165 protein-coding genes, 2 tRNA genes, 1 pseudogene and 1 riboswitch (2 of these 169 cut by a window edge) are annotated in these 230,686 nt (G+C 61.9%); of the genes and pseudogenes, 83 read left to right on the forward strand and 85 right to left on the reverse strand.

The annotated features are described in order from the left end of the window. Window positions 1-683, forward strand: the final stretch of a protein-coding gene (locus ACYQ6J_RS04255; RefSeq protein ID WP_460182952.1) for a PQQ-binding-like beta-propeller repeat protein. 697 nt of this gene lie to the left of the window's left edge; 683 of the gene's 1,380 nt are visible here — the last part of the coding sequence; its start codon lies beyond the left edge, outside the window; its stop codon occupies window positions 681-683. Window positions 684-818: 135 nt separating this feature from the next. Then, window positions 819-1,595, forward strand: coding sequence for an NIPSNAP family protein (locus ACYQ6J_RS04260; protein ID WP_460182953.1), 777 nt, complete (start codon window positions 819-821; stop codon window positions 1,593-1,595). 117 nt (window positions 1,596-1,712) lie between these two features. On the opposite strand, the gene ACYQ6J_RS04265 is transcribed toward ACYQ6J_RS04260, so the two are convergent. From ACYQ6J_RS04265 to ACYQ6J_RS04295, 7 genes are all read right to left on the reverse strand, one after another. Further along, complete coding sequence (locus tag ACYQ6J_RS04265) at window positions 1,713-3,665, reverse strand: hypothetical protein (protein WP_460182954.1); 1,953 nt, start codon at window positions 3,663-3,665, stop codon at window positions 1,713-1,715. 236 nt (window positions 3,666-3,901) lie between these two features. Further along, on the reverse strand, window positions 3,902-5,104 hold the full coding sequence (locus ACYQ6J_RS04270) for a CpaE/TadZ family protein (protein WP_460182955.1): 1,203 nt from the start codon (window positions 5,102-5,104) through the stop codon (window positions 3,902-3,904). A gap of 317 nt (window positions 5,105-5,421) precedes the next feature. Further along, window positions 5,422-7,128 carry a type II and III secretion system protein family protein gene (locus ACYQ6J_RS04275; RefSeq protein WP_460182956.1) on the reverse strand — a complete coding sequence of 569 codons (1,707 nt, stop codon included), beginning with the start codon at window positions 7,126-7,128 and terminating at the stop codon, window positions 5,422-5,424. Between the two features lie 276 nt (window positions 7,129-7,404). Then, window positions 7,405-8,511, reverse strand: coding sequence for a Flp pilus assembly protein CpaB (cpaB, locus tag ACYQ6J_RS04280; protein ID WP_460182957.1), 1,107 nt, complete (start codon window positions 8,509-8,511; stop codon window positions 7,405-7,407). 121 nt (window positions 8,512-8,632) lie between these two features. Further along, window positions 8,633-9,043, reverse strand: coding sequence for a TadE/TadG family type IV pilus assembly protein (locus ACYQ6J_RS04285; protein WP_460182958.1), 411 nt, complete (start codon window positions 9,041-9,043; stop codon window positions 8,633-8,635). A gap of 269 nt (window positions 9,044-9,312) precedes the next feature. Continuing rightward, complete coding sequence (locus tag ACYQ6J_RS04290) at window positions 9,313-9,906, reverse strand: A24 family peptidase (protein WP_460182959.1); 594 nt, start codon at window positions 9,904-9,906, stop codon at window positions 9,313-9,315. A 455-nt stretch (window positions 9,907-10,361) separates the two neighbouring features. Beyond that, window positions 10,362-10,550: a Flp family type IVb pilin gene (locus tag ACYQ6J_RS04295; RefSeq protein ID WP_460182960.1), complete on the reverse strand. Its 189-nt coding sequence runs from the start codon at window positions 10,548-10,550 to the stop codon at window positions 10,362-10,364. Between the two features lie 286 nt (window positions 10,551-10,836). Further along, a riboswitch (cyclic di-GMP riboswitch) is annotated at window positions 10,837-10,922 on the reverse strand. Window positions 10,923-11,311: 389 nt separating this feature from the next. On the opposite strand from ACYQ6J_RS04295, the gene ACYQ6J_RS04300 reads away from it, so the two are divergent. Further along, on the forward strand, window positions 11,312-13,672 hold the full coding sequence (locus ACYQ6J_RS04300) for a YfhO family protein (RefSeq protein WP_460182961.1): 2,361 nt from the start codon (window positions 11,312-11,314) through the stop codon (window positions 13,670-13,672). Between the two features lie 70 nt (window positions 13,673-13,742). Then, window positions 13,743-14,729: a histone deacetylase family protein gene (locus ACYQ6J_RS04305; RefSeq protein WP_460182962.1), complete on the forward strand. Its 987-nt coding sequence runs from the start codon at window positions 13,743-13,745 to the stop codon at window positions 14,727-14,729. Between the two features lie 12 nt (window positions 14,730-14,741). Here ACYQ6J_RS04305 and ACYQ6J_RS04310 read toward each other — a convergent pair whose 3' ends face one another. After that, entirely contained in the window at window positions 14,742-16,658 is a 1,917-nt protein-coding gene (locus ACYQ6J_RS04310; RefSeq protein WP_460182963.1) for an adenylate/guanylate cyclase domain-containing protein, read from the reverse strand. 63 nt (window positions 16,659-16,721) lie between these two features. Further along, window positions 16,722-19,007 carry a serine/threonine protein kinase gene (locus ACYQ6J_RS04315; protein WP_460182964.1) on the reverse strand — a complete coding sequence of 762 codons (2,286 nt, stop codon included), beginning with the start codon at window positions 19,005-19,007 and terminating at the stop codon, window positions 16,722-16,724. A gap of 482 nt (window positions 19,008-19,489) precedes the next feature. On the opposite strand from ACYQ6J_RS04315, the gene ACYQ6J_RS04320 reads away from it, so the two are divergent. Continuing rightward, the gene (locus ACYQ6J_RS04320) at window positions 19,490-20,428 is read left to right on the forward strand and encodes a hypothetical protein (protein WP_460182965.1); all 939 of its coding nucleotides are present in this window, start codon (window positions 19,490-19,492) and stop codon (window positions 20,426-20,428) included. Between the two features lie 204 nt (window positions 20,429-20,632). Here ACYQ6J_RS04320 and ACYQ6J_RS04325 read toward each other — a convergent pair whose 3' ends face one another. Together ACYQ6J_RS04325 and ACYQ6J_RS04330 are read right to left on the reverse strand one after the other, a co-directional pair. Next, window positions 20,633-21,646 carry a DUF1559 domain-containing protein gene (locus tag ACYQ6J_RS04325; protein WP_460182966.1) on the reverse strand — a complete coding sequence of 338 codons (1,014 nt, stop codon included), beginning with the start codon at window positions 21,644-21,646 and terminating at the stop codon, window positions 20,633-20,635. A 90-nt stretch (window positions 21,647-21,736) separates the two neighbouring features. Further along, window positions 21,737-22,222 carry a hypothetical protein gene (locus ACYQ6J_RS04330; protein WP_460182967.1) on the reverse strand — a complete coding sequence of 162 codons (486 nt, stop codon included), beginning with the start codon at window positions 22,220-22,222 and terminating at the stop codon, window positions 21,737-21,739. A 384-nt stretch (window positions 22,223-22,606) separates the two neighbouring features. On the opposite strand from ACYQ6J_RS04330, the gene ACYQ6J_RS04335 reads away from it, so the two are divergent. Next, a complete protein-coding gene (locus tag ACYQ6J_RS04335; RefSeq protein WP_460182968.1) occupies window positions 22,607-23,644 on the forward strand; it encodes a 3-oxoacyl-ACP synthase III family protein in 1,038 nt (345 codons plus the stop codon). A 141-nt stretch (window positions 23,645-23,785) separates the two neighbouring features. Here the strand turns inward: ACYQ6J_RS04335 and ACYQ6J_RS04340 are convergent, their stop codons facing one another. The 6 genes from ACYQ6J_RS04340 to ACYQ6J_RS04365 form a co-directional block, all read right to left on the reverse strand. Continuing rightward, window positions 23,786-24,469 (reverse strand): hypothetical protein, encoded by a 684-nt coding sequence (locus ACYQ6J_RS04340; protein WP_460182969.1) that lies wholly within the window; start codon window positions 24,467-24,469, stop codon window positions 23,786-23,788. A gap of 150 nt (window positions 24,470-24,619) precedes the next feature. Continuing rightward, on the reverse strand, window positions 24,620-25,618 hold the full coding sequence (locus ACYQ6J_RS04345) for a GspE/PulE/PilB domain-containing protein (protein WP_460182970.1): 999 nt from the start codon (window positions 25,616-25,618) through the stop codon (window positions 24,620-24,622). Window positions 25,619-25,676: 58 nt separating this feature from the next. Then, window positions 25,677-27,254, reverse strand: coding sequence for an Hsp70 family protein (locus ACYQ6J_RS04350; RefSeq protein WP_460182971.1), 1,578 nt, complete (start codon window positions 27,252-27,254; stop codon window positions 25,677-25,679). 207 nt (window positions 27,255-27,461) lie between these two features. Then, a complete protein-coding gene (locus tag ACYQ6J_RS04355; protein ID WP_460182972.1) occupies window positions 27,462-28,424 on the reverse strand; it encodes a hypothetical protein in 963 nt (320 codons plus the stop codon). Window positions 28,425-28,596: 172 nt separating this feature from the next. Continuing rightward, window positions 28,597-28,926, reverse strand: coding sequence for a hypothetical protein (locus tag ACYQ6J_RS04360; protein ID WP_460182973.1), 330 nt, complete (start codon window positions 28,924-28,926; stop codon window positions 28,597-28,599). Between the two features lie 283 nt (window positions 28,927-29,209). Next, window positions 29,210-30,661 (reverse strand): glycoside hydrolase 5 family protein, encoded by a 1,452-nt coding sequence (locus ACYQ6J_RS04365; protein WP_460182974.1) that lies wholly within the window; start codon window positions 30,659-30,661, stop codon window positions 29,210-29,212. Between the two features lie 226 nt (window positions 30,662-30,887). Between ACYQ6J_RS04365 and ACYQ6J_RS04370 the strand changes: the two genes are divergently transcribed. Together ACYQ6J_RS04370 and ACYQ6J_RS04375 are read left to right on the forward strand one after the other, a co-directional pair. Then, window positions 30,888-32,228, forward strand: coding sequence for an excinuclease ABC subunit UvrC (locus ACYQ6J_RS04370; RefSeq protein ID WP_460182975.1), 1,341 nt, complete (start codon window positions 30,888-30,890; stop codon window positions 32,226-32,228). A gap of 264 nt (window positions 32,229-32,492) precedes the next feature. Continuing rightward, window positions 32,493-33,860 (forward strand): Gfo/Idh/MocA family protein, encoded by a 1,368-nt coding sequence (locus ACYQ6J_RS04375; RefSeq protein WP_460182976.1) that lies wholly within the window; start codon window positions 32,493-32,495, stop codon window positions 33,858-33,860. 302 nt (window positions 33,861-34,162) lie between these two features. Here the strand turns inward: ACYQ6J_RS04375 and ACYQ6J_RS04380 are convergent, their stop codons facing one another. The 3 genes from ACYQ6J_RS04380 to ACYQ6J_RS04390 all read right to left on the reverse strand — a co-directional run bounded on the left by ACYQ6J_RS04380 (window position 34,163) and on the right by ACYQ6J_RS04390 (window position 36,563). Then, window positions 34,163-34,630, reverse strand: coding sequence for a carboxypeptidase-like regulatory domain-containing protein (locus ACYQ6J_RS04380; RefSeq protein ID WP_460182977.1), 468 nt, complete (start codon window positions 34,628-34,630; stop codon window positions 34,163-34,165). A gap of 161 nt (window positions 34,631-34,791) precedes the next feature. Then, a complete protein-coding gene (locus ACYQ6J_RS04385) occupies window positions 34,792-35,982 on the reverse strand; it encodes a DUF1559 domain-containing protein (protein WP_460182978.1) in 1,191 nt (396 codons plus the stop codon). A gap of 194 nt (window positions 35,983-36,176) precedes the next feature. Beyond that, window positions 36,177-36,563, reverse strand: a complete 387-nt coding sequence (locus ACYQ6J_RS04390; RefSeq protein WP_460182979.1) for a hypothetical protein — start codon at window positions 36,561-36,563, stop codon at window positions 36,177-36,179. A gap of 112 nt (window positions 36,564-36,675) precedes the next feature. On the opposite strand from ACYQ6J_RS04390, the gene tnpC reads away from it, so the two are divergent. Continuing rightward, window positions 36,676-38,139, forward strand: a complete 1,464-nt coding sequence (tnpC, locus tag ACYQ6J_RS04395) for an IS66 family transposase (RefSeq protein ID WP_460182980.1) — start codon at window positions 36,676-36,678, stop codon at window positions 38,137-38,139. Here the strand turns inward: tnpC and ACYQ6J_RS04400 are convergent. Next, complete coding sequence (locus tag ACYQ6J_RS04400) at window positions 38,112-39,035, reverse strand: hypothetical protein (RefSeq protein WP_460182981.1); 924 nt, start codon at window positions 39,033-39,035, stop codon at window positions 38,112-38,114. The two genes, tnpC and ACYQ6J_RS04400, sit on opposite strands and share 28 nt — an antisense overlap. A 913-nt stretch (window positions 39,036-39,948) precedes the next feature. Next, window positions 39,949-41,055: a hypothetical protein gene (locus tag ACYQ6J_RS04405; protein ID WP_460182982.1), complete on the reverse strand. Its 1,107-nt coding sequence runs from the start codon at window positions 41,053-41,055 to the stop codon at window positions 39,949-39,951. Window positions 41,056-41,509: 454 nt separating this feature from the next. Here ACYQ6J_RS04405 and ACYQ6J_RS04410 point away from each other — a divergent pair, with 454 nt between their 5' ends. From ACYQ6J_RS04410 to ACYQ6J_RS04425, 4 genes are all read left to right on the forward strand, one after another. After that, complete coding sequence (locus ACYQ6J_RS04410) at window positions 41,510-44,644, forward strand: TolC family protein (protein WP_460182983.1); 3,135 nt, start codon at window positions 41,510-41,512, stop codon at window positions 44,642-44,644. A 79-nt stretch (window positions 44,645-44,723) separates the two neighbouring features. Further along, window positions 44,724-45,287, forward strand: a complete 564-nt coding sequence (locus ACYQ6J_RS04415; RefSeq protein ID WP_460182984.1) for a hypothetical protein — start codon at window positions 44,724-44,726, stop codon at window positions 45,285-45,287. Window positions 45,288-45,670: 383 nt separating this feature from the next. Beyond that, on the forward strand, window positions 45,671-47,569 hold the full coding sequence (locus ACYQ6J_RS04420; RefSeq protein WP_460182985.1) for a sigma-54-dependent Fis family transcriptional regulator: 1,899 nt from the start codon (window positions 45,671-45,673) through the stop codon (window positions 47,567-47,569). Window positions 47,570-47,699: 130 nt separating this feature from the next. After that, complete coding sequence (locus ACYQ6J_RS04425) at window positions 47,700-48,890, forward strand: cellulase family glycosylhydrolase (RefSeq protein ID WP_460182986.1); 1,191 nt, start codon at window positions 47,700-47,702, stop codon at window positions 48,888-48,890. Window positions 48,891-48,967: 77 nt separating this feature from the next. Here the strand turns inward: ACYQ6J_RS04425 and ACYQ6J_RS04430 are convergent, their stop codons facing one another. The 4 genes from ACYQ6J_RS04430 to ACYQ6J_RS04445 all read right to left on the reverse strand — a co-directional run bounded on the left by ACYQ6J_RS04430 (window position 48,968) and on the right by ACYQ6J_RS04445 (window position 53,003). After that, window positions 48,968-49,837: a beta-keto acid cleavage family enzyme gene (locus tag ACYQ6J_RS04430; protein ID WP_460182987.1), complete on the reverse strand. Its 870-nt coding sequence runs from the start codon at window positions 49,835-49,837 to the stop codon at window positions 48,968-48,970. 194 nt (window positions 49,838-50,031) lie between these two features. After that, the gene (locus ACYQ6J_RS04435) at window positions 50,032-50,772 is read right to left on the reverse strand and encodes an acetyltransferase (RefSeq protein ID WP_460182988.1); all 741 of its coding nucleotides are present in this window, start codon (window positions 50,770-50,772) and stop codon (window positions 50,032-50,034) included. Continuing rightward, window positions 50,714-51,838 carry a DegT/DnrJ/EryC1/StrS family aminotransferase gene (locus ACYQ6J_RS04440; protein ID WP_460182989.1) on the reverse strand — a complete coding sequence of 375 codons (1,125 nt, stop codon included), beginning with the start codon at window positions 51,836-51,838 and terminating at the stop codon, window positions 50,714-50,716. The genes ACYQ6J_RS04435 and ACYQ6J_RS04440 overlap by 59 nt, the downstream gene beginning before the upstream one ends. Further along, window positions 51,804-53,003, reverse strand: coding sequence for a glycosyltransferase family protein (locus ACYQ6J_RS04445; RefSeq protein ID WP_460182990.1), 1,200 nt, complete (start codon window positions 53,001-53,003; stop codon window positions 51,804-51,806). Before ACYQ6J_RS04445 ends, ACYQ6J_RS04440 begins: the two co-directional genes overlap by 35 nt. A 693-nt stretch (window positions 53,004-53,696) precedes the next feature. Here ACYQ6J_RS04445 and ACYQ6J_RS04450 point away from each other — a divergent pair. Next, window positions 53,697-54,023 (forward strand): co-chaperone GroES, encoded by a 327-nt coding sequence (locus ACYQ6J_RS04450; RefSeq protein WP_460182991.1) that lies wholly within the window; start codon window positions 53,697-53,699, stop codon window positions 54,021-54,023. 123 nt (window positions 54,024-54,146) lie between these two features. Then, complete coding sequence (groL, locus tag ACYQ6J_RS04455) at window positions 54,147-55,763, forward strand: chaperonin GroEL (RefSeq protein WP_460182992.1); 1,617 nt, start codon at window positions 54,147-54,149, stop codon at window positions 55,761-55,763. A gap of 180 nt (window positions 55,764-55,943) precedes the next feature. On the opposite strand, the gene ACYQ6J_RS04460 is transcribed toward groL, so the two are convergent. The 5 genes from ACYQ6J_RS04460 to ACYQ6J_RS04480 all read right to left on the reverse strand — a co-directional run bounded on the left by ACYQ6J_RS04460 (window position 55,944) and on the right by ACYQ6J_RS04480 (window position 61,110). Beyond that, complete coding sequence (locus ACYQ6J_RS04460; RefSeq protein WP_460182993.1) at window positions 55,944-57,413, reverse strand: pectate lyase; 1,470 nt, start codon at window positions 57,411-57,413, stop codon at window positions 55,944-55,946. A gap of 45 nt (window positions 57,414-57,458) precedes the next feature. Further along, window positions 57,459-58,334: a DUF1559 domain-containing protein gene (locus tag ACYQ6J_RS04465; protein ID WP_460182994.1), complete on the reverse strand. Its 876-nt coding sequence runs from the start codon at window positions 58,332-58,334 to the stop codon at window positions 57,459-57,461. Between the two features lie 99 nt (window positions 58,335-58,433). Beyond that, the gene (gene smpB / locus ACYQ6J_RS04470) at window positions 58,434-58,925 is read right to left on the reverse strand and encodes an SsrA-binding protein SmpB (RefSeq protein ID WP_460182995.1); all 492 of its coding nucleotides are present in this window, start codon (window positions 58,923-58,925) and stop codon (window positions 58,434-58,436) included. 60 nt (window positions 58,926-58,985) lie between these two features. Then, window positions 58,986-59,876, reverse strand: coding sequence for a glucose-1-phosphate thymidylyltransferase RfbA (gene rfbA / locus ACYQ6J_RS04475; RefSeq protein WP_460182996.1), 891 nt, complete (start codon window positions 59,874-59,876; stop codon window positions 58,986-58,988). A 148-nt stretch (window positions 59,877-60,024) separates the two neighbouring features. Beyond that, a complete protein-coding gene (locus tag ACYQ6J_RS04480; protein WP_460182997.1) occupies window positions 60,025-61,110 on the reverse strand; it encodes a FemAB family XrtA/PEP-CTERM system-associated protein in 1,086 nt (361 codons plus the stop codon). 835 nt (window positions 61,111-61,945) lie between these two features. Between ACYQ6J_RS04480 and ACYQ6J_RS04485 the strand changes: the two genes are divergently transcribed. Further along, on the forward strand, window positions 61,946-63,466 hold the full coding sequence (locus ACYQ6J_RS04485) for a PilW family protein (RefSeq protein WP_460182998.1): 1,521 nt from the start codon (window positions 61,946-61,948) through the stop codon (window positions 63,464-63,466). Window positions 63,467-63,571: 105 nt separating this feature from the next. On the opposite strand, the gene ACYQ6J_RS04490 is transcribed toward ACYQ6J_RS04485, so the two are convergent. After that, the gene (locus tag ACYQ6J_RS04490) at window positions 63,572-64,531 is read right to left on the reverse strand and encodes a DUF1559 family PulG-like putative transporter (protein WP_460182999.1); all 960 of its coding nucleotides are present in this window, start codon (window positions 64,529-64,531) and stop codon (window positions 63,572-63,574) included. A gap of 314 nt (window positions 64,532-64,845) precedes the next feature. Between ACYQ6J_RS04490 and ACYQ6J_RS04495 the strand changes: the two genes are divergently transcribed. The 3 genes from ACYQ6J_RS04495 to ACYQ6J_RS04505 all read left to right on the forward strand — a co-directional run bounded on the left by ACYQ6J_RS04495 (window position 64,846) and on the right by ACYQ6J_RS04505 (window position 65,406). After that, window positions 64,846-64,929: transfer RNA gene (locus ACYQ6J_RS04495), tRNA-Leu, on the forward strand. 28 nt (window positions 64,930-64,957) lie between these two features. Next, window positions 64,958-65,031, forward strand: a tRNA-Lys gene (locus ACYQ6J_RS04500). A 156-nt stretch (window positions 65,032-65,187) separates the two neighbouring features. Continuing rightward, a complete protein-coding gene (locus ACYQ6J_RS04505) occupies window positions 65,188-65,406 on the forward strand; it encodes a hypothetical protein (protein ID WP_460183000.1) in 219 nt (72 codons plus the stop codon). Between the two features lie 178 nt (window positions 65,407-65,584). On the opposite strand, the gene ACYQ6J_RS04510 is transcribed toward ACYQ6J_RS04505, so the two are convergent. Further along, window positions 65,585-66,370 carry an RsmE family RNA methyltransferase gene (locus tag ACYQ6J_RS04510; RefSeq protein ID WP_460183001.1) on the reverse strand — a complete coding sequence of 262 codons (786 nt, stop codon included), beginning with the start codon at window positions 66,368-66,370 and terminating at the stop codon, window positions 65,585-65,587. A gap of 251 nt (window positions 66,371-66,621) precedes the next feature. Here ACYQ6J_RS04510 and ACYQ6J_RS04515 point away from each other — a divergent pair, with 251 nt between their 5' ends. Continuing rightward, the gene (locus ACYQ6J_RS04515) at window positions 66,622-67,500 is read left to right on the forward strand and encodes an ExeA family protein (protein WP_460183002.1); all 879 of its coding nucleotides are present in this window, start codon (window positions 66,622-66,624) and stop codon (window positions 67,498-67,500) included. 132 nt (window positions 67,501-67,632) lie between these two features. Here ACYQ6J_RS04515 and ACYQ6J_RS04520 read toward each other — a convergent pair whose 3' ends face one another. The 6 genes from ACYQ6J_RS04520 to ACYQ6J_RS04545 all read right to left on the reverse strand — a co-directional run bounded on the left by ACYQ6J_RS04520 (window position 67,633) and on the right by ACYQ6J_RS04545 (window position 77,523). Then, window positions 67,633-68,985, reverse strand: a complete 1,353-nt coding sequence (locus ACYQ6J_RS04520; protein ID WP_460183003.1) for a Gfo/Idh/MocA family protein — start codon at window positions 68,983-68,985, stop codon at window positions 67,633-67,635. A 250-nt stretch (window positions 68,986-69,235) separates the two neighbouring features. Then, entirely contained in the window at window positions 69,236-70,774 is a 1,539-nt protein-coding gene (locus ACYQ6J_RS04525; RefSeq protein ID WP_460183004.1) for a sulfatase-like hydrolase/transferase, read from the reverse strand. Between the two features lie 123 nt (window positions 70,775-70,897). Beyond that, window positions 70,898-72,325 carry a class I SAM-dependent methyltransferase gene (locus ACYQ6J_RS04530; protein WP_460183005.1) on the reverse strand — a complete coding sequence of 476 codons (1,428 nt, stop codon included), beginning with the start codon at window positions 72,323-72,325 and terminating at the stop codon, window positions 70,898-70,900. 114 nt (window positions 72,326-72,439) lie between these two features. After that, window positions 72,440-72,655 (reverse strand): hypothetical protein, encoded by a 216-nt coding sequence (locus tag ACYQ6J_RS04535; protein ID WP_460183006.1) that lies wholly within the window; start codon window positions 72,653-72,655, stop codon window positions 72,440-72,442. Window positions 72,656-73,064: 409 nt separating this feature from the next. Further along, entirely contained in the window at window positions 73,065-73,382 is a 318-nt protein-coding gene (gene rpmB / locus ACYQ6J_RS04540) for a 50S ribosomal protein L28 (RefSeq protein WP_460183007.1), read from the reverse strand. 214 nt (window positions 73,383-73,596) lie between these two features. After that, the gene (locus tag ACYQ6J_RS04545) at window positions 73,597-77,523 is read right to left on the reverse strand and encodes a family 10 glycosylhydrolase (protein WP_460183008.1); all 3,927 of its coding nucleotides are present in this window, start codon (window positions 77,521-77,523) and stop codon (window positions 73,597-73,599) included. A gap of 426 nt (window positions 77,524-77,949) precedes the next feature. On the opposite strand from ACYQ6J_RS04545, the gene ispD reads away from it, so the two are divergent. Beyond that, window positions 77,950-78,690 (forward strand): 2-C-methyl-D-erythritol 4-phosphate cytidylyltransferase, encoded by a 741-nt coding sequence (gene ispD / locus ACYQ6J_RS04550; protein WP_460183009.1) that lies wholly within the window; start codon window positions 77,950-77,952, stop codon window positions 78,688-78,690. A 117-nt stretch (window positions 78,691-78,807) separates the two neighbouring features. Further along, on the forward strand, window positions 78,808-80,100 hold the full coding sequence (gene tyrS, locus ACYQ6J_RS04555) for a tyrosine--tRNA ligase (protein WP_460183010.1): 1,293 nt from the start codon (window positions 78,808-78,810) through the stop codon (window positions 80,098-80,100). Between the two features lie 31 nt (window positions 80,101-80,131). Here the strand turns inward: tyrS and fusA are convergent, their stop codons facing one another. The 4 genes and pseudogenes from fusA to thiC all read right to left on the reverse strand — a co-directional run bounded on the left by fusA (window position 80,132) and on the right by thiC (window position 86,276). Continuing rightward, window positions 80,132-82,240, reverse strand: a complete 2,109-nt coding sequence (fusA, locus tag ACYQ6J_RS04560; protein ID WP_460183011.1) for an elongation factor G — start codon at window positions 82,238-82,240, stop codon at window positions 80,132-80,134. Between the two features lie 1,024 nt (window positions 82,241-83,264). Then, a complete protein-coding gene (locus ACYQ6J_RS04565; RefSeq protein ID WP_460183012.1) occupies window positions 83,265-84,518 on the reverse strand; it encodes a glycoside hydrolase family 117 protein in 1,254 nt (417 codons plus the stop codon). Between the two features lie 2 nt (window positions 84,519-84,520). After that, window positions 84,521-84,901: pseudogene (locus ACYQ6J_RS04570) on the reverse strand (transposase); the annotation flags it as partial. A 7-nt stretch (window positions 84,902-84,908) separates the two neighbouring features. Continuing rightward, window positions 84,909-86,276, reverse strand: coding sequence for a phosphomethylpyrimidine synthase ThiC (gene thiC / locus ACYQ6J_RS04575; protein ID WP_460183013.1), 1,368 nt, complete (start codon window positions 86,274-86,276; stop codon window positions 84,909-84,911). 505 nt (window positions 86,277-86,781) lie between these two features. On the opposite strand from thiC, the gene ACYQ6J_RS04580 reads away from it, so the two are divergent. After that, window positions 86,782-87,525, forward strand: a complete 744-nt coding sequence (locus ACYQ6J_RS04580) for an ATP-binding protein (protein ID WP_460183014.1) — start codon at window positions 86,782-86,784, stop codon at window positions 87,523-87,525. Between the two features lie 330 nt (window positions 87,526-87,855). Continuing rightward, a complete protein-coding gene (locus tag ACYQ6J_RS04585; RefSeq protein WP_460183015.1) occupies window positions 87,856-88,458 on the forward strand; it encodes a thioredoxin family protein in 603 nt (200 codons plus the stop codon). 184 nt (window positions 88,459-88,642) lie between these two features. On the opposite strand, the gene ACYQ6J_RS04590 is transcribed toward ACYQ6J_RS04585, so the two are convergent. After that, a complete protein-coding gene (locus ACYQ6J_RS04590) occupies window positions 88,643-89,110 on the reverse strand; it encodes a PGPGW domain-containing protein (protein WP_460183016.1) in 468 nt (155 codons plus the stop codon). Between the two features lie 408 nt (window positions 89,111-89,518). On the opposite strand from ACYQ6J_RS04590, the gene ACYQ6J_RS04595 reads away from it, so the two are divergent. The 6 genes from ACYQ6J_RS04595 (at window position 89,519) to ACYQ6J_RS04620 (ending at window position 99,748) form a co-directional block, all read left to right on the forward strand. Then, on the forward strand, window positions 89,519-90,997 hold the full coding sequence (locus ACYQ6J_RS04595; RefSeq protein WP_460183017.1) for a sulfatase family protein: 1,479 nt from the start codon (window positions 89,519-89,521) through the stop codon (window positions 90,995-90,997). Between the two features lie 107 nt (window positions 90,998-91,104). Next, complete coding sequence (locus tag ACYQ6J_RS04600) at window positions 91,105-92,565, forward strand: hypothetical protein (protein ID WP_460183018.1); 1,461 nt, start codon at window positions 91,105-91,107, stop codon at window positions 92,563-92,565. A 144-nt stretch (window positions 92,566-92,709) separates the two neighbouring features. Continuing rightward, window positions 92,710-93,663: a tRNA (adenosine(37)-N6)-dimethylallyltransferase MiaA gene (gene miaA / locus ACYQ6J_RS04605; RefSeq protein WP_460183019.1), complete on the forward strand. Its 954-nt coding sequence runs from the start codon at window positions 92,710-92,712 to the stop codon at window positions 93,661-93,663. A gap of 563 nt (window positions 93,664-94,226) precedes the next feature. Continuing rightward, window positions 94,227-95,828, forward strand: a complete 1,602-nt coding sequence (locus ACYQ6J_RS04610; RefSeq protein WP_460183020.1) for a DUF1553 domain-containing protein — start codon at window positions 94,227-94,229, stop codon at window positions 95,826-95,828. Window positions 95,829-95,970: 142 nt separating this feature from the next. Beyond that, window positions 95,971-97,389, forward strand: a complete 1,419-nt coding sequence (locus ACYQ6J_RS04615) for a DUF1501 domain-containing protein (RefSeq protein WP_460183021.1) — start codon at window positions 95,971-95,973, stop codon at window positions 97,387-97,389. A gap of 22 nt (window positions 97,390-97,411) precedes the next feature. Continuing rightward, window positions 97,412-99,748 (forward strand): PPC domain-containing protein, encoded by a 2,337-nt coding sequence (locus ACYQ6J_RS04620; protein WP_460183022.1) that lies wholly within the window; start codon window positions 97,412-97,414, stop codon window positions 99,746-99,748. Window positions 99,749-99,795: 47 nt separating this feature from the next. Here ACYQ6J_RS04620 and ACYQ6J_RS04625 read toward each other — a convergent pair whose 3' ends face one another. Beyond that, window positions 99,796-100,827, reverse strand: a complete 1,032-nt coding sequence (locus tag ACYQ6J_RS04625) for a TIGR03009 domain-containing protein (RefSeq protein ID WP_460183023.1) — start codon at window positions 100,825-100,827, stop codon at window positions 99,796-99,798. 559 nt (window positions 100,828-101,386) lie between these two features. Here ACYQ6J_RS04625 and ACYQ6J_RS04630 point away from each other — a divergent pair. The 5 genes from ACYQ6J_RS04630 to ACYQ6J_RS04650 all read left to right on the forward strand — a co-directional run bounded on the left by ACYQ6J_RS04630 (window position 101,387) and on the right by ACYQ6J_RS04650 (window position 110,540). Beyond that, window positions 101,387-101,830 (forward strand): DUF1844 domain-containing protein, encoded by a 444-nt coding sequence (locus tag ACYQ6J_RS04630; RefSeq protein ID WP_460183024.1) that lies wholly within the window; start codon window positions 101,387-101,389, stop codon window positions 101,828-101,830. Between the two features lie 582 nt (window positions 101,831-102,412). Next, entirely contained in the window at window positions 102,413-103,738 is a 1,326-nt protein-coding gene (locus tag ACYQ6J_RS04635) for a DUF1501 domain-containing protein (protein WP_460183025.1), read from the forward strand. Between the two features lie 85 nt (window positions 103,739-103,823). Beyond that, window positions 103,824-106,340: a PPC domain-containing protein gene (locus ACYQ6J_RS04640; protein WP_460183026.1), complete on the forward strand. Its 2,517-nt coding sequence runs from the start codon at window positions 103,824-103,826 to the stop codon at window positions 106,338-106,340. A gap of 86 nt (window positions 106,341-106,426) precedes the next feature. After that, window positions 106,427-109,003 (forward strand): DUF1549 domain-containing protein, encoded by a 2,577-nt coding sequence (locus ACYQ6J_RS04645; RefSeq protein ID WP_460183027.1) that lies wholly within the window; start codon window positions 106,427-106,429, stop codon window positions 109,001-109,003. Window positions 109,004-109,082: 79 nt separating this feature from the next. Next, window positions 109,083-110,540 (forward strand): WD40 domain-containing protein, encoded by a 1,458-nt coding sequence (locus ACYQ6J_RS04650; protein ID WP_460183028.1) that lies wholly within the window; start codon window positions 109,083-109,085, stop codon window positions 110,538-110,540. Between the two features lie 123 nt (window positions 110,541-110,663). Here the strand turns inward: ACYQ6J_RS04650 and ACYQ6J_RS04655 are convergent, their stop codons facing one another. The 10 genes from ACYQ6J_RS04655 to ACYQ6J_RS04700 form a co-directional block, all read right to left on the reverse strand. Further along, window positions 110,664-112,652 carry an ABC-F family ATP-binding cassette domain-containing protein gene (locus ACYQ6J_RS04655; protein ID WP_460183029.1) on the reverse strand — a complete coding sequence of 663 codons (1,989 nt, stop codon included), beginning with the start codon at window positions 112,650-112,652 and terminating at the stop codon, window positions 110,664-110,666. Further along, on the reverse strand, window positions 112,625-113,395 hold the full coding sequence (locus ACYQ6J_RS04660; protein WP_460183030.1) for an enoyl-ACP reductase FabI: 771 nt from the start codon (window positions 113,393-113,395) through the stop codon (window positions 112,625-112,627). The genes ACYQ6J_RS04655 and ACYQ6J_RS04660 overlap by 28 nt, the downstream gene beginning before the upstream one ends. Window positions 113,396-113,545: 150 nt before the next feature. Then, complete coding sequence (locus ACYQ6J_RS04665; RefSeq protein ID WP_460183031.1) at window positions 113,546-115,288, reverse strand: acyl-CoA dehydrogenase family protein; 1,743 nt, start codon at window positions 115,286-115,288, stop codon at window positions 113,546-113,548. A gap of 138 nt (window positions 115,289-115,426) precedes the next feature. Further along, window positions 115,427-116,458, reverse strand: coding sequence for an electron transfer flavoprotein subunit alpha/FixB family protein (locus ACYQ6J_RS04670; protein ID WP_460183032.1), 1,032 nt, complete (start codon window positions 116,456-116,458; stop codon window positions 115,427-115,429). 106 nt (window positions 116,459-116,564) lie between these two features. Continuing rightward, complete coding sequence (locus ACYQ6J_RS04675) at window positions 116,565-117,479, reverse strand: electron transfer flavoprotein subunit beta/FixA family protein (RefSeq protein WP_460183033.1); 915 nt, start codon at window positions 117,477-117,479, stop codon at window positions 116,565-116,567. A 404-nt stretch (window positions 117,480-117,883) separates the two neighbouring features. Then, a complete protein-coding gene (locus ACYQ6J_RS04680; protein ID WP_460183034.1) occupies window positions 117,884-119,605 on the reverse strand; it encodes a sodium:proton antiporter in 1,722 nt (573 codons plus the stop codon). Window positions 119,606-120,007: 402 nt separating this feature from the next. Then, window positions 120,008-120,589, reverse strand: coding sequence for a thermonuclease family protein (locus ACYQ6J_RS04685; protein ID WP_460183035.1), 582 nt, complete (start codon window positions 120,587-120,589; stop codon window positions 120,008-120,010). Window positions 120,590-120,686: 97 nt separating this feature from the next. Next, entirely contained in the window at window positions 120,687-120,989 is a 303-nt protein-coding gene (locus ACYQ6J_RS04690; protein WP_460183036.1) for a hypothetical protein, read from the reverse strand. A gap of 245 nt (window positions 120,990-121,234) precedes the next feature. Then, entirely contained in the window at window positions 121,235-122,260 is a 1,026-nt protein-coding gene (locus ACYQ6J_RS04695) for a YhdH/YhfP family quinone oxidoreductase (protein ID WP_460183037.1), read from the reverse strand. Window positions 122,261-122,418: 158 nt separating this feature from the next. Next, window positions 122,419-123,567 carry a S1C family serine protease gene (locus ACYQ6J_RS04700; RefSeq protein ID WP_460183038.1) on the reverse strand — a complete coding sequence of 383 codons (1,149 nt, stop codon included), beginning with the start codon at window positions 123,565-123,567 and terminating at the stop codon, window positions 122,419-122,421. A gap of 593 nt (window positions 123,568-124,160) precedes the next feature. Here ACYQ6J_RS04700 and ACYQ6J_RS04705 point away from each other — a divergent pair. Further along, window positions 124,161-124,688, forward strand: coding sequence for a chemotaxis protein CheX (locus ACYQ6J_RS04705; protein ID WP_460183039.1), 528 nt, complete (start codon window positions 124,161-124,163; stop codon window positions 124,686-124,688). 40 nt (window positions 124,689-124,728) lie between these two features. On the opposite strand, the gene ACYQ6J_RS04710 is transcribed toward ACYQ6J_RS04705, so the two are convergent. Then, window positions 124,729-125,226, reverse strand: coding sequence for a thioredoxin family protein (locus ACYQ6J_RS04710; RefSeq protein WP_460183040.1), 498 nt, complete (start codon window positions 125,224-125,226; stop codon window positions 124,729-124,731). A 613-nt stretch (window positions 125,227-125,839) separates the two neighbouring features. Here ACYQ6J_RS04710 and ACYQ6J_RS04715 point away from each other — a divergent pair. Continuing rightward, window positions 125,840-127,207 (forward strand): DUF1598 domain-containing protein, encoded by a 1,368-nt coding sequence (locus ACYQ6J_RS04715; RefSeq protein WP_460183041.1) that lies wholly within the window; start codon window positions 125,840-125,842, stop codon window positions 127,205-127,207. Between the two features lie 208 nt (window positions 127,208-127,415). Here ACYQ6J_RS04715 and ACYQ6J_RS04720 read toward each other — a convergent pair whose 3' ends face one another. The 7 genes from ACYQ6J_RS04720 to ACYQ6J_RS04750 all read right to left on the reverse strand — a co-directional run bounded on the left by ACYQ6J_RS04720 (window position 127,416) and on the right by ACYQ6J_RS04750 (window position 133,482). After that, a complete protein-coding gene (locus ACYQ6J_RS04720; RefSeq protein ID WP_460183042.1) occupies window positions 127,416-127,733 on the reverse strand; it encodes a metal-sulfur cluster assembly factor in 318 nt (105 codons plus the stop codon). 59 nt (window positions 127,734-127,792) lie between these two features. Continuing rightward, entirely contained in the window at window positions 127,793-128,113 is a 321-nt protein-coding gene (locus ACYQ6J_RS04725; RefSeq protein ID WP_460183043.1) for a Rieske (2Fe-2S) protein, read from the reverse strand. A gap of 110 nt (window positions 128,114-128,223) precedes the next feature. After that, a complete protein-coding gene (sufD, locus tag ACYQ6J_RS04730; protein ID WP_460183044.1) occupies window positions 128,224-129,546 on the reverse strand; it encodes a Fe-S cluster assembly protein SufD in 1,323 nt (440 codons plus the stop codon). A gap of 135 nt (window positions 129,547-129,681) precedes the next feature. Then, window positions 129,682-131,082, reverse strand: a complete 1,401-nt coding sequence (gene sufB, locus ACYQ6J_RS04735; protein WP_460183045.1) for a Fe-S cluster assembly protein SufB — start codon at window positions 131,080-131,082, stop codon at window positions 129,682-129,684. 121 nt (window positions 131,083-131,203) lie between these two features. Next, a complete protein-coding gene (gene sufC / locus ACYQ6J_RS04740) occupies window positions 131,204-132,022 on the reverse strand; it encodes a Fe-S cluster assembly ATPase SufC (protein ID WP_460183046.1) in 819 nt (272 codons plus the stop codon). Continuing rightward, a complete protein-coding gene (locus ACYQ6J_RS04745) occupies window positions 132,019-132,627 on the reverse strand; it encodes an NADH-quinone oxidoreductase subunit B (protein ID WP_460183047.1) in 609 nt (202 codons plus the stop codon). Before ACYQ6J_RS04745 ends, sufC begins: the two co-directional genes overlap by 4 nt. A 114-nt stretch (window positions 132,628-132,741) precedes the next feature. After that, window positions 132,742-133,482 (reverse strand): helix-turn-helix transcriptional regulator, encoded by a 741-nt coding sequence (locus ACYQ6J_RS04750; protein WP_460183048.1) that lies wholly within the window; start codon window positions 133,480-133,482, stop codon window positions 132,742-132,744. Window positions 133,483-133,854: 372 nt separating this feature from the next. Here ACYQ6J_RS04750 and ACYQ6J_RS04755 point away from each other — a divergent pair, with 372 nt between their 5' ends. Both ACYQ6J_RS04755 and ACYQ6J_RS04760 read left to right on the forward strand, forming a co-directional pair. Next, window positions 133,855-135,477, forward strand: a complete 1,623-nt coding sequence (locus ACYQ6J_RS04755) for a sodium-dependent transporter (protein ID WP_460183049.1) — start codon at window positions 133,855-133,857, stop codon at window positions 135,475-135,477. After that, on the forward strand, window positions 135,474-135,629 hold the full coding sequence (locus ACYQ6J_RS04760; protein ID WP_460183050.1) for a hypothetical protein: 156 nt from the start codon (window positions 135,474-135,476) through the stop codon (window positions 135,627-135,629). Before ACYQ6J_RS04755 ends, ACYQ6J_RS04760 begins: the two co-directional genes overlap by 4 nt. A 36-nt stretch (window positions 135,630-135,665) precedes the next feature. Here ACYQ6J_RS04760 and coaD read toward each other — a convergent pair whose 3' ends face one another. The 4 genes from coaD to ACYQ6J_RS04780 all read right to left on the reverse strand — a co-directional run bounded on the left by coaD (window position 135,666) and on the right by ACYQ6J_RS04780 (window position 140,553). Beyond that, window positions 135,666-136,187, reverse strand: coding sequence for a pantetheine-phosphate adenylyltransferase (coaD, locus tag ACYQ6J_RS04765; protein WP_460183051.1), 522 nt, complete (start codon window positions 136,185-136,187; stop codon window positions 135,666-135,668). Between the two features lie 315 nt (window positions 136,188-136,502). Beyond that, window positions 136,503-138,251, reverse strand: coding sequence for a Gfo/Idh/MocA family protein (locus tag ACYQ6J_RS04770; RefSeq protein ID WP_460183052.1), 1,749 nt, complete (start codon window positions 138,249-138,251; stop codon window positions 136,503-136,505). Window positions 138,252-138,373: 122 nt separating this feature from the next. Beyond that, complete coding sequence (locus tag ACYQ6J_RS04775; protein WP_460183053.1) at window positions 138,374-139,438, reverse strand: hypothetical protein; 1,065 nt, start codon at window positions 139,436-139,438, stop codon at window positions 138,374-138,376. 452 nt (window positions 139,439-139,890) lie between these two features. Next, entirely contained in the window at window positions 139,891-140,553 is a 663-nt protein-coding gene (locus ACYQ6J_RS04780; RefSeq protein ID WP_460183054.1) for a tetratricopeptide repeat protein, read from the reverse strand. 758 nt (window positions 140,554-141,311) lie between these two features. On the opposite strand from ACYQ6J_RS04780, the gene ACYQ6J_RS04785 reads away from it, so the two are divergent. After that, window positions 141,312-142,592, forward strand: coding sequence for an STN domain-containing protein (locus ACYQ6J_RS04785; protein ID WP_460183055.1), 1,281 nt, complete (start codon window positions 141,312-141,314; stop codon window positions 142,590-142,592). A 71-nt stretch (window positions 142,593-142,663) separates the two neighbouring features. Here ACYQ6J_RS04785 and hrpA read toward each other — a convergent pair whose 3' ends face one another. Then, window positions 142,664-146,599 (reverse strand): ATP-dependent RNA helicase HrpA, encoded by a 3,936-nt coding sequence (gene hrpA / locus ACYQ6J_RS04790; RefSeq protein WP_460183056.1) that lies wholly within the window; start codon window positions 146,597-146,599, stop codon window positions 142,664-142,666. A gap of 398 nt (window positions 146,600-146,997) precedes the next feature. On the opposite strand from hrpA, the gene ACYQ6J_RS04795 reads away from it, so the two are divergent. Further along, the gene (locus ACYQ6J_RS04795; protein ID WP_460183308.1) at window positions 146,998-147,888 is read left to right on the forward strand and encodes a phosphorylase family protein; all 891 of its coding nucleotides are present in this window, start codon (window positions 146,998-147,000) and stop codon (window positions 147,886-147,888) included. A gap of 51 nt (window positions 147,889-147,939) precedes the next feature. Continuing rightward, window positions 147,940-148,254, forward strand: a complete 315-nt coding sequence (locus ACYQ6J_RS04800) for a DUF971 domain-containing protein (RefSeq protein ID WP_460183057.1) — start codon at window positions 147,940-147,942, stop codon at window positions 148,252-148,254. Between the two features lie 16 nt (window positions 148,255-148,270). Here the strand turns inward: ACYQ6J_RS04800 and ACYQ6J_RS04805 are convergent, their stop codons facing one another. From ACYQ6J_RS04805 to ACYQ6J_RS04815, 3 genes are all read right to left on the reverse strand, one after another. Then, a complete protein-coding gene (locus ACYQ6J_RS04805) occupies window positions 148,271-148,699 on the reverse strand; it encodes a DUF2784 domain-containing protein (protein WP_460183058.1) in 429 nt (142 codons plus the stop codon). Between the two features lie 303 nt (window positions 148,700-149,002). After that, complete coding sequence (gene hemQ / locus ACYQ6J_RS04810) at window positions 149,003-149,848, reverse strand: hydrogen peroxide-dependent heme synthase (protein WP_460183059.1); 846 nt, start codon at window positions 149,846-149,848, stop codon at window positions 149,003-149,005. 366 nt (window positions 149,849-150,214) lie between these two features. Next, the gene (locus ACYQ6J_RS04815) at window positions 150,215-150,613 is read right to left on the reverse strand and encodes a response regulator transcription factor (RefSeq protein WP_460183060.1); all 399 of its coding nucleotides are present in this window, start codon (window positions 150,611-150,613) and stop codon (window positions 150,215-150,217) included. Between ACYQ6J_RS04815 and ACYQ6J_RS04820 the strand changes: the two genes are divergently transcribed. The 4 genes from ACYQ6J_RS04820 to ACYQ6J_RS04835 all read left to right on the forward strand — a co-directional run bounded on the left by ACYQ6J_RS04820 (window position 150,612) and on the right by ACYQ6J_RS04835 (window position 155,374). Further along, window positions 150,612-150,764: a hypothetical protein gene (locus ACYQ6J_RS04820; protein WP_460183061.1), complete on the forward strand. Its 153-nt coding sequence runs from the start codon at window positions 150,612-150,614 to the stop codon at window positions 150,762-150,764. The genes ACYQ6J_RS04815 and ACYQ6J_RS04820 overlap by 2 nt on opposite strands. Window positions 150,765-151,027: 263 nt before the next feature. Beyond that, window positions 151,028-151,588: a sigma-70 family RNA polymerase sigma factor gene (locus tag ACYQ6J_RS04825; protein ID WP_460183062.1), complete on the forward strand. Its 561-nt coding sequence runs from the start codon at window positions 151,028-151,030 to the stop codon at window positions 151,586-151,588. Window positions 151,589-151,867: 279 nt separating this feature from the next. Then, complete coding sequence (locus tag ACYQ6J_RS04830) at window positions 151,868-153,508, forward strand: anti-sigma factor family protein (RefSeq protein WP_460183063.1); 1,641 nt, start codon at window positions 151,868-151,870, stop codon at window positions 153,506-153,508. A gap of 354 nt (window positions 153,509-153,862) precedes the next feature. Then, a complete protein-coding gene (locus ACYQ6J_RS04835; protein WP_460183064.1) occupies window positions 153,863-155,374 on the forward strand; it encodes a serine/threonine-protein kinase in 1,512 nt (503 codons plus the stop codon). Window positions 155,375-155,448: 74 nt separating this feature from the next. Here ACYQ6J_RS04835 and sppA read toward each other — a convergent pair whose 3' ends face one another. Continuing rightward, window positions 155,449-156,525 carry a signal peptide peptidase SppA gene (sppA, locus tag ACYQ6J_RS04840; RefSeq protein ID WP_460183065.1) on the reverse strand — a complete coding sequence of 359 codons (1,077 nt, stop codon included), beginning with the start codon at window positions 156,523-156,525 and terminating at the stop codon, window positions 155,449-155,451. 420 nt (window positions 156,526-156,945) lie between these two features. Further along, window positions 156,946-159,159, reverse strand: a complete 2,214-nt coding sequence (locus tag ACYQ6J_RS04845; protein WP_460183066.1) for a glycoside hydrolase family 2 protein — start codon at window positions 159,157-159,159, stop codon at window positions 156,946-156,948. A gap of 579 nt (window positions 159,160-159,738) precedes the next feature. Between ACYQ6J_RS04845 and ACYQ6J_RS04850 the strand changes: the two genes are divergently transcribed. The 3 genes from ACYQ6J_RS04850 to ACYQ6J_RS04860 all read left to right on the forward strand — a co-directional run bounded on the left by ACYQ6J_RS04850 (window position 159,739) and on the right by ACYQ6J_RS04860 (window position 164,306). After that, window positions 159,739-161,142 (forward strand): OprO/OprP family phosphate-selective porin, encoded by a 1,404-nt coding sequence (locus ACYQ6J_RS04850; protein WP_460183067.1) that lies wholly within the window; start codon window positions 159,739-159,741, stop codon window positions 161,140-161,142. Between the two features lie 102 nt (window positions 161,143-161,244). Further along, a complete protein-coding gene (locus ACYQ6J_RS04855) occupies window positions 161,245-161,931 on the forward strand; it encodes a hypothetical protein (RefSeq protein ID WP_460183068.1) in 687 nt (228 codons plus the stop codon). A gap of 428 nt (window positions 161,932-162,359) precedes the next feature. Continuing rightward, a complete protein-coding gene (locus tag ACYQ6J_RS04860; RefSeq protein WP_460183069.1) occupies window positions 162,360-164,306 on the forward strand; it encodes a trypsin-like peptidase domain-containing protein in 1,947 nt (648 codons plus the stop codon). 30 nt (window positions 164,307-164,336) lie between these two features. On the opposite strand, the gene ACYQ6J_RS04865 is transcribed toward ACYQ6J_RS04860, so the two are convergent. Continuing rightward, complete coding sequence (locus ACYQ6J_RS04865; protein WP_460183070.1) at window positions 164,337-165,131, reverse strand: class I SAM-dependent methyltransferase; 795 nt, start codon at window positions 165,129-165,131, stop codon at window positions 164,337-164,339. Window positions 165,132-165,513: 382 nt separating this feature from the next. On the opposite strand from ACYQ6J_RS04865, the gene ACYQ6J_RS04870 reads away from it, so the two are divergent. The 8 genes from ACYQ6J_RS04870 to ACYQ6J_RS04905 all read left to right on the forward strand — a co-directional run bounded on the left by ACYQ6J_RS04870 (window position 165,514) and on the right by ACYQ6J_RS04905 (window position 175,725). Further along, window positions 165,514-167,580, forward strand: a complete 2,067-nt coding sequence (locus tag ACYQ6J_RS04870; protein WP_460183071.1) for a sigma 54-interacting transcriptional regulator — start codon at window positions 165,514-165,516, stop codon at window positions 167,578-167,580. 79 nt (window positions 167,581-167,659) lie between these two features. Continuing rightward, window positions 167,660-168,835 (forward strand): twin-arginine translocation signal domain-containing protein, encoded by a 1,176-nt coding sequence (locus ACYQ6J_RS04875; RefSeq protein ID WP_460183072.1) that lies wholly within the window; start codon window positions 167,660-167,662, stop codon window positions 168,833-168,835. A 326-nt stretch (window positions 168,836-169,161) separates the two neighbouring features. Further along, window positions 169,162-170,502 carry a KamA family radical SAM protein gene (locus ACYQ6J_RS04880; protein WP_460183073.1) on the forward strand — a complete coding sequence of 447 codons (1,341 nt, stop codon included), beginning with the start codon at window positions 169,162-169,164 and terminating at the stop codon, window positions 170,500-170,502. A 20-nt stretch (window positions 170,503-170,522) separates the two neighbouring features. Continuing rightward, window positions 170,523-171,176: a YkgJ family cysteine cluster protein gene (locus ACYQ6J_RS04885; RefSeq protein WP_460183074.1), complete on the forward strand. Its 654-nt coding sequence runs from the start codon at window positions 170,523-170,525 to the stop codon at window positions 171,174-171,176. After that, window positions 171,161-172,156: a D-alanine--D-alanine ligase family protein gene (locus ACYQ6J_RS04890; protein ID WP_460183075.1), complete on the forward strand. Its 996-nt coding sequence runs from the start codon at window positions 171,161-171,163 to the stop codon at window positions 172,154-172,156. The genes ACYQ6J_RS04885 and ACYQ6J_RS04890 overlap by 16 nt, the downstream gene beginning before the upstream one ends. A 33-nt stretch (window positions 172,157-172,189) precedes the next feature. Beyond that, entirely contained in the window at window positions 172,190-173,731 is a 1,542-nt protein-coding gene (locus ACYQ6J_RS04895) for a GNAT family N-acetyltransferase (RefSeq protein WP_460183076.1), read from the forward strand. A 386-nt stretch (window positions 173,732-174,117) separates the two neighbouring features. Next, complete coding sequence (locus ACYQ6J_RS04900; protein ID WP_460183077.1) at window positions 174,118-175,116, forward strand: DUF1559 domain-containing protein; 999 nt, start codon at window positions 174,118-174,120, stop codon at window positions 175,114-175,116. A 174-nt stretch (window positions 175,117-175,290) separates the two neighbouring features. Continuing rightward, complete coding sequence (locus ACYQ6J_RS04905; protein WP_460183078.1) at window positions 175,291-175,725, forward strand: transthyretin-like family protein; 435 nt, start codon at window positions 175,291-175,293, stop codon at window positions 175,723-175,725. Window positions 175,726-175,796: 71 nt separating this feature from the next. Here the strand turns inward: ACYQ6J_RS04905 and ACYQ6J_RS04910 are convergent, their stop codons facing one another. From ACYQ6J_RS04910 to ACYQ6J_RS04920, 3 genes are all read right to left on the reverse strand, one after another. Next, a complete protein-coding gene (locus ACYQ6J_RS04910; RefSeq protein ID WP_460183079.1) occupies window positions 175,797-177,062 on the reverse strand; it encodes a porin family protein in 1,266 nt (421 codons plus the stop codon). A 614-nt stretch (window positions 177,063-177,676) separates the two neighbouring features. Further along, complete coding sequence (locus ACYQ6J_RS04915) at window positions 177,677-178,186, reverse strand: hypothetical protein (RefSeq protein ID WP_460183080.1); 510 nt, start codon at window positions 178,184-178,186, stop codon at window positions 177,677-177,679. A 131-nt stretch (window positions 178,187-178,317) separates the two neighbouring features. Next, entirely contained in the window at window positions 178,318-179,457 is a 1,140-nt protein-coding gene (locus tag ACYQ6J_RS04920) for a DUF1559 family PulG-like putative transporter (RefSeq protein WP_460183081.1), read from the reverse strand. Between the two features lie 500 nt (window positions 179,458-179,957). On the opposite strand from ACYQ6J_RS04920, the gene ACYQ6J_RS04925 reads away from it, so the two are divergent. From ACYQ6J_RS04925 to ACYQ6J_RS04955, 7 genes are all read left to right on the forward strand, one after another. Next, on the forward strand, window positions 179,958-181,394 hold the full coding sequence (locus ACYQ6J_RS04925; RefSeq protein WP_460183082.1) for a transposase: 1,437 nt from the start codon (window positions 179,958-179,960) through the stop codon (window positions 181,392-181,394). Between the two features lie 485 nt (window positions 181,395-181,879). Then, the gene (locus ACYQ6J_RS04930; RefSeq protein WP_460183083.1) at window positions 181,880-183,193 is read left to right on the forward strand and encodes a UDP-glucose dehydrogenase family protein; all 1,314 of its coding nucleotides are present in this window, start codon (window positions 181,880-181,882) and stop codon (window positions 183,191-183,193) included. 296 nt (window positions 183,194-183,489) lie between these two features. Continuing rightward, window positions 183,490-185,016: a lysine--tRNA ligase gene (gene lysS / locus ACYQ6J_RS04935; RefSeq protein WP_460183084.1), complete on the forward strand. Its 1,527-nt coding sequence runs from the start codon at window positions 183,490-183,492 to the stop codon at window positions 185,014-185,016. A 107-nt stretch (window positions 185,017-185,123) separates the two neighbouring features. After that, on the forward strand, window positions 185,124-186,728 hold the full coding sequence (locus ACYQ6J_RS04940) for an ABC transporter permease (protein WP_460183085.1): 1,605 nt from the start codon (window positions 185,124-185,126) through the stop codon (window positions 186,726-186,728). After that, window positions 186,721-187,686 carry an ABC transporter ATP-binding protein gene (locus ACYQ6J_RS04945; RefSeq protein ID WP_460183086.1) on the forward strand — a complete coding sequence of 322 codons (966 nt, stop codon included), beginning with the start codon at window positions 186,721-186,723 and terminating at the stop codon, window positions 187,684-187,686. Before ACYQ6J_RS04940 ends, ACYQ6J_RS04945 begins: the two co-directional genes overlap by 8 nt. Before the next feature lie 143 nt (window positions 187,687-187,829). Beyond that, window positions 187,830-188,696: a branched-chain-amino-acid transaminase gene (gene ilvE / locus ACYQ6J_RS04950; RefSeq protein WP_460183087.1), complete on the forward strand. Its 867-nt coding sequence runs from the start codon at window positions 187,830-187,832 to the stop codon at window positions 188,694-188,696. Window positions 188,697-189,361: 665 nt separating this feature from the next. Further along, window positions 189,362-189,913, forward strand: coding sequence for a helix-turn-helix domain-containing protein (locus tag ACYQ6J_RS04955; protein WP_460183088.1), 552 nt, complete (start codon window positions 189,362-189,364; stop codon window positions 189,911-189,913). Window positions 189,914-190,065: 152 nt separating this feature from the next. On the opposite strand, the gene ACYQ6J_RS04960 is transcribed toward ACYQ6J_RS04955, so the two are convergent. Both ACYQ6J_RS04960 and ACYQ6J_RS04965 read right to left on the reverse strand, forming a co-directional pair. Beyond that, the gene (locus ACYQ6J_RS04960; RefSeq protein WP_460183089.1) at window positions 190,066-190,968 is read right to left on the reverse strand and encodes an NAD(P)-dependent oxidoreductase; all 903 of its coding nucleotides are present in this window, start codon (window positions 190,966-190,968) and stop codon (window positions 190,066-190,068) included. A gap of 239 nt (window positions 190,969-191,207) precedes the next feature. Next, on the reverse strand, window positions 191,208-192,575 hold the full coding sequence (locus ACYQ6J_RS04965) for a metallophosphoesterase (protein ID WP_460183090.1): 1,368 nt from the start codon (window positions 192,573-192,575) through the stop codon (window positions 191,208-191,210). Between the two features lie 786 nt (window positions 192,576-193,361). Here ACYQ6J_RS04965 and gap point away from each other — a divergent pair. The 3 genes from gap to ACYQ6J_RS04980 all read left to right on the forward strand — a co-directional run bounded on the left by gap (window position 193,362) and on the right by ACYQ6J_RS04980 (window position 197,654). Continuing rightward, the gene (gene gap / locus ACYQ6J_RS04970) at window positions 193,362-194,381 is read left to right on the forward strand and encodes a type I glyceraldehyde-3-phosphate dehydrogenase (RefSeq protein ID WP_460183091.1); all 1,020 of its coding nucleotides are present in this window, start codon (window positions 193,362-193,364) and stop codon (window positions 194,379-194,381) included. 285 nt (window positions 194,382-194,666) lie between these two features. Next, window positions 194,667-195,353, forward strand: a complete 687-nt coding sequence (locus ACYQ6J_RS04975; RefSeq protein WP_460183092.1) for a hypothetical protein — start codon at window positions 194,667-194,669, stop codon at window positions 195,351-195,353. Window positions 195,354-195,689: 336 nt separating this feature from the next. Continuing rightward, window positions 195,690-197,654, forward strand: coding sequence for an SH3 domain-containing protein (locus ACYQ6J_RS04980; RefSeq protein WP_460183093.1), 1,965 nt, complete (start codon window positions 195,690-195,692; stop codon window positions 197,652-197,654). 52 nt (window positions 197,655-197,706) lie between these two features. Here ACYQ6J_RS04980 and asnS read toward each other — a convergent pair whose 3' ends face one another. Together asnS and ACYQ6J_RS04990 are read right to left on the reverse strand one after the other, a co-directional pair. Continuing rightward, a complete protein-coding gene (gene asnS, locus ACYQ6J_RS04985; protein WP_460183094.1) occupies window positions 197,707-199,086 on the reverse strand; it encodes an asparagine--tRNA ligase in 1,380 nt (459 codons plus the stop codon). 76 nt (window positions 199,087-199,162) lie between these two features. Further along, window positions 199,163-200,215 carry a thioredoxin-disulfide reductase gene (locus ACYQ6J_RS04990; protein ID WP_460183095.1) on the reverse strand — a complete coding sequence of 351 codons (1,053 nt, stop codon included), beginning with the start codon at window positions 200,213-200,215 and terminating at the stop codon, window positions 199,163-199,165. A 289-nt stretch (window positions 200,216-200,504) separates the two neighbouring features. Between ACYQ6J_RS04990 and ACYQ6J_RS04995 the strand changes: the two genes are divergently transcribed. From ACYQ6J_RS04995 to ACYQ6J_RS05015, 5 genes are all read left to right on the forward strand, one after another. Then, window positions 200,505-201,863 (forward strand): S41 family peptidase, encoded by a 1,359-nt coding sequence (locus ACYQ6J_RS04995; RefSeq protein ID WP_460183096.1) that lies wholly within the window; start codon window positions 200,505-200,507, stop codon window positions 201,861-201,863. A gap of 222 nt (window positions 201,864-202,085) precedes the next feature. Then, window positions 202,086-203,336 carry a hypothetical protein gene (locus ACYQ6J_RS05000; RefSeq protein WP_460183097.1) on the forward strand — a complete coding sequence of 417 codons (1,251 nt, stop codon included), beginning with the start codon at window positions 202,086-202,088 and terminating at the stop codon, window positions 203,334-203,336. A gap of 188 nt (window positions 203,337-203,524) precedes the next feature. Continuing rightward, window positions 203,525-205,366: a rhamnogalacturonan lyase family protein gene (locus tag ACYQ6J_RS05005; protein WP_460183098.1), complete on the forward strand. Its 1,842-nt coding sequence runs from the start codon at window positions 203,525-203,527 to the stop codon at window positions 205,364-205,366. Between the two features lie 86 nt (window positions 205,367-205,452). Continuing rightward, complete coding sequence (gene larB, locus ACYQ6J_RS05010) at window positions 205,453-206,253, forward strand: nickel pincer cofactor biosynthesis protein LarB (protein ID WP_460183099.1); 801 nt, start codon at window positions 205,453-205,455, stop codon at window positions 206,251-206,253. Between the two features lie 24 nt (window positions 206,254-206,277). Next, window positions 206,278-207,171 (forward strand): NAD(P)H-hydrate dehydratase, encoded by an 894-nt coding sequence (locus ACYQ6J_RS05015; RefSeq protein WP_460183100.1) that lies wholly within the window; start codon window positions 206,278-206,280, stop codon window positions 207,169-207,171. Window positions 207,172-207,205: 34 nt separating this feature from the next. Here the strand turns inward: ACYQ6J_RS05015 and ruvC are convergent, their stop codons facing one another. The 3 genes from ruvC to ispF form a co-directional block, all read right to left on the reverse strand. After that, complete coding sequence (ruvC, locus tag ACYQ6J_RS05020) at window positions 207,206-207,754, reverse strand: crossover junction endodeoxyribonuclease RuvC (protein ID WP_460183101.1); 549 nt, start codon at window positions 207,752-207,754, stop codon at window positions 207,206-207,208. A gap of 59 nt (window positions 207,755-207,813) precedes the next feature. Then, window positions 207,814-209,364, reverse strand: a complete 1,551-nt coding sequence (gene cysS / locus ACYQ6J_RS05025; RefSeq protein ID WP_460183102.1) for a cysteine--tRNA ligase — start codon at window positions 209,362-209,364, stop codon at window positions 207,814-207,816. A gap of 141 nt (window positions 209,365-209,505) precedes the next feature. Further along, a complete protein-coding gene (gene ispF / locus ACYQ6J_RS05030) occupies window positions 209,506-209,994 on the reverse strand; it encodes a 2-C-methyl-D-erythritol 2,4-cyclodiphosphate synthase (RefSeq protein ID WP_460183103.1) in 489 nt (162 codons plus the stop codon). Between the two features lie 191 nt (window positions 209,995-210,185). Between ispF and ACYQ6J_RS05035 the strand changes: the two genes are divergently transcribed. The 10 genes from ACYQ6J_RS05035 to ACYQ6J_RS05080 all read left to right on the forward strand — a co-directional run bounded on the left by ACYQ6J_RS05035 (window position 210,186) and on the right by ACYQ6J_RS05080 (window position 226,162). Continuing rightward, the gene (locus ACYQ6J_RS05035) at window positions 210,186-211,211 is read left to right on the forward strand and encodes an ABC transporter ATP-binding protein (RefSeq protein WP_460183104.1); all 1,026 of its coding nucleotides are present in this window, start codon (window positions 210,186-210,188) and stop codon (window positions 211,209-211,211) included. A gap of 83 nt (window positions 211,212-211,294) precedes the next feature. Beyond that, window positions 211,295-212,125: an ABC transporter permease gene (locus tag ACYQ6J_RS05040; protein WP_460183105.1), complete on the forward strand. Its 831-nt coding sequence runs from the start codon at window positions 211,295-211,297 to the stop codon at window positions 212,123-212,125. Between the two features lie 6 nt (window positions 212,126-212,131). Then, window positions 212,132-212,968, forward strand: coding sequence for an ABC transporter permease (locus ACYQ6J_RS05045; RefSeq protein ID WP_460183106.1), 837 nt, complete (start codon window positions 212,132-212,134; stop codon window positions 212,966-212,968). Between the two features lie 100 nt (window positions 212,969-213,068). Continuing rightward, a complete protein-coding gene (locus ACYQ6J_RS05050) occupies window positions 213,069-213,920 on the forward strand; it encodes a sugar phosphate isomerase/epimerase family protein (RefSeq protein ID WP_460183107.1) in 852 nt (283 codons plus the stop codon). Between the two features lie 73 nt (window positions 213,921-213,993). Beyond that, the gene (locus ACYQ6J_RS05055; RefSeq protein ID WP_460183108.1) at window positions 213,994-214,899 is read left to right on the forward strand and encodes a UbiA family prenyltransferase; all 906 of its coding nucleotides are present in this window, start codon (window positions 213,994-213,996) and stop codon (window positions 214,897-214,899) included. 105 nt (window positions 214,900-215,004) lie between these two features. Further along, window positions 215,005-215,856, forward strand: a complete 852-nt coding sequence (locus ACYQ6J_RS05060) for a sugar phosphate isomerase/epimerase family protein (RefSeq protein WP_460183109.1) — start codon at window positions 215,005-215,007, stop codon at window positions 215,854-215,856. An 84-nt stretch (window positions 215,857-215,940) separates the two neighbouring features. After that, window positions 215,941-217,287, forward strand: a complete 1,347-nt coding sequence (locus ACYQ6J_RS05065; protein WP_460183110.1) for an alkaline phosphatase family protein — start codon at window positions 215,941-215,943, stop codon at window positions 217,285-217,287. Between the two features lie 213 nt (window positions 217,288-217,500). Next, window positions 217,501-224,658 (forward strand): excinuclease ABC subunit UvrA, encoded by a 7,158-nt coding sequence (gene uvrA / locus ACYQ6J_RS05070; RefSeq protein ID WP_460183111.1) that lies wholly within the window; start codon window positions 217,501-217,503, stop codon window positions 224,656-224,658. A 137-nt stretch (window positions 224,659-224,795) separates the two neighbouring features. Then, entirely contained in the window at window positions 224,796-225,473 is a 678-nt protein-coding gene (locus ACYQ6J_RS05075; protein ID WP_460183112.1) for a DOMON domain-containing protein, read from the forward strand. A 197-nt stretch (window positions 225,474-225,670) separates the two neighbouring features. Further along, complete coding sequence (locus tag ACYQ6J_RS05080; protein ID WP_460183113.1) at window positions 225,671-226,162, forward strand: hypothetical protein; 492 nt, start codon at window positions 225,671-225,673, stop codon at window positions 226,160-226,162. Window positions 226,163-226,210: 48 nt separating this feature from the next. Here ACYQ6J_RS05080 and ACYQ6J_RS05085 read toward each other — a convergent pair whose 3' ends face one another. Beyond that, window positions 226,211-228,922 carry a carbohydrate binding domain-containing protein gene (locus ACYQ6J_RS05085; protein WP_460183114.1) on the reverse strand — a complete coding sequence of 904 codons (2,712 nt, stop codon included), beginning with the start codon at window positions 228,920-228,922 and terminating at the stop codon, window positions 226,211-226,213. A 674-nt stretch (window positions 228,923-229,596) separates the two neighbouring features. Here ACYQ6J_RS05085 and ACYQ6J_RS05090 point away from each other — a divergent pair. Further along, window positions 229,597-230,686 carry the 5' portion of a Na(+)-translocating NADH-quinone reductase subunit A gene (locus tag ACYQ6J_RS05090; RefSeq protein ID WP_460183115.1) on the forward strand. Its footprint extends 338 nt past the window's final position, so 1,090 of the gene's 1,428 nt are visible here — the first part of the coding sequence; it begins with the start codon at window positions 229,597-229,599; its stop codon lies beyond the right edge, outside the window.

Consider the following 230,686-nt stretch of genomic DNA (forward strand, 5'->3'; position numbering starts at 1 on the left):
TCGCCCTGGACAAAATGACGGGCGAGACCGTTTGGCAGTCGGAATCGGCCGAAGGGGACGGCCCCTCGTACGGCACGCCCCAGTTGGCAGAATGGGAAGGCATGCGGATCGTACTCAACATGACGGCCAAGGCCCTGGTCGGCGTGGATGCCGACTCCGGCAAGTTGCTCTTCCGGCATCCGCACGAGACCGCCTACGACGTCAATGCCTGCATGCCGCTCTTCCATGACGGCAAGGTCTTCATCAGCACGGGCTACGGCAGCGGATCGGAGCTGATCGGTTTGAAGAAAGAGGGCGAACGCATATCGGCTGAGCAACTCTGGGAGAACAAGGACCTCGACAACCATCACGGCGGCGTGATCTTATACGAAGGATTTCTCTACGGATCGAACTTCCGGGGAAAATGGGTCTGTCTGGACTGGAACACGGGTGAGACGAAGTACACCGAAAACGGCGTCGGAAAAGGCTCCGCGACGCTCGCCGACGGGATGCTGTACACCTACAGCGAACGCAAGAAGGTGGGCTTGGTCCCGGCGGTCTCCGACGCGCACGAACCGGTCGGCTCGTTCACGATCCCGTCGGATGAACGCGAACAATCCTGGGCCCATCCCGTGGTCCTCGACGGACGCCTTTATCTGCGGCACGGCAACTTGCTCTTTGCGTACGATATTCGCGGAAAGTGAACGTGCCGGGCACGTAAGAGCGGCAGGCAAACAGCGGCCATCCATCGGATTTCAAGGCTTCCATGTAAAGGGTTTCGATTCGCGCGGATCGGTCAACGGTTCCCAAACATTTCCTTCAACAAGAGGATTTCAGCGATGATGCAGCGACGCGAGTTCGTGGCGGGTTCGGCGGCGGCGCTAGTGAGCGGCGTCGCTTGGCAGGCTTCCGAGGCGGAAGAGCGTCCCATGCGGCAACTCATGGAATTGCGGCACTATTCCCTGGCTTCCGAGGCAAAACGTGAATCGCTGGAAAAATTCCTCGCCGAAGCCGCGATCCCGGCCTGGAACCGTATGGGCATTCAACCGGTGGGCGTGTTCCGCCCGATCGAAAGCGAAGACCTGGGCCTTTGGGTCCTGCTGGCTCACGGTACGCCGCTGACGATCGTGACGGAATCGACCCGATTGATGGAGGACGAAGCGTATCTCGAAGCAAGCAAAGCCTTGCCGGATTCCTTCGATGATCCCGCCTATCAACGGATCGAAAGCAGCCTGTTGCTGGCGTTCTCCGCCATGCCCAAGGTGGAAGTTCCCACGCAAGCGGCTAGCCGGGTGCTTCAGCTTCGAATCTACGAAAGCCACAATCTGCCGACGCATCTCAAGAAGGTGGAGATGTTCGAGGGCGGCGGAGAGTTGGAGATATTCCATCGCGTGGGTCTGAACCCTGTCTTCTTCGGCCGCGCCCTGATCGGCTCCAAGTTGCCCAATCTGACCTACATGCTGGCCTTCGACAACATGGACGCACAGAAGGCGGCCTGGGAGGCCTTCGTAAAAGATCCGCAGTGGACGGAGTTGAAGGCTCGGCCCGAGTATGCGAATACGGTCTCGAACATCACCAACATCCTGCTGTCGCCGAGTCCCGGTTCGCAGATTTGACGGTCGCCGAGCGGACCGCACCCGTCGCACCAACGACAAAGTGTTCCCGTCGGCCTTTCCGCGGGCGGCGCGGTGCATGTCGTCCGTCGCCCGCGGGGGGATTGTATCGGTTCGCACTCAGTCCCGCAGGCCCCATCGGACCGTGCCGTTGCGCGATACGGTTGCGCGAAAGACTTGCCCCCCGGCCCGAACCGTCAACGTCCCCGAGTTCCATTCCTGCGAGACGGGAGACTCCGCGGACGGTGCATCGACGGAGCCATACACGTCGAATCGGTCTTCCGGACGAAATGGGACTCCGTCACGCTCAATGACGGCAAAGCTCGTCTTGGGATCGAATCTCACACGCAATGCTTGACCGGCAATTCCGCGGTACAGGATTTCGCGCTCGGTCTCTAATCGACGGAGGTCGAGCGAGGCGGAGTCGCAGCGTGCCTGAAAGGCCCGGAAATCGCCGAAGTCGGGGCCTTCCCCAACTTCCATCACCAGGCCGCACAGTCCCGCGTCGTCCGCGCGAACGACCATGAACTTTTCTTCGCCATAGACTTCAGGGACTTTTTCCGTCCACTCGCGCCACGGCCCCAGACGAAACGACCGAATCACGACGAAAGTCTTTTCCAAGCCGATGAGCACTTTGTCTTTCGAAAAACGCACGGCGGCGTGGCTCGGATATTGCAAGAAGAACGTGTCGCCGGGTCGGGCGTCCTTCATCCACACCAGCATGTTGCGGTATTGGGCGGTGCGTTCGTCAGGTTTGATGGCGGCATGGGAACCGGGAGGGTCCGTTTGCAGCACGACGTAATCGACACCGCGAACCGAACTGAATGCCCCCAGACTCATGACACGACAGTTTTCCGGCGTCGCCCGCTCCGAGAAATCGCCGGCCAGGCTCCCCAGTTGGTAAGTCCGGGCAATGTACAACGTCTCCCGGTACCGCGGTCGCTCAGGCCCCTGAGGCAACGACCAATAAGCGTAGGACGGTTTCGTGTTGATCATCTCCACGGGCCGAGAAAAATTCTTTCGGGCGAGATGCACGACCGCCTGCGGCGGGCGATATGCGCTCGTCACGGCGTGGACGTCGTCTTCATAGGGGCGCGGATCGGAAATCGGACAATCGCCGAACCACAAATAAAGCATGTGGGAGGAAAGGGCCCCGAAGACGACGTTGCCGCCTCCGTAATCGCGGCAGGAAGGCCCCAGCATCCCGCCGCGGTAATACTTCAAGGCGCCCGCCGTACAAAGCCAATCCAAAGCGGCCTTGGCGGCGGCTTTCATTTCCGGATCCTGCGCGAAGTCGTACAGATTGAGCCACGCCGAGATGCCGTGACTGAGGTAGTTTTCGGAATCCCACTCGCTCATACCGACGCGATAGAGGGACGCGACGTAATCGATCAGCTTTTCGCGGTACGCCGCCTGTGTGTCGCGGTTTCCCGTCGCTTCGGCGAAGAGATAGACGCTCACCTCGCGCATGATGCGCAGATTGTCGGTGGATCGCTTATCGACCTGAAAACCGCGAATCTCCGGCGTCCACCCTTCGCCCCCTTTTCCCCGACCGAAAATCGGATGCGGTTGCTCGGCAGGGTCGCGGGCGGTCCAGATCTTCGCCGCGCGACTCATCCGCTCGCGATAGTCGGGATCGAGGTACGGGCCGAAAAGAAAATACTTGCGAACCTGCCCTTTGAGGGTAAAGCACGGATAGAAGTCGATGCCCAAAGTGTGGGCGTGCCACCTTTCGGCATCGGCGTCCTTGGATTGGAGGAAGGCGATCGCCCGTTCGCGGTGCCCCGCCAAGAAGTCGAACATGGCCTTGGGATAAGACGCCTTCTCGCTCTCGAAGAAGGTGGTCCCGTAGCGCCCTTGGCCTCCGGAGTCGAAAAACCGGATTGCGTGGGCGGCGCGGGCTTGGAATTCCCGTTCCCATTCTTCGGGCCAGGGGTTGCGCAAGGCGTCGGGCACGGAGGGAATCGGCACACCGCCGACGCTCGAACGTGCCCCATTCTCCCCGCCCGAAGCACGCGACGCGGCGACAAAGACCACGCTTAGCAAGAGAAGCCCTGCAAGGTGCCGTTTCATAAATCCCCCGGCCTCGATTCGTGCGAAGTATTCCCGGCGTCATCCTCCCCCATTATGCCCCATGATGTACGGCGACAATTCACGTCGCAAGAGTGCCGAAGATAGGCTGAAACAGGACTGCGGATGGCGATCGCGGGCCGCTACGGCGCGGCCGAGAGGCGTTCTTTCAGATTGCGGTTCTCTTACCGCACACAGCGGTCGATGCCGCCCTCAGCGCGGCGCTTCGCCCGATTCGATCAACCGCCGCTTTTGCCGGCCCACAGGCGAAACAGCCCTCGGCCGATCTTTTTTTCGCTCTCCGCTTCCTTCTCGCCGCAGAGCGCATCGGCCAGTTGCAGGATCGACTGCGTCACGGCGGAGCGAGGGGCCTGTTCCAAGAGAGGCACACCGTTATTGCGGGCCTCGCTACAGGCGCGATAGTCGTTGGGAATCTGCCAGAAGATTTCCCGACTGATGATCTCCTGCGCCTTCTTCAGTGTGATCTGGCCGTTCTCCATGCCCGACCGATTGACGATGATTTTCACCTTGTCCGACATGCCTTCCATGTTTTGGAAGGACATCATCAAGCGCACGACGTTCCGCAAGCACGGCAGGTCCAGTTGCGTGACCAACAGGACGTGATGCGCCATCTCCAGGGCCATCATATCGACCGGGGTGAAGGCCTTGGAAAGGTCGAGCACCAAGTGCGTAAACGTGGCCTTGAGCAAACCGATGACCCGTTGCAAGTCCTCGGCGCTGAGAAGCCCGACGTCTTCGAGTTGTACGGGTCGCGGCAGCAGGAACAGTCCCGATGCGTGCTTCGTCAATGACCGTTTCAGCAGCGAATAGTCCAATCGCGTGACGTTTTGGGCCACATCCACGATCGTGTAATCGGGAATCGTATCCAACAAAACGTCCGCGTCGCCCAGACACAAGTCCAGGTCCACCAAGGCGGCGGTATTCTTTTCGTTTCGGGCAAGGGCGCATCCCAGGTTCACGGCTAAGGTGGAGACGCCCACCCCGCCGGTCACGCCGACCATAGCAATGACTTGGGAGCCTCGCGTCTTGCTTTCGCCGCGTCCGTATTTTCGCTCGCTGATCCGCGCGATCGCCGTCAACAGGTCTTCGATGCGCACCGGTTGCGGCAGAAACTCCTTGGCCCCCGCCCGCATGGCTTGCAGAATGAGATTCCCATCCTTACTGGAACTGATCACGAAAACGGCGCAGTCGGGCGAATTCTGCGTGACGCGGGCGACCAAGTCCAGGGCCTTCTCGGGGTCTTGGTCAATGGCCACGACACCGATGTCGGGGTTGGTTTGGGCGACGACGTCGGCGAAAAACTCGTACCGCGAGCACTCGGCGTCCAACCAAATCATCTCCAATCCGAGGAGAAGGCGCTTCAGTTCCTCTCGGGTCGAATCTTGGGGATCGACGATCGCCAATCGAAGTACGTTACTCATGCGGTTCACCCAATTTCCATGGCGCGAGACCAGGCGGCACGCCCCTCGGGTAAACAGGGACGCTGCCCGCCGAACCATCCGTCCGCCCGGCGCGAAGCGCGGACCCCTCGCGCGGTCGCCCCGGACCGGGTGGAGGGTGGCACTCACGACCCGTTCTTCCGGTTTCTCTTGACAAGTATGGCTTACAAAAACCTCGCACGCAGCGGAAAGTGACGATGCTCGTCGATTCCAGGTCGTGACCCGGCGCCGGTCGCCGCGGAACCTCCCCTCGCAAGCGGTCGGTTCTCTCGCGGTACCCCTTGCCCCGTGGAATCGCGCTATTCGCCGTAACCGATCTTGCCCTTGAAACCGGGCAGCGGCTTGACGCCGCCCGCTTCCGTCTCGCCGGGCGGAAGAGGGGCCGCACTCGGGGCCGGCTTCGTTCCAGCGGCAGGTCGCGTCGCGACGGGTAGCTTGGAGGGCACGCGATTGAGCACCGGACCGCTGGGCGGAGCGGTCTGCAAGACCGGCGCGGGCGTCGGCGCGGCATCCTGCGAGGGCGGAAGCACCTCGATCATGCCCGCGTCCCCGGCGGTCCCGGCCGGGCAGCAGCGCTGCACTTCGATCAGACCGCCGAAATAGAGCTCGGAATCTGTTGGGCTGGACGTGCTCATGCCCGGTCCTCCCGGCGGGACCTCTTCCGGGTTCATGGCCGACACCAGCTCCGGCGTCACCAAGATCAACAGTTCCACGTCGTTGGTTTTCTCCACGACGCGTCGGAAGGGTACGCCGATATACGGCACATCCGAAATCCAGGGCAATCCGCGTCGCTGGGCCTCCACTCGCGTCTCCACCAAACCGGCGATGGCGAGCGTTTGGCCGGCCTTCATCTCCACACCCGTGTCCACCTCCCGAACCCGAAGCCCCGGCACGGTCGTGGAGTTGATGACCACCGACCGAGCCGTATCGATCTCGCTGACTCGCGGGCGGACCTCCAGGCGAATCTTGCCGTTGCCCAGCACGATGGGGACGAAATCGACCTGCGTGCCGTACTTCTTGTACTCGATCGAAACGGTTCCCAAGCTCTGCGGCACGATAATCGGGAACTCACCGCCCACTTGGAAAAACGCGGGACGACCGCTGACCGTTACTAGGGTAGGCTCGGCCAAGACCTTCATCAGATTGTCTTGACGCAAGGCCTCCAGCACCCCGAAGAAGGCGTCGCTGCCGTCGATGACGCTGAAAAAGAACGTTTCTGCGCCGGAGGTTACCGCCGAGGCCGACGTCCCCGCCACAGCGTCCGCTCCCGTAGCCCCGCTGATCAATCCCGAGACGCTGGAACGCACGATATTCTGCCCCGATATCTGCGTCCAATCGAAACCCAAAGCGCGAAGCTTGGTCCGCGAAACCTCCATCACCTTGACGTGCAGGAGCACTTCGTGGACGCCGCCCAAGGTGAGATTATTGATGACCCGAGGGTAGTACTCCTGCGCCAACTGCATGATGCGACTCACGTGCTCGGGTTGATCCACGTATCCCGACAGCATGACGCCGTTGGAAATGGGCACCACCCGAATACTACAATTCGGAAATTGGCTCTCGATCAAGAGGGACAACTCGCGAGCATCGCCGAAGACGATTACGTCGATGGAATAGATGGTCCCGGCTTCGTCCCACAGATTGACTTGCGTCACGCCGGGTTTCTTGGCGAAGATTTGGATCTGATTCGGCGACAAGGCCGTCAGTTGCAGAATCTCCGGGTTGTTGACCTGCGCCTGCGGGATTCGCTGATCCAAGGTCAGAATGCGACTGGTATTGACCGTCAATTCCTGCCGCTGGTTGGACTCCGTTATCTTGCAGACCACGGCGTTCGAACCGAGCGCAACGCCCGACGGCGCCCCCCCCGATCCGCCGCCCGACGGCGGCAGCGGCGCAACCTGCTGAGCAAAGCCCGTTTCCAGCGCGAGGACGACGCACCAAAGAAACGCGCAGAACCCGCTCCGGAGTTCCACATGCCGGAAGAGTTGGGAAAAGCTCCGCATCATCCGTGACCATCCTTGTGTTCGGGGAACGCGCCGCACCGAGCAAGGCCGGGTGACCGTTCCGAATTGTCGCGTCCGTTCGAGCGAGGCCTTCCGTGCCTCACCGACCATGCGCCTCGTGCGAAGTCCGTCGCACGACGCCCTTCGGGGTTGCCGTTCATGCCTCCGCGACGACGTCTTTACAACGACCGCGGACCGGCTTTCGGCAACCGATCGCCTCCCCCGGGTTCCTATCGCCGCAAGCCTTTCTCGGCTTGCCCGTTATACTTTCCACTCTCGCTATTGATTCCTGGGTTCGTCCGGTAACGGTTCCACGGGATCGCGTTGAGGTTCCGGCGCCGGAGGCAGTACGTCGCCGGGTATCAAACCGGTCGCCGAACCCGATGCGCCACCGCCCATGCCGGACGTGACCACTTTCCACCTCGCCGGCAAAGGAGTGCCCACCCCATCGTTCCGTTCCTCCTCCAAGATCACGTCGTTCACGTCGGATCCGGAAATAATCCGAACGGGCCACGTGTTGGCACCGGGACTCGTCTGGACCGGTGGTTGCGATTGCTGCATGGAATTCAAAAATTGCCCGAAGGCATCCGGTGCTTGCCCGTCGCGACCTGGAACCGTTTGACCGGGAACCGTCTCCTTGTCGGGATCCCCCTCGCTCGTCGCCAGACCCAGCAGTTGGGACGGTTCGACTCCTTTGGTTTCCGCCGACTCCACATCACCCAAACCGCGCATCACCAGACGAATTTGCCCCAACTCCGATGCGGCGGTTAATATCTCCGCCTGTTCCGGCGTCACCAACAACGACACCGTTTTGGGATTGAAGGCCTTCTGTTCGTCGTCCGTCAATTCGTACTTGTCGTCGATCGCAAAAACCTTGATGTTCTGCAAGATGGTGCGAGTGAAATTCTTCACGATGCCCCGGGCGGGGTTGGCGGCGAAGTGGACCACCACATCCACGCGGTCGCCGGGACGAATCATGGCCGAACTGCCGCTCACCGGATCCACCTTCACGGAAACCACGCGGTAGCCCTTGGGAATCCAGGGTGCCGCGCCCGCATCCACCGCGCCCTTGGCCAGCAAGTATCCGTCCAAGACCGGTGAGCCCTTGAATATCTTCGTCTTGGTGCGGCGATCCTCGATGCCCGACAAATCGAAGATCGCGCCCGCGGGAATTTTGCTCTTGGGCCATTCCTCCAATTTCACTTGCGTTTCCTTGATCGGCTCCCCCATCGGAATGTCTTCCATGGCCACCAAGATCGCCTGCGTCTCCTCCGTCGGGGCGGCGACGACGCGATCCCGGGTCGCAAGGACTTGCTGCACGCCGACGGCAGCCACCAGTCCGCAACCGATTGCCAGGGCCAGGAGAATCAAGGATTTCGTACGCATGGGTAAATTCCGGATCTCGGACTATCGACGATCGGGCGACGGCGTATCAACTTCCTTGTTCATCCGATGTTTACGCGATCCTTCACACTCAGTCCGGTCGTTGCCTCACGATGCCCGTCTTCTATTGAGCGGTCTCGCGCCGCATCGTGGTAACGGCGGACAACTGCACTCCACCTAAAAACATTGGCGTTGGAAGCCAACTTACTTGATTGAACGGCACACGAACCGTAACGGTCACGGGCTCGTCATAACCGGCTTGACTGGGAGGATCCGGCGTAACCGTCACAGTCGCGCTCCTCACCCCGCCGCCGGCCAAATAGGTCTCCACGGCTTCCATCACGTCGGCGGTCGTGGTCCCGTCGAGAACGGCGATGCGGGCACCCTCTCGGGATGCATTCGTAATGACCTGCTGGACCATCACCATCCGACCGATCTCGATCATGCCCAAAAGCAAAAGGAAAAAGAGCGGAGCCACCACGGCGAACTCGACGGCGGCTACACCCAACCGTTCTTTTCGGCAAGATCGATACACTTTCTCCAATCCTCCAACGCCATTTATTCGTGAAAGCCACGTATAGGCCGCAGCAACATCCCCATACGGCGGAGAGCCACCGGAATCTCGGCACCGTTTAGGGGCTATAAGCGGTTTGGGCAATTCAACAAGACTCATGGCACCACCTCGGTGAAAAGAGAATCCAGGCGCGGCGAAAAGTCACTCTTGGGCGCGTCGTATCACACGAACCGGGGTAAAGCCCGATGTGAGCCGTTTCGGCGGCGCATCTTTTCGCCGAGACTCCCGGATCAGATCGGAAGACCGACGCCGGGAAGCAGCATGCCTCGTAAGATGAAGTACCCGATCGTACCCATCGCGATCGGAATCCCGTAAGGGAGCAGCAGCATGCGAGGTTTCCGCTCGGCGGCGATGGCGGCCAGTTTTTCCGGATTTCGAACCACCAGGATTTCGGTGAGGATCGCGAAGAACTGATTCTTGTGATGTCTCCAGGCCCGGCGGTACAGGACCATGATGACGGCCAAGACGGCACCGACGATCACCGTGGCGACGAAGGCCCAGAAGGTATGGACCATGCCGACCCAGGCACCGACTCCGGCCAGCAGCTTGACGTCGCCGGCGCCCATCCCACCGATGGCATAGGCGGGAAAAAGCAGGCCCAGTCCGACGGCGGTCCCGGCCAAGCTCCAGCCAAGCCCTGCCCATCCACCCACCCATCCGCTGAACGCCCAGCCCGTCAGAATCATGGGAAAGGTCAACCAGTTCGGCACTTTGAGTTGGCGTCCATCGATCCACGCCGCCACGATCAAGGTCACACTGACCAGCCAGCAAACGACCCAAACGGGCCAAGGGCCTCCCGCTGCTTCCATCAATCGATCCAACATGATCTCCGCTCCCACGCGCTTTCCTGAAGTTGCTCGTTTGTGTCCTTTCCCCGATTCGCGGCGGCGCCGCGCGAGGGGTCGCATCACCGCCCGGTCCCCGTGTTCCAGACGCTTCGCCCACAAGACGCAACGTCATGGTCCGTCGCCGGGCCGACCTGGGGATCGCCCCCGGTTACCAACGGACCGTGAGGAGGAATTGCAGGGCTGCCGCCGCCACCGAGAGCGCCACAATCAAGGCCGGTACGGCTTGCAGCATCAAATCCGCTGATGTAGGCCAATCCATGGTTCGCATCCCTTCCCGATTCGCTCCGCCGGTCTTCGCGTCGATACTCCTCGAGAAAAGCATAGGTCAAAAAAACGCCCCTCGGAGAAAATGTCCATCTCCGAGGGGTTGTTCCCGCTTACACGCTAACCCGACCGGTTCGGTGGGGTGTCATGCCCGGCATCCCAAAGGATCAGCTCGGAGCGGCAGCGTTCACGGACTGCTGAATCGTGTCGAAGGTGTCGCGCGCGGCCGTTCCCAAGGAGCTGATGGCCGTCAGACAGACGATCACGATCAGGGCCAGCATGACGGCGTATTCCACCGCGGTGGGGCCGTCTTCCGAAACGAGGAAACGATGCAACTTCTGAGCAAGCAACCTCATACAGTTCCTCCAAGACAAGCGGGTCTTTGCCGACCGATTACCGCGGCGACAAGCCGCGATCGGCAGGGAAAAGTAGGGATCGGAGGGTACCCGCCGCCTCACGGCGACGCCGGCCTGCCTTGTACCTTCCGGACCCCGAACAAACCGAACGCTGGTGCCTCTTCCCCTAATGCCGCGATGCCCATCCGCTCGGGCCGACCGAGTCGGACGACGCCGCCGCACCGGCACGAAACCCGGTTGTCGGCAAGCGGAAGTCCGGGGTTTACACCCCGAACCGCGTCACCCTTTCGGCAGCCAGGCCGCCGCCCTCGCAAGCGAGTTCGGCCCTTGGCTTTGCGCCCCGGCCTTACGACCGGTTTGCCTTTTCGAGGATGAGGCGTGCAGGCCGTTCGCGGCGAGTGCGGACCGGCGACGCCGAAGCGTCCCGTTCACATCCCAACTCGCCAGACAGCCTTCAGGCCGTCATTCGGCTCGACCCTCCGGCTTCGATTTTTCTCATCGCCTTCGAGTCTCGCCTCTGTAATGAAAGCTAGGTCAAAAACGGCTCAAGTCAAATCGCGAACTTGAATCTTTTTTCGCGAACCGACCGCAAAAAGGCCGAAAAGAGGAGGACCCGTAACGATTGTGCCGTGGATGCGCGTAGCATCGGCGACGGCTAAGCGGCGCCCTATACTTGCAAAACGTGGATTCTCGTTCACCTGCATCGCACCCCGCCGTGCCCGCCCCCATTCGTTTTGGTTGATCGCAAGGCATCATCCGCCATGTTCGCCCGTTGGACCGATGACCCTCGCCGTTTGCCTCGCCGCAACTCGTGGAGCTCGCCGGTCCCAGGCAAGGCACGGGTCGATCGCGTCGCGACCGTCACGGCTACGGGGGCGTCGATCGCGATCTTATGCTTGATGGCTTTGCCCGCCCTTCGCGGAAACGTCTATACCCGAGACGACCTGGGCGCCTATCATTTGCCGTTGCGGTACTTCTATTCCCGGCAATTGGCCGCGGGCGAATCGTTCGACTGGCACCCGGGCCTCTTCGGCGGATTCTACCTGACCGGCGAAGGCCAACTGGGGTCATATCACCCGTGGCACATGGTGACGTACCGATTGCTGCCCCTGCCCGCGGCCTTCACGGTCGAACTGCTTTCCTCCTACGCGGTCTTGTGGGGCGGCATGTTCGTGCTCGTCTTGCGACTTGCCAAGGACCGCGCGGCCGCCGCTTGGGCAGCACTGATCTTCACCTTCGGAGGATTCTCGCTCCTGCGATTCGTCCATCCCAACGCCGTCGCCGTCATCTCGCACCTGCCTTGGTTGCTTTGGTGCGAGGATCGTCTGCTGGCGGAAGCCGCTCGCAGGACGCTGTCGAATGGATCACGCAACGGCAAGCAACTCACCGCAAGGCAGCGCCTGGCGTGGCCGTGGCTGGGATATGTCGCTCTCACAGGCTCGCAATGGCTGCTGGGTTATCCGCAATACGTGTGGTACTCCCTGCTTGCCGAAACCGCTTGGTTTATCGTCCGGTCTCTCGCCTTAGTCCGTGACCGCCGGTCTCGTCGCCGGCATGGAATTGGACGATTCTTGTCGGCTTCCGCTTCCCTTTTGTTTGTTGGAAAAGCCGGCGGACTGGCACTGGGGGCCGTTCAATTCCTTCCGACATGGGAGGCGCTTCACGATTCTGCGCGTTCCGCCCCAACTCCGGAGTTTCTTGCGACCGGCTCACTGCATCCCGTCAACTTGCTTCAGCTCGTCGCACCGTATCTTTTCCGCGATCGCGTCTTGGGAGGAAATACTCACGAGATGGGACTATACCTGGGCGCGGCGCCTCTGTGTTTGGCGCTGACGGCTTGGACAACCGCCACCCATCGACGACGAGAACGCATCATCCTGATCGCCTCCGCGGTCGGTGCCGTCCTCGCACTCCTGACGGCGTTCGGGCGGTACTCGCCGCTCTTCATCCTTCAACAATGGCTTCCCTTCCGCTGTCCCAGCCGTGCGGTCGTGCTGTTCCAATTGTGCGTCGTCATCGCGGCCGCATTCGGGTTTCGTAATCTGCTCCGCACCTCGCGGTCACCCGCCGAACCGCTTCGTGCTGCAAGTTCCGTTTTTTCGAGAACGGCTTTCGCCCTTGCGGCGGCAAGCATTTTCGCGGTCGTTCTCCCGTTTGCATCGCGATCGAGCGGTTTTCCTTGGGGAAACGGCGCAACCATAGCGGCGGGCATCGTGCTATTCTCAACGTCAGCCCTTGCGATCACGGCGACCGCACGCGGTCACCGAACCGCCTTGATCGGGCTGATCCTACTGACTGCCGTCGATTTGGCGAGCTACGGCCTCAGTTATGCCGTCTGGCGCGATGCCCGGCCCTTCGACGAGTGGCGATCGCTCGCGGCAACTCCGCCTCTGCACGACTCGCAGAATACCTACCGGTCAGGGCGCGTCGTATTCTTGCCGGATGCCGCGGTGCGTTCGCCGTCGCCGCTTCCCGCAATCGGCAACGAGTGCTTGGTCCGGGGCTTCCGCCGGATGGACGGCTATGCCGGGTTGCCGCCCCGCCGCGTGCTCGACATGCAAAGCCTCGCCGCACGGCGGATCGCCGAGGTAGGCTGGGTGGGGCGATTTGGCCCGTCGTCCATGGGCCAAGCAGCAGTGGTCTGGGAAAAATCTCCCGGTCCCCTGCCGCGGTTCCGCACGGTCGGCCAAGTGATCGCCTCCGCCGCGACGCCCGAGGTCATCGAGCGTACGGACTCCGCCGTCGCCGCCGTGGTCGAGAAGCCAATCAACGTATCGCCGGAAGCGACCGCCCGAATTCGTGTCATCACCGATCGGCCGGGTCGCATGCTGGTCGCGGTGCAAGCATCGGGGCCGGTGTTGCTCGTCATATCCGAGGCCTATCACCCGGGTTGGCACGCCGCCCACGACGGTCGCGCCGCCGAGGTCCTCCGCGTCAACGGAGATTTCATGGGTTGCGTGCTGCCGGAGGGGAGGCACCGCCTCACTTTGACGTTTCGTCCCTGGAGTTTGGTTTGGGGAGGGCGTGTGAGTCTGTGTGCGCTGACCGCCCTGGCGACCGCCTTTCTCGCGGCGGTTCGTCAGTCGGACGGTCGCAAGCGGGCGCACAAAAAGTTAGATTGAAAGCATCGTGGAACAAGGGCGACGCATCCCGGCGGCCTGAATTCGACCTTTCCCGTCACGAGGTTTCGGCATGACGCTTCTGTATTTCGATCCGGCCTTCCTGCTTCATCAAACGGGATCGCATCCCGAGAGCGCGGACCGGATTCGCGATATTCCGGATCGTTTGGAAGAGCAGGGTCTGTTGCAGCGGTGCGTGCGTCCGCAATGGAAGCCCGTCCCCCGCAACACGCTGCAACTCGTGCATTCTCCTCGCTACATCGACGAGGTCTGGTCGTTGGCCAAGGCGGGCGGCGGCGATTTGGACCACGACACGGTGTGCAGTCCCGACTCCTACGAGGTGGCCATCTTGGCCGTCGGCGCCGTATGCGATGCGGTTCGCCGCGTTGTTCAGGGCGAGGATCGCCGGGCCGCGTGCCTCGTCCGGCCGCCGGGACATCACGCCCTGCGAGATCGGGCCATGGGGTTCTGCATCTTCAACAACATCGCGGTGGGCGCTGCGACCGCGGTTTGGCAGTTGGGACTGGACCGCGTTTTGATCGTGGATTGGGACATCCATCACGGCAACGGCACCCAAGCAACCTTTTGGGAAGATCCGCGCGTGGCCTTCCTTTCGATCCATCGTTGGCCCTTTTACCCCGGCACGGGCGACGAGGACGAACAGGGCGAAGGAGCCGGCCTGGGCTACACGCGCAACGTCCCCGTCCGCTACGGGACCTCACGCACCGAGTATCTGCATCGACTGGGAGACGCCCTGGACGATTTCGCCGCCAAGGTCAAGCCTCAACTCATTCTCCTCAGCGCAGGCTTCGACACGCATCGACTCGATCCCGTGGGCAACCTGGGATTGGAGACGGAGGATTTCGGGCCTTTGACCCGCATCGTCTTGGACTTGGCCGAAACCCATTGCGGAGGGCGGTGCGTCAGCGTATTGGAAGGCGGCTACAACCGGCGGATCATGCCCGACTGTTTTGCGATCCACCTCGCCGAAATACTCGGCCCGAACGTTCCCCCACCTGACGCGCCGCCGAAAGGCGGGACCGAAGCGGGCGAGGGGTGACACCGCCGTCGTTCACTTGCCGTCCAACGTGATCGCCCCGTCCCAGTGCGGCGGCGGTCGCCGGTTGTGCCGGGCGATGTGCACGGTCAAGAAGTCCGCCGCCGGATCCGCTGCGGGCAGACGATGGAGCCATTCGAAGGCCTCCTCCCATTGGCCTTCCGCGAAGGCCTCCACGGCGGCGTCGGACCAACGGAGGTGCTCATCCTTCAACACCGAGTCGCCGCTCTCCGGCGGAAGTAATTCGCTCACGGTAACGCGCCGCTCCATGCCGTAGGGACGCACCACCGCCAGTTTTCGCGTCCTTGCCGCCGTCGGCGCCATGTGCCGGCGGACGTATTCCGCAGTCGCTTCATCGATCAGAATCGGAACGCGAAAGACCTTGGTGATGCCTTCCAGGCGGGAGGCCAGATTGACGGGCGGTCCGAAGACCGTGACCTTGGCATGGTCAGCGGTACCGATCTTGCCCGCCACCGCCGGACCGTGCGCAATACCGATGCCCACGCGGAATCCGGTCGCGGCGTCTTCCGCCGACGACGTCGCGGATTGGAACTCTTGCCGGATCGCCAAGGCCGCGCGGCAGGCCCGGGCAATCCCGTCCTCTTGCGGCAAGGGCCAACCCCAAAACCCCATCGCCGCATCGCCTTGAAAGTCTCCGATCACGCCGCCCTCGTTCAGGATGCAGCGCGTCATGACCTCCAGCGTCATGCTGACACGCCGCAGCAGTTGCAGCAGTTGCGCGGCGTTGCGTTCCGACTCCAAGCTGAACCCGCGGAGATCGCAAAACAGCACCGTCACGTCCACTTCGCGCGGTTGCAGCAATTCCTCGGGATCGCCTTCCGCCAAGCCCTCCAGCACCAGCGGCGAAAAGAACTGCGAGAGCACGGCGCGATGCCGTTGCAATTGACGCAGTTGCAAGAGAGAGGACGCCATGGAGGCCACCAGTTCCAAGAACTTGACGTCTTCGCGGAGGTCGCCGGCGCCGCTGGACGGGGGCGTGCCGTTGCTGCGAAGTCCGCCCGCCGCGTAGATCGCCCAATGCGGTACGCCTTCCAAAAAGATGGGCGTGCAGGCCGCCCAATCCACGTTTTGCCGCGCGGTATAGACGGAAAACTCCTCGGCACGGTAACTCGGCGTCGGTCCCCCTCGGGGATCGGGCGCGGCGACCGCCGAGCCTCCGCCGCGGTGCCGGAGCCAATCTCCCGACCACACGTGCAGCAGGCTCCGCCTCTTTTGCCAAGTCTGCAAGATCAGCCGCCGGCTGGGGCGAAAATCGCCGGCAGTCAGCAAACGCCGATCCCATTCCAGGACCCGGATGGCGGCCCCGGACCCGGCAGTGGACGCCTCCGCCCCGGGCGACTCCTCACCCCGCCTTCCGCCATCCTTTTCTTCCTCCACCCGCACCACGGCGGCAGCCTCCGCGTTCGGCATCCCGGCCAGAACCAGATTGACCAAGCGCCCGCACATCTCGCGCTCCGTCGCCGCCGACGACAAGGCCTGCGTCAGTCGCGACAGCACCTCCAAGCGATGATTCGGGTTGACGAAGGCGATTTGCCGCAAATGCTGCGGGGAGAATTCTTGTTGCTGCACCGGATCGGGGTGATCCGCCGTGATCCGCGCCTCTTGCCGCACCAGGGTGAACGAGGTCCGCCCGATGACGAAACACTCGCCCAAGGACACGGAGGCCGTTTCCACAGCCCGTCCGCGGAAAAACACGGGATTCCTGGCCGTGGGAACTTTGCGGACGTCGAGACGGTCGCCATCCAGAAGCAGTTCCGCATGGATGCGGGAGATGTGCGGGTCCCAGGCCGCCGACCACGAACCGGCTGCTCGCCCCAACATCACGGGCACACCGGCGGGAAGGGGCTTTCGCCAGCGGTCTTCCGGGTTCTCGCCTTGCGCGATCAGATGGATGGCGGAGGGTTCAGCCATGTCCCAAGACCTCCTGATGACGCGCCGGCGGACGGACCGTTGTCGTTGGTGCGGTGACGCAGGTCACGAGTCCTCCCTCATCGCGTTTTCCCAATCGTGCGTGCTCTCCACCGTGCGACGCGTCGGCGTCCAATCACCTCGGTCTCGAAGCGGATTTCGCGGGAGCACTTCCCATTCCCAGTTATCGTTGGGAACGGGCGAGACCTCGCGGAGCAATCGCAGGGCCAAGGTCCACAGCCCAAGCAGAATCACCATCACCATGCCCGCCGCAATCAGGCCGAACTGGAAGAGCTTCGTCCGCATCTCTTGCAGGGGACGCGCCAGGGCCGATTCGTAGTCCTCCTGAACCAACACCAACCACCCCGTCGCCTCGGCAACGTCGCTCCCGGCCCGTTTCACCGTGACCGCGGCTTGCTGCGCCAGATAGCGCCGCGCATAGGCCGCTCCCAGCGGATCTTCGGACAACGGATCGTGGAAATCGACGGCGGCGGCGGGAGGGGACGTGCTGCCGTCGAACACCGGCGGAAGCTCCTCCTGCGAGATGCGATAATCCTTGAACCGATCGGGGAGACGCCCTTCGCGCTGCAAAATCTCATCGAACAAAGGATGCTGCAAGATCATCCCCCAATAATCACCCGGTCGCATTTCCACCAATACGGGAAATTGCGAGGGGTTCCCCTGCAACTCCACAAAGCGCGTCACGCGAACGGTGAGAGCCAACACGCCCAGGAATTCCCCCGTGCCGGGATCTCGGACCGGCGTCGCCACCGCGGTGATCCACAAGTTGCTGGCATCGCTGCGGAACACCGCGGAGAGTGTCGTTTCGTGCAAATGCAGATCGGGAGTGCCCGGCCGCCAAAGCCGATCTTGATCGCGATCCCACCCGGTGAAAAAGCTCCGCCAAGCGTAGTTGCGGCCGATGGTTCGAGACTGCGGTACGCGCGTGACCGAAATACCCCGCGCATCGCAAAAGAACCAACTCGCCACGTCATCGCTCGGCCGTTCCCCCTCGCCGTCGGTCGGCGGACTCATCCAGCGAGGCAACAGGGCTTCGAACTCGTGCTGGAATCGCCGCCGCGCCGGATGCTCGCGGAATCGCTCCTGAAGCTCTTCCAGTTCCGATTCATCGGCTGCGGGCCGGTTCAAGGAATCCAAAAGAGGCCGAACTTCCTGGTCCTGAACGAAGTCGCGCACCGCCTGCAAGAAACGGGGATGAACCGCCAACTGTTCCACCGCGTCGAAGCGTCGCCGCAACTCCTTGCCCGCCAAGTCGGCCACGTACTCGGCCATCAACCGGTTGTTTTGCAGGGCGCGCACCGTCAGATTCCGTTCGGAGCGCGCGACGGCGGTCGAAAACCCTCGCCACGCGAACACGGCGAACACGCATAACAACAGGATCGGGCCGAGGAAGCCCAGCACAAGCAGCGGACGCCGCGTCTTTTGCAAAGACCAGGCGTCCAGCGCCGCCAACACCGCGGAAACGCTGGGATATCGCTGTTTGGGATCGGGATTCAAACACCGCTCGACAATGGTCGCCAGGCCGCGATCCACGCCGGGAATCGCGCGGTGTTGCGTCGGCACCCCCGATTCCACGATCCATTTTCGGTAGGCCGCCAGGCGTTCCTCCAGATCGGTAATCCGCTCGATCCGCTCGGCCGATTCGTCGTCCCGATGAGGCGGTTTGCCCGTCAACATGCAGTACAAAAGGCCGCCCAAGCCGTAGATGTCCCAGCGTGCATCGGGCACGGAATGCAGGTCGGCCTGCTCCGGCGCCATGTAGAAGAGGGTCCCGAGGGCGGGCAATTGCTCGTGTGACAATCGGGACTGGCCGAAGTCTCCCAGTCTCGGTTTGCCGTCCTGGTCTAACAGCACGTTGGCCGGTTTGAGGTCGCAGTGCAACACCCCTTTGTTGTGCGCATGGAGCAGCCCGATCGCCACGTCGCGGAACACCCGGACCGCCTCGCCGGGCGGCAGCGGCCCTCCCGCCAATCGGTCGGCGAGTGAACCCTGCTCCATGAACTCCATGATGTAATACGGCGGATCGGAGTCCCAACCGACGGCAATCAGTTGCACGATGTAGCGGTCGGCCGATAGGAAGACCAGTTTCTCCACCTCGCGCGACAAGAGCGACCAGTCCAACCCGCCGCGATGGGCGTAGAACTTGACGGCTACGCGACGGCCCGTGTTCCGGTCCACGGCCACCCAGACCTCGCCGTAGGCCCCCATGCCCAGCAAACGCTCGATATCGTAGCCCGGCACGTCGGCGGGAGGGCGACGACGCTGCAAGCTCATCTCTTGCGAGATGCGCCTGGCCGTACCGTCCTGGGGAATTGTCGGTTCGTCGATCATCAAGACGGACCCAAGGTGCTCTATCCGACTTTTGCGCCGCGGTTTCGTGCGAAACGGTCTCCCGGTCGGTCCGCGCGGACCCATCATCGCAAGTATATCAAGTTTGCCGAAAATCCGCCTCGAAGCGACTCGGTCGCGGCACCACATCGCCCAAGCAATTGCCCTCCGCGAGCTACACTTTGCGCAGCGAGGCACTGCGCACCCCTTTTTTTGAACGCCCCACCTTGGGCCGCGATATACCGATGCACGAATCCACGTCAACCTCGGCACCGAATCGACCGCGTACCCCGTTGCGGTGCGTGCAAGCGACCATCGCTCTCGGATCGATCCTTGTGATCGCCCTCGCCGTTCGCTGGGCCGGCCAAGACAGGCGACCCACCGTTACCGAGACCCGCTCCTCAATGGTGACAGGCGACACGGCCCGGCCCTCTGGGGAACACCCCTCCTACGATCTCGCGCTATACGAGGCGGAGGTCCGCCGCATGCGAGCGGGAGAGTCCTACTACGACGCGGCGGCAGACGAGCTTCCGAGGCGGGGCTATCCCGCCAAGAGCGTCTTCAATTGGCGGCAACCCCTATTGTCGGCCCTGATCGCCGCCCTGCCCCGCCCCGACGACGCCAGGCTGCTGCTGGGCGTGCTGGGCGCAGTGATCCTGCTTCTGGGCTTCGGCGAGGTTCGACGGAATCCCGAGTTCTCGCCCGCCGCCTGGATCTGGGTCGTGCTGACGGCTCTCTCCTTGATTCCCGGCATCATGCCGAGGCTGTACTATTCCTCCGAGCTCTGGGCGGGGAATCTGATCTTGCTATCCCTGCTCTTGGCGTCGTCGGGCCGAGGCGTTCCGGCGGCAATCGTGGGCATTGCCGCCGTGTTTGTTCGGGAACTCGCCGTGCCTTACTGTCTTACGGCGCTCGCCGTCGCCTGGATGCGCGGACGGCGGCGCGAGTTCGTCGCCTGGTCAGTCGGGCTATTCCTTTGGGCAATCTACTTCGCCTGGCACGCGACGCAAGTCATCCACCACATCCCGCCCCAGGCCGTCGCTTCCCGCGGTTGGCTGTGCGGCGGCGGAATCGACTTCGTCCTATCGACGGCCCGGATGCACTTTCTTCTCGTCCTGCTTCCGCGCTGGTTCACCGTGCTCTATTTCGGCTTGGCGACCTTGGGATTCGTGGGATGCAAGAGCGAATTGGGGCAGCGTGGGGCGGCGACTTACGCGGCCTACGTCGCCTTCTTCGCCCTGGTGGGGCAACCCTTCAATCAATATTGGGGGCAGATTTGGGCGCCTCTTTTGTGCCTGGGTGTCGCGCGATCGTTCGCCGCCGCGCGGCGATTCGGCGGCACCCTGCTCTCCCAGATGCTGCACGTTCCCGAATTCTTGCGACGGTTTCGGAAGACGAGGCGATCCGTTTCACCGGGAATGTGATGCCGAAGCGGCGGGCGCAGGCCGAGTATCGCCACTTCAACCCCGCGATTGCGGCAAAAAGCCTTCCCGCGGAACGTCCCGCCGCTCCGCCGGAAGGCTTAATGAGATCGATCGAATCGACCTGGGCTTTTTCTAAAACGCATGCCCCAACGACCATCCGCGCTCAGGCCGGCGCGGACGCGGTCGCGGGGAGCGATTCCAAACCTAGAAGCCGCCCGTATTCGTCTCGCCGCCCTCCCGAGTGGAAAGGGCGCGGTAAATCACGATGTCGATGGTATTGCTAATGAATCGCACACTGCCGTCGCCGAAGGCGAAATTGCCTCCGCCGGGATGGAAACTGCCGAACGCACCGTTATTGCGACCGGATCCGATGCCGCCGCCACCCGCCGGATAGGTGATACCCTCACCGACCGGAGTGTTCAGCGGGTTATCGGTAGTTCGCAGGGAGTCGGTGTGTCGCCCGGCAATCCACCAGCGGTTCGTTCCCTCGGCGGTATGCGACTTGATCACCTCTCCGAAGAAGATGGTGGAGCTTAGACCGTCCAAGCAGTCCGAAAACTTCATGGAGCGGATGTACATGAACATGCCCGTGTTCCCGGCCTTCACCGCTCCGCTGATACCGTTGCTGGGGCCGATGGAACCGGAGCAAAGGGCGTAGCACCCGGTCGAATACTCGGGCGTACCCGTACGGAACGGCTCATCCGTCGAACTGGGGCAAACGAATACGGAAGGTCGCGTACGAAAGACCTGCTGATAGTTGGGAATGGTATTCAACCAACCCGAGGTGGACGGCCCAAGGCCGCATCCCGCCGGTAGAATCGCTCCCATTTGGAAACCGTTCAAGGAATCGTAGAGGTTCTTTTCTTCCATGTACGGAAGCAACATGACGAAGCCCGACGTCCCCTGCCGCTGGTAATCGTACTTGATGTTCGCACCGCTGGTAGGCGCCAAACCGTAGTAGTCGGAGCAGTCGGAGCCCATTCGTCCAGGCGGAATGGACTTCACCACGTTCTCGTAGTTGGCCGTCGCCAATGCGATCTGCTTCAGATTGTTCGTGCATTGGCTGCGGCGTGCCGCCTCACGGGCGGCCTGAACGGCGGGCAGCAACAAGGCGATCAAAATACCGATGATGGCAATGACCACCAACAACTCGACCAGCGTGAAGCCGATACGCGATCGGCTCGCCGGCGTTCCACGACAAGATTCCTTCAACACCATGGCTCAACCTCCTAAAGACGGGAAACAATCAGAGACGACGTCGATTCACGAAAATCATTGCGAGGAAAAGGGGACGCCCCTCCGTTCCGCTCAAAAGATGTTCGGATCATTGGACTCGGGCGCAATCCGCCCGGTCGGTACGTTGGCCAACGGGCCGGTCAGTTCGATCGTCAGTGAATCCGTCGGCTTGTCCACGGTCACCGTCAAATCGGTTGTTTGTGGATCCGCATACTTCTCAGGGATCAAGGACACGCTCTCGGTTCCGACCATGGCGCGCATGGTAACGGTGACGCGATGCGTACCCACCGGGCAACCGTCCTCTTTTTCGAATGTAGTCAGAGTGAATTTGCCGGTCTGCGGATCGATCGTTCCAGTGGCGGGTCGCGTGCCTTCCGGAATCACCTGAATGAAGCCGGGCACCCCGGTCGCCAGCGGCTTGCCGTCGATCAAGACCTGGCCGGATACCTTGACCAGCTTCGGCCCGCCTTTGCCGCACCCCGGCACGACAGGCACGACCAAGGCCACCAAGACCAGGCACACCGGCAGCCTCCAACCCATGCGCTTCGAACGCGACATCCCTTTTTACCTCCCGATTGCAATGCCTTCAGCCCCGAATCAACACATCCGCTTTGTTAACGCCAGAATGCGCAAAAAGTTTCGACGGGGTTTTTCGGCTCTCAACACCACCAAAACCAGCACTGATGGATGCTCAAGCTGGGACGGCAACGTCGCGTGTCAAGACGTGCAGCCCGCACTCCGCGCCGCCAAAATCCGAAGGACCATGGCATCGCCCATTTTCCAGAGGGACGGGGTGGGTTATACTTACCCAATACTTTTCGGCTAAGTCGGTTTGTACCGGATAGCCTCTCGTCAACCTCTTAACGATAATGAAGCTGCAAGTGTATTGCAAGGATTTTGTCTTGCCCAGCATAGCATCGGACGCTCGCCGATCGAGGATTTATGAGTAGTCAGACGCCCCTTCAACGAGAGATTCCCTACACCGCCCAGCGGTCACGAAAAGGCAGCATTACGGGCGTCAAAGTCGTGGGGCTGGGTAGCTGCGTTCCGGAGCAACGAGTTCGCAATGAGGATTTGGCGGCCCTCGGTTACGACGCCGATTGGATCGTGAAGCGAACGGGCGTACTGGAACGCCGGCACGCCCCGCCCGGCGTGGCGACCAGTGATCTGGCCGCAGAGGCGGGACGACGGTGCATGGCGCGGGCAGGGGTGGATCCCGCCGACGTCGACTTGATCCTGCTGGGCACGTACACGCCGGACTACACCATGCCCGCCGCGGCGGCGCTGGTGCAAGACAAATTGCAGCTTTGCGCCCCCGCCATGGACATCCAGGCGGCGTGCACGAGCTTTATGTATGCGCTGATCACGGGGATGCAATACGTGGCCGCGGGCGGCGCCAAATTGCCCCTGGTCATCGGTGCCGACTGCAATTCCCGCGTCTGCAACCCCGCCGACGTCAAGACGTTCCCCATCTTCGGAGACGGCGCCGGAGCAGTCTTATTGGCGCCCGGCGACTCCGATCAAGGCTTGATCGCCTTCAGTTACGGCAGCGACGGATCGGGATGCGATTTGCTTTACCGGCAAGGCGGTTCCTTTCGCGATCCCGGTTCCGCCGAGGCCCTCAACGGCTATCCGTTCCTATTCATGGATGGGCGACCCGTCTTCAAGTGGGCCATCCGCATGCTCCGCCAAACCGTCCACGACGTTCTGGAGGCGGCCGGAGCCACCCTCGCCGACATCAACCTCGTCGTCTTTCACCAGGCCAACATCCGTATCATCCACGCCGCCGCCGACGACATCGGCATTCCTCGCGATAAGCTGTACAACAACCTGGATCGCTACGGGAACACGTCGTCCGGCAGCATCCCACTGTGCTTGGACGAGGCCGATCGGGAAGGCCGCCTCCAACGCGGTGATCTCGTCCTGCTGAGCGGTTTCGGAGGCGGACTATCCTGGGCCACGGGCATCTTCCGCTGGTAGGCGCCGGACCGAACGCTACCCCTCCTCCCGGCGACGCCCCACCCTCCCGGCATGCCGATTGCCGCCGCAAAGACTACCGGTGCAAAGGTTCGCCCGACTCGCCGCAGCGACGAGACTTCGAATTAGGCGAGTCATCCAGCCTCAATTCGGCGGCGGAGATGGGGGAGCGACGGAAGATTCCGACGTGACGTCGGTGAAGTAGACGGGCGAATACGGTCGCAGCAAGCGAGGTCGGGTCGGCCGAACGGGCTTGCGGAGAGGAACTCCGGCACGCTCCTGACGCTGGGCCTCCAAGATGTTCGCCTGGGTGATGCGGGGATGCTTGGCCTTCAAGCTCGCCAAAATTTCCTCGGTGCTTCGCTTGGGATCGCTTCGCATCAACTTCCTCGCGGCAGAAACCCAACGGCGACGGACGTACGATTCCCAAATCCGCCGGTATTCTTCCTTCCGCCGCGTATTCTCCTGAACCAAGGCCGCGAACGGTTCACGACACGCCAGCAGCACGTAATCGGCCGCGAGCACCCAGTCGACGTACGGCAACCGCGAGGGCGGGGGTAAGGCCGCTTCCGCCGACGCCGCCTCCAGCAGAGGCAGCGCGTCACTTTTCTCGTCGTTTTCCGGGCCGGCATCGGGCGATGCGACGGCCTGACGCAATTCCGCAGCAATGCGAACCCGCGCCAACGCGGAATCGCCGTTGCACGCCAAATAGACTTCCCGACCGCGTTCCCGCCAGCGGCGATACGACTCGTACGACTGGGCTATCCAGCGCAAAACCGCCGCAGTGGGATCGGACGACCGGACGGATGCGGATTTCCTTGGGTTCATGGATTCGCTCTCGCCGGGCCGGGACATTCCCGACATCGAGGCACACGAGGGACGCCGACCGGCATCACCGGAAAGGCTCCCCGCCGCGAACTCGGACGGTTTCCGTTTGCTTCCGGACCCTCCCCCAACCGCGACGGCCCGTGCCGAATTCTAACTCTTGCGGTGAAGATAAAAGAACGTGCCGACCCCCGCCGCAGTCCCCACGATGACGGATACCACGATCATGCCGAAGACTTTCCCCGGATCACTCGCTCCCCAAAGGACCATCTGCACCAGCATGGTAAAGATTACCGCCATGTTGAACGCCAAGATTCCGAACTGTATGGCTTGGCGAGTCGCGGCGGCAGGGTCCTGCGATTGTTGCGACGGAGACGCGGCCTTGGCGGCACGTTGAGCCTGGACCGACGCCTTGACGTCGGCGGCGTGCTGCGCCTGGGAATAGTAGCGCGTCACCGCCGCATTGATGCTTGCAGGCGTCGTCAACAGCGTCCGTACGGGCACGCCGAATCGCAGACGGAGTTGCTCCTCCACGTCGGGATTGATCGGGAACGGCGACGCCACCAAAACCTGGCTGTCGTCGATCATGACCGGTATGACCGAGTTTTGCCGGGCGAAAACGGCGGGAACCTGCTTGATGAGCGCTTCATCGACGGCGGTTTCCTCGAGGTCGATGTAGGGCAACCCCTCCGATTCGGCATAGGCCTGGATCACGACGTCCGGCGGGGCTAGTTTCTGCTGCACGACGGCGTCGCGAATCTCCAGTCCCACGGCCTTGGCGAAACGTCGTGCCCGTTCCAAATCCTCGGGCGTCAGCACCTTTTCGGCGAGAAGGATTTCCTCCAGAGTACGGCGGCGTCCCTCGCCCACGTCCTTGCGGCCCAAAACGGCGTCGTATTCGCGTTTCCGCTGGGCGTCGGTCAGGCAGAGCATGGCCTTGGCCAGCTCATTCAACAATTCCTGCGACTCGAACGCGTAGTCGCCCGAGGCGTACTTGCGGACATGGGCGTTGAGCTTACGGTACTGCGACCGGATTTTGCCGACGTCGTCCTCGAACAGTTTCAGCCCGAGCAAACGATAGTAGTTCACCGGGCGTTCGGCTTCCTCGATCCCCAACCACTCTCGATAGACGTCGATCGGCTTCTTGGCCATGCCGGTATTCCCTTCCATCTGTCACGGCGATGCGACGCCGGAGAGACCGCCGCGACCGTCACTCGACTTTGTATTGATCGGCCAATCGCTTCAACGTATCCACGTCCTCCTCACGCAACCCGCCGCGACGTTCGATCTCGATCTGGGCCTCCCGGCCGGTGGTCTTGTCCCGCGCGGTGACCACGACGCGCCCCTGCGAAGTGAACGCGTACGAGACTTCGACGGGCGATCCCTTGGGCAACCCGTGCGGCAAGTCGACGATGCGGCACTTGCCCAAAAGTGAGCAAGCGAACGGATCGGGCGCGTCGCCCTCGAGCACCTGCACCGTTATCCGCTCTTGATCGTCCTTGGAGGTCTTGAAGATGCGCCGGACTTCAATGGGGATGCGACTGTTGCGCGGAATCATGACGTGATTGACGGTCTTGCCGCTCTTGGGATCCAAGGCCACGATGCCCAGCCCGTGCGAATTGACGTTCTCTTGCTGCACGATGGACAAGCGCCGCCGGATGCGTTCCGCTAATTCGCTTTCCTCGCCGCGATACTTGGCCTCCAGAATGGCCGCGTGGATGGCGGCGCCCTGCGCCACCGCGGTGTGGGGCGAAATGCCGGTATACGGCTTGCGCTGCAACAACTCCTCGAGCATGCGCGGCACCTGGGGCATGAGCGTCGATCCGCCCACCAGCACCACCGCTTCCAAATCCGCCGGCGCGACGCCGGCCTCGTCCAACACCAGCATCGTAGTGTCCGCCGTCCGCTGCAACAGGTCGGCGGTCAATTCCTCGAACAATTTCCGCGTGACCGGGGTGTCCATGGCCTTGTCGCCGAACCGCACGTGGATCACCGTCTCCTCGCGATCGGTAAGGTCGATCTTGGCCAGGTCGCAATCGTTCCGCATGATTTGAATCTGCTGGGCCGACTCGCGGGGGTCCACCCCGTGCCGCTTCTTGAATTCCTCGGCACAATAGTCCAGCAAGCGATCGTTCCAATCGACGCCGCCCAATTGCACGTCGCCGTCGGTGGCCAGCACGCGAAAGTGGGTAGCCGTGTACTCGACCAAGGTCACGTCGAAGGTACCGCCGCCCAGGTCGTACACCAACACCTTGCGGGGCGTGTCGATCTTGACGTCGGGATTGCCCAGCACGCCCTCGTGCCATGCGTAAGCCAACGTGGCGGCAGTCGGCTCATTCATGATGTCGATGACGTTCAGCCCCGCGATGCGACCGGCGTCTTCGGTGGCCTTACGCCGGGCGTCGTTGAAGTAATAGGGCACCGTCACCACCGCATTGCCGATCGTGCCGATCCGCCGCTCGGCGTCCTGCTTGAGCTTTTTCAGGATCAACGCCGAAATGAACTCCGGCGAGATTTCCCGACCGTCGAACGTACGGCGAAAGTCGGGCACGCCCATGTACCGCTTGATCCGTTCGACGACGTTTTCCGGCGACTCGAAGGCGGCACGCTCGCGGCGCGGTCCCACGATCACGTGACCGCTCTCCGCCAACAAAATCACGCTCGCCGTCAACTCATCGCCGTCGTCGTTGGGCAACGTTACGGGGTTGCCCTCGTCGTTCAAAATGGCGATTTCAGAGAACGTCGTTCCCAGGTCAATGCCGACGGTGTGGCCAGGTTCAAATTGCATAGCGATTGTTCCCGAGAATACGAAAAGCAGGAAATCCCGACGTCGTGGACACATGAATTCCGCGGAAAAGGTGCGCCGCTCGATGTTCGGCGATTCCGCGGGACGGGCCTCCTGCCTCGCGGCCGAACGAATCCTTCCCGTTCGACCAGGACGTTCCCTCAGTCAACATTTGGGGCGGTCTTTCGGTTCCCACCGCCGCCTTTTCTTCTACCTTAACAAAGAATCTACGTCTTGCAGCACATCATCCACCGATTTCTCTTTTTTCTCCTCCTTCTTTTCCTCTTTCTTTTCCTCTTTTTTAGGCTCCGGGGTCTCCGGTGATTTCGGCTCCGCGGGTTTCACTTCCGCCGGAGCGGCGGGCTTCGCCTCCGGCTTTGCTTCCGGTGCGGCCTCCGCGGCGGACGGCATGGGAGCGGGCGTCTCCGCCTTTGGTTCGGCAGTCGGCGGTTTCGGCGGTTGTTCGGCGGGCGCTCCCGCGGGCTTCGGGGCCGGTTTCGCCGCCGATTCCTGGGCCGACGAATCCGATTCACTTCCGAGCGACTCGGCTTCCATCTCCTCGACCGCAGAAAACTTCGTACCGTTGAGGATACTCAAAAACGCAGGCTTCGCCAAATCGATCACGTCGGAATTGGCCCAAAGCTGAAAGCGGTATCGCCGTCCTCCGCGGACCGTGTCGAAATAAAGCTGGTCCAAGATGGTCCCCAGGCTATCCTTGACCTTGACCCGCCGCTGGTAGACAACGCCGATCATTTGCCCGATCCGCGCGGGCTGAATCGTGCCGCTTCGCCCCGCGGCTTCCATCTCGGCAGCAACATATTTCACATACTGCCCGATGTTTTTTTCCGTCACGTTGCGAAATTGAGCACAGTCCTCGACCGTCACCACGACGGACGGATACGGGGCCGACGGATCGCTCTGAAAGCGAACGACGAACTTAGCGCTGCGGGGCGAAACCGCCCAACTCTTGGGCGGCGCCATCTCCAACCGTCCCTCGTCCAATAGCGGCAGGTAGTCGCCCAGCGGCGGCATGTCGGGCTGGGCAAGATCGGGAACGGACGGTCCGGCGGCGGGCTCTGATTTCTCCGACGACGTCTTGGAACAACCGGATGCCGGCCCCCAAAGCACCAGGGCCGCCATCATGACGGGGACGATCCAATGCGGCTTTTGCATCGTGTTCCTCCGGATCCTGGCCGGCACAGCGTTGTTCACCGGTCGATCGACACGGTCCCTCCACGGCGACGACGGGATATCCCGGAACGTCCTCCGACGTGAACCAACACGACGGCGGATCGGTCGGAGTCATGACGCAGGACGAAGACGGCCCGTCGATCGTCCGATCGCCTCACGACTCCACTTCCACCTGTTGTTTGACAAGCTGCACGAAATGCGGCACCTTTTTGCTCTCGGTCAGCTCTTGCGCCGCCTTTTCGGCGTCGGCACGGCGGGAATAGTCGAAAGTTTGAACCTGAACCATGGTCTGATTGAAGACTCCCCACACCGCCACCAACTTGTAAGTCTTCGCGGCCTTGGCTCGGCTCTTTCGGGGAGTTTTAGCGGCGGGCTTCTTCGCGGCTGCCTTTTCTTCTCCGCCCTCGCCCATCAACTCCTTACTCTTTTCCGCCGCCTCCGCCTGTTCGCGTAACGCTTTGCGATCCAGAACTCTTCGCGCCATCGCCAGTCCCCTCGAAAAAGGAAAAACCCCATCGCAGAAGAGAGAATAGCCCCCACCTCAGCGATGGGTCGGGACACCCAGCGTTTATGATACTCTATTTCATCCCAGATCGCCAGCCTCAACCCCACGCGCGAAGGGGCATTGGACCATCTATTCGAACCGCCTCGACCCATCCTCCTAAAGCCTCAGGATCATCACCCTCTTTCGCCCGCCGGGAGCGAAGTGTGTGTGGCGGCGGAGTAGTCTGCGGCAATTCTGAACCCGAGGTACTCCGCCAAGCCGGCTAGTCACCGCCTTTCTCGATGCGAACGACCAGGGAACGGCGAAACTCCGGTAGCCTGAGGACGGCGCCGCACGGCACGGGTTCGCTCTCGTGGTCGGTCCAGGGATCGTAGAATCGGGCCGTGGTCATCTGGTCCGACGATCCCAACAACGCCAGGTCCAGTTCGGCGTCGCGAATCGTTGAGGGCGGGCGTTTTTCCGCCAACTCCGTCCGCCAGGTATTCTCCCGATCGCGGCACCACAAGAGCGTGAGACGACGCCCCTCCAGCCCTAGGACCAACAGTCGGGGGTGCGGAACCTCCACTGGCTGAAACCCCTCGCGAATCGGGTTCACGTCGCGGATGGCACGGCGGAAGCGTCCGAATTGCCACCACAAATCGTTTCGGTCCACGTAAACGTCCCAATGCCAAATATGCCCCGGTCCGGCCGCTCCCGCAAAAAACGGCGCGAACAACACGTCGTGAAGCAGGATGCCGTCGCGGTCCTCGGCGTACAGCTTGAAAGGACCGCTGTGGGACGGTTCCACGGCCCCGCTCTCGGCCAGCAGAACGGGCTTCTCCACGCCGAAGGACCGAATATCGCGAACCGCCTCGGCGGCAAGCACCGCGACCGGACCGTGGCACACTTCCCAAGCCGCTCCGAGATCCAGATAACGATGGACTTGCAGCACGTCGTTGCCCGGCAAGAGGCAAAGACGCCGATACCGCTCACGTTTATTCTCGTGATCGTAACTCCCCAGGCTCTGCATGGCCAAGTTCTTTGGAAAGAGTCGATGCAACTCGGGCAGCATCTCGGCCGCCCACGGTTCCCAGACATCGACCCGAACGGCGTCCATTTCGTTCCATAGCTCCCAACCGAAGACGATGGGATCGTCGCCGTAGCGATCGGCATACCAGGCCAATTTGCGTTGGTAGGCCTTGCGGCCCGCCTCCCCGCGAAAGAAGTCGGCCGTATCGAGGGCGGGACCGCCGTTCGCCTTCAAGTGCAGAGGTTTGGCCGCCCAGGCTTGCGTGCCCTCGCCCAAATGCCGAAAGTGCTCCGTGCACAGCTTTAACCGTATTCCATACTTTTTGGCCAGGGCGAACAAGGCGTCGATCCTCTGCGCCCGCTCTTCGTCGAACTCACCGCTGCGAGTATGCTCCACATCGAAAAAGGGGTTGCTCAACCAGATTCGCGCGTAATTGCCGCCCTCCGCGGAAAGCTTGGCGAACCACTTCTCCAGCCCCGGCAGACCGTCGGCAGGGGCGCCGCACAGATTCAAACCGATCGGAATGTACGGGGTTCCGTCGGTCAACTCGAAGTATCGAGCGTTGTGCGGGCTGACCCTTACGTACTCGCGGAGAGAATCGTCGGCGGCCTCCGCGGCGGCGACGGTCATCGCACAAATCGCGAGCATGGCGGTTCGCCGGAGCGAAAGAGCGCAGACCACGACGAGACTCGTCAGCGTTTTCACGATGCCATCCCCTTTCAAAGTGCTATTACGCGGTGTGAAGCGGATCCGAAGGGAGTCGTCCGCACGGACATACTGACGGAATAACGCGCGCCGTGCCTCGTCCCGCTGGAAGCACGGACATCATAATCGCCAAGTCCGCAACGGTTCAAGCGATTCGGCCGATCCCACTTCCGGCAGAGAGAAGCCGTATAATTACAGTACCTTTGGCTACGGAGGATGCCGCACGATGTCCGACGGAGAAGCCCCGCGAGAAACGTCACCCGCCGCGCTGAAAGTGCGAAGTTTTCCGCACAAGCCGGGCGTCTATTTGATGAAGGACGAAGCCGGTCGCGTCATCTACGTGGGCAAAGCCAAGGACCTCAGAAACCGAGCAGGCAGTTACTTTCTCAAAGCCGCCGCCGTCGATCCCCGCACCGCCCAACTTGTCCGCGAAATCCGCGATATCGACTACTTAGAGGCGGAAAGCGAAGTCGACGCCGTCTTGATGGAAGCGCGGCTGATCAAGGATATCCAACCCAAGTTCAACCGCGAGTTGAAGGACGACAAGACCTTCCCCTATTTGGAGATCCACATCCGCGAGGATTTCCCCCGCGTGCTCTTCACCCGGGAACCCCAGGAGCGAGGCACCAAGCTCTACGGTCCTTTCACCAGTCCCCGAGCCTTGCGGGGCGCGATTCAGGTGCTGCAAAAGATTTTCAAGTTTCGCACGTGCAATTTGGACATCGACGAGAGCGATCCGCGTTGGCGGTGGTTTCGCCCCTGCCTGCTGGCCTCCATTCATCAATGCACGGCGCCGTGCAATCTGCGAATCAGCAAAGAGGACTACCGCCGGTCGATCCGCCGTCTCCAGCGGTTCCTGGAAGGGCATAAGCAGGATTTGCTGCGCGACATGCGCCGCGAAATGAAAGAGGCGGCGGCGGCCCTGCGATTCGAGGAAGCGGCCAGACTCCGCGACGAGATCGAGTTCCTGGAAAAACTCGACGAGCGCGGCAAACTCGATGTGCACGTACAGCCGGAGGTTTTCCACGTGGATCCTCGCAAGGGATTGGCCGGCCTGCAAAAAGTGCTCAAGCTTTCCGTCCCGCCGCGGATCATCGAAGGAATGGACATCGCTCATCTTGCCGGCAGTGAGACCGTCGCCGCGGTCGTGCAATTCTTGGACGGCCTGCCGTTCAAACCCGGTTACAAGCGATTCCGCATCCGTTCCGTGCAGGGCGTGGACGACTACGCCTCGATCCGCGAGGTCGTCCAGCGGCGTTTTCAACGCCTGCAAGACGACGCCGACGAACCGCTGCCGGACGTGCTGTTGATCGACGGCGGGAAGGGGCAACTCCACGCTGCGATGGCGGTGCTGGGCGAGATGAGGCGTCGCCCCGCCGCGGTTCTGGCCCTGGCCAAGCGAGAAGAAGAGATCCACCTGCCCGATTCGCCGGAACCGATGCGATTGAGTCGGCATTCCTTCGCGCTGCGCCTGTTGCAATACGTTCGCGACGAGGCCCATCGGTTCGCCCAACATTACCACCACCTGCTGCGGAAGCGGTCCACGTTGGGGGGCAAGGACCGCTGACCCCTCGCAGAGGCAACCCGCGGTGAAATTAGGGCTGCAATTCCATCGACGAGCGCCGGTCCGTGAATCCGACCGGAATTCCTGTTACACTAGCGATTGATGCTCGAGTTCGGTTCGGTGCCGGCGGTATTCCGTCAGGGCCGCGCCGTGATCGTAGCGCAGAGCGCATCCGAACCAGGGTGTGCGTCGCCGTTGTTTTTTCCGCGATCATCCGGGAAGACCGGACGACCGACTCCGCAATGTTGTTCGAGGGAAAACCGGGAAATGTCGAAGCACCGCACCTCACGTCGTCGTTTTTTGCAGAGCACCGCCGCCTTGGGCGCCGCCGGGCTTATCCTGTCGCCGCGGCGGTTCGCGAAGGGTTTTGAATCCGCGAACGAGCGGCCCGTCTTCGCGACCATCGGGCTGCGCAATCAAGGCTGGGCGATTACCCAGAAGACTATCGGTTTCGCCGACTTCGCGGCCTTGGCGGACGTCGATGCCAAAGTCTTGGAAGAGAACGTTCAAAAGACGGAAAAGGGGCAAGGCAAGAAGCCCGACGCTTACAAAGATTACCGCCGTGTGCTCGACCGCAAGGACATCGATGCGGTCATGATCGCCACGCCCGACCACTGGCATACCAAGATCGCCGTCGAGGCCATGTATGCCGGAAAGGACGTATACTGCGAAAAGCCGCTGACCCTGACGATCGACGAAGGCAAACTGATCGAGAAGGTCGTCAACGAGACCGGGCGCGTGTTTCAGGTCGGTACCATGCAGCGGACCGAATGCGACAAGCGTTTCCTGTTGGCGGTGGCGCTGGTGCAGCACGGCCGAATCGGCAAGGTGCAAAAGGTCACCTGCGGTATCAACGGCATGGAAAGTTCGCCGCCCATCCCCGAGGCGCCGGTTCCCGAAGGCCTGGATTGGGACTTCTGGCTTGGTCCCGCGGAAAAAGTCCCGTACCGGGCACTGCCCGAACTGCGGACCGGCTACGGCGGCGGCGTGCCCCTCTACAGCAACTGCCATTACTCGTTCCGCAATTGGCACGAGTATTCCGGGGGCAAACTGACCGACTGGGGGGCCCATCACGTGGACATCGCCGTATGGGCCTTGGGCGCGAGCAACACCGGCCCCAGCAAGGTCACTCCGCTCGACTACGCCTTGGCCTGCGAGTACAAGGACGGCTATCCCGTCGTCCACGATCGCTACAACGTGGCCACGCAGTTCAACATCCGCGCCGACATGCCTGGGGGTGTGGAATTGCTGATCACCAGCGAAGGCGACAACGGCATCCTCTTCGAGGGCACGGAGGGTCGCTTCTTCGTGAATCGAGGCAGGATCAGCGGCAAGCCCGTCGAAGACCTCCAAGACAACCCGCTGCCGGAAGACGCCCTGGAGCAGCTCTACGGCGGCCCGATCAGCGCGAACCACAGCGTCAACTTCATCGAGGCGATGAAATCGCGGAAGCAGCCCATCTCCGACGTGTGGTCGCACAACCGCATGCTGGAGATCTGCCACCTGTCCAACATCGCGATGCGTTTAGGCCGAGAGCTTCGCTGGGATCCGGTCCAACGTGAGATCTTGGGCGACGCGCAAGCCAATGCGTTCCTCTCTCGGGAGAGTCGCAAAGGATACGAGATTAAGATTTGAAGCCGCGGGCACATCGCTTGCGAAGGAGATGGCCGGACGCCGGTGCGCCGCCGACGTCCCCTCGACTCCCGCAAGCGTCCGCCGTGGGGCGGATTTTGCCCGCCGCCGCGAATCGATGCGCGAATGGAGAAAGAAAATCGGCCGGCGAACCGCTTCGCCGGCCCTTCTCGTTTCTTGGAGCCGCACGGACGACGCTTCACTGGAAGCTCGTTAATCCGAACAGCACGAGGGAAATATCAATTGGGGAGCCGCATCGTAGCCGTCGGCGTTCCCAGGGGCGAAACACCGAGCTACTGCACAGATCACTGTCCTGGGGCCTGCTGGGGCGAATCTTCCAACTCGAATTTGTATTCGTTCTTCTTGCCAGCTTCTACCGTCACCTTCAGCGGGCTGGTGGTTGACAGCTTGTAGATCGGCGGAAGGAGGTCCTTGGTCGTCATAACGTCCTCCATGCCTCCCTCCGGCTTGGGAATCTTCTCACCCGTGGGAACCAGCTCCGACTTGCTAACCGTGACGACGTACTCCCCAGGAGCGGCCCCGGTCTTGCTCCCCGTCCACAAAGAGAACTCGCCGGCCTCATTCGTTTGCCCCGCCGCCGGCAACCCCTGTCCTCCCTTGACCGGGCTGAACATTACGGCAGCCTGGGCCACGGGTTGACCGCGGTATGTCACGACCCCCTTGACCTGCCTTGTTGAAGGGCCGGAATCCCCGCATCCCCCTAGAGCGATCAGCCCCGCCGTCAGCAATGCCGCCAATCCCATGCGTCTCACGAGCAAGTCTCCTTGAGCTTTACATCGATTCGAGAGTAAGCTGCAAGAGCGACCCCATACCGAGATCACTCTTGCACACTTCCTCGCACAGAAATCCGCCACGTATCACCGTTTGGGGACGTCGCCGTGCGGCCTTCCGCAGACGAAGTGTTTCAGCGACGTCACGGCGCGGTAATCGATTCGCCGGAAGCCCGCGTTCCCAAGGCTCCCCAAACCCCGTACGTGGACGGCCCGGTGTATTGGTGCGGATCATTCGCCACGAAACCCGGAAAACCCTCGCCCAGCTTCAAGGTGGGGTCCCCGGCATCGATCGTTTCGCTGATGAATCGCACGGAGCCATCGACGAATGCGACGTTGACGCCGCCCGGGTGATAGCTCGAGGCCGTGACCAAGGCTTCGCGTTCGCTGGATCCGCACGAAGGAGCATTGGGCGGCAAGCAGGTGAAGAACACCGCATATCGATTCCGCGAATCGGCCCAACGCCGACCCTTATTGTTTGCCGTGGGAGGCAGCAACGTATTGACCGAGGATCGCTGAGTCAAACACACGGCAGGCGCCTGTCGGACCGCAACGACTCCCGTGGCCACCCCGGACTTCACATCGGTATCGCCTGCAATCGAGTCCTGATTGCCGACGCACGTCTCCGAAATGAAGGCGGTGTTGCTGGTACCGTCGTTAACGGAGGCCATGTCGATGATCACCCAGTCTCCGGGGCCGAACAGCCCGCGGCTTTCCCGCCACGTGTCGCCCACCACGACGTCCCCGCGATTGCCCACGTAGTTGGCGCAGCCGAGGACGTTCGTCCTTTGCGACGTATTGGCCCGGGAATCGGAGGGGCAGACGAACCCGGAAATGTAGGTTTCAAAGGGATTCGGCTTCCCATCCAACATGTTGTCCGTAGCCCAAACCAGCGGAATATTGCAATTCCCGTCGCCGGTGAGCCACTGATACGGATTCATCGTGGACGCCGCCTTGCAGTAGCCGGTGACCTGATCGAACAGTGCGCGTTGCTCGATATAGGGTAAGAGGGACACGCGAAATGAATACACGTCCACCACATCGATGCGGCTCGTGGTACCGTTTCGGGTAAAACCCTTGACCCAGAAAGGATCGTTGGTTCCGCACGGGAACCGCTTGTACACATCGTGGAAATTGTGGGCCGCCAGGGCCAACTGCTTGAGATTATTCGTGCACTGACCGCGGCGAGCGGCCTCCCGCGCCGCCTGAACCGCGGGCAGGAGCAATGCGATCAAGATCCCGATGATCGCGATAACGACCAGCAGTTCCACTAGCGTGAAACCGCGCGGCCAGCACCGCTTAACATAGCCACCTCGTTGCTGTTGCTCTCTCATGAACCCACTCTCCTTTCATGCGCAAATCATGCACAAACCGAGAAGAAATACACGCGCCAACCGGCACAATTATGCCTGCTATGTCTGCGACACAAAGGACATTCTATCTCGCATACAGAAGCCATTATATCCCACATAACATACACCGTCAACACAATTCCACATGGGGGTGCGGCTGATAGATCGTGGCAAGTTTAGGCGGCTTGTTGGAGATGGGCAGACCACAGGGCGTCGAAGCGGCCGTCGTAAAGGGCGGCGCGGAGGCGCAGGATGGCCTCCGCCCGACGACGACGCCAGTTGCGCATCCCGGCCTGTTTACAGCGTGCCCCCACCAGGCACTTGCAGGCCGACTCGACCGGGCCGCTGCCGATCGGCAACCCCGCCGCACGGTAGCGGGGATAATCCATCCGCTCCGCATTGTTCTTCAGATACACTCCCAGCTTCCGCAACGCCTCCCGCTTGGTCGGCGCACGCAACTGTTTCTGCAAGGCGGCAATCGCCACGCGCGCCTGCCGGTGCCCGCCTTCCCACAATTCTGAGAGCCGCTCCTTCGCCCAAACCTTCGCTTCCTCCGTCCCCACACCGAATACATCATGAGCCGCTTGGTGGACGTTCTCGCTCAAATGGTACCAGTTTACCGCCCTGCGAATTGATCTTGCCCTGTGAGCGGCGGTGAGTCAAGCTGTTGGGGCCATGGATGGTCGACGCCCCACCTACGACGAGTTGCTGGCGGAGAACGCGGCGCTCCAGGAGCGGGTCGCCGAACTGGAGGCGCGGAATGCCGAACTCGAACGTCAGGTCGCCCGGCTGACCGCGCAGGTCGAGTCGCTGCTCAAGCGGCAGGCGGAACTTCTCCAGCGGCTGGAAGAGAAGGAGCGTGGCGGCAAGCGGCAGGCCGCGCCGTTCTCGAAGGGGCCGCCGAAGCCGGACCCGAAGCCGCCTGGTCGCAAGCCCGGCGATGACTACGGACAGCACCATCGCCGCGCGATCCCCGAACAGCCGCCCGACGAGGTCTACGACGTGCCGCTCCCGCCGCAGTGTCCGAAGTGCCATTCGAGGCAGCTGGTGGACGAGACCACGCAGCCGCAGTGGCAGACCGACCTGCCGACCCGGCCCATCGTGCGGCGGTTCGACATTCACTGCGGCCACTGTGCCGACTGCGGCGCGCGGGTGCAGGGGCGACACGCCCTGCAGACGTCCGACGCCCTCGGTGCGGCCGCGAGTCAGCTCGGTCCGCACGTGCACGCGGCGAAAGCGATCCTCAACAAGGAACTCGGCCTCTCGCACGCCAAGATTGCCCGGCTGATGCAGCTCCTGTTCGGCATCACGCTCAACCGCTCGACGTCGTGTCGCTCGATCCTCAGAACAGCGGCGAAGTGTCAGCCCGCCTACGCCCGGATCGAAGCCAAAGTCCGCGGCTCGCCGGTCATCAAGAGCGACGAGACCGGCTGGAAGCTGGGCGGGGTGCTGCACTGGCTGCATGTGGTGGTGAGTGACGACGCGGTGCTGTACCGCATCGATCGTCGCCGCGGACACGAGGTGCTGGCCGAGATCATCGGTCTCGACTACGCCGGCACATTGATCCACGACGGCCTGGCGAGCTACGGCCAGTTCCGGCGGGCCCGCCATCAGCAGTGCCTGGCGCACCTCCTGAAGCGCTGCCGCGAGTTGCTGGAGACGGCGACCGCCGGCGCGGTGCGGTTCCCGCGCGCCGTGAAGAAGCTGCTCCAGCGGAGCCTGTCGGTGCGGGACCGGTTCCTCGCCGGGCATCTGACCCCGGCGGGGCTGTCGTCGCTGCGCGGCCGGCTGACCGCGGCGCTCGAACGGTTGGTGACGCCGGTCAAGCGTCATGCCGGCAACGAACGGCTGGCGGCGTTCCTGGAAAAACATCGACCTGACGTGTTTCGCTTCCTGACCGCTCCCGCGGACATCCCGGCGACGAACAACGAGAGCGAATTCGAACTGCGGTTCAACGTGATCGCCCGAAAGCTCAGCGGCGGCAACCGCTCCGAGGCCGGCCGGCTGGCCCAGCAGACGCTCCCCTCGATCACCCGCACCTGCCGCAAATTGGGCCGTGAACCCTACGAGTTCCTCCGCCAGACCCTCTGCTCACCCACCCCGCTCCCGCTCTACACCACGAACAGGGCGGTAAACTGATACCTCAAATGATACCAATCCAAGACGGGCACAGCCTCGGGAAAGTGGAAGGCCGCCAATTCCCACAGCCAGTGCGCGCCGTCGCCCAAGAACACACGTTGCGACGCTTGGCCGTAGCCGGTGCGATAGGCCTCCAGAAACAACTGCCGGCCAAACTCCTCCAACGACAAAAACCGGGCGAACGTCTTCTGCGCCAGGGTGTTCTTTTCCCCGTCCAGGGCCCGCACCCGACCGACACAAATCTCTCGCCACTCGCCTTCCGCGTGAATCATGGCCCCATCCGCATACACCGCCACCACGGGAGCATGGCACGTGGACTGCGGCATCCTCTGGGCTTGCTCCGCGGGCGACAACCCAAAGAACGTCTGGCGTTGAGCGTCCTCCTGGGCCAAGAGCATCTCACCCGCCGTGTGCGCGATCTGCTGGATCGTTTGCTTGCTCAGTTCCACGCGGTGGTCCGCACGCAAGACCGTCTGCACTTGTTCCGCCGGTATCCATGCCATGAGCCGGGCCACCACTTTCGCCAACGGCCAACTGACGCCGTGGCCGGCAAACCGCAACCGCGCATCGTGCGGATACCATTCCTCTTCACAACGATCACAACGCCGCCGGGGACGCCGGCATTTCACGTCGCCGAAAGTCGTCGCCACCGTGCAAGGCGGGCAGCCGCGATGCCGCATGGACTCCCCACAACACGGACACTTCGGCAACGCATCCGACGTGTTCGCCGAATCCGCCCACGCCTGCAAGGCTTGATTGCCCAGGCCGTGGAGGCCCTCGCTCAAGACCTGCTCCGCTTTCTCGAAGTCGTCCACCTTGACCGGCATCGCGTCCAATACGCTGTCAAACTTCTCGTGCAGTTGACGACGCTGCTCTGCGCTGAGTACACTCCTCATCACGATTCCTTTCAGGGTGTTAGGGGAACTTCCAACAACGCAAACCTCTAACACCCTGTTTTACTTATTCCCCCCAATCGCGCAACAGCATTTCAGCCGCACCCGGACATGGCTGCGACTATTAGCACGCAAAGATGACAAAATACCCATTTACTCTCTAGCAATAACATTTAGTTTTATATTCACGATATTATTACTGGCGCCGACTTAGGAGGCGCCAATCGCCCCCCTCTCGGGGTCGGGCTTGCCCGTACCGCTAGAGGAACCGCGGCGGCCGCGCCGCAGACGCGAAGACACCGGACCGGTAACCTATTAACAGGTTTTCCACTCATTGGACAAAACCCAGCGCAACATCAACCACAAGCTCACAGAAACGTTGCTAGCCACATAAAAACGTGCCTCGCACTATTATACACATAAATTTATATCCATTCACGAGTATACTCAACGATTCATTGCTACGTCATTTGACATGATACTAACACAGCGCGTACACACACAACCGGCCGACAACTTACTTCGTTCATCTTAGTTTGCAATTCTCGTCCGCTGCCTGCCGAAGGGCCGTCGAGTACCGCTCCACCGAGACACGCAGTCGGCAATCGTGAACCGGCGATAGCCGATGGCGCGTCACGAATGGCGAGGTCCCGCGAGCGCCTCAAAATGCGTTCGGAGACACGGCACCTGGTCAGACCGTGGCGGTGGACGGCCACCGTGGGCGATCCACTGCCGATAAGAGACGGAGAGTGGTACTATGCGGTTGCCAAGAGGCAATCGCTCGTCATCCCGAGACTGAATATGCGATCCAAGACCGTCGATTCACGGTCGGCCAAAGGAAACGTCGGACGGGGAAACCCCTGCGTCCGACGTCAATTAGAAAAACCAAGAGCGGAGATCCCGACAGACTGATCTCCTACGGTGCTGCCTGGGCCATAGCGCGGGTCTGTTGATCGATCAATTCGGTCGCCTTGGCTTGCAGACGAGCAATTTCGAGGGCCGTGCGGCGGTTTTCTTGGATGAGCGCATCGCGGCGAGCGGTAACCCGCGCTAGGGTCTCTTCCACCTTGCCCAAATGCCCGGCGACGGCATCCCGCTCGGTCGTCGCCCGATCCAGGTCTTGCTTCAGTTGGGCAATCTCGGCATCCCGGGCCTGTTCTTCGCGTTGGGCGTCGGCCAACGAAGCATTCAGCATTTCGATGTTTTTATTCGCGGCGGCCAAGGCATCGATCAAATCGGCCCTTCGCCAGTGAAGGTACGATAGCGACCATTCGTAGTCGCGCAGCTTGCGTTCAACGAGCGGCGACTGGGGATTGGTCGGATCGCTGGGCTTTCCATCATTGGCATATTCATTGACGACCGAAGGCGGCAACATTTGCGCCAATTCCTCGGGGGTGATCCCGGCGAAAATCTCATGATCGTCGGTGGGCAGCAATTCCGTCACGGTAAATCCCGCCTCCGCCGCCTGTGCACCCTGCACCGCTCGTTGAATCAGTTGCATTTCTCGCGGCGTCAGCATGGAGAGGGACTCGACGACGACCTGGGCCGGTTGATCGCCTTGCCGGGGGGCCACGGCGGCCACGCGAAACTTGCCCAAATAACGTCCCCCGTCTTTAGGCGGTCGTTCATCGAACAGGTAGACCTGGGAATCGACCGGCAACTCCTGAACGTCCGTCAAACCCGCCAATCCCAGAGTCTCGAAGACCAGGCTGACCTGAATGATGTCACTGCCTTCGGGCGTCTTATTGACGGCCATCTGCATGGGACGGCAGTTGAACCACACTCGGCCGCGCTGCGACACATACTTGGCCAATTCCACCTTGACCTGCCGCAACCCGCGTCGCGTGCCGTCGCCTTCCCGCAGAACCGCCTGCTCGTTCTTGAGTTGCGCCAATTGGCCTTCCAACTTTTTCGCGGCATCACGCCATGCTCGATGCGTAGCCAGAGCACGCATCCCCAAGTACCACATGGCGAGGGACGCAATCAGGATGAGGCAGACGAGGATCTTGTTCCAAATGCTCATTGCGGTCCCACCAACAAGCGACGGCCCCGAAACGGGGGCGAAAACTTTTCCAAACGCGATGAGGCGATCCTTGCCGAGCGGACCTCGCCGAACCGACGACGCGGCACCGCGAGCGATGACAAGCGGGGGACTGTCGTTTGCACCCCAACGGGCCTTGCCCGCGCCGCGAACGTCCCCATGCCACCCAGCCTTAAGCTCGATGGTATTTGGGGGTCCCCGACCTGTCAAGCTTTAACCATTTCTCGCGCGTCCACCCATATTACCAAGACCGCCCCGGCATTACCACCATTTTTTCCATTACCGGAGGAGCAAACCAAACAATCGTTTAAGTTTACCCAGACGAAATACCGAACCAATCTCAGCAAGATACGGTTGCCACCGGGCTGGAACTACCGTTTTGGGCGGACGGCATTGTGCCGACGGCCGTGTCTTTCCCTTTGCATGGACCACACTTATGGCCGACTCGACAAGCCAACATATCAAGTGCCTCACTACGCTGGGAATTGCATTGGCGGTCTGTGTCATCGGCGCAACTCTCGGATGCCACCGCACCGCTTACCGCCGGACAGCGGACGCGGAGGTCGCGCAATTGATCGAGCGCGGTCAGGTGGACTCGCGTTGGGATTTGATGAAGACCGGCATCTATCCCCGCCGTGAATCCCGCATGTACGACCCCTTTTGCCCGGATGCCGAACCGATGCCGCCCGACGACCCGGTTTCGCATGAGCTGATGCACTGCGTTGACGGGAAGAAGGGTTGGCCGCACTGGCACGACGACGGCGACACCTTCTATGTAGAAAACCCGTTTTGGCGGGCCTACCTCCCGCGAGACGACCGCGGCGTGGTCGTGCTCGACCGTTCCAAGGCGGTAGATTTGGCCCTCGTCCACTCGCGCGACTATCAACGCAACCTCGAAAACCTCTATTTGTCCGCCCTGAACGTCACGGCCGAACGATTCCGTTTCGACGTTCAATTTTTCGGCGGCAATTCCACATTCTTCACGGCGGACGGGCCGGATCGTTCGCCGGCGGGATCCATCAGCCGATTGAACGTGGATACGGACGTCCAAGCCCGAAAACTGACCGCCACCGGTGCGGAACTCTTGGTCGGCTTCGCCAACTCCTTGGTGTGGCAGTTTTCCGGCGCGGATTCCTACGCGTCCGCGTCCATCCTCAATTTCTCCATTCTTCAACCGCTACTGCGATCGGGCGGACGAGCGGTCGTCCTGGAGAGCCTGACTCAGGCGGAGCGCGCCTTGCTGGCCAACATCCGCCAAATGGCCCGCTACCAGAAAGGTTTCTACCTGCAAGTCGTGACCGGAACCAGTCCCGGGACCGGCCCATCGTCGGGCAATCTGACCATCGGATCGCTCTCACCGCAGGTCAGCGCCGGTCGCGGCGGGGTCCTCGGTCTGCTGCAAAGCCAGGTGCAAATCCGCAACCAAGAGCAGAACGTGCTGGGTCTTCAGGGAGTGTACGAATTGCTGCTAGCCGCCCACGAAGCGGACCGCATCGACCGATTCCAAGTGGACTTGGCTCTGCAATCCCTGTTGAATGCTCAAAACCGCCTGCTGAGCCTCCGCTCGGCTTACGAAACCCAATTGGATGCGTTCAAGGTCCAACTTGGTCTCCCGCCCGAAGTCGCGATGGAAATCGACGATCCCCTCCTCCGGCGATTCGACCTCATCGACCCCGAGTTATTGACCGCGCAGCGTGAGGCCAACGAACTGCTCCGGCAATTGCGCGATCCGGACACGCCCTTACCGCCGGACTGGACCGACCACCTCCGTTCGCTCCAAGAATCGATCAAGCAGCAGGTGGAGATCGTGAAAGGCGATTTGGAACGCCTTGCCGCCGCGGTCCCGCAACGAGAGCAAAACATCCGCGAATTGTACAGCGGGCCCGATTCCGTCTTGGCGGGCGGCGTCGATGCCGAGAGGGCGATCGAAGAGTTGCGGTCCCGCTTCAAGACGGTGGTGGAGAACTACCGCCTTCTGCTGGAAGGCTCCGTGCCCGGCGTCCGCGGAGAGGTCCGCGCCGAGCGGAAGCCGATGCAAGAGACGCTTCAGCAGATGCAGGAATTCCTCGACCATCCGGAGGAGGTGGCCCAGCGCCTCGTAACCGAACTCGAGACCGCCACGGCCCAACTCCGCACCGAATCCGAGAAGGCCGCCGCCGAAGTCCAGCGACTGGAAAAGCAGTTGGAGTCCGCGGAAGAAGCGGAGTTGCCGCTCCTGGAGCAACAATACATCGACGCCCGAGTGCAAGCTCAGACCGCGGCGGATCGCCTCGCGGAAAAGGAAAAGGAACTGGAAGCGGCCAAGGCCCAACCGCGGCAGATTCTGGCCTCGGACCTCCTCGAACCGCTGATCATCCAACTCTCCGATCTGTCGTTGATTCAGGTTCGGGCGAGGTTGGACCAGGTCTCGCTGACTCCGGTTACGCTGTCGCCGGAAGAGGCCCTGGAAATCGCCCGCCGCAATCGCTTGGACTGGATGAACGCCCGGGCGGCCTTGGTCGATCAATGGCGGCAAATCCAAATCGCGGCGAACCGTCTGCGTAGCGACTTGGACGTGACCTTCAGCGGCGACATGCAGACCATCGGCGACAATCCGTTCGGCTTTCACAGCACGACGGGAGAATTGCGGGTAGGCTTTCGCTTCGACGCCCCCTTAACCCGACTGGTGGAGCGGAACCAATACCGCGCCGCGTTGATCTCGTACCAGCGCGCCCGGCGCGACTATTACGCCTTCGAGGACCAGATTTCGCAGAGCTTGCGGGATACGCTGCGGAATATTCGGCTCAGCCAGAACACATTCGAGTTGCGGCGGTCGTCGGTCTTGGTGGCGATCGCGCAATCGGACGTCGCCGGGGAAAGACTGCGTGCCCCTCCGCAACCCGGCGAAACGCCTCGCTTCGGGGCCACCACCGCCCGCGACGTGGTCCAAGCCCTTTCCGGCTTGCTGGATGCACAAAACGCCTTCCTCGCCGCTTGGGTGGAGTACGAGGTGCAACGGATGTCGCTGGACTTTCAATTGGACACCATGCAACTGGATGATCGCGGCCTGTGGATCGATCCCGGGCCGATCCGCGGCGGACCGTTCGTCCCAGAGGAAAACCCCGGCGCCGCCCAACCCCAAGTTCCGCCCGCCGAGCTTCCGAACTTTCCCGCGACGACAACCAATCCCACGGCGGGTGAGGAGACCGCCCGACCGATCGCGATGACCGGCGAGGGAACGCAAAACCTTCGCGGCACGACGGAAACGCAGGAGGCCTCGCCCACCCTGCGAAAACTGGCGGATCGAATCCAAAAGGCGCGCGGCGGTTTGCCTCCCGCCTTAGCGGTGTCGGCTCGTCCCGGCCCCAACTCGGACGCGGCGACGACTCCCGTCGCTCCGCCGACTTCGCCCTCCTCCGTCATTCCCGTCAGCGGCCATGAAGGGCTTCCGGGCGGGGATACTTCGGGCCAATGGGCGAAAGACGGTGAAACACACGATCCGGCAAAACTCCCCGACCAACTCTTGCCGCCGATCGGCATGCTGCTGGATGCACAGGAAGACCCGGCGGATGCGGTTTTCGTGTCGCCTTGACGGTGAAACGCGCCCGACGGCACCCGATCCCATGGCCAAGGTCGTTTCAGCGCAATGAAAATGAAAAGGAGCCTCAGCGATGCAAGTCGGGCCTAGTTTGTGGCGCGTTCTGTTCCCCGATGCCAAGGATCGCGTCAACGGCGCCTCGACCGCGGCCAAGTCCGCCGGCAAAGAGGGAGTTTCTCTCTGGAACGTGCTGAGCGAGTCGCAAGGCGCCGAGTCGCCCGTTTCAGCCTCCCTTTGGGAACAACTTGCACCTTCCGCGGTCAAGCCCGCCGATATTTTGGCACGCTACGATCTGACCGACATTACGCCGCGCGAGTTCTCTCAGATGCTGGAGGAACTGCATCAGTCCGGTCTGCTGACCGACGATCAGTTCCGAGAGCTGAACGAAATCCGTAAAGATCTCGCTTCGGCCGACGTATTGCCGCAAGAGAAGATCGATCTGCTCGACTTTTACCGCCGACTCTTGCAGAGGGCCGAGCGACTGGGAACCGACGACGCTCAGGGCGATACGGCAAGCCGAATCGACGACTGGCGGCGGCGCTTGGCTTGGCTGGAAAAGCTGGCCTCGGCGCAAAACGAAATCGTCGCCGCGCAGGCCGATTCCGACAGCGTCCTCGCCGTGGACGCCTGGGCCTGACCTGAGCTTGAGTCGTCGTCATACGCCGAACCTCTCTACTAGGCCGCCTCCTTAACCAACCGAGGGCGCTCACCGTCCACGTTCTTTCGACCCACCCGGCGATTATCGACCGTTACTTTTCCCTCTACGTGCGCCGTCGCCGCAATACGGGTTCCCAACACGTTCTTTTCTTTTCCGGACGGTCCTACGAAGTCCCCCCATTCGGTAAGGCGGGTGATACCGCTTCGCCCTTTCGACTGGTTTGCGACTCCGTAAAGGCTGCGATACAATACGTGCCGTGACCGAATTTGGGGCAGCCAAGGGCAATCGGGCCGGCACGTGGGATTCACGGATCGGTCGCGCTTATCTCGAGTGTTTCGAACTCCGACGCGGGGAAGTCGATCATGGAAGTGCTGAAAATCGATGGCGCGCAACGCGTGGAATGGGAACGCATCTTGCGACGTATTCTCGCCGCGGCGGCCGATTGTCAAGATTTCAACGAATTGGTGCGTCAAACGATCTCCTCGTTGCGGGAGGCCCTGCAAGCCGAGACGCTGAAAATCCTACGTTCGCGAGACGATCGCGCGGAGCTTATCGCGGTCGCCGGAAGCGAAAGCGAGGGCGATGAGCGGACCGCGACCGAGCGACTCTTGACCTTGGATGCGGGAGAGCAACTGCGATTGGCGGCGCAGTTCGCCGGTTCCGACGCCGACGCCGCGAACGAGGAATTGCTGGCGGAAGCCGCGGACACTCTGGGCGCCGCCTGGCGAATCGTCACCCACCGGCGCCGGTTGCAAGAGGATTTGCGGCGAAAAGAGACGCTCTTGCAAATCACGAATCGCTGGTATCAGGCGAGACAATTGCGCCCTCTCTTGGTCGAGATCACCCGCGCCGTGGCCGAATTCGTGGACGCCGATCGGGCCACCATCTTTCTGTGGGATCGTGAGGCCAAGCAACTGGTGGGTCGCCCGGCGCTGGGCGTGGATGACGAACTCCGCATCCCCGACGACCGCGGCATCGCCGGTCGGGTCCTCCGCGAGCATCGGCCCATCCGCGTCGATCGCGATTCTCCCGCCCAGGCTTGGATCGACCAGCAGGTCGGCACCCATCTGGGCTACCGCACCGAGACTTTGCTGTGCGTGCCGCTTTTGGATCGAGCCGGCAAATCCTTGGGCGTTTTCCAGGTCATCAACAAACACAAGGGGAACTTTACCGGCGAGGACGAGGAAGCGCTGGCCCGATTCGCCGATCAGGCGGCAGCGGCCCTGGAAAGTGTACGCGACTACGAAGAACTGCTCACGGCGCGGCGCCGCATCGTGGATCAGGCCGCCGAAGGCGTACGACTCATAGGCCGTTCTCCGGTCGTCGAGGAACTTCGCGCACTGATCGAAAAGCTGGCCGCGACCGATTTGACGGTCTTGATTTTGGGGGAACACGGCACGGGTAAGGAAGTCGCCGCCCACATGATCCACTATCTCAGTGCCCGGCGCGAGCATCCGTTCGTGGCGGTCAATTGCGCGGCGATTCCCGAGGCCTTGGCGGAAAGCGAGTTGTTCGGGCACGAGAAAGGTGCCTTCACCGACGCCCGGCAGGCCAAGCCCGGCAAGTTCGAGGTCGCCGCGGGTGGAACGATCTTCCTGGACGAGATCGGCGAACTGAGCCTGCCAGCCCAAGCCAAGCTGTTGCGAGTCTTGGAGGAACGGACGATTACGCGGGTCGGCGGGACGCAACCGATCCCCGTCCGCGCACGGTTACTAGCCGCCACGAATCAAGACCTCGAACGGATGATTCAGGAAAAGCGATTCCGCGAGGACCTCTTTTTCCGATTGAACGGCGTCACGCTGCGGATTCCGCCGCTTCGCGAGCGTGGGGACGACATTTTGATGCTGGCCGAGCATTTCCTCACGGAATTCGCGGCGCGGGCACGACGCCCCGTCCCCAAACTGACGCCCACAGCCAAAGCCCGCCTGATGCAGCACACCTGGCCCGGCAACATCCGTGAATTGCGGAATATGATGGAGCGGGCCGCCTACCTGTGCTCGCAAAGCATCTTGGACGCGGACGACCTGGGACTGGATTCCAAGGCGGTCGCGGGACCGCCGCGTGTGGCCCCGCATCTTCCCCTATCCGAGGCCACGCGACAATTCCAGTCCGAATACATCCTGCAAACCATCGCCTTCACCAATCGCAATCTGGCGCAAGCGGCACAACGACTGGGCTTGCACCGCGCGAATCTCTATCGCAAGATTCGCCAATTGGGCCTCAAGATCCCCCGCGACGAACCGACGCCCGAAACACCGTAATCCAACATCCCCGCTTCCAATGCGGCAAACGGCGAGGGCTGATACGCCTCCCGAATCGACGCCGGCGATAAGGCGAGGCGACGAAAGATAGCGCTGATTCACGGCGGGGCCTTCCGCAAAAGGTGATTTCATGCCGCGATTTATCTTCCTACCCGCCCTGTTTCCGCTGCGGTCGCTCACGATGGTCGCCGCCGCGATGATCGCCGGTTTCTTCCCGGTGCTTGCCGATGAAAACGCGAACCAGGATTCCGCCCCCCAAGCGGCAAGCGAGGCGTCGAAGCCCGAGATGGAGGCGATACGCCTTTCCCCCGACGGCCGAGATTTCGTCTTCGCACGAACCGGTCGGCGGTTCGTCGCCTGGGGGTTCAACTACGATCACGACGCGACCGGTCGACTGATCGAAGACTATTGGCTCGACGAGTGGGACCGCGTGGTCCAAGATTTTCGCGAGATGAAAGACCTGGGTGCGAATACGGTCCGCATCCATTTGCAGCTCGCGCGATTCGTGCGATCCGCGGAGGAAATCGACGCCGCGACCGTCGCGCAACTGAAACGTCTGTTGCGACTGGCGGAGGATACCCGGTTGTATCTCGACATCACGGGCTTGGGCTGCTACCACAAGCACGACGTCCCGGCTTGGTACGACGCCTTGAACGAACAAGACCGCTGGGCCGTGCAGGCGAGATTCTGGGAGGCGGTCGCGCAAGCATGCGCCGAAAGCCCCGCCGTCTTCTGCTACGACCTGATGAACGAGCCCGTTCTACCCGGCGAAGGCCGACCCGAGACGGATTGGCTCCCCGGTGAGTTCGGCGGCAAGCACTTCGTGCAGCGATTGACGCTGGATTTGGCGGGCAGGACGCGAATCGAGGTCGCAGCGGCTTGGGCGGCCCGGATGGCCGCGGCGATCCGAAAGCACGATCCCCATCGGCTCATCACGGTGGGTATCATTCCTTGGGCCGCCGTCTTCCCCGGTGCCAAACCGATCTTCTACTCACCCGAGGTGGGCAAGCACTTCGACTTCGTCAGCGTGCATTTCTATCCGGAAACCGGAAAGGTTGACGATGCCCTCCGCGCCCTCGCGGTGTACGACGTGGGAAAGCCCGTGCTCGTGGAGGAACTGTTCCCCTTGAAATGCGGCCTCGACGAACTGGATGCCTTCGTGGAAGGCTCGCGACCGATCGCCGACGGTTGGATCGGATTCTATTGGGGCGAACCCGGCGGCAAGCCGCAAGAGTCGCCGGACGATCTCACGGCTGCCTTGATCCGGCAATGGCTCCGCTATTTCGAGCGGAAAAGCGGCACAATCACCATCGCGAATTGAATACACAGCCTGCGTGTCGTCTTCAGCGAGAATCGTGTCCAGGGAAAAAGCGGCGAGTCCGCGATCGGGGAGCATGTTTACGCTGCAATATCGCAGCGCTCGGTGACGGCGATCCGCTCGGGAAGGCCGATCATGCGGCGGGCCTCCGCCGGCGTCGCGGGAGATCGCCCCACCGCCTCCGCCAACCGCACCACCCGATCGATCAAACCGGCGTTGGTGGCCAAGCGCGTCTTTTGAGCATCGTAGTAGAGCGCATCCTCCAACCCCACGCGTACGTGTCCGCCCATGGTAACCGCCATCGCATTGACCGGGAACTGAAAGCGGCCGATACCCGTGGCCGACCAAATCGTCCCCGGCGGCAGCGCGCGGACCATGACCGCCAAATGAAAGGCGTCCGCGCTGAGCGTACCGAGCGAACCCAGCAAGATGTTGCAATAGTACGGCGGCTTGAGAATCCCCTTGCGAATCAGGTAGTGCCCGTAGTCGATCATGCCGAGATCGAAGCATTCCCACTCCGGCACGACCCCCCGTTCGTTCATAGCGACGGCCAGACGCTGGATCATGTCCGGAGCGTTGATCGAAGGACCGGTGGGGAAGTTCATGGAACCGAGCGTCAACGAGGCCAGGTCCGGACGACAGTCCGGTCCGGGTTCCAAGACCTCCGATCGCTGCCTGAATTCCCGGTATACTCTGCCGCTCGTCGAACCGGAGATGATCACTTGCGGATCCAATTCTCGGATTCGGGTAAACAGTTCGTAATAGATTTCCTTACGGTACGATGGCTCTCCCGAAGGCTCCCGAGCGTGAATGTAAAGGATGGAGGCGCCGGCGTCCAAACACCGCCGGGCATCGGCCACGATCTCGTCCGGCGACAAGGGCACGAATGGAGAATCCTTCCGCGTGGGCACCATCCCTGTGATGGCCGCATTGATGATCAGTTTATCCATCCAATACTCTCCAACTTAATAAACTCATCTTATGAGCGTCGGTCCGATCCCGATTCCTCGCCCGTCTCCGGCGAAATCCCTTGGGGAGGTTCGCCGCGACGGCGGGCCTCCGCCGCTTCCCCCTCGATCCCAGCCCGAAGCGTATGCGCAGCTCAGCGCGACCCGCCGCAATGACGGCGGATTGCAGCGCAATCTTATTTTCCTTCGATGTTTTCCTTGACGATGCGGGCAGGCACTCCCATCACCTGCACTTGATCGGGAACGTCGCGCGTCACCACCGATCCCGCTCCGATGACGCTGTGCTCACCGATCTTGAGGTGATCGAGAATGACTGCCCCCATTCCGACATACGTCCCCTCACCGATCGAGCAGCAACCCGCGATGTTGACGCCGGGTTGCAAGGTTACAAAGTCTCCCACGCGGGTGTGGTGACCGATCATGACGCCGCGATTCATGAACACGTGGTTGCCGATCACGGCGTGCGAGCCTACCAACACTCCCGGATTAGCCAGGCAACCTTCGCCCAAGGTGGTGGTCCGGGAAATGCGGCTCAGGGGGTGAATCAGCGTCGCAAAGGGAATGCCCAATCGGGCCGCCTGTTCCACGAAGATGCGACGGTGCGTCGTTGCCAACCCGCCGACCGCGTAGCAACCCGGGGCACGGTCCGGAAGGTCGTCGATCCAGAAGACCGGTCGATCCTCCAGCGGCTGATCGCAATTCCCCCGATCCAGGTTTTCCACGAATCCCACCACTCGCACCCCTGGGATATCCTCCGCCCAATCACAAATCTCGATTGCCAGCGTCCGCGTTCCCAGGATGAGCAACGGAATGGTCGCGCCGGCTTCGTGGGCTGAATCGATCCGGGGGGATGATGCCTCAGGCGGCGTGACGGGCGGTTCCCCAGCCCGACGCAATGACTCGCGTAATGTAGTCAATGTGTTCCTCCTTGAGCATCAAGTGCATGGGCAGGGAAAGGACTTGCCGCCAAAACCGCTCGGCGTGCGGCAATTCGAACTTCTGGTACATGGAATAAGAATCGTTGCGACGATAATGAACCCCCACATCCACTCCTGCCGCGCGAAGCTTCTCCGCCAGCCCGTCCCGGTCCTCGGCCAGTATCCAAAACAGGTGCCGACTGCTCTGCCGATCCGGGGCCTCCTCCGGCAAGCGGATGCCGGGGACGTTCCGCAGAGCTGCGCGATACATCTCCGCCAGATGCCGCCGGTACGCGTTCTGCTCATCCAGGTGCCCCAGTTGCTCCAGCGCCAGGGCCGCCGTAATGTCATTCATGTGATACTTGTATCCCAACTCGGTCACGTCGTAATCCCAGTGATAGGCCCGCGACTGCGTGCGACGGAATGTGTCGCGGTCGATTCCCATCCAGCGGAGTCGCTTGAGCCGCTCGTAGTAATCGGGGCGGCGCACGGTCAACGCGCCGCCGTCGCCTGCGGCCAGGTTCTTGACGGCGTGAAACGAAAAGGCGTGCAAGTCGCCGTGACTGCCGATGCGCCGACCGCGATACGTCGCCCCGCAGGCATGGGCGCAGTCCTCGATCACGGCCAAGCCGTGTTTGGCGGCGAGTGCGTAAAAGGCATCCAAGTCGCACGGATAGCCGCCGAAATGCACCAAGATGATCGCCCTCGTCCGTTCGGTGATCCGCTCGGCGACCGCACGAACATCCAAATTGCCGGTACCCGGTTCCACGTCGGCGAAGACCGGGCGGCAGCGCTCGTACAAAACGGCGTGGTTGGTGGATACGAACGTGATGGGGGTGGTGATCACCTCCGATCCCGGCGGCAAGTCCAACACCCGCATCGCCAAGTGCAGCGCCGAGGTGCACGAGTTGAGCGCCACGCAATACGGGGATCCCACGTAGTCGGCGAAGGCCTCCTCGAAGGCCGCCGTTTTCGGCCCAAGCCCCAACCAGCCCGACCGTAGGACCTCCGTCACGGCGGTCACGGCTTCTTCACATACCACGGGTCGAAACAGCGGAATGCACATGGAACCAGTTCCCCAGTCGGAGCATCGATTGCTCCCAAGTGTGTTCTTCTTGCAAAAAACGCCGCGCCGCGGCTACGATCGCCGATCGCCCGTCGTCGTCTCGTACGTAATGCCGAATCGCATCCGGCAGTTGGGCAACCGGCGTTTCCACGTAGTGCCGCCCCGGATGGAACGGGCTGGGATCCCGAATCGGTTCCGACAAAACCATCGCCCCACAACCGATAGCCGTCAAAAAGCGGAATCCCGGCATATCCCAAGGTACGGTGTTTACGTTGAGCACGATCTTGGCACGACTGAGTAGCCGCGCCCGACGGGCCCCGTAGCAACTCTTTCCGACGACAAGCAAATGAATGCCGGAACGGGCCAATTCGCCGCCGAGTTGGCGGAGGAGCTGCACGCGCCGGGTCCGTCCCACCGCGCCAAGGAACACCACGTCGAAATCCCGCGCCCCGTCCGGTTCGCCGTCCCGCCCACCGGCGTCGTTTCCCATCGAGGGGTGAAATCCCAGCGGCAACACGGTTGCGGGTATCCCGCGTCGGCGGAGAAACTCGCACCGCGGCGGCACGGAAACCGCCACCTGATCGAGAGTGCCGCGCTCGACCTCACGGCGAATGAAGTCCCAATACCGTGACACTCGCGCCACCGTTTCGGCGCCCGGTTTCGCGAATTCTCGGCCCGACCGACCCTCGCCTGCCATCCGCCGCAGATCCCGATACTGGATCAAGCGGACCCAGTACCTGCGGAAAGGCACACACCGGCGAACGATCAATCGGCACCATGCCGGGAAGTGATGATTGTCCCGCCGGGCGATCCGCAGGCCGATCTCCTCCAATTCCGGCGGCAAGTCGGGCGGCGGCAAAGGATCGAGTTGCCAAAGCAGCGTGGGAGGCCGCTGCGGTCCCATCGCCGCGACGGCATCGGCCATCGCTTGCAGGCCGTCGCCATTGCCCAGCCAAAGGAATCCATCCCAATCCCGACTCGCGACCTCCGCCGGGCCGATACGGCAAACCTCGAAACCCAATGGCGCCAAACCGATCCGGATCAATTCGATCAGCTCGTCCCACAACACGAACGGCGCCGCGGCAATCCCCAGGCAGAGCCTCTTGCGTCCGCCGCCAAGCGACGTCGCAATTAGTCGGGCAGATGAGGAACCGGCATCAGGCATTCGAACCGCCGTGTTCAAAGCCCCGCTGGACGGGGACGCTTCAATCGTGCCTGGGCGGTCGCCCGAGGCATGACTGCGTGCAACCAGTCAAGACGCTTCCAGACTCCCGGCATCTCTCGCGGGAACAATCTGTTCTTCACACCGGTCTCCCGGTCTTCTAGATGAGGTATCCGCCGTTGAATCTGAGTCGAATGCGGGGAATTATAGCAGTCGTTTTGCTGCAATAAAACGCCGTTTTTTGCCCGGCAAGCCTCGCCGGGAGGCCCCGCGGGGTCTCCCGGCCAAGCCCTGCATTCTTATTGCCAGCTTCAGCGATCAGGCACGGCTCCCGCTGCCAAATTGGCAGATTCGCCTCCCCAATACGGTCCGCTTTGGCACACCAGACCCTATCTCCCCGCCATGATCGGGGAACGAATCATGATCGCAACATCAATGAAATTAGACGTTTACGGATATTGACCGCCCAGGGAATAGCATTTGCTAAAGAGTGAGCCTCGATCCCTTCCGCTTCGGCGGACGGGAATCTTTTGTGCGGTAGCACGTCGCGACGGACGTCGTCTCCGCCCCCGGATGCAGGACCTTGACGTCACGGTTGTCCGAGAGCTTTGGTCACTAGCGTGCCCCAGGTGCTCGGAGGCCGACTTGGTGACACGGTTGGGATACGTTGTACAGCCTTTGGAGGGTATGAATCTCATGGCGAAAAAGAAGGCGGAAGGAAAACAGGACGCGGTCCTTCAATTGCAACCCTTGGCCGACCGTGTGGTGGTCGAGCGCGAGGAATCGGAGGAGACGACGCCCGGCGGCATCGTCCTGCCGGATACCGCGAAGAAGCGACCCGCCCGCGGCACCGTGGTCAGCGTGGGACAAGGGCGTCTCTTGGATGACGGATCGCGCGCAGCCATGCAAGTCAAGGTCGGCGACCGCGTGATCTTCAGTTCCTACGCGGGCGACGACTTCAAGGTCGGCGATCGGGAGTTGGTCCTCCTGCGAGAAGACGACATCTTGGCCGTCGTGGAATGATCGGACGGAGGCGAATCACCCTAGGATCTCGCCTGTCAACGGGAACAAGCACTTGGGCGGAAGAGGCTGGTCAATCCCTGCTTCCGCCGATGGGTCGGCAAGAGAATAAGGAGTACACGGTCCATGGCAAAGATGATTGCATTCGATCAAGAGGCTCGCGACGCCCTGCGTCGCGGGGTGCACAAGTTGGCGCAGGCCGTTAAGGTCACGCTGGGGCCGCGCGGTCGCAACGTGATTCTGCAAAAGAGCTTCGGTTCGCCCACGGTCACCAAGGACGGCGTTACGGTGGCCAAGGAAATCGACCTCGAAGACGTTTACGAGAACATGGGCGCCCGCATGGTCCGCGAGGTCGCCTCCAAGACCAGCGACGTGGCGGGCGACGGTACCACCTCGGCCACCGTGTTGGCCGAGGCCATCTTCACGGAAGGCCTCAAAGCGGTCGTCTCCGGCATCAACCCGATCGCCCTGAAACAGGGTATCGATAAGGCGGTTGACGAGATCGTCGCCAAGCTTAAGGGGATGTCCATTCCCATCAAGACCAGCAAGGAAATGGCCCAGGTGGCCGCCATCGCCGCCAACAACGACATGACCATCGGCGAACTCTTGGCTCAGGCGATGGACAAGGTCGGCAAGGACGGCGTGATTACGGTGGACGAGAGCAAGAGCCTGGAGACCCAGGTCGAATTCGTGGAAGGCATGCAGTTCGACCGCGGATATTTGTCCCCCTATTTCGTCACCGATCCGCAGCGAATGGAGTGCGTCCTCGAAGACTGCTACATCCTGATCCACGAAAAGAAGATTTCCAACGCCAAGGAGTTGGTTCCTTTGCTGGAGGCCGTGGTCAATGCCGGCAAACCGCTGTTGATCGTGGCCGAGGAAGTCGACGGCGAAGCCTTGGCGACGCTGGTCGTGAACCGACTCCGCGGCACGCTCCGCGTTTGTGCGGTGAAGGCCCCCGGCTACGGTGATCGCCGCAAAGCCATGCTGGAGGATATCGCGATTCTGACCGGCGGAACGGCCTTGTTCGAGAGCCTAGGCCGCAAACTGGAGCATGTCACGCTGGCGGAACTCGGCCGCGCGAAGAAGGTCGTCATCGACAAGGACAACACGACGATCATCGAAGGCGCCGGCAAGAGCGACGAGATCAAGGGTCGCATCGAGCAGATTCGCCGCGAGATCGAAAAGACCACCAGCGACTACGACCGCGAAAAGCTGGAGGAGCGGTTGGCGAAGTTGGCCGGCGGCGTGGCCAAGCTGAATGTCGGCGCCGCGACCGAGGCCGAAATGAAGGAGAAGAAGGCCCGCGTCGAGGACGCCCTGCACGCCACCCGTGCCGCCGTCGAGGAAGGCATCCTGCCGGGAGGCGGTGTGGCGTTGCTGCGTGCCGCCGCCCAGTGCAAGGGCGAGGGCCTGTCCACCGAAGAGAAAGTCGGCTTCGACATCGTCCTTCGCGCTTGCCGCGCCCCGATTTCTCAAATTGCGGCCAATGCCGGACAGGACGGCAGCATCGTCTGCGAAAAGGTCGCCGAATTGAAGGGCAACATGGGCTACAACGCCTTGACCAATACCTACGAGGATTTGGTGAAGGCGGGCGTCATCGACCCCACCAAGGTCGTGCGCACGGCCCTGGAGAATGCGGCCAGCGTGGCCACGCTGATGCTCACCAGCGACGCCTTGGTCGCCGAGAAGCCCAAGAAGGAAGAGAAGACGCCTCCGCCCGGCCCCGGCGGCGACTTCTGATCTCCGCAACCGGGAGACGTCCCGGAAAAACCTGACCGTACCGACGGGACGCCCGACCTTCGCGGCGTCCCGTCGCTTTTGCGCGGCGAAACGAAGCTTGCATCTCGCCGCGTTTTCGTTGATGACGCCGTGCCGGGCGATCTCCCTCGCGCCGCGCAGGATCGCCGCTGAAATCGAGCTTTACGCAGATTCGGTAGCCGCCAAGTATCGGGCGAGCACGCCCAAATTGCGGATGAACGTGCGACACGTCAGAATACGCTCGCCCGCGGCATCGCTCGGAGCGGTCGTCAGCCTCCCCTTTTCCAACCATGCGCCCCGATCGTCGAGTTCCTCGATCACGCGTCTCGCCTCTTCCGCGAGCGAGGCCGACCACCGCGGCGGCGCGGCGCGCTTTCCAATCGTCGGTCGCGGACCGTTACGAATCGCTTGTTCGTATTGCCGCTCGATGGAGGAAAGCTGATTGCCGACCTTGAAGGCGTAATGCGTGGGCGTATCCGCATCGCTGTACGTGAGTCGATAGTCCGACGCAAAAAACAACGGTCGGTTGGTCTTCAACTCGTAGAATCTCGCCAAGCTACCGTCGGGAAGGGCGGATCGCCGCAAATACTCGATCGCCGCAGGGATTGGCGATAGGAACCGCCGATCTCCCGTCTCGTCGAAGAGCACGATCAGCGAACGCATCACCCCCTGCGATTCGCCGCCGGAAATCGCGGGAGGCTCGAATTTTCGCGCCCAGCACGGCTGCATGCGGCGATCGTACTGTTGCGCCCACGCCGGTTGCGGGTCGGGCATGCGGGCTTTGATCAAGAACTCACCGGCGCGACACGCCGCCGCCGCGGCAGCGTCATCTTCGTAGATCCGCCACGCCGCCAGAAAGGTCTTAAGCGTGTCGGCGTGCGCATTATCGTTGAGGGTGTAGCAATCCTGGTATGGGACCCGCGGCCATTCTCGGGACCACGACTCGGGATAGGAGGCCGGCAGGTCCGGATAATCGTCAGGCTGCGGCGGTTTCGAGAATCGCTGGGGCCAACCGCCGTTGGGACGTTGCACCGCGACCAACGCATGCAATCCGTATCGGATCGCCTCATGAACCGGCCCATCCCCCATGCCCGTCTCGCGGTCATACTCCATCAGAAACCGCAAGGCCGACTGCGTGGTGTCGTCATCGAGCGTGGAAACGTCGGCAGCCTTTTCGTCCCCCGCCGGCGACGTTCGGTAACGATAGCGCCGCCTCGCTTGCGGATCGAACTCGATCCGGTAGTCCCATCCCCCGGACACGAGTTGTCCCTGCACCAAGGCATGGGCGGTCCGCTGCGCCGCGTGGAGGCAAACCTCCTCATGTGTCAAACGGTAGGCGTCCAGAATCGCCATACCCACGCTGGGCGTGCCCGGCGGTTGCGCCCAGGCGGTGGTCGGTCCCGCTTTGCCCTCCCCTTCCCGCAGACTCAAGTCTTCGGAATAGGCCCAAAGGTATCCGCCGCCGACCGAGACCTCTTGATCGAAGAACCGCACGGCCCTCCGGAGCGCCGCCCGCGCCTCATCGACGGTGGGAGCCCTGCCCGTCGCAACCTCCGCCGCCCCGGACCATGCCGCTTTGGCGAACCAACCGCCGGCCAACATCGCGCATTGGCAAAACTTGCGGCGAAACATGGGAACGAACCGCCTCCCCGCTGTTTTCCAACAGGCAATCCGGTCTTACGGAAACTCGCGATCCACGATCTCGCCGCCGTTCCGCGTCAGCATGCTACGCACTGTTTCCATCGGCGTCGAATAGGGCAAGAAGAGGACGCTCCCATCCGCCCACAGCACGTTGATCCCACCGGGATGACCGCGGCGGTGCTCCGGTCGGGAGAACCAGGTCAAGAACTCTTCCACCGTGATATCTCGCGGCTCCGCCCAGGGTATTTCCGACTCCGGCCATTCGACGCAAAGAATGGTGTTGCTTGTTCCGTCGGTTATCGTCCTCATGGAGACGATCTCGCCGGGCTCCGCGATGGTATTCGGCCCCACCACCCGAATGTAATTCGTCCGCGGTGAGGGCCCGCCGACCGAAGGGCAGTTGTATTCGGGCACGACCGTGTTCGCGACCAGCGCGTTGGCGGGCGCATCCCAGGGCTGATTCAAGTCGTAGCTCTCATATAATGCCGACTGATCCATGTAGGGTAGAAGCATGGTCCGCCAACTGGGCGCCGCCGCATCATCGACTAACACCGGCGGGAAGCACTTGAACTCGTCGTGGTAATTGTGCATGGCCAGGCCGATCTGCTTCAGGTGATTGCTGCACTGCGTTCGCCGTGCCGCTTCCCGCGCGGCCTGAACGGCGGGCAACAACAGCGCCACCAAAACGCCGATCACGGCCACCAACACCATGGCCCCGGCCAGGACCAACGCCAAAACTAGGATCCAGAAGGTCGATCTTTGCGGAGAGGCCGCACAGGCCGGCGTGTAACCCATCCCGCCGGGAACCTGGACCGGTTGGCCGCACTTGGCGCATTGCCCCGTGGTACCGGCGTATTGATCGGCCGCTTCAATGGCATTCCCACAGTGGGGACAAGAAAACTTCACGACCATCGCCGATTCTCCCGTAATGGCATCCCACGCGAAAGGCCGACAAGCCGACCGCGGATCGCTCCGCGCGGCGGCCCGCGGCAACCTTCCTTCGAACGCGACTCAACGATAGCGATGAACGGCCCGGCGAATCTCTCGCCGGGTTTCTTCCTTCTTCAAGATTTCGCGTTTGTCATGGAGCTTTCGGCCGCGGCACAGCCCCAACAGGACTTTCGCCTTGCCCCGCTTGAAATAGAGCCGAAGCGGGATCAGCGTCATCCCTTTCTGCGCGGCTTGCGCGGCGAAACGCTTGATTTCCCGGCGATGCAGCAACAGCTTTCGCGGTCGCTTGGGTTGATGATTGAATTGGTTGGCCTCTTTGTACTCGGGGATGTCGCAATTGAAAAGCCACACCTCCCCGTCCTTGATCCTGGCGTACGCCTCCTCCAACGAGGCCTTGCCGCAGCGGAGACTCTTGACTTCGCTACCCAGCAGCGCAATGCCGCACTCCAGCGATCCCAGCACGTCGAAATTGTGCTGCGCCTTGCGGTTTCGGCAGATCAACCGCTCGTTGTCGTGTTCGGCGTCGGCGGGTTTGCGATTCTTGGCGTTCATCGATCCGTCAGGAAATCATCTCCGGCACGCGACTCGGAGGAACGCCCGTCGCCCGACACGTCACGGTCGGCGCTCCATCCGCAGCATCTCGCGTAGATATTCACCATAACTGTTATTGTAAGCCGCCGCGAGACGCTCCACCTGGGCCGCGTCGATGAATCCCTTGCGATACGCCACCTCTTCCAAGCAAGCGATCTTCAGCCCCTGCCTGTGCTCGATCGTCTCCACAAAAGTCGAGGCTTCCAGGAGCGACTCATGCGTGCCGGTATCCAACCAGGCAAACCCCCGACCGAGAAGTTCCACGTGCAGCTTTCCTTGCCGCAGATAGGCGTCGTTGACGTCCGTGATTTCCAACTCGCCGCGCAGGCTGGGCTTGAGGTTCGCCGCGATTTCCACCACCTGACGGTCATAAAAATAGAGACCGGTAACGGCGTAGTTGGACGGCGGCTCCTTGGGCTTTTCGACGATCCGCACGGGACGTCCGGCGGCATCCAGCTCGACGACGCCGTAGCGCCGCGGATCCCGGACCGGATAGGCGAACACGGTAGCCCCGTCGGCCCGCGACGCCGCTCGAATCAACATCCCCTGGAATCCCTGCCCGTAAAAAATGTTGTCCCCCAAGACCAGTGCGACGTGATCCCCGCCGACGAAGTCCCGTCCGATGATGAACGCTTGGGCCAAGCCTTCCGGTTTGGGCTGCACGGCGTAACGAATCGAGACCCCGAACTGCGAACCGTCGCCCAACAGGCGTTCGAAGAGGCCGATGTCCTCGGGCGTGGAAATGATAAGGATATCCCGAATCCCCGCCAGCATGAGCGTGGACAGCGGGTAATAGACCATGGGTTTATCGTAAATCGGCAGGAGTTGCTTACTGATAGCCCGGGTCAAGGGGTGAAGCCGCGTGCCCGCTCCCCCCGCCAAAACGATCCCTTTGGTGCAATGTACGGTCACAATCATCCGCTCCTGAGGAAGAGAGGTGCTTGCCGTGTCGGCAGGGACCGATGATCCGCCGCATGCGCGACGGAACCGCCCCCGACGTGTTCCCCCAGCGAAATGATAGCATAGCCGGATTCGCCAAGCACCCGCGGAAGCCGCGCCTCTACGGAATGCCGCGAACGATCCACGGGCCGATCAGGCGAGTTACGAAGACGGGCAGACGCCGCCAGGCCGCGATGAAAAGGCGGTATTTGCCGCCTTCCGGACGCATGTCGGAGATTTCGCCCCGGCGGACGTAGTATTGCCAAACGGCGGGAAACTCTTTAGCGCCCCACTGCCGCTTGAAGCGATGCGTCGGACCGCCGACCGTGCTCCGCCCGAAGTCGAAAACCGTCTGTCCACGCTCGATCGCCCGACACAACAAGTGCCAATACATGAACATATTGGCGTTGGTCCAATGGAACGGACGAAGCGACGCGGCGCTGGGCACCTCCGTAACTCCCCGACCATGCATCAGCAGTCCGGAGGCCAACGCGCGGCCGTCTCGGCGAACCACGCACAGTTCGGCCTCGCCCGGGAAACGCTTTAAGATGTGCGCGAAAAGCGAGCGCGGATAGACGGGCGTCCCCAAGTCGCGCATGTTGCGACAAAACACGCCGTAGAACTCCCGCAACAGCGATTCCCCGCCCCAATGCACGGTTAGCCCCAGTTTTTCCCCCTTACGAACTTGATTGCGCACTTTGGGCGAAAAGGCCTTCCACAAGGCCTCGCTGGAGCCAGGCAGGTTCAACCGCATGTGAACCTTGCTAGTGAGCCGAGCGGATAGCGCCGGGTGTTCCACCGCTTCCTCGTGCCGCAGTTCGAGATAGCGAACCGCCCGGGAATCGGCCAACGTCACCGCATGATCGATCAACCGGGTCGCCGCCGTTCGATCTCCCAGCGTACCGCCGTAATTGACGTAAGGCAGGCTCACCAGGAATCGCCCGAAGATCGGTCCCCGGACCAGGGACAAGGGAAGCATCGCGGCCCACGGCAAAGACTCATCCGCCCGCGGACTCCCGGAGAGCGTCCCGTTCGGAATGGCAAGACAGACGGGATTATGCCCCAAGGCGACTTTGAGGATTCCCAACCAAGCAGGATGTCGGGACAGTAGGGCCTCGCCGGACATCCGGAAGAGTTGTTCCAACTCCGAGGCCGCCGCGGTCGGGTCGAGAAGCGTCACGGCATCAGACTCGGCGGGATCCGGCATGATCCGCCCTCAACTCTGTTCCCAGGGCCGCGAAACGATCACGGTCGATCGAGCCTAGCGCAAGGTCGGCGGCCGAATCGAGAAAGACCGCCTCGGCACAACCGTAGCGAATGAGTACACGCGGACAATGAACCGGAGGCGGGTTCGCCGCCGCCATTTGCTCTGCCGAAGGCCCATACCCGCCAAGGAACCGCGCGTTCCTCTCTGGAAAGAAAACCTGGGCACCAAGGCAAAGGCGGCGCAAAACGTCACTTCTTGCGGTGACGAATCTTCGCCCGCATCCTTCGTTTCTTGCTCCCGATCTTCCTGCGACCTTTTCCAGTCTTTTTTACGCCCACGGAACGCTCCGAAATCCAGTATCCCGAGTCCGTTGAAAAAACGATTGTCTTCGATATCAATCGAAACCGAGCTGCCGTGCGAACGGCACCGTCGCGGCGGATCGAAAAATCGATCCGGAATCATCCACTCTGTCGCAGTCGGTACCCCGCGCGAACAATGGCGAGTCGAAACGTTGAGTATACCACTTGCGGATGGTAACGGGCAAGTAGCCGCGACGCTTGAGTTAAAGGCCGGCCCTTAACCAACTTTTGCCGTGGCGCGGAACCGCGTTAAACATGACTGCGCCGTGGACGGTTCGCCGATGCTGTTTTCCCGGAAACAACGTGGAGGGTCGGAATTATTGTGCATGGAAGCGCCCAATCCCGACAGGGCAAAATAATTTTCAACTTGGGGCGATCGCTTAGTGTACGGACGAACGAAAGAAAATATAATGGTAAAGGGCAGACAAGCGGGCCGGCCCAGGGCAAACCGCGGTCGCAGAATCTTGGAGGTCATCATGAACCGGCCCTTCCGCCGGGGGCATCCGTTACGCCCCGCTCGCAGCGGCTTCACGCTCGTCGAAATCCTTCTCGCTACCGTGATCGCCCTCATCATGCTGGGCGCCGTGGTAACGGTTTTTGCCTCCGTCATGCAGAGCATGACCCAAACCCGGGCCGTCCTGGAAACAGCCGACCGCCTTCGGTCCGCGTCCGAACTCTTGCGTTCCGATCTTCGCGGACTGACCGTCATCCCCGCCCCGCCGCGAGACCCTGCCGACAACGAGGGCTATCTCGAATACACGGAAGGCCCGTCGGGGCAGGCCGGCGTGCCGCCGTCGGCGGTGAACTTGGATGACCTCGACCCCAACGGTCAGCCTTGGCCGGATTCCACCGTGGGCGACCTCGATGACGTCCTGATGCTGACCGCCAGGGCGACCGACCGCCCATTCGTGGGCCGCTGCCGCAACAACGTTACGAATACGGTCATTACGGTGGAGTCCGACGTTGCCGAGATCGCGTGGTTCGTGCGGGGCAACCGGCTATACCGGCGACAGCGTCTGGTCGCGCCCAAGGTGGCGAGCGTCGCGGACCAAAACGGGAACGGCTTTTTGGATCCCGCGGAATGGGGCGATGCGCCGCAAAACTTTAATCGCTACTTCGATGTCGCGCTTCACCCGGCATCACTACCGAACGGCGGCGTAAGCTGGACGTTTTCCACGTTGGGCGATCTCACCAAACCCGAAAATCGCTATGCCCACCAAACCGGTAATCCCAATTCTGCCGGAGCTTATCCCTTTCACCCGCACCGCATTGGTTGGGTTACGCTCGGCTTGCCTACGCTCGCGGAGAGTGCGTCGGCGGGAGCGGCAACGACTTGGCTGGCGTCGGGAATCTTACCGCCATTGAATCTGACGCTTCGGCCCGCACCCTACGACGCCTTCGACGCCTGGTCCAATCCGTTCCGTGCTACGGAATTGGACGAGCGCACCGGCCTCCTGCGAACGGTGGGCCAAGTCTTTCGTGAAGCGGAAGACCTCGTTTTGACGAACGTCCTCTCGTTCGACGTCAAGATCTGGGATCCTGTGGCGCCCCTGAACGTCGTCAACAACGACGTCGTCAAACCCGGCGACCCGGGATATCATCTCCCGCCGCCCGGTCCCGCCGTCACCGTGCCTCGTGGGGCCTACGTGGATCTGAATTATGCGGGAGACTCGACGATCTCCGCCTTTTCCGGTCCGGGCGACGCCAAATTCCTAGCGCGGTGGAATTGGGCCGTGGGTCAAAGCTGCGTTTACGACACCTGGTCCAACCATTACGAGAGAGACGGCCTGGACCAGGACGGCGTGCTCGGCCCGGATCAAGGGACGGACGGCTTTGATAACAATAACGACGGCCGCGTGGACGACGCAGCGGAAATGGAGACCCCGCCTCCGTATTCCGAATCTTGTCGCGGCCTTCAAATCGTCATTCGCGTCTTTGAACCGGACAGTCGCCAAATTCGGCAGGTCACCGTAGTGCAAGACCTCCTGCCGAAATAAGCCACCGCTGAGCGTTACATTTACATTCGCCGAGTGCCGTCCAATCACACGCCTCACACAAAACCGGGTTGGGCCGGTAATTCATCGCGTGGAGAATGGACACGTCTAGAATTGCTCGGGCGGCAAACCGGCGGCCTTGCTGTCCGGCGTCATCAGGTGCTGGTACACCGAATAATCCACATCGTCCGTGATGAAGTCCACGTGGCCGTCGCAGAAGGCGACGTTGACTCCGCCGGGGTGGTTGCTGGAAGGTCGAGGATTCAGTTGGGACGCATTTGGGAGCGGCCCAGGAAAAGGCGGCGGGGCATTCTCCTTGCACCGATTGATGTGACCGCATGCCCCGGGCGACGCCTGCCACCACAGACCGACCTCTGGCTCCAATGTGATGAGTCTTTCCGGCTTTTTCACGACCCACTCAGGCGGTGGATTCTGATTGGGTTCTAGCTCGAAGCGCATCCAAGTCCCCGCCTGGAGATTTTCACTGGCCAGGATCGTCCTCTGCGCGCCGTCGGGTATGCGATCCGTTCGGACTTTGATCTGTTGAGGAACCGGAACGTCGTTTGCGTCATGATTGAAAAAGACGCCGTAAGCGGCGTTTTCTATCGGTTCGTTGTTACTATTACGGATATTATCGTCGATTCCACAGTTGACGGCATAACCCAATGCGGCATACAGACCGGGACGTGGATCGCTTGGGCAAATCAACTCCGTGATCTGGAAACCGCTCAAGACGGGATCCGGAAACCCGGACGCCGGCGCGAAATCCCTGACTCGCACCAGTCGCCACATATCCTGCCGCCCGATGTTCGGCAGCAGCACTGCCGCCCAACTCAGGCCGGGCACGGCACTGAAACTGTTCTTGTAGCCCGGCAAAAAGCCCTTCTCCGATTCGTACGTCAAGCAGGCCTTAGCGATTTCGGACAAGCGGTTCTGGCACTGGGCCGATCTCGCCCGCTCGCGGGATCCCACAATCGCCGGCAGAAGCAACGCGACAAGGATGGAAATGATCACCACGACGACGAGCAATTCGACGAGGGTGAACGCGTGACGATGCGAACGGGCCATTATTCGATACTCCTTTCCCAAGCGGCGCCGGCCCGGCGAGGTCTTCGGACGAGGACCTAAGTCTTGCCCTCTTAATTGTATTGTGACAACCCTACGACGGGGAATCCAGGATTCCGCCCGCATTTTTCGAGAATTTTCGGCGGGCATTGCTCGCAGCTATCCCGAAGGCACCAACCTCTGCCCCTCCGATCCGTCGCGGGCCGGGCATCGCGGCCCGTCCGCGCATGCGGCACCGCGGCTTGACGTGCCGGGCGAACAGGATACATTAAGAATTATCCAGCCTCGAATCCGCGAGGTGAGGTTGGGTATTGTCCGCGGGAATGGCGGAATTGGCAGACGCGCTAGGTTGAGGGCCTAGTGGCCGCAAGGCCGTGGAGGTTCAAGTCCTCTTTCCCGCACTTAACGGCGTCGGCCGTCCGCGTCTCAGCCCCCTTAGCTCAGCCCGGCAGAGCAGCTGACTCTTAATCAGCGGGTCGTAGGTTCAAATCCTACAGGGGGCACTGATACACAATGCACATCCCCCATGATCTCTCCCGTAGACGGTTGACCTCATGGGGTTTTTGCATGCGCGACCAATTCCCGCCCCGAAGCAAGGCGACGCGAAGGTTCGAACCTTGAACCGCCTCGCAGATAACAAACGAAGGCGCGAACGGCAATTGCGTCACCGACGACGGCAGCACCTACGCCACCGGCGCGACTATCGACTGCTCTCCGACGGCACCGAACGCGATCTCTACCGGGCCGAAGGCAATCGCACGCTCCGCTCCATCGCAACCCGCGCCAATGGCCCGCCCGACCCGGGCGACACGGACATCACCCAGTACAATTGCGTTTACCGCAACCGGCTCACCAGAGTGGAGCAGCGGGCGACCTAGGCCGCAGCGGTAGACAAGGTGGTTGAGTTCTACAAACACCAAAACCGCCGGGTGCGCAAGGCGATCGACTGCATCGGCATGTTCGAGTCGCCGACGTAACCGCGCTCGGACCACGCTTCCGTCCCGTGAAATGGCCGCGTATCAAGCTCGAGGCGGCCCTTTCGCGTAATTTTCAATGTCAGCCTCTTGAGGTCATCTTGACGGCCAACACGATGGCGGCGGTTTCGACCCGCAGGATTCTCGGGCCCAAATCGACGAAACGCCAACCGAGCGACGCCGCCGCCTGTAGCTCCTCCGGCGCGAACCCCCCTTCCGGTCCGACCACCGCCACCCATGCCGATTCCGCGGACGGCACCGCGGGCGATTCGGCCGAGACGCCCTCCCCACGGAGTTTGCCCGACGGGGTCTCCGACGTTGCCCCGGCGTCCCCACCCGCCGCGACTTGCCGCATCTCCTGGCAAGGATGGGCCAACCAACGGACCTCGGCGGTCGCGTAATCTTGGAGGAATGCCTGCAAGACGGTCGGCGCGGTGATTCGCATCAAGCGATTTCTCCCGCACTGCTTGGAGGCCTCGATGACGTCGCGTTCCAAACGCCGGACGCCCGACGGCGTAGGGCGAACGACGGTCCGCGCCGTGATTAGAGGGACGAACGTGGTCACCCCCAATTCCGTGAGCTTCTCGACGAGAAAACGCTCGCGGTCGCCTTTCGGGAGGGGGGCCGCGATCGTCACCCGAAACGACAATTCTCGCTCCACCGCCCGACTGCTCAGAATGCGGAGCCGCGCCGCTTTGGGGGATACCTCGGTCACCTCCGCGTCATACTCGGTGCCGGTACCGTCGAAAAGCGTGCACCGGAAGCCGGGCTTGGCCCGCATTACCCGAACCAGGTGATAGGCCTCGTTCCCCTCGAGAACCGCAGACTGGCCGAGGATCTCTCGGCCGACAAAAAATCTTTGAGACATCGTGCGGCAACGGCTCAGGAATTTCCGAATGAAGAAAACGGGATGATTTTACCGAAGATGAGCGATGGGGGAAACCTGCCGCCCGACGCGAGGGACGCTCTGTCGACGCCGGGCGACGGCGCGCCGGGCCATCACGGCGATCGTATTGCGTGCATCGTCCGTCGATCGCAAGCGTGCGGAGACCCGCCCTCGGAAGCATAACCGGTCGGAAGTTTTCCGGTCGATGATCGAGGAAAAGGGAGTGACGTATCGTGACCCGATCCGGAGCCTTCGCCATACTCGACTATTGGGGCCTGGCAACCTCTCCTTTTCCCGCGCGACCGCCCCGAGGCGGCGTGATGCCCACGGCATCTCAGGAAGAGGCTCTGGCACGGATGGAGTTCATCGTCCAGAACGGACGAAGCGGCGGCTTGATCGTGGGCGCGGACGGGACCGGCAAGACGCTGCTACTCGACGTTTTTTCGGAGCGGATTCGTCGCACCGCCGATGCCTATCTCCTCGACGCGGCGGGCATGGATGAGAACGCCTTGCTGTTTCGACTGGCGGAAAAGACCGGCGGTTTGTCCGCGGCGCGGCGCAATCCGGTCTTGATGCGGCGAGCAATCGAAAGCCGGTTTGCGGCGGCGGCGTATCAGCATCGCCCTTGGGTCGTGTTGCTGGACGACGTAGCGGCGGCCTCGCCCAAGATTGCCGTCGGCTTGATCTATTTGTCACGCCTGCGTTGGGACGATTCTCCCTCCCCCATCCTGTTTCTCACCGCTCGTCCCCAAGAGGTCCGGCACATTCCCCGGCAATGTCTGAATCTGCTCGACCTTCGCATCGAATTGGAACCGTGGGACGCGGACGAAGTGGAGGCACACGTGGCGAGGCAGATACAGGCCGCGGGCCGAGAAGATTGGCAATCGGTTTTCGATCCCGAGGCCGTGCGAAGGATAGCGCAATTGAGCGGCGGCGTGCCGCGAGAGGTCCATCGCTTGGCGGATTTGTGCCTGACGGCGGCGGCGGGCGCGGACGCGCGACCGATCGATCCCGAGATTGTTGACGCCGTTCACGATGAACTATATCCCCGCCGACACACGCCGGACGCATCCCGGCGACGGTCGCAGGAATGGGAAATCCGCGTCCATTGAGCGAACAAAGTCGGCGGTGCGCCCGCAAGCCCACCGCCGACATGCGTTGCGAGACAAGGTGCTCGTACTCGAAGCAGCCCATGCCTACCGGCATCGCCCGGCAGTCGCGAGCCGAGCCTCCACACGCCGGCCTCAATAGGCCTTGGTGAAACCGGGAAGTGCGATCGGATAGCGTCCCTGGGCGTCGGCTTGCACCGGCGCGGGATCGTCCAAATTGGTCCACTTGTCCAAATCGGGAGCCAAGACCAGGTCGGAATTGAGGGCCTCTTCGAAGGTCACCTCTTGCCCGGACTCGATGGCCATCCTCCCCAGGATGGCGGTGAGGCACGACTTGGCGCACCGCTCGGTTTCGTTGTAGGGCAGGTCCTTTCGGATGGCCTCCACCAGCAGGTCCAACTCGTATTGATACGCGTTGGCGGGCGGACCGTCGTATTTCCAGATTTCGTTTTCGGCGGATCGCACGTGCGTCTTGTAGAGTCGCGGGTCCGGAATGCCTTCGCCGAGGACGCCCGAGCCTTCCGCACCGTGTATGATGTCGCCGAAAAAGCCCCAGCAGTTGGCCATGTGCCGACCCTGGGCGAAAAGCCGGGTGCCGTCGGCGAACGTGTACTCGGCCGCGTAGTGGTCGAAGAGTTGGTCCGGTTGATCGCGGACCTGACGCCCGCCCTGCCCTTGGCACGACACCGGCCAATCGTTCTTCACCCAGCAACAGACGTCGATGTTGTGGATCAACCAATCCACGATGAAACTGCCGTTCAACCAAGTGAAACAGCTATAGTTGCGGATTTGATGGGCCAACTCGCTCTCGCCGGGTTTGCGGGGCGAAAAGCCCACCGGACCATGTGCCCGATAGGCCCACGCCGTAATCACCTTGCCGATGGCTCCGTCGTGGATTTTGCCGATGATCTGTTCCAGCGGGATATAGTGCCGACTCATCAAACCGCCGGCGATCTTGAGGTTCTTGGCTTCGGCGGCTTTGCCCGCGGCGAGCACCCTGCGGATTCCCGGACCATCGACGGCGAAGGACTTTTCCATGAAAACGTTACGCCCTTGCTCGACGGCATACTCGAGATGAAGCGGCCGAAAGGCGGGCGGCGTGGCCAATAGTACCAAGTCGCCGGGGTTCAAAGCATCGATCGCCTTGCGATAGGCGTCGAAGCCCACGAATTGCCGCTCCGGCGGGACGTCCATCTTGTCGGCGAATTGGCCTTGCAAGTTTCGCAGGCAGGCCTGGAGTCGATCCGAAAAGACATCGGCGAGGGCGATAAGCTTGATCGGCCCCGAGGTGGTGGACAAGGCGTTGGCCGCCGCTCCCGTCCCGCGTCCGCCGCATCCGACCAAGGCCACTTGCACGGTGTTATTCTCGGCGGCGTGAACGAAGCGCGCCAGGGAGGAAGCCCCCAGCGTTCCCGCTGCGGCGGCCGATCCGATGCGCAGGAAATCGCGTCGATTCGTTTGATACGGCTTGGTCGCGTCGTGAGCCATGAAAGTCGCCTTTCGCTGAAACGGAATCGGGTGGGGAAGGAAGTACGATCAATTCGCCAAGGGCGGCGCGGAGCGGCACGATTCGTTCCGGAATCGAGACCGCCGTGCGGCGGTCGCCGGACCCGAGCTATTCAAGCCGAACGCGTTCGCGCCGCACGACCGAACTTACGTCGATCAGTTTAACCACCTGCTCGAGGCGACGCAAATCAGGGCAAGCCGCCTCTCGCTCGAATGACTTTGAAGACGGAAATCACTCAGACTGAATATCCAAGCCGGCGACCCGCGGAAAAATCAGACGCTCAAGTTGGGCAAGCTCGATCGGATCCCACGATTCCCGCGGTTCCGTTTGGCCGGGGAACTTGATGAGCAACGGGACGTGGCGTCGTTCCGGCGCATTGGGGGTGGTGGGAAGTTCCGGATCGCGTCGCCAGCTATGGTCGGAGGTGAAGACGATCAATGCGTCATCGAATCGGCCGACGGCCTGGAGATGCTCCACGATTTCGCCGACCCGACGATCGAGCAAACGTAAATGACGAAGGTAGTCGTCGGGCGTTCCGTACATGGTATCGAATCGCGGATTGTACGGCCCGCGGTACCGCCCATCGGCATCGAAAATAAACGGCCCATGCGGTAGCGGCCAATGAAACACGGCGAAAGTGTCGGGGCGATTTCGATCCAAGACCTCGATCGTATCCTCCACGATGGTCGCGACGTGCCGCCGCCAGTGGCGACTGAAGTGTTCCGCTTGATAGACGCGGTACACCCAGCGTGAGATGGGATCGGTAAGGAATTCGAGGTTGTACATGCCCAGTTCCAACGCTCGCCCAAGCAAATCGGGCCGCTTGGGATCATTGGGGTATCCGCGGGCGACGATACCGCGACGTTCGAACAACACGTGGTACGGATGGTAGAAGCCTACGAGAGTCGCCTGGTAGCCCGCACGCGCCGGAGCATCCAGCAAAGTCGGCATTTCCTCCAGAGGTCGAACCCTTGAGTCGGTCCTCCAGAAGGCACGTCCGCCGCTCAACCCCAGTTCGCCTTCCGATTGCTGCAACAAGAAGCGAGGCAGGGAAAAGAACGTGGTATCGGCGGCGGAGACCGCGTTGTGAAACACGCTTGCCTGTCGGGCAAAGGCCGCCAAATGCGGAAGCTCCGGAATAAATCGCCCGTTCTCCATGCTCCGCTGGTACGACCATTCGTCGAAGACGAAGATGTACACCGGCGTCCGCGGAGAATTGGGTGAGCTGTGCGTCGCCGGCATGGGTTGCGCCGATTTCTGGGCCTTACCGTCGCAATCCCAAGGTGCCCACGAAAGGACCAGGAATAAATAGACCAGCGGTAACGGCCACATCACCCGGGCGAAGACGGCGGAGACTCTCCACGCCCGATCCCGCACGACGAACAATGCCGCCGCAATGCCGGTCCAGCCCAACCAAAACACGGCATCGTACTTGGTCGTGAAACCGACGCCGACGAATGTCGAGACCAGCCAGGAAAGAACGAGATCGGCCAGAACCAGGGCGAAAACGAAACGCGCCGCCTGCTTGAACCTCTCGGACTTCACGCGAGACAACGCCCAGCCGGCCGTCGCAATCAAGACGGCGGCGGAGACGACGCCCACCATGATCGCCCAAGCGTCGACACGACTCCAGAAGTCATGGTAGCGATTGCGTTCGGAGGTCCAAGAGCCGATCTGAGCCGCGTACAACCATCCGGCAAACCCCAGCCCCAAGGTCGTCCATTTGCCGACCGATGCCAAAGCGTTCCACTCGCGGCGCAGCCGACTCATGCATCCATCCTCTCGGCTTGGTCCGGCCCATGGGTTCGGTCTTGGGGATCGCGCACGACGCGGCGGCGCCAAGGAAATGGAACGCCAAAGCTGGCCCCAATTCGTGCGACAGAGCCCTTGGCTTCAACGTTTTCGCATCCAGAAAAGGATGCGTTTCGAGTGCGGCACGGCATACTCCTCCACGATGGCGAATCGCTCACCGAAGACTTTTCGGCACGCCGCCGGAGTCAGGTGCTCGAAGGAATCGTGCCGGAATCGGGTAAGCCGCTGGAACATGTCATCGTCCGGAGGCACGAACTCCAGGAGCAGATGCTCGCGCGTCAGATCGTCGAAGAGATCGCACGTTGCGGCCAAACTGAGATTGCCGCTCACGACGAGGTGGTGGATCAAGGCCAGAGCGAACACGCAGTCGGCCCGCGCCCGTTCGTAAAAACTGGGACGCTCCGCCAGGCGGAAGCCGAGCGCCGGACTGGGATTGGTCGCGTCCACGACCAAAGGCAGGATCGGCGCGGCGGCGTCCTTGGCCCGGCGATAAAGAACGTCGATCGATTCGGGGTCTTGATCGACCGCCGTTACCGCGCATCCGGATTCCGCGGCCAATAAGGCATAGTCGCCCGTATTGCAGCCCAGATCCAGAACGCTCGCCGGAGATGCCGCCCCTAACATCCGCCGGACGAAGCTCTTCTTCCCTTCCTCGGCCTGAACATCGTAGTTGCAAATCGCGGTGTAGCGGGCCCACAATCCGGCGGGTCGATGCGAATCGCGAAGCTTGACGATCTTTCGGCGAAGCCGCTGCAAATTGAGGCGAACCGGTTCCCGATTCACGGAAGGCGCGGCCGTAACGGGTGCAGGCCGCCGCGGACGTCGCTCCGCCATACGTTCCAGCAACCAGGGAAGAGTCACGTCCAACCACAGTGAAGGTTTCCACCGACCGAGCGCACCGAAACTGCGCACCACGGCGTTCGAATCGCGACCGTCCAGATTTCCCAGAAAATACGATCTCAGATCCCAACCGCGATGTCGGTGAAGCAGCAACGGGAATAAAAACGTTCGGTTGAACTGCCCCAGTGCATACCAAAGATCGAGCCTCCGCGGTCGCTCGATGGAGGGCAGGTCGATGAAAACGGGATGGGGACCGCGAAACTGAATGTTGAAGGGAGTGCCGTCTTTGAGAGAGTATCCCGCCTCGATCGCTTCCAATTGCAGGTCGAGCGTCAGGATCGCCGCGTCCGCCAACATCGAGAACGACCATTCGTAGGGGAAACTGACGGGCGATATCCGTTCGTGCTCCAGAAACCGGTGATAGCCCGGATGCTCGGCCTCCAGTTGACCTTTCAGAGCAGGTTCGTTCACGAATCGCGAGTTGACCAGTAGTCTGCGATCCATCCACCGCGACAGCAATCCCGCCGCTTCCAGTCTCTGCAACGTTTCGAAACACGGTTCATCAATGGCCCGAAAGACGCGCCCCCCACGGAAAAAGACGTAGCCGGAGGGGTCCCGATAGGAACCTCGGACGCGTTGCGAATGACTGACGCTGAGGCAGGTGCTCATCGTGGAAAGACCTCGGAGACGCGAAGTTTAGGGGATGTCCACGGAATTCCCGACCCCGGCGTCGAAACCGCCGCGAGGCGAGAAGCTGGGGAGACAAACCGAGCGGGCAATCGCCTAGGCCGCCCGTCGTTCGGACGGCGGCATCTCGGAAGTCGTCGGCATGGAGGTCTCGTCCCCGTGCGAAACTCGCGACCGCGGAGAGAAAAGCTTCTTAACGAAGGCCGTGATGCGTCCCAAGAACGCCACGCTGCCGATCAAACCGGCAAGTAGGACCTGTAACAGAATCGTGCCCGAACCCGGATCGATGTACCCGACAATGAGAGTGCTCATAACCCGTCCTTGACAATGCGCCGTTGCGTTCGGCCACCCCCGAAATCCTTTTCGGGGGGACGAGGAATCACAAGAATCAGGCGTCTAATAACAAAAAGAGATGCGACGAGCAACGCCGATTCCCCGGTTCCCGTCGGCTGAATAAGAAGCCGCGGATCCCTTGCGGAAGATTGGCGGGCAGATTCCGAAACCGGTCGGCATTGGCGTTCCGCCGACGTATGAAATGAGCCTTACGCCCCAAGAAACAGGCCCAAAGTCTGATCTCAACCGGGCTGGAAAGGAAAACGGACAACTAAACGGGCGGTATCACCACCGCTTGCGAAGGACACTGAAGCAGATCGGGTGCTTGATCAGCAAACCTGCATCAGCAAAATCCGTGCGATTCGGACCGCGTTTGGAAAGGTGGCGGCTACTTCTTCTTACCGCCCTTGCCCGATTTGGCTCGTGCAGCCAACAACGCCTGGGCCTCGGCCGGGAGCTGAAACGGCCGATTCTTAATACGCTTAGTGATCTTTCCGGAGCGGATACACTGCGTACAGACCCGAGCGCGTCGCGAAGTGCCGTTTTCGTCCGTGATTCGGACACGTTGCAGATTAGGCCGGAACTTGCGCGGAGAAATCCCGGTCACCTTGGTACCCACACCACCGAGGTATTTGGCCTTACCACGGATGGTGACCTGATTGCCGAAAGAGGGGTGCTTTCCACAGATTTCACATTTTTGAGGCATGGAAGGAAATCTCCAACGCGCATTTCGTGCCGTGCAGGATCACTCATTATGACGCAACCCCGCCGCCGCTGCAAGGGCTTCAAGGCTCCAGGTTATCGTCAACCGTCGTCCTGGGGCTGATGCCGACCGACCCGGCTTCGTGGTACTTTCGTAGTATTTCCGCGCGGCGCGGCGAATCGCCCGTGAAGAGGAAAAGGGGGATCCCGGCTAGCGATCAGAATCGGAGTCGCTCCGGGAGCATCCCGCGGAGTCGGTCCAAGAGTCCGGCGGTCTTCTCGGGCTGTTTTTTCGGAGGCGCGGATTGCACCTGAGGCTGCGGCGGCGGGTCAGATTGCCGACCGATCATGATCTCCGAACGCGGCACGTTCCGAACCAGGTATTGCGGCCAGAAACCCTCGAGCATCCGAATGCAGTCCGCGATTTCGCCGTTACGAAACTTGGCCTCCACGGGCGCAATCAGTTTGAAAAGCTCCAAGCGCTCGGGCTTGGTGAACGCCAATTCGCACAATTGCACGTCGTCGATCCAGACTTCGCCCGGGCCGGTCAAAGCGAATTGCAATTGCAGCGGCGACAGTCCCGTCATCGGCAAATCCCGAACCTCGATCACAATCGGAGACCAATCGACCTCGACCGCCGGCACTTCGCGGCCTGAAGGCGATGCCCCCACCTCCGCGAATCGCACGAAAGACTCACCGCGCTGTTCGCCGGCCAAGACCACTCGCAAAGGCGGTTGCATGCGTGGGTCCCGGGTACGGACCCAAAGCGAGATCGTAAGGCGTCCCGTCCGCGGCGAAGGAAAGGGGCGACTGATAACGCCGACCTCAGAGCCTTGCGAGGCCATATACAACGAGCTTTCACCGCCGTGCCGAAATTCGCGGTCCAGTCGAATCTCGCCGCCGGCAGGGGCGGAGGCATTCCAGCCCGGAATGGCGGCATCGCCGGGTCCCGACTCGAACTCGGCGTTTTCCAGAGCGGAATAGGCGGGGGGAGAGCTTAACGTCGCCGCTCGCTCACTCAGTTCCCGAACGAGAGACTCCACGGCCCGAGTCGTTTCCTCCGGCCAATCGACTTTCACTTCGCGAAACGATACGTCGGGCGACGAGGCTCGCACCCCCAACAAATCGTACGGGTCGAGCTGCAACGTCCAAAGGGCCGTGCCGTCGTCGGCTTGCCGCGGCGGCGCCAAGGGCCGCGCTCCGCTCAGTTCCCGAAACGCGGTACCCGCCGGAAACCGCAGCTTGGCATGCACGGTCACGGGAAAGGCCGCCTCGTTGACGAAGTAGAAAAACAACTCCGATCCCCGCTTCGCCTTCCGGACCCGCACCGGTTGGGTCGTCCCGCCGACTTCCTCGGGTCCAAGATCCTGGAACGGTAGGTTCGGCAGGCGGCGATAGGCGGCAAACCAGGTACGCAACATCGGCTCCTGCCCCTGCGGTATCCGCCAGCCGCCGTCGCAGATGATTTGGGCATCCGTTTCCGCCAAGGCGAGGCTGAATCGCCGCCGGGCCTCCCAACCGCCTTCCGTCGGTTGGGTCAAAATCGAGAGGTACGACGGTTGTATTGGGCTGACTGCGTCGAAGCCCGTCAGTCGCAACTCTTGCGGAGGATGGTAAAACAAAACGCCCGGCACGGGGGATCGCGAGCTTCCCTGCAACCCTTGGAGCAGTTGGGCCATCTCGTACTCCGCCGACCGCACGCTGAAATCGGCGAAGCCCACCATGCGCCGCGGTTGCAAAAAGACGATGTTCGGTTGCGTGTAGAAGTTGCGCGGCTGCAAACCGGTCTCTAAACCGACTTGAGTGGGGTCCGGCCGATCCAGCAAGCTGGGCCGCAAGCGTTCCTCCCAGTCGCGACCGACGAACATCGTGGGAGCCAGCAGCAGCAACTTGCCGTCCGGCCGAACTGCGGCCAATTCCTGGTACACCCGAGTATAAAAGCTCTCCATCCGCTGGGCCCGCCAACGCAGCCATTGCGAGCGGTATCGTCCCAGCAGTAACTCGGCCCGAAGGGCAAAGCGGTTATCGCCGGTCTCGGGCAGGTCGAGGCCGGTCTCTTCCTCGAATCGCGCGGCCGTAGCGTCGTCCATGCCCCATTCCGGACCGGGCAGTTGCACGTAGCCGTAGGTCGAGACCTGGATTCCCAAGCCGGCCAACGACGGATGGTCGCGATAGCGTTCCAATAGCTCGCGGACCGCCGCCAATATCCCTTCTTGGACTTCCGGTTGGAGGATGTTGTAATACGGCGCCATGCCGCGGTAAGGAGGTCGGACCTCGTGCAGGGCGCGACCGTCGGGACCGATCCACCGCAGACCTCGTTTTTCCGGCCCTCCGCGTAGAATCGCGGACTCCAAATCGGGCAGCGGCACGGAAAAATCCATGGCCGGTATGAATAGCAAGCCTTCTCGGTCAAACAATCGGAAGAGCAGTTCCGGGACGTCCTTTCTCAGCGGATCGTACCCGTCCTGCGCGAAGCACCCGGAGTCGAATCTTGGAGTCGGCCGCAGTACCCGGCTGGGATACAAGGCCGTGCCGTCGGCAGCCACGGACATCACTAGACAGTTGTATCCCCCGTAGTTCAAGTATTCGGTCAATCGCGATCCGGCCAGGAAAAACGTCCGCCAGTCCTCGACGCCTTGGCGTTGGAACGGTCCGGGAACATCCGGCCCCTGGAACTCGGCGGTGAACAGCGGTCGGTGGAGATAAGCGGCGATCCAGCGTTCCGTGGGGAAGGCTTCGGCGGGGAATAGCTTGGGCAACCGCCGCCAACCGGCATAGACCTGAATCTTGCCGTGGACCAACGGCAAGTCCGGGCGACCGGTCGCCAGGATCAACAACGGACGCTCGGTCCGCGGCCAGAAGATGACGTAATGCCGAATCGCATCGGTGCGAACGGGAGCGCCGATTCCTTGCGATCCCGCGTGGACGCCGCAATCCAAGGTCGGCGGGTGAATCGCCCCCGCCGCGTTCGATTCCAAGATGCTCACCGTCAAGACCTGCTCCACATCAGGGGGAAGCTCGATCTCGATGACATGCGGCATGCCAAGCTCGGCCACCGGTAACGAAAGCGCCTCCCAGGCCGGTTCCTCTCCGGCGGACGTCAGTTCCACCATCGTGCCGCCGGGACCCTCGCGAGTGCTACGACGCCCGCTGCCCAAGGCATCCCCCCGATTCCACACTCCCAATCGGCGAAGGTGCTGCGCGATCAAGGGGAGCCGATCCCAAATGCCGGGGTTGGCGGCGGGCACGGCCTCGCCGATTATCGCCGGCGTTCCGACCGGGGATTCCTCGACCGGTTGATCCCTCCCCAATACCACGATCTGCACCCGTCGCGCGGCCAGCACCGTCGGCGGGGCGAAGGGACGCATCACGGCGTCCGAAAGCCGCGGGCGAGCCGTGGAAACCGCCTCCAAGATGATCTCGTAAACGCCCTCCTCTCGCGGCGCCGACAAACGGATGGGTATCTTGTCGCCGGGCGAAAAGGAGAACTCGTGCTGAATCGTGGGCGTGGATTCGCCCGTCCCGCCGAATCGCGGCAGCGCTATCTGCGGTAACACGCCGTGCGGGCCTTCCGACGCCTGTCGCTCCGGACTCGGCCGAGTCAATTCAGCCCGAAGGATCAGTCGCGTCCCCGGCGCCGCCACGCCGCGAGGTTCGACTTCCAAGTCGATGGATTCCTCGGGATCGAACACCAGGTGCGGTCGGGACAGCGTGACGTGCAGTTTGTCGCCCGGGATCCGCTCGATATAGAGCCGATTGCCTTCGCCGTCCAAGTCGGCCTGGTAGACGGGTTGTCGCGTCAAATCGCCGAGGCGAAGCAGCAAAGGCGGACGTCCCGAACCAGTCCCCGCCTCCACGGAAACGCGCACGGTTGCGGCGTCGTCCCCTTCCACCCAAATATCCACGCCGTCGAAGAATCTCGGCGACGGTGCATCCAGGACGAGCCCACCGTCTTGCCAAATCAGCGCCGCCGCCTCATCCACCTCCGACCCTATCGGGCGCCAATCGCGAATGGAGCCTCCTTCGACGGCGATTCGACCGCGCCACGCCACGGGCGTCTCGCCTCCCCAGGAGATGCGGAGGCCGACTTCCTCGGCCCGAACCGATCCAAACCCCAAGGACGCCAATACTGCGATCAACCGCAAAAGCAACGGCAGCGCCGAGGAACGCGAACTTCGGTTTCCGTGCGCGCAGCAACGCTTCGCCGACGAGGAAAACTGCACCTCGGCGGGGAAAGACCTGGGTCGGCGAGAGTTCGGACCTCCTTGTCCGAGCATAATCCCCTCTAAGATCCCTGCGAGAGCAAACTGCGGGGCTCACACGGGCTGCGCTTCCTTGCCAAAGCCCGACCGCTCCATGGGGCCAAGCCGGTCCGGCGGCGGGCGATATTTCAGCACGCGGATTATATTCGTAGAACGCCGATCCGGGCTATCCCATTTTTTATTACCCAATTTATGAGGTGCTCCCCTTTTCACGTGAGCGCACGATGCGGCCTTCGCCTTGACGGGTCCGCATCCTGGGCGAAAATGAAGCTTTCGCTGAACCAATCGCCAGAATAGAGAGGGGATGTCGTGTCAAAATACGCGGTGATCCTACCGGCGGCGGGGGCCAGTTCCCGCTTTCGGGACAGGAGTTACAAGAAACCCTTCGCCCCGCTTGCCGGCAGGGCGGTTTGGCTCCATTCGGCCCACCGCTTCATTCAACGGCAGGATGTGGTGCAAGTCATCATCGCGGTGTCGCCCGACGACTACGAGTTTTTCCGCGAAAAATTCGCCTCCGAGATTGCCATCCTGGGAATTCACGTGGTCCAAGGCGGCAAGGAGAGAAACGACTCCGTGCGGAATGCGCTGACCGCGGTCAAACCGGAGGCGGATTTCGTGTGCATTCACGACGCCGCCCGTCCGTGCCTGGCCGATCCCTGGATCGACGCCGTCTTCGCCCGAGCGGAAGAGACCGGCGCCGCCATCCTGGCGATACCCGCCGTCGCGACATTGAAGCAGGTGGGAGAAAACCACGTAATCGTCCAGACACTGCCGCGCAAAGGAGTTTGGGAAGCGCAAACCCCCCAGGTCTTTCGCCGCGATTGGCTGATCGAGGCCTGTCAACAAAGCGGTTCGCTCCCCGTCACCGACGACGCCCAATGGCTGGAAAAGGCGGGGCGACAGGTTCACGTGGTGCCCGGTTCGACGTTGAACATCAAAATCACGACCCGGGAGGACCTGCGTTTGGCGGAAAAGATTCTGGAAGTGTTGCCCAAACCCAAACTCGCGGAACCGCGACACCCCTTCGCGGACGACGATCTTTGGCGGTAATCCCCCGGCACAATCGTGCCCGATTTTGATTGCGGCGCGGCAACAAGCGGAGTTTCTTCAAGAGACGTTTTTCAGGGCCGATTCTCGGCGTTTCATATCGAGATGAGTCCAGCAACCATGCCCAACTTCGACGTAGTAGCGGATTTGCGTCTCCGCGGGTTGATCCACCAGACGACGGACGACGACGGTCTGGCGTCTTGGCTTATGCAAAAGTCGCGGACGCTGTACGCGGGTTTCGACCCCACGGCGGACAGCCTCCATGTCGGTCATCTGATGGCCTTGATGATCTTGCGGCGGTTTCAAAAGGCGGGCCACCGGCCGATCGCCCTGATCGGCGGGGCCACCGGCATGATCGGCGATCCGAGCGGGAAGAGCGAAGAACGCAAACTCCTCTCCGAAGAGCAACTGCGCCACAACGTCCGCTGCGTGGAACAACAGCTTCGCCGTTTTCTTGACTTCCAAGTCCCCGCCAACCCCGCCCTCCTTCTGAACAATTACGATTGGATGGGTCGTTTCGGGTACTTGGAGTTCCTGCGCGAGGTGGGCAAGCACTTTCCCGTCAACGTCATGCTCACCAAGGATTCGGTCCGCCAGCGACTGGAGCGGAGCGACGCCGGTCTGAGCTACACCGAGTTCAGCTACATGCTCCTTCAGGCCTACGACTTCGTTCATCTGTTTCGCGAGTACGAGTGTGAGTTGCAGGTGGGAGGAAGCGACCAGTGGGGTAACATTACGGCGGGAATCGACCTCGCCCGACGCCTGCACGGGGTTCAGCTTCACGGCCTGACTTGCCCGCTCTTGACGAAGAGCGACGGCAGCAAGATGGGCAAGACCGAGTCCGGCGCGCTTTGGCTCGACCCCGCCAAGACCAGCCCCTACCGCTTCTATCAATACTGGATCAACGTGGAGGATGATCTGGTCGAACAGTGCCTGAAGTATTTCACGGACCTATCGGTCGAAGCGATATCCGAGGTCGTCGCCCGGCATCGGTCCGCCCCCGAGCAGCGGTTGGGACAACGCACGTTGGCGACGGAGTTGACCCGGTTGGTTCACGGCGAAGAAGGCTTGGGATCCGCCGAAAAGGCGACCGAAGTCCTCTTCGGCGCTCCCATCGAGCAGATCTCCGCCCGAGAGTTGGACGAAATCTTCGCCGACGTTCCCAGCAGTACCGCCGCCCGAGGGGCCTTGGAAGGCGACGGCATGCCCTTGATCGACGCCCTATGCGCGGCGGGCTTGGCCAAGAATAAGAGCGACGCCCGACGCGTCATCCAGCAAGGCGGCGCCTACGTGAACAACGTCCGCGTGGGAGACTTGGACGCGAGACTCACCGCGAATCATCTGGTGGCGGACGCCGCCGTAGTCCTTCGAGCCGGAAAGAAGCGTTACGCCATTTTGCGGTTTGAATCGTGAGAACGCACCGGGACCGGATCGGCGGCCTTCATCAAGAACCGACCGCCGCGATCTGACGCTTACGACGCTGCGCGACGATCTCTTCCTGAACCGAGACCGGCACGCGCTTGTACCGGCAAAACTCCATCGAAAACGTGGCCTGCCCCTGCGTCAAGCTCCGCAGCACGGTGGCGTAGCCGAAGGTTTCGGCCAAAGGCACCTCGCCGGTGATGCGAGCGATCGGTCCCATGACGGTCGAACCGGTGATCAGCCCTCGCCGCCCGATGAGGTCGCCCACCACGTTCCCTTGGCAAGACTCGGGACATTCGACCTCGATCCGCATGATCGGCTCCAAGAGGACCGGTTGCGTTCGCGGGAAGGTCTCCCGCATCACCGTTTGAGCGCAAATCTGGAAGGCCAAATCCGAGCTATCCACCTCGTGGTACGAACCGTCCTCGACCAGGACGTGCAAACCGACGATGGGATAACCCGCCAGCGGTCCCTTCTCCAGCGAAGACCGCAACCCCTTTTCGATCGCCGGAATGTACTGCTTCGGGATGCGTCCGCCGACTATCGACTCCTCGAACACGAAGCTCTCTTCCGCATCCTCGGGAAGCGGTTCCATGCGACCGACGATGTGCGCATACTGCCCGGAACCGCCGGTCTGCTTGCGGTGTCGGACGTTGAATTCGGCGGCCTGCGTGGGGGCCTCGCGGTAGTTGACCTTCGGGGCGCCGACCACTACCTCCACCTTGTATTCGCGGCGGAGACGTTCCACGTAGACATCGAGGTGCAACTCGCCCATTCCGGCGATCAAGGTCTCTCCGCTCTCGTCGTCGGTGAGGATTTGCAGCGTGGGGTCCTCGCGGCGGAATCGCGACAAGGCCTTGGCAAGGCGATCGGCCCCGCCCCGCTCCACCGGCATGATGGCCATTTTGATGACCGGTTCGGGAACGAACATGCTCTCCAAGGTGCCGAAGTTCGCGACCGAGGAATAAGTGTCGCCGCTGGCGGCATCGATGCCCAAGACGGCCACGATGTCGCCCGGCCCCGCCCCCTCGATCTCTTCCCGCTTGTCCGCGTGCAATCGGACGATCCGGCCGAAGCGTTCCCGCTTGCCGGTTCGTTGATTGAAGTACGACTCGCCCTTGACGATGCACCCCTGATAGATGCGAAACAACGTTAAGGCCCCGTAGGGATCTTCCACCAACTTGAAGGCCATCGCCACCAGAGGTTGGTCGGGGTCGGCGGCAAGCGCGAGGGTGGGATCGGTACCGCCCGGCGGAATCGCCTTGACTTCAGTCTCGGCAGGGGAAGGCAGCAAGCGCACAACCGCGTCCAGCAGCGGCTGAACGCCCTTATTCTTGAAAGCCGAACCCAGAAACACGGGCGTCAATTGCAGGCTGCACACGGCCTCCTTGGCCACGCGATAAATCAAATCCAGCGACGGTTCCTCCTCCGCCAACAAGACCTCCAGAAGTTCGTCGCTGTACATGGCCAGCGATTCCAGCATCTGGCGCCTGGCCGAGAGCATTTCGTCGCGCATGGCGTCGGGCACCGGTTCGCGACGAACCTGCTCGCCCTCTTCGCCGTCGAAATAGACCGCCTCTTGAGTCACCAGGTCGATCACGCCCTGGAAATTGGATTCACGACCGATCGGTAACTGCATGAGGACCGCGTCGCAACCCAGTCGATCATGCAACTGTTTGACGACCTTGAAGGGGTCCGCGCCCACGCGGTCCATCTTGTTGATGAAGGCCAAGCGGGGGACGTGGTAGCGACGCATTTGCCGGTCGATGGTCAGCGACTGTGCTTGCACGCCGCCCACCGCGCAGAGAACCAGGATTGCGCCGTCCAAGACGCGCAGGCTCCGCTCCACTTCCACCGTAAAATCGACGTGGCCCGGAGTGTCGATCAAGTTGATCTTCTTCCCCAACCATGAAACCGAGGTGGCGGCACTGGTGATGGTGATCCCCCGTTCCCGCTCCAGGTCCATGTAGTCCATAGTGGCGCCGGGACCTTCGCCGCGGACCTCGCCCATGCGGTGAATCCGTCCGGAGTAATACAAAATCCTCTCGCTCAGGGTGGTTTTCCCCGAGTCGATATGCGCAGAGATCCCGATGTTTCGGGTATTGTCGATGTCGTGCCTATCGAAACCCATAAAGTAACCGTTGCAGCCAAGCCACCTGTAAGTTTAAGTAAAGACCGACGGCGCCCGTTCCGAAGGGCGAGCGCGAAACCATCCATTCTACCCGTCGCCGCGAAAACGGTCCAATCCAAAGACCGTGAAATTACGACGCAACCGGCTGAAAAGGCGCCGGAATCCGCCGCTACGTCCATTGTAACGCGGCAGTCCGAATGACAAGACGGCATCTTTCCGGATCGCTGTTACCCACGAATAGAAATTTCCCCCTTGCAGCCTAAACATAACCACATCCGACCACCCTCTGAAAGGTGGGCCGATGGAGACATGACGCGTGAGTGGGAAGGAGCGGTCAAGGCTGGATGTCTTCAGCCGGGGGAAGGCGAGCGGGATATTGGGGGATGGGCTACCGGCAGACCAAGCTATCGTGGGCGCACCATCAGGCGTTGGGGGCGGCGGGATCATTGGTGCACCCGTTGCCGTGTCGAGCGTCCAATCGCCAAGCGGCCCCGGCGGTGAAGGAGTAGGCGTTGACGCCGTATCGGAAGAAGTACGGACGCTACGGGCCGACGTTGGCGGCGGAATGCTTGGCGGCGGAGAAACCTCGATGCAGTTCGTCCGCTCATTGGGGGTGCGCCTCATCCGCCCCCACAGGCCGCGAGCCAAGGGACCTGCGGAACGGATGAATCGGACGCTGTAGAACCGGTTAGTGAAGGCTTGGCGAGCGGGAATCTCGGATTCGGCGGAGGCGAATCGCTGCCGAAAGAGGAGTATCCGCCGACCTTCGGTCAGCCGTTTGCGGTAACTGACGGTGCGAACTTCCCGCCGGTCACTCGCATCAACCCTGCCAAGATCCGCCCATCCGTCAGAAACCCGAAATGCGATGTGCCGCTGAAATCATCAGAAAAAGGGTCATCTCTTTTTTCGTCGGCAGACTTATGGAAGGAACGATGCCTCGGCAAAGGACGGCAAGACCGACCCGACGAGCATGCCGCGAATGAGCAGACGCCGGCTCATGATTCTGACAACGGCGTTGTCGCCGTCATGGTTGCTCCTTCGCGCCGTCGGCGGCGGTTTTCGCGCGTTGTTCACGCTGTTGTCTACTCAGCCCCTGCGAGAAATAGGCGTCCGGCTTAAGGTACAGGTCCGTCTGCTTCATCGCCGGATCGTTCATGTCACGGCTCAGGTCGCAGTCGAACCGGGCCAGGATGCTGTAGCGTTTATCGCGTTCGCCGACATCCGTGATGTGACACAGCCCCCAGGTGATCCCGCGCCCGTCCTTGGTGTCGGTAAAGGCGTCGGGTACGTACGGTCCGGCGGCAACCGGCATTAGACTGGAGACGGCCGCAATCTTGAAACTCACCCCGTCGGGAGCGTACTGAATCGTGTTGTGTTCCAAGCCATTATGAATGGCGAAGGCCGCGATGCCGCCCATGAACGGAAACAGCGTCGTTTCGTGGCCGGAGTTCATAATCGGGTTCAACGGGTGCTTGGTGAACGGGCCGAAGGGATCGTCCGCCGTAGCCAGTCCGTGGGCGCGCACTCGCGGATCGGCGTCGTTGAAATCGGACTTGTAGTAGAGGTAGATTTTCCCTTTGTAGACGAGCGGATAAGGATCGTGGATCGAATACTGATCCCACTCGCCCGGCGCACCGTTGGGAATGACAACCTTGTTGCACGGCTGCCACGGTCCATCCGGTGAATCGGCTACGGACGCAGTTACCGGACAATCGTCGCCCCGCTTTCCGGAAATTTCCAGAAAGCCCTGGTAATACAGGTAGTACCTTCCCTTCCAGACGAGGATGTCGGGCGTGCTGACCGAACGCCAACCGGGGTGCGGTTTCGCTGGACGCGGGATCGCCACTCCTTGCTCGCGCCAAGTGAAGCCGTCCTCGCTGGTTGCATACCAGATCTCTGCCAGGTCCCAATCGGTCGAAGGGATCGTGTCGGTGGCCAAGGCGGGCCCGCGGGGCGGCGTGGGCGTCCGGCGATGCGTGTACCAGACATAGTACTTGCCGTTGGCCCGGATGATCTTGGAAGGGTCGCGCCGGGTAATCGTACCGTCGCCGCCTTGGTAATCGAAACCGTCCAACGGCGTGAACTTGAAGGTCGAATACAGTTCATTCGCCTCGGGCGTGGGCGCGAGGTAATCGTCGTAGAGTCGCTGCATCGCCACACTCAACGGTCGATCCGGTTTCTTGTCCGGAAGTTTGTACGGAAAACCCGCCGTTTGGGCGAAGGCATTGGAACCGACCCAATACAGGATCATAACACAGAGATACCGGACACTTTTCATGGTTAGCCCTTTCCCGTTAGAGTCTGTCCCGAAATGCCGGCGGCGCGGAATGTGACCCACGCGCAGGCGAAATGGAGAAAGGCGAGGTAGTTTGCGACGTTTTTCTCCTATTATATCTATTCTCGCCGAAAGCGGTTGAGCCGGGAATACATGCGTTCGACAATCCAACGTCTGGCTCGATAGCCCGGAATCGTCTTGCGGGCGGCGCACTCCTCTCTCCGAGACCGGATTTGGGCGGTGTAGCCCCACGCGGCGATCAACTCCCGAATGTCCGGATAGTCGTATCCCTTTTCGGCACAGAGGTATTGCCTCTTGCCTGGCGTGCGTGGCGGTCGTTCCACCGGGATGCTCTTCAGGGTTTCCGCGACCAAGCGTTTGTCATGCGCGCTGTTAGGTAGGAATCCGCCGTGCCACTTCCTCCGAAGCACAGGACGATTCATCCATGTCTTGGGACGAGTCGGATTCTTTTCGCAAGTCAACGACATCTTGCGAAAGACGCATGGAGCAGAATTTCGGCCCGCACATGCTACAGTACTTGCTCGTGGTGCTCGTGCCGGGGCGGGCCGTCTCCTGCCACATCCGCCGCGCCGTCTCGGGGTCGATCGCCAAGCGGAATTGCTCCTCCCAGTCGAAGCGAAATCGAGCACGACTCAAGGCGTCATCCCAATCCCGAGCGCCGGGTCGCCTCCGAGCAACGTCCGCGGCGTGGGCCGCAATCTTGTACGCGACCACGCCTTGCCGAACATCTTCCAAATTCGGCAGTCCAAGGTGCTCCCGCGGCGTGACGTAGCAGAGCATTGCAGCCCCGTACCACGCCGCCATCGCCGCACCGATGGCGCTTGCGATGTGATCGTAACCGGGCGCCACGTCGGTCACCAGCGGGCCCAGCACGTAGAACGGGGCCTCGTCGCACCACTCCTGTTGGATGCGGATGTTCCTTTCGATTTGATCCATGGGCACGTGGCCAGGCCCTTCGATCATCACTTGGCAACCCCGTTCTCGCGCCCTCCGCCCCAACTCGCCCATCACCCGTAATTCGGCGAACTGGGCTTCGTCGCTCGCGTCGGCCAAAGAACCGGGCCGCAATCCATCACCCAGGCTCCACGTGACATCATAGTGACGCATGATGTCGCAAAGGTCGTCAAAATGGGTATATAGAGGGTTTTGTTCGCCGTGAACCGCCATCCATTTGGCGATCAACGAACCGCCCCGACTGACGATGCCCGTCACCCGTCCCTCCACCAACGGCAAATGCTCCCGCAAGAGGGCGCAATGGATGGTCATGTAATCCACCCCTTGCGAGGCCTGAAGCTCGACTACGTCCAGGAATTGCCGGACCGTCATGTCGGCGATGTCGGGGATATCTTCGACAACCTGGTAAATCGGCACGGTTCCTACCGGAACCGGCGAGGCCGCGATGATATGCTCCCGAATGCGGTTGATATCCTTACCGGTCGAAAGATCCATCACGGTATCCGCACCCAGACCGACCGCGCAGAGCACCTTGTCGAGTTCGCAATGCAAATCGCTTTGCAGGGCCGAGTTGCCCAAATTGGCGTTGATCTTGGTGCGGCAGGCAATCCCGATACCGATCGGTTTCAACCCCTTTTCCAAATGCACGCGGTTGGCGGGAATGACCATTCTACCCCGCGCCACCTCTTCGCGAACTTGCTCCGGGGTCAGTCCTTCCGACTTGGCGACGAATTCCATTTCCGGCGTGATATCACCCGATCGGGCAGCTTCGATTTGCGTCCTCATCCTATCTTCCTATGGCATGTATGAACTCGCCGAGCGAGTCGTTTCCGGTCGACTATCGATCACTACTCAAAACCCATCATCTCCAAGGCATCCTTCGCCGAAACCGCCGACTCCGGCAATTTAGCGACATCCTTGCAAGACTTGCATTGGACCATGTTTTGCGGTCGTTTGCGAGGGACCGCCGCACGCGTGTGTCTCATACCGCCCCAATTTATCCATCACAGTACGGGCCGGGCGACGATCCTGGCAAGGCGGCGTCGGCGTCGCCGCCTCCACGGACGCACGCAACATCGACCCCGGAAAGGCCGAGCAACCATAGTGATTTATATCGCCTCCGATTGTAATATTTAATATATCGGTTGCAGGGTCGCCGGGCAGCGGATTCAGGCTCGACGGCCCGGGATTTTTCGACCGCCCGGGGCACAACCGGTCGCCTGATTCGGTCCGGGGTTTCGGCCCCAATGCATCCGTGAAGGCGACCCATTTCGTCGGAGCTTGGCCCGCCATGCCGCGAAGAAAAATCGTTCATATTGACGAAGACAAATGCGACGGTTGCGGTGAATGCATTCCCTCGTGCGCGGAAGGGGCCATTCGGATCGTCAACGGCAAGGCCCGACTAGTAGCCGATGCCCTTTGCGACGGTTTGGGCGCATGTTTAGGGCACTGCCCGCAAGGGGCGATCACCATCACCGAGCGCGAGGCCGACGAATTCGACGAACGGCTGGTGCACGAGCAAAAGCGATCCGCGTGCCCGGGCGGCGAAATGCTGACTTTGGCCGTCCTATCGACCGACTCCGCCCCAACCGATCCAACTGTTTCAGCACCGTCCGCCGTTCCCGTGACGCCCCGCGAACGCACGGATTCATCCTCCCCCGGTCTGAAAAACTGGCCGATTCAACTCCATTTGGTTCCACCCACGGCCCCGTTCTTCCGAAACGCCGACGTTCTGTTGGTCGCCAACTGTGTCCCGTTCGCCGTGATGGATTTCCACGAGCGATTCGTCGGCGACGGTGTCTGCCTGACGGCCTGCCCCAAACTGGACGACACTCGCGGCTACACCGAGAAGTTGGCGGCGATCCTATCACACGGAGGAATTCGTTCGCTGACCATCCTCCGGATGTCGGTACCGTGCTGCGGCGGTCTTCTAAGGATTGCGCAGGCGGCCCGGCAAGCGGCGGGAACCGCCAACCCCTTGCGAGAGATCAGCGTCTCGTCGCGTGGTGATGTGACCGCCGATAAAACCGCCTGAGTCTCGCCGGCGCGGTCCCATCCAAAACCATCAGCCAACTCTAAACTTGCCGTTATTCAGTGAGGCCGCGATGTGCGCATAGCTTCGGAGTTAGTGGTCGCTCCACCATTTGGAGGGATTGCCTGGTAAATATCGACGATTAACAATACCTTGCCAATCAACTTGGAGCAGTTGGTCTGCCCTTCCGGCGTTCCGTCGTCCGACCGGGCAAAATGTTTGCTCGCCCTTCCGGAGTCGCGTCGATCGAACGCTCGATCCTGCGTTAACGCCCTCTAACAGGGCCTCGAAGCATATGGCCGCTTGTTGTCACTTGAGAAGGAGGATCGTGTCATGTCGCGGAAAATCAGTGGAATGTTGTTCGGCGGACTGTTCGCCCTGGGAATTTGCGTCTTGACTTCCTGTGCCGTGGCGGAGGAGATCAAGGTCGGGGCCAAGGCTCCCGATTGGTCGGGAATCATCGGCATCGATGACAAGCAGCACTCCCTGGCCGATTACTCCAAGGCCGAAATCGTGGTGCTGGTCTTTACGTGCAATCACTGCCCGGTGGCTGTGGCCTACGAAGACCGCCTCGTCGCCTTGCAGCGCGATTACAAGGACAAGGGCGTCCAGGTGGTGGCGGTAAACGTCAACAATCTGCCGGCGGATCGCCTCGACCAGATGAAGATTCGCGCCAAGCAGAAGGGTTTCAACTTCCCGTATCTCTACGATTCGTCCCAAAAGATCGGCCGCGATTACGGGGCCGCGGTCACGCCGCACGTGTTCGTGCTCGACAAAGACCGCAAGGTCGCCTACGTGGGCGCGATCGACGACAACATCAAGGAAAAGGAAGTGAAGCAGCACTACCTTCGAAATGCCTTGAACGCCCTGCTGGAAGGCAAGACTCCTGCGGTAACGCACTCCAAGGCATTTGGTTGCTCCATCAAGTACGAATGACAATTCTCCCCTCGGGCGACTCGTCGGTCATTTGCGGGATCCGCATTGATCGGGCCGAATCGAACCGTTGATCGCCGACCCGGTGATTTCTACGGCGTGCCGAGTAATTGTTTCGCTCGGCACGCTTTTTTGTTCTCAGCGGGGCATGCGCCACTCACCGCGAAGGCCACGTCTCGCGGCACGATCAGGCCCCGCAATTACGGCGCGACTTTTCGCCCGTTGAATTCTCGTCGTCTTTTTCCGTGGATTTCGTGGTCATTCCGGTCCGTTGGGCCAGGTCGTGGATGCCGGACTGGAGTCGCTGCCGACAATAGCGGAGCAACCGCCGCGCCCAGCGAAACTCCACGGCCAGGATGGCGAGACCCAGTGGGATCACCACCACCGCCGGTCCCGGACCGATCACCATCACCAACCCCACCAGCAGGACCGAAAACCCCACCACGGCAACGACCACGCGCCGCACCATGCGATAGCCGTACTTGACGACCCAGCGGACCGCCCAAGCCGCACCCAGAATCCGCGGCGTTTCGTCCTCGGCCTTCGCTTCGGTTACCAGGCCGGTATCCGACGGCGAGGAAACCGCGGTCGGCAAAACCGTTTCCGGCTCGCCAACGTGTTCTTCATGCGTCCTTTCGGAGTCGGCCGATTTCATAAGGACTCAATTTCACTCTTTGCCCCACGATTACCTCGGACTAGCGGAAAACCCATCGCCCAAAGCCGCCTACCGGCATTGTAGCGGCACGCGGAATGCCCGCGCCAAGTCGTACCGGCCGGCATTACCGGCGTCCCGTTTATCGCCCCGCACATAGTCGGTCGTGTACGCGGCGTTGCCCGGCATCCGAACTCTCCGGATTCCTGCATCCGAAACAGAAACTTGACACCGCGTCGCAAACCATCCATGATCGGCTGGATCGAGTGAAGGGTCGAGTCGCTTCCCGCCCGAATCCCGACTGCACCACGGCGGTGATTCCGCCGGGCGCCGATGGACGGGAATCACTTTCCGCGGAATTTGCGCGACATCGGCCGGTGAGAATCTTTTGCGATGGGGAGGGCGTCCTTCATGTGCAGAATCCGTCACCGCCGTTTCGTGTGCTCCTATCCTCGGCGCGAATATTGGAAAACCGGTTTCGCCGCTCTGATCATTTGCCTGGTGATTTGGCCGATCCGCGGAATAACGGGCGCGGAGTCCGCTCCGCCGCCGAATATCGTGCTTTGCATGGCGGACGACCAAGGCTGGGGGGACGTGGGTTACAACGGTCATCCCGTGCTCAAAACGCCCAATCTCGATCTCATGGCGAGGGAGGGGCTGAGGCTGGATCGGTTCTACGCCGCCGCGCCGGTCTGCTCGCCCACGCGCGGCAGCGTTCTTACCGGGCGACACCCGAACCGCTTCGGATGCTTCTCCTGGGGACACACCCTGCGTCCCGACGAGGTCACCGTTGCGCAACTACTGAAACAGGCGGGCTATGCCACGGGCCATTTCGGCAAGTGGCACCTGGGGGCCGTGCGGAAAGACAGTCGCCTATCTCCCGGGGCCATGGGTTTCGAGCGGTGGCTTTCCACTCCCAACTTTTACGACCTGAACCCCTTGATGAGCGACCAGGGCACCATCGTCCGCAAGCAGGGCGACGGTTCGATCATTGCGGCCGAAGCGGCCGACGAATTCATTCGCAAAGCAGTGGCGGACGGACGCCCGTTCTTGGCGGTTGTATGGTTCGGTTCCCCGCACGCGCCACACCACGCCCTAGACGAAGACCGCAACCTGTACGCCGATCAACCGGCAGCGGTACGTGATTTTCTGGGAGAAATCACGGCCCTGGATCGGGCGGTAGGACTGCTGCGGCAGACCCTCCGCGACTGCAAAGTTGAGGAAAACACGCTGTTTTGGTACACCAGCGACAATGGCGCCATTCCCCAAGGCTCGACGGGCGGACTCCGCGGTCGCAAGGGCACCCTGTGGGAAGGCGGCCTCCGGGTACCGTGCGTGATCGAATGGCCGCGAGTAATCACCCGTCCCCGCGTCAGCGACTTTCCTTGCGGCACCGTGGACATTCTGCCAACCGTGGCGGACGTGGCCGGCATCGCCCCGCCCCACCGCGTCCTGGACGGAATCAGCCTCCGCCGCTTATTGGAAGATCGCATCACCGATTCTCACCGCGAAAAACCGCTGGGATTCTGGGTCTATCCGGAGAAGGGAATCGCAACCCCCAGCGAGAGCATCTTGGCCGACCTCCTGGCTGAACAGACCGGCGAAAAACCGGCCTCACCGCCGCCGAAGGAAGAGTCGCTTCCCGCAAAGCGATACCCCGATGACGTCTCTCCCGGTCACGCGGCCTGGTTGGACTGGCCCTATAAGCTGCACCGCATTCCCCAAAAAAACGGCGGCGTGACCTGGGAACTATACGACGTGCGGCAGGATCCCGCCGAGACGACGAACCTGGCCGAGCAAGATACTGATCGCGTGCAACGCATGGCCCAAGCCCTGGAGGCGTGGCAGCGTTCGGTGTTGCAGAGTCTGAACGGCGAGGAGACGCAGTGACTCGCATTCTCGCGAATCGTAAGGACGGGATGCCGCGAAACCTTAACGCGCGGGCACTGCCGAGGGTTGGCCGCCTTGTATCGGTCTCCTTTCGGGTCCCGATCGCGATGGTTTTGGTATCGGCGTGTTTCGGCACGGCGGCGCCGGCAACCGAAATTCCCCCGTATCCCCAACCGGGATTCCGCCGCGCGCTGGTCGAAGCGGTCTTGCCGCCCGCCGCACGGTCGGGAGAGCCTGAGGCCGCCACCTCGTACGGTACCCGGGGAGCCGCGTATATCGCCCTGGGGCTGTTGTGGCGCGATGCCCCGGGCGACCGCCTCGTTGCGGAAAAGACGCTCCGCTGGGTCCTGTCCATGCAATACGACGATCCGCCAGGCTCCCCGCGATTCGGGGTCTGGAGGACTCGCCCCAACGAGACCGACCACGACCCGAATTGGCGGGAATTCGTCGGTTGCGGGCTGTGTTTGATCCAAGAGCTTTTTGCGGATCGTCTGACCGAGGACCTGAACTCGGCGATCATTGTCGCCTTGGACCGCGCGGCGGAGGGAGCGGCCGCGCGCCGCGTCGGTCCCGGCTACACGAACATCGCCTTGATGAACGCCTTCCTGCTGGATTGGGTGGCTCGGCATCACGGTCGCCAAGACCTCTCCCATACCGCAGGGGAACGGGCGACCGCCGTCTATCGCCTCTTCCGGCAACATGGATCGTTCGACGAGTACAACTCCCCGACCTATTACGGCCCCGACCTGATGGCCCTCAGCCTCTGGCGACAATATGCCTCTACAGCCGAGATGCGGGAGATGGGAGCGGAAATGGAGGCCGCGCTTTGGCGCGACATCGCCGCGTTTTACCACGCGGGCATGAAAAACTTGTGCGGCCCCTACGTTCGGGCCTACGGCGTCGACATGAACCGTTATTGCGCTCTGCTGGGCCTTTGGATCGCCCTGACGGTGGATGACCCGCGACTCGCTCCCTGGCCCTCGCCCCCCTCCGCATCGCATCGTGGGGAGCGGATTTACGGACCGATCTTCGCCTTGTTGGGTTCGTGCGTACCGGACGACGCGCTGCCGCATTTAAGGTCCTTCCAGGGACCTCGGAACCTCGAACGACGCTTCGACAATACGGAGGTCCGGGCCGTCCTCGCAGAAGATTGGATGATGGGTGCGGGCGCCCTGCGTCGCAGTTGGGACCAACACCACCCGGCAGTCATCCACTGGATCCAAACGGAGACGGGCTGGGTTCGCTGGCTCTCTTTGAGCGGATTGAGTATCGGCGTCACTCCCGAGATCGTCGGGGACTCGCTCATCCTGAAACGGGCGGAGGGAAGCGATACGATGGAATTCTACATCAACAACTTCGGCCTGCACGACGACGCCATCACAGCCGATAGGTGGACGCTGCCGGGAAGAACCTTCGCGGTGGAGACCGCGCCGGGCGTTGAGCTGAAGACCCGGCAGGCGATGGTCCACCCTCGGTATGGGCAGTGTACCCGGATCGAGTTTTCTCTGCCGGAGACCTCCCAAGTCGGTGATGTCATGCTCCGCCTACGCCCGACCGCCAAGCCTTGATCTCCGAGTTCCGCGTCGCTCCTTTCGTGAAGCCTTCGCGCGAACCGTGCCCGTGAGGCGTTCCCGCCTACTCTCAACGTCAATACACTGGGCATTAGGCGGCAGTCGGTCCGATTGAATACCGGAACCCACAAGAGACCTTGGATGGAATCGCCGCGCGAATTCCGGATATCGCTGGAGAACTGTTGGTTCTTGACCGGACCGACCGCGTCGGGGAAGACCGAGGTCGGCGTCTTGCTGGCCGAGCGTCTTGGGGCCGAAATCTTGTCCATGGACTCCATGGCGGTCTATCGGGAAATGGACATCGGCACGGCCAAGCCGGACGAAGGAATGCGCCGCCGCGTCCCCCATCACTTGCTCGACATGGTCGATCCCTGGGAGGAATACAGCCTTGCGCGATACCTGGAAGACGCCGCCGCGACCGTGGAACGGGTCCGCGGGAAAGGTAAGCCGATCTTATTCGTGGGAGGCACGCCGCTTTATTTGAAGGCGATTCTCCGCGGCGTTTTTCAGGGGCCGCCTGCGAATCCCTCGCTGCGTCAGCGTTTTCAGGCCCAGGCCGCCCATGAACAGCCCGGCTTTTTGCACCGTCGGTTGGCCGAAGTCGATCCTCGAGCCGCGGCAAAGTTGCATCCAAACGATCAGCGGCGGATCATTCGCGCCCTTGAGGTTTACGAGACCACGGGGCAGCCCATCAGCCGACTGCAATCGCAATTCGACATCCCCCGTCCCGAGGCGGTTGGCCGCGTTTTTCAACTCGATCCACCCCGCGACCTGTTGTACTCCAGGATCGAGCGGCGCACCAACGCCATGTTCGCGCAAGGTTTGGTGGAAGAGGTCCGCCGACTCATCAGCCACCCCAACGGACTGGGACCGACGGCATCCCGGGCATTGGGCTACCAAGAGGTCATCCGGTTTCTTCACGGGCGGCGATCGCTCGAGGAAACCGTCGCCGAGGTCCAACTGCGGACACGGCAATTTACTAAACGTCAGTTGACGTGGTTCCGGCACTTGGAAGAACTGGAAAGGATTTCCGTCGATCCGGGACAGACCCCCGAAGAAATAGCAGAATATACCCTTCTTCGGATGGGGTTTTAGTTGAGGTCACTTCTTCAGGCACGGATATTGAGACCGGTTCGCGAAAGCCGATCGGAATTGCGCCACCTTTGGTTGCCCGTTCCCATGCCAGCTCATCGTGCGCCGGCCGGATAACCGGCTATTTGATCATAGAGAACGAACGCTAATCGGGCTGGAAGCCAGGGGATACCAAGCTGAACGATAATTCATTCTTTGGGAACCGGAGGCGCAGGTCGGCGCACGGCGGTGGCTGATGAACGACGGGCAGCCCCCCCTCACGGGAGGGATAAATATTGAATCGGCGGTGCCGCTTCAGTGGGGGATGATCGCCGCAACTCATTCCCCGGATCGGCAAGGCTTGTCGCGTCGCGGATACCCCGGGCTGCCGACTCGCGAGTCCTCGGGACGTCCCGAACAACGTTGAAGCTTGTCGACGAAATCCCGGCGGCATACCCGACGTGGCTCACTCGATGGAGATCAAAACAGGAACCCAAACGCTCCGGCGTAAACCTCCATCGTCCGCGCTCGGTTGGCATCCGACGCTTGCTCGGACCGACCGCAGGGCGACGCAAAGGATGAATTGCATGAGTCGAATTCTTTTCTGCGTGCTTTTGCCGGCGTGCGCCGTTGGCTGGAACTCCGCAGGGCTGGGCGAGCCTCGTCCCGACGAGATCATCGCGCCCTTCGAATCAGCGGGCCAATTCGTCCCGGTGAATCGCATCGACGAACTGACGGCGGCGAAATGGAAAGCGCTGGGCATTACGCCTTCGCCGCTCTGCTCCGATGCCGTCTTCATTCGCCGGGTCTATCTGGATTTGACGGGAACACTTCCCTCGGCGGAGGCTGTGGGGGAATTCCTCGCCGATAATAGCCCCACCAAACGGGAAAGGCTGATCGAATCGCTCTTTGGCACCGATGCCTACGCCGATTATTGGGCCATGCGCTGGGGCGATCTCCTCCGCATCAAATCCGAGTTTCCCATTAATCTTTGGCCCAACGCGGTTCAGTCCTACGGCAAGTGGGTGCGAACCGCCGTTTTGCAGAACATGCCCTACGACCAATTCGCGCGGGAATTATTGACGGCGTCGGGGAGCAACTTCCGCGTACCGCCGGTCAATTTCTACCGTGCCATGCAAGACCGCAGTCCGGAGGGAATCGCCCAAACCGTGGCCCTGACGTTTCTCGGCGCTCGAGCCGAAAAATGGCCGAAAGACCGCGTGGCCGGGTTGGCGGCCTTCTTCGCTCAAATCGGTTACAAGCCTACGGGAGAATGGAAAGAAGAGATTGTGTGCTGGGATCCGGCACAGGCCCTCGCCAAAACGGACGGCACGCCGAACCGGTCTTTGGTCGGGATCACGCCCGACGGACGGCGCATGCCCTTGCCGGATGGACGGGATCCCCGGGAAGTCTTCGCGGAATGGCTGATTTCACCCGACAACCCCTACTTCGCCAAGGTCGCGGTGAACCGCATTTGGGCCTGGCTTTTGGGACGGGGCATCGTCCACGAACCGGACGACTTCCGGGAGGACAATCCGCCCGCCAATCCCGAGTTGCTTCAATACCTGGCCGACGAATTGGTCCGTTCCAAGTACGATCTGCGGCACATCTACCGTTTGATCCTCAATTCGCGAACTTACCAGCTTTCTTCGATTCCCCGGAGTTCCCATCCGCAAGCTCAAGCCCAATTCGCCTACTATCCGGTGCGTCGCCTGGAGGCCGAGGTCCTAATCGACGCCATCTGCGCCATCACGGGCACGAGTGAAGAGTACTGGAGCATGATCCCCGAACCGTACTCGATCATTCCGCCGGGACAGCGGGCGGTCTCGCTGACCGACGGCAGCATCACCAGTTCGTTCCTGGAGCTATTCGGGCGACCGCCGCGAGACAGCGGTTTGAGCGACGAACGCAGTCCGCGATTCACGGCGGGCCAGCGTCTGCACTTGCTCAATTCGAGCCATATTTATCGCAAATTGGAGAACGGGCCCGGCTTGGCGTGGCTTCGCGACGGTTCATGGAACGAGACGGCCGTCCGTCGTTTGTACATGACTATCCTTTCGCGACCGCCTACCGCGGAAGAGCAGAGCGCCTTGCTAACCCTTGGACGATCCCGCTTCCGCGCGCGAGATGTCGCCATTGACGCCGCGTGGAGCCTCATCAATAGCACGGAGTTCTTATATCGACACTGAGCACGACCCGAGACACGGTGGGAATCCGTGCTGACGTCAAAACCGACGGCGGCAAACGAGCCAACGGACCGAGAAAGCCGTTACCGCCGCGTTTGCCTATACGGAAGAAACCAACCTGTTTCCCGAAGGAGGAGGATGTGCGATGACGCGAGATGATCCGGCACACGTCATGTTGACCGTGGAAGGCTCCGGAAACTGCGAAGCCGCCGAAGGTCGGACGATCGCTCGGCGCACCGTGTTGCAGCGTGGGATTTTCGGAGCGGCGGGCCTTTTGTGGGGCAGTCGCATGGCCTGGGGCTTCGCCCCGCACCTAGAGGCCGCGGCGGACGGTCCGCGGGGAAAGGCCAAGGCCGTCATTCAGATTTGGCTCTGGGGCGGACCTGCCCATTTGGACACCTTCGATCCCAAACCCGATGCCGGATACGATTACTGCGGACCGCTCGACAAGCCGATCGCGACCAACGTGGACGACCTGCGCATCGGTCAACTGCTCACGGAATTGGCTAAGATCGCGGACAAGTACTCCGTGATTCGGAGCATGGCTCACGGGGTCAATGCCCACGAAACGGCCTCCTACCTCGTCCAGACCGGTCGAATGCCCGGCGATCGTTACGTATATCCTTGCGTGGGCGCGGTGGTTTCGTACTTCCAAGGACAACAAGCCCAGGCCCAATCGCAATCCTCCCAGGGGTTGATTCCGCCGTACATCGTCCTGACGGAACCGCAAGGCCGGTTTTCCGAGGCCGGCTTTCTAGGGCCGCGATACAAACCGTTCGCCACGGGAGGCGATCCCGCTCGCACGCCTTCCGCCGTGGAGGGGATCGTCTCCACCGCAGTCACGACGGAACGGCAGAATAGTCGCCGGGAATTGCTGCAAAAGTTGGACACCTTCCGCAAGGCCATGCAGGACGAACCGAACATCGCGGAGTTCGTCAAGGCCGAGGAGACGGCCTATGACCTGATCCTGGGCGACAGCGGCAAGGCCTTCGAACCCTCCGAGGAACCCGACGACGTCCGCGAACGTTACGGCCGAAACACGTTCGGACAATCCTGTCTCGTGGCGCGCCGGTTGGTGGAACGCGGCGTCCGCTACATCACGATCAACTACAAGGGTTGGGATACCCACAAGCAGCACTTCCAAATCATGCAGCGGAAACTGCCCGAGTTCGACCGCGGAATATCGGCCCTAATCTCCGATCTGTCGGACCGCGGCCTGCTGGATTCGACCATCGTTTGGTGCTGCGGGGAGTTCGGACGAACGCCCAAGATCTTGTGGGAACCGCCTTGGAGCGGCGGTCGCAACCACTGGGGTCGGGCGTTTTCCGTGCTGGTGGCGGGCGGAGGTTTTCGGCCCGGGCACGTCGTCGGTTCCACCGACGCCAAAGGCGATGAACCCAAGGATAACCCCGTGCACCCCACCGATCTCATCGCCGCCATGTATCAGCTTCTCGGCATCGACCCCACCGCCTCGCTGCGGCATCCCTCGGGCGACATGGTCCGACTGACTCCCGAACCGGAAAACGGTAAACCGCTCTGCGGATACTTGCGCGAAATCTTGTGACAGACCATCGGAGAGGACCACGATGAAGGCTTCTCGATCCCGGACGGCGGTCCTGGCCGCGTTGTGTGTCGCGACCTGGCTTCCAGCGGTCGCACCCGCTCAGCAACGCACGCCCGCCATCGGCTACGTCTACCCCGCGGGAGGACAGTCCGGAACGACGTTCCAAGTGACGGTCGGCGGCCAATTCTTGGACGGCGTGCGGCAAATCGTTTTCTCCGGCGAGGGACTGCCGAATGACGGCATCCAGGCCAAGGTCGTGCGATTCATCAAGCCGCTGACGCAGAAACAGGTCAACGACTTGCAAGAGAAGCTCATGCAGTTGCGGGAACGCGTCCGCGAGGAGACCTCGCGTCGGCGACGCATGGGCCTGCCCGCCGATTACATGTCGATCTTGATCGACGTGGCCAAGGACGCGGGCATTTCCGCCGAGGATATCAAGGCCTTGGAAGAGTACCGTCGCATCCGCAACGATCCCAAGCGGCAACCCAACCCGCAAATCGCCGATCGGTTGATCGTGGAAATCACGGTTTCGCCCGAGGTTCCTCAAGGTACCTACCTGCTCCGCGTCGCGGGTGCGGCCGCCATATCCAACCCGCTGCGTTTTCAGGTGGGACCTTGGCGGGAGGTTTCGGAGCAGGAGCCTAACGAAGGCGACCAACCGTGCAATATCACGGGAGCACTCCCCTTCGTTGTCAACGGGCAGATACTCCCTGGGGACGTCGATCGATTCCGCTTCTCGGCCAAGAAAGGACAGCGTCTGACGGCGGTCGTCTTCGCCCGGGAGTTGATCCCCTACTTAGCCGACGCCGTGCCGGGTTGGTTCCAAGCCACGCTCAGCCTGCAAACCGCGGACGGCAAGGAATTGGTCTATGTGGACGACTATCGTTTCCACCCCGACCCCGTTCTCAGCGCCGAGATACCGGCCGACGGCGACTACGTCTTGGAAATCAAGGATTCCGTATTCCGCGGTCGCGAGGATTTCGTGTATCGCATGGTGGTCGGCGATATTCCCTTCGTCACGGCCATCGAACCGGCAGGCTTGCGGCAGGGAGAGACGCGGGCGTTTCGCCTGGATGGTTGGAATCTCTCTCGGCGGACCCTAACCATTTCCGCGGCGGAGTTGACGCCGGGGATTCACAGCCTCTCACCGGCCCAAATGAACGGCGCGCTCGGCCGAGTCCTCTTCGCCGTGGATAGCCTTCCCGACATTGCCGAGAAAGAACCGAACGATGGGCCCGGCCAAGCCCAAACCGTGCCGCTCGGAACGGTGGTCAACGGCGCCATCGATCGTGCGGGAGACCACGACTTCTACGCCTTCACGGGCAAAAAGGGCGAAGAAGTCGTTCTGGAGATCACGGCCCGGCGTCTGGGATCGCCCGTCGACTCGTTCCTGCGTCTCATCGCGCCGGACGGTCGGCAGGTCGCCATGGGCGATGACTGGGAAGACAAGGGCGTCGGCTGGTTGACCCACCACGCGGATTCCTACGTCCGCGCGGGCCTGCCCCAGGACGGTCAATACCGCGTCGAAGTTCGCGACATGCAGCAAGGCGGCGGAGAAGATTACCTCTACCGCCTGCGCATCAGCCGACCGCTGCCCGACTTCCAATTGCGCGTCGTCCCTTCGTGTCTCAACGTGCAACCGGGAACCACCGTGCCGGTGGACGTGTACGCGCTCCGCAAGGACGGCTTCGACGGCGAAATCAAGCTAAGCATGACGGGGGCGGGCGAGGAGTTGCGACTCTCGGGCAATCGCATTCCCGCGGGCCAAGAGCGCGTGCGGATGACCGTGACGGTTCCTCCCTCCTTTTCGCCCGATCCGCTTCAACCGCGTCTGCTGGGAGAAGCCGTGATCGCCGGAAACACCGTGACGCGGCAGGCCGTCGCGGCGGACGACTTGATGCAGGCGTTCTTCTACCGCCACTTGGTCGCGGCGGACCCGTGGACAATCTACGTCGGCGGTCGCTCGCGCTTCACCCCGGCCTTGACGCCCGCAGGCACGTTGCCCGTCAAACTGCCGGTCGGCGGCACCGCAACCGTTCGTTATTGGCTCCCGCGCTTCGCCCGCGGCGCCAACATCGCCGCCCTTCAGTGGGAATTATTGGAGCCGAACGAAGGCATCTCGCTCGGGAAGGTATCCGTTTCGCAGGACCGGATTTCGGTTCCGATTCAAGCCGCCGCTGAGTTGACTCCCGGGTTGCAGGGGAACCTGATCTTGCAACTCTTCTCGGAGCAGAAGCGCCCTAACTCGAATCAAAGCATCAAGATTTTCGTGGGCGTCCTGCCCGCGATTCCCTTCGAGGTGGTACCCGCCGGGGAGACCGCCGAAAACGCCGACGCCGCCAACGGTAGCCGATCGTAGCGACGCTCGGGTGCCACAGGGGTACCGCAGTTTCCGTACCGCATGGTTCAGCGCGGCGTTTGCGTCATTGGGCGAGCGCCGACGCTGGGAGCGACCACTCCGCCTGTCCCCGCAGACGAAGACTCCACCGTCTGCGACCAAGTGCGATCCGGCAGATTCGGCTTGAACGGGTCTTCCTTGAAGATTCGCAGCGGATCCACGGCGTTGACCTTCAGCCGTTCGAATTGATAGACCTTCCTCGCCTGCGTGCTGGGATGGGCGCTGGGGTAGAAAAGCTGGAGTGCGAAGACCTCCATGTTCGGCAGCTTCAGAATCAGTTCCGCCTTCAGGAAATTGGCGGCTTCCTGCTGGTACTTGGGATGGGCTTCCAGCCAAATCTCGTCCCGCACATTGCTCGGGGTGATGATCCGCATGTAATAGCGGCGGAGCAGCGATTCGGCGCTCGCCCCAAACAAGAACGGCAACGGTCCCTCCGTGATCGCCTTGCCGCGGAGTTCCGGAGGCAAGACCGTCTCCACCACTTGCTTGGTCTCGAAGCGATATTCGTAGATCGATCGACCGTCGCACAGCCAACGCTCGGGCAGCACGGCGGGTTGGAATCGTCCCTCTCGGGCCTCTTCATCGACCCGGAAGAGCCCTTTGTCCGGTGCCGCGTACAGAATCTTACCGCGACTGATCCGCGCGGGTTCGCTCGGGTTCCCGGAGACGGGATCGAATTCCCACCGCGTGAAATCGCACTCGAACGTCTTGATCGCCGCGCTCCGCTCCTCCCAGGCCTTCAGCACGCGTTCCAGTTGGGCTTGCTCGGCAGGCGAAAGGACGAAGGGAGGCGGCAAGAGCGTGGGGTGCGGAGACGCGGCCTGACCGGGAACAACCGCCGTTGCTCCCGGCGCGGGTGCGGCCGATGGCGGGGCGTATCCCGAGGGCGCGCCGCCGGTTGAGACGCCGGGAGACGCCGCGTACTGCTGGGCCTGCGCCGTCGCGCACGCCGAAATCACCGCCGGTATCAACACGGCAAGCAATGCGACTCGCCCGATGGAACTACCGAACCACGGACGAAATCGGCGCTGTGTCTTCATGCCAAGCATCGTTGATCCTCCCTGATTCACGCGTCGAGCGGTTCCGGCCATCGAGATCGGCGCACAATCCCGCCCCTGCCCGTAGGCGCCCCGGATTGTACCAAGTCGGCCGATTTCCGCCGATAGCAGTTCGCTTGCAAACTACGGATCGATACGGCGGCTATGACATAGAAAAACGTGAAGGAACATTTCAACCGGTAAGGTGCCACCGCAACAGTGCGTATTGACCAGCATGCAATGTTCACAACTCACACATGTCACCCGCACCGCCATCCATTTTCCTTACTTTTGCAACCGCCAGGCGATGGGAAATTGGCGCTTAACAGGCTTGACGCGAAATGTCGCCCACTTGGCATAATAGTAGAAACGGATGCATCTGCCACTCATGCTGGATTGGCAACCCGCGAGGCCGGCTTACTCCCCACTATCGAATGGAAAGATCTCACCAAAAGTGCGGGCAACTCAACCGGCGAGGTTACGTTTTCGCCGATAAGGCGTAACTTCTCAGCGGGGTCCTCGGGAGCAGGCTCATTTCGTCAGATGACGAGGAGACGACAGCATGGCCGACGAACCTCATGTCGCGTCGTCCCTGCATTCGGCCGACTTGCCGGACGGCGCAGCCAAGGAAAAGAAGATCATCGTGGATGAAGATTGGAAAGCCCGGGTCGAGAGGGAACGTGAGGAACTTCGGGCAAAACAGGCTCCCCAGGGTGCCGCCTCGCAAGAGGATGATCCCCCGCTGCCGCCTCCCAGCGTGACTTCCTTGGCGGGAATCCTGGCCCTGGAAGCCATGGCTTGCCTAGGCTCCTTGCCCGACCCATTGTCCGGCAAAGTTCACGTCCGCCTCAACCGCGCCCGACACCTCATCGACACCATCGAATTGCTTCGTCGCTCCACGCAAGGCAACGTCTCGTCCGAAGAGACCGCCGCCTTGGAAGAGATTCTGCACGAACTGCGACTGGGCTTCGTTCAAGTCCAGTCACAGATGGCGACCGGGGGGTGACCTGGAACGCATCCCCTCAATCGTTTCCCGCGAACCGCCCTTGGCGACGGTCCATCCCGCCGCGAAATTGCCGGCGAACCGCCGCCCGAGTGCGAGAAGTGCGATTTCCCGGCGGCAACTCGCTTGCCAAAGTGTCCATCGGACCGCCAACTGCCGCTAGAGATTTACGGGAACGACGGGTTCCAGTGCGACGAGCTCGGGTACCGCCCACCGAACCAAGGCAACCTCATCATGCCATCGCGGCACCTTGCCGAGATGGCGATCTCCCTCGGTTCGGCAAAATCTTTTTCGAGTTATTGATCGGCGGCTATTTCCAGCTAAAATAGCAGTCATAATTGGCGACCTGAGATTTAGGCTCAATTCGCCGCCCCCCTCGCATGCATCCAGCTTTCCCGCCCGGTCCAACCATGCCGCACCCTACAACTCCGAGGACGCTTGGTCGGAATCGTTTTCAGGCCGGTTGGTCGATCGGCGGGGTCGGCTTTCTCTCCGATTCAGGCGATTCAGGCGGATTCGTCCCGTCGCGCCGATTCTTTCCGCCTTGCTACCCACCCCCACGCGTTTTTCATTTGGGAGGCTCTTATGGAACGGTCACCTTGTAAGGGAAATCCGTTTTTCGGTTCCAGTCGCCGCGAGTTCTTGACGCTCGGCGCCTTGGGGATGCTGGGCATCACCCTCGGCGATTTGCTTCGGGCTGGCACCACCGCGGCCGACGAGAATGTGCCGGAAACGTCCGGTAAGGCGAAGGGCATCATTCACATCTTTTTGCCGGGCGGCATGGCCCAACAGGAATCTTTCGACCCCAAGCCCTACGCCCCGTTGGAATATCGCGGTTCCTTCGGCGTGACCAAAACCAAACTGCCGGGCGTGGTCTTCAGCGAAACCGTTCCCAAGATCGCTGAAATCGCGGACAAGATCACCGTCGTTCGTTCGATGTCGCACGGCGAGGCGGCGCACGAACGCGGAACGCACAATATGTTTACCGGCTATCGGCCCAGTCCGGCCTTGGTTTATCCGTCCTTGGGAAGCGTCGTGAGCCACGAACTCGGCTCGCAAGCCAGCTTGCCTCCTTACGTTTGCATCCCCAATCAACCCGATCCCTTCGCCGGGACGGGCTATCTGGGTAGCGCCTTTGGTCCGTTCAGTCTTGGCAGCGACCCGGCACGGCAGGGTTTTCGCGTCCGCGACTTGAGTCTTCCGGCGGACGTAGACGAGGCCCGATTCACACGCCGTCGCACCGCCCTCGACGCCGTGAACGCCCATTTCGCTTCCCTGGAAAAGGCCGATGCCGTGGATGCCATGGATAGTTTCTATCAGGCCGCCTACGACTTGCTCAGTTCCCAGTCTGCGCGTGAGGCGTTCAATTTGGAGGCCGAGCCGGCCGAACTGCGGGACCGTTACGGTCGCAACGAGGCGGGACAACGTCTGCTGATGGCGCGACGATTGGTGGAGGCAGGCGTCCGCGTCGTGACCGTCTCCTACGGCGGATGGGACTTCCATCGCGGCATCGTGGACGGCACCCGACGCTTGATGCCGGCCTTCGACCAAGCCTTCGCCGCGCTGATTCAAGACCTCGATTCGCGAGGGTTGCTCGACGAGGTGATCGTGATGTTGTCCACGGAGTTCGGCCGCACGCCGAAGGTCAACGGCGACGCCGGTCGCGACCACTGGCCCCGCGTATTCAGCATCGTCCTGGCCGGCGGCGGGATTCAGCGCGGCTGCATCCACGGAGCCTCGGACGCGACGGCGGCGGAACCGGATTCGGACGCCATGAATCCGGCCGACCTCTTCGCCACGCTATACCACCTGCTGGGCGTCGATCCCCGCAAGTTGCTCATGGCTCCGGGCGGACGTCCGCAGGCCATCGTTCCCGCCGAAGGCGACGTGCGGCGATCCATCCTGGCCTGAGTTCTCTCGCACGCAAGGAGGCGGCGCCCCGGCAACCCCGGCGCCGTCCTCCTATTTCACTGCAAAGCTTCCAAGAGGTCCCGCCATGTTTTGCCGCGAACGCTACCCGTCGATTCAGGACACCTTGCCCTGCCGCGCGGCCGATCACGCCCCGTCCGCCGCTTCGGCAACGGCACACCTCCCTTGCCGTTTCGCGCGACTGCTGCGAGGCCTACTCGGTGTCGCCGCAGCGGTAATGGCCACGGCGGGGGCCGACCTTTGGGCCGCCGCCCCCGTTTTGCGGCGTGCCATCCCTCAGGGCGTTACCCGAGGCGTCGAAACCGATCTGATCCTCGAAGGAACGCGATTGGATGACGCTCAAGAGGTTTTGTTTTACAAGCCGGGCATCACCGTGCAAAGTCTGTCGGCGGAATCGGCGGGTCGCGTCAAGTTGCGGTTGTCCGTCGCCCCGGACTGCGCCATAGGCGACCTCGGCCTGCGGCTTCGCACCGCAACCGGCATCAGCAACCTGATCACGGTTGCGGTAGGATCCTTACCCATCGTCGACGAAACCGAACCGAACGGCAAACCGGAGGAGGCGCAAAGCATTCCTTGGAATGTAACGGTTCATGGCGTGGTCTTGAATGAGGACGTGGACTACTTTCGCGTCGATGGCAAGGCAGGCGACGTGCTCAGCGTCGAGGTGGAAGGTCTACGTCTGGGAGAGTCGTTCTTCGACCCCTATCTCGCGGTGACCGACGAACGTCGCTTTGTGCTAGCCGCCGTCGATGACAATCCCGTGACGCGGCAAGATGCCTGTCTCTCGGTCACCTTACCCGCGGACGGACCGTATTTCATCGAGCTGCGCGAAAGTGCCTTCGGCGGTTCCGAAGCGTGTCGTTATCGCCTGCACGTGGGGAGTTTCCCGAGGCCCACGGCGGTATTCCCCACGGCGGCCAAACCCGGCGAAACGCTCACGCTCGAATGCCGCGACGGTGCCGGGCGAACTTGGCAGCAAGAGGTCTCCCTGCCGAGCGACGCCGCCGGAACCGTGCCCGTCTTCGCCGAGCAGGAGTCCCGACTGTCGCCGTCGCCGAATTGGGTTCGCGTCAGCGGTTGGGATCGCGTCCTCGAAGTCGAGCCGAATGAGTCCTTCGACCAGGCCACGGCTTTCACCGCGCCGTGCGTTCTGTGCGGCAGGATCGGCGCTCCCGGCGACCGGGATCGCTTTCGCTTTTCGGCCAAAAAAGGCGAGGTTTGGGATGTCCGCGTCTATGCTCGCGAATTGCGAAGCCCCTTGGATTCGGTGTTGAACATATCGCGGGCGACGGGTCAAGGCGTGGCGGGAAACGATGACGCCGTCGGCCCGGACAGCCAGATTCGCTTTACCGCCCCCGATGACGGCGATTATGTGCTGTCGATCCAGGATCAACTCTTGGATGGCGGGCCGGACCACGTTTACTGCGTGGAGGTGACGCCGGTGCAACCGCAAATCGTCTTGTCCCTTCCCGAGCGGGAGGTCTTCCAGGATATCACCGTAGCCGTTCCCCGCGGCAACCGCTTGGCCATGATGGTCGCCGCCCAACGGATCGACTTCGACGCCGAAACCGTGCTGCAATTCGGCGAACTGCCCGGCGGGATGTCCGTCCAAGCGGAAAACATCCCGGCAGGGGTCGGCGCCGTCCCGGTGCTGATCTCGGCGGACGAGTTGGCCGAACCGAACGGGCGACTGGTGGAGCTGATCGGGCGATCGACGCTAGGGGATCGAACCGTGGAAGGACGCCTGCGGCAGCGGACCTCGCTGATTCGCGGACAAAACGACCGCGAAATCTGGAATTACACGGCGGATCGATGCGCCGCCGCCGTTACGGCACCTGCCCCTTTTTCCCTGGAAATCGTTCAACCCAAGGTCCCCATCGTGCAAGGGGGCACGATGCGGTTGAAGGTCGCGGCCAAGCGGAACGAGGGCTTCAAGGCCCCCATCCAACTGCAAATGCTGTACAATCCGCCCGGGCTGTCCACGCCCACCACTGTCACCCTGCCCGGCGATGTCAACGAGGTCGCCGTGCCGATCACCGCGACGCCTCAGGCCGCCGTCGGTCGCTACAAGGTCGCCGTCTTGGGTACGGCGGACGTCGGTAACGGGACGGTCACCGTCTCCACGCAATTGGCCGATTTGGAGATCGCCGCGCCCTTCTTCGCGTTCGAGTTTCCCAGCATGGCATTGGAGCAAGGCCAGGGCGGTCCCTACGTGGTCCGCGTTCAGGTCGCGCGGGAGTTTCCGGGCGAAGCCACCGCGGAGTTGGTCGGCTTGCCCCCGGGCGTGACGGCAGAACCGCAGAAACTGACGAAAGATACCACCGAGCTGAAGTTTGCTTTGCAAACGTCGGCGGACAGTCCGCCGGGACAACACAAATCGCTGCGCTGCGTCTCGGTCGTGACCGTGGACGGCGAACCGATCGAGCACCTGTTCGGTCCGGGCGAGTTGGTCATTCAAAAGCCGGCCCCGCCCAAGGCCGATGCTCCGCCGGTGGCGCAACCGAACCCGCAACCGGCAGCGCCCGCCCTTAGTCGTCTCGAACAACTGCGACAAAGACGGCAGGCTGCGGCAACTGCCCAATGAACTGCGTTTTAAGTGGATTCCAGTCCGACATCCCCAAACCGTCGCCGATAACCAAGGCTCCCTCATAACCAGACGAGGTTTTCGTCATGATCGCCACCCCCGGCTTTCCGACATCCCGCGACGCGGCCCAAGGTCGTGGCCGGTCGGATGCATTCCTGTCTCCCATCCTTGCAAAGATCGGAGCACGTCGTTCGCGGACCGGCGGTTGGGACCGGTCGCGGCCTCATCGTTTTGCCGGAGTCTTCGTGCTTCTTTCCGCGGCGTTGGGGGCTTTCGCCGCGGCGGCGCAAGAGCAACCGGTTAGCCCCGCGAACGTGCAAATTCGCTGCTATCCCCCGGATATTCGCTTGGACAACGGACTGGATCACCAGTCGTTCATCGTCATGGCGGTTCGACCGGACGGGGTCACTCAAGATATCACCGCGACCGCCGAGAAGCAGATCGCCAATGCCGCCGTGGCTACCGTCGACGGAAATCGCATCGTGCCGGTCGCCGACGGCCAAACCACTCTGATCGTTCGTTACGCCGATCAGGAGGTGTCGATACCGGTGTTCGTGCAAAACGCGACGGCCAAACCGTCCGTCAGCTTCATGCTCGACGTGATGCCGTCGTTCTCGCGTGCCGGTTGCAATACGGGCGGTTGTCACGGCGCAGCGCGGGGCAAGGACGGATTCCGGCTTTCGCTCTTCGGTTACGACCCTGCGGGCGACCACTTCCGCATCACCCGGGAACTTCCGTTCCGCCGCATCAATTTGGCCATCCCGGAGGAATCGCTGTTGGTCCAAAAGGCGGTGGGCGCCGTGCCGCACACCGGCGGCAAGCGATTCGAAACCGACAGCGAATCCTACCGCGTGCTGGTCGACTGGCTCAAGGCGGGCGCGCCCTACGACGGCGACCAAGCTCCCAAAGTCGTCGGGTTGGAGGTCTATCCGCCTGCTTCGGTGCTGGAGGGAAGCGGCGCCGAGCAACATCTGGTCGCAAGGGCCAAGTACTCCGACGGCACGGACCGCGACGTCACGAATTGGGCGACGTTCATTTCCAACAACGACAACTCCGCCGCCGTCACCCCGGACGGTCGCGTGACCGCCGGAAAGCGAGGCGAAGCCTTTGTCTTGGCCCGTTTCGAAGGCAAGACCGTCGCTTCGCAGGTGCTGGTGCTGCCCGCGGACCTGCAATACACGCCGCCGCAAGAGCAACCCGCCAATTACATCGACGAATTGGTCCTCGCCAAACTCGCCAAGCTTCGGATCACCCCCAGTCCGATCTGCGACGACGCCACGTTCCTCCGCCGCGTCACGCTGGATATTGTGGGCCGACTGCCGACGGAAGAAGAGTGGCGTGAATTCACGGCCGATACCTCCCCGGACAAGCGGGCCAAGATCATCGACCGCCTGTTGGAACGGAAGGAATTCGCGGAAATCTGGGGAATGAAGTGGGCCGAATTGCTGATGATTCGTTCCAGCAACACGGTCAGCGTTAAGTCCGCTTTTCTGTACAACCAGTGGCTGACGGAAGGCATCGCCAAGAACACCCCCGTCAATGTGCTCTTTCGCGAGATGCTCGCGGCAAGCGGCGGGACTTTTCGCAATCCAGCCACGAATTTCTATCAGGTCGAAACCGACACCCTGAAAACGACCGAGAATGTGGCGCAGCTATTCATGGGCGTCCGCATTCAGTGCGCTCAATGCCACAATCACCCCTTCGATCGCTGGACGATGGACGACTACTACGGTTTCGCCGCGTTCTTTGCCCAGATTGGTCGGAAGACGGGCGAAGATTACCGCGAAACCATCGTCTTCAACCGCGGCAACGGCGAGGTCCGCCATCCCGTGGGCAATCGCGTGATGAAGCCGAAGTTTCTGGGAGGCGACGAACCGGACACTGCCGGCAAGGATCGCCGGGAACTCTTGGCGGAGTGGCTCACCTCGCCGGAGAACCCCTTCTTCGCCGTCAACCTCGGCAATCGCATTTGGGCCCATTTCTTCGGCATCGGCATCGTGGAGCCGGTGGACGACGTTCGCGTCAGCAATCCCCCGTCCAATCCTGAACTCTACGAAGCCTTGGGCCGCAAGCTCGTCGAGTATGATTTCGACTTCAAGCGACTGGTCCGCGACATTTGCAATTCCAACACCTATCAACGTTCGCTGGAGAGCAATTCCTCCAACATCGAAGATACGCGCAACTTCGCGAGGGCCATCCCCCGGCGCATTCAGGCCGAAATGCTCCTCGATTGCATCAATCAGGTGACCGAAACCCAGGAGAAGTTTCGCGGCCTGCCGTTGGGCGCTCGCGCCGTGCAGATCGCGGACGGCGCCACATCGAATTACTTCCTGACCACCTTTGGGCGTTCGTCGCGCGAATCGGTGTGTGCCTGCGACGTGAAGACATCCCCCACCTTGTCGCAAGCCCTGCACCTGATCAACGGCCAGACCGTCGAGACCAAGATACGGCAGGGCGGTTTGATCGCGCGCCTGCTGGATGCCGGAAAAACCCCGGAGGAAGTCGTATCCTCGCTCTACATCAGGGCATTCAGTCGGGAACCCACCGCCGAGGAAAAGGCGAAGCTTGCCGAGATCATCGCTTCGGCGGCCAACCCGCGGCAAGGCCTGGAAGACGTCTTTTGGGCCGTATTGAACTCCCGAGAATTCGTCTTCAATCACTGAAGCAAAACGAGTTTCGACGCCTCATATGAACCAACCCATCGCCGGCGGATCGTCCGCGGACAGCAAGAGGACGACAACCATGCACGCTTTATTTCATCGCCGAAAACGCGGTTCTTGGCGGATTGCCCGATGCATCGCGCCGGTTGCCCTGTCGGTGTTCGCCTTGGCGGCAATACCCAATCGCCCGGCGATCGCGGCGGAGGGCGACGCCGCGGCGTTGGAAAGAATCACGTATGCGGATCACGTGCGTCCCATTCTCCGCGAGCATTGCTTCCTCTGCCACAATCAGAACCGCGCCCAAAACGATCTCAAGTTGGACAACTACGAGAACTTGATGGCGGGCGGGGCTTCCGGACCGGCGGTCGAACCGGGAGACGCAGAAAACTCATACCTTTACATGCTCGTTAGCCACAGCGAGCAGCCCTTCATGCCGCCCAATGCGGATCGCTTGCCGGACGAAAAACTGTCCCTCATCAAACGTTGGATCGAGGGCGGGGCTTTGAAGGATGCCGGTTCCACCGCCGCCAAGCCGAAAAACCAGATGGATTTGTCTTTGGCCGTGGGCGATCAACCGCAGGGCACGCCGATCATGCCGGAGAATCTTCCGAAAGCGCCGGTGACCACCACGGCCCGACCCGGCGCCGTCACAGCGGCGGCGTCCGCCCCCTGGGCGCCCCTCACCGCCGTAGCCGGACAGCACCAAGTCGTGCTGTACAACAACGAATCCGGGGAGCTATTGGGAATCCTGCCCTTTCCCGAGGGCACGCCCCATGTCATTAAGTTCAATCGGGCCGGTTCCATCCTGCTGGTCGGCGGCGGCAAGGCCGCCCTCCGCGGTTTGGTCGTGCTCTTCGACGTCAAGACGGGCAACCGTCTGGCGGAGTTGGGCGACGAATTGGACGTCGTCCTGGCCGCCGACATCTCGCCCGACAACAAGCTTGTCGCCCTCGGCGGTCCGCAAAAGACCGTCCGAGTGTACGACACCGCCGAGGGAAACGAAGTCTACTCGATCAAAAAGCACACCGACTGGGTGACCGCCCTGGAATTCAGCCCGGACGGCGTCCTGCTCGCTACGGCGGATCGCAGCGGCGGCGTATCGGTCTGGGAGGCCGACACGGGCCGGGAGTATCAGACCTTGGCCGGCCATTCCGCCATGGTCAACGATCTGAGTTGGCGGTCCGACTCCAACCTTCTCGCCACTGCCGGACAAGACGGTTCCGTACGGTTATGGGAAATGGAGCGCGGGCGTCAAGTTCGCGCCATCAACGCCCACGCCGACGGCGTGACCGCCGTCGAGTTCTTCCGCGACGGTCGCCTTGCCACCTGCGGTCGGGATCGTCTTTGCAAGACCTGGGACGCATCCGGCAAACAGCTTCGGCAATTCGGCCCCTTGCCCGACTTGGCCATGGTTGTCACCGTCTCGCACGACAATGCCCGCGTAGCGGTCGGCGACTTTGCCGGCGATTTCATCCTGTGGAATGCGGAGGACGGCAAGGAACTGGCGAAATTGGCGACCAACCCCGCAGCCCCGCAATAGGCTCGCGTCCGCCGATACGCGTCACCTCGAACGCCGGCAATGCCGTGAGTGCATCCTTATTCGAGGTAGCGTTCGCACTCGCGCGCCGGTCTCTGAACTGCGAAGCGGCCGAGTCGGCAGGTTTCAGGTATTGAGTTCGACCGCCTCTTCCCAATGGGCGTAGAGCCTTTGCAGCTTCTCCGCCAATTCGTCCAGGTCCGATTTCAGTTGCTTGACGCGTTCCCCGTTGCGATGGGTTTCGGGCAAGGCCAACTCTTGATGTATCTCTTGGACGCGATTCTCATGCTCCAAAATATCGCGCTCGATATCCTCGACCTTGCGATAGGGGAATCGTCGCTTGCGTTTGGCCGGCCCTTCGCCGTCGGAGCGGGAAGCGCGGCCTCGGCCCGACTCGTGCGACTCGCGGTCGGCGGCGACCCCCGTTTTCGCCCCGGCGTCAACAGACGCCGACTCCGCAGCAAACGCGTAAGACGAGTAATTGCCGTATACCACCCGGACCCGATCGCCCTCGAACACCAACAGGTGGTCGGCGACTTGGTCGATGAAGTAGCGGTCGTGGCTGACGAAGAGCACGGTCCCGTCGAATCGTCCGAGGGCTTTTTCCAACGCCGCCCTCGCCCAAAGGTCCAAATGGTTGGTCGGTTCGTCCAGCACCAGAAAGTTGGCTTTGGCGGCGGTCAACCGCGCCAGGGCCACGCGGCAACGTTCTCCGCCGCTCAGTTGGCATAGCGGTCGCAGCGCCCGATCTTGCGTGATGCCAAACTTGGCCAGCAAATCACGACGGCGCTGTTCCACCAAATCCGCGTTCACGGTGTCGGTGGTGAGCACGGCGTCCACGGCGGGCAGGTTCTCGTCCCAGTCCTCCAAGTGCTGATCGAAGTAGCCGATTTCGACGTTGTGCCCGCGGATGATTCGGCCTTCGTCGGGAGCGATCCGCCCCAACAGGCACTTCAGCAGTGTGGTCTTGCCGCAACCGTTCGGCCCCAGAATTCCCCAGTGTTCGCCCCGGGCGATCTCGAAACTCAACCCGCGGAAAAGCGGCTTGCCGAACGATTTGCCCAGGTTTTCCACACGCAAAACGACGTCGCCGCTGCGTTCGGCGGGCGTGAAAGCGATGGGCGGGGCCTGGATCTCCCGCGGCGGCGGCACCAACTCGATGCGTTCCAACTTCTTGCGCCGGTCTTGGGCCTGTGCCGCTTTTTGGCCGTAGTGGTGGCGCCGGATGAATTCCTCGGCCTTGGCGATCTCCTCTTGTTGCTTGGCGTACGTCCGCTTGGCCACCAACAGGCGTTCCTCTTTGTGCTTGAGGTACGCCGAGAAGTTGCCCGCATAGCATTCCACGGTCCCGCGGAAAAGCTCGGCCGTGTAATTGGTGACGCGATCCAGGAAAAAGCGATCGTGGCTGACGATGATCATCGCAGCCCGGTGCTCAGCCAGGAACCCCTCCAGCCACCGCGTCGCGTCGATGTCGAGGTGATTGGAAGGCTCGTCCAGCAGCATCAAGTCCGGTTCGGCCAAGAGAAGCTGCGCCAGAACCAGGCGGTTTTGCTCGCCGCCGCTGAGTCGGGCCGCCTCCTGCTCGAACATGGCCGGCGTGAAGCCCAAGCCCTCCAGAACCCGCTCGATCTTGTGCTCGAGGTGATACGCGTCCAGGCGGTGAAGTTCCTGTTGGAGGAAATCGAATCGGGCGGCCCAACGGCGATGTTCTTCCTCCGGCATCGGACAGGAAAGCCGAGCGGCGGTCTCTTCGGCTTCGCGCTGAAGGCGATAGAGCGGCGCGAGCGCTGCGGCGGCCTCCTGCCGCACGGTGCGACCCGGTTCGAAGCGAGGGTGTTGCTCCAAATACCCGATCCGCGGCGATCCCACCGGTTCGCAGACCCCGCCGTCGCCCTCCTCTTGCCCGGCGATAATCCGCAGAAGCGTCGTCTTGCCGGCGCCGTTGGGGCCTACCAGGCCGATCCTCCGCCCGGCGAAGACGTCGAGGTTCACACCGTCCAAGACCGCCTCGGGGCCGTATCGCTTACGAAGACCTTCGATGTGAACGAGCAGCATGGCGGAAGGGAGATTCGGGCCGTTTCCGCCCGTCACAAGCCCACGATGTTGTAACCGCAATCGACGTGCACGATCTCGCCCGTGATCCCCGAAGAATCGGACCCCAGCAGGAACAGGCCGACGCCGGCCAATTCCTCGAACTCGACGTTTCGACGGAGGGGACTTTTTTCGGCGGCATGCCGCTGCATTTCGTCGAAGCCCGAGATGCCCGCCGAACTGAGCGTCCGCACGGGCCCGGCGCTGATGGCGTTGACGCGAATCCTGCTCGGCCCCAAGTCCCAGGCCAAGTAGCGAACGCTGTGCTCCAAGGCGGCCTTGCACACGCCCATCAGGTTGTAGCCCGGCATGACCTTTTCACCGCCGAAGTAGCTGATGGTCACGATGGAACCGCCGTTCTCCATGAGCGGTTTGGCCGCGCGACTGACGGCGACCAGGCTGTAGGCCGAGATGTCCATCGCCAAATGCCAGCCTTCGCGCGTCGTCTCGAAGTACGGATTGCGAAGCTCCGACGGCGGAGCGAAGGCGATCGCGTGCAAGACGAAATCGAGTCGCCCATAGGCGTCGTCGATCGCCGTGAAGACCTCGGCGATATTGTCGTCCGATTGGACGTCGCACGGAAGCACCAATTTGGGTTCGTGCGATTCCACCAGACGCTTGACGCGGCGTTCGCTGGACGGACCCGGCAAATGGGTATAGATCAACTCGGCGCCCCCGGCGTGCAATCGTTCGGCGATCGCCCATGCGATGCTGCGATCGTTCGCCACGCCCATGATCAAACCGACTTTGTCTTTCATCATCGCCATCGTTCGATTAATCCTCGAAACGGCCGCGCACGGTACCCGTCGCTCGGAATGCTAATTATACGCGGCCGCGCCCGGCGGAAGCGTCATTCTCGCCGACAACTCCCAAACCTTCCGCCGCCCGACCGCGCTGCCGACTCGCGCCGCCGCGTCTCAAGCCGCGGACGGGACCGGCCCTGCCAGAACGTCGTATTCATCCAAGGGCGACGTGTCGCCGCTCATGATTTGGCGGCAATACGTCTCCAACAAGGGCATGCGCGTGTCGATGAACCGCCGAGCCACCCGGCGCTTGCGATCATTGGCGGCAGCCTGCCCCAACAGCAGATGCCCCACGATTACGATGATCGCGGAATCGACGAGGCGTCGCCCGGCCAGATCCAAGAACGCCGTCGCCTGCGACTTGGCGAACTGAACCGCCTCTTGAATCCGTTTGCGACCCTCGATCAGTCGTTGCTTCAACTCTTCGAGTTGCGGGTCGTCGTACACCTTGGCTTCATGATCGGCCGTATAGCTCTCGAAGGATCCCGAGGCCACGCCGCGAACCGCGGCCACGATCTGCAACTGGCTGGTTCCTTCGTAGATCGTTGTGATGCGGGCATCTCGCAGGTAACGCTCCGCCGCGTAATCCTTCATGTAGCCCGACCCGCCGAGAACCTGGATCGCGTCGTTCGAAACCTGGACGCACATTTCGGACGCGTAGTACTTGCTCATGGGCGTCAGCATGCCGTTGACGCGCTTGAGCGTGCGACTGAGTTGCTTGCGCCGCTTCTGTTCGTCTGCCGGTAAATCTTTGACGGTTTCCAAGATGCGCAAGTTGTTGTTTTCGAAATCGCAGATGCGACTGGTTTCGTAAGTCAGGGCGCGGGCGGCCTCCACCGCGATCTTCATCTCCGTCACCAACTCCGCCACCGCCGGCAGGCGTTCGATGGGCACGCCGAACTGTTGCCGCGTATGGGCGTAGATGCGAGCCAAACGGAAGGCCGCCTCCGCGATGCCCAGCGACTGCGCCGCGATTCCCACCCGAGCGCCGTTCATGAGCGCCATGACGTACGTGATCAAACCCCGTTGACGCTCGCCGATCAGCCGCGCGGGCGTATCCTCGAAAACCAATTCGCACGTCGGCGAACCGTGGATGCCCAGCTTTTCCTCCAGGTGCCGGACGCGGACGCTCTCGCACCGCTCCGTGATGAAGAGACTCAATCCCCGACCGTCGTGAATTTCCGGTTCGCTCCGCGCCAAGACCAGCAGGATCTCGCCGCAACCGTTGGTGATGAACCGCTTGACCCCGTTCAATCGCCAAACGCCTTGCTCGTCCTGATAAGCGCGAAGCCGTACGGCCTGCAAGTCGCTGCCGGCGTCCGGTTCCGTCAGCACCATGGCGCCGGTCACCTCCCCGTATGCGAAACGGGGCAAGACTTCGTCTTTGATACCTTCGTCGGCGAACGCGTTGATCGTCTCGGCGATCCCTTGCAAGCCGAACAGATTCATGAACGAGGCATCCGCCCGACTGACGATCTCGGTGGCCATGGTGTAAATGATGTTCGGGCAATTCAACCCGCCGTATTTCCTCGGCAGCGTGAAGCCCATCAAATCCGCCTGAGCCATGCGCCGCAGATTCTCGCGGACCAGGGGATGCAGCGTGACGGTCCCGTCCTCGTTGAGCGTATTCCCTTCTCGATCGACGGTCTCGGCATTTGGCGCGATGACGTCGGCGGCGACTTGGCCTACGATCTCCAAGACGCGCCGATAGTTGTCCACGGCGTCTTCGGCGTCGGTGGGCACGTAATCGGCGTCGCCGTTCAGGGCGTACGCCTCCTGCGCCTCGGCCACCTCGCGCAAGTCGATATGATCGAAGAGGAATCGAATATCGTCGTTATCCAGGAAAAAGTTACCCACGGTGGTTCTCCCTCAAGCGGGTCCCGTTTGGTTTGGGGTTGAACTCCGATCACCTTTTGCCGGCGCCGGCGACGCCGATTCGGGGGCGATTCGCGCAGGCATGTATTTCCACGCGTCACCCAACCGCTTACCGCCGACTCAGCGACGCTTCTCCCGCAAGGCCTTGATCATCATGGGAATGACCTTCTTCAAATCTCCGACGATGCCGTAATGGGCGACCGAGAAAATGGGGGCGTTGGGATCGGTATTGATGGCGATGATCTTGGCGGATTCTTCCATACCTGCCCGATGCTGCACCGCTCCGGAAATCCCCGCCGCGATGTACAGCGCCGGTCGCACGGTGGTCCCCGTCTGGCCGATTTGATGCTCCTTGCCGATGTAGCCGCCATCCACGGCCGCGCGGCTGGCGCCGACCGCCCCTCCGATCGCGCCCGCCAACTCGTGAATGAGGCGAAAGTTCTCCTTGCTGCCCACGCCGCCGCCTCCCGCCACGATCACCCGCGCACCCTTCAGATTCACCTTTCGCGGTTCGACGTGCCTCTCCAACAGACGCAAGGCCAACAGCGACTCATCCAACTCCACCGTTTCGTCCACGATCTCGCCGTCGCGGTCGGGGTCGGGGGGAAGCAGGGGCATAACGCCCTCGCGGACGGTCGCCATCTGCGGCCAACGATCGTAGTTGACGATGGTGGCGATGATATTTCCGCCGAACGCGGGACGGATCTGCAAAAGCAGGTTGCGGTGCGTCTCCTTGGTTTTGGGATCGGTCACGTCGCCGATTTGGAGGTCGGTGCAGTCGGCGGTCATTCCCGCCCGCAGCGCCGAGGCCACCCGAGGCGCCAGGTCCCGACCCAGCGGCGTCGCGCCGTACATGACGATCTGCGGCCGATGGCGTTCGACCAACGTCGTCACGACCCGAGCATAGGGCAGCGTCTGAAAGTGGGCCAGCTTGGCGTCGTCAACCACATACACGCGGTCGGCGCCGTGGGCGATGAGTTTCTTCGCCAGCCCTCGCACCTGATACCCCGGCAGGACCGCTCCCACCGGAACTTTCAATGTGTCGGCCAGTTGCCTGGCCTTGCCGCAAAGCTCCAAGACGACGTCGTGCAGCGAACCGTCTTCCTGCTCCGCGTAGACCCAAACCTCGCCTTGCCGGTTGACATCAATCATGGCGCTTGCCGTGTTCATGGAAAGTACTGATGGTTGCCTGGAACGATAACCCCCCGGCCTCCGCACGGCGTTTGTCCGTTCACGGCGGCCGAAGTCCGCCCCAACCTCACCCCAATGTGCGTTCGACGATCAGTTCGTGAATCAGTTGCCCCACGCCTTCCTCGGTCGCCGGAATCTCGGTGAATCCCTTCTTGGACAGGACGATCGCCTGAACGCGAAAGACCTTGGTCGGCGAGCCTGCCAACCCGCAACGGTCCAGTTCGGCGTGAATGTCATCCAGATTCCACTGCTCGATCATCAGGCCTTGACGGCGCAGTTCCTCGGTACGACGCCCGATTTCGTCCTGAATCTCCTCGTCCGAAACGGCACCCAAGGACTTCTTGACCTCGGCCTCGATCTCGGCGGGCACGCGAGCACGTTTGTGGCGCATAACCCGCCGCGCGGCGGGCGGTCGCGGTTGATTGGCCGTTGCGATCACGGTAATCAAAGCCGGCAGGCGGACTTCCACTAATTCCCAACCGTTGCCCACATTACGGCGCACCCGGGCACGGTCCCCGTCCAGATTGACCAGTTCTTCCAGGTAGGTCACTTGCGGAATGCCCAGCTTCTCCGCGATTTGCGGCCCGACCTGAGCGGTGTCGCCGTCAATCGCCTGTCTGCCGCACATCACGATGTCGTAGCGGCCGACCGTCTCGATGGCTCGGGCGAGAATGTAGCTGGTGGCCAAGGTATCGCTCGCGGCGGCGCGACGATCCGTGAGCAGAATTGCCCGATCGGCCCCCCGAAACAAACAGTCGCGAAGGACGTCGGCGGCCTTGGGAGGCCCCATGCTGATGGCGGTCACCGTTCCCCCGAACCGATCCCGGGCGTCGAGAGCAGCTTCCAAGGCGTTCAAGTCTTCGGGATTGAAAATCGTCGGCAGGGCGGCACGATTCACGGTGCCGTCCTCTTTCATGGCCTCGGCTGTCACATTGGCCGTGTCCGGAACCTGCTTCACGCAAACGATGATGTCGTAAGGCACCTTTCGCTCTCCACGATGCAAGGGAGCCTGCCGGATCGGAAACGTGGAAACATCGAACCCGCCGCGGCAGAGAGGATTTGCGCGTCGGCTACGATCCATGTCGGCGAGATCGAAACGGCAAGCCCCGCACGGCGATTCTTCCGAGCCGAGCGAGGTTCCGCCGCGGTACGATCCGTCGCCCACCCCACCGTCGGGTCATCCACGGTGGTAAGATGGATATTGTAGCGTAACGAAGCGGAAGACAGAACACCAGTTGCCCCCCCTCAGGAACAGAAAGGGCGGGCGATTTGCACTTAGCAAACCGCCCGCCCGAGTAATTAAGCTCCACCCGACAGCATGGTCTGAGCTTGCTCCCGGGTGCCTATTCTTGCAGTTGCCCGCCGCGGCGCGACGACCCGCCGGGATTACAAGAACAGGAACGTGGTCAGAACGAACAGCGGAATCAGAATGCAGATGCTGTAGATCATGTAGCCGAAGAAACTAGGCATTTTGATGCCGCGTTTTTCGGCAATGGCACGAACCATAAAATTCGGCCCGTTTCCGATGTATGTGTTTGCGCCCATGAACACGGCGCCCAAGCTGACCGCGACCAGCAGCACGTGGTCCACGCCGTTGCCGGGCGGCACCAACTCGGTCCCCCCCAGCGTTCGCGCGGTCTCGAAAAAGACCACATACGTGGGAGCGTTGTCGAGGAACGACGACAGGGCCCCGGTCGCCCAGAAGAATTGGGCGGGCGAATGCAGACCCAATTGCGGTCCCACCACGTGCAAGATCTGAAGGGGCGGTTGCATGGTGATGAAGATTCCGAAGAACAGCGCCGCCACTTCGATGATCGCCGCGTAATTGAACTGATTGGCCCGGCGGGAAGCTTCGTCGCCCAGAATCAGCGACAAGGCCACCAGTCCCAACTGAACGATCTCGCGGAGGTAGAGCGGCGGATGGAAATCCGTACCGGGGATGGCCTTGGTCGGATCCAGCAGAGCGACGGCCAACACAACGCCGATCAGTAGCGGCAGGTTCGGCCAAACCCCGCTAATTCGCATACCGCGGACCTGTTGGGCGTCGGCGACCAAATCGCGTTTTGCTTCGTGCGGGTAGAAGAAGAACGTGTCCCACAGGAAATAGAAGGCCAGCAAACAACCGTTGACGAAGAGCCATTCCTTCCACAATTGGAAGGTCCAAAGGAAGGGCACGCCTCGCAAATATCCCAGAAACAGCGGCGGATCGCCGATCGGCAGCAAGCAACCGCCGCAATTGCACACGACGAAAATGAAGAACACGACCGTATGCACGACGTGTTTGCGTTCGGAATTCGTATCCAAGAGGAGTCGGATCAGCAGCATCGCCGCGCCCGTGGTGCCGATAAAACTGGCCAATACGCCGCCGACCGCGATGATGGCGGTGTTGACGATCGGTTTAGCGCGAAGGTCGCCCTCGATTCGGATGCCGCCGCTGATGGTGTACAAGCTGAAGAGTAGGACGATAAACGGCACGTATTCGCCGAGAATGGCGTTGGCGAACACCGCCCAGGTGTTGCCCCAATGCAGTCCGGAGGGCGAAGGTTGGCTCACGTAATGGGCGGGCCAATGCCCCTCCACCGGATGCGGATAAATGAACAAGTAATACGCCAAGGTCACGGCAGCAAGCGCCGCCGCCACGTAGAAGCGGTGCAGGTTGCTTTCCCACCAGTGCTCGGTCCACGGCATGAGTGGAAACACGGCGATCACCAGCAGCAGTGCCGCAAACGGGGCGACCATCCAGTACGGCGGATGCTCTTTCGCCGCTCCGTGGTCGGCGTGCCCTTCGAGGCCCGCCTGGGCCGCTTCGCCCGTGGATTCTTGCCCCGACTCCGGCGCGTCGGCCTTCGCCGCCTTCTCCTCCTGCGATTGGGCGTCCGACTCATCGAGCGGAGATTCCCCTTGGACATCCCCGGTCGGTTCGCCGTGATGGCCCTCGCCCGTTGTCGCCGCCGCCTGATGCGCGTGGCTTTCGGCCTCCACGATCAATCGCGTCGCCTTCTGCGGCCAGCCCGCCGCCAGCGCCGCGGCGTAAACGACGAACAACACGCCCAAGGCGTAAACCAACCGCCTTTGAGCCTGAGGAGACGTCACATGTTCGTGCGACATACCGGTTCCCTTGTCTGCCGGAAGGTTGAGCGGCGATCCCCGCCGTAAGGTGCACGTCCGACGGACGCGCGGCCCAATGCTTCGGAACGCGACCGGCCTGAGGATGACGCGCCATCGGCGCGCCGTCTCCTCCGCATCGGAACGCGACATGCGCTCGTGCGGAGGCGGAAAGCTCGTTGCCGTGCCGCAAAGCTCAAGAAAACATAGATCGTAATTGTTGATGATCCGTCCGCTAACGACCAGCAGGGGGGAGGCACCGGCGGATCCGATTATGCCGAAAAGAACGGTCGTTTTGTGTGAGCTTTGAAAGGAGAACTCCGCGATCCCGGCTTAAAGACAGTCGCGCCCGACCATGCCGCCGGCCGAGTGATGCCCGCAGCGGAACAGCCACAGCCAGAGTGCCTAGCGATCCGCAGGGTTTTCCAGGCCCCAAATCCCGCGGCGAGCAACCCTGGCCCTTCTCTCCGCCGCGAGGAGTTTAGCCTTAAGGTCCTGCGGATAAGAGTATTGCGTTTCCACGCGAGCCAAACCGGCCTCCACCAGGGCCTCGTTGATACACACGTCGCCGGCCCAGGCCACCCCCAACAGTCGCCCGTACTTATCCCGCTTGTTTTCCGTCTCCAGCCGAATGCGACTACCCGACGCCCGAACGTATTCCCGTACGGCCTCCGAGGATTCAGGCCCAAACGGTTCGACGGGGCTGTTCGGCTTCACCGACTCCGGCGCGTCGATTCCCAAGAGACGAACGCGCTGGCCGCCGACCAATAGCAGCGTATCCCCGTCCACGACGCGCTCGACCGCGTACTCGCCGCTTTGGAGCGTCCCAGTCGCCCCGGACGGTACCGACTCCCCGCTGCGATAAAAGAGTCGCAGCAAGAGCAGCACCAGGACCAACAAGATCCAAGTTCCCGGCGACCAGCGGCGACGGGACCGTGGAAAGAGCACCGCGGTCGGTCGACGAGCGGTGCGACGACGGGGCGCCATGAAGGGCCTCCCAAACAAAGCGGATAAGCGAACCGCAGGACGCCTCACCATCTCACGGAGTGGAAGCAGCGCGATCGGGCGACCGTCGCAATGCGGCTCAATTGTCGCTCATGCCGAACATGCGGACCGCCCCGCGCCCCAGGGGGTTCCGCAAGAAGTGCTTGCGGCATTTGGAGCACAAGTCGAACGTCAATACCACGTGGGCCGGTTCGAAGGCCTCTTCGTCCTGGGACTCGAATCGTTCGAGGAGATCGTGAATCTCTTCCAGGTGATCGCGGTCGTCCGGTTCTTCTTCCTCCATCGGATCAAAGGCCGCCGAAATCTCGATTTTCACCTGGTAGCGAGTCTCGCTGACGGGATCGATTTCCCGCTTACATAGGTCGCACATGTAGCGAATCATCGGCCGCTCTCCCTTTAAGCCGGGCTAATCCGGTTTCGGCACGAGCCCTAACCCCAACAAGTTCATCGTAATAGCCGAAACAACGTGGGAGCAATAGCGAATTCGCCGACTTTTTTCGTGATCGGCGACTTGCGACTTGAGGCCTGATTATCGCTTGACAAGCGGCCTGTCGAGCGTTCCGCGCAGAAGCTCCGCACTCACCGAGACGAGCGGAAATCGCGTGCCGCGGTCGGTTCCGATGCGATTCAATCGCGACAAGGAGTCCCGGCGCCGCCGATTTCGACCACCACGCGCCCCGTCACGTTGCCGGCCAAGATTTCGCCGAAGTACGGTTCCAGCGATTCCAGCGCGACCACGCGACGCAATTCGGCAAGTCGATCCACGCGCCAAGGTCCGGCCAACAGCGACCACATCCGAAGCTTGAGTTCGGCCGGGGCGTATGCCGCATCGATGCCAGCCAGCGTGACTCCGCGCAAGATGAACGGATAGACCGTCACGTCCAACCGAGGCCCGCCTGCCACGCCGCAGGCGGCGACGCAACCGCCGTGCTTCAGCGAACGCAGGACGGTAGCCAGAACCTGGCCGCCGACGGTGTCCACGGCGCCGATCCAACGCCCGGAAAGCAGCGGCTTTTCGCTTTCGTCTCGCGCGTCCTCCCGCGTGAGGAACTCGGCGGCGCCCAGGCTTGTCAACAGCGGCACGGCCTGGGGTTTTCCCGTTACGGCAGTCACCCGAAAGCCGAGCTTGGCCAGGATGGCGACCGCGATGCACCCGACCCCGCCCGACGCCCCGGTGACCACCACATCGCCTTTCTCCGGCGCGATGCCGTGATCCAAGAGCGACTGGACGCACATCGCGGCGGTCAACCCTGCCGTGCCGTAGGTCATCGCATCCAGGCAGGAAAGCGAAGAGGGCAAAGGCAGGACCCACTCTCGCGGTACCCGAACAGATTCAGCATAGCCGCCCCAGCGCCCGGCCCCCATCTCGTAACCGGTAACGACGACGGCGTCTCCCGGCGCGAAATCGACCGTCTCGCACTCCGAGACCGCTCCCGCGGCGTCCACGCCGGGGATATGCGGGAACCGGCGGACCACGCCCGGATGCCCGTTCGCGGCCAGGGCGTCCTTGTAGTTCAGCGACGAGTAGGCCGTGCGAATCAGAACCTCTCCCGGCGGCAAATCACGCAACGGCCGCAAGACGAGAGAACGAACGATCGTGCCGTCCTCCTTTCGCTCCACCCAAAGACAACGAAATGAGTCCGGTGCGCGCATGGATGAGCCATTCCTTTCACTCACGGTCGGACTCCTTCGGCTGATGTAACTTCACGGCGGCCCGACACCGCTTCCGGGCGGAATCTACCGGCCACCGCGACAAGCGGATTGCCGAAAGCCTCGGGGTGACGCCCGGTGTGGCGGTGCGACAAGCCGGCTCACAAGCCGGCGGCTTCCGGTCGCGAAATGAGCTTGGTCTTGACCGAGAAAACCTGCCCCGCCCGAAACACCTGGAGTTCCACCTCCTTGCCGATCTCCGAGGTATTGACCATGTACACCAGATGGGCATCGTCTTCGACGACGCGATCGTCGAACCGCAAGATGACGTCGCCGGGTTGCAATCCGACGGCGGCGGCGGGAGAGTCCGGCGTGACGGTGACAACGCGTGCTCCCACGCGCGCATCCAGACCGGCGGCCTGCGCCGCTGCGGCGTCGAAACGTGCGTCCAGCGATACGCCCAAAAAGGCCCGCCGCACCGTGCCGGTCTCCACCAACTGCCGCGCCACCCAAAGAAACGTGTTGATCGGGATGGCGAACCCGATTCCCTCATTGCCGCCGGAATTGCTGGCGATGGCCGTGTTGATGCCGATAATGCGGCCTCGCAGATCGACCAGCGGTCCGCCGCTGTTGCCCGGATTGATGGCGGCGTCCGTCTGAAGGAAATCCTGCAACCGCACGTTGGAATCGCCCAGGTCCAAATCCCGGCGTCCCTTGGCGCTGATGATGCCAAACGTCACGGAGTGGCTCAGGCCGAACGGACTGCCAAACGCCAACACGAAATCGCCGATCTCCACCGCGTCGCTGTTGCCGATTTCGGCGGTCACGAGGTTGGGGGCGGCCACCGTGAGCACGGCGACGTCCGTGGCCGGATCGCTGCGAATTTCGGCGGGTTGAATCAAACGACCATCCGCCAAGTGAATGCGCACTTTGTCCGGTGCGGCGTCTCGCACCACGTGGCGGTTGGTCAAGACGCACAAACGGTCGCTGAGCTTGACCAGAATGCCGGAACCGGCTTCCTCCACCGGTCCGGCCGCGCCCGACTGCAAGGCTCGGCGACCCGGCACCTGGGCTTCGATATGCACCACGGCAGGTCCCACGATCTTGGCCACCAACCGCACAACGGCGGATTGGGCCTCCAAGACGGCGGCTTTCTCCGACAGTTCGCGAACCAGTTCCGCCCGCGTCTCCTCGCTCAACGGTCCGTACTTTTCCAGCGCCGCAGGCACCGCCGCTCGACCGCTCGCCGATTGCGCCCAGACCCCCGGCCCATTGAAGACGAGAACCAAGCAACACCAAGCCAAGGCCATCGGAACCCGCCCGATCGGCCGAAATCGATTTCGCGAAATTAGTGCCATTCCCAGTTCCAACCCATTTTTTGTCGTTCGCCGCCGAGCGTTATTTTCCGCCCGCGTTCCACGCCGACGCCCTCTGTTCGCCGAATCTTCGCGCTCCGCATCGGCGCCCCGTCGCGGCCGGTTCGACAACCTGCCTGCAAAATATGAAACCCCAAAGCCGGGGACGGGTCTCTGTTTCGTGCCGCGGTCGGCCGATGTCGCGAGACGTTTTCCCTATTGTAACCGGGCGGCGTCTCTAGGACGAACGGATCGTCGGTTGGAATTGAAGCAGTTGGGTTCTGAATCCCGGGAACACTCGATCGGATCAAGGCGTCCGTCACGGTGCCCCTTTTCCGAATCGAGGCCGGCGATCATGCGGGTTATCACGATCTTGCCGGTCACATCGACGGGCGATTTGCCGGGACGCCCGCATTCGGCCATCTCAAAGAATCGATCTCGCAAAACATGACTCAGAATTGAGAAGACTCACGTTCCAAAAGACCGATAGGGCGACGGAGTGACGCCCTATCGCGATTGCTTCCGGGACCGCTACAGGAAATCATCTGATGAGCACGCTGACGCTGCCCGACTCCGTGGTGCCCCTGCCCAGCGACCCCATCCTGGCCCACGCCATCGCCGCGGCAGTCAAAGAGTCACTGACCATGTGTCAGGCCGAGACGCAACTCGTCGGGCTGAGCGCGGTACCCGTCTATGAACCGGGCAGCGTGACCGCGGTCATCGGTCTTCACGGCAAGGTCTCGGGGTTTCTGACCTTCAATGCCTGCGAGCAAGTGGCGCTGAATCTGGCCGGAGGGTTCCTTCAGGAACCGATGGACAAGCTCAACGGGCAGGTCATCGACTGTGTCGGCGAGATTGCCAATCTGATCGCCGGGGGCGTGAAAAAGCGGTTGAGCGCCACCGATTGGGCATTTAACTCGGTTACGGTGCCCTCCGTCATCGTGGGACACAATTACCAGATCGCCTATGCCAAGGGAATCCAATACCTGGCCGTGACGTTTGAACACCGCAATGCCGACGCGTTTCTTTTGGAACATCGGCTATTGCAGGTCGCGGTGTCCCTCGTTCGACTCTAGCGGCGGCCTTTTGCGGCGGCAACGCCCAGCGGAAACGGCGTCAACCGGAGCGATTGGAAACACCGTTCATTGCCGTGGAATCGTTGGGACCCCGCTTGGGGCTCAGCCCATCTCGAAGAAATTGGAAGAGTTTTTCCACCGGTTGAGCACCGATCACGCGGCGGGCTTTTTCGCTGGAACCTTGCGGCGGGAAAATCACGATTTGAGGCAAGGCCCCGCCGCCCGTGATCGCTTCCGCTAATTTGGTGTCTTGATCATAGTCCACGCGGGCAAACACAGCGTCCCGATAAATGGGGCTTGCGGGGAGATTCGGGATCACGGACTGCTCCATTCTGCGGCAGGCCGGACACCATTCCGCGCCAACGAACACGACGAGCGGCAAGTGCTCCTTTCGGGCTCGCTGATAGGCATCTTTATACGAAACAAACGACACCGTAGGCGATACCGCGGACTCGCTTCCCTTGTTCGACAAATCCGAATCCGCGACCGTGACCACACTCAACGTTAAAGCTAGGCTCCTCACAAGTCCCAAGAACATTCTCGTTCCTCCGCGGAGTGCAAAAGGGTTGCAATCTCGCGGATTCCGTTCCACAACATTGAACCGCACCAAAGGGTGGATTTCCCGTCATGGGCATCCGCCACCGTAAAACTTTACGAAAGCCTTACACTCTAACTGAATTAAATCTCTTTGCAAGCTGAACGGATGCGCGCCCCACCGAAGGCAACCGCGTACCTAGCCGGTCTCGGTAGCTCGATCGGCGGCAGCGAACCTATCTATAAGACGGCTGCCCCCTGGGATGGCCGGACCGTGTTTTTTGGCGTGCCGCCGCCCAAAATCGGTGCGGCCGGGAACTTTTTCACCCATCGAAGCGACAATTATCGGCGGCGGGATGTCCCGGATTCCAGCCCGACGGGCGGTTTTCTTGGTTGCAAAGGAGCGGCTCGGGAATTAGCTTAGAGAAGTGACGGGAGATTGGGTGTTTAACAAGGCTACGCAAAGTCTTTTCACCGCTCCCGTCCACTCGGGAAGACCGGCGACTATCCGCGAGGTCATTGCGTCTCGGCCGAATGATTTTCCGGGTTCGACAAATCATTCCCGGTAGATAAAGCAAGCTTCAAGATCGCGATCTTGTCCTGCGAGGAGACTGTCCATGTTGCGCGTGGTACGTACTGGCTGGGGTTGGGTGGCGGCGGTCGCCTTTTCGGCGGCATGCTTGGCGCTGGGATGGCAAAACACGGCCCCGGCCCAGGTTACTTTGGATACGAATAACCGAGCGGTCGGCGGCGTGATGATCGACGCCGGCGGATTGGTGCAGAACGCATCGCCCGACGTCTTGCGGGAGGCTCGGAAGGTTTGGGAGGAAAACAAGGCTCAACCGCCGCAAGCGCTGGCGCAAGCCGCCGCCCGCCGAAGCATTTCGCTTCGCAAGCTGGACGCCGAACTTTCCGCATGCCTCCAGGCCGGACGCCCCATTCCGGATGAAATCGCCTTGTTGGGCGGACTGACGCGAATCGAGTACGTGCTGGTGTATCCGGAACGCAATGATATTGTGCTGGTAGGTCCTGCCGAAGGTTGGAAATACAACGAGCGCGGCGCCATTGTGGGCAGCGAATCGGGTCGGCCGATTCTGCTTCTGGACGACTTGGTCACCGTCCTACGTGCGGCTTTCGCGCCCCAACCTTCCGTGATCAGTTGCTCCATCGACCCGACGCCGGAAGGGGTTCGGGCGGTGAATGCGGTGACGCAAGGACTCCGCGGTCCGGTCAATCCCTCCGCCGTGGCGAAAATGAGCGCCCAAGCCGCCGGTCCGCAGCGCGTCACGCTCACCGGCATCCCGGCCGACAGCCACTTCGCCCGGGTCTTGGTAGCCGCCGACTACCGCATGAAGCGGATTTCCATGGGTGTGGATCCCTCGCCCGTTCCCGGCTTGACCAGCTTCGTTTCGTTGGTGCAGGGGGCTTCCCGGGCGCCCGGCGGTCCCATGCCGCGATGGTGGTTGGCACCCGACTACGAACCGCTGTTGAAGGACGAAGCGGGCTTGGCCTGGAAACTGCAAAAGGCCGCCGTCAAAACGATGGTGGAAGCCGACGTCTATTCCGCTGAGGGGACGCGCGAAAAGACCGTCGAGGCGGCCCCCGTCCATCGTCGCTGGGCCGAGATGATGACCGCCCATTACGAAAAGCTCGCCCTGGCGGAACCGGTCTTCGGCCAGGTCCGGAATTGTATGGATTTGGCCGTCGCGGCGGCTTTGATCCGCAACGAAAACCTGCTTGGCAAGGCGGGAATGCAATTGCCCGGCCTGATCGGTCACGAAGTCCCTACCGCCCAACTTCCCGCACCCAAGGCCGTACCGGCCGAGGCTGTTTTCGCCCGCGTAGGTCGAAGCTGGATGTTCGTGACCGGCGGCGTGATAATCAACGCATGGGAGATCGCGGCCCGATCCCAGACGGACGCCGCGCTGGCCAACGCCCGGACTGAGATCGCTTATCCCGACGGAAACACCTGGTGGGCCAACTGACCGCTTTGCCGGCGGTCGTCGGCCTCTCGCCGCGAAGATTGAAATCCCGAAAACCCGCCGCCGTCCCCGACGGCGGCTTTTTTTGTGTCGAGAAGCGAGACGCGGTCGGCGAGGGCGGATAACCTACCCGGCACGGGGAAAGAAACATCTCAAACCGGGCGGAATCGCCGCGCAAGGCGTATGCGGCAGCCTTTCGCTTCGGGGACGATCAATAGATTCCCAAGGCGTCGCGGGCGTCGTCGGACATGCGGTCCGGCGTCCAAGGCGGAGAGAGCACCACCTCCACCGAAACCTCTCCGACTTCATCGCCCAACTGGCGCAGAACATCCTTCACGTCGCGGACCATCTGCGGTCCCGAGGGGCATGCGGGACTTGTCATGGTCATCTTCACATGGACGTCGGTCTTGTTTTCCCGCGGCGTCACCTGCACTTCATAGATCAGACCCAGGTCCACCACGTTGATGAACAACTCGGGATCGGTTACCTGCTTCAACGCCTCAAAGACCGTCTGTTCACAAATGGCCACGATCGGTGCTCCTTTCTCGCCGTCGGGACGGAAGCACTCCGCCAACCTCTCATAAGGAATTACGATTCATCCTGGATGCGGATGAAGACGTCGTCCCCGCGAACGACGACCTCATGGGCCGGGGTGGATTTGACGGCGGGCATGGTCTTGGCGTGTCCCGTGCGGATGTCGAACTGCGCGCCGTGACGCGGGCAAATGATGGTGTGGCCTCGCAACTCGCCGTCGGCCAAGGGACCGCCGTCGTGCGTGCAAACGTCGTCGATGGCCCAAAACGTGCCCGACACGTGAAACAAGGCGATGAACCGTCCGTTGACCTCGAACGCCGCCTTGCCCGGGTCGGGGAGTTCGGACTTTTTGCAGACGAACACAGGCTCTCCCATGCGATGGCATCTCCGCAACGACGTTTTCAAGCCGAGACCCTCGGCCCCGGCAAATCCTACGAATACGAATGGCCGACGCTTTGGCCGTCGTCGGTTAAGCCGATCCGCGTTTATCGGCACTCCCGTACCTTCCGACCGATGACCTCCGCCAAAGCCTCGCGGACGCTGTCGATGGTAATCCTATCGAAGACCTGCTGGAAGAAACCGGTGACGATCATGCGGGCGGCCTCCCGTTGGGTCAAGCCGCGGGTTTGGGCGTAGAAGATTTCCTCGTCGTCCACCCGACCCGCCGTCGCCCCATGCGTACAGCGAACATCATCCGCGAGAATCTCCAGGCCGGGAATGCAATCCGTGCGAGCCCGATCGCTGAGAATCAGATTGTCGTTCCGCTGATAACCGTCGGTCTTGACGGCCCCTTCATCCACGCGAATCATGCCACGCCAAACCAGGTGCGACTGATCTTGCAGAGCGCCCTTGTACAGCAGATCGCTGCGGGTGAATGGTTGCTTATGATGCTGCAAGGTATGATACGCCAGATGCCGACGGTTTTCGGTGAACATCACGCCGTTGACCACCGCCTCGGCATTGACGCCGTCCAGCACAAGGTGCTGATTGACCTTGGCCAAGAATCCGCCCAATGCGCCCAGCGTCCACTCCAAATAGGCGCCCTCTTGCAGCACGGCCTTTTGATGGGCGAAATGCCAAACGGCATTATTCCAATTCTGAAGATTCACGAAGCGCAGCCTGGCCCCGGGCTTGAGGACGATCTCGATTCCTCCGCAGTACAGGCCGGGACCGCTCGCGTCGAGGCTCGCCGTCTCGGAGACCAGGGTAGCCTCGGCCCCTTCATCGAGGACGACCAAAAGGTGGCCCAGGTCGGACTGGTCGGCCCCCAACGCGGAGAGCAGGAACAAAGGCTCATCGACCTTGACGCCGCGCGGGATGTAGCAGAGCCCGCCTCCCGTCCAAAACGCCGCGTGCAGGGCCGCAAAGCGGTCGTATCCGGCGTCCAGGATGGAAAAAAAGTGTTCGCGAACCAAATCTTCGTGCGGTCCGCTCGCGGAATCCTCCAAGCAATCGAACACCACGCCTTGCTCGGCCCACTTGGGAGAAAGCATTCCCGCCGCTTTCCGTCCGTTGAGGGTCAGCAAACGTCCTCCGGGAGCCAACAGCGGATCCAATACCGAGGCGACTTGCGGTACGACCTCGGGGGCCGGGCTCAACGGCCCGAAACGGTGCAAGCGAAACATCCGCAGGGGCGTTCGCCGCCACTCCTCCATTGTGGAGTCGGGGAGCGGCAGACTCTCGCAAACGTCCATCGCGCGACGCCGCAAGGCCGACAGCCAAGTGGGTTGTTGCCGCGAGGCGATCAGCGCTTCGAATTGATCGCGCGTGAATCCTTTATCCGAGACCGCGGAAGAAGTGGAACTCATGAGTGAAGTTTCTCGGGCAAAAAACACGGAAATTTTCGGGTTTCAGGTGCCGCCAAGGGCCGCTCGGCGGACGGCGAGGGTCCTCGGAGGAAGTCCGTTATCAACAAGGATCGGCCGACGGTTCGTCACCCCCACTCAACCGACGCTCCCCTCCATTTGCAACGAAATGAGGCGGTTCATCTCGACGGCGTATTCCATGGGCAATTCCTTTACCAAAGGCTCGATAAAACCGGCGACGATCATCGTTCCCGCCTCGGCCTCCGTCAAGCCGCGACTGCATAGGTAAAAGAGCTGCTCCTCGCCGATCTTGGAGACGCTGGCTTCGTGACCGATCATCACGTCCTGCTCTTCCAATTCGATGTAGGGGTACGTGTCGCTGCGGCTATGGGGATCGAGAATCAGGGCGTCGCACACCACGTTGGCCTTGGATTTCTTGGCCCCGCGATCGATCTTCACCAAGCCGCGGTAGCTGGACCGCCCGCCGCCCTTGGAAATCGACTTGGAAACCACGCGACTGGACGTGTGCGGTGCACAGTGCACGACCTTGGACCCGGCGTCTTGATGCTGGCCGCGGTTGGCGAAGGCCACCGAGAGGATTTCCGCCCGGGCGCCCGGTTCCAGCAGATAGACCGCCGGATACTTCATCGTCAACCGACTGCCGAGGTTGCCGTCCACCCATTCCACCAAGGCGTCGCGATAGGCCGTCGCCCGTTTGGTAACCAAATTGTAGATGTTGTTGGCCCAGTTCTGGATCGTCGTGTAACGGACCCGCGACCCGGCCTTAGCGATCACCTCCACCACCGCCGAGTGTAAGCTCTCGCTGCTGTAGGTCGGGGCGGTGCAACCTTCCACGTAATGGCACGAAGCCCCCTCATCAACGATGATCAACGTCCGTTCGAACTGGCCCATTTGGGCCGCATTGATCCGGAAGTACGCCTGCAACGGAAACTCGATATGTACCCCGGGCGGGACGTAAATGAAGGACCCTCCCGACCAAACCGCCGAATTCAGGGCCGCGAATTTGTTATCGGTAGGCGGGATGACGGTGGCGAAATACTCTCGCACCAAATCGGGATACTCCCGCACCGCCGAGTCCATATCGGTGAAAACCACGCCCTGCTTGGCCAGGTCCTCCCGCAGCGAACCGTACACGACCTCGCTCTCGTACTGCGCTTTGACGCCTGCGAGGAACTTTCGTTCCGCCTCGGGGATCCCCAACCGCTCGAAGGTCTGCTTGATGTCCTCGGGTACCTCTTCCCACGAGTGACCCTGGCGGTCGGTGGGTTTGATGTAGTAGTAGATTTCCTGAAAATCGACGTCGATCTTGCCGCCCCAGGTGGGCAGCGGTTTCGACTCGAAGATTTCCAAGGCCTTCAGGCGAAACTCCCGCATCCAGGCAGGCTCGCCCTTCATCTCCGAAATCTCGGCGACGATGTCCGAATCCAGGCCCTTTTTGGCCTTGAACACGTAACGTTCCTCGGTCCGAAAATCGTATTTATTGATTTCGCCAAAAAGCTCGCGCGTTTCCGGAGTCATGGACGTCTTCCTTCCATTTAGGTCTCACCGGGGCGACACTCGATACAAGCGACGCTCGATCGCCGCAATCTGTGATGGACGCTGCCGAATTCCCCTTGCCGCCTTCCCAGGTTAGGCGCGCCTAGCGCGCGTTTTGCTCGGCCAGCATGGAAGCCTCTTCCGCCGCGGCGTCGGGATACTTGCGCCGAATCTCTTCGTAACCCGAGGTGTGCAGAAACTCAGCCAATTCCCGACCTCCCGTCTCGACGATCCGGCCTCCCAGCATCACGTGGGTGAAGTCCGGCGGATTGTGCTCCAGCAACCGTTCGTGGTGCGTGATGATCAACAAGCCCATTTCATGACCGCCGATCTCGGCGATGCTTTGGCTGGCCAGTCGCACGGCATCCACGTCCAAACCGCTGTCCGTCTCGTCGAGGACGGCGAATCGGGGACGGAGCATGGCCATCTGAAGAATCTCCGCACGTTTCATCTCGCCGCCGGAGAATCCCTCGTTGATGTATCGCCGCGCGAATTCCGGATCCATCCGCAATTGATCCATCTTTTCTCGCAACTCCTTACGGAACTCCCGCATCGAGATCAGCTCTTCGCCTTCTTTTCGCTGCGGGTTCCGGATGTTGCTGACCGCGTGCCGCAGGAAATCGGCGACTCGCACCCCGGGAATCGCCACGGGTCGCTGGAAGGCCATGAATAGGCCCATCCTGGCCCGTTCGTGCGGTTCCAATTCCACCAGGTTGACGCCGTCCAACTCGATTCGACCCTGCGTGACCTCATACCGGGGATGCCCCATGATGGCCAGGCCGAGCGTCGTCTTGCCCGATCCGTTCGGGCCCATCAGGGCATGGATTTCACCCCGTTGAATCCGCAGGTTCACTCCCTTCAGGATGGGTTTGCCATCCACGGACACGTGCAAATCGAGGACGGAAAGTACGTCGCGATTCATTTGCTCTTGACTCTCTGGTGATGGAAAACGAGTTGAACGTCTTGAACCGGTACAAAACCCGAGTGCTGTGGCAACGGGAGTTCCGCATTCCCGAACGACTGGGCCGAACTCTTGCTGGGTCGCGTGATGCGTCGGTTTTGGATCATCTCCTGCAACCGCATCAACCCTTCCAGCAATGATTCGGGGCGTGGCGGACATCCGGGTACATAAACATCCACCGGGACGACCAAGTCCACTCCCTTGACCACGTGGTAGCCGTATTCGAAATAGGGCCCGCCGCCGAGCGTGCATGCGCCCATGGCGATTACGTACTTCGGGTCGGGCATCATCTCGTACAGCCGGCGGACGCGACTGGCCATCTTGAAAGTGACGGTGCCCGCCACGATCATCAAATCCGATTGCCGGGGGGTCGCGCGAAACGCACCCGCCCCGAAACGGTCGATATCATAACGGCTGGCGCCCGTGGCCATCATTTCGATGGCGCAGCAAGCCAGGCCGAACGTCATGGGCCAAAGGCTGCCTTGCTTGGCCCAATTGATCGCCTGCTCCAAACTGGTAATTACCAGGCCTTCCTCGAATCTGCCTTCAATCCACGGTTGCGTCATTCCAGGCTCGCCCTGTTCGATCATTCCTCCGCCGACGCGAGGCACCGGTTCCCCCGAGGAAACAACCCGGCATGGGGCTAAGTATTGCGCCGACTTCCCGTACGCCAGTATAAATCAGGCGTCGGCCGGCTCAAACCGGCAGCATGCCCCGCCATCCAGGCGACACTCCGTGAGCTGCATGTCGGTGCCCAGCAATTCGGAAAGGTACGCCAGCTCGACCTGACACACGTCACGGTCGCTCTCGGCCAGTTCCGGGTAGGGGCATGCCCGGGCAACCAAAGTAGGCAGGCTATGTCTCCCGTTCGCACCCTCCACCGTGCCGACGGACGCGCCATCGCGCTCACTCGCCGACGCGCCTCCTGCCCCGGCGGAGAGCGCTCGCGAAGCACCGTTACTCCCGAAATGTGATCCGTTCATGCGCATTTCGAAGGGGATCCTTCGGCCTTCGAGCAGACGGATCAGCGAGCGCATTCTTTCGAGCGTGTTGCCGCCGGAGATTTGACCCTGATACAGCTTGACCAATTCCCGGGCCACACCCCGAAGAACCTGCTGCTTGACGGTCGGATCCTCGATGGTCTGAACCCCGCGCCACAGAGCCATGGCCAGGTCGGTGAAATTGGAACCCACCTGAAGCATGCCCTTGCGGGTAAGTTTGTACACGTGCCGTGGGCGACCGCGACCTTCCCGAACGGACTCCCTGTCTACCGCCCCGTCGGCCACCAATCGGGAAAGACGCTGCCGGATTGCGGTGTCCGTCACCTGAAAGGCTTGGGCTAGCTCCGAAACCGTGCAAGGTCCCGAGACACGCAACAATTCCAAAATGTCGAGGTCGGACTCACCGAAATTCCAGCTCATCGCGCGGACTCCACAGGCACGACCCCTCTTTGACTATACATTCAACCCCTAAACCGGATGGATGACCTAGCCTCCGAACCATGGGATCCGGTCCCCGACGCAACACGTCGCCTCCGTAAACAATCCTACGCATTAAACGCATTTACGGCAAGTAGAATTGCATAAATTCAATCCGGATTCACAATGACCGGATTTATGGCAAACTTGGCTTGAGAAACGCGCGATCGACAGATTATCTTGGGGGTTTTACGCTTCGGCTTTCCGCCGTGGGTTATCGCTTGGACCGGAGCGTACCGCTTTCGGCCTTCGTCGTTCACCAGACGCACGGAACGGCGGACAGCCCGTCCTTGACCCCTAGAAGGGTTCGCCCCCATGCAGGATTTCCGACCGAGAGATAGCTGGACGAGTCGAATCGGCGTGATCTTGGCCGTGACCGGGAGCGCGGTGGGGTTGGGCAATTTCTTGCGATTTCCCGGTTTGGCCGCCAAGTACGGCGGCGGCGCCTTTATGGTTGCCTACCTCTGCGCTTTCCTATTTCTCGGCTTGCCCATCGCCTTTGCGGAGTGGTCCATGGGTCGCTACGGAGGGCGGCACGGGTTCAATTCCTCGCCGGGCATCTATCGCTTGGTTTGGAAGAACCGCGTTGCGCCCTACTTCGGTATCCTGGCCATGATCGTCCCCGTCTGCATCTACATGTACTACGTGTACATCGAGGCATGGTGTCTCGCCTACGCCGCGCGGTACCTTTTCGGGGCGATGGATTTCGGGGCCGATCCGGCAGGTTACGAACGTTTTTTCGCGCACTTCGTGGGAATTCACGCCCACGGCGAATCCTTGAGCACTCCCGGCGAAGGCCTGTTAGGTTCCGCCGTATTTTTCCTGATTCTCTGTTTCGTGCTCAATTTCACGCTGATCTACCGCGGGCTGAGCAAAGGTATTGAGTGGTTTTGCCGCTGGGCCATGCCCGCCCTGATCGTCTGCGCCCTTTTGGTTCTGATCCGCGTCCTCACGCTCGGAACGCCGGACCCGGCCAAACCGGACCAGAACATTCTCAATGGGCTGGGCTATATGTGGAATCCGGTCAAACCCGGCACCACGTTTTGGGAGGAGTTGTCCAACGCCGAGATGTGGATGGCCGCCGCGGGGCAGATATTTTTCTCCCTGTCGGTCGGTTTCGGCATCATCATCACGTATGCCAGCTACGTCAAAAAGGACGACGACATCGCGCTCTCCAGCCTGACCGCCTGCGCCGGCAATGAATTCTGCGAGGTGGCCCTAGGCGGTTTGATTTCGGTGCCGGCGGCCTTCGTCTTTCTGGGACCGCAAGTCGTCCAAAACCCACCCGGCACCTTTGGGTTGGGTTTCATGGCCTTGCCTCACGTCTTCAGCCAGATGCCGCTGGGCAATTTGATCGGATTTCTATTTTTCTTTCTGCTGTTTTTGGCGGCCGTCACCAGTTCGCTCTCCATGCTGCAACCGGCAGTGGCCTTTTTGGAGGAAGGCTTGGGTCTCAACCGCAAGGCTTCCGTCGCTTTGCTGGGGTTCATCACCGCCCTTGGCTCCACAGGCGTCGTCTTTTTCTCCAAGGATCTGGTCGCCCTGGACACCCTGGACTTCTGGATCGGCACCTTCTGCCTCTATGCCCTGGCGGCGTTTCAAACCGTCCTTTTTGGTTGGGTCCTCGGTGCAAAGACGGGCATGGCCGAGTTGCGGCGCGGCGCTGAGATTCACGTCCCCGAGTTCTTCACCTACGTCATTCAGTTCGTCACGCCGGTTTATCTCTTTGTCGTCTTCGGGTTCTGGTTGCGGCAGAATATCTTCGTCGGCACGGCGGACGGTCAACCCAATCGCCTGGAACAACTGGTAACGGACCCGGTGGTCGCGGCGGTCATGATCTTCGTGGCCGCAGTGGCCGTCCTTTTCGGACTTTTCATCGCCCAAGCCGTCCGCAATTGGCGGCGTGCCGAGGCCGCGGGTGAGGAGGTGGCGATATGACGCTGGGCGGATGGATCGTGATGAGTCTCTCGGTCGGCGGGGCTACCGCGCTTCTGGCGTGGTGCTTGTATAAGGTCCTGAGCACGCCTGGAAGCGAGCAACACCTCCACGGCCAAGTGGACATCCATACGCCCGACATGGACCAACCGTGACGCCGCCGAAGACAAAGGGCCTTTGCCCGGGTAACCTTAGCCGCCGGGCGATCCGCGGCGATCGGCCATCTTAGCGCGGACGGCATCCACCACGGCGGGCGGAAGAAAACGGGAAAGCTCCGCATCCGACGCCACCGGCGCGATCTCCTTGATCAATGAACTGGACACGTGCGCCAACTCGCCGTCGGCGATCATGAACAGCGTCTCGACGTCGGGGGCCAAGCGACGGTTGGCCATCATCATGGTCAATTCGGCGGCGATATCCGTGATCGGGCGAACCCCGCGAATCATGACCCGGGCGCCGCATTCCCGCACAAAGTTCACCGCCAAGCCCCGAAAGGGGCGAATCTCCACATTGGTCAGACCTTCCGTCGTCCGACGGATCAAACCGATCCGCTCCTCGGTATCGAACATCGGGTTCTTATGGATGTTCACGCCAATGCCGACGATCAGGCGGTCGAAGAGCCGGCTTGCTCGCTCCATGACGTTCAAGTGCCCCAACGTCACGGGATCGAACGACCCGGGATAGACCGCGAGACGAGGATTCAATTCGGACATGGAATGCGTCCCAAACGGTGACGACCGCCTCCCATCTTTCCGCGCATTCTACGAACGCGAGCCGCCGCGCCGCAATGCCGCACAACGGCCGCCCCCGACGATCGTCGATGAGCGACGTCGATTGCAACTATAATTGTTGCCTTGGCCAATCGGCGTGCGAACCCGCACCGGGCGCAAACACAGATGCCGCTACAAGATGGCCGGCCGACGCTCGACGCCGCATCGACTGACGCCACCCCCTGGGCCGTACCGCGTAGGGCGCGGAATGCCGGAGACTCGCCGGCAGCAAAGTCGAACCGAGACCGCCGTACTGTCTTATGCGTAGCGGGACAGGTCGGGCTTGTCGCCCTCGGGCGTTTCGTCACTATCGGGATCGAACCAAGCCGGGTTGAACTCGATTCGCATCCCCTGACGGGCCGCCATGTTGGTGGTCAGGGCGATCACTGCGTCGCCCAAGGCAACCTTGGGGTAGCAACGGGGATGGATCTCGGGATCCGAGGCATTGGGATTCTTGCGGATGCACCAAGCCCAATGCTCGATTTCCTCCTTGTAACCGCGACTGACCTGGGCCGTGACCATAGCGCCCAATCCCTCGGCCTTCTTTTGGGCCGGTCCACTGGCCTGGGTGTCGAGAGTGGGACCGCCCTTGCTTTCGCTCACGCCCACGCCGGCCGAAGTATCGGACCCCGCGTAGACCATGGCTTCCTGCTCCCGCTCCAAGATCAGCGTCCCCTTGGTTCCGAAGACGATCTCGCCGTATCCGCCGAAGCCGTTGCCGTTGATCGAAGCGTATTGCACGCCGATTTTCTTCAGCTTACCCAGCGGATCGTTGGGATCGTAACCGGGGAGCGGGAATTCGATGATGCAATAGACGTGGTCTTCCACCTCGCGATCGAGCGGGAAAATCGGCCGGTTGCCGGCGGCGGCCACGTTCAGCGGCAGTTGCTTTTGACCGCCGTGCATGGCGGCGATGAAAATCGACGCGGCATCCAGTTGGTGGCTTCCCAATTCCGCCATCAGGCCGCCGCCCGTCCGCTCCCACAATCGCCAACGGATCAACTCCTCGATGGCGGGACGGTAGTACTTCTGGTCGCCGGCTTCCAACGTCTTATCTTCGTAACCGTACTGTTTGGCGGCCTCGATGATCTCCTTATCGGCAATCTGGGCGGCCTTTTGGGCGACCAGCTTGGCCCATTTTTCGGCGTCCTTCATCCGACCGGCCTTTTCCGCCTCGGCCAGGCTCCGCTTGTACGACTCCAACTCGCGAATCAGTCGCTGGCCGCTGACGTCATCCGACTTGGCTCCCGGCGGCAAGGGTTGGGCCCAACTGTCGTTGCCCGGCAAATTACCCCGGTGCCACTGCGCCCGAATGTAGTGCAATTCTCCCAACAATCCCCGGCGGATGGTGTCCGCGGCGTTTTCGTAGAGGATGTTATAGTGACGTTGGTGGCCGATGGCCAAATGGACGCCGGCCTGCTTGGCCAACCTGGCCATAACCTTGCCTTCCGAAACCCGCTGGGCCATCAGCTTTTCGCACAACACGTGCTTGCCCAACTTCATGGCCGCAACGGCGGCGTCATCGTGCAGATGCAGCGGCAAACCGATGATCACCGCGTCGATGTTGTCCTTCTCGTTCTCCAGCAATTCCTGGAAGGCACCGTACACGCGGACGTGCTTACGGGCCTCGTCCTCGGTCTTCCACCCGTATACGCCCATCAGGCCGGGACGCGCCGCCAAGGCGGCCTCGCTGTAATGATCGCCGTGGAACGCACGATGCACGTTATACGGGCGAATATCGGCAATGGCCACGATCTCGACGAATTCGGGGTTGCAGGCCCCAATGAGAACCTGACCTTCGTCGCCGGTCCCCAGTACGGCCACGCGGATCGGCTTGCCGAGCGTGCTTTCGTAACCGAAGTAGAACGCCCCCAGGCTACCGCCCGCCGCCAATCCGGTCAGCACGCCCGTCTGAATGAAATCCCGCCGCGTCACCTGGATGTTGTCGCCAACCACGCGGTTGAAGTTAGCGATACCCGTTTGCCGTTCTTCCGGAGTCAAGTTCATAGTTACGACCTTTTTCGGAAAGCGAAGTTTCGAGTCGCGGGAATTGTATCGAGTTGACCGGCGTCCATCGGACGGATGCCCGCACGCCCGCACTGCCGTCACAAGCGACGCGCCGACGGGGACTACGCGGAAGCCGCCTCTTCACCGGCGTTCTTCGCGGCCGGCGAGCATCGCTTGGAGCAGCATCCGCACATGTTCCGCAGCGGCAGGCATACCCAGTGATACAGGAAATAGTCCAAGCCCGCCCAACGTCCGACCGGCAACGCGGCCAATGCCAGCAGGGCCATCATTTCCACGAAGTTCTTGTCCACCAACAGGGCGTGACCGACGATCTCCGGGGTCTTGGGGACGACGGTCGGCCAGGGCCATTGCGTCATGACGACGAAGGCCAAAAAGCCCGCTCCGCCCAAGGCCGCCAATCGCGTCAAGCACCCCACCATCAAGCCCAGACCGATCAACGTCAGGGCATAGGTGACCGTCTTATTCAAGAGATCGGATCGCGTGGCGACGAACGGGACGGGCACCGGCAGATACTGTGTTTCCACAAGGGCGACCTTGAGGTGCCCGCGGCCCTTTTGCTCCGGACTCAGAACTTCCTCGTACAAAGCCGTCCAGTAGTGAGCCCCCATGGCGTCCATCGCTCGCAGCCAACCGTTTACCTCGGCCCGCAAAGCCTGCTGACGCTCCCAGAGCCTTTCTTTCTGGAAATGGGCGCCCTGGTTGCGAGAGCCTTTTTCCTCGCGTTCGAAGCGTCCCAAGCTATCGAAGTAGCCCAGAATCGCCTCCCGATTTTCAGCCAGATACGTCTCCAGGCTTTTCTCGTAGCGATCGCGGATTTGCTCCGCCTGCTTTCGCTGCTTTTCGTCCAAACGATAGTACGCGGCGAAGCGGTCCAGGGCCTTATCCCACGCCCTAGCGTACGCGGGAGCCTGAACCATTTGCCCCCCCGACTCGTCTTTGACGACCTGAAGCCTTTGCCGCCCGTCGATGTCGGGAATCATGGCGTAAAACAACGGCGCGAACGGCCCTTTGGCCTGCGTCAAGAAAGGCTCCGCCGAAAAGGTATCCGAGTTGGCGATCTTCCAGATGCCTTCATACAAGAAATGCCAGCCGATGGTCACTCGCAGCAAGACGAGGAGGACGACGGCCGTCAAACCGATTTGAAAGCTGGAGCGGTTCAGGACCAACCTCCTTCCGTATGCGATCGGCTCGAAACCGATCTCTTGTGTACAGGCTGGAAACGCTCGCGATCCAAGGGGAAAGCGAGGTTCCGGTAAATGGGGCAGGATGGCAAGAGCAAGCCTTTATTGTATTCGCCGTCACCCGTTTCGCTACCGGGTAGACGGATTTTCTGACGCCAAATTTTTCGGCAGCCGGCCCGACCGCCGGCCACAGCACGCCAACCCTCAATTATCGTCCGGAGTGACGTGAGTCCCAATAATTAGGGCGTCTCGTCCGCGGATTTCCTATTCGGAACTAACCTACCAAAGTACCCGCCAACCAAGCCGCCCGAATTATCCATTCTATTTTTGACAAATCCACCGGACGCAATCGCAGCATGAGCGACCGGACTGTCTCCCTGTACAAGATTTACGCGACCGACCGCGCGGGGGTTCGAGGTCGGCACGCGCCCATGCGGTTACGCATCTTCAATCAAACGTTGTAGTCGCGCGACCTGCACCCGCACGGCCTCCAGGTCCGGATTCAATTTCAACGCTCGATGGAAGGATTCCAGGGCCGCAACGGGGTCCTGCAATTCGAGGTAGGCTTGCCCCAACCCCGCCGCCGCGGCGAAGTGGTAGGGGTTGAGTTCCAGTGTCATACGGCAATCGCGGATGCTCTCGGCGAAGTCGCCCAACGAAAAATGAGCGATCGCCCGTTGATTGTACGCCTCCGCGAAATTGGGTTCTTTTTCGATCAATCGGCCGGCCCGCTGGATCACCTCTTGATACCGGTGCGCAGCGTTCAAACGCACGATCCCGGTCAGTTCCCGCCTCTGTGATTCGGAACCGAACCGCATCCACACCTTGCGGATGCTGGTTTCGGCCAAAAGCCGAACGTTACGATCCGGGTCGGACAGGGCCTTGCCCAAAGCGGCATTGGATTCGTAGTCGCCCAGGTATCCCAACGCCAAGGCGGCGGCGCGGCGGAGTTCGCGCATGGGATGCGCCAACAAGCGCTGCAACGTTCCCTGCGTGTATCGCCGACTGACTTCGTTGACGAAACGCGCCGTTTGTTGGTGTTTGAGGTATTCCTCGTACACCAACCCGAGCAAGGCCGTGCGGGGAAGATTGCGCGACACCGGAAAGCTCCCGAAGAAAAGTCTTGATTCGATCGTCCACAGGATCGAGCCTCGCGATCAGGCGGTCGGGTTGCGCTCCGTATTGCCCCTCAGGCCGAGCCTCGAACAACGACTCCGCGGAGTACCGAGCAACCGTCCCCCCTTCACGCACCGTTTCCTCGATTGTAATTGCCCGGCTCCCCTCTTTCCAAACGAATCCCGCGGCATCCCAGATGTCGCGGCCAAAATCTTGTCTCCACGTGTGGACTGCGGCTTGCCGCTGACTGTGGAGTGCGGCGGCTTGCCGCCGCTGTTCAATTGCTGCCGCACTCCAGACCTTACGGAGGATTGATAGGAACATTTCCATTAACGCCGAAATCCATTCGCGCCGAAACGAGTCATTTCTGTTCGGGCATAACGTCCGGTTTGGGTTCTTCGCGATGCGTCTCAGCGGAAACGACGGTCTCATCAACCTGCGCAAGGTGGCCTTGGTCCCCGTGAAGTAAAATAAGGAGATGGTATGAATTGAGCTTTGCCGGCGGTGAACTCTGGGAAAGTAGACTTTCCTGGAGTAGACAGGTCACAGGCTGTATCGGTTAGTTGAGGCAATGCGACCTCGTTAAGGAGACGCGATCTGCGGCCACGACGGCGAGCCTGCCGTGCGGAGCGGGAATCGAGCGAGGTCTGCGGCGACCGCTTCGGCACAGAGGCGTCATCGCATGACGGACTCACAAGCGCCCTTGGCGCCATCGAACATTCGGTCCGCGGAGAGACGAGGAATGTTGATCGACGACCAATCGTTGGGGGAAAGGAGTTGCGCGGAATCGCGCGGCTTCGTCGGCGGGCCATCGCGCGGCGGACCCGGCTTGCTCTCCGCCGTTCTGCGGGGCTCGGCCCTGGTCATCATTTGCACGGCCTGGCACCTCGGCAGCGTCGTTGCCACGGAAACGGCGCCGCGTGCCGACGCCGCCTACACACGGAACCTGGAGCGCCCCTGCGGCATATTCTGGACCGATGTGCCTTTGCGTCGGGGGCTGGTCCGCTTGGGCGAGGTGCAAGGCGTGCCGATCTTTCTCGATCGCCGCGTGGACCCGGACCAGCGCGTGACGCTCTCCTTGGACGCTCCCAGCCTGCGTCAAGCTTTGGAAACCTTGGCCGCAAAGCTCTCGCTCGGCGTCTCGTACTTCCAACCGATCGTCTATCTGGGACCGCCGTCCGCCGCGTCTCGCCTGCGAACCTTGGCTGCGTTGCGAGAGGACGAACTGCCGCCGGGAGACCGTCGCCGCGGCTTGCGAAAACCGCCGGCCTGGCCTGCCCTCCGAACGCCTCGGGAGATACTTCGCGACCTATGCGGAGAGGCCGAACTCTCACCCGAAAACCTGGAGGAAATCCCCCACGACCTCTGGCCGGAAGTCCGTTTCCCGGCGATGCCGTGGACCGATCGCATGACGTTGGTCCTGATCGGATTCGACCGCACGTTTCACGTCGATCCGGTCCGGAATACCGTGATCTTCACCCCAATCACGGAAGAGCCGACGCTGACGCGGCGTCTTCCCCTGCCCGCCGGCTTGTCCTCCGGCGACATCCTCGCGCAGCGCTGGCAACAGATCTTGCCGGACATCCGGGTCGAACCGGCCGCCAACGAAGTCATCGCGCAAGGACCGCTGGAGTCGCTGGAAAGGCTGGCGGAAATGCTTCGAGGCGGTCGCACCGCGACCAATCCCACGAGTTCCCCGGACCCGGGGGCGATTAACTCGTCCGGCGGATCGACTGCTTCGACCGTCGGGGCGACCGACCCCTTTGCATCGCGTCGCTTCACGGTCCGACAGGGACAAGGTACCCTGGGCGGGGTTATCAACCAACTCGCCGCGCAATTGCAGATGGACGCACGGATCGACGCCGACGCCCTCGCGAGTCGCGGCATTCGCTTGGATCGCAAGATCACCTTCGCCGTGAACAACGGAACCGTGGATGACCTTTGGCGAGCGGTGCTGGAACCGCATGGATTGGCGTTCGAGCGTCGCGGAAAGGAAATCCGCGTCTTTCCGGCAGGCCCCTGAAAAGCGATCGCCGCGACGTTACACCGCCATCCTGAGACGGATCGAGCGTCGACCGCTCTCCTTCTTTGCCTTTACTGCCGGACCTTCGCCCATTGCCGGTCCAGCCTCGGCGGCGATACGGAGAAGTCCGTCCCCAGGGATTGCGCGAACAGCGAAACGCGATACTCCTCCAGCATCCAACGGAAGCGGGTCAACTCGGGATCGAATACGTCCAATTCCTCGTGCCGCTTGCGTCGCTCGCAATAGGCTTCCCAATAGGGGCGGAAGGCGGCCAGAGCCTGCCGGTCTCGAAAAACGCCTCCTAACCTCAAGGCCTCGATCCTGCGACACACGGCCTTGAAGTAGCGCGGATAGGCACGCAAACGCCCCCACGGCGTTTGGGTCAAGAAGCCCGGCCGGGTAAGTTCCGCCAATTGCTCCGCCATATCGGCCCGAGCCTCTTCCCATTGCGGTGAATCCGCGGACTCCAGTGCCAGTCTCGCTTCGTGATAACGTTCCAACAAGGGTCGGATGATCGCCAGCACCTCTTGCACGGCGGGCGGCAAGCGTTTCAACCCCCGTCGCATCAGATCGTCGAATTGCTCGCGCGTGCGCGGTAAGCCGCCCCATTGGCCGATTTCCCACGGGCCGATCAACGTTTCATCCAAGAACGCGCGATCCGCCAAAAGGAGTTTCAATTCTTCGCCGAAGTCGAATTCCGGCAAAGGAACGCTCAGCAATTCCAGGCGGCGACGGTCGGCGAATTGATCCCAATGCGGATCGAGTCGCGACGCCATGGCGAATGCGAGCAATCGCCGAATGCCGAAACGCGACAAGACGGCGGCCCGCGCCGCGCTGTCCGCCAATCGCAACGACACGCCGTCGCCGGCATCGATCAATGCCGGAAACGCCTGCAAGCGGATGCCGCCTCGCATCACCTCCACCACCTCGGGCAGCACCGGCCATTCCCAGCGACGAATGCCGTCACGGTGCCACTGGGGATCGTCCACCGCCGTGAACGACCGCCCGACTTCGGCCCCCAACGACCGCCGCAGCGATTCCCAATCCCGCCCCACCGCTAACGGTTTTCCTTGACCGTCCACCACGCAAACGCGGAACTGCATCTCCGCCGGGAGCTTATCGAGACGGAAATCCTGCGCCCTTATGTCCTCGCCCGCCAACTTCGAAAGCACCGCCGCCACCGCAGGCAGAAATCGCCCCTCGCCGAAGGTCAGTTCCCGCACCGCCCGCTCCGCCGACTCCTGGGCCGGAATCAGCTTCCGTCGCAACTCCTTGGGCAGAGACTTGATCAAGGCCGTCACCTTTTCCCGCAGCAAGCCCGGCACGAACCAGGCCAAGCGCTCGGGATCCAAGCTGGGGAACAACTCGACGGGGACGGTCAAGGTAATGCCGTCGTCGTCTTCACCCGGGGCAAAGCGGTAACGCAGCGGCACCGGCGTCGTGCCGACCGCCAAGTGGTCGGGAAAAGCCTCGGGCGAAGCGCCGCTATCCTCTCGCACGACATCGTGCGACGACATATGCAAGATCGACCGGTCCTTCTTGCACGCCTCGCGCCACCACGCCAACAATCCGCGAAGGTCGTAGACGTCGTGCGGAATGCGTTGATCGTAGAAATCGAATTGCGCCCAGGAACCGAGCAGCAGATCGACCCGCCGCAAGCGGACTTGCAGTTCCTCCATCCGCTTGACGAGTCGCCGATTGTGCTCGAAGAAGGCGGCCTTGCACTCGATTTCGCCCTCCACCAACCCGTGCTGGATGAGCATTTCGCGAGCGGCGGCGGCGTCGATCGGCCCTAGCGCCATGCGCCGCCGCGGGACGACGGGTAGGCCTTGCAGCGTCACCTTTTCGTGGATCATGGCCGCCCCGTAACGGCGACTCCAATACGGATCCACGTAATCCCGCTTAATCAGATGCGGCGCAAGATCCTCGATCCAAGCGGGATCGATGCGGGCACAGGTCCGCAGATAGCGCCGACCGGTCTCGACGATTTCCGCCGCCACGACCCAATGCGGTTTACTTTCGAAGAGGGCCGAACCGGGCCACAGATGGGCCTTGCCGCCGCCCGCCGTTTGATACTCGTGCCCCTGCTTTCGATAACCCGTATTCGTCAGGAATCCCGTCAAAATGGCTCGGTGAATGGCCGCGTAGTCCCGCGTTCCCCGTCGCGACGCCATGCCGGCTTCACGCACCAGGGCTTGCAACTCGCGGTAAACATCCGCCCATTCACGCAGTCGATTGTACGAGAGATAGTTCTGGGCGCAAGCCTTTTGCAGTTGATTCCGCGAAAGCTTGGCCTTCAAGTTCTGATAGAATTCCCACAGGTTGAGATACGTTAGGAAGTCGGACTGCGGGTCATGGAAGCGGGCGTGCGCGGCGTCGGCGTCGGCAGCCCGATCCTGCGGTCGAAGGCGCGGGTCATCGACCTCCAATCCCGCAGCGATGATCAGAACCTCGTGCAGCGAGCCTTCCTCCCTCGCCGCCAGGATGATGCGACCGATACGAGGATCGACGGGCATCCGGGCCAATTCGCGCCCCAGAGGCGTCAACTCGCCGTCCTCGTCCAAGGCTTGCAGTTCCCACAGCGTCTTGAAGCCGTCGCGGACCGCATCCGATCGCGGCGGGTCGAGAAAAGGGAACGTCTCCGGGTCGCCAAGCCGCAGGGCCTTCAGTTGCAAAATGACGTTGGCCAAGTTGGTCCGCAGAATCTCCGGCGGCGTGTAGCGATCCCGCCGCTCCAAATCCGATTCCTCATAAAGCCGGATGCAGACGCCGGGGCCTTCTCGACCGCACCGCCCTTTCCGCTGTTCCGCCGACGCCCGCGAAATCGGCTCGATGGGAAGTCGCTGCGTCTTGGTGCGGGGGGAATAGCGGCTGATTCGGGCGACGCCGCTATCCACCACGCACCGGATGCCGGGTACCGTGAGCGATGATTCGGCTACGTTGGTGGCGAGGATGATGCGGCGGCGTCCGTGCGGTTGAAAAATCCGCTGCTGCTCATTCACGGAGAGTCGCGCGTACAGCGGGATGACTTCGGCTTCGCGCAGCCGATCCTCGCCCGAAACGCCCCGCGCGCGCAGCAACCTGGCCGCCTCGTGGATATGTCGTTCCGTGGGCAGGAACACCAAGATATCGCCCCAGGTCGCCGCGAGCGCCTCGACGACGGCGCCGGCCACTTCGTCCTGCCAGTTCGGCTCGAAAGCGGGATCATCGACGACCGGCGGTCGGTAACGCACCTCAACCGGATACATTCTGCCGGAGACCTCGATCACGGGCGCCGGGGTGCCGTCCACGGCGAAGTGCGCTGCGAATCGCTCGGCGTCGATCGTCGCCGACGTGACGATCACCTTCAAATCCGACCGCTTGTCCAGCAATCGGCGGAGGTAGCCCAAGAGAAAGTCGATGTTCAACGATCGCTCGTGGGCCTCGTCGATGATCAGCGTGTCGTACTGCTCCAAGAAGCGGTCGGTCTGAGTCTCGGCCAAGAGGATGCCGTCGGTCATGAGCTTGATGTACGTGTCCGCTCCGGTGAGGTCGGTAAAACGGACTTTGAAGCCCACCTCCTTGCCGAGCGGCACGCCCAACTCTTCGGCGATTCTGGCGGCGACGGAGCGGGCGGCGATCCTCCGCGGTTGGGTATGGCCGATCATACCGGCGATCCCGCGCCCCAATTTGAGGCATAACTTCGGCAATTGCGTGGATTTGCCGGACCCGGTCTCACCGCAAACGATGACCGCCGGGTGCGACTCGACGGCGGCGGCGATGTCGTCCAGCGCATCGAGAATCGGCAACCCGCCGGAAAACTCGAACCAAGGAACCTTGGCGGCGCGTTCGGCGCGGCGAGCGGCGGACGCCTCCGCCCGTTCGCGGAGTCGCTTCAGCGCCGCCTCGCCCCCGCGTTTGGTTCGGCCGTCGCGAGCCAACCGCTCCAAAGCTCGACGCAGCGGAAAGCGGTCCGCCAGCATGACATCCGGCAAGATTCCGCGGATTTCTTCGATCGAGGCATTCATGGAAACCCGGGAATGATGAGCATGGCACGAAAAATCGTCCTTTGGGCCCGGTTCGGCGGAGCCTTCCAACACCGCCTTCGCCCCGCCCGCGGACGAGTGCAAAACCCTGTCCTGCGGACCGGCGACGTCACCCCGGTCGCAATTTCGGCGGTAACATCTATGTTAACGCAGGCCGCAAAAGGCATTGCAGCCCCGCCGTAGGGGAAGCCCCGCCCACCGCCGCCCGACAAACTCGCCGGGAATCCCGGTTACAATACGGATGGATCATTCCTTCCGTACTAAACACGCCCGCAACGACGCCTTCCGAAAAATACGGACTCGTTGCATGCGGGAGACGGCGAATCAAGCTCCCGCGGTTTGGGACGCGGCGAGGGAGCGCGGATGTTGGAATTGTGACGATGGTCTTGCATCCCTGGATAAGATCTCAAATTCAGGCAACCGCGGGGGAGGCCTTGCGGCAAGCGCTCAGCGAGTCGCTCCACGGGCCGGATCGGGAAACCGATCAGGCCGGACCCGGCGATGGCCGCCAAACCGTGCCGGAGTTTTCCGCCCGGGTGGGTATCGTCGTGGCTCTTCCCTCCGAGGCCGACCCGCTGCGAAGACGCATGGAAAACCCGATCGAATTGGCCGGCGACGGTTTTTCCGTTTCCACGGGCAGAATCGGCGGATGCTCCACGGCGATCATCCGGGCCGGTCCCGGCGCCGAGTCCGCACGGCGGGCCGCTTCCGCCTTGCTCATCGGCCATCGCCCGCGCTACGTGCTGGCCGCGGGTTTTGCGGGCGGATTGGTCCCCGACCTCCGGCGATACGACATCCTCCTTCCCGACGTTCTTCTGGACGACTCGGGCAAGAAGCTAAGACTGGATACGCCGCGCGCACCCGGTGAAGAACGCCCCACTTCGGACGGCGCCCGAATGTGGAAGACGGGACCGCTACTTACCGTGCCCCGTGTTGTGCGGGAACCGGAGGAAAAACGCCGACTCGCGGACGACTTCGGGGCCTGGGCCGTCGACATGGAGACGTTCGCGGTGGCGGAGGTCTGCCGTGCCGCCAAGGTCCCCATGCTGGCCGTGCGCGTTATCTCCGATACCTGCGAAGATCGCCTCTCCAAGGAGGTCGAATACCTGCTTGCCAAACGGCATGTCGCCCAACAGGTCGGTTTCGTGGCCGGTGCGGTCCTCCGCCGCTGGGCGACGATCAAAGAGCTTTGGCGACTGTACGAGTACTCCGTCAAGGCCGGCGACCGCCTGGCCGACTTCCTCGTTTCCGTATTACCCAGTTTTTCCTAATGCTTGCGGCCGAAAGGTCGAGGCATGGTCGGATGGAGGGAAACCACCAAGATGGCACAACCGCGTCCCATGGAGTTGGGCTTGGACGGTCGGGACCTCATCATCGCCTGGACCGATGGTCAACGAAAGCGGTACACGCCTCAGCGGTTGCGTGCCCTATGTCCCTGCGCCGGTTGCAATGAGACAAGGAGACACGCCTCGCCCGCTTTGCCCCTCGACTCGCCCCTGACCGACATCCCCGAGACCGTCGCCTTTCACATGGTGGAACCGGTCGGCAACTACGCCTACAAGATCGGCTTCAGCGACGGGCACGATACGGGTATCTATACCCTGGAAAAGCTCTACCAATGGGGCGAGACTGCGTGATCGCCGGAAGGCGGCGTCAACGCGGACCGGCACCGCGTCCCGGTGCTCGCCGCCAAGCGGGTCGCTCCGGCGGGACCAAGACCGTCAACAGTACTGTCAACAGCGCCACCGCCGTGTACGCCGTCACAAAAACCCACGGCGGCGCTTCGCAGAACAGAATCCGATCGATCCAATGACCGACGAAGGAGCCTGGGTACACCTCGACGTTGGCGAGGGTTCGCAGATATTTTTCCAGCGTGGTCAGCGGGCACTCGATTCCCAACCAGGCCTGATAGGCCACAATCCCGATCATCGCCAAATGAATGACCCGGGGCCAAAACCGCCGCACCCACTTCCAGCGGAAAACCGCCCCCAAGGGAATCAAGACGAGACCGATCAAGACCGTCGCCACATAAGCGAAGTGCACGGCGATGACCACGTCCGCAAGGTAGGCATAAACGCGCATGGGTTCCGCGGACCTCCGGCGGGGAATGCACAGCGACCGGAACGGTAACCGATGGAGGCAACACCGCTTGCAAATGCGCCTCCCCACGCAGGGTAAGAGCGAAACGCCACAAGTCCCAATACTTCGCCCAGGGGTCGCCTGCGAGCAATCGCTCCCCATAAGGTTAGATGCAACAAGGCGGCCCGTTATTCCCCAAGGCATGGGAACGGTGGCGGAGAACCGGATAGAACGCCCGCGGCGTGCCCTATCCGCGGCGTAGGTGCAACCCGCTTTGCCGAGGCGGACCGGACGCAAGCAAACTCGCTATTCTCGAATCCGACACCGGTCCAAGATCTCGCGCGGGGACGCAAGATATCCGCTGTAGAACGGGCCGAATTCGGCGTACCTGGCGCTGGCCTCGTCGTACCGCATCCGATAGACGATATCTTTGAGAAACTGCGGGTTCCGCGCCCAAAGGGAGACTCCCCACTCCCAATCCTCCAGGCCGATGCCGACGGTCACCAACTGCGTCACTCGCCCGGCGAAGGCGATCCCGCTTTCACCGTGTTCGGCCATCAGGCGTTCCCGCTCAGTGAAATCGAGGAGAAACCAATTCGCCTCCGGTAGGCGGCGCTTGTTCATGGGGTAGAAGCAATAGGCGGGCCAACTCGGCAAGTCCGGTTGAAGCCGCTGTTTCCGCATGTATTGCAAGCGTTTTGCGTACTGCGCGAGACGATTCGCGAAATCCTCATCGCCCCGCTTCAAGCCCTCTTCCTCCAAGCGACGGGCATAGCGCTCTTCATCCGGCAGGTATTCCGATACCTCCGTTAGGGAGACGAACGACCAGACCGGGCAGATGGCCGGTCCCAGCGAACCGAATAGCAAATCCTGATGAACGGCATCGAGCTTCAGCGGGTCGGGATCGAGCATCATGATGCCGAAATCGGCCTTGTGCCCCATCACCAAAAACGTCTGCATGCGGAGGGGAGCCCCCTGCCGCTCCGGTGACAAGAGATCGCAAAACTCACGGCAACCGTCCGCCCGCTCCGCCGGGCTTAGGGTCCTAAATCGCATCCGGTCGAAACGATAGAAAACGTGTAGGCAGTGCCAACCCTCGATCGGAGTCAAGGAAATCTCCGGTCGCGGCGCTGATTCCGGACGATCGCTCATAGTCTTGTAATCTTGTGTTGCTATCCGAGGAACAAGTTGCGGCCAGGGGACTTCCGTCGGCATCGCCGCGCAACGGTCCGTCACGCGATGCAGCAAGTCGCTTCGCCGCGTGCGGCTTGAGAGCCAATCGGCTTGAGGCTATTGTTGCGGACAAGGCGAGGTTCGGACAAGCGGCAACCGTCGCAACGCGGCCACGCCCTTTAATTCCGCCTCGCTGAAGGCGCCGACGCGCCGTGCTCGGCGAGCATACGCACTGCGGAGAAAAACCGCTCCAATTGCGACTGCGGAGACTGCGAGAAGATTTCAGGCATGCCATCCCCGCGGATGACAAGACGCCCCTTCGCTACAAGGTAGCGGCGGAGGGTGTCAGCCCAAGAGTCGCTGGACACTTTCGATCAAGCGATCCATCGGGAAGGGCTTGCGGATGTAGTCGTCCACGCCCAGCATTTCGGCGTATGCCTTGTGGCGATTTCCCTCATTGGCCGTGATCATGATGACCCGCGTGGGCACCTTGCGGGTCTGCCGCAGGCGTTCCAAGACGAGGAAACCGCTCCGCTTGGGCATCATCATGTCCAGGATGACCAGATCAGGGTCTTGGGTGTCGGCCAGGTTCAAACCTTGGTTGCCGTCACGGGCGACCAAGATGTCGTAGCCCAACGCCCCTAGGGCGATCCGCATCGATTCGACGATTTCGGGATCGTCATCGACCAGCAGGATGCGTTTTCGCTGAACGGCCTTGTCGCGGGAATCCAAATCTTGAGTCATGGCGGCGTCCTCGGCGGGGATATTCTTCGTCTCGGCACATCCGGAGGGGTACAACGCGGCGGACCTTTACAAGCTGGAAGGCGGGTCGGCGATCCCAAGGATCGCCCCACTGCATGACTCCATCCGGCACCCTGGGCTGGACCCGCCTTGAATTCATCGGTTCCCAATTCCAACCATCATCTTGCCGCATCGCCGGTCGTCACGCAAGCGGGAAAAACCACTCTTTCATGCTATACGGCCCTACCACCAAGGACTATAATGGAGCGGCTAGCGGTAATCAAATCTCCTAAGTCGCCCGGCGCCGAATCGGATTTGACTTCCCCATTCCAAAGGGTCATGATGTGAAATACGGACGGTCGGGGCGGGTCGCGGAACTTCTTCTCCCGAAGATGCGTCTTAAACTACGGATTGGCCGTGAACGACATCGAACAACTGATCCAGGCCACGCTGCAAGGAGACTCGGCGGCGTTCGGGCGGTTGGTGCAAAAGTACCAAGACCGCCTGTACAACACCATGCTCCACGTGGTCGGTGATCCCGATGAATGCCTGGATGTTGTTCAAGAGGCCTTCGTCCAGGCATACATTAATCTGGCATCGTTCGAGGGTCAGAGTGCGTTTTACACCTGGTTGTATCGCATCGCGTTCAACGTAGCGGCGACCCACCGCCGCAAAAAAAAGCCGGTCCAATCGGTAGACGCCGTCTATCACGAGTCGGGACGCCAGATTCCCGATCGGGGCCCCGCCCCCGAACTCCCTCTGGAACAGGAAGAGCGCTGCCGTCGCGTACGAGAGGCCATCGCGACCTTGAACGAGGAGCATCGGGCGATCCTCGTTCTTCGCGAGATCGACGGTTGTTGTTACGAGACCATCGCCGAAATACTCGACGTCCCTATCGGCACGGTCCGTAGTCGGTTGCACCGCGCTCGATTGATGCTTCGCGAAAAACTCAAAGAGGCCTACGCAGACCTGCTGTGAATCATTTGTCATCTGGTTGCATATCAATCCCTGCGCCAACAACTTCATCGAGAAATAAGACATTTTTTGACAAATCGCGGAATTGAGGGAACTTTACAACCCGGATCGGGCATCAAAGACGCGGATCGGCAAGGAGCGTTTTGGGAAAGATGGTATTTCTGGCCCTGAAGGTCTTGGCCGCCGTTCAGCTCCTCGCCGGCTTTGGGTCGGATCGAATGCGACGAGCGGAGTGACGATAGGAAGTATTGTGGGAATTCCACCCACCGAACGAGCCGTACCATGAAAGACGTGCCGGAAAACGAACTGTTCAGCGCCTACCTCGACGGTGAGCTCACCGCCGAAGAACAGGCCCAATTCGAGCAGTTGCTGGCCGGCAGCGAGTCCGCGCGAAGACTTCTGGAAGAGCTGCGCATTCAGGCGAATCTGCTCCAGTCCCTGCCCCGGGTGAACGCACCGGTGGATTTCGCCGATCGGGTGTCGGGCGAGATCGCCCGCCGAAAGGGAGAGGGCGAGCAAATTCGCGGTTCCTCCGCATCTAGTCGTTCCGAATTGACGGAAGCCCCTTCCGTCGGTTCGATCAGCCGAGAGGAAAGGTCCAATCCAACACTCTCGGATGCCCCGTGGAGCCCGGCAGGAATTTTCCGCCGAATTCTTCAGCCCAGGAATTTGGGCTGGGCCATGATCGCGGCTTCCCTCGCCGTGGTGATTTTCTTGATGGACGCCGCTCGGCAGTTCCACGATCCCCGCGACGGCGATGTTGCCCTGGCACCTCAAAAGCAAGCGGGTCCGGACAACCCCGGGTCGCCCGGTGGCGAGATATCGCCACTGCCCGGCGAGGTCGCCATGGAGTCCGCGGAAGAGGCTCGCGGCGGTGTTGCTGAGGTCGAGGCACCCCGCGTGGACGCTGCCCGGCCTGAAACCTTGCCGGCCGCGCGATCCCACCGTTCGGGTCTCGCTCTCGACTCCGCCGATAGGACGGCCCACGCCGGACCTCAAGCCGCAACGTCCAACTCAGCGGAAGCCATGGGTCGCGGTGGATTTGCGCTCCGAGGACCGGGTCCGGCGGCGGCACCGATGGAGGTCCAAGCGGCGGACGACGCCCCAATCGCCCGTCCGAAGTCGGCGGCAACCGATTCCGGCGCGACCATTGTGCGGCAATACGAGGTACAAGGCCCCCCTGCCATGCCGCAGGTGCCTCAGGTGATGCCCGTCGAAATCGTGTGTCGATTGACGCCTCAGGCCGATCCCCAAGCGGTGGCCGCCCGCGTGATTCAGCGACGCAACTCCGTACCCGATTCGGCGGAATCGTACAACGGATGGGAGTTCGCGGCGGCGCAGACCCCCGTCCCCAACGCACGCAGTGTCAAACCGACCGAACCCGCCGACGTCATGGCAGTCCCGCCGGCGCGATCCGCTCCCCTTGCCGCGGAATCAGCGGAACCCGGTGTCGAAACGCGTCCCGAAAGCGCGGGCGGATCGCTTGGCGGCCCGAACGTTCTCATCCGTCGCGGATCCGGTGAGAATAGCGGCGAGGTGATCGTGGAGTTCACCGGCGGGCTTTCTCAGATCGAAGCGGTGTTGGCGGAACTGGAACGTGAACCGGCCCAGGTCGCCCAGATCACGCTGCCGACCACGCTGGGACTGGTGCAGGGACGGATTCGTGAGGCGGCATCTGAAGGGATGATGGGTGCCGCGCGGCGAGCCTCACCCAAGGCCGTTCCATTTGCGGCCGTTCCGCCCGCGCCGTCGGCGCCCGACGCAACACCGGAGCGCGAAGGGGCCTCCGCAGATGGCCTAGCCTCTCCGCCTCGGCAAATACCGACACCGCCCATCTACCACGTGACGATTCGACTGGTACCGCCGGGGGATTCGCAGTCGCAGGAACCCTCCCCGCCCGCCGCCGAAGTCCCTAAGCCCTAGCAATACCGCAGCGAACACAGTCCCGCTGTGCTCCGCAGCCTCACCCCGTCCCGGGTGATCGTTCGCATTCTCAGGCTCGTCACTTCCTCGCACGGAACTTGCCGACGGTCGATCAAGTCCGGGCTTGTTCCGGCGACTTTCGGCACCGCCGTCCGCCGCTCGAACGACTTGCCGGCAGGGCTTAGGTCGCCGCCCTCGCGTCAACGGGTAGCCTTGTTGCGGCCTTCGTGATACTCTGATGTTAGGAAGAAGGGTGGAACCGAATGCCGCGAAGGGGCAGTATGCGGCGGGGAAAGCCAAGCGACCTCGCCCTTGCCGGCGGAGTCCGCCCGCCGGTTTGCGGAATCCCTCACCATGACGGTCGAACAGTTTCTTGAGCTTGTCTTGCGCAGCCAACTGGTGGAGCGCGACCGGTTGCAGCGATTCTTAGCGCAACTGCCGCCCGAGGTCAACAAAAGCACATTGACCGCGGAGGAGATGGCCGATCACCTTTGCCGCGCGGAATTGCTGACCCGCTGGCAAAGCCAAAAGCTGCTGGAAGGCCGCTACAAGGGGTTTTTCCTGGGCAAGTACCGTCTCTTGGACCACCTGGGCACGGGCGGCATGAGCAGCGTGTACCTGGCCGAGCATGTCTTGATGCAGCGCCGGGTCGCCATCAAGGTGCTTCCCAAACACCGCGTGCAGGATTCGTCCTATTTGGCGCGATTCCATCGCGAGGCGCAGGCGGCGGCGGCCTTGGACCACCGCAACATCGTCCGCGCCTACGACGTCGACAACGACGGCGTCAACCACTATCTGGTGATGGAATACGTCGAGGGACGCGACCTTCAACGCATCGTGCGACAAGACGGCCCGCTGCCCGTTCACCTGGCGGCCGACTACATCCGCCAAGCGGCGGAGGGGTTGGCTCACGCTCACCAAGCGGGCCTGATCCACCGCGACATCAAGCCCGCCAATCTCCTCGTGGACGGGAAGGGCACGATCAAGGTTTTGGACTTGGGACTGGCGCGGTTTACCGCGGACGAGGGGGCCTCGCTGACCATCGCCTACGACGAGAACGTTTTGGGGACCGCCGACTATCTAGCGCCGGAGCAGGCCGTCAACAGCCACGGCGTCGATGCCCGTGCCGACATCTACAGCCTGGGATGCACGTTGTACTTCCTTTTGACGGGCAGACCGCCATTTCCGGAGGGAACCCTCCCCCAACGGCTGATGAAACACCAAAGGGAAAAGCCCCCGGATATTCGCGAGGCAAGGGCGGACGTGCCCGAGGACCTGGTCGCCATCTGTTTCAAGATGATGGCGAAAAAGCCCGCCGACCGTTACGCCTCGGCCGAACAGGTCGCCGCCGTGCTGACGAAGTGGTTGACCGATCACGGTTACAACATTGCCGACGGGAGCGGTCGGGGAAGCGCGATCGTGCAAAGTCTCCGCCATGAGGCCTTACCCGTTGCGGACAAACCCGCCTCATCGACCAACCTTCCCTCGGCCAAGCCGTTGACCGGCACGCCGTCGCCGAGCCGCGCCGAGGGCAAACCGCAGACCGGCGAGGCGACCGCGGAATCCCCACGCAAGAGCGGGGCCGTGCCTGTCGTGAAAAAAGACGGCGGATCCAAGACGGACACGAGCAAGCCGCCTTCGCTTCCCGTCGCCAAGCCCCTGGAAGAGTCGCGACCCCCGCCCCTCGATTTTCCGGGACTCCACATCGAGGAGGACCCGCTCTTGAACTTGGTTCGCTCGGGACACGTGACGGGCAGAACACGCTCCGGCGCTCCGCCCGCCCCTTGGTGGCTCTGGGCCGTGGGCGGTCTGGGATTGATCGCCTGCCTGGTGCTGGCCGCCTACCTCTTTTGGTTTCGAGGCTGAGGGCGCAGACCTAATCACTTCCCCCGCCGACATCGCGACGGAAGCTCTTCAAGGTCGAGACTTCGCCCGGCGCCTCAGCGACCGCTGTCCACCAAGACGGGAAGTCGGCTGAATAGATAAAACGGCCGAGGGATCGCGGCATCAAAGAGGACCCGCCAGTCCCATTCCGCGTGCGGCAATCGCGCGCTCATGGTCTCTCCCAACAAAAGGTCCCCCAAGGTCGGCTCGCGCCGATACCGAATCACGTTGACTTCATCCGCATCGAGGCCGGCCAATTCGATGGCCCGGTCCACAGCGTCTTCCAGGAATCCGATTTCGTCCACCAAACCGGAATCCTTGGCTTGTTGGGCGGTAAATACCTGCCCCGTAGCCAGTTTGTCCAACTCCTCGGGTTTTTCGCGAAACCGCGGTCGGCCTTCGCGGACAATTTCTTTGAATCGCGTAAAGCTGTCATCCACCAATTGTTGGAAGATCGCCCGTTCTTCATCCGTCATCGGGCGCAGCAAGCTACCCATCCCTTTCAGTCGATGGCTGGCGATGGAATCCTCCTTGATTCCCAGCTTGGCGGCCAATTCCGCGGCGTCGTAGTGCGGGATGATGACGCCAATCGAACCGGTCCAGGTGGTCGGTTCCGCAAAAATGCTCCTCGGGGAGTCGCCCACCGCCATTGAGATGTAGTAGCCCCCGCTGGCGGCGACGGAACCCATGCTGACCACCACCGGGATGTCCCGCTCGTTTCGCATCTTCTTCAGGTGGTGGAGAATGTAATCGGAACCGGTCACCGTACCGCCCGGCGAATCGACTCGGAGGACCACGGCCTTGACGCTCTTATCCTTCATCACCTGGTCGATCTGATCCTTGGCGAAACCCTCTCCGTCCAGGATCAAGCCTTCCAGAGAAAGTATCGCCACCTTGTCCGAAGCCGATGTGTTGTGCGAAAAATGCTTCTCCCGCACCTTGCTAGGCTCCAGGCCGGAAAGACCCAAGGCACCCAACAGCAGAACGTTGGCAAAGAGCGAGCCCATCAAGAACAGCGAGAGCAATACGATCAAAATCGTCCTCCCCAAGGCGGAAGGTCGATGATAGCGCCCGGGATCCTGCGGAATGATTTCCGCGTTCACGACGCCGTCCGGAGGATAGGAGGAACTCATGAGGGCACCTTTTTTTCGACTGAGGCCGAGATGTCGAGTCTTTCGGTAAAGGAAAGCATCGGGGGCAAGAAAAGCCCGCACGCCGGCGCGCCAAGCCAGGCCGTCCCGGCAAGGCCGAACCTTCGCCACGACGACAAGCGGGGATCGACACCGCACCGGCAAACTCACCCAACCTATTGTAGCTCAAAAGGCGACCCTAAGTGCCCCCGGAGATAGCGGCGAGGAGCCCTCCCCCCTACGCCGAACAAGAGTCGTTCCCAATCTCTCGCCGCGACGGAGATGGCGGCGAAACGCCCTCACAAATCAGCCTCGCCGGCCCCCCCGCCGATCGCCGAAGCGCAAGCCCGGTGTTTGTCATTGCAAAAGGCCGGCCCACGCCGGGACCGGCCTTGGCATCCGCGTTCCATCCCACGAATCGGCCTACCGTGTCGCCTCTTCCACGACGACCAATCCCAAGTCGATGTACTGCCCGCCCGAGCTTTGATGGCAGTGGACCGCCACGACGTTCCTTCCGGGCTTGAGAGAGCCTGCCGCGTCGAGAGGAACCACCTGATAACTCGTCGTGTAACCGGAGAGAGTCGCGACCTTGCGCCCGTTGAGAAAGACCTCGGCATCCTCGTCATGATGGATGATGAGTTGGACTTCGCCTTCTTTGGGCGGCGTGGACAAGTCGAAGGTTCGCCGCAACCAGATGTCGGCCGTTTTCCAAGGGGTGCGCACGACGGCGCCGGGCGTCCCCTCCGCTCCAAAGCCGCCGGGGCCGGTCTTCCAGTTCGAATCGTCGAATTCAGCCGCCGTCCACTCGCCGGGCGGCGTCTCGAGCGTATAGCGCCAGGTTTGCGGTTCCTGTTCCGAAGTCGGCACCAGCAACGAAATCTTGGGCGGCGGCAGGTAGAGTTTGCGGGCGGACGCCGCGGCGCGCTCCACGTCCACCTTCGCGACCTCTCGATCGTAGGTCATCAGGCCGTTGACCTCGATTTCAACGTCCGAGGTCTGCGTATACACGGCGGCGCACAAACCCTGCCCGACCAGCGGGCGCAACTTCGCCAAAAGGTTCACATACGCGTCGGTCAGGCTCTCGCGGTCGGGGTAGGCGACATAACCCCAGTTCTTTTCGGCTTGCCAGGTGTGACCGGCCAGAGGAAGCCCCAGTCCGCCGAACTCGCCCAGCACCCCCGCCCGACGCTCCTCCACCGGTCGCATACCGGGTCCCGGGTAATTGTGCATGTCCGAAAGATCGCCGCAACCGTTATCCGTCCAACCGCTGGCCTCGTTGACCAGGCGACTCGGATCGTACTCTTGAATCCAGGAGACGATGTCGCACGTATCGTGCTGTCCCCAACCTTCGTTGAAAGGTACCCAAACGACGATGCTCGGATGATTCCAACGGGCGTCGATCATGGCCTGCAATTCGCGGCGAAAATTCGCCTTGCTCGCGGCGTCGCGACCGCTGTCGCCGGAGGGCATGTCCTGCCAAACCAGCAGCCCCAACCGGTCGCACCAATAGTACCAGCGCTCCGGTTCGTACTTGACGTGCTTGCGGGCCATATTCATGCCGTACTTCTTGGTCATCTCGATGTCGTACTTCAGAGCCTCGTCGCAGGGCGCGGTGTATAATCCGTCCGGCCACCACCCCTGGTCCAGCGGTCCGAACTGGAACAAGGCCTTGCCGTTGAGCATCATGCGGGGAATGCCCTGCTCATCCTTGGCGATTTCGATTTTTCGCATGCCGCAATAGCTGCGAACCTCGTCCGTTACCCGATCGCCGTCCAGCAGCGAGACCTTCAGATCGTACAAGTTCGGTTCGTCGGGCCACCACAATTTCGGATTCTCCACCGGAACCGCGATCATGTCACCCGAGCGGCCTTGAGCTTGCGAAACGACCTGCCCATTCCACGAAACTTCCACGCGAACGGGACGGACTCCCTCCGCTTGAACCGTCACAAGGACCGCGCCGCGATCCACGTCCGGCACGATCTTCAATCCCTGGATATAGACGGCGGGGACCTTTTCCATCCACACGGTCTGCCAAATGCCGGTCACCGCCGTGTACCAGATGCCCTTCGGTTGAAGAACCTGCTTGCCACGGGGTTGAGAACCGGCATCCGTCGGATCCCACACCGCGACCACCAGTTCATTTTCGCCCGGCTTGAGTGCCGAGGTGGCGTCGAACGTGAAGGGATCGTATCCGCCTGTGTGCTGCCCCAGTTGCTTACCGTTAAGCCAAACGGCGGCCTGCCAATCGACCGCGCCGAAGTGCAGCAGCAGTCGTTCCCCCTCTTGCAACTCCGGCGATAGGAAGGTGCGGCGATACCACAATCGCTGCTCGGGTGAAACGGACTTGCGGACTCCGCTCAGGGCCGATTCCACCGCGAACGGGACGAGAATCTTGCCGTCCCACGCCTCGGGCTTTCCGGAATCTCTCGGAACGATGGCGTACTCCCACAGCCCGTTCAGATTCGTCCAGTCGGGGCGTACCATGGTGGGGCGAGGGTACTCGGGCCAGACGTTATCGGGCGTCACTTGTTTCGCCCAACGGGTGAAGAGCGGGTTGTCCGCGGGCTTCCAATCCTGAGCCGAAATCGAACCGACCGCGGTTCCTAAAAACAAGATCGTGATCCAAAGTCGCATCATAAAACCGTGCCTTTCTCGTTGTGGTGCCGATGACGTCCGTCGCCCATCGCCCTCTCTGAGACCGAAATCTCATCCCAAGCACCCCAAGATAGACGCCCCGCCCGCCCAACGCAAGCAACCAGTGCGCAAACAAAATCGTACCGTAGCGCCGACGGATTTCTCGATACACGGTGCCTGCGCGGTGTCGTTCCGCTTAGAAATCCAAGGCTCCCCCCTTTCTGAACGCGAGTCTTGAACGAATCGGATCGTCCGAGGGTGTCCCATCCTCCGAGAATAGGGAAAACAGCTCTTTTGCGTTCCCGTCGCAAAAAAGGGAAATGCATCAACGTAACGAATTACGCAATCATCTTGAAAACATGGGAAATTTGTATTGGCTGCGGAAAAGAGCTTCGTCCGTTTGCGCCGATCCGTCCGATGCTTCAAGACGGGGGGATACCCTCAATTTGCGTGTGTGGGATGCGCCGCGACGAGATGCCGACCGGAATAGGCGAGCGGATTGCCCAAAACCCATCGCCGAACACATAACGGCGCGGCCTACGGCTACCTCGAGACTTACGTTTCATTCACGGAGGGCGTACTATGAGGCGACTCAACGGAATGTGGTGGTTTCTGGGAGGGTGTTTGGGCGCCCTGATCCTCGCCCCATGGGCGGGTGCTCAAGGGTTCCAGCAATTGCGACCCATCGATCCCTCCTACATGGTGGGCGGCAACTATGCCGCCGCAGAGCCGCAAACGGCAAATGCGGACGAATTGGCCCAGCGGGTGGCCGACCTCGAAAAGGCCCTCGGCGAAATGAAAGCCAAGGAGGCCGACGCGAAAAAGAAGGCCGCTGAAAAATACTCCGTCACCGTCGACGGTCGGGTCTTCGTCGATAGCGTCTTTTTCGGACAAAGCGCCGGCAGCGTTGCCGCCTTCGGCGACGCCCAGGATACGGTGCAATTTCGAACCGCCCGGTTGGGTGCGCAGGGTTCCGGATTCGACGTCTTCGACTACAAGATCGAGGTCGATTTCGCGGGCCGCGACAGCACCAACGACCAATCGACGTCGTTCAAGGATGTGTATCTCGGCATCAACGATCTGCCGTTTCTGGGGCGAGTCCAGATCGGACACTTCAAAGAACCCTTCAGCATCGAAGAGCTGACCAGCTCCCGCTACATCACCTTCATGGAGCGGAGCTTGCTCAACGTGTTCGCACCGCAACGGAACGTCGGCGTCGCCGCGTACCGGGTCTCGGAAAACGAGCGTTTCACCTTCGCCTTCGGCGGCTTCCGGACCATCGGCGACAAGCCCCCGTACGTCGCGGACGACGACGGCGGCTACGCCTTCACGATGCGGGGCACATATCTGCCTTGGTACGATGAGGCCACCAACGGGCGCGGCTTGCTGCACTTGGGATTGGGCTACAGCTATCGCGACGTGGATGACCCCAATCAGCGAATTCGGGCTCGCGCCGAGACCAATGTCGGTCCCTACATTCTGGATACGGGCGTCATCACGGGCGTCGAGGACTTCCAGTTACTGGACCCCGAAATCGCCTTCGTGTACGGTCCGTTCTCCGTGCAGGCCGAATACATCGCCGCGTTTTACAATCGCGCCGGTAACGACGCCGACTTCCACGCCGCGTACGTCCAGATGAGCTACTTCCTGACCGGAGAACACCGCCCCTACGATCGCAAGAAGGGCGCATTCTCCCGAGTCAAACCGTTCGAGAACTTCTTCCGCGTCCGTACCTGCGACGGGAACATCGAGATGGGCAAGGGTGCGTGGGAACTGGCCTACCGCTACTCGTGGCTCGATCTGGACGACGCCGACGCCGGGGTATTCGGCGGCAACAGCAGCGACCACACCGTGGGCGTGAATTGGTACCTCAACCCCTACACGCGGCTGATGTTCAACTACGTTTACGCCCAGGTCAGCCCGGCGAACAACAACCCCGACAGCGACCTCAGCGTCTTCCAGATGCGTGCCCAGTTCGACTTCTGACGGCACGCCACCCAGGCTTTTTTCCAGGAGAATCGTGAGGGTAACGAGAAACACCAGCTTCAGCAGTCCGCGAGTTCGCTCTGCTGAGAAGGAGTGCGAAAGATGAAAACGATCGGCGTGATGGCACTGATGGTGGGGCTGTGCTGGGGCATCCCGGCGGCGGTCCGGGCCCAAGACGCGGATTGCGGTGCGCCCGGTCGCTGCGCGATCTGCGGCCAACCCGGTCCCTGCCAGCAAAAGGTCTGCACAATCCAGTGCGGAGTGGAGAAGGTCAAGAAGTCGTGCTGGTGCGTGGAAGTGTCGGACATCTGCACCTTGCGGCCGACGCTTCCCGGGCATGCCGACTGCAACGACCCGGCCTGCGGTTGCGACTTGGGAACGGATTGCGCCGGTGGTTGCGGAGAAGGCGTCTCCTGCGGCGATTCGGGATGCGGCGCATGCGGCCGAACCGGCTTGCTGGGCCAGTTGGGCAAATGCCCCAATCCCGTGATTCCGCCTCAACCGGGAAAAGCCCGGACCATCAAGAAACTGGTGAAGAAGGAATACACCGTCGAAAAGCCGGTGTATAAGGCGGTGGTGCAATGGGTGTGCGCCGACTGCCTCGCGGCCAAGGCCTGCGGGGCGTGCGCGGGCGGAAGCGAGCCTGCCCCGGCCGTCGAGGAAAGCAAGCCTTTGCCTCAGGCCCCGGCACCGGATCCGGCCCCGGCGGAAAAAGCGGATCAGGGCGCCCAGCAGACGGCCCTTCTGGCCCCCATGCCGCCCCTCCCGCCCTTGCCGCCCATTAACTGAGGCGAAAAGCGAATCAGGACTTGACGGAATCGAATACGGTTCTTCAATAGCCTGACTTTCGTCGTGGACCTTTCGACCGGCGACCGATCTCGAATCGGCGCCGGTCTTTTCGTTCTCGGACGTTGCCGGCGTCTCGGTTCCGGGCCACGCATCGGCCCTTCCGAAAAAATTGGAGCGTGCCCGGAGGCTTGGATTTTCGCTCTTGCCAAAATCGCGGCGTTGACTTTCAATGAGGGGGTCTTCAGGATCGCCCCTTTCCCGCAACTTCGTTTTTGCGATCTTTCGAGGCCGTGCGAGGTCGCCGCGGTTCGGTCCCATCCACGCCGGGCCGCCGAGTCCGCGCCGTCGGTTTTCGGTCGCCGCAGTCCCGGATGGTAACGGGCGACCGACCAGGAATGGATTCCGCTGGTCACTCAGGAGGAGAAACGGTGCACGAACGGGCTTGCGGCCATCGTTCGCTCCCTTCCCGCGGAGCGGTGATCGTAATTTTGGCGATCTTCCATCCTTGGTTGGTACAGGCCGTCGCGTCGCCGCCCCACCCCCTCGCCGGGCAAACGGTCTTGCTCGACTTCTACGCCTCGTGGTGCGGTCCTTGTCGCGAGATGGTCCCCACTGTGACGGAATTGGAACGCCAAGGCTATCCGGTGCGACGGATCGACGTGGATCGCGAGCGGGAATTGGCGCAACTATTCGGGGTCCATTCTCTTCCCACGTTCATCATGCTGGTGGACGGACAAGAGGCCGGGCGATTGATCGGCGGGCAATCGTTGTCTGCGCTGGCGGAGCTTTGCCGCCGTGCACCGCGTCCCGCCCCGTCCGTCGCGCCGTCCGCACCGACACCAACTCCTCCGCGGCAGGCGGCACCGACCGGCGCCACCGAGGCGGGTAACGTTTTGCTCACGAACACGCGCACGGGTGTTGGCACCGGCAAGCTGCCCGGCCTGATGGAGGGCGTGCGCTATGCCTCGACCGCGCAAGCCGATCTCACTGCGGTCACGGTTCGCATTCGCATTGCCGACGAGACCGGTCGCTCTACCGGGTCGGGAACCATTATCGATGCCCGAGGCGGAGAAGCCCTGATCCTGACGTGCGGTCACCTCTTCCGGGAATCGAAGGGGAAGGCTCCCATTCGCGTCGACTTGTTCGGACCGCAACCCGTCAGTGATTTGCCGGCCGAGTTGCTCGACTACGATGAACGTCTGGATTTAGGATTGATCACAATCCGTCCGCCCTTCCCCGTGGTAGCGGCACGGGTAGCGCCGCCCGGCTTCCCCCTTTCCCAGGGTGACCCCATCTTTACGGTCGGTTGCAACGGCGGCGATCCCCCCACCGTAAGACAAGGCAAAATCACGGCCCTCAATCGGTATTTGGGACCGGCCAACATCGAGGCCTCCGGGGCGCCGGTGACCGGTCGCAGCGGCGGCGGTCTGTTCTCCGCAGAAGGATTCTTGATCGGCGTGTGCAACGCCGCCGACCCGCAACTCGATGAGGGCATCTACGCCGCTCTCAAAGAGATTCACGGTCGGTTGGACCGCATGGAATTGAGCTTTGTTTACCGAAACCTGCCGGTGGAGGACGTTGCGGTGCCGACTCCGCCACTGGGTCGTTCGCCCGGCGTGGCGGCGGTCAGCGCCGTTCGCGGCGACGTCTCCACGGTCATCGGAGTCGCCCCCCGCGAAACGACCGGCGACAACGATGTCCCATCTAATCCGGTCGGGCGGACTGCCGTCGCAGCAGGCGACCAAGCGGCCGCGCCCGATTCCGTTTCCACCGCCTTCGGTCGCGACCATGCGGCGACACTGACCGCGCAAAGCGGTATGCCGCTGCCCATTCCCGTGGACGATCCGCCGCTTCAACCCGTCCGCGGTCCGGAGCGAAGCAACGATCGCGGGGCGACGGCCATGCTTACCCCGCCATCCCGAAACCCCGGGATAAGTTGGAACAACGTCGCCTTGACGCGGGAGAGCATGCCGAATCGCTCTGCCGTCGCCCAGCCCGAGAGGCCGTCCGCGACGCCGGTCGGCTCGGAGGGGCTGACTGCCGAAGAACGGGCAGCGCTTGAGGAAATCGCTCGACGCCGTGCTCAAGGCTACGAAATCGTCTGCGTTGTGCGTCCTACGGATAATACGAACAGCCCCAGTGAAGTCATCGTCTTGCGTGACGCTTCGCCGGCCTTCCTGGCCGCCCTGCAACGCACGACCGCAACTGCCCCCGCGCCAGCGCCTCGGGTAGCCGGCCCGACGACCCCAACGCGAGGCAGCGCCGCCGTGTCGTCTTCCTCGGCGGTTGCAACCACCGGCACGCCTGCCGCCACGCGTGCCCCGGGCGTCACCGCCGTGCTTCCCGCCGTGGTATTGCCGGGGCCTGTTCGGTAACCAGACTGCCGCTCACGGTCGTCGCAAATCTCACCGCACCGAGCACGCAACGACCCAACCGTTGGCGCGGACCGAACCGAAAAACCATGTCGCGACGAGCGGCCCGTTACGGTCCACGCTCAGGGGCACCGCCTGCTTCACCGCCAAACCCGCCTTCCGTAGGTCGCGTTGCAGTTCCCGCCAGGTGAACGCGTGAACGAAGACGTTCGCCACGCCGTGATACTCGAAGAAGCGATCCCCGAAGTCCCCGCGCCGAAGCAATCGCGTTTGGATCCAATGCCGCCATAACCAAGCGCGACCGGCGGGTGTCAGCAGGTTGTACCAGACATTGTGAACGTGCAAGATGAAGATCCCGTCGGGCTTCAAGATGCGTCGAACGTGCATCAAGACCCTTTGCCGGTTTTCCCGCCCGTGAATCATCCCCAGCGTACTGAAAAGACACAAGACATAGTCGGCTGATAGGTCCTTCAAGCACCCCAATTCCACCAAGTTCGCCCGCAGAGTTCGCACCGTGACATTGGCAGCGCGCGCTTTCGCCAGCACGATTCGCAGCATATGGGGCGAGAGGTCCACACCCACCGCGTAGAAGCCCCGTTTGGCCAACGGAATCAAGGCCCTCCCCGTTCCGCAACCCAAGTCCAGCACGACACCCGGCTTGCGACAATGTCGGGCGATTACTTGCTCATCGAATAAGAACAGTCGACTGCCCGCGATCGTGTCGTCATATTCCTCGGCGATATGGGCCGCATGGGCATAGTCCCAGACTCCCTTCGCCACTCCCGGCGGGAGGAGCCATTCCGGACGTGATCCATCCTTCTCGGTCACCGGCCCCCTCCGATGCTACGATGAGTGGACTCGGGTCTGAACAACCGCAAGAGAACTCATGAAGAGCCTTTCCGGTCTCTAACAACCCCGGCGAACCCCATCCAGCGGCGAGGCCTATTCCGCCTCGGCACCAGTTCAGGGCATGATAAGTCGCCCATGGCCGAAGGGTTCCTCCTGTAGTTTAATCGAAACCGAAGCCTTTGTTTGGAGGGAGCATGGCAGCGCCGTCGGTTCGGCTTGTCGTGCGTCTCCTCCCGCTGGGACCGTCGGCGAACTGGCATCGCCGTCGCGCTTTGCGGTAGAATGAACATGCGGTCGAGACACGCATATCGCCGCTTGGCGGTCGGGCTTTCGCGTCATCCGCAAACTGCGAGGAATCAAGTTGTCTGACATCGCTTATCTGGTCATCCGGGAAGGTTCCAAATGGACGGACGTGTTTCGTTTGGTACCCGGCCAGGTCATCACGATCGGCCGCGCGCCCACGAACCAAATCATTATCAAAGACGACCGTTGCAGCCGCAGTCATGCCGAGTTGTTCCTCTCCGAGGGCCGGTGGGTGATCCGCGATCTGGAGAGTCGTAACGGCACGGTGGTGGGAACGCAGCTCATCAAGAAGGATTGGCCGCTGGAATCCGGGGACGTCATCCGGATCGGTCGCTCTCAATTGGTATTTGTGCGGAATTTGAGCGATGCCTTTCCGGAGGGCGGAACGGTGCCGGGCCGCGAGGCGATTGAACTTCCGCCCGCCGTCTCGAACGCGCCCTCCGAGAGCGACGTGGACGTTCTGGGGGGATATGAACCCACGACCATCACGCATCGACGGAACCGCGCTGCGCTCCTGGAGGCGGGCGAGGGTGCCGAACCCTCCTTGGCGGAGGCGGGCCAGGCCGCCGCGCGCTTGTGCCGATTGGCCTTCGAGATGGGCAAGGCTCCCGACGCCCCTTGCATCGCCGGGTTGGCCCTGGACGTGCTCTTCGAGATGACCCACGCCGACGGCGGAGGCGTTTTGTTGCGACCGCGAGGTTCGGCTCAAATCTCATCCGGCAGTGACCTGAAACTGGTGGCGTCTAAGACCCGCTCGCAATGGGCGTATCATCGCGTCTCTAATTTCTTGGCCGTTACCGTGCTCCGGGAAGGAGAAGCCGTATTGGCCCGCAACGTCCTCGACGACAGCGCCATCGGCAGTCGCGACAGCAAAGGTGAAATCCACGCCGCCAGCGTGATCTGCGCACCCATTCGGCGCGGCACCGAGACGCTGGGATTGATCCACCTGTACACGACGGACGCGGGAGCGGCCTTCACACCGGAAAACCTGGAATTCACGCTGGCGGTCGCCGAAACCGCAGCAGTGGCTCTAAACAACCTCAACCGGCAAGAAGAGTTGGCCGAAAACCTGACCCAGGCCAGGACTGAGAACGTCCAACTCCGCGAGCGACTGGGCGTGCAAAGCGAATTGGTGGGGCGCAGTCCGGCGATTCGCGCCATCAGCGAGGAAATCACGCGCGCCGCCGCCACCCGCGCGACCGTATTGATTCGCGGCGAAAGCGGAGTCGGCAAGGAACTCGTCGCCCGGGCCGTCCACTATTCCAGCCCGCGCAAGGCCGGTCCGTTCGTCTGCATCAATTGCGCCGCACTGTCCGAGGAATTGCTCGCCAGCGAATTGTTCGGACACGAAAAGGGTTCCTTCACCGGGGCCTTTGAGCGGAAGATCGGCAAGTTCGAACTGGCCCACCAGGGCACGCTGATGCTCGACGAAATCGGCGAGATGAGTCCCGGCATCCAGGCCAAGTTCCTCCGAGTTCTGGAGGGGCACCCTTTCGAAAGGCTGGGCGGCAGCAAGCCCATCCAGGTCGATGTCCGCGTCATCGCCGCCACCAACCGCGACCTGGAGAAAGAGGTCATTCAAGGTCGATTCCGCCGAGACTTGTTCTTTCGTTTGCGGGTACTGGAGATCGTGGTCCCACCCTTGCGGAAGCGGTTGGAGGACGTCACCGAATTGGCCTACTACTTTCTCAACAAATTCCGCGAGGAGACCGGTCGCAAGATCAAAGGCTTCACCCCCGCTGCCATGGATCGGCTGACCGCCTATCGTTGGCCGGGAAACGTTCGCGAACTGAAAAACGTCATCGAGCGGGCGGTCGTCCTATGCCGCGGCAACCTGATCGACGCCGACGATCTGCTGCTCTCGAACCTGGGTACTACGGGAGACACCGCCGACGCCGCATTGCAGGAACGCGGGTATCGACCCTGCTCCCTGGCCGACGTGGAGCGTGCCCACATCCTGGCCACGCTGCGCCATACCGGCTGGAATAAGAGTCGCGCCGCCTATATCCTGGGCATCGAGCGATCGACGCTGGATCGCAAAATTCGCCGCTACGGTTTGGAACCGGAGTCACGATCGGCCGCGCCGACGGAGGAACCGGCGACCCCGCGTCCTCGGCCGAATTGAAGCGGACCTTCCCGCCCCCGGCCCGACGCCGACGTGGGGAAGCCCCCGGTTCGGCCGATCCGCTTTTGGGAGTAATTCCATGAAACTCGACCCTTGCTCTCGGCGTTCGTTCTTGGGGGCGGCGGCCCTGGGCGGCGCGGCATGGACGGCGGGAAAATGTCTCGCCGCTCCCGGCACCTTCCGCATCGAGGAACCGTGGTCCGGCGCCGTACTCCACCGCCGCCACGGCAAGCAAAGCGAAGAAGGCTTGGAGATCGAAGTCCGCGGCGTTGCCCCTCTGGAACAACCGGTGCTGGTCAACGGACGACCGGCGCAGCGGGCCGGAAACTCTTTCCGCGCCTCCGTCACCCTGCGTGAGCATGAGAATGAAATCCTGGCCGTCACGGACGGTTTCGCCGGGCGGCAGGAACACCGCGTTCGCGTCATTTGGGATCGGCACAGCCGACCGCGGTACCGCTTCTCCATCGACGATAACAGCTTCTTCCTCCGCGACATCGCGCACAAGCAATATGCCTCGCTGTTCGACTGCTGGTATCTCGCGATGCTCCGCGACTTGAGCAAGAAATACGGCACCAAATTCGTGCTCAATATCTACTTCACCACGGGAGACGACTTCGACCTGACGCAATTCCCCGATCGGTACAAGTCCGAATGGGCCGACAACGCCGATTGGTTGAAGCTGGCCTTCCACGCTCGGGCCGATAAACCCGATCGACCGTACCAGTACGCGTCGCCGCAACAACTGGCGGCCGATCTCGACACCGTGGCGGAGCAGATTCTACGTTTCGCGGGTGAGGCGACCTATTCGCCCCCGACGGTCATCCATTGGGGAATGGTGCTGCCATCCGCCCTGCCCGTCCTCCGCGAGCGCGGCGTCCGCGTCCTCAGCGGTTATTTCCAAAAGCTCGGCGGCGTGTGGGACGTCAACTATCATTTCGACGCCGAACGGAGCGAGTATCTGTCTCGCCACGACGCCTGGATGGACTTTGCAAGCGGCATCGTGTTTTCGCGGGTGGACATCGTCTGCAACAACGTCCCCGTCGAAAACATCGTGCCTACGCTCGCGCCGCTGGCCGACAATCCCAACACGGCCGAGATCATGGACATCTTCACGCACGAACAGTACTTTTGGCCGTTCTATCAACGTTACCTGCCGGACCATCCCGCGCGGCTGGAGACGGCTATCCGCTGGTTGACGGAACAGGGTTACCAGCCGGTGTTTTTCCACGAAGGCTTCCTGGGCGTGCCGGCGTAATCGCCGGTAAAGGGTCAACGCCGGCCACGATTCAGCGCTTTCCGTCCAAGCCGTGACAGCCAGCTTTGAATCTTCCGCGACGTCTTTCGACGGCCGAATTCGCCGCCCCGACCGCCGCTTTCGACGGGCGATCCAAACGCGGTCGAAAAAGCGAAGAAATCCGCGCCTTCTGCCGATTTCTACCTCTTGACAAACCGGGGGCGGATTGCAATCCTTCTTGGGATCAACAACATCACCGGCTGCAAAAGGCCGACCCGCGAGTCGGAGCACGGGCAACGAAGGAACTAGCCGCCTTCACGCCGGTGAGGTGCAGGATGTTAACACCTATGGCCACCGTGGATGCCGACGCGATGCCGTCGCTCCCGGGTGACGAGGAACCTCCCGGTTCCGAAGTCACCATCGAGACGATTTCTCTTTCCCCCGCCGCAAGGCGCGGCACCTTTCATCGCCTCCCCCTGTTGGGTGAGCCCTCCACCGAACCGGCCGCGGGGCCGGCGGTCTCCCGTCGTCCTAAGACGGATCCGCGTGTTCGGCAATTTCGCCGCACGTTCTATCGCGACGTTCCCGACAAACTGTGGAACGACTGGCATTGGCAAATCAGCCACCGCGTCCGGACTTTACAGCAAATCGAGCGGATATTGGTCCTTTCGCCGGACGAGCGAGAAGCCCTGGTGCGGGCCGGAGCCAAATTGCCGGTCGGAATTACGCCCTATTACATGGCCCTGATCTCGCCGCACGACGCCGATCAGCCGCTGCGCCGGACCGTGATTCCCAGCATGGCGGAATTCGCGGCTTCGCCCGGCGAAGCGCAGGACCCGCTCGGAGAAGACGATGACAGTCCCGTGCCGGGATTAGTGCATCGCTACCCCGACCGAGTGCTGCTTCTGGTTCACGATTTTTGCTCGACCTATTGCCGCTACTGTACGCGGAGTCGGGTCGTCGGTCACGGCGAGATCGCGTCCACCCAAGTCCGTTTGCAGGCGGCCCTGGACTACATCCGCCGAACGCCGCAGATTCGGGACGTGCTGCTGTCCGGCGGCGATCCCCTGACTTTGAGCGACGACAAGCTCGGCTGGATTCTGTCGGAGTTGCGGCGGATTCCGCACGTCGAGTTCGTCCGTTTGGGGACTAAAGTCCCGGTCGTGCTGCCGCAGCGGATTACGCCCGCCCTATGCCGCATGCTCCGCCGCTTCCACCCCCTTTGGATCAGCATCCACTTCACGCATCCCGACGAATGCACGCCCGAGGCGTTTCAGGCTTGCGGTCGTCTGGCGGACGCCGGTATCCCGCTCGGCTCGCAAACCGTCCTCCTCAAGGGCGTCAACGACGACGTGGACACGATGAAGCGGTTGATGCACGAACTGCTGAAAATGCGTGTCCGCCCGTACTACTTGTACCAGTGCGACCCCATCCTCGGCTCAGCCCACTTTCGCACGTCCATCGCCAAGGGGCTGGAGATCATCGAAGGCTTGCGGGGCCACACGACGGGCTATGCCGTACCGCACTTCGTGGTCGATGCGCCGGGCGGCGGCGGCAAAATCCCCTTGCTGCCCGACTACGTGGTCGGCCGCGACGGAGACGACCTGCTCTTGCGGAACTACGAGGGCAAAGTCTTCCGCTATCCCGATCCTGCGGAAGAACCCGCCCCAATGAAAGTGGATCCGTAAGACGCTGAGGAGTCACCGCCATGGACCGCAAGGAACCGCTGTGCGTCCGCTGTGCGCAGACGCAGCGGACATGCTGCCAAATCTGCGAAATCTACGTTACGCCGGGCGACGTGGAACGCATCGCCGCCTTTACGGGCACCGGTGATTTCCACGAATATCGCCGCCCCGACAACCCCGAGTATCTGGATCAGGACGACGACCCGCTTTGGGCGACCCGCGTGTTTCGTCCCGACGGTACGCGACGCGTCCTCCGCAGGACCGAATCCGCGGGTTGTGTTTTCCTCGGGCCGAACGGTTGCCGTTTGCCGCTGGAGGTCCGACCGCTAGTTTGCCGTCTGTACCCCTTCGATTACACGGAGAAGGGCCTGCAATCGGTAAACGGCACGATGTGCCCGACGCGATTGCTCGCCCCCGGAGAGACCCTCCTGCAATCGCTGGACATGGATGCGGAGACGGCGGAGGGATGGCGGCGGCAGCTATACGCCGAGATTCGGCGAGAACCGCCCGCAACGACCGCGTCCCCCGCGATCGTCGTCGCCCACGCCGAAGAGCCGCGCGAAGCGGCGCGACCGCACGTTTTGTCCCCCGAATCCGCCGCATCGGTGACCCCGGCAACCGGTCCGGGAACCGCAGCGGCCGTTACCAAACCGCCTTCGCCATGCACATCGGTTTAACCTATGATCTCCGCAGCGAGTACCTGGCCGAGGGTTGGAGCGAGGCGGAAACCGCCGAGTTCGACCGCGACGACACGATCGAGGCCATCGACATCGCACTGCGGCACAACGGGCACACGACGGATCGCATAGGCCGGCTGAGCAAACTAGTGACCCGATTGGCCCACGGCGACCGTTGGGACCTCGTGTTCAACATCGCCGAGGGCATGTTCGGAATCGCCCGCGAGGCCCAAGTGCCCGCGATCCTGGACGCCTACCGCATTCCGTACACCTTTGCGGACCCCGCGGTGCTGGTACTGAGCCTGGACAAGGCTTTGTGCAAGTTGGCGGTGCGCGACGCCGGTCTTCCCACGCCGCCGCACTGGGTGGTCCGATCGCCTCGCGACGTCGACGGCATTCCGCCGCGATTCCCCCTCTTTTGCAAACCGCTGGCGGAGGGGACCGGGAAGGGCGTGTCGGAGGACTCCCTGGTCGGCACGCGCGAGGCACTCGCCAAGCAATGCCGCCGCCTGCTGGCGGAGTTCCGGCAACCCGTTCTCGTGGAAAAGTACCTGCCGGGCCGGGAGTTTACCGTGGGCATTCTCGGCACCGGGGACGAAGCGACGGTGTTGGGCACTTTGGAAATCATCCTCCTTTCCACCGCCGAACGCCACGCCTACTCCTACGTCAACAAGGAGTTCTGCGAGCAACACGTGGAGTACCGCTTCGTCTCCCCCCGGGATCCCGAGGTAGCGCAGGCCGAGGAAGTCGCGCTGGCCGCTTGGCGAGCGCTCGGTGCGCGCGACGGCGGACGCGTGGACCTGCGATCCGACGAGGAACGCCGACCGCAATTCCTCGAAATCAATCCGCTCGCCGGACTGCACCCACAGCACTCCGACCTGCCCATGATCGCCGCGGCGGTGGGAATGCCCTATCACGAATTGATCGGCCGGATCGTCGTTGCCGCCGCCAAGCGAATCGCCGGTCCTACGAAGCAGTAAATTCCGCGGCTCGTCCGCCCGAGAGACGTTCCCGTGCGAGTGTTGATCGTCCACCACGCCCTTTCCCCCCAGTCGTCCCTCGACGACCGCGACGTGCTGCATCAGGCGGAGTTCATCCGGCAAAGCCTGCTTCGCCTGGGGCACGTTGTGGATACTCTCTCCACCGACTTGGATTTGCAACGTTTTCGCGACGCCATCCGGCGACTCGCTCCCGACGTCGTCTTTCACCTGGTCGAGTCGCTGGGGGGCACCGATCGTCTGTCCTATCTTTCGGCGGGCGTCTTGGATGCGCTCGCGGTCCCCTATACCGGTTGCTCCACCCAGGCCCTGTTCCAGACGAACGACAAACTGTTGACGAAAAATCGCTTGCGTGCAGCGGGGTTACCCACGCCCGACTGGATCGATCCGGCCCGGCCCGTACCCTTCGCCGAGGCCGGTCGCGGCGAGAGAGGCTACTTGATTAAGAGCGCCTGGGAACACGCTTCGGCGGGAATCGAGGAGGTCGTTCGCCCCGCATCAACCGAGGAGCTCTATCGCGACCTCCTGAACGCGCTCGACCGAATGACGGCCCAAACACGCCGACCGTGGTTCGCCGAGGCCTTCATCGAGGGCCGGGAATTCAATCTCTCAGTCTTGGGGGGAACAGATCGCCCCGAAGTGCTCCCGCCCGCCGAGATCGATTTTTCGGCGTTTCCCCCAAACAAGCCCCGCATCGTGGGCTACAAGGCCAAATGGGAAGAGGACTCTTTTGAATATCGGGCGACGCCGCGACGGTTCGAGTTTCCCGACTCGGATCGGCCTCTTTTACGCGAACTTAGGCGATTGGCGGTCGCATGCTGGGACTTGTTTGAACTCCGAGGCTATGCGAGGGTGGATTTTCGGGTGGACCCGGCGGGCCGCCCCTACATTTTGGAGATCAACGCCAACCCCTGCCTCTCGCCGGACGCCGGCTTCATGGCCGCCGCGGCGGCGGGAGGCTACGGTCCCGAAGATGTCCTGGCCCGGATTCTCGCCGATGCGATCACCCCTCCCCGCGAGCCTGCGCTCCGCGCGCCGCTCCTCGCCGCGGATATCGGGCCGACGTCGCCCCAAGACGACCGAACGCGGTTCCGCGCGGACGTCACCCCCGCCGATGTCGAAACCGTGCGGCGGTTGGTCGAGTCCACCGGCTTTTTCCATCCGGAGGAAACGGTGGTGGCCGTCGAATTGGTGCAGGAACGCCTCGCCAAAGGCCCTGCTTCGGGATACGAGTTCATCTTCGCGGAGGATTCGCGCGGGCCGGTCGGTTACACCTGCTACGGGCCCATCCCGTGCACGCGGCACAGTTGGGACCTGTACTGGATCGCTGTGGCGCCCGACCGCCAAGGCCGCGGCCTGGGAAAGCGTTTGATGCATGCCACCGAGTCCGCCGTCCGCGCCGCTGGAGGAACGCGCATCTACATCGATACTTCGAGCCGCGAACAGTACGCCCCCACTCGGGCCTTTTACGAGCGCTGCGGCTACCGCACGGTCGCCGTCTTGGAGGACTTCTACGCCCCCGGCGACGGCAAGGTGATTCTGGAAAAGCGGCTGTAGGGAATTGTCGCCGTTGTCATGGCGGACCACTTTTACGGAGCGCCGCCGTCTGCAACTGCAACCTGTGCTGCCCCCCATCACGGAAACTGCGCGAAGCCCGTGTACGTCCCCAAGCTTTTCGGCCCAGCGCCCGCGCGAGATTCGCGCCCTGATCAGCTCGAAAGGCTTTAAGGCCGCCCAAAATACCGCCGAGTCGACCGCCGTTCCCGAACCTTAAATCGAAACTCTCAAACAATTTGCTTGCAAATTGTTTGAGGTTCCCTTATATTGCTCATCGGCTTGCCGGCGTTCCGACAAGAGTCTTTGGGGCGCGGGCGGTCGGGTATCTTGCGACGATGTTGTGGATTGATTTTTCTCTTCTCTTTGTCCTTTTCAGGAGGGCAAACATGAACGGTTTGCAGGAACGGCGTTCGAGATTGGGCTTCACGCTTGTGGAGCTTCTGGTGGTGATCGCGATCATTGGGATTTTGATCGCACTTTTGCTTCCGGCGGTACAGGCCGCTCGAGAGGCTGCCAGACGCAGCCAATGCAGCAACAACATGAAGCAAATCGCCCTTGCCACTCACAATTACCACGACGTGTACAAGGTCTTGCCGCCCGGCAAGATCACCCTGGCGACGGGCAACGACACCGTAGCCGGCCCGTGGCTTACAAACTGGGCCATCGCCATTCTGCCCTACATCGAGCAGAAGCCCCTCTACGATCAGTACAACTTCAACGTGGTCAATGAACACCCGAACAACGTGGCGGTCGTGCAGACCTACGTGGACGCCTACGCTTGCCCCTCAGACTTGGACGTCAACAGCCTGGAGACGCCCGAGAGCGCGAACATCGCCGTGTCGGGCATCACATTGCCTCAATATCGGCACGGTTCGTACCGCGCCATGGTGGGCTACAGCTTGGGGCACAAGAATGTGACGCAAGGCGGTTGGTGGGACGGGCGAGAGTATCTCGACGGCAGCGGCAATTTCCGGATGCCGCGGGAATGGGCGGGCGTCTATCACGTCGTCGATAATCGATTGAAGAACGAGTCGTTCGCCAGCGTCATCGACGGATCCTCCAACACGATGGCGTTTGGGGAGTTGCACCGCCCGAAGAATAAGACCCGTCGCGGGACGTTTTGGGCCTACTCGTACACCTCCTACAACGCCTCGCAGGCGACCCCGTACAGCGGGAGTCTTCAGGCCAATCAATGGTACGACGTGTGCGTGCCCAACGTGCCCACGGATAACATTTGCAAACGGGGATGGGGCTCCTTCCATCCGGGCGGCATGAACATCGCCCTGGTGGACGGATCCGTTCGCTTCCTGAGCACGGTCGTCGATCTCAACATCTGGAAGGCGATCGCGACGGCACAGGGCGGCGAAAGCGTCCAGGGACTCTAATTGGTACATTGATCGGCGACGCGATTGCGCGACGATTTCCCGGTCAAGGACCGCGAGGGGCGCCGGCGAAGCGTGCCTCGCTCATCTTTTGTTTTCGCTCGATTGTCGGGCGAGGAAGATCGATCCACGGAGGTTCCCCGGCGTGGGACCGGCGTCAAATCGGGAGACATGCGAATGACCGGCGGCAAGAAAGTGCTCGGAGGAGTCTCCATCGCCTCGGCGGTGCTCTTGTTGGCGATGGCGGGATGCGGTTCCAAAGGCTTCAAAACAGCCCCCGTCAAAGGCACCGTCACCGTTGCGGGCAAACCGGCGGTGCAAGTCTTTGTACAATTCCAGCCGGTCGCCCAGGGGGATAAGGATGCCGGACCGTCCTCCACCGCCGTTACCGACGCCAACGGCAATTTCGAGTTGCGTCTGGTGGGGGCGGGATCGGCGATGGGCGCCGTCGTCGGTGAGCACGCCGTGCGATTGGCACCCGCCGGGGAGAAGGAAACCACCACGGAGGGCGAACCTGCTCCCATCGTGCCCCTGCCACCGAAGGCGACGGACGGTTCGTACCGCGTCACGGTACCGCCGGAAGGACTCGCGGACGTCAAATTGGAGTTTTGAGCGTCTCAGTGCCGCAGCATAACGGCGGCGCGGGGAGTCCCAGCGACTTCGGAAGGAGGCCCTGAATTGGGTCAGTAGCCCGGGTTCCACGGCCAGTAACGGCGTCGCGGAGCGCCCCAGCGGAACTCCAGCCCCGCCGTCAGCGCCAGATGGTGGGTGACGTTGAACCGACTGGGAAACACGATGTTGTCCGTGAATTCCAGCCGAAAGATGGGATCCGTAAGTCGCCGGAACTTGACGCCGAAACCCACCGGCATGGTGAAGTACGTCCCCTCGTAGGATTCTCCGAAGCGATCCGTGAAGTCCATCCGCGTCAGGCCGGCCCCCCATAGCAAATAGAATCGGGCGGGGTGATAGTCGGTGGGATAATAGAGCAGGCTGACATCCCATTGAAAGGCGGTGGCGTTGCGATCCGTGAACCGCCGTCGCAAGGGGTCGTTTTCGCTCAATCCGGCGGCATCGTCGGCGGCCCAACGCGCGGCCACGGCGGCGAAACTGTCACTCAGTTCCAGACTGCCAAAGGAGAGTCGGGTCTCCAATCCGAGATTGGGCGCGAAATCCCAGCCCAATCGTCCCGACCCGACCAAGCCCGCCTTCTCTTGCACCCAGTCGTCAATGAGGGCGGTCCCCTGAAAATACCCGACCGCCATCCCGCCCGAGAACGGTTCTTCCAACCACGATCGCCAGAACTCGGGGGAATCCGGGGGCGCCGCGCGACCTTTCCACCAGCGACGCAGCGGTCCGGGCGGCGGTTCGCGAACGACCAAACGATAATCCGAATCCACGCCGGTTTCGGACGACGGTCGGCCGCTCGGAAACTGCCGGTCCACTAGGTCCGTCACCTCTTGCTCGATTGCGTCGGCCGCGATGCCCGGAGCAAGGCTCGGTTCCGGGACCCGCGTCGGACTGGGGACGAAATAGGGCGCCCCCTCGGTCTGCCAATCGACCGCGGCGAAACCCGCTTCGGCTCCTCGCGCGGCGACCGCGGTCGAACGAGTCTGCGGCAGCGAGCGAACTACCGAACTTGAGGATGGCGGCAAGCTCTTATCGCGATTGACCGTCGCCGAGTGTGCGGAGAACGCGGTGGATCCCGCGGCGGGGTACTCGGCGGGGACGAATTCCGGGGGAAGCGGGGCGGAACCGACCGACCGGTAATACTCGTCGCCGGGCAGAGGCTCGGGAAAGGCCGGCAGGGGAAACGTCCAGCCCTCACTTGCCGCAAGCGAAATCGCCGGGCAAGACGCGGTCGCAAGCAGAGCCGGAACCAACGCGATCCACGCGCGAATGAGTCCGCTCCAATCGACGCACCGCACACGTCCTCGGCGAAGGCGAGGCATGTCTCCTCGGCGACTCTCCGCCGGGATGCGATGCGCGCGCTGTGACTGCCTGGCTCTCACCGGGAATCCTCATGCCTGGGAAGTCGCGTGGGTACTCCCTTACGCCACGGTCGGCTTCGGCGGCCGAACGCGTCGGCACGTCCCCTGCCCCCACAGCCGATCGGTACCGGGGAGCGGTACATTCAACGCGGTCCGCAGGCCGCTGGACCATGGGACGGCGGATTATCGACAAGCCCCCACGCCCTGTCAATGCCATAACGAAGAGACCTGTTACCCACGAATAGAAATGATCTCTTCCGGCGTGAATGGAAATGTCCTTATGAATCCTCCGAAACGTTTGGAGTGCGAGACGGGTTTGGAGTGCGGCAGCAAAGCTGCCGCTGTGAACAGCGGCGGCAAGCCCCGCACTCCACAGTCAGCGGCAAGCCGCAGTCCACACGTGGAGGAAAGATCGCGGCGGCGACGTCTGGGGGTGCCGCGTGGGGATGGCCGCCCAAGTCCGCAGCTTGCCAACCCCACGCATTGGGGGCCTATTCTTGAGTAACAGCCAAAACGGAGAAACCGGCAAATCGCCGTAAGCATGGCGAATGCGACATCGCTGATGCTGGAACGGCCTACTGTTGCAACTCCAAGACGATTTCGTTGCCCGACGCGGGCGGAACAGTTACCGACAAACCGGAACTGTCGAAGGAAGCGTATCGGGAAGGCAATGCAGTTTGAACCACGGCGGCGCCTGTCGTCGGTGTTGCCCTAAACTGCCGCTCGTAATCTTCGGGATTCTCAGCGCTTTCGGTAGGCTGAGACGTTGTGTCCGGCGGCGGAACTTTGACGACGGCGACTTTGAACGTCCCGGCAGGGACGCCGTCGTAGGTGCCCTCGGTCTTCATGACCGCTCGCCCTTCGGCGTCGGTCACGCCCGCCGCCGAGTACTTTCCCGATTCGGGAGCAAACAACACTTTGGCGTCGGAGACGGGTTCCCCTTTGAATTTCACCACGGCGACAACCGGCACAAGGTCGGGCAAGTCGCTCGGCTTCTGGGGACCGCGAGAGCACCCCGAAGCGATCAATCCGAGTAACGTGCAGGCTGTGACGGATGCTAGAACCGACCTAACATGAATCGCCATACTCTCATCCTCCCGGGGGCCGTTTCGCAGATCACTCAGCAAAGGAAGCAAACCGCCCCATCCAACAAGTAGCGACGCCGCCTCTCGCTCAAGAAACGACGTCCGTATACGTGCGTCGAATCATATTGGGATTACAATCCGTTGCTAATGGATTCTCCGCCGGCGCGACTTCCCAGAGCACCCCACACTCCGTAATTGCTCATTCCGCTGTCCACGAGACCGAGGCTCAAATTGCCTGTGTCGATGGTCTCGGAAACGAATCGCACGGAACCGTCCAGCATGGCGACGTTGGCACCGCCGGGGTGATTACTCGTAGGCGGAGCCAAGATTCGTGATTCCTGAGACGCCGTGCCGCTGGCGGTGCAGCTCGACGAGTTCGGCGGCAGGATGGTATTGAAGCCGCTGGCGACCATGGATCCGTCGGACCAGTATCGACCCGTGACGTCTCCACCGCCCGGTGTCACGTAGCGTTTTCCCGAAATGGGTGTCGTCTTGCAGTCCAAGGGAACGATACTAAGCATTCCCGGCAGACCAGTCGAGCCCGGCATCACATAAGCAGACTGCGCGAACCCGCCTTTCACGTCTGCGACGTTCTGGCCGACGATGCGTTCGCTGAATGCGGCGGTGTTACTCAAGCCGTCGGTGACTGCCGCGAAATTGAAAAGTTCGCCGGGGCGGCGAGCCGAGCGAAAGGTCCCAAACGGCCCCCTTGGATTGCGAACCTGCCGCTCCGCGTCATGGTGCTGCATCGTCCAATCGCCCATGCTCATCATATAGTTGCGACCAGGACGCGCATAAGTTTGAGCCGTTCCGTCGCTGGGGCAGAAGAAGCCGGGAATCTTGTCATACACGCCGGAACCGGCGACATCGACCCAACCTCCGGGCGAAAAGTTGCGACTCGCGAATTTATCGTAGATGGGCTTCTGCTCCATGTACGGCAGGAGTACGACAAACCCCGACAATCGATAGGCGCTGGTACAAGTTGTGCACCAATTGTTGTACGTTCCGAAACTGGTCGTCCACGTGCCGCCCGTCAACGTGTCTCCGCCCGTTCCCCCGCAAATGAAGGGCATCATGTTGTTAACGTCGTGGTAATTGTGCAGGGCTAAACCTAGTTGCTTCAAATTGTTGGTGCATTGTGAGCGTCTGGCGGCCTCACGCGCCGCTTGAACTGCGGGCAAGAGCAGAGCGATTAAGATGCCGATAATGGCAATCACAACAAGCAACTCCACGAGCGTGAAGCCGCGTCTTTCGATGCCGAATCGTCTCATGGCAGATCTCCTGATAAAGGACTCACGATGACAAAAAACAACACCACTTCTCGTTCCTTGGGGGTAACCTCAAAGGTGGAATGCTATACGGGGATCACGTACGGAGTGATTTCAATCCAAATCGTCAATTATGCGGGGATCCCTGCAAACGTGCCTTGAGTGTAGTTGCCACACCAACCGCAGTCAAGGATTTCGCACGTGCGCGGAGCCCTTTGCGTTGTTCCCATCTCGCGTGATGGATTGAAGTTAGGAAGGGCCTGGAAAGGGCCTTCCCCGCAGGATGTGCGGAAAACGGGCGGTTTTTCCCGCGTTGGAGCGATTTTTCACGATTTTTCGACCAAGCCTGCGAACAAGCGGGGATGTCATGCGTAGTAAATGTATGCGTTCACAAGGATCGGCTTGATCCAAAGCCCCTTGGGTGGTGCTAAACAAGAGCTTTCCCTGCGAAAGCACGCAAAGCGTTGGCTCAATCCCTTGTTCTCCGGCTCAGGAAGACCTCCATGCAAATCCCCAACCTCCGACCTCTCTTCGCCTGGGATACCCTGGAAGATAGTCCCACCATTCGCACCCTGCGGGAATTTCTAACGTCCATTCCCGACGAGGAATTTCTCACATCTCTGGAGAGATCCCGGGGCAAGGGGCGGAACGACTACCCGGTCCGTGTGCTTTGGGGGACGTCGGTGCTAAAGATCGCCTTGCGGCATCCCACGATGGAGTCGTGCCTGGCCGAACTGAGGCGGAACGCGGAGCTGCGGAAGCTGATTGGGATCGAATCGGAGGATCAGGTCCCCAACGCCTGGAACATGTCGCGGTTCATGGAGCTGCTGGGCCGGGAACCGTTTCGCAGCCTCCTGCAGGAGATGTTCAACACGATGGTGCGGCGATTAGGCGAGGTGGTGCCGGACTTGGGAGAGAACCTGGCCGGAGACGCCACGGGGCTGAAGGCGCGGCGGAAGGAGGGAGAGGCGGCGGAGGAGGAGAAGGCGGAAGGTCTTCCGCAACCCAAGGGCGGTCGCAAGGAGTACACGGACAAGGACGGGAACGTGACGCGGGTGGTGGAGTGGTTCGGGTTCAAGCTGCACCTGGCGGTGGATGTGAAGCACGAAGTGGTGTTGGGGTACAAGGTCACGGAGAGTACGGCCGGGGATGCCGAGACGTTGCCGGCGGTTTTGGAGCAGGTGAAACGGAATCTGCCGCAAGGTCGGATCAAGAGTCTGGCCTATGACAAGGCGGCCGACACGAATCCGGTGCATGAGTTGTTGTCGCGGGAGGGGATCAAGGCGGTAATCGAGAATCGGAGTTTGTGGAAGGAGGAGGCGGAGCGGATGTTGCCCGGCCACGATGGGAACTCGAACATCGTCTACGACGAGGCGGGGACGGTGTACTGTTACGATCGGGTCAGCCAACCGATGGTGCGGTATCGGATGGCCTACATCGGGTATGAGCCGTCACGGGAGACGATCAAGTATCGGTGTCCGGCCAAGCACGAGGGGTGGGAGTGTCCGATGAGCAAGATTTGCAATGCGGGGAAGTCCTATGGGAAGACGGTGCGTGTGCCGCGGGAGATTGACCTGCGACGGTTTCCGGCGATACCCCGGGCGACGCGGAAGTTTGAGCGGTTGTACCGCGGGCGGACGGCGGTGGAACGGGTAAATGCCCGGCTGAAGGTGTTTTGGGGAGTGGATGACGGGAACATCGTCGGGGCCCGGCGGTTTACGGCGGAGGTGGGGGCGGTGATGGTGGTGCACGCCGCGTTTGCGACGCTGTTGGCGATGGCCCCGCGTCGAGAGGGGACGTTGGGAAAGATGCGGCTCAGTCCGATTTCCAAGGCCTTGCGGGAAAGAGTCTACGGCAAGCCTGCCGCCCCGGGACATCCCGAGTCCGGCTCCGCCGCTGAGCAAGAGCCTTCAGGAAAACCCGCCGTAGCGGTCACCTAGGTTTTTTACCCCAGAGCGGCGGACGAATCGGGAATCTTGTCGGTGCTGAGCTCGTCTCGCAGGATGACGGTCTGCGCGGAGTGCGCGCGGAAGGCCGATCAAAGACCGCTCCGAGGCGTTTTCTTCCCTCGAACGCCGCCTTTTCTTCCTTCGAGTGCCACCTTCCCGCCTCTGGAGTCCCCTCTTTTCAAGACTCCCCGCCCCACGTATTCACCTGATCCCTCTTCCGCGACTCTTCCTGACCTATCCAGCCTCGCGCTCTTAACTCACTCCCCCGCCAAAAAGTTTACAACGCAAACGGCTCACGTGCGCGACGCTTCGGCCGAATTTCGCCTGATACAGCGCCGGCATCGGCGGCGTGCTATGATTCCCATGTCGCGAAATCGGGTTTCTCCGGTGTGCGGCGAAAGGTTTGCGCGATAATTCATCGACCCCGCACTAAGGGGCTGGCTTGAGACTCAATTCCAATATCCAGGAGCGGTTACGTGAAGATCACCATCGTCGGCACGGGTTATGTGGGTTTGGTGACGGGTACCTGTTTTGCCGAAACGGGTAACGAGGTCGTTTGCGTGGATTGCGACGAGGAAAAGGTCCGCACACTCCAGTCGGGCAAGTCCACCATTTACGAGCCAGGCTTGGAGGAGCTGATCAAACGAAATGTTGCGGCGGGCCGATTGCGATTCACGACCGACTTGGCTTCGTCCGCCGGTTGGGCGAAGCTCGTCTTCTTGGCCGTGGGAACCCCGCCCCGGGACGACGGCTCCGTCGACCTCTCCTATTTGTGGACGGCGGTCGAGCAAATCGCGCCGCATTTGGCCCCGGACGCCGTCGTCGTGCTGAAGAGCACGGTTCCGGTGGGGACCAATGCCTCGGTGACGGCGCGACTTCGGGAACTGACCGGAAGGCACGTCGACGTGGCCAGCAACCCCGAATTTCTCAAGGAGGGCGCCGCGGTGGAGGACTTCATGAAGCCCGATCGCGTGGTCGTGGGGGCCCGGCGGGAAGAGGTCTGCGATCTGCTCTGGGATCTCTATCAGCCCTATTTGAGGACGGACAAGCCGCTGCTGTCCATGTCGCCGGAAAGCGCCGAGATGACCAAATACGCGGCCAACTCCTTGCTGGCGACCAAGATCAGCTTCATCAACGAAATCGCATCGATTTGCGAACGGACCGGGGCGGACATCAACGACGTGCGGCGGGGCATCGGGCACGATAGCCGGATCGGGTTCGCGTTCTTGTTTCCGGGCGTCGGTTACGGCGGGAGTTGTTTTCCCAAGGACGTGCAAGCCCTGGCGGCGGTGGCCAAGGCCCACGACGTCCAACCACGGATACTCGAGGCCGTCCATCAAGTCAACGAATTCCAGAAGGGGACGCTGCTGCGGAAAATCCGCGAGCATTTCGGCGGTGCGCTGTCGGATAAGACCATCGCGATTTGGGGCCTGGCGTTCAAGCCCGCCACGGACGACATCCGCGAGGCCCCCGCATTGGTGCTCATCGACGCCTTGCTGCGGCACGGCGCCACAATCCGGGTATTCGATCCGGAGGCGATGGAAAACGTGCGGCGGCGCTACGGCGAGCGACTGATTTACGCATCACAGCGCGATGAAGCCCTGGACGGAGCGGACGCCCTTGCCGTCGTCACCGAGTGGAAACAGTTCGTCCATCCGGAGTTCGACGAGATCAAGCGGCGGATGAAACATCCGGTCATATTCGACGGACGGAATATCTACAACCCCTTCCGGATGCGGGATATGGGCTTCACGTATTACAGTATCGGTCGCCCCCCGGTGCGACCCTAGCGCACTCGCGACCGGCCATCGCTCCGCATCCGCCGCGGCAACCGGTACGCCGTCCCTTGCCGGAACCGTGTGTCGACTTTGCTGCGCAGTCACATCGAAATCGAAATCGTTTACGTCCTTCTCGACGGGCATCAAGTCCGGCCCGGCCCACGTTTCCCGCGCGTTCACCTTTGCCGCAGCCCGCATTTGCGGTATTTTTGATCTTTTGGGACGATTCGGCCAACGTCCGTCCGATGGTCGCGCCCATCACCGCTTGGCGACAGCGCCGCCGCTTTTTTCTGCGAAGGAGTCCTGCCTTGAGCGTTTCCGGCCAAACTTCCGGGGGGAACGACAGCGAACTTAGCCCGTTGGAAGCCGCGCGACGCGAGAAACTGCGGCGTCTGGAGGAAATGGGGGTCGACCCCTGGGGCCATCGCTTCGACGGGCATCAGGCTATTGCGGCGATTCGGGCCCGAGAGGGGGAGATCGAGACCATTCCGGCGGGCGACTGTGCCGTAGGGCAACCGCCGGAGTTGCGCGGCCCCCGCGTCCGTGCCGCCGGAAGAATCATGCTTCTCCGCCGAGCGGGCAAAATCATGTTTTTGGACCTGCGGGATTGGTCCGCCAAAATCCAGGTGCTGATCGGCAAGGGACAGGTCGGCGAGGCCAATTGGCAGTTGGCGCAGTGCCTCGATTTGGGCGATCTGCTCGGCGTGGACGGCGAACTGAAGCGTACCAAAACCGGCGAATTGACGATTTTCGCCGAGAACCTCACTTTTCTGGCGAAGTCCATCGAGACGCCGCCCGAGAAATGGCACGGTTTGACCGACCCCGAACTCCGAAACCGCATGCGCTACTTGGATTTGGCGTACACGGACGGAGTCATGCAGCGGTTCTTGCAGCGGACGAAGATCGTGCAATCCATCCGCCGAACCCTGGGGGAAGAAGGTTTCGTCGAGGTCGAGGGACCGACGCTACACACGGTGGCGGGCGGGGCGGCGGCGCGGCCCTTCGTCACTCATCACAATGCCTTGGACATGGACCTGTTCCTCCGCATCGCTTTGGAACTGCACTTGAAGCGGCTTTTGGTGGGCGGCGTGGAGCGAGTCTACGAACTGGGCCGCGTCTATCGCAACGAAGGGATCAGCCCGCGGCACAATCCCGAATTCACCATGCTCGAAGTCTATCAGGCTTACGGCGACTATCAGACCATGATGGACCTGACGGAGCGTCTGATCGTCCGCGCAATCCAGGCCATCGACCGACCGCTGCAACTTCCGTGGGGAGAGGCCGTGATCGACTTCACGCCTCCCTTCGCCCGGCGGCGATACGACGATTTGCTGCGGGAATACCTGGAAGTCGATCCGAGCGACCCGGCCGCGCTAAGGGAGTGTGCCGTCGCTCGTGGTTTGGAGGCGGGCGCGAAGCACCCCGACGTGCTGAAAAACGAGCTATTCGAGGAGTTCGTGCAACCCAAACTGGCGGGGCCGATCTTCGTGACGGATTACCCGGCGTCGATCTGTCCCTTGACCAAGCGGAAGGCGGGATCGCCGGAAATCGCCGAGCGATTCGAGCTTTTTGTGCAGGGTATGGAGCTGGCCAATGCCTACACCGAATTGAACGACCCCGACCTTCAGGAACGGCTTTTCAGCCTGCAATTGGAGGGTTTGCCGGAGGAGGAGTCCATGGCGCGGATGGATCGCGATTTCATCCGGGCACTGCGGTACGGCATGCCGCCGGCGGGGGGGTTGGGAATTGGTATTGACCGCTTGGTCATGCTTCTTACAAACTGTCAAAGCATACGGGAAGTCATTCTGTTTCCGCTCTACCGCCCCGAGGCGTAGCCGCGCGAAACAGGCCCTTTGCCGGGAGCGTCCCCGCCGCCGTACGGCCTTGCGGAGCGTTGCCGCGGTCGAAGCGGTACTTGAGGGTCACGGAGGACCGGTCCGCGATGTACGTCTTGATGCTCTGCTGGCGGTACTTACGGACGCGGTATATCGCCTTGGCGTCCATCATCAGCGTGATGCTCGGCGTGGCCACCATGATCGTGGTGAACAGCGTCATGCTCGGCTTCACGCACGAGATGGAAAACCGCCTCCACGGCATCCTCTCGGACATCATCTTCCAGTCCCGGAGTTTGGAGGGATTTCCCGACGCCGAATGGCACATGGAGCAGATCCGCCGCGTGGCGGGGGACGATATCGAGGCCATGACGCCGACGGTCGTGGTGCCGGCCATGGTCAATCTCCAGGTCGGCGAACAGTGGATTACCCGGCCCGTGCAGTTGATCGGCATCGACGCCGCGACCCAAAGTCGGGTCAGCGATTTCGGGCAGTACCTTCAGCACCCGGACAATCGAAGGCAATTGAGCTTCGAGCTCCGCGACGGCGGATACGACGTCCGCGATCATCAGGGCGGCCCGGACGATCCCCCCCGACCCGAGATGGCCGACGCCGGATGGAAATACCGCCGCCGCATGGCCCAACTCCGCAAGATCATGCGGGATATCGAGGCTTCCTCGGCGATAGGCCAGGCCCCCGAGCCGACCGCGGCGACCGTTCCCGCCGCCGCGAACGATACCTCTCCCGTTGCCGGGACCGATGGAACGACGAATCCGTCGACCGACGCCGTTCCCACCAATCCGTTTGCCCGATTCGGTCCGCGCGAGGAAGAATACGTCCCCGCATTCGATCCGGCCCAATCGCAATATACGGGGATCGTCTTGGGGATCGGATTGGCCACCTACCGCAAAGACGGGCGAGATCGATTCCTCGTCCTGCCGGGCGACGATGTCACGGTCACGTTCCCCACCGCCGGATCGCCGCCGCGCATCCATCGCGATTACTTCACGATCGTGGATTTCTATGAGAGCAAGATGAGCGAGTACGACTCGAACTTCGCTTTCGTGCCCATCGAGACGCTGCAACGACTCCGCGGCATGATCGACCCTTCCTCGGGACGCAGCTACGTCAACGCCATCAGCATCAAGCTCAAACCGGGGCGCGACATGAACGACGTCCGCGACCGCCTCCGCGCGGCCTTCGCTCCGCAGTATTACTCCATCGACACGTGGCGCGACAATCAAGGGGCGCTCTTGGCGGCGGTACACATGGAAACCGCCATCCTCAATGTGCTTTTGTTCTTGATTATCTGCGTGGCGGGGTTCGGTATTCTGGCCATCTTCTTCATGATCGTGGTCGAAAAGACCCGCGACATCGGCATTCTCAAGTCGCTGGGCGCCTCCTCCACGGGAGTGATGAGCATCTTTCTCGGGTACGGTTTGCTGTTGGGGTTGGTTGGATCCGGTGTGGGCTTGGTCATGGGCCTGCTCTTCGTTCACTACATCAACGAGATCGCGGACATCCTGGGCCGACTGACGGGCCGACCCGTGTTCGATCCCGACATCTACTACTTCTACAAAATCCCTGCCATCATCGATCCCTTCACGGTGGCGTGGATTGTGGGTGGGGCCATGGCCATCGCGGTGCTGGCGGGAATCCTGCCCGCGTTGCGTGCCGCGCGACTGCATCCGGTGGAGGCACTGCGTTATGAATAGAACGATCGCCGCGCGGCGCGAACCCCATTCGCCCTCGAACGCTGCCGGGCCCTGCGACGACGGCACCGCCACGCAAGCCCTTTCCCAAGGCGCCGCCGCACCCATGTCGGCGGCGAGTACGGACGACCACGGCATTCCACCGACTGATAGTCTGCCCGTCGGCGGACCGCGCTCCACGCCTCCCGCGCCCCACCTCCGCTGGGACGACCGAGATTCCCTCTCACACAACCCCCTGGACGATCCGAAACCCGCCTCGACCGCCTCCGAACCGCAGCTTTGCACTACCGGCTTGACCAAGGCCTACCGCAAGGCGGCGGTGGAGATTCCCGTCTTGCGCGGCGTAGACCTGGAAGTTCATCGCGGGGAATTCCTGGCGATCGTGGGCCAAAGCGGATCCGGCAAGAGCACGCTGCTGCATTTGCTCGGACTGCTCGACCGCCCCGACGACGGAAGCATTCGGCTGGCGGGTTCGCGAATCGACGATTTGCCGCCAACGAAACGCGATCACTTCCGAAATCGGTGCTTCGGCATGGTGTTCCAGTTCTATCACCTTTTACCGGAGTTGACGGCCCTGGAAAACGTCATGGTCCCCGGCCTGATCGCGACCAATCCCCTCACGGGATTTCGCCGTCGGCCGCAATTGCGTCGCCGGGCGACCGAACTTCTGGAACTGATGGGCCTGTCTCACCGCCTGCGGCACCGCCCGCGAGAAATGTCCGGCGGAGAAATGCAGCGAACCGCCATCGCCCGGGCGCTCATGAATCGCCCACAAATCCTCTTAGCCGACGAACCCACGGGCAACCTCGACCAGGGGACCGGGCGAGAAATCTTGAAAACACTGCGAACCTTGAACGGCATCGAAAACCTCACTATAGTCATGGTTACGCACGACCCCACCATCGCGGCCCAGGCGGATCGCGTCGTGCGTCTTCGCGAGGGCCGGGTCGTACCGGCCTGATTCCACGCCGAATCGGACGGGACCTCGTCCCCAAAGCGTCGGCCGCGTCCACAGTTACGGCGGGCGGTTCCGGGGCCGACCGGGAGAAGCTTCGTTCGCCCCTATCCAACAACCATATGCTTCAGAGGGATGGAACGCGCGGGATGGCTCTCAAAGTCTTCATCAGCGGAAAGTTCTACGACAAGGACGACGCCAAGGTGAGCGTCTTCGACCACGGTTTGCTGTATGGAGACGGCGTATTCGAGGGCATCCGCAGTTACGCCGGCAAGGTCTTTCGCATGCAGCAACACCTGGACCGCCTTTGGGATTCCGCCAAGGCGATCTGGCTCACCATACCCATGAGCAAGGAGGAGATGGCCGCCGCCATCGAAGAAACCCTGCGATTGAACGGGATCGAAGACGGCTACATCCGCGTCGTCGTCACCCGGGGCGCCGGGACTTTAGGGTTGGACCCCAATCGTTGCAGCGATCCGCAGGTCATCATCATTACCGACCACATCTCGCTGTATCCGAAGGAACTGTACGAGAAGGGCCTGGAGTTGATCACCGTCAGCACGATCCGCAATCACCCGGCGGCGCTGAGTCCGCGGATCAAGTCGCTCAATTACCTCAACAATATCCTGGCCAAGATCGAGGGCCTTCAGGCCGGTTGCATCGAGGCTCTGATGCTGAACCACAAGGGCGAGGTCGCCGAGTGCACCGGCGACAACATCTTTCTGGTGCGAAAGGGAGAATTGCTAACACCGCCGAAGGAGGCCGGCATTTTGGAGGGGATCACCCGCGATGCCGTGATCGAATTGGCTTGCGAATCCGGCATCTCCGTCCGCGAGATTCCCCTGACCAAGCACGACGTGTACATCGCCGACGAGTGTTTCCTGACGGGGACGGCGGCGGAAGTGGTTCCGGTCGTCAAAGTGGATAGCCGGCCCATCGGGGACGGCGCACCCGGGCCGATTACCCGCGACCTGATGGCGAAGTTCCACCGACTAACGCGGAACCACCGCGCCTAGCGGAAATATCCTCGCCGAACGGTCTGACGCCGCAGGCTGGAAAAATGCCGCGCTTGTCGCCGGGGTTCGGCCGATTATAATGGAGGTGTGAGCGAAGCCGAACTTCGGTCGCTCGATTGATACCGCAAGGGCCAAAACGTTTCGATTATTCCCTGCTCCGGTGCGGCACCCGATCGGGGCGCACCGAGCCGCCTCCGCTTTTTTCGGTCTACGGCGAACCGTAATCGCCGACGTCATATTCGTTATCCGTACTGCGTGTACGACAGAGTCGGCTCAATGGTTTGCGCTACGGTGGAGGTGTGGTCGAGTTCGCGCGATGGAAGACGTTCGTCGGCAGTGATTGTTCCCATTCCCGTTATCTTGAATCTCCTTCATAGCTTCTCCGTTATCCGCTGCCGTCCGAGGAAATCGTTCTCATTGGCGTGTTCTGACCGCGTAAGCGAAATGCATGGAATGCATCCTGTCCGCGACTGAAACGGCGTCGCCTTTCAGCGGCGGATAGGTCTGCGATCCTCTCCCTCCAGCCGCCGTGGCCGAAGCCAATCGGCCGTCTCCGTCGGGAAGTGGTGTTCGCCCGAAGGTTCTTCATGGCGTTCGACTCCGCTTCCGTCCCATCTTATCTCGCGCCGCCGGGATAACGTGATTCCGACGGCAAGGAGGGTCCCATGCGCCTCCTCAATTCCGTGATGACGGGGGACTCCGTCTCGCCGCCCGTCGTTCCACCCTTGATCGCTCGCGAGACGGTTCGCGTCTTGGGCGGATCGAAGCCGACCCGCCCGCTTCGGTTGCATCGTCTTTCGGAAGTGCGTCTCCGCCAAGGCGTCTCCCTGCGGACCATGGCGCGGCGTATGAACGTGGATGTCCGCACCGTTCGCCGAGAAGAGGATCCCGCCGCGGATCTCCCGTTGTCGGTGATTTACCGCTGGCAGCGGGCGCTCGAGGTCCCCCTGGCGGAGTTGCTATCGGACATCGAGGAACCGCTGTCCGCGCCCGTCCTCAAGCGGGCCAGGATGTTGCGGTTGATGAAAACGACGATGTCCATCCTCCGCCGGACGCGGCAACGCTCGGTGCGACTGCTGGCACAAATGCTGGTGGAGCAACTGATCGAAATCATGCCCGAGTTGAAGGACGTGAATCCCTGGCACTCGCGGAACGGTCGACCCAAACAGGCCAAGATTGGCCGGTCGGCCATCCGCCGATACCGATTTCGCGCCTAGCAGCGCATAACGCCGGAACGCATCCAATCGGACGACAAAGCGCGGACAATTTTCCGCCAACGGGCGAGGTTCGCACGTCGGCGAAGGGTCCGCGCGCGGAATCCGCGGGGCCGGTCGGAAGGATAAGCATCCATCGGACGATCGCCTCGTTATCAGAGCGCGGCCTGGCGACGGATTTCCAGAACGATGGCCGTCCAGTCCCAATCGCTGCGCCCTTGAGCCAACGAGGCCAAGTAGCGATCACGGATCAGACTCAATAGCGGCATCGGCGTTTGGGTCTCCGCCGCAGTCTGGGCGACCAAAGACATGTCCTTCGCGCCGAGCGCCAGTTTGAAGAGCGGTTCGCGGTGTTCGCCGCTCAACAGGTGCTTGCCATAGCCCTTGTAGATGAAACAATCGAATAGGAATTCGGTGATCGTTTCGAAGAAGGTCGCGGCGGGCAGACCGCTTTTCTCTACGAAGGCGAACGACTCGCCCAGCGACTCCACGACTGCCGCAATTAAAAAATTGGACGCCAATTTAGCCACGTGAGCTGCCGCCGGACCGTCGCCTAACTCCAAAACTCGTCTGCTGATCCGTTCCAAGATCGGCTTCACGGCCTCACGTGCGGAAGCGGGGCCCGAAACGTAAAAGGTCTGCCGTTTGGCGGCGACGGTGTCGGGCCGGCCCATCACGGGACAGGCCAGGTAGGTTCCCCCTTCCCTGCGGTGCCGCGCGTCCAGATCCAGGGCCGTCTTCGGCGAGATCGTACTCATGGAAACGTGAATGCCCTCCGTTCCCAGTCGACGAAAGATCGCCCCGTCGGCGAAGATCGATTGTAAGGCGGCGTCATCCGAAACGCACGTCATCACGATGCCGCTCGGCGGAACCGCCTCGGCGGGCGAATCCACGCGGACCGCGCCAAGTTGCACCAACGGTTCCGTCTTTTCCGCGGTTCGATTGTAAACACGCACGGAATAGCCCGCGGCCAACCAGTTGGCGACCATGGCCGCCCCCATTTGACCGATCCCAATGAAACCCAACGAGAGCGATTCCTTGGAAGAAGAATTGTCCACCGTGTCGTCTCCTGCAAAACAGGGGAATCTTGCCGTTCACCCGGCGAGCGACCAAGTCCCGCTTGCACTTGCTCGGCAGTCCGAGGCTTCTCGAATATCGCCGGCGCTCGATTTCCGTCCGTCAGGACGATGCTCATTCTGAGCCATCCCCCGGCGGAAGAAAACCCCGCCGCGAACGCCAACGTGACGGCGTCTCGACCGTATGGTCCGCCGCTAAATCGACCGATCAGGCCGGCATCTCAAATACGTTCTGAGGCCGACGGTATCGCAAGCGATGGGGTTTCGTCGCTCAGGACTTCGTAGGGTGCATCGACGCTCGCAATCGGCGACGCGCTCGCCGCGTGCAGCACGATACATGCCACTTCCGGAGGGCAGAAGTAACGGATGGGAAACTCGCCGCCGACGCCCCGAGTCACGTACATCGCGGTCGGCGGACGGTAAAATGCTCCCGAGGAATAGCGAATCCCCGAAGCGCACGGCGTCAGAATCGGCCCCAACCACGGCATGCAGACCTGGCCTCCGTGCGTGTGTCCCGCCAGAACCAAATCCACGTCATTGCGGGCGGCCCAGCGGAATTGGTCGGGCGTATGGGCCAGCAGCAGGCGAAACGGCCGGTGCAAGTCGCTATTCACGGCGGCATCGAAATCCGGGACGTCCGGTCCCCAAGGCCGCTCATCGCCGCCTATCAACAGCACGTCGCGCCCGATCGCCAGGCGTGTCACCCGTCCGCCCAAGTCGATCAACCCTGCATCGACCAATCGCTCGCGAATCCGTCCGGCCTCGAGTCGAAAATCATGGTTGCCCAGGATGAAGTAGACGCCGTACTTGGCTTGGAGACGCCCCAGGACGGCGGCGGCGTCCTCCAAGCAGTCGGCATGGTCCACGATATCCCCGGTGACGACCGCCAGATCGGGTTGACGGTGGTTGGCGGCGTCCACGACCGCCTCGTAGAAATCCAGATGAATGCGCCCGCTGAAGTGCAAATCGGAAAGCTGGATCAGCGACAAGCCGTCAAGGCCGGGCGGCAATCGATCCAACTGAAACCCCACGTCCGTGAACTCGCACAGTGAGGATTCGTTGCCCGGGAGCCGGAGAATGCGACTGTGCGTCTGCGCCCGGGGTTCGGGCGAGCGCCCCGCCAAATCGACGGCATCGGTGTCCTTACGCGGCAGGGAACGAAGCCTCGCCGTCAGCCCCGGAGAGGCACCCGAAACCGGCGCAGGCACCGCGACTCTGGCGCGGAGTCGATGATACCGGACCACATGCGGATGCCCCTTCAACCGACGAAACACACGGACCGCAAGAGAGTACGGTAAGATTAGCCAGCAGACCAGAATATACGTGTCGGCGACCCAGGCGATGACGGTGCCCGCCGAGCCGGCGGGAAACGCGCTGCCGGGCCAGCTCCAAAGCGGCAAATCGCCGCGCAGAACCCCAACTGTAAAGGCGGAGGGAATCGCCGCGCCCAGAATCACCAACAGCGCCGTGGTCTTGCTGCATATCCCGTAGGCCAAACCGCAGCCGTGCAGTCGATTCCATAGGACGGCCCAAAGCACCACATGCCCCGCCATCGCAACCAGGGCACCGACAACAACCCAAATATGCATGATTCCGAGAAACGCTTGGCTGTTCGAGAGAAAAACTTTCAAGCGGATAAAGAATGATTGGCGAACTTGCGCAACATCGACCCGCGGAATAGGGGAAGGGAGTCCGCGCGACCCTGCCGGGCGCTCATCTCACTTTCCGCCCCACCGCCGCGCGGGGCATCCCACCGCTGTCGCACCGCAATATTATGATTATTGCCCGTAGCTGGGTGCGAGGAAAGCGCGAAAACCGCAAATCCAACGCGTCAAACCGCCCATCGCCGTACGGAACCGCCGTGTGGAACCTTCACGCCGGACCTTGCAATCCGATGACCGCCCTCAAATCGAAACGTCCGCCATGGATTCCCCGCTCTCTCCGCCGCCTGAAAGCGCGCCCACGAACGCTTGGCCTGCCGGTAGGTCATCCCAATAGGTTGCTCGGCTTCACCAGCCTAATTCATCGCGATATCTTGCACCTTCACCAAATGGAAGACCGCCGTCCTCGTCCGCGCTCTCGCAGTCGTCGATAACCTCACCGTGCAACCCGGCTTTTTGGACGGCTGATAATGGCATTTCCATTCACGCCGCAAGGAGGCATTTCTAGTCACGGATGACAGGGCCCACCCCTCCGGCGGTTGTGGGCGGGGCGGCAAATCGGTATAATTCGGTATTCTTTGATGGCAAAGACCGGCGTGCGGGGAGCGTTTCTCCGATCTCTCTCGGTCTGGTCGGATTCCGTCTTGGAGGGAGCCGGCCCGCAACAGGCGGGCGGGTGCATTTCAGGGGTTCTTGGAGCAAGGAGAGTATACTGTGGCCATTCGCGTCGGTATCAACGGGTTCGGTCGTATTGGTCGGTTGGTCGCGCGCCGCATGATGGAGAGGCCCGACGTATTCCAAATCGTCGGCATCAACGACATTACGGACGTGAAGACGCTGGCCATGCTGTTCAAGTACGACAGCGTCCACCGCACGTACAAGGGAACCGTCGAGTTCGATGACAAGAACCTCATCATCGACGGCAAGAAGGTCCCCGTCTGCGCGGAAAAAGACCCCACCAAGCTCCCCTGGAAGGACCTGGGAGCCGAGGTGGTGGTCGAAAGCACGGGCGTGTTCACTTCCCGCGGCGACGATGCCAAGCCCGGTTACGGCGCCCATCTCAAGGCCGGTGCCCGGAAGGTGATTCTCAGCGCTCCCGCCAAGGATACGCCTGATCTCACTTGCGTGTTGGGGGTGAACGACGACCAACTCAAGGCCGAGCACACCTGCATCTCGAACGCCAGTTGCACCACGAACTGCTTGGCCCCGGTCGCCAAGGTGCTGAACGACAAGTTCGGCATCGTCCGAGGCTTGATGACCACGGTCCACGCGTACACGAACGATCAGCGGGTCTTGGATCTGCCTCATAAGGATCTGTATCGCGCCCGAGCGGCGGCGGCCAACATCATCCCCACCTCCACCGGGGCGGCTAAAGCGGTCGGCCTGGTGATTCCCGAACTCAAGGGCAAACTCACCGGCATCGCCATGCGGGTACCGGTTCCTACCGGTAGCGTGGTGGATTTGGTGGCGGAACTGAAGCGTCCGGTGGAAGCGGCCGAAATCAACGCCGCCGTCAAAGAGGCCGCCGAGGGCAAGATGAAGGGCATTCTGCTCTACACCGAAGACCCGATCGTCTCCAGCGACATCATCGGTTGCTCGTACAGTTCCGTGTTCGCCGCGCCTTGGACCCAGGTAATCGAAGGCTCCATGGTCAAGGTGGTAAGCTGGTACGACAACGAATGGGGATATAGCTGCCGGACGGTCGACTTGGTCGAACGCGTGGCCAAGCTGTAGTCTTGCGGCTATAGTTCGGTATTCCGTGGGTTCGTCTCGTAAGCCGCGAGGACGGGGCGGATCGACGTTGGCGATGGCATCACAGCGGTCGAGGCGACGGTCTCGGCCGCTGTTTTCTACGTTGGATTCGGTTGCGACGATCCGGCGGGAATACGCTCGCCGAGCTAGTTCTCGCCGTTTCCGAGTACGCCTGCCGGATTTGCCTTTTTCGCCTTGCTTGCCTGGATTCCAATAGCTAGAATCGACGACGTTCGGACACACCGGCAACGGCAAGGAGCTTTGGGGATGGTCAGGAGGACCTGGCTCCTCTATCTTTGGCCGGGGGTTTTACCCCTCATTTTGGAACCGGGCTGGGGGACGTTCCTCATCGCCGCGGGGTTTGCCGGTCTGCTCCATCTTTGCCTGGTCGCGACGTTCGTGTGGCCGGAGATCTGGCCGCCCCTGGTGACACGCGGGGCTTGGTTCTTTCTTGCCGCGGGCTGGGGCTATTCGGTCTACTGGGCCGCCCTCTGCGATCGGCGTCAACGCCGTGCCGCAACCCCGCCGCCGGGCGAAGACTTGTTTCCGGAGGCTTTGCAAGCCTATCTGCGCACAGAGTGGTCACGTACCGAGCATCTATTGGGACGCCTCCTCCGCCGCAATCCGCGCGATGCGGAGGCCTTACTGCTCTTGGCGGCGCTGTGGCGCCGGACCGGTCGCCTGAATGAGGCGGGACACCTGCTTCGAGAATTGGAAAAATGGGACGCGGCCCGGCGTTGGCACGTCGAGATCCAACGAGAAAAGCAACTCTTAGAGGAAAAGCGGATCAGGCTCGCTACTGCCGAGACTTGCCCACCGGCAGGTCAAACCGACCTTCGCGAGGATTCGTCTTCTCAAGCCGCGGAAATGGTCGCCCCTCCGGACCCAGGTGCAACTTCGTCGGTCGGCCATCTGCGTGAATCGATGCCGGATGATCGCCGCGTCGCGGCATGAGCGGCAGCGGCTATGATTCTTTTCTTGCAATCCCCCGCCCATCTGGTTGGAACGAAGTAGACGGCATGCCTTCGGACGCTCCGCGACGACCAGCGAGGCGAGCGGCGAGACCGCGTGTCGCGGCGGGTGCGGCGGATCGCTCTTGCCCAATCCTCCCGGATCACGTATAAACCGCCGTCAGGATGGCTTTCCCGAGGATAGCTCTAGCGGGCGATAGACCGGGCGAAGCTGTGCGCCCCATCGAATTCGGGAAGCACGGAGCGCGCCGAGCGGGCATCAGCTGGCAGCGATCTACCGCCCCCGCGATCCTTTCTAAGGCAAGAGGACGGTCCGGTGATGAAGACACGGTACTTCGCGTGGGTGGTGCCGGTAACGCTTGTGTTGACGGCGGTCGTCGCAGAGGCCGCGCCCGCGACCTTTCCCTACAAAGCTCATATCGTCACCCACCAGGCCCGAGTGCGCGGCGGTCCGGGACAGGCCTATCCGGTAACCGGTTATTTGGCGTTTGGGGCCGAGGTGGATGTGTACCGTCACGATCCCGGGGGTTGGTGTGCCATCAGACCGCCGGACGGGAGTTACAGTTGGGTCCTCGCGGATGCCGCACAACTCCTGCCCAACGGTTTGGCAAAGGTCATCCGTCCCGGCGTTCCCAGTTACGTGGGCGGCGTGGAGGTGCCCGATCGCAATCTTTCTCACGTGACGTTGCGGCAAGGGGAATTGCTGGAAGTTTTGGATGCCCGACGGATAGGGCAGGATCCTTCGAGCAGCGTGTCCGCTCCGCAAACCTGGCTGAAGATTCGACCGCCGTCGGGTGAGTTCCGTTGGGTTCACGTGTCATCGCTGCGAGCGGTGGGAAGCGGCGAACCCCTGCCGTCCGCCGCCGCGGCGTCCGCTATTCCAATTGCGTCGGAGAGTCCTCTTGCCGGCACGTATTCGCAAACAAGTGCGATCGCCGACCGCAACTTCGGCGAAGGCCCGGAATCGGCGACCCGGCCCATGGAGCCGAAACCGCAGCGGATTCCCACGGTTCCGATCCCGCGAGCCTCTGAGCCGAATACGCAGGCCCATGCCGGGGCGGATACGACGATGAATCCAGGGCTTGCGTCGACGGCCCACAACTCAACGGCAGGCCCGAATGCGATTCCGGACACGTACGATCCGCAGGTCGAGAATCTCACCGATGCATCCGTCTCGGGCGTGGTCGCAACCTCGGGCGCGTTGCCGCCGGATGACGGGGCTAACGGTTGGCGGCCCATGAACGGGTCGGGCGAATCGACGGGATTGCTTCGGGAACGTCCTGCGGTTTACGGTTCGGACAATGCCGGGCGAATGTCGGGACTGAGATTCGGTCAACCGGTGGTGCCCAGTCGCAACATAACGCCCTTGACGCCGGATGAATTCACCCGGCAGGCGCAGAGCCTGGAACTGGACCTGGCCAATCGTCTGAGCCAAGGACCGGAGACGTGGAATCTGTCGGATTTGCGGCAGCGCGCGGTGGATCTCAGGGCGGCCGCGCCCGATGGTGCGACACGCGACCGGGCCGACAAGATTACCGCGAAGATCGCCCAGGCCGAGCGGGTTGCCGCAGAGTGGCGCCGCATTTCGGGCGGGGGGGCGTCGGCACCGACCGAGACTGCGGACGGGCAGGCTCTGCAAACGTCGATAATGGCCGGACCACAACCGGCCTCGCCGCAGGGGATGCCGCTTCCGCCCTCACCGGCGGCGGAACGTCCGACACGGATTGCGCCGCCGCCCACGGCGATTGCGGTGCCGCCGGTTTCGTCGCAGCAAAATGCGACGTCACTGCGTTCGAATGCTCTTGATGCCGGTAACGTGATTCGAACCGGTGCCGTCACCGGGCCTGAGCACGGATCGACGTCGCCGGTCGGTTCCACTGCCGGGACCTCAGCGCAAGGGCAGGTCGAATCCAAGCCCGTCCCCACGCGTGAAGAAATTGCCCGGGAACTCCTGGAACTTCGTCGGCAGCGATTCGACGTCGTCGGCCGCTTGATTCGTGCGCAGGTGCGTCGACCGGGGGATCCACCCTATGCCTTGACCGACGACGACGGACGCATCCTGACCTACGTCAATCCCGGTCCGGGAACGCTGATGCGATCGTACGTGGGTCGGACGGTGGGGGTGATGGGGAAGTTTTCAGGCAGCGGCGAGACGCGATTACTCACCGCGGAACACGTGGCGGTGCTGGATTCGGGACGACCAACGCCGGCGCCCCCTCCGGCTAACAATGAAGCATCTCCCGTCCGATTCGCTGAGACGCCCCCGCGATCGATGGTCCGCTGAAGCGTGACCGGTCGATACCCGGGCGGTAGGTCGGCGACGAGTGCGGTCCCGGTCAAAATTCCGCGCTGCCCGGCGTACGAGGGAAGGGAATCACGTCTCGGATGTTTCCCATGCCCGTGATGAATTGAACGGCGCGTTCCAGCCCGAGTCCGAAACCGCTGTGGGGGACCGTGCCGAACCGTCGCAGATCCAGGTACCACCAGTAATCGTCGGCACGCAGTCCCTGTTCGTCCATACGCCGGGTCAGAACGTCCAAGCGTTCCTCCCGCTGACTGCCGCCGATGATCTCTCCCACCCGAGGGAGCAAAACGTCCATCGCGCGAACCGTACGCTCGTCGTCGTTGAGACGCATATAGAAGGGCTTGATGGTCCGCGGATAGTCCGTGAGGATCACCGGTTTGCGAAAGTGAGTCTCGGTAAGGTGGCGCTCGTGCTCGGCCTGCAAGTCCCGACCCCACTCGACGGGAAACTCGAAGTCGCGGCCCGATTGCCGCAAGATTTCGACGGCCTCGGTGTAGGTCAATCGGACGAATTCCTCTTGTAGCACGTGCTCCAAGGTGGTGACGGCGCTCGGTTCCACCCAACGGGCGAAGAACTCCATGTCCTCGGCGGAACGTTCCAGCACGTCGCGGAAGATGCGTTTGAGGAAACGCTCGGCGAGATCCATGTTGTCCGCCAATTCGAAGAAGGCCGCCTCCGGTTCAACCATCCAGAACTCGGCGAGATGCCGCGTGGTGTTGGAGTTTTCCGCGCGGAATGTCGGCCCGAAGGTGTAAACCTTGCCCAAGGAGCAGGCGAAGACTTCGGCTTCGAGTTGTCCGCTGACGGTAAGGTAGGTGGGTTTACCGAAGAAGTCGTCTTGCGGTTTGGCGGGCGGAGTTGCGGCAGGGTCCAGGGTGGTGACGCGGAACATGGCGCCCGCCCCCTCGCAGTCGGATGCCGTAATGATCGGCGTGTGGACGTAGAGGAATCCCTCCTCCTGAAAGAACTCGTGAATGGAACGGCAGACCGTATTGCGAACCCGCATGACCGCCCCGAAGGAGTTGGTTCGCGGGCGAAGATGGGCGATGGTGCGGAGGAACTCGTAAGAGTGCCGCTTCTTTTGCAGGGGATAGGATTCCGGCGGGGCCCAACCGAAGACGGCGATGCGGTTCGCGAGGACCTCCACCGCCTGCTTTTCGCCGGGCGAGGTCTGGATCACGCCTTCCACCAAGATGCTGCAACCGGTGCTCAAACGTTTGATTTCGGACTCGTAATTGGGAAGTTCGCCGGGCGCCACGATTTGCAGGTTGCCCAGGCACGAACCGTCGTTCAATTCCAAGAAGCTGAAGCCTCCCTTGGAATCTCGTCGCGTGCGAACCCAGCCTCGCAAGCGGACCTCACGTCCTACGTTCGCGGGCAATCGCGCTTCGCGTACGGTAAGGGTCTCCATATCCCGGCGTCCTCCTGGTGATTCAGCGGCTTGGAACATCGGTCGTCGCGGCAGGGCGTAACTCGGCAGACCGGAGTCACTCCCCTTGGCCCGCCAACCAGCGCTCGGCGTCCAAAGCGGCCATGCATCCGCTCGCCGCCGCGGTCACGGCTTGCCGATAGTAATCGTCGCCCACATCTCCCGCCGCAAAGACGCCCTCCACGCTGGTGTGAGTGCGGAAGGGCGTGACCCACTTGACGTAGCCCTTGTCGGTCAGCGCCAGTTGCCCTTGCAGGAAGTCGGTGTTGGGGGTGTGGCCGATGGCCAAGAACATCCCGCGGACCTCCAGCGTCAGGTCGTCCTCTCCCACGGTGCTTTTCAATCGGATGCCGGTGACGCCGTTTTCGTCGTCGCCCAAAACCTCGTCCACGACGCGGTTCCAAACGATCTCGATCTTGGGGTCATCCATGGCGCGTTGGGCCATGATCTTGGATGCTCGCAGGGCGTCGCGCCGATGCACCAGATACACCTTGGAGGCATGGTGAGTCAAATAGGTAGCCTCTTCGACGGCGGAATCGCCGCCCCCGATCACGGCCACCGGTTGGTTGCGGAATCGCGGCAGGGCGCCGTCGCAGACGGCGCAGGCGCTGACCCCTCGATTCTTGAACCGATCCTCGGAGGGCAAACCCAGGTAGTTGGCGCGGGCCCCCGTCGCCACGATCACGGCCTTGGCTTGGTATTCCTTACCATCCGAGGCTTGCATGCGGAACGGTCGACCGGAGAAATCCACGCTCGTAATGTCTTCCGTAATGACCCGAGTACCGAAGTGGACGGCTTGAGCGCGCATCAACTCCATCAACTCGGGACCGCTCACACCGTGCTTGCCGTGAGGCGGAAGATAGCCCCGGCGGTCCTCGGGCAGGGACGTTTCCAAAAACAGGGACAGGTCGCCCGGAGGGAAGCCCGGGAAATTCTCCACCTCCGTGGTCAGCGCCAATTGCCCCAAGGGCAGCGTGCCCTGCTGGGCATTTTTTTCGTTGATGGCTCCCTCGAAGACGAGGGGTTGCAGCGCAGCCCGGGCGGCATAGATTGCCGCGGTCCAACCTGCCGGTCCGCTCCCGATGATGATGACACGCTCGACTTCCGCCACGAGTGCTTCTCCTTTCGGGCTGAATCCTCGACGGTGGTGAGGCATAGTGAGACCGCGACGACGCCCGGACCGGCGGCCCGTCTCGCCGTCGGCGGTCGCTTATGCTGCCGGTTCGGTCTGCAACACCACCGGGATCATTTCTTTCGCGAAAACGGTATTATAAGGATCAAGCGGTCGTTTTGCTCGGCGGGGCGCAGGGCGATCGGCAATAACTTGCCGCAGTCGTCGAAGCAAGGCACACCGGCAAGGTGTGCCGGTCCCGGCGAACGGCCTGCAGCGACGGAGCGAGATGCGGGAGCGCCGTCGCGATTCTCCCGTCGGTCGATTCACTTGGCTCACTACGCCGTTTGATGTTATGCCGCGACGTAATACTTATATCCTGCTGCTGACGATCCTCTTTTCGCTATTGTGCGCGTTCCGCAGTTCGCCCTACGGTCGGGCGCTGATGTACGCCTTGGAGCAGATTCATCAGAAAGCCCTGGAACCGCGGTCGCAGAAGGAACTGGCGGAGGCCGCCCTGCGAGGAATGGCCGACGAGTTGGATCCGTACTCGGCATACATCAGCGCCGAGGAGTTGGCTCAATTCGACGAGGAATTGGATCGCCAATTCGGCGGAGTGGGAATCGAGATTCACGTGGACCCCGACACCCGGGGCGTGATCGTCACCACGGCCCTGCCGGGGACGCCGGCGCAGCGAGGCGGCATCCGACCGGGAGATCGCCTGCTGGCGGTGGACGGCCAAGACGTCTCGAGCGCCAATTTGGATGAGGTCAGTCGTCTCGTCCGTGGATTGCCCGGTTCGCAGGTCGTGCTCACCGTGCAATCGCGCGACGAGGCGGAACCCCGCCGCGTCACGTTGACCCGCGAGATCATTCAAGGCGAAACGGTCCTGGGCGACACTCGCAACGCCGACGGGACCTGGAATTACACGCTGCGGGAGCGACCGGATATCGGCTTCATCCGCATCGACACCTTTGCGGACGAGACGGACGACCGCCTCCGTGAGGTCCTGCTTCAACTGGCGGGAAAAGGCGTTCAAGGCATCATCCTCGACTTGCGGAGCGATCCCGGCGGCAGGCTCGACGTGGCGGTGAACGTTTGCGACGCCTTTCTTCGCTCCGGCGTGATCGTGACGACGCAAACGCGAACCGGGGTCATCAAGGAGCGGTTTGCGGCCTCGGGCAAGGCGATTTGCCCCGATACGCGGCTGGCGGTGCTCATCAACCGCTTCAGCGCCAGCGCCAGCGAGATCGTAGCGGCCTGCTTGCAGGATCACGGCCGCGCGGTCATCGTCGGCGAGCGTTCCTTCGGCAAAGGCACGGTCCAAGAGTTGCTGGACATGGAACCCGGCTTGGGACGGCTGAAGCTGACCACGGCTTCGTACCGGCGACCCAGCGGCAAGAACATCCACCGCTCGGTGAGCGCAAAGGACCAGGACGATTGGGGCGTCCGGCCCGATCCCGGCTACGAGGTCGAATTGGACGAGAAAGAAGTGGAATTGCAGATACTCGCCCGGGCGCTGCGCGGCATGTATCGCGACGCAAAGAGTCCCAAGCCGGTAGGGTTCGAGAACGTGCCGGACGACTTCCGGGATCGGTGCGTGGAGACGGCACTAAAATACTTCGACCGCCGGAAGCGGGGTACATGACCGGCCCGCCGAAGGGCGTCATGCTTGCCCGCGACGCATCCGCGGCATAATAATGTCGGAACGCCGCATCGATGCGGCCGACGGGCCGCCGGCGGTCCGTTGCGGCGAGTCGGGCGAGAGTCGCGTTGATCGCCCCACGTTCTGCGATCCCGTTGGGACGTTTGAGACACGTCGGCATGAGGATGGTTTGCAGTATTGGTACCTCGAAGGAGTATTGACACGATGGCCACGTCAACGATCGTAAAAAAAGACAATGTGGGAAGCATTCTGCAAGAGGCCATGGATGCCGGCGGCGGATTGTTGCGATTGATTCCAACGTGGGTCCCGCGAAGCTTTCTGCACCCCGGTCGGCGTATCAAGCTGGCGAACGAGGACCTGTACGCCCTCGGCGCCCATCGCGGCGGCATTGACGAACGATGGTTCGCCAGCACCACCGAAGCCGCGAACGACAATCGCAACTGGGACGAGGGTCTCAGTTGGGTCCGCTGCAACGGTCAAAAATTCCTGCTGCGCGACGCGGTCGAGGAAGGACAGGCCAAAATCGTCGGACCGGCGATCTGGGAGAAATACCGCCGCTGGCCGGTCTACTCCAAGTTCTTCGACAACGCCGGACCGATCCCGCACCACATGCATCAAACGCAGGAATTCGCCAAGTTGACCGGGCAAGAAGGCAAGCCCGAGGCCTACTACTTCCCGCCTCAGTTGAACGCGGCCGAGAATCACTTCGATTACACGTTCATGGGATTGGAGCCCGGCACCACCAAGGATCAGGTCAAGAAGTGCCTCGCCGATTGGAACAAGGGCGACAACGGCATTTTGGATTTGTCGCGGGCGTACCGACTCAAGCCGGGAACCGGTTGGCTGATTCCCGCCGGAGTGTTGCACGCCCCCGGTTCCCGTTGCACCTACGAGCCGCAATGGGGTTCCGACGTCTTCGGCATGTTCCAATCGCTCGTGGAAGGCCGCGCCGTACCCTGGGAATTGTGCGTCAAGGACGTGCCCAAGGATAAGCACCACGATTTGGACTTCATCATCAGCCAGCTTGATTGGGATAAGAACGTCGATCCGTACTTCAAGGAGCACAACTACCTCGAACCGATCGTGGACGAGGAGAATTCCGGCGACGGCTACGTCGACAAGTGGATCGTTTACGGCTTGGTGGACGGCAAGCAACTCTTCTCCGCCAAGGAGTTGACGGTCATGCCGGGAGCCAAGTGCGTCCTCCGCGACCCCGGCGCCAGCGGGTGGATCACCGTCCAAGGGTGCGGCAAGATGGGTTCGCTCCGCTTGCAAACGCCGGTCATGATCCGCTTCGGCGAAGAACCGGACGACGAGGTCTTCATCACCTACGAAGCCGCCCGCGCGGGTATCGTGATCGAAAACACCGGCACCGAACCGTTGGTCGGCTTGCGGTATTTCGGCCCGGACGTCCATCCCCACGTCCCCAACGTGGGCGAGTACAAGCGAGGTTGACGGTCGAAGACGATGCGGCCGAAGTATGCCGCCTCCCCCGGTTTCAGTCGCCGCGGGGAGACTTGAAAAGTATGGTCCCTGTAGACCGCCGCCATCGGGCAATACGCTCGACGACGGCGGTCTTGTCAGGTCATAATTGCTGAGGCCGTGTCGTGCTATTGAACCACGTTGATTGGGAGGACTCCGCCATGCGTTGGGCCCGCCGATTGTTGCGGTCGTTGATTGTCACCTCGGGTAGCCATGCTTCCAGCGGAAAGGGCGAAATTCGAACGCGCTGCGCGCGGCCGGTCTCTCTTGTCTCTCTTGTCCCGGTGATGGGGCTTTTGTCGATGCCCTGCGTCGTGTCGGTTCAGGCTGCGGAGAGAGAGCATCTCAACCGGGGTGTCGTGGCGGTCGCCGCAGATCAAGGGCAGGTGCACGTCGGTTGGCGACTCCTGAAAAGTGATCCGTCCGGAGTGGGCTTTCACGTTTACCGCCAAGCCGAGTCTGGAGAGGCGGTACGTCTGACGGCGGAGCCGGTGACGAAAACCACCGATTTTCGCGATACCGCTCCACCCCAAGGGAAGTTGCGATATTTCGTCCGCGCGGTCGTGGACGGCAAGGAACAAATTCCTAGCGAGCCTGCCGCGATTGGGGGAACCGAAGCCGCAAAACCCTACCTTTCCATTCGCCTCGATGAAGGGGTCACGGTTCAGAAGGTGGGGATTGCCGATTTGGACGGCGACGGCACGCTCGACTTGGTGATCAAGCAACCCGCCGACAATATCGACCCCTACGAGCAATATTGGAAACCCAGTCCGGACACCTACAAGCTGGAAGCATACACCCTGCAAGGCAAACGGTTGTGGCAGTACGACCTCGGCTGGGCGATCGAGCGAGGCATTTGGTATTCGCCGTACGTGGTCTACGATCTGGACGGCGACGGCAAGGCGGAAGTGGCGGCCAAAATCGGTGAAGGCGATCCCCGCGACGCCGACGGACGCGTTCAGAGCGGTCCCGAGTACTGCACGGTCCTGGATGGCGCGACCGGTCGCGAAGTGAGCCGGGTGCCATGGCCCGCCCGCGAGGAGTTCCCCGGCTATAACTACGCCTCACGCAATCAATTGGCGGTTGCGTATCTGGATGGCCGGACGCCTTCGCTGCTGGTCCTCCGCGGTACGTACAACCGCATGATCGTCGCGGCCTATCGCTATCGGGGACGGAAGCTGGAAGAGCAGTGGCGATGGGATAATCGCGAGGCGGGCGTTGACGCCGCCGCCAGAAAGCTATGGTGGGGTCAGGGCGCCCACTGGACGCAGGCCGCCGACGTGGACGGCGACGGAAAGGACGAGGTCATACTCGGTTCCGTCGTTTTGGATGACGACGGGCGTCCGTTGTGGTCGGTGGGGTTGGGACATCCCGACCACCTTTACGTTGGGGACCTTGATCCGGCCTTGCCCGGTTTGGAAATGTATTACGGCATCGAATCCCGCCAAGCGAAGAACGGCATGTGCATGGTGGAAGCGGCGACGGGCAAGATTCTTTGGGGCTACGACGGACCGACGCGGCACGTGCACAGTTTCGGAATGTGCAGCGATATCGACGCCCGCTATCCCGGCGCCGAGTGTTACAGCGCCGACACGGACCAGGAAAAGAAGTTCGCCTGGGCCAAACTTTGGACCGCCAAAGGCGAGGTAATCAGCGAGGAGAATCTGAGCGGGTTCGGTCCTCGGGTCGTTTATTGGGACGCCGATCCGCAAAGGGAACTGATCCTCGGTCGAACCATCCGCGACTACGGGGGATCGGAGCTTGTCCCGCGATTGGAAGGATCGTATGTCGCAACAGTCGATTTGATCGGAGATTGGCGGGAAGAGGTGATTATGTCGTTGCCGGGCGAGTTGCGGATATACGTGACCACCATTCCCGCAGTAGATCGTCGCGACTGTCTGCTGCAAGACCCGATCTATCGACTGAACGTAGTCATGGGCGCGATGGGCTACTATCAGTGCCCCATGCTCAGTTACGACATGGCGAGCACGCCGCCCCGTTGACGATGAAGGGCCGCTTTGAAGCGGCCCCGCATCGCTCTCCGGTCCTGCGGGACCAAGATTTGGATTCGCATTTCGGAAAGACGAGCATGTTCGACACCGCGAAACTGCGCCAATTGGCCGAGCAGTTGGCGACCGGGCGGATTCCCGTGGATGACTTTTTGAGTCGGGCCGCGACATTGGGCATCGCCGACGTGGGCGAAGCGCAGGTGGACCTCGACCGGGCTAGACGCTGCGGCTTTCCCGAGGTCGTGTACGGCGAAGGCAAGACGGTCGAGGCGCTGGAGAAGATATTCGATGCCCTGATCGCCAACGGGGCCGACGCCTTTGCTACGCGGGTGTCCGCGGAAAAGGCGGAGGTCCTGTTACGGCGATTCCCCCAAGCCCGATACAACCCGGTGGCGAGAACATTCCGCGTCCCTCTCACGCCCGCGAGCGAGGAGATCGCGCTACGTGGAATCGTGACGGTCGTCACCGCCGGGACGAGTGACTTGCCGGTCGCCGAGGAGGCCAAAGAGACGGCCCTGTGGACGGGGGCCGAAGTCCGCTTCGTCCAAGACGTCGGTGTGGCCGGACCGCATCGTTTGCGGGCGAATTTGCATTTGCTCCAGGATGCCGACGCGGTGGTCGTCGTCGCCGGCATGGAAGGCGCGCTGCCCAGCGTGGTCGGCGGTTTTACGGCCTGTCCCGTCATCGGGGTCCCCACCAGCGTCGGTTACGGAGCTAACTTCGGCGGTGTTTCGGCCCTGCTCAGCATGCTCAATAGCTGCGCGGCGAATGTGGTCGTGGTCAATATCGACGCGGGGTTCAAGGGCGGCTATGTGGCGGGGTTGATCGCCAAGAATGCCGCGCGGCGACGGCGTAGCGAACACAACGCATCGGCCTCTTGACCAACCAAGCGGAGAGGAAACGGGATGGATGCCGCGGAACCGAACGACGCCGTTCGTTGGGAACCTTTGCCGAAGATCCCGCCGCGACCTCCGGAATCGCACAAGGGCGATTTCGGCACCGTGTTGGTCATCGGCGGTAGCGCGGGGATGGCGGGCGCCCCGGCTTTGGCGGGAATGGCGGCGTTACGAGGCGGGGCGGGATTGGTACGGATCGCCGTCCCCGAGCCTTGCCTGACGATCACCGCCGCTTTCGAACCTTCCTACATGGTCTTTCCGCTGCCCGCCGACCGAAAAGGCCGAATGCGTGCGGCGGCCTACGACGTCATTCGCCGCCGTGCCGCGGGATGCGATTGGTTGGTCCTCGGTCCCGGCTTGGGAAGATCCCTCGGCCTGGATCTTCTGGTGGATCGTCTTTACCGCGAATGCCCGCTGCCCATGGTGGTGGACGCCGATGCTTTGAATGCCCTGGCGCGAGGTGACGGCACGCTGCCGGAACCCGGCGGCCCCAGGGTGTTGACCCCGCACCCGGGCGAATTCCGCCGCCTGGTGCCGTCTGCCGCCTGCGTTCGTTCGTGGGACGAGAAATGGGACGCCGCGGCGGGTTGCGCCTCTCGCTGGCGCGCCGTTGTGGTGCTGAAAGGCCATCGGACGTTCGTGACCGACGGCGAGCGACGCTATCTCAATGACACGGGCAATCCCGGCATGGCCACCGGCGGGTCCGGGGACGTCCTCAGCGGCCTCATCGCCGCCTTGGGTGCGCAGGGGTTCGATCCGTTCTCAGCCGCGCAGTTGGGAGTGCACACGCACGGAAAAGCGGGCGACTTGGCGGCTTCGGAACTGGGGCAACAAGGGATGATCGCCTCCGACTTAGTGCGATTCCTGCCCCGGGCGCTACTCGCCGCGGCGGCGGGGACTTGAGAGGCCGACCGCCCGCTGACATTCCCCAACGCGGTTATCGTTTGCCGGGCAGATGATGGGAAAGGCCCGCCGTTTGAAGCCACTCCGTCTTCGTCCGCAAATAGTGGTGACAAATCGCGATGGCCAAGGCATCCGCCACGTCGGGAGGTTCGGGCGGGGCGGGCAGTCCCAATTCACGCTGGATCGCGCGCTGCACCTGATTCTTGGGAGCCCGACCGGAACCGGTCAACAATCGCTTGATTTGCGTAGCCGCGTAGGACACGATTTCTACGTCGGCTTGGGCCGCCGCGAGGCAAATGACGCCGCGGGCATGGCCCATCAGGATGGCCGTCCGCGGACGTTCGTAATGCGAATACAGTTCTTCCAAGGCCATCACGCGAGGGTGATAGGTTTCGATCAACTCGCGCAGACCCGCGTAAAGGGCCGCCAATCGCGGTCCCAATCCGCGATTCCCCCCCCGAACCACGCCCGCCTCGCAGAACCGCAACCCCTCCGGCGACGACTCAATCACGGCGTAGCCCGTCACGTTGAGGCCGGGGTCCACGCCCACGATTCGATATTGCCCATCCGAGGTCCGGGCCAAAGGAACATCCTCCAGGTTCGCGTTATCGTTGCGCCCAACCGGCGGGCGACCGCGAGAGGTCAGTCGTTGCGGAGTCGCCAAAGCGTCCCGTCGGGCCGATCCTCCAACGTGACTCCCAATTCCGCCAGACCGTCCCGGATACGATCGGCCATCGCGAAGTTCTTGGCCTTGCGGGCTTCGGTGCGAATCGCCACGAATAGATCGAGGAGTTTCGGCGTCAGTCCGTCGTCGGCGACCTTCCCTTTCGGCTCGGCGGGTCTGCGGAACATGCCCAGGATCATGCCCAACTCGCGCAGCACGGTCGCCCCGCGGGTCAAGGCATCGAGCAACTCGGGACGCCGCTGCGCCGGATCCTCCAACCGATGCTCGTCCACGAAGCGGTTCAGTCTGCGGAGCAGTTCGAAGAGTTCGCCGATGGCGCCGCCCGTGTTGAAATCATCGTCCATCATCTCCAAGAAGCGATTTCGCCGGTCGGCGATTTCACGCAAAAAGGCGTCTTCACCGGGCGAAAACTCCCCTTCGTCGCGGCGTGCGGGAGTCGGCAGATCGTAGAACGATCGGCTGGTAATCCGCTCGAACCGCTCGAAAAAGCGGTAGAACGCGTCGAGGGCGGTCTCGACCTCGCGCAGGCGGCGCTCGCTGAACTCGATCGGGCGGCGATAGTGGGAAGACAAAATGAACAGCCGGATGGTTTCGGGCGAGAACTCTTGCAACAACTCTCGGAACGGAGCGGCACCTTTCGACTTGCTGATCTTGCCGGCCGATTGAGAATCCAAATCGTCCTCGGCGGGCCGGGTGGCCCGACCGCCCACCTTGCCGATTTCGTCGGCGGCCTGCATCAGCCCGTTGTGCAGCCAGTAGCGGACCATCGGCCGACCGTGCCGCGCTTCGCTTTGTGCGATCTCGTTTTCGTGGTGGGGGAAGATCAGGTCCAAGCCGCCGCCGTGAATATCGAAAGTCTCGCCGAGCAGACCGCAACTCATGACGGAGCACTCGATGTGCCAACCGGGCCGACCCGGTCCCCAAGGACTGGGCCAGGACGGCTCGCCCTCCTTGGCGCCTTTCCAAAGAGCGAAATCGTACGGCGATCGCTTGCGGTCGGCGCCTTCGCCCCCCTCATGAATCATGGCGTCCAAACTGCGGCGACTCAGCTTGCCGTAGTCCGACTTGCGGCCGACATCGAAATAGACGTCGCCCCGCGATTCGTAGGCAAACCCCCGATCGATCAGATCCTGCACGAAGCGGATGATATTGTCGATGTTCTCGGTCGCCCGGGGAAAATGGTCGATCGTGTCGATCCCCATGGCATCGAGATTCCGCATGTAATCGGCGATCATTTCCTCGGCCAGGGCCGACATTTCCATGCCGCGGCGTCGACTCTCGGCGATCAACTTGTCATCGACATCCGTGATGTTGACCACCCAGGTCACGTCGTATCCCGAGTAGGAAAGAAATCGCTTGATGACGTCGAAAATGACCGGCCCGACCATGTGGCCGATGTGGCTCGGCTTGTACACCGTAGGCCCGCACAAGTAGATGCCGACCTTACCGGGACGAATCGTTTGAAAAGGCTCTTTCTGACGGGTCAGCGTGTTGTAAACCTGGATCATACGCGGTACCTATGCGGCAAGTCCTTTCGTCCGTGTTGTGAAGCGAGAACCGTCCGTTTCCTGGAGTCGTCGATCGGTTCTCCCGTAGGCAAGCCCGATGGCCCGTGCGACCTGCCGGACCGCCCTTAACCGGGGTGCCCATTAGGCATCATCATCTCGGATCAACAGCGCCACACACTCGGCGGCGACGGCCTCTTCCCGACCGATCGGTCCGACCCCCTCGCCCGTCTTCCCTTTCACCGAGACTTGGTCGGGTTCCACATCGAGAGTCTCCGCCACGCGACGCCGAATCGCATCTCGGTGCGGCGCCACCTTAAGCCTTTGCGCAAAGACGACGACATCCAAGTTCGCCAGACGCCAGCCCTTTTGACGCACCGCCGCCCAGACCGTCGCCAGCATCTCGGCGGAGTCTTTTCCCTTGTTGGCGGGGTCCGTGTCCGGGAACCATTGGCCGATATCGCCCAACCCGGCGGCGCCCAACAGCGCGTCCGTAATGGCGTGGAGTAACACGTCGGCATCGCTGTGGCCTAAGGCCCCAAAATCGTAGGGGATGACGACTCCTCCCAAAACGATGGGGCCATGCCCTCCCAGGCGATGGGTATCGTGTCCAAGTCCTACACGGAATTGCAAAGCAATCCCCTCTCCTGAAGGGTCAGATCAACTTCCCAATGGTTGCCGATTATAGCCTACCGAAGATGGCGAAAACCGCAAAAAATACCCGGCGGTCGCAGTCGCGACGCGAAACGGATTATATCGCCGCCCGCCTGGTCCTACAATTGCACCACTTTCCGCGGCTTTCGTCGGACTACTATAATCAGGGCATGAGGTATGCCATCGAGACAGACAAGCTCACCAAGCACTATCGCGTTTACTCGAAGAAAGAGGGCCTAATCCCCTCCCTGGTTGGGCTTGTTCGCCGTGATTATCGCGAAGTGGAGGCCGTTCGAGGGATCGACCTGCGGGTGGAGCATGGGGAGTTTGTGGCTTTTTTGGGGCCGAATGGGGCGGGCAAGACCACGACCTTGAAACTCCTATCCGGAATCATCACTCCGACTTCCGGGTCGGCCTCCGTGCTGGGATACACGCCTTGGAAACGCGAGAACGCCTATCGGCGGCGTTTCGCCCTGGTAATGGGGCAAAAGAATCAGCTTTGGTGGGATTTGCCTGCCGCCGAATCCTTTCGATTGCACCAGCAGATATACGACATCCCGGAGGCGGTGTTTCGCCGCACTTTGGATGAGCTGACCGGCATGATGCAAGTCGAGTCGCTCCTGTATCGCCCGGTCCGCGAGCTTTCCCTCGGCGAGCGGATGCGCATGGAGCTAATCGGTGCCCTCCTCCATTCGCCGGAAGTCCTGTTTTTGGACGAACCGACCATCGGGCTTGACGTGACGGCGCAGTTCACCATCCACCAATTCCTGAGGCACTACCAGCGGACCCGCGGGACCACGATCTTGCTCACCAGTCACTACATGAAGGACGTAGCGGTTTTGTGTCGTCGCGTGATCGTGATCGCGGGCGGGCGATTGATCTATGACGGTTCCTTGACCGGCTTGGTGGAGCGTTTCGGCGGATACAAGATCATCTCGGTCCTATTCGGCGACGGTGAGATCCCAGGCGATTTGGAACGCTTCGGCAGGATCGTGTCGCGCGAACCGCCGCGGGTACGGTTACGAGTGGATCGCCAGGTGGTCACGGCGACGCTGCGGGAACTGTTGGCCCGGTATGCCGCCGACGACGTGAGCGTGGAGGACCCGCCTTTGGAGGAAGTAGTTTCGGCCTTATTCGCCTCGGCGGAACAGGGGGCCGATGACGCAGCGGCTTCGGTGTCGCTCGCCCATTCGTAGTATGGGCGCGAGGACGGAGACCGGGCGTCGAAAACCCGCCCCTACTCCGCGACGCCCCACCATCCCGGTTTTGCGAACCATTCATGGCAAGCTCGGCATCCACCGCCTGGACCATTCTTCGCATCAGCATGGAGGAACGCCTCGTCTATCGCGGCGACTTCATGCTGGGGACGTTGATGCGGTTCTTGCCGATCGTCACCCAAATCTTTCTTTGGGCGGCGGTTTTCTCGGCGATCGAGGCCTCCACGACCGGTAACGCCACCGTGGCGGGCTACCGCTACCACGACATGGTGGCCTATTACCTGCTGACCATGCTCAGCCGGGCCTTTTCCAGCATGCCGGGGCTGGCTTCCGGTATCACCCGCGAGATCCGCTCGGGGACTATCAAGCGATTCCTGGTCCAACCCGTCGATATGTTGTTTTTCTTGTTTCTCTATCGGGCCGCCCACAAGCTGGTCTATTACGCCGTGGCGTTGATTCCCTTCGCCTTGGTGTTTTACTTGTGCCGGGGATTTTTCGTGGAGACTCCCCAGGGTTGGACCTGGGCGGCGTACGTCGCCTCGTTGCTGCTGGCGTTCTTGCTGGGCTTCTTCTTGGAAGCGACCATCGGCATGTTGGGGTTCTGGTTTCTGGAGGTAAGTTCGCTTCTGTTCATTTACATGCTGCTGAACTTCTTCTTCTCGGGCCACATGTTTCCCATCGACATGCTGCCGCAACCCTGGGCGACGGTCGTGAAGCTGATTCCGTTGCAATACTTGGCGTATTTTCCGGCGGCGGTGTTTTTGGGCAAGGTGCAAGGCGCCGCCCTGTTGGAAGGCCTGGCCGCACAAGCCGCATGGACGCTGATCTTCTCCTTGTCGGCGCGGTGGGCATGGCAACGCGGAACCCGCCGCTACAGCGCGTTCGGAGGGTGAGCCAAGATGCCGCGATTCGCACGTGCTTGGGCCGTTTTCTTGACCTTCGCGCGAAACAGTCTGATCCGTGACATGACCTTTCGCGCCAACTTCCTCATCGAATTGGCGTCGTCGCTGTCGTGGGTCTTCATGAACTTGGGCTTCTACCTGTTGATCTTCAGTTACTCGCCCTCCATCGGTGTGGGAACCGGTTGGGGAAAATGGGAGTTCTTCGCATTTGCCGGAACAGGCCTGATCATCAACAGTTTGACCGGCATGTTTTTCATGACCAACGGCGACGAATTCGGGGAGATGATTCGCACGGGCACGCTCGACTTCGCCCTGCTGAAACCCATCGACACGCAGTTCCTCGTTTCTTTGCAGCGTGTCGAATGGTCCAGCGCGGGAAACCTTGCGGTGGGCATCGTGCTGGTGCTGGTCTCCGCGTCCTATCTCAAGGCGCCCATCGGGGTAGTGCAGGCGGTCCTATACGGTATGTTCTTGGTTTGCGGGGTGGTGATCCTTTACAGCCTGCTCTTCAGCTTTGCGGCGACGAGCGTGTGGCTGGGACGGAATACTTCGCTTTTGGATTTTTGGTTCTACATCGTCAGTTTCAGCCGCTATCCCATGGAGATTTACCAGGGGCGATTGGGACGCCCGATCCGCTGGTTCTTCTCGTTCATCATTCCCGTTCTGGTGGCCGTCAACGTGCCTGCTCGGATATTGGTGCGACCGCTCTATCCGGAGGCGGCGAGCGACTGGCTATTCGCGCTGTGCGCCCCGATTGCCGCGGTCGCGAGTTTCGCCGTCTGCCGCCGGATATTCATCGTCGCCTTGCGGAGTTACCGAAGCGCCAGCAGTTGAGCAGGACGGTCGGCGGCGACTGAGAAGCGTCTCAACCCGGGATTGCGTGCTGAGACCGAGGTCGAGGGGGCTTTGTTTTTCGCAAGAGGTGGTACGCCGGATGAAATGGTCCTACAGTTCCAACGCCTACATGAGGTTTTCCTTGGAGGAGACGGCGAGGCGGATCGCCGCCATCGGCTATGCCGGACTGGAGTTGTTGGCGGACGTCCCGCACGCCTGGCCCGCCGGCTTGCTCCCCGAGACCGTCGAGACGATTCGAGCAACCATCGAGCGTCACGGTTTGGAAATCGCCAACATCAACGCCTTCATGATGAATGCCGTGGCGGACCCGCGTCAGCCCTATTGGCATCCCTCGTGGATCGAGCCGAGCGCGGAGTATCGGGCGATTCGCCGGGAGCATACCCGACGCGCGATCGAGTTGGCAGCGGCGCTCGGCGCGCCGGGACTCCAAACGGAGCCTGGCGGACCGATTCCGCCGGGTTATTCCCGACGCCATGCCCTGCAAGTCTTCTACGATGAGCTGATGCCTTGCGTCGAAACCGCCGAGCGGCTTGGCGTCAATCTGCTGATCGAACCGGAACCCGACCTGCTGATCGAGCATCCGGAGCAATACTTGGAGTTCGCGGAACGGGTGGATTCGCCGCGGTTGGGCCTGAACTTCGATATCGGCCACTTCTTTTGCGTGGGAGAGGAACCGCAACGGTGGGTGCCGCTCTTGGCCGCTCACACCAGGCATTACCACATCGAAGACATCCCGCCCGATCGCCGGCACAGCCATCTGGTTCCGGGCCGCGGCGCGATCGATCTGGCTGCCGTACTACGCGCGATTCGCGACTCCGGCTATCAAGGTTGGATTACGGTGGAACTCTATCCGTACATTGATCAACCGGACGAGGCGGGCGCCGAGGCCTTGGCGTACTTGAAGCGATTGATTGCCGACCCGCCGGCATGAGATCGCGAGCCTGCCGAAGAAAACCCCGCGCGGCGGCTGAAACGATCGCGGCGCGCGACGCAACAGGATACTTATGAATCCCATCCGCGCTTACTTGCAATTAATTCGCCTCCCCAATCTGTTTACCACGGCGGCGGACGTGCTGGCGGGCACGGCGGTTGCCGCCGCATTGGGCACGGGTGGGGATGAGTCCACGCTCTTGGGGTTGATCCTTGCCTCTCTGTGCCTGTACGCCGGCGGAGTCGCGCTGAACGACTGGGTCGATCGCGATCGGGACGCCCGGGAGTCGCCGCATCGGCCGATTCCCTCGGGGGCGGTTTCCGCCCGCGCGGCCTTGCGGCTTGCCGTTTTCCTCTTAACGGCGGGCACACTCGCGGCGGGAGCGACTGCCCTGGTGCTGGCTTCCGCGGCGACCGCCGTGACGGCGGTCTGTCTCACTGCGAGCATCCTCTTGTACAACTTGGCTGCGAAGCATCGGTTTTTCGGCCCGGCGGCGATGGGCCTATGCCGCTGCCTGAACTGGCTCCTGGCTATGAGCCCCGCGGCGTCCGCGTGGACCTTGTGGCACTGGACGCTACCGATCGGGATGGGTATCTACATTGCCGGCATCAGTTGGTTCGCGCGACAAGAGACGACCTTTTCCTCGCGATTCTACTTGGCTTTGGGTTGGTCTCATTGGGCGGTGGGAATCGCCGTGTTCGGCATATTCGGCATGGCCTACGAAAACGTGGTGGTGGATCGTTGGCGCTGGGCCGCTCTGTTGGGCCTGATCGCCCTGTGGTTGACCGTGCGGACCCTTTGGGCGATTCAGAATCCGGAGGCCCGTCGCGTGCAACTCGTGGTCACGCAGGCGATCTTGGCCGTGGTCGTATTGGACGCTGCCGCCGTCTTCGTGGTGGCGGGACCGGTGCTTGCGATTCCGGTCCTGGCCTTGATCTTGCCCGCCGGGTGGCTTGGTCGTTGGCTTTATTCCACATGACGCACCGCTGCGGGCGTGTGTGCGAAAAACCTTCCGGAAACGGATGCTGCGATCCGCACTCCGAACGGCCCCGGGCAGCAACCTTGCGTGATGGGAGACGCAATCGTGTACCCCGCATACAACACCAATGGTTTACCGCACCATGATCCCCTGGCTGCCATCGCCGGGTTGGCCGAGATCGGCTACCGAGGCGTAGCGCTGACCATCGATCACTACCTGCTCGCCCCCGACGATCCTCGTTGCCCGCAGCAATTGGCCGATCTGAGTCGTCTTTTGGATCACTACGGACTAGAGTCCGCCATCGAGACGGGAGGTCGATTCCTGCTCGATCCGTGGCGCAAACACGAACCGTCCTTGTTGACGGCGGATTCCGAGGGGAGGCGACGCCGGATCGCCTTCTATCGGCACGCCGTGGATTGCGCGGGCGCACTCGGCAGTGGTTGCGTTTCGCTTTGGTCGGGTCGCCCGTCCGATGCTTCCGCTTCCGAGGCCGCGCTGTGGGATCGTCTAATCTCGGGACTCCGCGAAACCTGCGACTATGCAGCCGATCGAGGTGTCAAAATTGCCTTCGAACCGGAACCCGGCATGTGGATCGACACCACGGAAAAGGGGTTGCAACTGCTGGACCTTGTGCGCCACCCCAACCTGTTCTTGACGCTGGATGTCGGCCATCTGCAATGCCAGGGCGAGTTGCCCGTCGGAAGGTACCTCCGCCTGTGCGGAGAGCGACTGCTCCACGTCCACCTGGACGATGCGCGAAGCGGCGCCCACGAGCACCTGATGCTCGGACAAGGCGAGGTCGATTGGGAGGACGTCTTGCGAAGCCTCCACGAATTGCGATATCAAGGGGCTTTGGCGGTGGAATTGAGCCGCCACGGGCATTTGGGATTGGAAGCGGCGGCGGAGGCTTACGCCTTTCTGATGCCGCGGATCCAGTCCTTGCCGAACGCCGATTAGACGGCCTCTCGGGATTTGCGCGAGCATGACACGACGCGGATTCCGGAGCAGTCGCGTTGTTCGATATCGAAGGGAGAGTGTGTGATGAATAACCGTGCGGAATACGTGGTCTTACTGTCGGTCGCCAATCTTCGCGAGCGGGACGTGGAAAAAATGCGAAATCTCCGCGAGATGACGGCGGGCGGAGAGATCGCGGACTTGACGCCGGGCTTTCCCGCCGTGACCTGCCCCGTGCAGGCGAACATGACGACGGGCCGCGCTCCCGCGGAGCACGGCGTCATTGCCAACGGGTTCTATTGGCGGGACCGGGATGAAGTCGAGATGTGGACTTCACCCAACGAGTGCATCGAGTCGCCCCAATTATGGGACCTGCTTTATCACCACGAGCAAGGCATCCCGTCGGCGGTGTGGTTCGCGTTGCATAGCAAGGAATGCGGGGCGGATTACGTCTGTACGCCGGCGCCCATCCACCTCCCGGACGGATCCGAGAGGATGTGGTGTTTCACACGTCCGGAAGATCTATATCCCCATCTGCGCGAACAGTGGGGAGATTTTCCGCTGCACCGTTTCTGGGGACCGCTGGCCAACATCGAATCCACGCAATGGATCTTCGAGTCGGCGATCGAGGCGGTTCGATTGTATCGACCGGCCTTCTTCTACATCTACGTGCCGCACCTCGATTATGCGGCGCAAAAGCATGGGCCGGATTCGCCTCAAGCCCAAGAGGCCGTACAAGAGTTGGACGCGGCCTTGGGTCGGTTGCGAGAGGGAATCGTCGAGGTCTTGGGCGTCGATCCGCTCTGGATCGTGGCGGGAGAATACGCCATCACACCGGTGCGGCATGTGCTATATCCAAACCGAATTCTGCGCGAGGCGGGCTTGCTGAAAGTCCGCGAAGAGAGCGACGGCGAATACCTCGACACAACCGAAAGCGACGCCTGGGCCTTAGCCGACCACCAATGCTCGCACATCTTCGTCCGGCACGGCGAACCGGATGTCGTACGGCGGGTGGTCGAGTTGTTCCAAGGACGTGAAGGGGTCGCCGAAGTGTTGGCCGGCGCCGGACTCGGCCGATATCATATCGACCACGCTCGCAGCGGCGAGGTTGTCGTCGTTTCCGGTCCCGAGAGTTGGCAGGCCTACTACTATTGGTTGGACGACCGCCGCGCCCCACCCTTTGTGCGTAAAGTGGACATTCACCGCAAACCGGGGTATGACCCCGTCGAATTGTTCTTCGATCCCGCCACCCGGAGTATCCCGCTGGATGCCGGCCTTGTAAAAGGCTCGCACGGGGCTCCCGCCCGAGACGCGGCACAAAAGACGGTCTTGGTGGCCTCGCAACCCGGCTTAGCGCCGGAAGGTACGGTCCGCGATCGTGACGTCTTCCACATGGTTTTGAAGGCCTTCGGAATGACCATGCCGGGCGTGTGACATGCGGCGATGCTTGTCCGGCGGTCGCCTCCGGGCCTATCCGTGCGCGAAACTGCCGGATGGGAGACGGAGGAGCGGTCATTCCTCGGACGTTTTCCGATCGGTTCGCCCGCCGAATTGCGTCCTTGTTCCCCCTCGAACGCGGCCCGTATAATTAACGATTCCGTCCAACCTCCTCGCAATCCGTCTCACGTCCGCAGGTACGTTTCCGGCATGGCTGCTACTCATATCTCGATTCACGGCGCCCGCGAGCACAACTTGCGGGACGTGAAACTCGAATTGCCCCGCAATCGATTGATTTGCATGACGGGGGTCAGCGGTTCGGGCAAAAGCTCGCTGGCATTCGACACCCTCTATGCCGAGGGTCAGCGGCGCTACATCGAAAGCCTGTCCACCTATGCCCGGCAATTTCTGGGCCAAATGCCCAAGCCCAACGTGGATCGCATCGACGGGCTCAGTCCTTCCATCTCCATCGCGCAGAAGACTGCCGGACAGAATCCCCGCTCCACCGTGGGCACCATTACCGAAGTCTACGATTATTTGCGGATTCTTTACGCTCGGGCGGGTACCGGTTACTGCCCGCAATGCGGCAAACCCATCACCACCCAAACCCGGCAACAAATCGTGGAGCGGATCTTGGTGGAGGCTGCCGGGCGGCGCGTACTGGTTTTGGCCCCGGTCGTCTCGGGACAAAAGGGCGAACACCGCGATTTGCTCTCCGATTTGGCCAAGCAAGGATTCAATCGAGCGCGGGTCAACGGTCGACTCATGCGACTGGACGAAGAAATATCGCTCCAGCGGCACATGAAGCACCGGATCGAGGTGGTCGTGGACCGACTGAAGGTCGAAACGGCGACCCGGGGGCGTTTGGCCGAGGCCGTGGAATTGGCCCTGAAGGTGGGCGGCGAAACGGTTTTAATCTTGGGGGAGGAAGAGGGAGAGGCGGCGGAGGGAGAACCGAAAAGCGATCCCGAGGAGACGTCCGCTCGGCGTCGGCGTTCCTCCGGTCGTAAGTCCTCGGCGACCGATGGGACCGGTTCGATCGAGATGATGTTTTCGACCCAGTACGCCTGCGTCCCCTGCCAACTCAGCTTTCAGCCGCCGAGTCCGCAGCTTTTCAGCTTCAATAGTCCCGAAGGGATGTGCCCCACGTGCCACGGCCTGGGCGTCACGCAGTCGCTGGTGCCGGAGCGTTTGATCAAGGACCCGCAAAAGTCGTTGCAGCAAGGCTGTCTGGCGGTCTGGCGCCCTTGGAAGCAAATGGATCCGCTCGCGCGTCGTACCTACGAATGCTTGGGCGAATATTTGGAGCGGCAATACGGCCTGGAAAAAGGCGCGGCCTTGGAAACCGCTTGGGAAGACCTGCCCCGCCCCGTGCAGGACGCTATTTTGTACGGGTTGGGAAAAGGGCACGTCCTCACGGTCACCTACGGTTCGGGGCGCCGGGTGGTGAAGAAAAATGTGGATTTCTTGGGCGTCATTCCGGAATTGGAGGATTATTGGTACATCTCGCACGATCCGGCCTTTCGTGCCTGGCTTGCCGGATTCATGGAGGAAATGCCGTGCCGGGATTGCCGGGGGACGCGGCTCAACAATCAGGCCCGGTCCGTGAAGATTCAGACCCGCGCCCCGCGCTTCGCCGAATCCCCGAATCTCAGCCTGCCCGAGGTTTGCGAGCTTTCCATCAAGGAAGCCCAGGAGTTCTTCACCGATCTGGAGTTGGACGAGATCGGTCGGCGCATCGCCGAAGAACCGCTGAAGGAGATTCGCGGTCGATTGCGATTCTTGACGGACGTGGGACTGGACTATTTGACGTTGGCGCGGCCTGCTCCCACGCTGTCGGGCGGCGAGATGCAGCGGATTCGTTTGGCCGGCCAAGTCGGTTGCGGACTGGTGGGCGTGACGTACATTCTGGACGAGCCTTCCATCGGGCTGCACCCCCGCGACAACGACCGGTTGCTGCAAACGCTGGCCCGACTCCGCGATCAAGGCAACACCGTAGTGGTGGTGGAACACGACGAGGACACGATGCGGGCGGCGGACCTGGTCGTGGACTTCGGCCCGGGTCCCGGCGTCCGCGGCGGCGAGATCGTGGCGGTTGGAACGGCCGAAGAGCTTACGCGCGACCCTCGCAGCATCACGGGCCAATATTTGGGCAAAAAACGCTGCATTCCCGTCCCTGCCGCCCGGCGCTCCCCCCAAGGTCGGTTTCTCGTAGTCCGCAATGCGCGGCATAACAACCTCAAGGGCATCGACGTCAAGATTCCGCTCGGTCTTTTGGTATGCGTGACGGGCGTATCCGGGTCGGGAAAGAGTTCACTGGTCAATGACATCCTGGTCGAGGCCTTGAACATTCGGCTCAACGGGGGAAAGGGCGCGCCCGGCAGACACGACGCGATCGACGGCCTGGAGCATCTGGACAAGATGATCTCCATCGACCAGTCGCCGATCGGTCGCACCCCGCGGTCCAATCCGGCCACGTACACCAAGCTGTTCGACGAAATCCGCAAGTTGTACTCGCAACTGCCGGCATCACGGGCCAAGGGCTTCGCTCCCGGCAGATTCAGCTTCAATGTGGCGGGAGGACGCTGCGAGGCCTGCGAAGGCAACGGCGCCGTCAAGCTGGAGATGGACTTCCTGGCCGATCTTTGGGTCACCTGCTCCGTTTGCGAAGGGAAGCGGTTCAATCGCGAGACGCTGGAAGTCACCTACAAGGGCAAGACGATCGCCGACGTTCTGGACATGGACGTTCCGCGGGCATTGGAGTTGTTCGAGAACATTCCGCCCATCCGCCAGAAATTGGAGACGCTCCATGCGGTGGGTTTGGATTATCTCAGGCTCGGGCAACCTTCGCCCACGCTCTCCGGCGGTGAAGCTCAACGCGTTAAATTGGCGCGTGAGCTTGCCAAGCGCAGCACCGGGCGCACCATCTACTTTTTGGATGAACCGACGACCGGCCTGCACTTCGCCGATATCGAGAACCTGCTCAAGGTCCTGCATCAATTCGTGGACGGCGGAAACACCGTGGTCGTCGTTGAGCATAATCTGGAAGTGATCAAGACCGCGGACTGGATCATCGATTTGGGACCGGAAGGCGGCGAGGAAGGCGGTCGCATCATCGCCGAGGGTACGCCGGAGCAAATCGCCGAACGCAGCGCTTCGTACACCGGCAGGTTTTTGCGCCCGCTGCTTGCGGGACAAACCGTCCCGGCCGTGAAAGATAGCGCCGATCGCGAGCAATTCTTCCGCAGCTTGAAGGCCGACGGCAAGCAGGCCGCTGCGCACCGCAAGATCGTGATTCGTGGGGCCGCCGAGCACAATCTGAAGCACATCGACGTGGAAATCCCCCGCGATCGCATGACGGTCTTTTGCGGGTTGAGCGGTTCCGGCAAGAGTTCCTTGGCGATGGATACCATCTATGCCGAAGGACAGCGCCGCTACGTGGAGAGCCTGAGCACGTATGCGCGGCAGTTCGTCAATCAAATGCAGAAGCCGCGCCTCGATCACATCGAGGGACTTTCGCCCGCCATAGCCATCGAGCAGAAGCACGCCGCCAATACCCCGCGATCCACGGTCGGCACGGTGACGGAGGTGTACGACTACTTTCGCGTGCTGATGGCCCGGTTGGGGCAAGCGCACTGCCCGGAATGCCGATTGCCGGTCGGCACGCAGACCACGGACGAAATCACGGCCAAGGTGATGCGTCGGAAGGCGGGAACTCGCATTTTGCTCTTGGCCCCCATCGAATTGAAGCCGGGCGACGATTTCGAGTCGTTGTGCCGGGAATTGCGGGCATCGGGCTATGCACGCATCCGCGTGGACGGCGTCACCTATTCCCTCGATCAACCGCCGGTCGTCGATCGCCGCCGCAACCATCGCGTGGAGGCCGTCGTCGATCGGATCGTGGTCTCCGAGGAGCAACGCAGTCGTACGGCCGAAAGCGTGGAAAACGCCCTGGCGCTGGGCAAGGGCGTGCTGGTCCTCGCCGAAGTCGATGAGCGTACGCCGGAGCCTCGCTGGAAAACCGAGATTCACAGCAGGTCGGCGGTCTGCGGGTCTTGCGGCCGAAGCTTTGAGCCGCTGGGACCGCAGCACTTTTCCTTCAATAGTCGTCTGGGCTGGTGTCCCGCTTGCGAAGGGCTGGGCGTGCAATCCGGGACGAATCCCAACCTATTCGTCCGCGATCCTCGGCTCAGCCTGACGGACGGAGCGTTGTCGTTCGGGCCCGCGGTTCCGCCTCCTTTGCTCCGTGCGGCGTGGGGCGTGTTGGGAAGGGAGACCGGCGTACCGGTGAATATCCCCTTCGACGAACTGTCCAGCGATCAACGTCGCGTGATATTTCGCGGGACGGGACAGCGCTGGTTCGACGTCCGCCGGTCCGACTTGGACGCCTCCGCCGCCGGCGACGCGGAAGACGGAGACGATCCGGTAATCATGCGGTTCCAATTCCAAGGGGTCCTGCCGGCCTTCGACGAAGTGTTGCGATCCAGCCCGCAAATGCGGCGCAGGTTGGACACCTTTACGGGCGAAATGGAGTGCGCCATTTGCGGAGGAAGTCGTCTTCGCGAAGATGCGGCGGCGGTCCGCTTTCGCGGGCGGACCATCGACGGTTGGTGCCGTTTGCCACTGGAAAAGTTGCTGGACGAGATCGCACGCTGGCGTTTGGATGCCCGGGAGCGTCAGATCGCCGGCGAAATCGTCAAGGAAATTCGTACGCGCGTGCAGTTTTTGGTGGACGTCGGACTGGACTATCTGACGCTGCAACGCCCTGCTCCCACGTTGTCGGGCGGAGAAACCCAACGGATACGCCTGGCAGCCCAGGCTGGAAGCGGCTTGTGCGGCGTGCTCTACGTCTTGGACGAACCCACGATCGGCCTGCACCCGCGCGACAATAGCCGCCTGCTGTCGGCCCTGAAAAAACTTCGCGACATGGGCAACACCCTGCTGGTCGTGGAACACGATCGCGAGGTCATTTCGGCGGCCGATCATTTATTGGATTTCGGACCGGGTGCCGGTCGCGACGGCGGCAACATCGTCGCCCAAGGCAAACCCCGGAGCGTGGCCGAGTCCCCGCACTCCGTGACCGGTCCCTACGTCGGCGGCGGAAAGGCGGTCCCCATCCCCGGCAATCGCCGAATGCCGCACCTGGTCGAGATACTAGACGATCCTGCTCAGGTGTGGAAAAGCGACGGGTCCAAGAAGGCGCCGCTTTGGGCGAGAATTTCGCCGCCGGGCGGCGGTTGGCTGGAAGTGATCGGCGCCCGCGAAAACAATCTCAAGAGCATCCACGTCGGTATTCCGCTGGGAACGTTGACGGTCATCACCGGCGTCAGCGGCAGCGGTAAAAGTTCTTTGGTGGAAGATATCTTATACAACGCTCTGGCTCGTCGATTGCACGGGGCGCAGACGGTGCCCGGCGCCCACGATTGGATTCGCGGCGTGAGGGCCGTCAACAAGGTCATCCGTGTCGATCAACAACCCTTGGGACAGACGCCGACCTCCACGCCGGCCACGTTCACGGGCGTGTTCGATTTGATCCGCGAATTGTTCGCCCGCCTTCCGGAGGCTCGACTGCGCGGTTTTTCTCCGCGGCGTTTCAGCTTCAACGTGCCGGGCGGACGATGCGAAAAGTGCGAAGGCGCCGGCAAGATCCGCGTGGAGATGCACTTCCTGCCGGACGTCTGGATTCCCTGCGACGCCTGCGGCGGGCGGCGATTCGATGCCGAAACGCTGGCCGTGCAGTACCGCGGCATGTCGATCTCCGACGTGCTCGATCTCCCTTGCGCCGACGCCTTGAGGCTGTTTCGCAACATCCCGCGAATCCGCCGCATCCTGCAACTGCTGTGCGACGTGGGACTGGGGTATTTGCAGTTGGGACAACCCGCGAACACCCTGTCCGGCGGGGAAGCCCAGCGGGTCAAGTTGGCTGCGGAACTCGCCCGTCCCGATACCGGACGCACGCTCTACCTGCTCGATGAACCGACCACCGGATTGCACTTCGAAGACGTCCGCTGCCTGTTGAACGTCCTGCAAAGACTGACCGACTTGGGAAACACCGTGGTGGTCATCGAGCATAACCTGGACGTCATCAAGACGGCTGATTGGATCGTGGATTTGGGACCGGAGGCCGGCGACGGGGGCGGGCACGTCGTGGCCGTGGGTACGCCCGAGGACCTGGTCCGCCACGAACAGGCTCGCCGGGAAAGGGCTGGAAGGAATGGTCGCAAGAAGGACGCCGCCGGCGGACCACCCTTCCGCTCGTACACGGCGGAGGTTTTGGAACCGGTCTTGGCGGCAGGGCCCTACGAAGAGCGCGCAAAGTTCGATCCCGAGGTCGAGGCTCAATCCGCTCCGGACGACATGGAGATCGAGGAGGTCGGTCGCTCCGCTAAATCGCCGTGGGAGGTGGACGGTCCCAGGTGGCACATCCACGGCGGAATCGCACGCAACGGCAGACCCCGCCGATGGGACGGTCGCATCTTGGAGGCCGTGGTGGAACGGATCGAGGCCACGGGCCGTTTCGCGCCGGTGAATTGGAACCACCGCAGCATTGTGGAAATTATCGGACCGGATGTTTCCCGCGGTTGGTTCCTGCATGCCGTGACTGCCGAGGAATGGCTGCTGAAGCTCAAGTTCCGCGTCGCCGCGAACACGTTTCGTCGCAATGAACTGACGGCACGATTGGACCTCAAACCGTTCAACCTCATTCCCGATGTTCCGGTGTACGGCACCGAGAACCGCACCAAGGTCACGCTGATTCGACCGCGACAGGAGATCGAACTGGGGATTCTGTTCCGAAGCGAGATCGATCGCCCCGAGTTTTGGCAGTTTTTGGATCAGGCGATTGAGGGCTACTTCCGAATCGGCGAAGGCGGCGGTTCGGTGGGCGACGCCTTGCGCCCCTGGGGCAAGCTGGGTTTGGCCTGGCACACTTCGCCCCGCGGATTCCTGAACCGAAAACGCCCGAAATGGGACGTCGCTCTGGTCGAGCAGGCATTGGGGCTTCTGTCGAACTTGGATTCGAGCCTGGTACCCATCCCGGGAAATCGGCAGTCGATTCCGTTGCGATTCGGCAGTTCAGGGCCGGTCTTCGGCCACCTGTTTACCAAGCGGGCGGATGCCCTGTATCTGGTGTTTCGCGCACCTAAATCGCATTTTACGCAGGGGCGACTGACGGCCTTGCGTTTCGAAACGGAATTGCAGAGCCACCACCGAATCGAAGATCGCATCCGGTTGACGTTTACAGAGCGGCAGCAGTTGCGCGACCCGGAATTGATCGCCTTTCTCAAGGAGGCTCTATCCACCGCGCGAGAATGGTTGGTCGTTCCCACGTTTCGTCAGTCCGTGTTGCCGTTTGACGACGCATCGTGATCGGACAAGATCATCCCGCGCCCGTCGGTGGTTCCGATATCGAATCGTCGGCGAGAAATCGACGACGGTTACGACTGGAAGAGCGATTCCCCATCCGATAGCAGGAACTTTAATAGCGAAGACGGCGGCGAATTCACATGGCCGATGACGTACGCAAAGCGATTGCGGAATTGGGACTGCCGGCACGGCAACTGTTTCGCTTCACCGTCTTGTGTCGGCGAAAATCGCCGCTTTGGAGTTCGTCGGGCGCGCAACTCGACGAGAGCTATCGTCTGCCCGATTTGCCGAGTTTCGACCATGGGCGGTCCGGCCTGGATGTTCGCGCGGCATGGAGCGAAGAGGGGCTGGCGTTCGTTTTCGAGTTGCGAAGAAGCGAAGCAACCAGATCAGCGCCCGCATCGGGAGCGTCCGACGGGCCTCGGGTGCAGATCTATATCGACACTCGCGATGTCCGTAACGTTCATCGGGCGGGGCGATTCTGCCACCGCTTCGACTTTCGCATGCGTCGCGTCGCGTCCGGGCGGTTGGTCCCGACGGCAGCTTGGATGCCCGTGCCGAATGCCAAGGCCCTGCCCGGCGCGGTCCCCGCGGATGCGCTCGAGGCGATCGCCAAGCCCCTCGAAGACGGTTGGTCGTTGGAGGCCTTCGTATCGCGATCGGCGCTGACCGGATACGACCCGAACGAGTTCTCCCGCATCGGCTTGCAGTATGTCGTTTACGATCCTAGTCTTGGGACCCGCGTTTTCTCTTCGGGCAATCCGTTGCCTTACGACTCCGACCCGAGTCTTTGGGCGGCGGCGGACCTGGTTTACTGACCGCCCCGGGGCTTTCCGTAAACGGTGACGTCGCATCCAACGCCGGGGTGAGGACGTGGCCAAAGCAACCCCTCTTTCCCGGAATTGACAACCCGGCGAGGCGGGCCGAGAATCCAGAGGTCGCGAAATCTGTTCGCAACAAACGGCGTCGGCGTCTTTTCCCCCTAATGGCCTTCTCGTACGGTCGGAGTGCTCTCATGAAATCGAGTATCCGCGTCATCGCCGCGGCGGTCGTTATTGCGAGTTGTGTTTTGCCGGGTTGCCGCAGGTCCACAACGTACGTGACGGAGGACGGCACCCGCGCCGAGGTAACGCGAAGCGGGGATCAGACGGATGTCACCATCGAGGGGAAGGACGGCGCGAAGATGGTCTTTTCCACGGGCGGAGAAGTGTCGCTGCCCGAGGGGTTTCCCAAGGACGTGCCGCTTTACCCCGGGGCGTCCACGATGTTCAGCGCCACGACGCCGCAGGGGATGCAAGTGGGACTGAAGACGAAGGACGGCGTGGACAAGGTCGTCCGCTTCTATCAGGAGAGAATCAAGGCGGCGGACTGGCAGATCGACACCTCGATGAACAGCCAAGAAGGCGGCATGCTTTCAGCGAAGAAGGCGTCCAACACGTTGCTCGTCACCGTAACCGGCGAGTCCGACGGCACGCAAATCGTGCTGGTGATTCAGCGGGAACAGTAGTCCCCTCGGGCGAGGACGTCGGGGTTGGCCGTGAGAACCGCGACGCCCTCACGGCGCCGGGCGGTCAATGAGGTAAACGGGAATCGAGCCGATGGCGACGGTCTCGCCCTCGAGCGGATTGCCCATCAAGTCGTAGGCGGTCCAATCCTTGGGCAAAGCGAAGTCGATTGTATCCTTGCCGACCGACCAGGCGATCGTCGTCTTGCCCCGCGGCGATTCGAACTCGAAGGCGTGCAATCCCGGCGGATCGCTCCACTTGCGCAGGAACCGCGCGTCGGCGGGCAAGAGTTGGGACAGCGCGGCCTGGGCGGCGTACATCTTACGAGGCGCGCCACCGTATTCGAAGAACACGTTGCCCGCCGTGTCTTCGTTCAGAGCGCCGCACGTCCCCGCGTGATAGAACACCTTGGTCACGTTGCCGGATCCCAACACGGCGGCGAACTTGACCAGATCGACGGCGCCCCGCAATTCGTTGGGACGCAACGCACGATTCATGGCGGAATCGCCGACGCGGAACGGGCGGGTAGCGGGGTCGTCATCGGCATAGCACCCGATTTCGGTCATCCACACGTCGCGGGAACGGCCTGCCGCCGCCATTCGCTCGCGGCAATCGCGGAACGCTTTTTCGTAAGTAATGGGATCGCCCCGGTGCGGGTACATGTGCAGATTCATGACGTCGCACCATTCCAGCCCCCCTTGGTCGATGAACTCTCGCACAAACCGATGGTCGGGCGGTGCCGCAATGCCGCCCACCACCGTGCAAGCGGGATCAGCGGTCTTCGCGGCTTGGTACGCCGTACGCAGCACCTCGATATAGTCGGTCATCGTGTACCCATAGCTTTGCGGCAAGGCGTAGTCGGTATAGATCGGTTCATTGAGGATTTCGATGACCCCCACGCGTCCACGGAAATTCGAGACGCTCGCCCGAACGTACGCCGCGAACTCGCCCGGATCGCGCGGTTTTTGGGCGACCAAGAGACGCCGGCGCAGGTAGTCGTTGCCCCGCGTCTCGGATGCGATGCGGTCCATGTCGGCGGCAGCGGACCAGGGAGCGGACGGGAAGGGCAAAAGGGCTACGACCTTCCCTCCCGTCGCCAGAACGCGGTCGATTTGGGCGTCGGGGATGTCGAAGCGGAACGGCGACGACGCGGAGTCTTGGACCAAACGCCACTGGGTCGACCAATCCCGCCACCAACCAATGCCCGCGGCATGCGACAAATCCAGCAAAAACTGCCAGGGAAAAGCGTGGTTCATGCCGAATCGTGTATCCTCTTGCAAAAACTTGGAAACGACCGCAGCGCGGAGTGATTGGGGCGTACCGTTTTCGGGTTGCCAACGGATACGGTAGAATCCCTTCCTGCCGGACAGGATTTCGGTCCAGCGCAGGCAGGTCGGTTCCCCCGGAGGCAGCGGGGTGCTGATGTCTTCGCGATAGATTTCGCGGTCGCAATAATCGGTGACGGTCAGCACGCCCCGCAGCGCGGCGACTCGGTCCTCCAGGTTGACGGCCCGCAGTTGGAAGGAAAGCCCGCCGGAAGGGTCCGTGAAGATGTTGCCGATCCGCTCCGTGGCGAGACTTGCCTCCACGGCGCTTCGCGGTCGGTAAGGCGTAGCGAGATCGCCGGCATCCCATTGCACGGCATCGACCCAAAGCGTCCTCCGCGACGAAGGCTCATCCGAAAAGGCGAAACCCACCGCGGGAAAGGCGTAGGCGTCTTGAGCTTCGAAGGCGGCCTCGACCCTTTGCCAATCCCTTCCCACGCGGAAGGATCGCGACGAGGTCCGTCCGTTGCCGAAGCGCACGACGATGCCGACCGGCAGGTCATCGCCGTCGGCCTTGACGTAGGCCGAGACCGTGTACTTGGCCCCGCGCTCGATGGGAATCCAACCCACGGGGGCGACCATGGGGTTTTTTAGGGGCGTGACCTGAGGGTCGAAGTAATCGAAATAAGAAATGGGGCGATCGGCGGGATCCAATGTCAATCGCCAAGCGGCGCGACCGTGGTAGGCTTCGTTCGGGTCCCATTCGCCGGGCAGGAAGAAAAGGTTAGCCGCCCAACCGCCGCTGATCACCGAGTAACCGCCCCAACCGCCCGAACCGCATTCGAACGAACTGTTGGGCACCGGATTGACGTCGCCGTCGAAGGGAATGATCGGCTCACGATCGTACCGGGGACCGCTGGAGGGTTCGAGCACCACATCGTCCAAATACAGTGTCCCCGTGCCGGTGAAGTAGATTTGCAAGCGACTGTCCGCGGCGGCGAGGTCATCCGTCGCGCGAAAGTCGAAGGCGAACGATTCCCATTCCTCCGACGGAGCGAATATCTCTTGCAACCCGCTCTCGCGCCACACACGGCGATTGACAATCGCCACGTTCACGGAACCGGATTCGATATCGCTTCCTCTGGCCCAGAGGCTCAGCCGATACCACTGACCGCGTTGGAGCGACACCCGATCGAGTTGTGCCAGCATGGCGTGGCTGTCGGGAAATCCCGATTCGAAGGCCGTGCAGGTCAGTCGGGCGACTCTTCCCCGCCGAGCATCTTCGACGATCCGTAGTTCTTGTCGCACGCCGGCGCGTCCCGCCGTGCTCCAACCGTCCGGAATGCCGTCGCCGTTCGCGTCCTGCTCGAACGAACCGTTGAAGACACCGCTATCGGCTTCATCCCCGGCGGAAGCATGCGCAACCAGCGAGGCGAGGCCGAGTATCGCGACCACGAACAAAGGAGAGGCAAAACGCCGCGGCGGCATGCGTGTCATGGGTAATCTCTCCGCAAAGCGCGATGACTTTGTGACGGTACGGTTGGGATGAAATGCAAAGCGGCCGAACGCGTAAGCCTCTTCGAACGCCGCCGCAGCGCAGAGTGTAACTCCCGTCGCGTGCCGCCGCAAACGGTTCTTTCTTACAAAAAGAAAGGTGAGAGATTCGCGCGGACGAAGAACCGCCGTGCTCTATCTCTCGAATCTCGGTACGGGGAAGAGGAACCACATCAACCCCCGGCGAAATTCGTCGTTCATAGCGGCGCGGGGTTGTCCGTATTCCATTGCGACGCTGCGACTTGTCAATATTCCGCGACGCAGGTTCGGTTGTCACAGTCGCCACTTTCGAACGAACACCGTTGCGGCGGCAAACGTAAAAGAAAGTGGGTCGAAGGCAAACGTGCGAGTCGGCGGATTCGCGGGCGCCTTCGGCTTCGTCACGGCGCTTTAGGAAGGGCAAGGATTGCCGCTGCGTCACGACGTTCCGTATCGCTTTTTCGCACAGCGATGTTGCGAAGAAGCCCCGCCGCATTACCTTCCTTAGCTTCGGCGTCGCCATGCGTTGGAACGCAAAGCGTCGCCCGCACAGACGCCGGTTGTTCCGGTAGTTGTCATCCGCGTCCGAAGTTCGGCCCCCATTGCGCGCCGAGATTCCGAAACGGGAGGGCAAAGCGATGATGCTTCGACTCTTGGAGGAACGAAGAACCGTTCCCGTTCAGACGCGGATGCTTACTCCGCGAGCGCTTCCCGCTAGAACGATCGTCGTACGTCGCGGTTTGGATCTTCCCATAGCGGGCGTTCCCATCCAGAGGATTCACGACGCGGAACCGGTGGCCCGGGTTGCCTTGCTGGGCAGCGACTACCACGGTCTTAAGCCGCGGCTATTGGTGACGGTGGGGGATTGGGTTCGAGAGGGGCAAACCCTTTGGATCGACAAGCATCGACCGGGGATTCGCTTCGCCGCTCCCGCCGGCGGTTTCGTCTCGGCGGTGATTCGCGGCGCGAAGCGACGCTTGATCGCCGTGGTGATCGACGTGTCGGACGATCGCCCGCTGGAATTCCCGATGTACGACGATCGCCGTTTGGAAATGCTGGACGAAGAGGAGGTTCGTCTCGTTCTTCAAACATCGGGCATGTGGACGGCCTTACGGATGCGGCCCTTCGGTCGCGTACCCTCGCCGGACGAGACCGCCGAAGCGCTGTTCGTGACGGCCATGGACACCCATCCGTTGAGCGCGCGGCCTTCCGTGGTGCTGAAGGATCGGGCTTGGGACTTTCACTGCGGATTGCGCGTCCTGGCGCGATTGAGCGCGCCCCGCAAATTCGTTTGCGTCTCGCCCGACGAAGACATTCCGGGCACCGACGTTTCGGGATGGGAAACCGTTGCCTTCGCGGGACCGCACCCTGCGGGGTTGCCGGGGACGCACATCCATTTTCTCTCGCCGGTGAACCGGCAGCGAACGGCCTGGTATTTGGGATATCAGGATGTGGCCGCCATCGGTCGGTTGTTTATCACCGGCACGCCCGACCATACGCGCGTCGTAGCCCTGGGCGGACCTGCGGTCGCACACCCGCGCTTGTTGCGAACTCGCCTGGGCGCCGACCTTTCCCAAATCCTGCGACATGAAGTGCTCGAAGCCAAGCCGCGGGTGATCTCCGGTTCGGTGTTGGGCGGTCAACTCATCGACCCCGCCGCCCCTTTCCTCGGCCGATATCACACGCAAGTCAGCGTCCTGCCCGGCACCGTCAAACGGGAATTCTTCG

The sequence above is a fragment of the Thermopirellula anaerolimosa genome (assembly GCF_054657335.1).

Excerpts from the sequence above, each read along its gene's own strand:
- ACYQ6J_RS04835 (WP_460183064.1), top strand. The coding sequence starts at position 153,863 with ATGACGGTCGAACAGTTTCTTGAGCTTGTCTTGCGCAGCCAACTGGTG.
- larB (WP_460183099.1), top strand. The coding sequence starts at position 205,453 with ATGTTCGACACCGCGAAACTGCGCCAATTGGCCGAGCAGTTGGCGACC.
- ACYQ6J_RS04940 (WP_460183085.1), top strand. The coding sequence starts at position 185,124 with ATGTACGTCTTGATGCTCTGCTGGCGGTACTTACGGACGCGGTATATC.
- ACYQ6J_RS04585 (WP_460183015.1), top strand. The coding sequence starts at position 87,856 with ATGTCGCGGAAAATCAGTGGAATGTTGTTCGGCGGACTGTTCGCCCTG.
- ACYQ6J_RS04260 (WP_460182953.1), top strand. The coding sequence starts at position 819 with ATGATGCAGCGACGCGAGTTCGTGGCGGGTTCGGCGGCGGCGCTAGTG.
- ACYQ6J_RS04355 (WP_460182972.1), bottom strand. The coding sequence starts at position 28,424 with ATGCAAAAGCCGCATTGGATCGTCCCCGTCATGATGGCGGCCCTGGTG.
- smpB (WP_460182995.1), bottom strand. The coding sequence starts at position 58,925 with ATGAACGCCAAGAATCGCAAACCCGCCGACGCCGAACACGACAACGAG.
- ACYQ6J_RS04565 (WP_460183012.1), bottom strand. The coding sequence starts at position 84,518 with ATGAAAAGTGTCCGGTATCTCTGTGTTATGATCCTGTATTGGGTCGGT.
- ACYQ6J_RS04745 (WP_460183047.1), bottom strand. The coding sequence starts at position 132,627 with ATGACGCAACCGTGGATTGAAGGCAGATTCGAGGAAGGCCTGGTAATT.
- ACYQ6J_RS04890 (WP_460183075.1), top strand. The coding sequence starts at position 171,161 with ATGCACATCGGTTTAACCTATGATCTCCGCAGCGAGTACCTGGCCGAG.
- ACYQ6J_RS04770 (WP_460183052.1), bottom strand. The coding sequence starts at position 138,251 with ATGAACTTGACTCCGGAAGAACGGCAAACGGGTATCGCTAACTTCAAC.
- ACYQ6J_RS04490 (WP_460182999.1), bottom strand. The coding sequence starts at position 64,531 with ATGGCCCGTTCGCATCGTCACGCGTTCACCCTCGTCGAATTGCTCGTC.
- ACYQ6J_RS04535 (WP_460183006.1), bottom strand. The coding sequence starts at position 72,655 with ATGAGCACTCTCATTGTCGGGTACATCGATCCGGGTTCGGGCACGATT.
- ACYQ6J_RS04305 (WP_460182962.1), top strand. The coding sequence starts at position 13,743 with ATGACGCTTCTGTATTTCGATCCGGCCTTCCTGCTTCATCAAACGGGA.
- cpaB (WP_460182957.1), bottom strand. The coding sequence starts at position 8,511 with ATGCGTACGAAATCCTTGATTCTCCTGGCCCTGGCAATCGGTTGCGGA.
- tyrS (WP_460183010.1), top strand. The coding sequence starts at position 78,808 with ATGCCCAACTTCGACGTAGTAGCGGATTTGCGTCTCCGCGGGTTGATC.
- cysS (WP_460183102.1), bottom strand. The coding sequence starts at position 209,364 with ATGATCCAGGTTTACAACACGCTGACCCGTCAGAAAGAGCCTTTTCAA.
- ACYQ6J_RS04670 (WP_460183032.1), bottom strand. The coding sequence starts at position 116,458 with ATGATTGATGTCAACCGGCAAGGCGAGGTTTGGGTCTACGCGGAGCAG.
- ACYQ6J_RS04620 (WP_460183022.1), top strand. The coding sequence starts at position 97,412 with ATGAAGGCTTCTCGATCCCGGACGGCGGTCCTGGCCGCGTTGTGTGTC.
- ACYQ6J_RS04315 (WP_460182964.1), bottom strand. The coding sequence starts at position 19,007 with ATGATCGACGAACCGACAATTCCCCAGGACGGTACGGCCAGGCGCATC.
- ACYQ6J_RS04420 (WP_460182985.1), top strand. The coding sequence starts at position 45,671 with ATGGAAGTGCTGAAAATCGATGGCGCGCAACGCGTGGAATGGGAACGC.
- ACYQ6J_RS04920 (WP_460183081.1), bottom strand. The coding sequence starts at position 179,457 with ATGAGACGATTCGGCATCGAAAGACGCGGCTTCACGCTCGTGGAGTTG.
- ACYQ6J_RS04270 (WP_460182955.1), bottom strand. The coding sequence starts at position 5,104 with ATGAGTAACGTACTTCGATTGGCGATCGTCGATCCCCAAGATTCGACC.
- tnpC (WP_460182980.1), top strand. The coding sequence starts at position 36,676 with ATGGATGGTCGACGCCCCACCTACGACGAGTTGCTGGCGGAGAACGCG.
- ACYQ6J_RS04760 (WP_460183050.1), top strand. The coding sequence starts at position 135,474 with ATGACGCTGGGCGGATGGATCGTGATGAGTCTCTCGGTCGGCGGGGCT.
- ACYQ6J_RS04855 (WP_460183068.1), top strand. The coding sequence starts at position 161,245 with ATGAAAACGATCGGCGTGATGGCACTGATGGTGGGGCTGTGCTGGGGC.
- ACYQ6J_RS04520 (WP_460183003.1), bottom strand. The coding sequence starts at position 68,985 with ATGGCTCACGACGCGACCAAGCCGTATCAAACGAATCGACGCGATTTC.
- ACYQ6J_RS05085 (WP_460183114.1), bottom strand. The coding sequence starts at position 228,922 with ATGACACGCATGCCGCCGCGGCGTTTTGCCTCTCCTTTGTTCGTGGTC.
- ACYQ6J_RS04275 (WP_460182956.1), bottom strand. The coding sequence starts at position 7,128 with ATGATGCGGAGCTTTTCCCAACTCTTCCGGCATGTGGAACTCCGGAGC.
- ACYQ6J_RS04845 (WP_460183066.1), bottom strand. The coding sequence starts at position 159,159 with ATGATGCGACTTTGGATCACGATCTTGTTTTTAGGAACCGCGGTCGGT.
- fusA (WP_460183011.1), bottom strand. The coding sequence starts at position 82,240 with ATGGGTTTCGATAGGCACGACATCGACAATACCCGAAACATCGGGATC.
- ACYQ6J_RS04375 (WP_460182976.1), top strand. The coding sequence starts at position 32,493 with ATGTCGAAGCACCGCACCTCACGTCGTCGTTTTTTGCAGAGCACCGCC.
- ACYQ6J_RS04900 (WP_460183077.1), top strand. The coding sequence starts at position 174,118 with ATGAACGGTTTGCAGGAACGGCGTTCGAGATTGGGCTTCACGCTTGTG.
- ACYQ6J_RS05080 (WP_460183113.1), top strand. The coding sequence starts at position 225,671 with ATGAAATCGAGTATCCGCGTCATCGCCGCGGCGGTCGTTATTGCGAGT.
- ACYQ6J_RS04660 (WP_460183030.1), bottom strand. The coding sequence starts at position 113,395 with ATGGCGATGATGAAAGACAAAGTCGGTTTGATCATGGGCGTGGCGAAC.
- ACYQ6J_RS04695 (WP_460183037.1), bottom strand. The coding sequence starts at position 122,260 with ATGCGCGCACCGGACTCATTTCGTTGTCTTTGGGTGGAGCGAAAGGAG.
- ACYQ6J_RS04815 (WP_460183060.1), bottom strand. The coding sequence starts at position 150,613 with ATGACTCAAGATTTGGATTCCCGCGACAAGGCCGTTCAGCGAAAACGC.
- ACYQ6J_RS04710 (WP_460183040.1), bottom strand. The coding sequence starts at position 125,226 with ATGTTCTTGGGACTTGTGAGGAGCCTAGCTTTAACGTTGAGTGTGGTC.
- sppA (WP_460183065.1), bottom strand. The coding sequence starts at position 156,525 with ATGAGTTCCTCCTATCCTCCGGACGGCGTCGTGAACGCGGAAATCATT.
- ACYQ6J_RS04460 (WP_460182993.1), bottom strand. The coding sequence starts at position 57,413 with ATGTTTCGCCGCAAGTTTTGCCAATGCGCGATGTTGGCCGGCGGTTGG.
- ACYQ6J_RS04635 (WP_460183025.1), top strand. The coding sequence starts at position 102,413 with ATGGAACGGTCACCTTGTAAGGGAAATCCGTTTTTCGGTTCCAGTCGC.
- ACYQ6J_RS04525 (WP_460183004.1), bottom strand. The coding sequence starts at position 70,774 with ATGAGTCGGCTGCGCCGCGAGTGGAACGCTTTGGCATCGGTCGGCAAA.
- ACYQ6J_RS04330 (WP_460182967.1), bottom strand. The coding sequence starts at position 22,222 with ATGTCGCGTTCGAAGCGCATGGGTTGGAGGCTGCCGGTGTGCCTGGTC.
- ACYQ6J_RS04910 (WP_460183079.1), bottom strand. The coding sequence starts at position 177,062 with ATGCCTCGCCTTCGCCGAGGACGTGTGCGGTGCGTCGATTGGAGCGGA.
- ACYQ6J_RS04320 (WP_460182965.1), top strand. The coding sequence starts at position 19,490 with ATGCGAGCGGGAGAGTCCTACTACGACGCGGCGGCAGACGAGCTTCCG.
- ACYQ6J_RS04290 (WP_460182959.1), bottom strand. The coding sequence starts at position 9,906 with ATGTTGGATCGATTGATGGAAGCAGCGGGAGGCCCTTGGCCCGTTTGG.
- ACYQ6J_RS04340 (WP_460182969.1), bottom strand. The coding sequence starts at position 24,469 with ATGAACCCAAGGAAATCCGCATCCGTCCGGTCGTCCGATCCCACTGCG.
- ACYQ6J_RS04405 (WP_460182982.1), bottom strand. The coding sequence starts at position 41,055 with ATGAGCATTTGGAACAAGATCCTCGTCTGCCTCATCCTGATTGCGTCC.
- ACYQ6J_RS04595 (WP_460183017.1), top strand. The coding sequence starts at position 89,519 with ATGTGCAGAATCCGTCACCGCCGTTTCGTGTGCTCCTATCCTCGGCGC.
- ilvE (WP_460183087.1), top strand. The coding sequence starts at position 187,830 with ATGGCTCTCAAAGTCTTCATCAGCGGAAAGTTCTACGACAAGGACGAC.
- ACYQ6J_RS04875 (WP_460183072.1), top strand. The coding sequence starts at position 167,660 with ATGAAACTCGACCCTTGCTCTCGGCGTTCGTTCTTGGGGGCGGCGGCC.
- ACYQ6J_RS04820 (WP_460183061.1), top strand. The coding sequence starts at position 150,612 with ATGGCGGCGTCCTCGGCGGGGATATTCTTCGTCTCGGCACATCCGGAG.
- sufB (WP_460183045.1), bottom strand. The coding sequence starts at position 131,082 with ATGACTCCGGAAACGCGCGAGCTTTTTGGCGAAATCAATAAATACGAT.
- ACYQ6J_RS04885 (WP_460183074.1), top strand. The coding sequence starts at position 170,523 with ATGGACCGCAAGGAACCGCTGTGCGTCCGCTGTGCGCAGACGCAGCGG.
- ACYQ6J_RS04630 (WP_460183024.1), top strand. The coding sequence starts at position 101,387 with ATGGCCGACGAACCTCATGTCGCGTCGTCCCTGCATTCGGCCGACTTG.
- ACYQ6J_RS04385 (WP_460182978.1), bottom strand. The coding sequence starts at position 35,982 with ATGAGAGAGCAACAGCAACGAGGTGGCTATGTTAAGCGGTGCTGGCCG.
- ACYQ6J_RS04530 (WP_460183005.1), bottom strand. The coding sequence starts at position 72,325 with ATGAGCACCTGCCTCAGCGTCAGTCATTCGCAACGCGTCCGAGGTTCC.
- ACYQ6J_RS04310 (WP_460182963.1), bottom strand. The coding sequence starts at position 16,658 with ATGGCTGAACCCTCCGCCATCCATCTGATCGCGCAAGGCGAGAACCCG.
- ACYQ6J_RS04715 (WP_460183041.1), top strand. The coding sequence starts at position 125,840 with ATGTTGCGCGTGGTACGTACTGGCTGGGGTTGGGTGGCGGCGGTCGCC.
- ACYQ6J_RS04440 (WP_460182989.1), bottom strand. The coding sequence starts at position 51,838 with ATGTGCATTCCGCTGTTTCGACCCGTGGTATGTGAAGAAGCCGTGACC.
- ACYQ6J_RS04410 (WP_460182983.1), top strand. The coding sequence starts at position 41,510 with ATGGCCGACTCGACAAGCCAACATATCAAGTGCCTCACTACGCTGGGA.
- ACYQ6J_RS04480 (WP_460182997.1), bottom strand. The coding sequence starts at position 61,110 with ATGCCGGATCCCGCCGAGTCTGATGCCGTGACGCTTCTCGACCCGACC.
- ACYQ6J_RS04625 (WP_460183023.1), bottom strand. The coding sequence starts at position 100,827 with ATGAAGACACAGCGCCGATTTCGTCCGTGGTTCGGTAGTTCCATCGGG.
- ACYQ6J_RS04645 (WP_460183027.1), top strand. The coding sequence starts at position 106,427 with ATGATCGCCACCCCCGGCTTTCCGACATCCCGCGACGCGGCCCAAGGT.
- ACYQ6J_RS04795 (WP_460183308.1), top strand. The coding sequence starts at position 146,998 with ATGGTCTTGCATCCCTGGATAAGATCTCAAATTCAGGCAACCGCGGGG.
- ACYQ6J_RS05045 (WP_460183106.1), top strand. The coding sequence starts at position 212,132 with ATGCCGCGATTCGCACGTGCTTGGGCCGTTTTCTTGACCTTCGCGCGA.
- ACYQ6J_RS04785 (WP_460183055.1), top strand. The coding sequence starts at position 141,312 with ATGTTGATCGACGACCAATCGTTGGGGGAAAGGAGTTGCGCGGAATCG.
- ACYQ6J_RS04465 (WP_460182994.1), bottom strand. The coding sequence starts at position 58,334 with ATGGTCGTGAAGTTTTCTTGTCCCCACTGTGGGAATGCCATTGAAGCG.
- ACYQ6J_RS04510 (WP_460183001.1), bottom strand. The coding sequence starts at position 66,370 with ATGTCTCAAAGATTTTTTGTCGGCCGAGAGATCCTCGGCCAGTCTGCG.
- ACYQ6J_RS04925 (WP_460183082.1), top strand. The coding sequence starts at position 179,958 with ATGCAAATCCCCAACCTCCGACCTCTCTTCGCCTGGGATACCCTGGAA.
- coaD (WP_460183051.1), bottom strand. The coding sequence starts at position 136,187 with ATGTCCGAATTGAATCCTCGTCTCGCGGTCTATCCCGGGTCGTTCGAT.
- ACYQ6J_RS04915 (WP_460183080.1), bottom strand. The coding sequence starts at position 178,186 with ATGGCGATTCATGTTAGGTCGGTTCTAGCATCCGTCACAGCCTGCACG.
- ACYQ6J_RS04685 (WP_460183035.1), bottom strand. The coding sequence starts at position 120,589 with ATGGCGCCCCGTCGTCGCACCGCTCGTCGACCGACCGCGGTGCTCTTT.
- ACYQ6J_RS04450 (WP_460182991.1), top strand. The coding sequence starts at position 53,697 with ATGGCGAAAAAGAAGGCGGAAGGAAAACAGGACGCGGTCCTTCAATTG.
- ACYQ6J_RS04755 (WP_460183049.1), top strand. The coding sequence starts at position 133,855 with ATGCAGGATTTCCGACCGAGAGATAGCTGGACGAGTCGAATCGGCGTG.
- thiC (WP_460183013.1), bottom strand. The coding sequence starts at position 86,276 with ATGAGGACGCAAATCGAAGCTGCCCGATCGGGTGATATCACGCCGGAA.
- sufC (WP_460183046.1), bottom strand. The coding sequence starts at position 132,022 with ATGAATCGCGACGTACTTTCCGTCCTCGATTTGCACGTGTCCGTGGAT.
- ACYQ6J_RS04610 (WP_460183020.1), top strand. The coding sequence starts at position 94,227 with ATGAGTCGAATTCTTTTCTGCGTGCTTTTGCCGGCGTGCGCCGTTGGC.
- ACYQ6J_RS04975 (WP_460183092.1), top strand. The coding sequence starts at position 194,667 with ATGGTCAGGAGGACCTGGCTCCTCTATCTTTGGCCGGGGGTTTTACCC.
- ACYQ6J_RS05000 (WP_460183097.1), top strand. The coding sequence starts at position 202,086 with ATGGCCACGTCAACGATCGTAAAAAAAGACAATGTGGGAAGCATTCTG.
- ACYQ6J_RS04400 (WP_460182981.1), bottom strand. The coding sequence starts at position 39,035 with ATGAGGAGTGTACTCAGCGCAGAGCAGCGTCGTCAACTGCACGAGAAG.
- ACYQ6J_RS05005 (WP_460183098.1), top strand. The coding sequence starts at position 203,525 with ATGCGTTGGGCCCGCCGATTGTTGCGGTCGTTGATTGTCACCTCGGGT.
- ACYQ6J_RS04640 (WP_460183026.1), top strand. The coding sequence starts at position 103,824 with ATGTTTTGCCGCGAACGCTACCCGTCGATTCAGGACACCTTGCCCTGC.
- ACYQ6J_RS04430 (WP_460182987.1), bottom strand. The coding sequence starts at position 49,837 with ATGGATAAACTGATCATCAATGCGGCCATCACAGGGATGGTGCCCACG.
- ACYQ6J_RS04370 (WP_460182975.1), top strand. The coding sequence starts at position 30,888 with ATGTCCGACGGAGAAGCCCCGCGAGAAACGTCACCCGCCGCGCTGAAA.
- ACYQ6J_RS04335 (WP_460182968.1), top strand. The coding sequence starts at position 22,607 with ATGAGTAGTCAGACGCCCCTTCAACGAGAGATTCCCTACACCGCCCAG.
- ACYQ6J_RS04680 (WP_460183034.1), bottom strand. The coding sequence starts at position 119,605 with ATGTCGCACGAACATGTGACGTCTCCTCAGGCTCAAAGGCGGTTGGTT.
- ACYQ6J_RS04880 (WP_460183073.1), top strand. The coding sequence starts at position 169,162 with ATGGCCACCGTGGATGCCGACGCGATGCCGTCGCTCCCGGGTGACGAG.
- ACYQ6J_RS05065 (WP_460183110.1), top strand. The coding sequence starts at position 215,941 with ATGAATAACCGTGCGGAATACGTGGTCTTACTGTCGGTCGCCAATCTT.
- ACYQ6J_RS04705 (WP_460183039.1), top strand. The coding sequence starts at position 124,161 with ATGAGCACGCTGACGCTGCCCGACTCCGTGGTGCCCCTGCCCAGCGAC.
- ACYQ6J_RS04415 (WP_460182984.1), top strand. The coding sequence starts at position 44,724 with ATGCAAGTCGGGCCTAGTTTGTGGCGCGTTCTGTTCCCCGATGCCAAG.
- hrpA (WP_460183056.1), bottom strand. The coding sequence starts at position 146,599 with ATGAATGCCTCGATCGAAGAAATCCGCGGAATCTTGCCGGATGTCATG.
- ACYQ6J_RS05015 (WP_460183100.1), top strand. The coding sequence starts at position 206,278 with ATGGATGCCGCGGAACCGAACGACGCCGTTCGTTGGGAACCTTTGCCG.
- ACYQ6J_RS04725 (WP_460183043.1), bottom strand. The coding sequence starts at position 128,113 with ATGGGAGAGCCTGTGTTCGTCTGCAAAAAGTCCGAACTCCCCGACCCG.
- ACYQ6J_RS04830 (WP_460183063.1), top strand. The coding sequence starts at position 151,868 with ATGAAAGACGTGCCGGAAAACGAACTGTTCAGCGCCTACCTCGACGGT.
- ACYQ6J_RS04945 (WP_460183086.1), top strand. The coding sequence starts at position 186,721 with ATGAATAGAACGATCGCCGCGCGGCGCGAACCCCATTCGCCCTCGAAC.
- ACYQ6J_RS04350 (WP_460182971.1), bottom strand. The coding sequence starts at position 27,254 with ATGCAATTTGAACCTGGCCACACCGTCGGCATTGACCTGGGAACGACG.
- ACYQ6J_RS04580 (WP_460183014.1), top strand. The coding sequence starts at position 86,782 with ATGCCGCGAAGAAAAATCGTTCATATTGACGAAGACAAATGCGACGGT.
- ACYQ6J_RS04345 (WP_460182970.1), bottom strand. The coding sequence starts at position 25,618 with ATGGCCAAGAAGCCGATCGACGTCTATCGAGAGTGGTTGGGGATCGAG.
- ACYQ6J_RS04445 (WP_460182990.1), bottom strand. The coding sequence starts at position 53,003 with ATGCCTGATGCCGGTTCCTCATCTGCCCGACTAATTGCGACGTCGCTT.
- ACYQ6J_RS04980 (WP_460183093.1), top strand. The coding sequence starts at position 195,690 with ATGAAGACACGGTACTTCGCGTGGGTGGTGCCGGTAACGCTTGTGTTG.
- ACYQ6J_RS05075 (WP_460183112.1), top strand. The coding sequence starts at position 224,796 with ATGGCCGATGACGTACGCAAAGCGATTGCGGAATTGGGACTGCCGGCA.
- ACYQ6J_RS04750 (WP_460183048.1), bottom strand. The coding sequence starts at position 133,482 with ATGAGCTGGAATTTCGGTGAGTCCGACCTCGACATTTTGGAATTGTTG.
- rpmB (WP_460183007.1), bottom strand. The coding sequence starts at position 73,382 with ATGCCTCAAAAATGTGAAATCTGTGGAAAGCACCCCTCTTTCGGCAAT.
- ACYQ6J_RS04265 (WP_460182954.1), bottom strand. The coding sequence starts at position 3,665 with ATGAAACGGCACCTTGCAGGGCTTCTCTTGCTAAGCGTGGTCTTTGTC.
- ACYQ6J_RS04650 (WP_460183028.1), top strand. The coding sequence starts at position 109,083 with ATGCACGCTTTATTTCATCGCCGAAAACGCGGTTCTTGGCGGATTGCC.
- ACYQ6J_RS04600 (WP_460183018.1), top strand. The coding sequence starts at position 91,105 with ATGGTTTTGGTATCGGCGTGTTTCGGCACGGCGGCGCCGGCAACCGAA.
- ACYQ6J_RS04360 (WP_460182973.1), bottom strand. The coding sequence starts at position 28,926 with ATGGCGCGAAGAGTTCTGGATCGCAAAGCGTTACGCGAACAGGCGGAG.
- ACYQ6J_RS04850 (WP_460183067.1), top strand. The coding sequence starts at position 159,739 with ATGAGGCGACTCAACGGAATGTGGTGGTTTCTGGGAGGGTGTTTGGGC.
- ACYQ6J_RS04295 (WP_460182960.1), bottom strand. The coding sequence starts at position 10,550 with ATGAGGTTGCTTGCTCAGAAGTTGCATCGTTTCCTCGTTTCGGAAGAC.
- ACYQ6J_RS04485 (WP_460182998.1), top strand. The coding sequence starts at position 61,946 with ATGAACCGGCCCTTCCGCCGGGGGCATCCGTTACGCCCCGCTCGCAGC.
- ACYQ6J_RS04425 (WP_460182986.1), top strand. The coding sequence starts at position 47,700 with ATGCCGCGATTTATCTTCCTACCCGCCCTGTTTCCGCTGCGGTCGCTC.
- ACYQ6J_RS05055 (WP_460183108.1), top strand. The coding sequence starts at position 213,994 with ATGAATCCCATCCGCGCTTACTTGCAATTAATTCGCCTCCCCAATCTG.
- uvrA (WP_460183111.1), top strand. The coding sequence starts at position 217,501 with ATGGCTGCTACTCATATCTCGATTCACGGCGCCCGCGAGCACAACTTG.
- ACYQ6J_RS04300 (WP_460182961.1), top strand. The coding sequence starts at position 11,312 with ATGTTCGCCCGTTGGACCGATGACCCTCGCCGTTTGCCTCGCCGCAAC.
- groL (WP_460182992.1), top strand. The coding sequence starts at position 54,147 with ATGGCAAAGATGATTGCATTCGATCAAGAGGCTCGCGACGCCCTGCGT.
- miaA (WP_460183019.1), top strand. The coding sequence starts at position 92,710 with ATGGAATCGCCGCGCGAATTCCGGATATCGCTGGAGAACTGTTGGTTC.
- ACYQ6J_RS04325 (WP_460182966.1), bottom strand. The coding sequence starts at position 21,646 with ATGGTGTTGAAGGAATCTTGTCGTGGAACGCCGGCGAGCCGATCGCGT.
- ACYQ6J_RS04800 (WP_460183057.1), top strand. The coding sequence starts at position 147,940 with ATGGCACAACCGCGTCCCATGGAGTTGGGCTTGGACGGTCGGGACCTC.
- ACYQ6J_RS04615 (WP_460183021.1), top strand. The coding sequence starts at position 95,971 with ATGACGCGAGATGATCCGGCACACGTCATGTTGACCGTGGAAGGCTCC.
- ACYQ6J_RS04700 (WP_460183038.1), bottom strand. The coding sequence starts at position 123,567 with ATGGCCTTGGCTTGGTGTTGCTTGGTTCTCGTCTTCAATGGGCCGGGG.
- ACYQ6J_RS04965 (WP_460183090.1), bottom strand. The coding sequence starts at position 192,575 with ATGCATATTTGGGTTGTTGTCGGTGCCCTGGTTGCGATGGCGGGGCAT.
- ACYQ6J_RS05035 (WP_460183104.1), top strand. The coding sequence starts at position 210,186 with ATGAGGTATGCCATCGAGACAGACAAGCTCACCAAGCACTATCGCGTT.
- ACYQ6J_RS04590 (WP_460183016.1), bottom strand. The coding sequence starts at position 89,110 with ATGAAATCGGCCGACTCCGAAAGGACGCATGAAGAACACGTTGGCGAG.
- ACYQ6J_RS04805 (WP_460183058.1), bottom strand. The coding sequence starts at position 148,699 with ATGCGCGTTTATGCCTACCTTGCGGACGTGGTCATCGCCGTGCACTTC.
- sufD (WP_460183044.1), bottom strand. The coding sequence starts at position 129,546 with ATGAGTTCCACTTCTTCCGCGGTCTCGGATAAAGGATTCACGCGCGAT.
- ACYQ6J_RS04995 (WP_460183096.1), top strand. The coding sequence starts at position 200,505 with ATGCGGGAGCGCCGTCGCGATTCTCCCGTCGGTCGATTCACTTGGCTC.
- hemQ (WP_460183059.1), bottom strand. The coding sequence starts at position 149,848 with ATGAGCGATCGTCCGGAATCAGCGCCGCGACCGGAGATTTCCTTGACT.
- ACYQ6J_RS04905 (WP_460183078.1), top strand. The coding sequence starts at position 175,291 with ATGACCGGCGGCAAGAAAGTGCTCGGAGGAGTCTCCATCGCCTCGGCG.
- ACYQ6J_RS04690 (WP_460183036.1), bottom strand. The coding sequence starts at position 120,989 with ATGATTCGCTACATGTGCGACCTATGTAAGCGGGAAATCGATCCCGTC.
- ACYQ6J_RS05050 (WP_460183107.1), top strand. The coding sequence starts at position 213,069 with ATGAAATGGTCCTACAGTTCCAACGCCTACATGAGGTTTTCCTTGGAG.
- asnS (WP_460183094.1), bottom strand. The coding sequence starts at position 199,086 with ATGGAGACCCTTACCGTACGCGAAGCGCGATTGCCCGCGAACGTAGGA.
- ACYQ6J_RS04955 (WP_460183088.1), top strand. The coding sequence starts at position 189,362 with ATGCGCCTCCTCAATTCCGTGATGACGGGGGACTCCGTCTCGCCGCCC.
- ACYQ6J_RS05040 (WP_460183105.1), top strand. The coding sequence starts at position 211,295 with ATGGCAAGCTCGGCATCCACCGCCTGGACCATTCTTCGCATCAGCATG.